Origin of the sequence: Rhizobium binxianense (assembly GCF_028994275.1) — a bacterium.
In the GTDB taxonomy this organism is placed as follows: domain Bacteria; phylum Pseudomonadota; class Alphaproteobacteria; order Rhizobiales; family Rhizobiaceae; genus Rhizobium; species Rhizobium binxianense.
Map to the genome: position 1 here is coordinate 57672 of NZ_CP118713.1, position 225380 is coordinate 283051.

Genomic DNA, 225380 nt, shown 5'->3' on the forward strand with positions numbered 1-225380 from the left:
GCGCCGAAGACTTCGGTCATCGCCGCGATGCGGCCCTGCATCTCCGCCTGGACCTTCAAAAGCTCGGCCATGCGCGCTTCGTTTTCCCCAGCGCGGAAGCTCGCCTCCTCCGCCTGTTCGCGGCGAAGGCTGGCGCTGCGCAGCAGAAGCACGATCACCAGCAGGGCGAGGGCGGCGAGAACCCCGCCGGCAAGCGCCAGCATGGCCGGACTGATCGAGGCAAGGGAAAGGGCGAGCGATTCGGAATGGACGGTCATGCCGCGAGCATAACAGAAGACACGGCGATATATAGATCAAAACGTGAACGAAATTGGCAGTCCTCACTATCTTCCCCCGCTGCGGCTCCTGCCGGCGCCTGAAAAAAAATCGCGCGCCGATTTAACGATTGCTCAACCATATTCGCCAAAACCTGTGGCGCAGAAATTCCTTCCCGCGCCTCGCGCCAAGTACAGAGACCCTCCATGACATCCCAGCAGACCGACAGTGCCCTCAGGCAGCGCCTCGATTTCATCGAACTGGATGAGGCGGCGCGCAAGTCGATGCGGGATCTGCGTCCTGTCATATCCGAGCTAATCGGCGGCGCCCTTGATAAATTCTATGCCAAGATCGCCAGGACCCCTGCTGTTTCAGGCTTTTTCGCCGATAAGAACCATGTCGGCCATGCCAAGAAGCGCCAGCAGGATCATTGGGCCAATCTTGCCGGCGGCGCCTTCGACGAGAGCTATGTCAACGGCGTGACCGCGGTCGGCCGGACGCACGCCCGCATCGGGCTGGAGCCGCGCTGGTATATCGGCGGTTACGCCATCGTCATGTCCGAGCTGGTCAAGGGCATCATGGAAAAGCAGTGGCCGTCGGTCTTCGCGCGCCAGCAGGGCAAGCAACTGGCCGAGAAGCTGTCGGCCGTTATCAAGGCCGGCATGCTCGACATGGACTATTCCATCTCGGTCTATCTGGAGACGCTCGAAGCAAAGCGCCGCGCTCTGGAAGAGGAGCGTGCCCAGGCCGAATCCGATCAGGCGACCGCGCTGGAGCAGCTGCGCCGCGCTCTGGAAGCACTGTCGAAAGGTGATCTCGAAGCCACCCTGCCGTCCGACCTGCCGGGCAATTTCAGGCAGATGGCCGAGGATTACAACCGCGCCGTCAGGGCGCTAAGCCAGTCCTTCGCCTCCGTGCGCGAGACCTCGGGCCAGATCATGAGCGGCGCCGACGTCATTTCCAATGCCACCAACGATCTGGCGCTGCGCACCGCCCAGCAGGCGGCAGGCGTCGAGGAGAGCTCGGCCGCCCTGCAGCAGCTTTCCGTCAGCGTCGGCCAGACCGCCGCCAATGCCGAGAAGGCTTCGGCCGCCGTGCGCGAAACGCAAGAGAAGGCGAAGAACTCGGGCGAACTCGTCACCAGCGCCGTCTCGGCGATGGCCGGCATCGAGAAATCCTCGACCGGGATCTCCAAGATCATCGGCGTCATCGATGAGATCGCTTTTCAGACCAATCTTCTGGCGCTGAACGCCGGTGTCGAGGCCGCCCGCGCCGGCGATGCCGGCAAGGGCTTTGCCGTCGTCGCCCAGGAAGTCCGCCAGCTTGCCCAGCGTACGGCGGAAGCGGCCAAGGAGGTCAAGAACCTGATCTCGCAGAGCTCGACCCAGGTCAACGAGGGTGTCGGCATCGTTTCCAGCACCGGTGAGGCACTGAATGACATGATCAGCCGCATCGACATCATCAACCGTTTCGTCGCCGATATCGCCGCCGCCGCCCGCGATCAGGCGACCGGCGTCAACGAGGTCAGCGTCGCCGTCCGCAACATGGGGGCGATCACCCAGCAGAATTCGGACATGGTCGAACAATCGTCGGCGGAAACCCGCCGCCTCAAGGACGAGGTGGAAAGCCTGATCGAGCTGCTGCGGCGCTTCCGCGCCCGGCCGGAGGGCCGTGCCGTCACCGCTGCCCGCCGGGCGGCGTGAGGCGAATATGGCGAAATTCCGGGCGGGGATGGGAAAAAAGCGTCTTCCCCGCCCGCCGGATAATTCCATAGTCGGAAAAGATGGGTTATGGGAACGCCATGACCATCAAGCCACTCATCATTCTTCCCGATCCCCTTCTCCGCCAGCTCTCCAAGCCGATCGAGCGGGTCGACGCCGACCTGCAGCGCCTTGCCGACGACATGCTGGAAACCATGTACGACGCGCCGGGCATCGGCCTTGCGGCGATCCAGATCGGCGTACCGCGCCGCATGCTGGTGATCGATGTGTCGCGCGAGGGTGAAGAAAAGCAGCCGCAGGTCTTCATCAATCCCGAGATCGTCACATCGTCCGACGAGCGCTCGGTCTATGAGGAAGGCTGCCTGTCGATCCCGGATTATTATGCCGAGGTCGAACGCCCCGCCGTCGTCTCGGTCAAATATCTCGACCGCAACGGCAAGGAACAGACTGTTGAAGCCGACGGCCTGCTCGCCACCTGCCTGCAGCACGAGATCGACCATCTGAACGGGGTGCTCTTCATCGATCATATCTCGCGGTTGAAGCGGGAAATGGTCATCAAGAAGTTCACCAAGGCGGCGAAGTCCAAGGTGCTCTGAGCAGCACGTTGAAAATTCACCGGCGAGGCACTATGATATCACTGATATCATGATGGAGGCGCCGCATGGGTGATTTTCTGATCAGAAATATTTCCGAGGCGATGAAGCGAGACATTGCGGAATCGGCACAGCGGAGCGGAAACAGCCTTTCCGACGAGGCCAAGGAACTTTTGCGGGAAGCGCTGAAAAGGAAAACCGAAGCAAAGCCCGAGAGTCTGTCGGCCTACGAAGCAATACGCGCCGCTTTTGTCAGCGAAAACGCAGTGGACGATGAATTTGCTGCAATCATGGACGAAATCGAGGCCGCGCGGAAAAAGGATTTCGGCCGGCCGTTCGAGGATTTCGAATGATCGTTCTCGATACGAATGTGGTTTCCGAGTTCGCCAGGCCATTGCCAAGTGAAAAGGTGAAGGCCTGGATATCGCTGCAGGATGCCTCGAGAATCTGGCTTTGCACGGTCGGGCTGATGGAGCAGATTTACGGAGCCGAAAGGGTCCTCCTGAAAACAGGATCGGACCGCTTCTTCCGGGCTATCGAGAATTTGGTGAAGGGCCAATTTCGTGAGCGTATCGTCGGCTGGGATTTGGAAACGGCTATAGTAACCGGTCGTTTGCGGGCGAAACGCGAAAGCATAGGGCGGCCGATTTCGGTCCAGGATGCCATGATTGCCGCCATCTGCCTTGCCAACGGCGCGACGCTCGCCACCCGCAACACCAGAGATTTCGAGGAGCTTGATCTCAAGCTCGTAAACCCGTTTGAAGACGGCTGATCCTCAATTGGCGAGATAGAATGTCTCTTCGCATCATTTTCATGGGAACCCCGGAGTTCTCGGTTCCGACCCTGCGCCTGCTCGTCGATGCCGGCCACAGGATCGTTGCGGTCTATACCCAGCCGCCGCGGCCGGGTGGACGGCGCGGGCTCGATCTGCAGAAATCGCCGGTGCATCAGGCCGCCGAACTGCTCGGTCTGCCGGTCTTCACCCCGGTCAATTTCAAGGACCCGGAGGAGCGCGAGCGATTTCGTGGCTTGAATGCCGATGTCGGCGTCGTCGTCGCCTACGGACTGTTGCTGCCGGAGGCGATTTTGAACGGCACGCGGGATGGCTGCTACAACGGCCACGCCTCGCTGCTGCCGCGCTGGCGGGGGGCCGCGCCCATCCAGCGGGCGATCATGGCGGGCGACGCAAAGACCGGCATGATGGTGATGAAGATGGACAAGGGGCTCGATACCGGCGCCGTGGCGCTGACCCGCGAAGTCGAGATCGGCCCGAACATGACGGCTGGCGAGCTGCACGACCGGCTGATGCTCGTCGGCGCCAAGGCGATGGCGGAGGCCATGGTGAAGCTGGAGATGAACGATCTGCCGCTGACGCCGCAGCCGGACGAGGGCGTGCTCTATGCCGCCAAGATCGACAAGGCCGAGACCCGCATCGATTTCGCTGGAAATGCCGGGGATGTTCACAACCATATCCGCGGCCTGGCGCCGTTTCCGGGCGCCTGGTTCGAGCTCGAAATCGGCGGCAAGCCGGAACGGGTGAAAGTGTTGGCTTCCGAGTTGGCTGACGGCCAAGGCGCATCGGGCGAATTGCTGACGGACGATCTCGTGGTCGCCTGCGGTTCGGGTGCGGTGCGGCTGACCAGGCTGCAAAAGGCCGGCGGCAAGCCGCTGGCCGCGGCCGATTTCCTTAGGGGCACGCCGCTTGCAGCCGGCACGAGGCTTCGCTGATGCCGCGTTTCCGCATGACCGTCGAATATAACGGCGGGCCGTATGTAGGCTGGCAGCGGCAGGAGAACGGTCCCTCGGTGCAGGGCGCGATCGAAGCGGCGGTGCTGTCTCTGACCGGCGAGACGGTATCGATCCGCGGCGCCGGCCGCACCGATTCCGGCGTTCATGCCATGGGGCAGGTAATCCATGCCGATCTTACGAAGGAGTGGTCGCCCTACAAGCTGCAGAATGCCTTGAACGCGCATCTCAGGCTCGCCGGCGAGCGTGTCTCGATTATCGAGGTCGAGGCGGTTCCTGAATTCTTCGATGCCCGGTTCTCGGCGCTGCGGCGCCACTATCTCTACCGCATCATCAGCCGCCGCGCGCCGCTGGCGCTCGAGGCCGGCAAGGCCTGGTGGGTGCCGAAGGCGCTCGACCACGCGGTCATGCATGCCGCTGCCCAGCGGCTGGTCGGCCGGCACGATTTCTCCACTTTCCGATCCGCCCATTGCCAGGCAAACAGCCCGGTGCGCACGCTCGACCGGCTGGATGTGACGCGCAATGGCGAGTTGATCGAGATCCGCGCCACGGCGCAGAGTTTCCTTCACAATCAGATCCGTTCCTTCGCCGGCACGCTGAAGCTCGCCGGCGAAGGCAAATGGACGCCAGACGATGTCGAGGCAGCACTCGAGGCGCGCGACCGCAAGGCCTGCGGCCCGGTGGCGCCGCCGGACGGGCTCTATTTCATGCAGGTGGATTATCCCGAGGTGATCATCGACCGCCGCAGGCCTGTCACCAACGCCGATATCGACGCCGATGAGACTGACGATCCGTCGTAGGCCTGATCAGGTGGGATAGATGCCGAGGAAGTGCTGCAGATATTCCGAAAGGATCATCGACGGCACCAGCAGCACCAGCGTCATCGCCCCGACCATCAGCGCGTGACCGTGGCAGATCATCCGGAGAATGCGGGCCAGCACGAAGACCTGCGCCAGCATGAAGGCCAGCAGCAGCAGCGAGACGAGGCCGACGGAGCCGGGAAGGAAGACCACCATCGCCAGCAGCAGCCCGTTGATATAGGAGAGCGGCACGCCGAGCCAGTTGACGCTGACGACGACCGGCGCGAAACGCTCGCCCATGCGGAAGGCAAGCAGCAGCAGCCCGGCAAAGACCAGCGGCACGAACCAGTTGGCGAGCTCGACGAAGCCGAGCCTGATATAGAAGGCAAAGCCGACATCGGCTTCCGGCGGCATCGACCGCAGAAAGACCTGTCGCCACCAGAGCCAGGAAATGCCCATCGGCGGCAGACACCAGGCGATCGCCCAGAACGAGCGGTTGACGCCGCGCTCGGACATGTCGAGATAGCGGAAGCCGCGCGGATCCAGCCGGATCAGCAGCCAGAGGCCGGCCAGATAATACTGGACTTCCCTAAGCCCCGGCATTGGCGAACCAACGGGCGATGAAGATTTCGTAGATCGCCGTCAGCGTCTCCAGATCGGCAACAGCGACGCGCTCGTCGACCATGTGCATCGTCTGGCCGACGAGGCCGAACTCGACGACCGGGCAATAATCCTTGATGAAACGCGCATCCGACGTGCCGCCGGTGGTCGAAAGCTTGGGCGATTGGCCGGTCACACCCTCGACGGCCGATGACAGCGAGGCGATCAGCGCATTGTTGCGCGTCAGGAAGATATGGCTCGGCCGGTCGGCCCAGACGATATCGTATTTCACCGGTTCGCGGCCCGGCCGCAGCTGGCCGTTGCCGGCGGCGGCATCGAGGCGCCGGAGGATTTCGGCCCGCAGCGTCTCGGCCGTCCAGCTGTCGTTGAAGCGGATATTGAAGCTTGCCGAGGCCTTGGCCGGAATGACATTGGTCGCTGGATTGCCGACATCGACCGTGGTCACCTCGAGGTTCGAGGGCTGGAAGTCGTCGGTGCCGCCATCAAACGGCGGGTCCATCAGCGCCTGGGTCAGCTGCAGCATGCCGCGCACCGGATTGTCGGCAAGATGCGGATAGGCGGCATGGCCCTGGACGCCGTGCACGGTGATCTTGCCCGACAGCGAGCCGCGCCGGCCGATCTTGATCATGTCGCCGAGCCTGTCCGGATTGGTCGGCTCGCCCACAAGGCAGGCATCCCAGCGCTCGCCGCGCTCGGCCGCCCATTGCAAGAGCTTGATCGTGCCGTTGATCGCCGGGCCTTCTTCGTCGCCGGTGATGAGAAAGGAGATCGAGCCGGCCGGCGGCCCGTTTTTCTCGATATGACGGGCGACGGCGGCGACGAAACAGGCAATGCCGCCCTTCATGTCGACGGCGCCGCGGCCGAAAAGCTCGCCGTTGGAAATCTCGGCGGCAAAGGGCGGATGCGTCCAGGCGGCCTCGTCGCCGACCGGCACGACATCGGTATGGCCGGCAAACATCAGATGTGGGCCATCCCTGCCGAGGCGGGCATAGAGGTTTTCGATATCGGGCGTTCCCTCCTCGCTCGCCTTCACTCTGTCGACGGCAAAGCCGAGCGGCGCAAGCATGGCGTCGAGCGCCGACAGCGCGCCGCCCTCGGCCGGCGTCACGGAGGGGCAGCGAATCAGCGTCTGGAGATTGGCGACGGGATCGGTAGCGGTCATGGCAGTCGAACTATCCGGCGGGAATGGCAAAGACATGGCAAGGCGGCGCCTCGCGGAAAAGACGCCGTCTGTTTACCGGATCACTCTGCCGATGTCATCAATCTCTGAGCAGCTCGTTGATGCCGGTCTTCGAGCGGGTCTGTTCATCGACGCGCTTGACGATGACGGCGCAGTAGAGATGCGGCGCCGGCTTGCCGTTGCCCATCGTCGCATTGCCCGACGGCATCGAGCCGGCGACGACGACGGAATAGGGCGGCACTTCGCCGTAGCTCACCTCGCCGGTGGCGCGGTCGACGATCTTGGTCGACTTGCCGATATAGACGCCCATGCCGAGCACCGAGCCTTCGCGGATGATGCAGCCTTCCACCACTTCCGAACGGGCGCCGATGAAGCAATTGTCCTCGATGATCGTCGGGCCGGCCTGCATCGGCTCCAGCACGCCGCCGATGCCGACGCCGCCGGAAAGATGCACATGCTTGCCGATCTGCGCGCAGGATCCGACCGTCGCCCAGGTGTCGACCATCGTGCCTTCGCCGACATAGGCGCCGAGATTGACGAAGGACGGCATCAGGATCGCGTTCGGGGCGATATAGGCCGAGCGGCGCACGACGCAGTTCGGCACGGCGCGGAAGCCGGCGGCACGGAAATGGTTCTCGCCCCAACCCTCGAATTTCGAAGGCACCTTGTCCCACCAGGTGGAACTGCCGGAGCCGCCCTTGACCACCTCCATGTCGTTCAGGCGGAAGGACAGGAGCACGGCCTTCTTCAGCCACTGATGCACCGTCCAGGCGCCGTCGGCGCCGCGCGTCGCGACACGGGCCTTGCCGGCATCGAGCAGATCGAGTGCTGCTTCGACCGCATCGCGAACCTCACCCCTGGTCGACGTGTTCACATTGTCGCGATTGTCGAAGGCGGTTTCGATGATCTTTTCGAGGGATGCGAGGTCGGTGGCGCTCATGAGAATTCCTTAAACTTCGATCTTTATCGTGGAGACGGCAAGGTCTCCGGAAGTGCGGTTGGCGGGGTTTATCCTGCTCTACAGCATGAACCCGTAGAACGGAATGATTTTTCCGACAAGATCATATCTGGATTCAAGGCGTTATAGCGACATATCCGGTCTCTTGGCCGGCATTACTGAAAGGCATTTCGACATGGCGAAAGGACGAAACGGCGGTTCGCGGCGCAAGGATGGCGTATGGGACCCACTAAAGAGCAGCTCGACCGACAGGCAGCGCGCCGAGGCCGTGCCGAAGACGCCGCAGACGATGTCGCCCGCCTACCGCCTTGCCTATGTCGACGAGGATTTCCTCTGCCGCGAGGAGCTGCGGCCGATCCGCCTGCAGCTGGAACTGTTGAAGCCGGAAATGATGCTGACCGAACGCGGCATCAGGTCGACCGTCGTCATGTTCGGCGGCGCCCGCATTCCCGCCCCCGGCCAGAGCGCCTGGGCGGCCCGCAACGATATCCAGCGCGCCAATCTGGAGGCGGCCTCCGTCTATTATGACGAGGCGCGCAAATTCGCCCGGCTCTGCTCGAAATATTCGGCCACCTTCAATTTCCACGAATATGTCATCGTCACCGGCGGCGGTCCCGGCGTGATGGAGGCGGGCAATCGCGGCGCGGCCGACGAGGGCGCCCCCTCGATCGGCCTCAACATCGTGCTGCCGCACGAGCAGGCGCCGAACGCCTATGTGACGCCGGAGCTCAGCTTCAATTTCCACTATTTCGCCATCCGCAAGATGCATTTCATGGTCCGCGCCAAGGCGATCGCGGTCTTCCCGGGTGGCTTCGGAACGCTGGATGAATTCTTCGAATGCCTGACGCTGATCCAGACCGGCCGCATGGAGCGCCTGCCGCTGATCCTCTTCGGCGAGGCCTTCTGGCGGAGCATCATCAATTTCGACGCATTGGCCGAATTCGGCACGATCGCGCCCGACGACGTCAAGCTGATCAGCTTCGTCGACACCGCCGAAGCCGCCTGGAAGATCGTCCAGGATTTCTACGAACACCGCGAATAGAGCTCAGCGCGGTGCTTGAACCAATCTCCCGCTCTTTCCCAAGAAGGATAGAACGGGAGCATGGTGCGCCCGGCCTTACAGAAGCGGCCGGTCCGGCATGTCGTCGATCGAGATGACGCCGTCCTTATTGCGGTCCATCCGCGCAAACAGCTTGTCGATGGCGGCTTCGGCCTCCTGTTTGGAAATCTGGCCGTTCTGGTCGGTATCGACCCGGTGCATCATGATCGAGGCGCGCATGATGTTGCCGCCATGGTGCATCCAGCGATGCCCGTCGCGACCCTCGTGACCAGCCTGCGGCGGCTGTCCCTGGTCGTTATTATCAGGCGTCGCGTCTGCGGTATCGGCATCCTTGTTGTCGCCGGCGTCCTGCTTGCGCTGATCTCTCATCGCCTGCAACTGCGCTTTCTGGTATGCGCCGATTTCGCCCGGGGTCAGCGAGCCGTCATGATTGGTGTCGATCGCAGCGAAGATCTTGTCGATGCCGGCGGTCGCCTCGTCTTTGGAGATTTGTCCGTCCTTGTTGGTGTCGAACTGCTTGAGCATTCTGACATAGGTGATTTCGCGGAAGGCGGCAGGCCCCGGACCGTGCATGGAACCGTGCCTGCCAGGGTGCTGACGCGGCCCGTCACCGGGTGCGGCATAGCCTGCCCCGGCGGCTGCGCCGAAGATGAGGCTGGAGGAAAGCGCTGCCAGTATCAGCTTGTTGCGGTACATCGTATTAGCCTTTCGTGAGGTGTCCCCTCAGGAAGAAAGCTATGGCAACAGGGCGGAAAGTCCCAGTTAAACATCGGTAAGCTGGGTGAAACTTTGGTAATCCGTCAGCGCGGGGGCCGAATCAGTCCGGAGCGGTAATCCTGCCGAGGAAGGCGGCCAGATCGTCGGTGACGAAATCGATATGATCCTCTTCGCCGCTGGTCTTTTCCCACCATTCGACGACCGTGTCTTCCAGATTGCGCGGCACCAGCAGCACGGTCTGCATGCCGAGCGCCTTCGGCACCGTCAGATTGCGCGGCAGGTCCTCGAACATTGCCGCCTTGGCGGTTTCGACCCGCTTCAGCGCCGTGAACTTGTCATAGGTCGCCTGCGCCGGCTTCGGCACGTAATCGGCGGCGACGATATCGAAGATGTCGTCGAAATGCTCGAGAATGCCGAGCGCCTCCGCCGTCATTTCCGCATGCTTGACGCTGCCATTGGTGAAGATGAATTTGCGCCCCGGCAGCGCCTTGATCGCCGCGCCGAGTTCCGGCTGCGGCGTCAGCGCCGAATAGTCGATCGCATGCGCCTTTTCGAGGAAGTCGTTCGGGTCGATGCCGTGATGGATCATCAGCCCCTGCAGCGTCGTGCCATGCTCGAGGTAATATTGCTTCTGCAGCTTGCGCGCCTCTTCCCGCTCCATCTGTAAGAGCGTCGCGACATAAGCGGTCATGTTCTTGTCGATCTGCGCGAACAGATTGACATGATGCGGATAGAGCGTGTTGTCGAGGTCGAAGACCCAGTCTGTGACGTGCTCGAAATCGGCTTTATCAGGCGTGCGGTCGATCTTGGTCATGGCGGTCTTATGGCACGGCTGCCGCGGAAACCAAAGGCCTTTGCCTTAGGCCTTCGCCTGACGGCGGCTTCCGCAAAAAAGCCGTCAGATTTTCACAACTTTAAGAGGATTTCGGCTGAATATTGCCATCGATCGCGGTGACTTTCTGCCTGCGTCAGACAGGGGGACCCGCAAGGGTAAAGCCGCAATGAGGATCGTTCTGATAAATCCGCCGCATACGGCGATCGGCAGTCGCATTCCCGATGATCACCCACCGCTCGGCCTTCTCGCGGTCGCAGGCCCGCTGATCGACGACGGTCATATCGTCAGTCTCATCGATGCCGAGTTCGGACCGATGGAGATAGCGGAGATTGTCAGCCGGGCGGTGGGCAGCCACCCGGATCTGGTGCTGATCGGCCATTCCGGCTCGACCTCGGCCCATCCCACAGCCCGTGCGATCGCAGAGGCGATCAAATGCCGTGATCCCAAAATCTCCATCGTCTATGGCGGCGTCTTTCCGACCTATCACTGGCGGGAGGTTCTGGCCGAGACGGCGGCATTCGACATTCTCGTGCGCGGTGAAGGCGAGGAAACGATGCGGCGCCTTGCCGATTGCCTGGCGACGGGCCGCCCGCTCGCAACCGTTCCCGGCATCGCCTTTCGCGATGACCATGGCGAAATCCTGGCGACGCAGCCGGCGCAGGCGATCGCCGATCTCGATGCCTATCGCGTCGGCTGGGAGCTGATCGATCATCGCCGTTACAGCTACTGGGGCGGCAAGCGTGCCGTCGTCATGCAGTTTTCACGCGGTTGTCCGCATCTTTGCAATTATTGCGGCCAGCGCGGCTTCTGGACCCGCTGGCGTCACCGCTCGCCGGAACTGTTTGCCCGCGAGATCGCCAGGCTGTATCGCCAAGAGGGTGTGGAACTGATCAACCTGGCCGACGAGAATCCTACCTCCTCGCGCATGGCGTGGCTGGCTTTTCTCGAAGCGATGATCGCCGAGAATGTGCCGGTGCAGATCGTCGGCTCGACACGGGCGGATGATATCGTCCGCGATGCCGATATCCTGCATCTCTATCGCAAGGCTGGTGTCGTGCGCTGGTTGATCGGGATGGAAAACACCGACGAGGCGACCTTGACGCTGATCAAGAAGGGGGGAGCCAAGGCAACCGACCGGGAGGCGATCCGCCTTCTACGCCAACACGATATCCTCTCCATGGCGACCTGGGTCGTCGGTTTCGAGGAGGAGACGCTGGGCCATCTCTGGCGCGGCTTCCGGCAATTGCTCTCCTATGATCCCGACCAGATCCAGGCGCTCTATGTCACGCCGCATCGCTGGACGCCGTTCTTCCGCATCGCCCGTGATCGGCAGGTTATCGAAACCGATATCCGCAAATGGGATTACAAGCATCAGGTGCTGAAGATGCGGTATCTCAGCCCGATCGTGCTGGTCGCCTGCGTCAAGCTCATCGAGGTGGCCGTCCAGGCGCGGCCGAAGGCGCTGCTGCGCATCCTCTTCCATCGTGATCCCGAGCAGCGCCATTCCATGCGCTGGTATACGCAGATGGGGCGCCGCGTCTGGTTTCACGAGATTGTCGAATTCCTCTTCCGCCGCCGCCATCTCACGGATGGCCCGACGCTCGAGAATTTCTGGGGTGCGCCGCAGGATGCCGAGGAGGAATCCATGCTGCGCCCGCAGCGGCATGTGAAAAGCCTCGACGCGGCGGGATAAAATAGACGCCCGATTTTCGACGGACGCGGCAGGCGTGCGGTGCTAGAAAGTGGTCATGCTTTTCGAACGCCCCGATGACGATACGCTCTATGAAGCCCTGATCGCGCGCAGCGCCGGTTATGAGGGCCAGGCCTATGTCTGCGTCAAGACGACAGGCATCTTCTGTCGTCTCACCTGCCCGGCGCGCAAGCCGAAGCGGGAAAATACGCTGTTCTTCGACACGATCGCCGCCTGCATGCATTCCGGTTTCCGCCCCTGCCGGCGCTGCAAGCCGCTGGAGCAGCCGGGCAGGGAGCCTGTGGTCGACGCGTTGCTTGCCGCGCTCGACGGTGAACCGGAGGTTCGCTGGAGCGAGGATGAGCTCGTGCGCCGCGGCCATGATCCCTCGACCGTGCGCCGCGCCTTCAAGCGGGCGCTCGGCATGACCTTCCACGACATCGTCCGCTACATCAGGCTCGGCGAGGCGGCCAGGCAATTGGCCGATGGCGCGCGTGTCATCGATGCGCAGCTTGATGCGGGATATGAATCCCCCAGTGGTTTCCGGACGGCCTTCCAGCGGCTTATCGGCAAGACGCCGGCGCTCGCGCAGAACCGCGAACTGCTTTTTGCCGATTGGTTCGACACCGCGCTCGGGCCGATGATCGCGGTCGCCGACAAGACGCATCTGCATCTTCTCGAATTTCACGATCGCAAGGCGCTGCCGACCGAACTCGAAGCGCTGCAGAAGCGCATCCGCTCCTCCGTCGCGATCGGCCGCACCCCTGTTATCGATCGGATCGAGGCGGAGATCCGCGATTATTTCGACGGGCGGCGCACCGTTTTCACGACGCCCTTGGCGCTCGGCGGCACGCCGTTCGAAAAGCATGTCTGGGCAAAGCTGATCGATATCCCTGTCGGTGAGACACGCGCCTATGGCGATCTCGCCAGGGAGATGGAGAGGCCGGAAGTGGTGCGTGCCGTCGGCCGCGCCAATGGCGCCAACCAGCTTGCCATCATCGTGCCCTGCCACCGCATGCTCGGCGCCGATGGTTCTTTGACCGGTTACGGCGGCGGGCTCTGGCGCAAGCAGTGGCTGCTGCGACATGAAGAGAAGATCAGCACGCAGGCAAAGATGGAGGAGACAGCATGAACCAGACTGAAAAGGCCAAGGCATTCGGCGCGCTTCACCAGAAGGGCAACCCGATCGTCCTCTACAATATCTGGGATGCCGGCACGGCAAAGGCCGTTGCCGATGCCGGCGCCAAGGCGCTTGCGACGGGAAGCTGGTCGGTCGCCGCCGCCCACGGCTTTGCCGATGGCGAGAAGCTGCCGATGTCGGTGCTTGTGGAGACGGCGAAATCCATCATCGATGTCATCGACCTGCCGCTCTCGGTCGATTTCGAAGGCGCCTATTCGGCAGAGCCTCAGGTCGCCGCCGCCAATGTCGCCAGGCTGGTGGAAATCGGCGCCGTCGGCATCAATTTCGAAGATCGGGTGGTCGCCGGCGAGGGGCTCTATCCCGTCGAGAGCCAGGCGGCCCGCATCCGCGCCATTCGCGCCATGGCCGACGGCAAAGATATCCCCTTCTTCATCAACGCCCGCACCGACCTTTTTCTGGCCGAGAGCGATCTTGCCAAACATTCCGGTCTGGTGGACGAGGCGATCGAGCGGGGCAGGGCCTATGCGGCCGCCGGCGGCAACGGCTTCTTCGTGCCCGGCCTGATCGATCCCGCCTTGATCGAACAGATCTGCACGGCATCGTCGCTGCCGGTCAACATCATGATGCGGGCCGGCGCCCCCGACGTGAAAACCCTGGCAAGGCTCGGCGTCGGCCGCATCAGCTATGGCCCGGGGCCTTACCGGTCGATGATGGAGAAGCTGAAGCAGGAAGCGGCGGCGATTTATAACCTGATCTGACGCCGATCGATGCGAGGGCCGCATCCCACGAAGGGCTGCGGCCCGGAATCACATTCCGCTTGTGCTCAGGAACGGAAGCGCAGATTGCGCCGGGTCAGCTGGTCGACCGAGGTACAGCCCATCAGCTTCATGTCGCGTTCGATCTCGGTGCGCATCGTCTCCAGCGCCCGTTCGACGCCGGGCTGTCCGGCGGCGGCCAGTGGGAAGAGATAGTAGCGGCCGAGCCCGACCGCCTTTGCTCCCAGCGACAGCGCTTTAAGAACATGCGTTCCCCGCTGCACGCCGCCATCCATCATCACGTCGATCCGATCGCCGACGGCATCGACGATCTCGGCGAGCTGGTCGAAAGCGCTGCGCGAACCGTCGAGCTGGCGGCCGCCATGGTTGGACAGCACGATGCCGGTGCAGCCGATCTCGACGGCGCGTTTGGCGTCTTCGACCGACATGATGCCCTTCAGGCAGAATTGCCCGCCCCAGGCCTGCACCATGTCGGCCACGTCGTTCCACGACATGGAGGGATCGAGCATCTCGGTGAAGTATCGGCTGATCGACAGCGCACCGCCGTCCATCTTCACGTGGTTTTCAAGCTGCGGCAGCCGGAAAGCCTCGTGCGTCATCCAGTCGATCGCCCAGGACGGCTTGATCGCAAATTGCATCATGCCGGCGAGATTGAGCTTGAAGGGAATGGCAAATCCCGTGCGCTTGTCGCGCTCGCGGTTGCCGCCGGTGATGCTGTCGACCGTCAGCATCATCGCCTGCACGCCGGCATTCTTGGCCCGCGCCATCATTTCGTGGTTGAGGCCGCGGTCCTTGTGGAAATAGAATTGATAGACCTGCGGCCCGCTGCTGATCCGTCGCGCTTCCTCCAGGCTGATCGTGCCGAGCGAGGAGACGCCGAACATCGTGCCGTGTTTTCCCGCCGCCGCCGCGACCGCCCGCTCCCCCTGGTGATGGAACAGCCGCTGCAGCGCCGTCGGCGAGCAATAGACCGGCATGGCCAGCTTCTGGCCCATGACGGTCACCGACATATCGACCTCGGCCACCCCGCGCAAAACGTCGGGCACCAGATCGCACGCCTCGAAGGCCGCGCTATTGCGCCGATAGGTCACCTCGTCATCGGCAGCACCATCGATATAGTCGAAGATCGGCCCGGGAAGCCGCCGTTTGGCCATGCGCCGGAAATCGTGAAAATTATAGCAGTCTGTGAGGCGCATCTTTTTGCTCGACCCATTTGTTTCGGGCCGCAACCTAAAGCACGATTCGAAATCTTGCCAAGGCTAGATCGTGCGATTTGCGGCCTGTCGGAGCGGATATCGTTGCTTGGGAGGTTTGCAGGGACACGCCTGATGATGGTCAGTCGCTATCCCCGCGGCATCCTCCGACGCCTCTGCTCCCCCCCGCGGCATCCCCCAACATCCCTCACATCCCAAGCGCGCAGCCCGCAGGGCGGAGTCTCGAAGGATACGCCGCAGCGCTGCTCCTTGCGCAGTCTCGCTCAGGGAACGATCAGCGTTCCGATGCCGTGCTCGGTGAAGATCTCGAGCAGCACGGAATGGGCGGTCTTGCCGTTCAGGATGACCACACCCTGGACGCCGGCCTTGATCGCATCGATGCAGGTCTCGACCTTCGGGATCATGCCGCCGGAGATCGTGCCGTCGGCGATCAGCGCATGCGCTTCGGCGACGGAAAGCTCCTTGATCAGCTGGCCGTTTTTGTCGAGTACCCCGGGCACATCGGTCAGGAAGAGCAGCCGGGTGGCGTTGAGCGCCCCGGCAATGGCGCCGGCGAAGGTATCGGCATTGATGTTGTAGGTGGCGCCGTCGCGGCCGGGGGCGACGGGTGCGATCACCGGAATCATCTCGGAGCGGGCGAGCAGATCGAGCAGCGTGCGGTCGACTTCGACCACTTCGCCGACGAAGCCGAGATCGAGCACGCGTTCGATGTTGGAATCCGGGTCCTTGACGGTCTTGCGCGCCTTTTCGGCGAAGACCATGTTGCCGTCTTTGCCGCAAAGTCCGATCGCCCATTCGCCGGTCTGGTTGATCAGCGCGACGATTTCCTTGTTGATCGAGCCGGCCAGCACCATCTCGACGATCTCGACCGTCTTTTGGTCGGTGACGCGAAGCCCGCCTTCGAATTTCGATTCGATGCCCATCTTGTTCAGCATGGCGCCGATCTGCGGGCCGCCGCCGTGAACGACGATCGGGTTGACGCCCGATTGCTTCAACAGCGCGATATCGCTGGCAAAGGCCTTGCCGAGCTCGGGATTGCCCATGGCGTGGCCGCCATATTTCACGACAATCGTCTTGTTCTCGTAACGCTGCATGAAGGGCAGCGCCTTGGCCAGAAGCCGTGCCTGCAGTTCGCTTTCGGACTCGTTCATGGGGACCCCGCAGAATTGTTCGCGGCCTTTTATCGCAAGTTTCCGACAGAGGGAATAATCCAGAGGGCAATAGTTTATCGTATCTGGCGCGGAGCAGGACGCTGTCGCCGTCCGGCAGCGCAAGCATGATATGAGGAACGGCATGCAAGGCGATGACATTGCAGACCTGATCGGCCGCGTCGCGCTCGGCGACCGCAGGGCCTTTGTGGCCCTCTACAACCAGACCGGACCGAAACTTTTTGCGATCTGCCTGCGTATCTTGAAGGATCGCACGGAAGCCGAAGAAGCCTTGCAAGAAGTTTATATCAGCATCTGGCAACGGGCCCGAAGCTTCCAGGCAGCCACGGGTTCGTCCTCGGCGTGGCTCTCGGCGATTGCCCGCAACCGGTCGATCGATACGCTGCGGGCGCGCAAACCTGTCGCCGACGAACTCGACAGCGCCTACGATCTTGCCGATGCCTTGCCCGACCCGGAAATGCAGACGATGACGAAGGATGAAGGAAGGCGGATTGACACCTGCATGGAAGAGTTGGAAGCTGATCGTGCGGTCGCGGTGAAACGGGCTTATGTCGAAGGACTGAGCTATCAGGAACTGGCCGATCAGTTTGGTGTCCCGCTGAACACGATGCGGACCTGGCTCAGGCGCAGCCTCTTGAAACTGAGAGAGTGCATGGAACGATGACATCGCCCGACAAAAGCAAGGGAGACCGCTCCCGCGACGAGGTTCTCGCCGGCGAATATGTGCTTGGCGTCCTGTCGCTGCAGGACCGGCGGGTGGTGGAAGAGCGCATGCGCCACGATCGGCCCTTCGCCGCCATCGTCAGCCGCTGGGAGACCAATCTTTCCGCCTTCAATGACGAGTATGAAGCCGCTGCTCCAAGCCGGGAAACCTTCAAACAGATCGAGGCGCGGCTTTTCGGCGATGCTGGAAAACCCGCATCCTTTTCACAAGGGCTCTGGAATTCGGCCGGTTTCTGGCGCTCGCTGAGCTTTGCCTGCATCGTTGTTGCCGTCAGCGCCGTCATCTTCGCTTCCGGCGTGGTGCCGCAGCCGCAGGGGCCGACACCGCTCGTGGCCTCGCTCTCCGGCCAGAACAACGCCATCAATCTTCTCGCCTCCTACGAACTGCAGAGCGGCCGGCTGAAGATCGTGCCGGTCGCCGCCGGCAAGCCGGAGGAGAAGTCGCTGGAACTCTGGCTGGTGCCGGGCAGCGGCCTGCCGAAATCGCTGGGCGTCTTCCAGCCGGGCGAGAGCGGTGAACTGGTCATACCCGCCGATCTGCGCAGCCAACTCGCCGACGGCGCGACCCTTGCCGTCAGCCTCGAACCTTTCGGCGGCTCACCAACCGGCCAGGCGACCGGTCCGGTGATCGCAAGCGGCCCCCTGCATCGGCCATGATCGGGCGCCGGCCGTCAATCGCCCCGCCCGTAAAATCATTTTCTCCTCTCTGAAACTCTTCGGCGCAAACCGCCGTAGTTCGAAATGTCCGGACGACGCTCAGGCATAAGGCCCGCGGATGCTGTCCGGTGAGGAGAAAATCATGATCAAGTCCGTATTGCGCGGCTTCGCGCTCGCCACCGCCCTGTCCGCCGTCGCCTTTGCTGCCGCCAAGAACCCGATCGTCGGCGGTGCGGCGATGTTCGACAGCAAGAACATCATCGAAAACGCCGTGAATTCCAAGGATCACACGACCCTGGTCGCAGCCGTCAAGGCCGCCGGCCTGGTCGGCACGCTCGAGGGTAAAGGCCCCTTCACCGTCTTCGCGCCGACCAACGAGGCTTTCGCCGCCCTGCCGAAGGGCACCGTCGACACGCTGCTGAAGCCGGAAAACAAGGCGACGCTGACCAAGGTGCTGACCTGCCATGTCGTGGCCGCCGATGCGATGGCCAAGACCGTTGCCAAGATGATCAGGGATGACGGCGGCGAGCACGACATCAAGACCGTCGGCGGCTGCGTGCTGAAAGCCAAGGAGAGCAAGGGTAAGATCACGCTGACCGATGAAAACGGCGGTGTCTCGCATGTGACGATCGCCGACGTCAAACAGTCGAACGGCGTCATCCACGTCGTCGACAAGGTGCTGCTGCCGAAGATGTAAGCCGGCGCGTGACACATGGGGCGCTCTTCGGGGCGCCCCTGATGCCAGCGAGATGATGCGTGCTGTCTGAAATCTAATGCGTCCAGGAGAGGGGTGCGATAACCGCTGAGGAGGCTATTGGGCCGCTTCGGTTCTCGGGAAGACGAGTGAGACACTCATGCCGGTGTGCGGCGACGAGGTCACCTCCACTTCGGCGCGGGCATTTTGTTTCAGGGACTGTACGATCATCGCGCTCAGCTTGCCGGGATGCGGCCAGGTCACATCTGGAGGAAGACCGATCCCGTTATCGGCGACGGTGATCCTGCACCCGGTATCGCTGACGACACAGCGAAGCGTGATCTCCCCGCCATCACGCCCGACGAAGGCATGTTTGAGCGTATTGGTGAGGAGTTCGTTGATGACAAGTCCGGCCGGCATGGCCACATTGACCGAAACCGGCCAGGTATCGACCTTCATGTCCAGCCGGATACCTTCCACTGCGTGGGCCGCCATCACCGAGGCGGCGATTTGGCTCACATAGGTGCCAAGATCGATTGTCCCGCCCTTTTCTTCGTCTGATAGCGAGCGATAGAGAAGAGCCAAGGCTTCAATCCGCCCGGCAAGGCGTGCAAACCTTTCGCTTTCCTCACTCTGCTGAGCATTGCGCGCCTCCATCCGGATGAGCGCCGTGATCATCTGAAGATTGTTCTTCACGCGGTGCTGAAGTTCGCGCAGGAGGACATCTTTCTCCGTCAGCAACTCGTTGAAGCTCTGATCAGCCGCTGCCTCATTGCGAGCCGCAAAGGCCACCAATCGGAAAAGCGGAGTGTCGTCGTCGTCGATGATGGTATTCGACCAGACATCGATTATCGCCGTGCTCTCAGCTTCGGCTGCCAGCGAGAAGGCACCAACATATTCCTCCGCAGAGGTCACAGCCGCGGTGAGCGTTGCTTCTCCTGAAACTGCGGTCGAATTCAATTCGATTTCCGACCAGCGTTTTCCCTGGACCTGCGTTGCCGCCAGCGTCGTCAGCCGCTCGAATTCGAGGTTGACGTAAATCAGCGCCTCGTTGCCGCCGAGTTCGGAGACGGCCACTGCGAATGGAACATGATCGAGAAAATGTCGAAACCGGTCGTCATCGAGGGCTTCGGCAAGATGAGGCAAATTGCCGACGCCTTCGGGCGAAAGGGGCTGGTCTTTGCTATCAGTCATCAAACATTACTCGCGGACACGGCTGCTCTTGCACAGCATGAGAGTGAAGGGTTGCTTTAAAAACTGCGGGGAGGCAAGCGCAATCAATGCCGGTCAGCCCATGCAGGCAGTTTCCGGCGCGGCGATTATCCCGGGCCGTGATCTAAAGCGGTTCAGCTTTAACGGAAGCGCAGAACCGCTCTATCCTTTTGTTTTTACGCAATTCCGGACGGAAAACCGCTTCGCATTTTTGCTGGAATTGCTCTAGGCCCGATCATATGTAAAGGACGTCAGCAGCATCGTGACGAAATTGCTGGCTTTATCCTTGACCAGGACTTCAGTCCATTCATCTGTCCCGCGCAGCCGCAAATCCGTGTAAATGCTGTCCACGGCCGCCTCTTCGATACGCTTGATATGCGTCTTGAATGATTCCTCGCCGCCGCCGTGATACATGTCTCGGATAACCATGCGTAAGATCTCCTGAATGGCGATCTGCCAAGCCGTATTGATCGCCTGAAGTTCCTTCGTATTCTCTGTCATCGATGCTTCCTTGGGTGCAAGTGGACCGTGAGCATCACCTGATTTCGCGATGTTCCGGAGATGGCGATGCGGTGAAGTCCATGTGCCGGAGACGATCTCCCGGTGACGGCGGATCGACCACGCTCGGCTTGCCTTGTGGTCGGAAAACAAAAAGGCCAGGCAAATCGCCTGGCCTTGAATTGATAACGTGCTTCCGGCAGTGCCAGTACATCCGTGGTCAAAGGAAAGCAGATATCGATTAAGCGTTCTGGAGATTGCAAGCGGACATTTTGCCAGACTTGCTGTCACGCTCAAGGTCGAAGCCGATCTTCTGGCCTTCGACGAGATCGCGCATTCCGGCGCGCTCGACGGCGGAGATGTGAACGAAGGCGTCAGCGTCGCCATTGTCAGGCTGAATGAAGCCGAAGCCTTTGGTGGAATTGAACCATTTAACTGTGCCAGTGGTCATGATGAACCCTTTCATAGCAATATTGAAGAACCGCAGCGCCAAGGCGATGCGGATGATGATAGCGATTTTTGAAAGGAAGTTCGTTCAGAGCACGGTGCCAATCGCGCGATAACCAAGCCAGCAAGCAAAATTCGATGATCGCTATCTAACTCAACAAAGCGGTGTCGTCAACTTTTAGTTTTCAATTGGCAGCATATTCAACGTTAGGATGTCGTGGAGAGCTTTACACCAAACAGGGCACCGCGTCGGGGCGCGCGCGCTATTTCCAGCGGGCGATGCCGACGGTTTCGGCGATCGCTTGGCGCAGTTCATCCAGCCCATCGCCCTTTTCGGACGAGGTGGACAGCACGCCGGGATAGGCGGCCGGCCGTTTGCGGATCTTTTCCGCGGTTTCGGCCAGCAGCTTCGGCACACCAGCCGCCTTGATCTTGTCGGTCTTGGTCAGCACGATCTGGTAGGAGACGGCCGCCTTGTCGAGCAGATCAAGCACGTCATCGTCGTTCTTCTTGATGCCGTGGCGGCTGTCGATCAGCACATAGACGCGCTTCAGCGTCGCGCGGCCGCGCAGATAGTCGAAAACCAGCTTGGTCCACTTGTCGACCTGCTCCTTCGGCGCCTGCGCATAACCGTAACCCGGCATGTCGACGATCGCCGTTGGCGGCAGGTCACCGCCTTCGCCGGAATAGCCGTCCGGAACGAAATAATTGAGTTCCTGCGTGCGCCCCGGCGTGTTCGAGGTGCGCGCCAAGCCTTTCTGGCCGACCAGCGCGTTGATCAGCGATGACTTGCCGACATTCGAACGCCCGGCGAAGGCCACCTCAAGCGGCCCTTCCGGCGGCAGGAAGTTGAGCGATGGGACGCCGCGGATGAAAATCCATGGGTGGCCGAAGAGCGGCTTTTCGGTGTCTGGCATGCGGGCTCTGCAATCTCTGGGTTCGGTCTTTTACCGGGCTTCGTGGTTTTGCGGACGGATGTCAAGCTTTGCGGCGGTTCGCAGGCGATGCTTCGCCGCCGTCGTCGGCCCACCGGAAACGGAAAGCCCCGCCGGAGCGGGGCTTTGCAAGCGCTATTTCGATGGCGCCGGTTTTCGCCGGAACAGACCCTTCAGATTGTCGAACAGTTCGACCTTGACGCCGTGGCGCCTCATGATCACCGACTGCTGCGCCACCGAGAGCGTGTTGTTCCAAGCCCAGTAGATGACCAGGCCGGCCGGGAAGCTTGCCAGCATGAACATGAACACCAGCGGCATCCAGTTGAAGATCATCGCCTGGGTGGGATCGGGCGGCGTCGGGTTCATGCGCATCTGCAGGAACATGGTAACGCCCATGATCAGCGGCCAGACGCCAAGATGCAGCAGCGTCGGCGCCTCGAAGGGCAGCAGGCCGAAGAGATTGACGATCGTCGTCGGATCGGGCGCCGAAAGATCCTTGATCCAGCCGAAGAACGGCGCGTGCCGCATCTCGATGGTGATGTAGATCACCTTGTAGAGCGAGAAGAAGATCGGGATCTGCAGCGCCACCGGCCAGCAGCCGGCGATCGGATTTATCTTCTCGTCCTTATAGAGCTGCATCGTTGCCTGCTGCAGCCCCATGCGATCGTCGGCGAATTTCGCCTTCAGCTCTTCCATCTTCGGTTGCATGCGCTTCATGTTCGCCATCGAAGCATACTGCTTGCTGGCGAGTGGGAAGAACAGCGCCTTGACGACGATGGTAGTGCACAGGATCGCCACACCGAAATTGCCGAAGAAGCGATAGAAGAAGTCCATCAGCTTGAACATCGGCTTGGTGATGAAATAGAACCAGCCCCAGTCGATCAGGCGGTCGAACTTCGGGATCGAGTAGCTGGCCTCATAGCCGTCGATGACAGGCACTTCCTTGGCGCCGGCGAAAACGAGGTTCTTGAGTTCGATCGATTGGCCCGGCGCAACGGTGAAGGCATCTTCCTTATAGTCGGCCTGATAGCGGGGCTGACCGTCGGGAAAATGCGAGAAGCTTGCCTCATAGGGGCTAGTCTGCGGCGGAACGATCGTCGCGGCCCAGTATTTGTCGGTAATGCCGAGCCAGCCGCCGGTGGATTTAGCCGGTTTCACGGCTTCCTTCTCGGCGGCGGTATATTTGGTTTCCACCAGGCCGTCATCGCCGATCACCCCGATGAAGCCTTCATGCAGGACGTAGACCGACGGCGTCGTCGGCTTGTTGTAGCGCGTGACACGGCCGTAGGAATTGAGCGAGGCGGGCGCCTGGCCTGTATTCTCGATCTTGTCGGCGACGGTGAACATGTAGCGTTCGTCGACGGAGATGGTGCGGGTAAACGTCAGGCCCTTGTCATTGGTGTAGGTAAGCGTCACCGGCGTTTTCTCGGTGAGCTTGGCGCCCTCGGGCGCCGTCCAGAGCGTCGAGGGACCGGGAACGCTGCCTGTGGCGTCGCTGCCGATATAGCCGAGTTCGGTGAAGTAACCGTCCTTGGTTTCGGCCGGGCTGAACAGCGTGATGATCGGGCTCGAGTCGTCGACGGTCTCGTGATAGCCCTTAAGCTTCAGGTCGTCGAGGCGGGCGCCGGCAAGGTTGATCGAGCCGGAAAGTGCCGGGGTATCGATGACGACACGCGGGGACTTCTGCAGCGCCTGCTCGAGTGTCGCCGTCGCGGCCGCCTGGCTGGAAGGGGCGGCGCCGCTCGTCTGGGCCGGCGTCGCACCGCTTGCTGCGGGCTGCTGCGCCTGCTCGGTCTGCTGCTGCGCCTTCTGAGCTTCCTGCGCCTTGCGCTGGCTTTCGATGCGCGGATTCATATAGAGAAACTGCCAGCCGAGGACGATCAGCACCGAGAGAGCGATCGCAATGAAGTAATTGCGGTTGTTTTCCATCATACGTTCCTGGGGCGTCCGTCTCCGGAGCGCCGGTGTTTCGGCCTGGTTTCCACGCGAAATTTTAGTTCCGCGGCCAATTCTTTGAAGGACGCCTCAAGCACGTCCCTGCGCGCGACAACCACATAGTCGTGTCCGGGCTGCATTGCAAACCCCGCATGAAGCCGCACCGCCTCTTTCAGGCGGCGGCGCATGCGGTTCCGTTCGACCGCGTTGCCATGTTTTTTGGTGACTGTAAAACCGACACGGGCTTGGCTGTCGGGTTCCTTCCGGTCGAGGACTTCGAGCAGGAAGAGGCCGCCGCGGCGTTTTTCGCCTTCGCGCACGGCAAGAAACTGCGGGCGGCTTTTCAGCCGCCCGACAGTGTGTTTCTGGTCTTTGGTCGTCAATTCGCCCGCCATCTCTTACCGGGCAACCCGGCCTTAAGCCGAAAGACGCTTGCGGCCCTGCGCGCGGCGGCCGGCGATGACCTTGCGGCCACCCTTGGTGGACATGCGCGCACGGAAGCCGTGGCGACGCTTGCGAACAAGCTTGGATGGTTGGTAGGTACGCTTCATTTATTTAAACACCGCGGAGTGCGGCCCTTCTTGAATTTGCATAATGCAAGGAGCGTTGTTTTTCGAACGGGCGGGGCCATGAAAGGCCTGGGTGACCGAACGTGCGGCGGCTTATACGGATGAAGCCTGCGAAAGTCAATTATACCGGATAATTTCACTTTGCGGTGCTGCCCGACTGCCATTTTTCGCACTCTGGTGTTAAGAATTTCCACGCGCGCCGAACGGTTGTATCTTTTGTGGCAAGTACAGGTTGTTTATTGCGGATGGCTCGGTTTTCCAGCCCCGCTCGCGCCCGTCCTTCAAGTCGACACGGCGAATTTTCGTCGGTCATAATCGTAAACATTGGAAATCTAACTTTAATCAATTTCGCCGATATCTAGCGTCACGGGCTGGGAATTTGCTTTCCAGGCAGTGTTGGAACTAGGAGGGCATCGCATTGAAGATCCGCGGCAAAATTAATCTACTGGTTTGCGTGATGGGCGCGGTCGCGCTTTTGATCGGCGCAACGGCATTGTCGGCCATGCACGAATACAGCCGTAACCTGACGGCTTATGAGGAGGCCGCCGCCCGCGCCTATGCCGGCGAGCGCCTCAACCGTTTCGTCACGGCGGTGGTGATGGAATCGCGCGGCATCTATGCGGCCAAGACGATCAAGGATACGCCGAACTTCGCCAAGGGCCTGATGGCCGATCTCGATGAGATCGACAAGGTCATCGCGGGCTGGGCGCCGCTCGTTCGCGAGAGCGAGAAGGAGACGTTCGCCAAGCTCGTCGCTCGCGCCGCCGAATTCCGCACCTTCCGCACCGAAACCGCCCGCCTCGGTACCGAGGTCGGTCCCGAGGCCGCCAGCCAGCAGGGCAACACGGACGCCAACCGCGCCAACCGCAAGGCGTTCCAGGCGGAAATCGACGCGGTCGTTGCTACCGACAAGGCCGCCCTCGAGGCCGTCAACGCCGAAATCGAAAGTTTCCGCTCCTGGGTGCTGATGCTCGTCCTCAGCATTACCGGCATTGGCATCGCGGCCGGCATCGGCATGGGCTTTTATATCGGCACCAGCCATCTGAGCCGACCGATCAAGCGCGTCACCCATGCGATCAAGGCGGTCGCCGACGGCAATTTCGAAGCCGAGGTTCCCTTTGCCGGACGTCAGGACGAAATCGGCGAGATGGCCGCGGCCGTTGCGGTCTTCAAGGAGAACGGCCTGGCGATCAAGCGGCTGAACGCCCAGGAAGCGGCGATGCGCGCCAAGAGCGATGACCTGCAGTCGAGCATGTCCGTCGTCGTGGCTGCGGCTGCGGCCGGTGATTTCAGCCACCGCATCAATAAGGATTATGAGGACGACAACCTCAATCAGTTCGCCGGCAACATCAACACGCTGCTGTCGAGCGTCGATGCCGGCATCGGCGAGACCCGCCGCGTCATCGCCAGCCTTGCCGAGGGCGACCTCACCCAGACGATGAACGGCAACTTCCAGGGCGCCTTCGCCGAGCTGCAGCAAAACGTCAACAATACCTTCGTCACCCTGCAGGCGACCATGCGCGAAGTGCGCGAGACGACGGAAGGGATGAACGGCAACACCGCGGAACTGCGCAATGCCAGCGACGACCTGTCGAAGCGCACCGAGCAGCAGGCGGCCGCCCTCGAACAGACCTCGGCCGCCCTCGACGAAATCACCGCCGTCGTTCAGAATTCCACCGAGCGGGCGCATGAAGCAACCATCATGGTCTCCGAAGCCAAGGAGAATGCCGGCCGCTCCGGCGTCGTCGTCGGCAATGCCGTCGAGGCCATGGGCCGCATCGAGCAGGCGTCGCGCGAAATCAGCCAGATCATCAATGTCATCGACGAGATCGCCTTCCAGACCAACCTGCTGGCACTGAATGCCGGCGTCGAGGCGGCGCGCGCCGGAGAGGCCGGAAAGGGCTTTGCGGTGGTCGCCCAGGAAGTGCGCGAGCTCGCCCAGCGTTCGGCAACGGCCGCCAAGGACATCAAGGCGCTGATCACCAAGTCGGGCAACGAGGTGCAGGTCGGCGTCAAGCTCGTCCAGGCGACCGGCGAGGCGCTGGCGGAAATCGGCACCCGGGTCATCGCCATCAACGACCATATCCATTCGATCGCGACGGCGGCGACCGAACAGTCGACCGGCCTCAAGGAAGTCAACACCGCCGTCAACCAGATGGATCAGGTGACCCAGCAGAATGCGGCGATGGTGGAGGAAACCTCCGCGGCCACGCACCGGCTTTCGGCCGAAGCCAACGGGCTGGTGAGCCTGATTGCCCGCTTCAAACTCTCGGATGACGCGCCGGCACCTGTGGCGCTCGTCCGCAACGAGCCGCACCGGCCAGCCGCCTCTCCGGCTCGCCGCGCCATCGCCAAGGTCGCCCGCGCCTTCGGCGGCAATGCGGCAGCCGCCGAACAGAACTGGGAAGAGTTCTAAGGTTTACCGATCACACCGTCTTCCAACGCCGCCTCCGGGCGGCGTTAGTTTTTTCTGTCTGGACCGCATCGGGCTGAACGACCGGGTTGATGGTCGACACTTTGGACCGGGATGATACCTGACAGTTTTCATTCTGTCGTGTGTGCTGCTATCGGCCTCATCGGCCTGGACGGGCGCGGCGGAGCGAAGCGACGGAAGCGGCCGTCCAGGCCGATGAGGCCGATGTCGCGGTTGCAGAAGCGCACGACGTGACCGCCGTTTTCCAGCTCGCTCAGTCCGACGAGTTCGCCGGCAAGGGCTTCGCTGACGAACAGCCGGCCTCCCTTCCATTTGATCTCGCCGCTGTCACGTACACGGCGCACCTGGTGGTCGGCATCATACCAGGGATCGTCGAGACGCTCAGGCATCGCACGCGGCTGGCAGGGCCGATAGAGGTCGGCGGGCGGGCGTTGGCCCAGCGCTTCATGCGGGCGCTCCTCGTTGTAGTGCTGGCGGAAGGCATCGAAACGGACCTGCTGCTGGCCGGCATTGTCGGCCGGCGGTTTGGATGTCTGGGCCTTCAGAGTGCGATGCATGCGTTCGTGCCCCAGCTTGCGCGGCCCCATATGCGGAAACCGCCGGCGTAGCGCAATCACCTCTTCGGCAAGAGCTGACGGCGTGCGATGCGGGCACGAAACCGTGCCATGCGAGCGGTCGGCAAACCAGTCTTCCGCACCGCTCATCTGCCGCTTGCGCCAGGCATAAAATGTCTCCCGGCTCACACCGTAACGACGGCAAAGATCACTCACACTCCAATGCCCCGAAACATAGTCCGACAGCATCCGAACACGTTCTTCCATGCGACAAGTCTCCACAAATGGCATCGGAAGCCCTCCCTCCGACGCACTATGACTTGTCAACCATCAACCCGGTTCATTCTGTCAGGGATCAGCCCGGGCTGTACCGGGCAAAGACCCCGCCCCAAACCCCTCCCCACAAGGGGGAGGGGCTCAACCTGCCGCACCGGCGCTTCCGACTTCATCGTCTCATCCGCGGAAAGGCTGATATTTGCTGCGTGCGGGCGCCGCGAATTAGCCCTCCCCCTTGTGGGGAGGGGTTTGGGAGGGGACTTTTTCCTCCAGGCCGGGCGTTTCTTTGTGACGACGTGACGCTGCTCGCAAAGATTTGAAAGCGGAGGCTTTTGGTCTAATATAGAGCTCCAACGGTGAGGGCGGCCGACGTGCTGCCGATCGGGCGAGACCAGAATGCCGATTCAAAATCAGGGCGACAATCCTTCGGCGGAAACCCCCGCGGCCGGCGAGGCCGCAAGGGTGTCGTGCCCGTCTGCCGGCATGTTCGGCGGGCTGTCCGGCAAGCTGCTCTGGCTCACCGTCTTCTTCATCATGCTCGCCGAAATCCTGATTTTCTTCCCCTCGGTCGCCGGCATGCGCATCCGCTGGCTGGAGGACAGGCTGAACACGGCGGCCGCCGCCGCCATCGTCATCGACGGGCTGCAGCCGGTCGAGCTGCCGCGCGCGCTGCAGAAGGAAACGCTGGAGGCGACCGGCACCAAGGCGATCGTGCTGCGCAAGGACGGCACCTCGCGGCTCCTGGCGACGACCGATATGCCGACCTCGGTCGACGAGGCCTATGATCTCACCGACGTGCCGCCGGTGACGGCGATCCGCGATGCGCTCGACACCTTGATCTTCGGCGGCGCCAGGATGATCCGCGTCTACGGCCCCGTCGGCGACACCAATACCGGCGTCGAGGTGGTGATGAGGGACAGGCAGCTGCGCACGGCGATGTTTGCCTATTCCCGCAACGTCCTGCTGCTGTCGGTGCTGATCTCGCTCTTCACCGCGACGCTGATCTTCTTTGCGATCAACCGCATCCTCATCGGCCCGATCCGCCGGCTGACGGGCAGCATGCAGCAATTCTCCTCCGATCCCGAAAACCCCGCCCATATCTATATCGGCGACGGCGGCCGTGACGAACTGGCGGTCGCCGGCCGCAACCTCACCTCGATGCAGATGGAATTGCAGAAGACGCTGAAGCAGCAGAAGAACCTTGCCGCTCTCGGCCTCGCCGTCTCCAAGATCAATCACGACATGCGCAATATCCTGGCGTCGGCGCAGCTGATGTCGGATCGGCTGGTCGATGTCGATGATCCGATGGTCAAGAGCTTCGCCCCGAAGCTGCTGCGCACCATCGACCGCGCCGTCGGCTACACCACCGAGGTGCTGTCCTATGGCAAGGCCAGCGAATCGGCCCCGCGCCGCCGCCATATCCTGCTTTTGGAGCTCACCCAGGACGTCAAGGACATGCTGGCGATCGATCCGCAAAGCGGCATCGAATTCACCGAGCAGATCGGCGCCGATCTCAAGGTCGATGCCGACGGCGAGCAACTGTTCCGGGTCATCCACAATCTCTGCCGCAACGCGCTGCAGGCGCTGACCGCGCCGGGCGAGGCCGCCCCGGGCGCCGTCAGGCGCATCACCGTCGCCGCCCAGCGCGTCGGCAGCGTCGTCAGCATCACCGTCGATGATACCGGCCCCGGCATGCCTTTGAAGGCGCGCCAGAACCTCTTTGCCGCCTTCCGCGGTTCCGCCCGCTCCGGCGGCACCGGCTTAGGCCTCACCATCGCCCGCGAGCTGGTGCTCGCCCATGGCGGTACGATCGCGCTTGTGGAAAAACCGACGGTCGGCACGCAGTTCCGCATCGAGATCCCCGATCGCCCGGTTTCACTGGAGGATTACCGCAGCCGGACGCACAGCGAAAAGTGACAGGCTTCGGAAGGCGCTGATACAAACTGGCAAAGACGCGATTTTTTCAGAATTGCTCTTGCATTGTCCCGAAGGACGTTTTAGAGGATCGCCCACGCAAGCGGCACCGCCGCATTTGCACGCACCCGTAGCTCAGCTGGATAGAGCACCAGACTACGAATCTGGGGGTCAGGAGTTCGAATCTCTTCGGGTGCGCCATTTCTCTTCTGTCACTGCAGATCCGCGTTAACGCCTCGAACGGCAAGGTCAAACCGCCGTCCGTCCGAACCTTGCCCTGAGGCGGCTTGGCAGGCAGTTACAGGGCATGACAGAACAGACCCATGAAAAACCAACCCGCCGTGGGCCACTTCAAGTGGATGGATCCTCTGCTGCTCGCTATCGCCATCGTTCTGGCCGCCGCCTCATAGGCTGACGATCCTCCCCAGGGGCCCCCGAGACTTGCCGCCATGCGGGATAAAGCTCCCGGGTCTAGTCTAAACATCTAGCCGACCGATAACCGTGCTGCACACCAGTGCCATACCGCATCGACCGCCTTTCGCGGCGATGACGAGCGTTTGCGGATCAGGAAATAGTCGGGTTCGATTGTTGTGGTCGCATCCGTCACCCGCACCAGCCGCCCGGCCTCGAGATCCGCCGCCACGAAAGCCCGGCATGCCAGGGCGACGCCCTGGCCGGCGAGCGCCGCATCAAGCGCCAGCGTCGTGTGGTTGAACACGGCGCCCGGCAGCTTCTCGCGCGATCGCAGCACGAGCGGCCAGGGGCTGAGTGTGTCATGTAGGAGCGGCAGCTTGCGAAGCGCATCGGCTGTCAGAGGAAGGGCCAGGCCCTTGACCAGATGAGGGCTGGCGACGGCGACGAGTTCCTGGCGAAACAGCAGCCTCGCCTCCAGGGATGCCGGAAAAGGCTGGCGTGTCAGCCGCACCGCAATGTCCACCTGATCGCGATCGAAATCGGACAGCGCCTCGGTGGCGACCGTCCGTAGCTCCACGTCGGGAAGGGCCGCCTTGAGCTCGGCGAGGCGGGGGATCAACAGCTTGGCGGCGACCGTCGGGGTGACGCTGATCGTCACGGCATCAGGCCGTGCGAGCAGCCGACCCGTGGCGTCACTGAGTGTATCGAAGGCACGGGTCACATCGGCAAGATAGGCCGCCCCCTGCGGGGTCAGAGCCAGCCCACGCGCCAGCCGCTGAAACAACATCAGGCCGAGTTGATCTTCCAGCGCGCGCACCTGCTGCGCCACCGCCCCTTGCGAGACGCCCAGCTCCTCGGCGGCGGCGCGGAAATTCAACCTGCGGCCCGAGACCTCGAAGGCGCGCAGGGCATTCAGCGGCGGCAGCTTGCGGCGGGGTTGGACCATTGGTTTTCCGAGGGCATTCCAGTAGATTTTCTACAGTCTGACACGTTTCTTTCTGGCGCGAAAGTCGACGCTGTCTCTGGCATACTGCTGCGCAATTCAACGATTGGAGGCTCTGATGTCGAAAGAAAAAGTCGCTCTCATCACCGCAGGCGGTTCCGGCATGGGCGCCGCCGCCGCCAGAAAACTCGCTGGGGATGGCTATCGCATTGCGGTGCTGTCGTCGTCGGGTAAGGGCGAGGCGCTCGCCCGGGAATTGGGCGGCGTCGGCGTCACCGGCTCGAACCTGGTGAATGACGATGTGAAGCGGCTCGTCGATCTGGCGATGGAGACATGGGGGCGGATCGACGCGCTGGTCAACTCCGCCGGCCATGGCCCGCGGGCGCCGATCCTTGAAATATCAGACGAGGACTGGCACAAGGGCATGGAGGTCTATTTCCTGAGCGCCGTGCGGCCGATCCGGCTGGTCGCGCCGATCATGGAGGCTCAAGGGGGCGGCGCCATCGTCAACATCTCGACGGCATGGGCCTTCGAGCCTTCGGCGATGTTCCCAACTTCGGCGTTTGCCAGGGCGGGGCTGGCGAGCTTCACCAAGATCTTCGCGGATAGTTATGCGGCCAAGAACATCCGCATGAACAACGTCCTGCCCGGCTGGATCGACAGCCTGCCCGCCACCGACGAGCGGCGTGACAGCGTGCCGATGGGCCGCTATGGCACGGCCGAGGAAATCGCAGCGACGGTTGCCTTCCTGCTCTCCGAAGGCGCCGGCTACATCACCGGCCAGAATATCCGCGTCGATGGCGGCATTACCCGTTCCGTCTGAGCCAGGCCATGGAGACAGATCATGAGGCCGTGCCACCGAACCTTGCCGAGATAGACGCTTCTGCATGGCGAGAGCTGGAAACGGCGGCGTCAAACCCGCAGTCGGGTTTCCGGTTCTTGAACCTCTGCTCCGTCGATACCGAGGCCAGGCCGCAGGCGCGCATGGTGGTGCTGCGGCGCGCTGACCGGTCGTTGCGGCTTCTGGAGTTTCACACCGATGCGCGCAGCCCGAAATGGCGTGAGCTTTCGGCAAATCCCCATGCCACGGTCCTCGGCTTCTGCGCGCAGACGCAGTTGCAGTTTCGGCTTCAGGGGACGGTCGAACGCCATGCTCCTGGAAGTCATCAGGCCAACGCCGCCTGGGACAAGCTCTCGGCCTGGACGCGGATGACCTATGCCGGCGGTCCACCCGGCGACGAGCTTGGCTTTGACGCCGTTGATGAGGCGGCTCTGCCGAAGCCTGTGGATGCGGCTGAGGGAAAGCCGCATTTCGGCCTGTTGATCTTTCGCGCCCGGGCGCTGGACTGGTTCCAGTTGCGCCGGCAGGGCAACCGAAGAGCGCTGCTGACCTATGACGAGACGGGCGCTCTTGCAGCCAGCCAATGGGTCAATCCATGACAGGGATCGGTGGCGCCCTCACGGGCGCAGCCGCACGACAATCGAAGCTTCGGGAATCCGCAACTGTTCGGCGAGCGCCTGCTGCCGCCAGCGCGCATATTTGCCGATGAAGAAGATGGATAGTGCCGATGCTGCGATAATCGTTCTGCGCGAAGCTGCTTCAGGTTTTCAAGAGCGAGATCGGGAGATCAAGGTTAAGCACTTCTCATCGGCCGCTCCAGTCTGTGCCCAAGACAGCGAAGCGAAAAACTATCGAGAGGTTGGCTAGTTGCCTTCCAACATTTCTTTCCGCTCCTCCGCTGCGCTCGAAGCTGTCAAATAGCCACTGCAAAGGAGAAATGAGCACTCGTCCGGATCGCCTATTTGCCATCCTGGCCAGCAGAGCGCGACGCGACGGAATTTGGCGTTGCAGAGTCCGTGATTTGCCAGCGCGCGCGGATCATGTCCGAAATAGACGGCTTTGTCGCGAGTCCATTCCGGCACGGCTTGCCAATCGTCGCCGCCCTTATCGCTCAACTCACCGACTTGGCAGGACTTCCAATTCGATATCACGATCGGCTGATCGCAAGGGAAGGCCTGGACGGCGCTTGCCAGCAAGATCGAAAACAAGGCCAGCAATCGCTTGCCGCAAACCACCACGCTCTTTTCCCCCATGCCGATCATTCGCATCGCGCTCCTATCCTTGAGATTCAGCGCCCTGATCCTAGCAGACGCAATCGGAGAATATAAGATCAAAACTAAGAATATTTTCCTAGTTCATGGATCGTTCTTGCGCTAGGTTGCCCGCAATTGCAACCATGGAATGCCGGATGTCGAGCAAATTTTTCCCTATCGGCGAGGTGATCGCCCGGACGAGCCTGGGCCGTCGCCCGCCTTATAAACAGAATTGCCGGTCTCGCAGCACAGGCAGATTGCCGAAGGATCGGCCGGCGACGGGGGCGAGGGGCTGATGGCGGAATTCAACCCTCGTGACAAGAGCCGAACCAGTGCCGGCAAGACGCGGGCGATGGTGCGCAAGCATACCGCTCCGCCCAGATCGGAAGAAAGCGGGCCCGATGACGGCAGCCTTCGCTGGCAATGGTTCACCATTCAGCTGCTGGAATCTGCGGCCTTCACGACATTGAGTGCGAATGCTTGCCGCGCCTTCTTCCGCATCGTCATCGAGCACACCTCGCACGCCGCCTTGGAAAACGGCAAGCTTGTCGTGACCCATCCGCAATTCGTGTCCTACGGCGTCACCGGCGAATATGTCGCCGATGCGATCGATGAGCTGGAATATAAGGGGCTGATAAAAGTTCGCCGCGGCCGGGCAGGCAGCGGCGTCGCGCATCCCAACCGGTTCACGCTGACATTTGTCGGCGACCACGAGGGCGCGCCACCCACCGACGAGTGGAAGCGGTGCACGTCCGAAAACTGCCGGAAATGGTCCGAGACCGACCGCAAGCTCGCCGCCGACAAACGCGGTCGCCTCGGCAGGAAGAAAAAAACGCCGCTTCGGAATCCCGAAATACTGCCGCTTCGGGATTCCGAAATTCGCCGCGCTTCATGAGGGGTGAGGCTGAGGAAATAGTGAAGGATTTCAAGGCAGCAGCCAATTTCGGGATTCCGAGGTGCTATATAGAGTCTGGTGGGGAGTTACTGACGAAGGCACTTTGCCACGATCAGAAACTCCGTCTCCCGCCCGCCGATCTTTCCGGCCAAAACTGCCCGAAGCAGAAGGCCGAAAGCCTCATAGAGCCAGTAAAGCGGGGGAATTCGGTCCTTGAGCGCATGCACCTGGGTCGACACATATTCGCCGACGAAGACGATATCCATGCCGAGCTCCTTCAATGTCCCGGCAATCTCAAAATGGGATGCCTCGGCGGCGTGCTCGACGCGAAATGGAGCATAGCCCGGCTTGCCGGCGTTTTTCTGCCTGAGGACATACCGATAGAACAATATGTGGCTCCAGCAGGGCGCGAGATCGGTGAAGATGCCTTTGGCCGAGCTGAGGATCGGGCCTTTGACGAACACCAGGCCACCGGGAGGCAGGGTGTCATGAGCTCTCAACAAGGCAGAGCGCGGGCTTTCCAGATGCTCGAGAACGTCCCAGAAGACACAGGCGTCGAAGTGACGGTCTCCGTAATCTGTGGTTTGAGCATCGCCGAGGATCCGCTCCGCGGCGTCCTTGTTCCTCTCGAGCTGCTCCTTCGAGATGTCGAGGACCGTATATCGCGCGCCTTTCAGTGGGATATGCGTGCGGGAGCCGCCGCCAACCTCAAGAATATCAGTGTTGATCTTGCTGGAAATGCTGATTGCGCATGCGACAGCGCGTCGTTTACCCACGGCGAAACCATAATCTTCCTCCCCCGAAGAGATTAATGTCCGTGATTATGAGTAATAGCTAATATAATATTTAAGCAATATTCAAACTTGCGCGGTGCTGCCGTTCTTAACCCACGGCGACATGCATTAGTTTCGCGCAACCTTCCTGATGTATCCGCGGGTCTGATGATCTCAGAGGCGCTTCGGCCGGAGGAATGCATGACGGTGGGAATTTTTCGGGCTCCGGCAGTCCTGGCGATGATGACGGCGCTTGCCGGCTGCATCGACCACGCCAACGATCCCGTGCTCCTGGCGATCGGCGTGCCGGTCAATCCGCCTGCTGTTGCCCACGGTATCTGCATGACCGACGGCAACGCCATGTATGATGAGGCGAGGAAGCAGTATCAGCTGCGCGCCCAGCTGACCGGCTATGCCGGAGCCGATGAGCTGGAGGCGGAAACGACGGCGCGTGCCGCTGCCCATCGGCAATATGTCGCCTGCCTCTCCGGCCAAGGCTACCGGACATTATACGCGAATTAAGAACACAGAATTCACGTTTCCGCCCCTGTGCTGTTTGAGCCTCTTCTGCTGATCGCGACTTTTCACGTTTTTCGGCGATTTAGTCACGCCGGATCGCCTGCAATCACGAGTTTCGGAAGTTGCATGGGAACGCGGAACTCCGCATGTGGGAAAGGCATTTTCGTCGGATAAATCCAGTAAGGAGGGTTTATCATGAAGATGCTCAGACCTGCCCCTTCCACCGTCGCGCTCTGTGCCCTTCTCGCCTTCGCGTCGATCGCATCAGTGCAGGCAGCCCCTGTCGAGACGGCTTTCCCGCCCGGTATCTCTGATGTAAAAATGCTGCAATATAAACCACATGCCGGATCCTGGCATGGTTATCAAGGCTTCCGCACCGAACGCCCCGGCACGCGGCGCTATTCCGATGGCTACTGGTATCCGCTTGCCGCCTTCGGCGTCGAACCCGGCACCACGGGCTCCATTGTCCGCCAGCCGGTGAACAGACCTGCAGCCCCGGAAATGTGCAACCCTACGTTCTCGGGATCGATCGGTCCCGGCAGCATGCCCTGCGATAACGGCTATTGAGCCGGCAAATGAAAAGGCGGCGATGAGCCGCCTTTTTCTCGATCATGGCCTCCCCTCACATGTCTGTGATCCCTGCTTGCGGGCTGTGGTTTGTGACAGATCGCCTTCCTAATTGCGGGGAGTAAATTCCCTGAAATCCTCCCAAGGAGACGATGATGACCACCACTTTCAAGACCGGCCTGATCGCCGCGACGCTCAGTGCAATGCTCGGCCTCTCGGCCCTTTCCGCCGCGGCAGCTCCCCTCCAGTCGAGCGCGACGGAGCAGGGTGCGACCGCGCGTCCGGTTGCCAGCCAGGAAACCAAGGTTGAACACGACCGGCGCACGACCGGCTCGATCGGCGAGCGCGCCGCGGAAACCACCGGCTCGACGCACTATATGATGAACCCGAAGAAGCCGCTGAACATGGACTGCAAGCTCGGTTTCAACCCAACGAGCAGTTCCAGCTGCAATTACTGAGGACATCTGCAGCGGTCCGGTTCGGGTATTGCCCCTCACCCTAACCCTCGCCCCGTAAAGAACGGGGAGAGGGGACGTGCCTCGCGAGACGTGGGTGAGGAACGGAGAGGTCGCGGCACATCCCCTTCGCCCCGCGAGCGGGGAGAAGGTGGCGGCAGCCGCCACCCTTTGCTGGGAGTGGCGTCCTGTCTTTCCCTAACTCCTATGCGCAAATCTTGCATCAAGTGCAAAAATCCCATAAGTACAGAATCAAGCAAATGATCGATGGTGGCGCTGCGAAACGCCGCATCGAAGAGTGATTGACGTGTCTGCCTTGGAATTGCCATGCTCGCCGCGATGGTCGCTTTTCATAATCAATCGAATTTCAGACAGGTGGGATAGTCATGACCGCAAAGGCTGCATGCGCCGATTTCCTGCATTTTTTCCGCTCCTGGATCAGCAACCCGCTTCGGGTCGCGGCCATCGCGCCCTCGGGCGATTCGCTTGCCAGGATCATGACCAGTGAGATTGCCGCACTCGACGGGCCGATCATCGAGCTCGGTCCCGGAACCGGCGTCTTCACCCGGGCACTCCTGGCGCGCGGCGTCAGCGAAGCGGATCTGACTCTGATCGAATACGGTCCGGAGTTCATCACGGCGCTGCAGGCGCGGTTCCCGACGGCGCGTGTGTTGCAGATGGATGCGGCCCAACTCGCCCATGCCGATATTTTCGAGGGCGAGCCGGTCGGCGCTGTCGTCAGCGGCCTGCCGCTTTTGTCCATGTCGCCGAGCAAGATCGCCTCGATCCTGGCCGGCGCCTTCGCCTATATGCGGCCGGGCGGGGCCGTCTATCAGTTTACCTATGGTCCGCGCTGCCCGGCGCCGCGGCCGATCCTCGACCGCCTCGGCCTGGAGGCGGTGCGCATCGGCGGCACGGTGCGCAATCTGCCGCCGGCCTCGGTCTACCGGATCTCGCGCCGCGAGCCGCTGGAATTGTCGCGCGAGCGCTTCAGCTATCGTGAGGGCGACGCGGAACTCGACGATGTCGCCGCCTTTTCCAACGAAACCGGCCGCTGAACGATGATGCCGGGCAGGAATGGCTGAGAGCAAGCGGTCGCAGACGGGGGAGGGCCGGCGGGAACGCAAGCGGCGGCAGACGCGCGAGCGCATCGAGCAGGCGGCGGTGAGCCTCTTTCTCCGGCGCGGTTTCGAGGCCACGACCATCGAGGACATCACGGAGGCGGCCGACATCTCCAAGCGCAGTTTTTTCGATTATTTCCCCTCCAAGGAAGAGGTGGTTTTCGCCTGGCAGGATAGTTTCGCCGATCGGCTGACGGCGGAGGTCGCCGCAAGGCCCGCGAGTGAATCTTCCGTCGCGGCGGTCGAGGCGGCGATCGCCGCAACCGTCATCGCCTCTGTCGACGAGCGTGGCCTGGCGCTGGCTGAACTCATCCATGACACGCCGGCGCTGAAGGCTCGCGACCAGCTGAAATATGCCCGGCTCGAACAAAAGCTCGCCGAAGCGCTGCTGCTGCGCAAGGGAAGCGCTCCCGAGCGCTCCCGCATGCGCGTCCTTGCAGCAGTCGTCATCGGTGCGCTGCGCGTCGGCAGCGAACTTTGGCAGCAGCGTCCGCCCGGCGCCTCGCCGCAGAATTTCGCTCATGAGATCCTCGCCGAACTCTGGAACATCCTGGCGGAATTCGGCGACGAGGCAAAGGCCAGGCTTTGACGGGCCTCGCCTGAGAGTGATGGCTGTTTTCAGCGCCGTCACTGTAATCCCGACGGCGCCGTCCTATATGTGCAGGCGTCGCAGCGTCCGCATCTCATTCATCACCTCACCATGCCGGCATCGCTTCGATCAGGGCAGACATTTCGAATTCGAAGGCATCTCCAATGGCCGCGCCATGCATGCCGCGGCCATTGGACTGGGCGGTTTCCGACCGCTCCGCCGATTTTGAACGATTCCATTGACCAAGAGAGGAAAGACCATGTCCAGTCACAACGCAGCCAAGTCAGGCACCTTCAAGATCGGCGGCGAAATCGACATCAACCGTCTCGGTTTCGGCGCCATGCGCGTCACCGGTGACGGCATCTGGGGCGAGCCCGCCGATCATGCCGAATCGATCCGAACGCTGAAGCGCCTGCCGGAACTCGGCGTCAATTTCATCGATACGGCCGATTCCTACGGTCCCGATGTTTCCGAATGGCTGATCAAGGAGGCGCTGCATCCCTATGCCGCCAAGTCCGTCATCGCCACCAAGGGCGGCCTGACCCGCCATGGTCCGAATCTCTGGCTGCCCGTCGGCCGTCCGGAATATCTGATCCAGCAGGTGCATAAGAGCCTGCGCAATCTCGGCCTCGAGCAGATCGACCTCTGGCAGCTGCACCGCATCGATCCGAAGGTACCGGCCAAGGAACAGTTCGATGCGATCAAATCGCTGCTCGATGCCGGTCTCATCCGCCATGCCGGCTTGAGCGAAGTGTCCGTTGCCGACATCGAGGCGGCGTCGAAGCACTTCAAGGTCGCGACCGTCCAGAACCGCTACAATCTCGTCGACCGCACCAGCGAGGACGTGCTCGATTACAGCACGAAGCACAATATCGGCTTCATCCCCTGGTACCCGCTGGCCGCCGGCGATCTCGCCAAACCCGGCTCCCTGCTCGATATCATCGCCAGGAAGCACAACGCCGCCCCGAGCCAGATCGCACTCGCCTGGGTGCTGAAGCGCAGCCCGGTCATGCTGCCGATCCCCGGCACCTCCAAGGTCAAGCATCTCGAGGAAAACGTCGCGGCGGTGGAGATCACGCTGTCGGATGAGGAGTTTTCGGCGCTGGACGCGGAGGGTCGGAGGGTTTTCAAGGCGGCTTGATGGAAGCCTCAACGCAGTCCGGTTTGCGCTAGTGGCTGCCCCTCACCCTAACCCTCTCTCCGTAAAAAAACGGGGAGAGGGGACGTGCCCTGCGAGAGGTAGAAGAGCAACGGAGAGGTCGCGGCTATCTCCCTTCGCCCCGTTTACGGGGAGAAGGCCGGCAGGCGGATGAGGGGCAAGCTGCCGGCGATCTCCCCGGCCTCATTTTTCAGCAAAAATTTGACCATCTGGTCAAACATGCTGCAAAATGAGGCGCCAACCTGCCATTTTAAGGGCAAGCCTTGCATTCAATGCATTGCTGCATTGCGGTATTTTCGCTATTCCCGGTCAAGTGAATGCGGTATTACTATCTTCGTAAGCAGCGCACTCCTCCTCCCAGCGCTCTTACATCGGACTGACAACACTCCTCCTCCCAGTTGTCAGTCAGGATCAAGAGCCTGGCGCACCTCCTCCCGCGCCAGGCTCTTTTCGTTTTCCGTTCAAGCTTTCCACCTCATCCGGTTTGACTCGGCCGGCGTCGTCGGACTATTTGAACGTGTGCCGCCTGTCCGGTGCGTGAACCGGTTGGAGTTTGGTCATGATCGGCAAATGGCGCGCCTCGCATGCGGCCCTGACAGGTCTTCTGGTTACAGCGCTTATGCTCTCCAGCTGTGGCGGCAGGCCGGTCGGCGTCATGCAGGCGGCCGGCACCGTGCCGCCGGGCACCTCCAAGGTCGATCTTCTCGTCGCGACGACACGGGCTGCCGACGACAATCCCGCCGTGCTGTTCTCCGGTGAGCGCGGCACCGGGCTCGCCGTCAATGCCGTCGATGTCTCGATCCCGCCGGAAGCCAATCGGAAGGTCGGGCAGGTGCAATGGCCAAAGCGGCTGCCGGCCGATCCGCTGCGCGATTTCGTCACCGTATCCGTCGATCCCCTGGAGGGCGAGCGGGCCGGCGAGACCTGGCTGAAGGGCCATATGCCGAAGAGCCGCCGCGTGCTGGTTTTCGTGCACGGCTTCAACAATCGTTATGAGGATGCCGTCTACCGCTTCGCGCAGATCGTCCATGATTCCCATGCCGACGTCGCGCCCGTCGTCTTCACCTGGCCGTCGCGCGCCAGCATTTTCGATTATAATTACGACAAGGAAAGCACCAACTATTCCCGCGACGCGCTGGAAGAGCTGCTGACCCGCACCGCCGCCAATCCGGCCGTCAGCGACGTCACCATCATGGCCCACTCGATGGGCACCTGGCTGACCGTCGAGGCGCTCCGGCAAATGGCGATCCGCAATGGTCACGTCGCTTCGAAGATCAACAATGTCATCCTCGCTTCCCCGGATCTCGATGTCGACGTCTTCGGCCGCCAATTCGCAAGCCTCGGCAAGGACAGGCCGCACTTCACCATCTTCGTCTCGCAGGACGACCGGGCTCTGGCGCTGTCGCGGCGCATCTCCGGCAATGTCGACCGGCTCGGCCAGATCGATCCCTCCGCCGAACCCTATCGCAGCAAGCTCGAAGCGGCCGGCATCACCGTGCTCGACCTCACCAAGCTCAAGGGCGGCGACCGGCTGAACCACGGCAAGTTCGCCGAAAGCCCCGAAGTGGTGAAGCTGATCGGCGACCGACTGATTGCCGGCCAGACGATCAGCGATTCCAATGTCGGCCTTGGCGAGGCCGTCGGCGCGGTGGCGATGGGCGCTGCCCAGACCGCCGGGAGCGCGGTCAGCGTCGCCGTCAGCACACCGATCGCGATCTTCGATCCACGCACCCGGCGCAACTACGACGCCCAGCTGAAACGTCTCGGCCAGTCGATGAACAATACCGTCGGTTCGGTCGGCGACAGCGTCGGCGCCGGTCTGCCGGAAAGCCAATAAAAATTTCGTAGGCAGCACCGCTGATCTGATATATCAGAGTCGCGACGGCAATCCTGTGTGCTGTGCGATGGGTTGATTCATGGCGGATGAGACGAAGAAGAGCGTGGTTGTCGTCGGCGCGGGCGTGATCGGCGCCTCGATCGCCTTCGAGCTGCAGCGGCGTGGTTTGCAGGTGACGCTGATCGACAAAGGTGAGCCGGGACGCGGCACCTCTTTCGGCAATATGGCGAGCATCGCACTGGATTTTGCCGCCGGTTCTGGCCCTTCGACCTGGAAGAAGATCCCCGGCTGGCTGCTCGATCCGGAAGGCCCGGTCTGGCTGCGGCCCTCCTATGCGGCAAAAATGCTGCCCTGGTTCTTGCGTTTCCTCGCCGCCGGTCGGCCGTCGCGGCTCCGAGCGATCGAGGATGCCGGCATGAGCCTGTCGCACCGGGCGCTCGGCGATTTCAGGCAAATGCTGTCGGCGATCGGCGCGCCCGAGTTGATGACCGAAGAAGGGTGCCTGGCGATCTACGAGACCGAGGCGGAATTTACCGCCGATCGTGCTCATCTCGCCATGATGCAGCGCTACGGTCTCGAATTCGAGGTCTTGAGCAACGGCGCCATCCAATATTACGAACCCACGCTATCGCAGACGATCGCCAAAGCCGTGCTGCTGCCCGACAACAAGTCGATCCGTGATCCCTACAGGCTGGTGGTCAAACTCGCCGACGCCGCAAAGGCTGCGGGCGCAAACTTCGTTTCCGGCGCTGTGAGAAATATCGAGCGCAAGGGCGATGGCACTGCCGTTGTTCTCCTCGAGGATGGCAGGCGCATCGAGGCCGGTTCGGTGGTGCTCGCCGCCGGCGTCCACACCCGTTTCCTCGCCGCAAAGCTCGGCGAGCCGATCCCGCTCGAAACCGAGCGCGGCTATCACACGCAGATCATGAAGCCCGGCATCTCCATGCGTTATTCGGTGATCTGGCCCCATCGCGCCTTCATGGTGACGCCGACGGCGGGCGGCATCCGCGTCGGCGGCAATGTCGAACTCGCCGGTCTCGATGCGGCTCCGGATTTCCGCCGCCCCAGGGTGCTGGTGCGCCATGCCCAGCGGGTGCTGCCCGGCCTGAAGGTCGAGGAGGCGACGGAATGGATGGGGCATCGTCCGGCGCTGCCCGACACGATCCCGATCATTTCGCCGTCGTCGAAGATATCAGGCGTTTTCTATGCGACCGGCCACGGCCATCTCGGCCTGACATATGCCGCAACGACAGCGCTCGTGATTGCCGATATGGTGACCGGCACCGAGCCGCCGGTCGACATGACCCCGTTCCGCATAGGCCGATACTAATGACGGCGTCACCCGCCGTCTGAACCGGAGGTTTCGATATGAGATGGAAGCGCACGATCCAGCTGCTGGATGTCCATGCCGAGGGCGAGATCGGCCGTGTGGCGATCGGTGGCGTCCCGAAAATCCCCGGCGATACCATTGCCGCCCAGCTGCATTGGTTAAACACCGATCCGAAGGGCGACGAGCTTCGCCGTTTCCTCTGCCTGGAGCCGCGCGGCGCCCCGATCGGCTCGGTCAACCTGCTGCTGCCGGCGAGGCACCCGGAGGCCGACGCCGCCTTCATCATCCTGCAGCCCGATCAGGCGCATGCGAGCTCCGGCTCGAACTCGATCTGCGTCACCACAGCGCTGCTCGAATCCGGCATCATCGAGATGCAGGAGCCGGAAACGATCGTCACGCTCGAAACCGCGGCCGGCCTCGTCAAGGCGACGGCAACCTGCCGCGACGGGCGCTGCGAGAAGGTCCGGCTGACGATGGTGCCGTCCTTCGTGCATGAGCTCGATGTCGAGATCGACACGCCGCATTGGGGAAAGATCAAGGCCGATATCTGCTATGGCGGCATCTTCTATGCGCTCGTCGATGTCGGCCAGATCAATCTCAAGATCGAGAAGGCCAATGCCGCCGGCCTCGTGCAGGCCGGCATGATCCTCAAGGAACTGATCAACCGCGACATCAAGGTCGTCCACCCCGAGATCCCGGCAATCTCGGGCGTCGCCTATGTGATGTTCCGCGATACCGAAGCCGATGGCACGGTGCGCACCTGCACCACCATGTGGCCCGGCCGGGCCGACCGCTCGCCCTGCGGCACCGGCAACTCCGCCAATCTCGCCACGCTTTATGCCCGCGGCAAGGTCAAGGTCGGCGATACCTTCACCTCGAAATCGATCATTGGCTCGGAATTCGAGGTCGGCCTGCAGGCGGTCACCGAAGTGGCCGGCCGCCCGGCCGTCATCCCCACCATCACCGGCCGCGGCTTCACCTTCGGCCTGACCCAGGTAGCCCTCGACCCCTTCGACCCGCACCCGAACGGCTTCGCGCTGACGGATGTCTGGGGACCGTCGGCCGGGGAGATTTGATCGCTCAGGCATGAACCCGCGGGGCGGGCGTGGGCATCGGCATTAACCACACGGGGTCACGGCCAGGGGCGCATTGTTGAGCCGCAGAACATGTCAGACCGGCAACTTCATCTGCTTGCGCAGGCTCTTGTCGAATGCACTGGCGGGAACGAAGCGGCGCAGGAAGTGCAGTTGACGGGCGGCTTTGCTGGCGGGATAGCGCAGTTTCGGCGATTTCGCGGTGGCTGCCTTGACGACCGCTTCGCCAACCACTTCGGGCGCATCGCCTGCCTTGATCGCGCTGTTCCAGACAGCTTGTGTCGTCTTGCGGCCTCCGTCGTAGACACCAGTCATGCGGTCGGGCTGCGTCGAGTTATGGTCGAGAGCTGTGCGGGTAAATGCAGGTTCGACGAGCAGGACGCGGATCCCCAACGTGCGGACTTCGTGATCGAGCGATTCGGAATAACCTTCGACAGCATGTTTCGTCGCAGTGTAGAGCGCGCTAAACGGGCTCGGAATGAATCCGACGACCGAACTGATGTTGATGATGCGGCCGTTGCGCTGGTTCCGCATGATCGGCAACACCTCGTTCGTGACGCGAATGATCCCGAAGACATTCAAGTCGAAAAGTGCCTGAGCCTGTTCGATCGAGGACTCTTCCGCTCCGCCGATCAGTGCGCCACCGGCATTGTTGACGAGGACGTCGATGCGGCCAGCCTGTTTGATGACCTCGGCGATCATGCCCGCGACCGATTGACTGTCCGTCACGTCGCAGGTCAACATCGTGATGCCATTGATGGACCCGGCTGTCGCCTTGCGGCTGGTTCCAAAGACGCGGTAGCCCGCGGTTACCAGAGCCTTTGCCGTGGCGCGGCCGATACCGGCCGCTGCACCTGTGACGACGGCGACGCCGCGGTTGTTGTTGCTCATTTCAATTTCCTTCCGATCGTGCCGCCAACGGCAATGGGTTGTGGGATATTACGGTCGTCGTTTTGGGTCGGGCGGCCTCGTGGGACCGCCCGGTTGGAACCTGATGTTGAAAGGGATTGCCGGTGTGACTTAGTTCAGCACGCCAGCGCCGGGCCCGAGTTCAAGCAAATGCCGTTCCCCGCGGAAATCTCTTGAGTGATCGCCGTGGCGAGATGCAAACTCGACGGAGCCACCGATGCAGCGCGTAGGGGATTTGCGATCCACCCTCTCGAACGAAGTCGGTCTGTTCGGCGAGCGCAGATCCGCGAGGCCATCTTCCTGGCCGATATGGGCGATTGATATACTCATGGATGCAAATCCCTGAAGTTTCGGTTATGCGTGAACTGGACAGATGCCATCTATACACTGCATAAATCCCGTGTAAAGGGGAATTTATGCAGTGTATAGATCTGGGTGCAATTTTTGAGGAATTGACGTGAGCGTGACAACCCGGGAAAACTACCATCACGGCGAACTTCGCTCGGCTTTGATCGCGGCCTCCGATGAGATCATCCGGGAAAGCGGCGTCGAGGGATTTTCGTTGCGGGAGGCAGCCCGCCGGGCCGGCGTGTCGCCCGGCGCGCCGAAACACCATTTTGGCAGCATCGTCGGCCTGCTCACCGAGGTGGCGATCGCAGCCTATGGCCAACTAGCTCGGTATTTATCCGATGCTCTCGTTGAGGATCAAACTGCTGAGCAGAAGCTCCAGTCGCTCGGGACGGCTTATGTCAGATACGCCCTCGACAATTCCGGCCATTTCCGCCTGATCTGCCGCAAGGATCTGGTCAACCGCCATCACCCCGACTTCGAGCCTGCCGTCTATTCCGCCATGGCTGGCTTCGTCCTTGCCGCCGCAGAATATTATGGATCGACTTTTCCACCGGAAACGGACCAAGCCGTGCATCCCGGCATCGTCGCGGCTGTGTCGACGATCCACGGGATTGCCCACATGGCAATCGAAGACAAATTCTCGTTCGTACTCAGAAGCGACGAGCCGGAAACCGAGCTGCTGGGCACCTTGCTGCCGTCGATGTTGAACTTTCATTGGCCGGTGAGAGATCTGCGATGAGCCGGTCAACAGCTCGCTGAGAAAGCGCTCCCTCTTGGGCCGGCAACGGCGCCGATGCGACGTCAGCCGCGCGCCTTCAGATGAAGCATTGGATGATGTTCATAGTGGCCGGCGCCGTTCTTCACGATGGGATCTTCCGACGTGATCGCCTGAATGTCTTGATCATCGCCAATCTGGTAGAGCGAGACGCCGTAGCCGCCGGCAGGATCCATCACCGGACCATGCGCGACGATCTTTCCTTCCTGGAGGTGCGTATCGAGGAAAACCCCATGCTGCTTCATCCATTCCTGCTCGTCGGCAGACATGGTCGCCAGAAAGTCTGGGCGCGGCGGAATGTATTTGCACAGGTAGTATTTCATATCTGGCTCCTGAGTTGCCGGAACATTGAAGACGGTCGCTACGCCCCCACACTTGAGCCTTGCCTCTTTCAGCCGGTCTTCTGCGGCGGAACATCGACCCGCGTCTGGTTACTATCAATTTAAAACTAAGTCACTATCAAAAAGATATCGATATGAAGAATCTTCACGGCCCGAACGACCATCGTCGCAGGCGCTTTGCTCGATGGTGAGCGCGGCGACGGCCAGCACCCGTCGCTTAAGGTTTAGGATGACGTTTCGGAGAGCGCGGAACGGCCGGTCGGCCAGGTGGACAGCGCTTGCTCGGCAACGGCCTCCAGCATCTCGCAGCTGAATCCGGCTTTGGCCTGCACCGCCACGCCATGCGTGAGAGCCATGACGACAAGGGCATCGGCTTTGGCCGTCTCCGGTAGGTCGCCCTCCGCCTTGGCCCGTGCGAAGCGTTCACGAAGCTGCGCCTGAGCAGCCGCACGAAAGTCGATCAACTTGCCGCACAGGTTCCGCTTCATCCGATTCCCGCCACAGCGCCATTGAAAAGCCCGCGCCGAAGCCGGTCTTCCGCCGGCAGAGTTGAAAGAGATTCCGCAGGTAGCGGCAACCTCGGTCTGGGACGCAGTCGTGGCTGAGATCGGCGGAGACTATCTCGGAGATTGCGCGGTCGCGTCGAACATGACACGGCTAACCCGTTCGCCGATGGCGTCAGGTCCTGTGCGCTCGACGCCGACAAAGCCAAGCAGCTTTGGGCGAAAAGTGAGGCATTGATAAGCGTAACGTGAAGTCGGTAAGCACGTGTCGGCTCTGATTGAGCCGATATACCGCGGCCTCCATCAACCGCGTTGCAAAATTCTGGCGCTGACCTGGTCTGTGGCAAGCTCCTCGACCGGGGCCGGCCTGCCAAGCAGATAGCCTTGGCCGATGTCGCAGCCCAAATCCTGAAGCCGCTGAAGCTGGCTCTCTTCTTCGATGCCTTCGGCGGTGATCGTCACGCCAAGTCCGGCGCCGAGCGCGATGATCGCCTTGATCACCTTGTCCTGCTTGTCGTTGGTCTCGAATGAAGCGACGAAACTCCTGTCGATCTTGATCTTGTCGAACCGGTAGTTGGAGAGCTGCGAGAGGCTGGAATAGCCTGTTCCAAAATCGTCGAGAGCGATCCTGACGCCGGCGTTCACCAGATCGTCGAGGACGATTCGTGCGGTGACGGCGTCCTGGATGATGGCGCTCTCCGTCACCTCGAGCTCGACCCTGTGCGCAGGCAGACCGACATCGCCCAATATCTTGAGAATTCTGAGGCCCAGCAGCCGGTCGCTCAACTGGATCGGAGAAAGGTTGAACGACAGGACAAGCTCACTTGGCCAGGACAGCGCATCGGTGCAGGCATGGCGAAGCAATTGGTCGGTCAATTCGACGATCAGCCCGGCGTCCTCCGCCACGGGAATGAATTCGTTCGGCGGGATGAATTCGCCGGAGGCGGTCTTCCAGCGTGCCAGCGCCTCGAAGCCGATAATCTTGTTCGTCTTCAGGTCGACGAGCGGTTGATAATAGGGAACGATTTCAGCCTTCCTGATGGCTGATCTAAGATCGGCCTCCACCCGAATGCGTTTCGCCAACTCGTCCTGCATCGACGCCACGAAGGGTTTCACCAGATTGCGCCCCTGCTTCTTGGCGACATACATCGCGCAGTCGGAATGTCGAATGACCTGGCTGAGGTCGTCGCCGTTCTCCGGATAGAGCGCGAAGCCGACGCTGGCGCCGAGGTCGACGGCGACCCCATTGAATGAGAAGGGCTTGCCGATCACGCTCACGATGCGGCTCCCCAGTGCGGCAAGATCGGGATTTCCAGTGCGCCGCGCCAGAATGACGAACTCGTCTCCGCCAAGACGGAAAACATGCTCACGCGGAAAGAGCGAGGAGAGCCGCTGAGCAACCGTCTTCAGCACCGCATCACCATGATCGTGCCCCAGCAGGTCGTTGATCTTTTTGAAGCCGTCGAGATCGATGCTGAACACGGCATAGGTCTCTTGCACCCTCTGATCGCTCATTGATTGCGCGCAGATGGATTCCAGAAATCTGCGGTTCGGCAGTTCGGTCAGCGTGTCGTGACAGGCAATCCAGTCCACGTTCTTTTCGGCCTGCAGCCTGCGATTGATCTCTCTCGAAAGATCCCTGATCCTCAGCGCGGAATAAATCAGCCCGAGAAACCCGGAGATATTCAGAGCAAGGAGCGCGTGGTCCAGCGGATAGTGATCATGCTTCTCGATGAACGCATCCAGCCCCTCATGCCAGTGGAAGGACCACGACAGGCTGAAGAGAAGCAGGAAGACCGCGAGCCAGGCAACGATCTCCATCTGCGGTCTGGTTGGTTGGATGCGAGGCATATGAACAGGCTCCTGTTATCTGAAGAGCCGTCATGGCCAGTTTGCAGGACCGCATCGTCCCCGGTCGCCCTACCGTGATCGAAGACCGCCACAACTCATTCGGGCGGCATTACAAGGGTCGGGCATTACAGTCGTTGATGAAGCTGCACAGTATCGACAAATCCGTAAGATCGTCTGACCTTTGAAGGTTAATGGCGCGTTGCTTTGACGAAGGCGCGGGCGTTTCGCTGCGCGAAACGGATATTCTTCCCGCAAATCGGACGGTTCTTCGATTCCATCGTGTCTTCCTTCGTGGATGAGCTCGATGAGAAGAAGAGGGGCCGGGCTGCGGCATCCGCCAACCTCCTCATCCCGCGCGGAGGCCAGAGGCCGAAGCCTCGAAGGACACGCCGCAACGTTGCTCGTTGCACGCATCGAGCGTTGGGATGCCCGCCTCGTCCTTCGAGGCCCCTGCGGGGCGCCTCAGGATGAGGCTCTCTTGAATGTCGGCGTTTCCCGGAAAATTCCGCTTGACAGCTTTGATGATGAATATCATTAATATTTATGATGATAGTTGTCATCATAGTGAGTGACTGAAGCTGACCACCGCGACGGTCGGCGGTCATACGGAAGGCTAAGGCGATGATTGGGAAAACGGCGTTTCTCGCCGGGACATCGAGCGGCATCGGCAAGGCTCTCAAGCGTGCCGGTTCCGGGATAATGGAGTAAACGATGAACACGCCTATCAGGTACCTTCGGCCTGCTACCTGCTATGCCGAGGCGCCCAATCTCTGGATCAATGTGGGGGAAACAGCTTTTGCCTATCGCGACCTTGGCCCCCAAGGCGGCGTGCCGGTCGTTCTTCTCAACCATTGGGGCGCGGTGTTGGACAATTTCGATCCCCGGATTGTCGATGGTCTTGCCACCAAGCATCACGTCATCGCCACCAATTACCGGGGCATCGGCACCTCGGGCGGCACGGCCCCGCTCACCATCGCCGAGATGGCGCACGACGCGATCGCGCTGATCCGAACGCTTGGGTTCCAAAAAGTCGATCTGCTCGGCTTTTCTCTCGGGGGATTTGTCGCACAGGACATCACGCTGAAGGCGCCGGACCTTGTGCGGAAGCTCATTTTGACCGGAACAGGCCCGGCCGGCGGCAAAGGGATCAAGCAGGTCGGAGCCGTTTCCTGGCCGCTGATCATCAAAGGCCTGCTGACGCTGCGCGATCCGAAAACCTATCTGTTTTTCACCTCGACGGCCAATGGCCGGCAAGCCGCGAAAGCCTTTCTGGATCACTTGAAAGTGCGGAAGGCGGGGAGGGACAAGGGCCCGACGCCGAGGGCATTCCTGCGGCAGCTGAAGGCGATCAAGGCCTGGGGGCAGCAGGCGCCTCAGGATCTCGGCCGCATCGATATCCCGGTCCTGATCGCCAATGGCGACAATGATATCATGGTCCCCACAGTAAACAGCACCGATATGGCCCGCCGCATCCCCGGCGCGCAACTGGTGATCTACGACGACGCCGGGCATGGCGGGATTTTCCAGAACCACGCCGATTTCGTACCGAAGGCTTTGTCCTTCCTCGGCGCCTGACGCCGCAATAAAATTCGAATTGGAGAGGCCCCGTGAAGGCATTCGTCGTTGATAAGTACAAGAAGAAGGGCGCTCTGCGCCTGGCCGATCTGCCGGAACCGCAATTGCAGGACAATGATGTCCTGATCCGGATTCAGGCGACGGCCGTAAACCTGCTGGACTCCAAGGTCCGGGACGGAGAATTCAAGCTCATTCTCCCCTATCGTCCGCCCTTCATCCTCGGGCACGACCTTGCCGGAACGGTCGTCAAAGCCGGATCCAAGGTCAGGCGCTTCAAGGTGGGCGACGAGGTCTATGCACGGCCGCGCGATCATCGGGTCGGCACGTTCGCCGAATTCATTGCCGTCGATGAAGCCGATGTGGCGCTGAAGCCGAACAACCTCGGCATGAGCGAAGCGGCATCCATCCCGCTGGTGGGGCTGACTGCCTGGCAGGCGCTGGTCGAGGTGGGCAAGGTGAGGCTTGGCCAGAAGGTCTTCATTCAGGCCGGTTCCGGCGGTGTCGGGACTTTCGCCATTCAGCTCGCCAAGCATCTCGGCGCGACGGTGGCGACGACGACGAGCGCTGCGAATGCCGAGCTGGTCAAAAGCCTCGGGGCGGATGTGGTGATCGACTACAAGACGCAGGATTTCGAGAAGCTCCTGTCGGGCTACGATCTCGTGCTGAACAGTCAGGATCCAAAGACGCTCGAAAAATCCTTGGGCGTGCTGAAGCCGGGTGGCCGGCTCATTTCCATTTCTGGTCCGCCCGATCCTGCCTTCGCGGGGGAACTCGGCCTGAACCTGTTCCTGAAACTGGTGCTGCGCCTGCTCAGCCGCGGGGTTCGGAAAAAGGCCAAGCGTCTCGGCATCACCTATTCATTCCTGTTCATGCGCGCCGAGGGACAGCAACTGGGCGAGATTGCCCGCCTGATCGAGTCAGGCGTGATCCGACCGGTCGTCGACAAGGTGTTCCCGTTCGAGAAGACCGGCGATGCGCTGACCTATGTCGAGACCGGGCGTGCAAAGGGCAAGGTGGTCATCACGGTCGCGGACTGAGGTCGACCTGACCGACGCGGCGTCTGTTGTGAGGCGAACGCCAGACATAACTTCCAACTCTTGGTGAAAGTGAAAAATGACCAGCAAGACACTCTTTGAGCCCGCCACACTCGGCTCCCTCACGCTATCCAACCGCATCGTCATGGCGCCGTTGACGCGCAACAGAGCCGGCGTCGGTTTTGTGCCGGGCAATCTCATGGCCGAATATTATGGGCAACGGGCTTCGGCCGGCCTGATCATCTCGGAGGCGACCCAGATTTCGCAGCAGGGCCAGGGCTATCAGGACACACCCGGCATCTACACGCAGGCGCAGATCGACGGCTGGCGAAAGGTGACCGAGGCGGTGCATGCCAAGGGCAGCCGTATCTTCTTGCAGCTCTGGCACGTCGGTCGGGTATCGCATGTCGACCTGCAGCCGAATGGCCAGGCGCCGGTCGCGCCCTCGGCGATCAGGGCTGCGACAAAGACCTTCGTGCACAATGCTTTCGTCGATGTATCCGAACCTCGCGCGCTCGAGCCGGACGAAATCCCCGGCATTGTTGAGGATTTCCGTCGCGCCGCCGCCAATGCGATTGCCGCCGGTTTCGATGGCGTCGAAGTTCATGGCGCGAACGGCTACCTGCTCGACCAGTTCGCCAAGGACGGAGCTAACACCCGCACCGACGCCTATGGCGGGTCGATCGAAAATCGCGCCCGGCTGACGCTCGACGTGACGGCCGCGGTCATCGAGGAAATTGGGGCGGAGCGAACCGGAGTTCGGATTTCACCGGTGTCGCCGGCCAACGGGATATCGGCAACCGATCCGCAGGCGCAGTTCAATTACATCGTCGAGAAGCTCGACGAGTTGGGCATTGCCTACCTCCATGTTGTCGAAGGTGCGACAGGCGGCCCGCGCGACATCGCACCCTTCGACTATGAGGCGCTTCGCCGCAGGTTCGGGAATAGCTACATCGCCAATAACGGCTACGATCTGCAACTTGCGACGACCAGACTGGAGCAGGGGCTGGCGGATCTGTTCGCCTTTGGCAAGCCGTTCATCGCCAATCCGGATTTTGTCGACCGCCTGAAAGCCGGTGCGGCGCTCGCCAATCTGGATATGGCGACGCTCTATGGCGGCGGCGCGGCAGGCTACACCGACTATCCCAGCATGGCCGTGCCAATATAGGGGTGGCAATAGGGCCGCTACAGGCGGCCCTATGTTTCCCGCGTTCGATTTTCGATGGCGTCGCGGCAATCCGCCCGGCAGGCATCGAGCAGTTCGTCCGCCAGCGGGGAATCGTCCGGGCAGGCCCTCGAAAGCACGATTGCTCCAACGGCCTGCGCGAGGATGGTGATGGCTTGCGCGCGCCCGCCGACGCCGGAAGCGTGTCTTCCTGCAATGCCTCCCTCCAGCGCGCGCACCAGATTGTCTATTCCCGCAGCAAAAACGGCCTTCGTTTCTTCAGGCTGTCGAGCGGCATCGCTACTCAGCGCCGCGGCCGTGCATCCCTGGCCGCGCCCATCCCGGTGTTCGCGCGCCAGATAAAGTTCCATGACGGCGAGGACGTCATGACCGGCATAGCGCCTCAAGGTCTCGCTCAAACCATTCTCGGTCGACTCCGCGATCAACTCCTCCTTGGAGCGGAAGTGATTGTAGAAGCCGCCATGGGTGAGCCCCGCGCGCTCCATCAATTCCGCCACGCCCACGCCGTCGAATCCGCGCTCGCGAAACAACTCCGACGCGGTGGCGATAATCCGCTCGTAGTTTTCCTGCTTCTTTTCCTTGGTGATCCGCACTTTACAGCCCTTTCGACCGCTATGCCGAGCTATGATGTCATGTGCCATTGTAGCTTGACTTATTGATGATGTATATCATTAATAACGGTAGCCAGTATGAGTACCTGATGGCAGATACGCATCTCACGGAACCCGCCCGTTTCGTCAAGGTCGGGGTAACTCGCCTGTCGCGGCTCTCTGCATCTTCCGCGGCCAGGGTTGGCGCCCTGACCGTTGAGGCACTGTTGTCGTTGCGAAAGCGGGGAGGGGATTATGTTTGACGGTTTTGAAAGCGGCCGTATTGCTGTCGATGGCGTGGAGATCGCCTATGTCGCCGCGGGAGCGGGAGAGCCACTGCTGATGCTGCATGGCTTTCCGCAGACCAAGGCATTGTGGGCACGGATCGCACCGGATCTGGTCACCCTCGGCTATCGGGTGATCTGTGCTGATTTACGCGGTTATGGCTCCTCCGACAAACCACCGGCTCGACCTGATCTGGCCAACTACAGCTTCCGCGCCATGGCCGCCGATCAGGTCGGTTTGATGAAAACCCTGGGGCATGAGCGGTTTCACCTCGTGGGTCACGACCGTGGTGCCCGAGCAGCGCACAGGCTGGCGCTTGACCATCCTGCGGTTGTGGCGAGTGTCATTCTGATGGACATCGTGCCGACGGCCGTATTGTTGACCGACCTGCGCAGGGAGGTCGCTCAACACTACTGGCACTGGTTCTTCCTCGCTCAACCCGCGCCCTTCCCGGAGCGAATGATCGAAGCAAGCCCCGATCTCTTTTATGAAACCTGCCTGTTTGGATGGGGCGCGACGGGTCGACAGGATTTCGACGCCGACCAGCTCGCCGCCTACCGGGCGTCATGGCATGATGCCAAGGCGATTGCCGGCGGCTGCAACGATTATCGCGCGGCGCTGGCCGTCGATCTCGCCGACGATCTGGCGGAACAGGGCAGACGTATATCCGCGCCGGCGCTGATCCTCTACGGCGCTCGTGGCGTGATGGCCAAACTCTATAATCTCCCAGCCACCTGGGCGGATCGCTGCACGACCATGGACGCCCGAGCTATACCGGGCGGGCATTTTTTCCCTGATTCCTCACCGGGCGAGGTTACAGAACAAGTGGCTGCGTTTCTCAGGCGTCATCCTTTTACCCCTGCGTCGGAGTAAAATTCGGACCATTGCACCGGAGCGCAGTCACGCGGTCAGGTCGCGGCAGCTATGATTTCAGGCGACTATTGGCAAGCGGGTGACCTCGACGCCTTCTCGCTTCCTGGGGCGTCTCCCCGTAAACCGATCTATACATTGCCGAGAAGCGGCCGCCGTGGAAGAAGCCCCACCTCAGGCAGATGTCCTTGATCTCTAGTCGGTTCGACGGGTCGAGAAGGTCTTGCCTGGCGGCTCGTAGCCGCAATGTTCTCAGGTAAGCCGCCGGCGTTGTTTCCTTGAATGTGCGGAAACCGGTTTCCAATGTCCGAACCGATACGTTGGCAGCATGAGCCACCATCGACATGGTAATTGGCGTGCTGATGTTCGCGCGCATGAAATCGATGGCGCGACGAATGTGCCAAGGTGCCGGCGCAAAGATCTTCTTTTCCAGTTGCCTGGAATAACGGTGGGGCATTGAGCGCGCGACCAAATGACCGAGCGCTTGTGTGAGGTTGGTCATCGCGATCGGCGAATGAAGCAGGACGCCGTCCTCACGCATGCCGGAGATGATGGTCTCGACCAGATTCTTGAACAGAATCCCAGCGGGGCTATGCTGGTCAACTTGAGGCAACAAATCAAGCGATCCGCTCACTGGCGCCTCGAGCAGTTCCCCAACTGTCTGCGATATCACGCTCCAGTCCAGATGAAGTTTCTCGGATCGATGAAGGGTACCCTGCACGAAGAAACGATCCACCTCGTGATTCTGGCCGAGCAGAAGTTGACCCGGCAACGCTGTGGCGGTGTTCTGCCCCAGGGTTACGCCGCAGATGCCGTCTCGCGGGACCATGATCGTCAGCCACTCCGGCGTGCCCGATGTCGCCGAGAGATGCCACGGCCTGTTGCAAGCCATCTCGCTGAGGGTCAACGTCCCATTCGACCAAGCGTTGGCACTCCAAGTGAAGTCTTCCATGGCATCAGTCGTGTAGCCCTCAAAAGGAGCGACTTCGACCAAGGTTTCCAACATACTTTCGAAGTTTGTTCCGGCCCATCTGGGACCCAACTCCGAATTATTGAACATGAGAAACTCCCCAGAGTAGGATGCGAACAGGGTTGAGATGAGGCGCGTCGTCCTGTTTGCGTGTATCGCCATGCAGAAAACGGGCGCCTTCGAAAAATGTCGAAGGCGCCCGATCATTCAGGCCGCGCGGTAGGATGCGAGCCAATGTGCGTAGGGGGCGGGCAATGTCCAGGACGGACGCTCGACATCGAGCTTGCGCGCGGCTGTGTACGGCCAATGCGGATCGGCGAGCATCGCCTTGCCGACCATCACCAGGTCGAGCTGTCCACTGCGGATGAGTTCGTCCGCCTGCTCCGGCTGAGTGATATTCCAACTCGCCGAGCCGGGGAGGCCAGTGGCCTTCCGGACTCGGTCGGCGTAAGGCGCAATAAACCCAGGACCCCACGGAATATTGGCCGCCGGGGTCGAAAAACCGAGGCTGGCATCAAGGAAATCGAGGCCGGCTGCCTTGAATTTCCCCACAAGATCGATCGCGTCTTGCAGGGTCTCTTCGTCACGGCCGTCAAACTCGATAACGCCGAAGCGAGCCGTAAGCGGCCGATCCTCGGGCCAGACTTCACGAACGGCCGCGAGTGTCTCGAGGAGAAAGCGTCCGCGGTTTTCCGCACTGCCGCCATATTCGTCGTCGCGCTGGTTCGAATGCGACGAGAAGAAGCTTTGGCCGAGATAGCCATGGGCAAAATGCAGCACGAGCCAGCGGAATCCAACATCGCGCGCGCGGATCGCCGCAGAGACAAAATCGCCACGAACGCGATCGATGTCGGCTTTCGTCATCGCACGTGGGACCTTCCGCAGGCCGCCGCCGAATGCAATGGCGGAGGGTGCGATGGTCTCCCAGCCGCGCGGGTCGCCGTCGGCGATATGATCGTCGCCTTCCCACGGGCGGTTGGCGCTGGCCTTGCGGCCGGCATGGCCGATCTGAATCCCTGCGACCGCACCGGCCTTTTCGATGCTGGCGACGATCGGCGCAAAGGCCTCGGCCTGGTCATCGTTCCAAAGACCGGTGCAGCCCGGTGTGATCCGGCCCTCAGGAGAGACCGCCGTGGCTTCGACGTTGACAAGGCCCGCGCCACCCCGCGCCAGACTGGCGAGATGGACGTTGTGCCAGTCGTTGGGGACGCCATCGATCGCGGAATACTGGCACATGGGGGAAACCGCAATCCGGTTTCGGAGGGTCACGCCTTTCAGCGTGAATTGGTCGAATAAATTGGGCAATTGGTTTCTCCTCAATAAGGAAAGCAGATTTTCTGCATGGAGCTGCTTACGCCGGCTGGCGCACGCATTACCCGGTGCAGTCGATCCATTGGGTTTTACGCCGCTGGATTAGGCGGCGCGGTAGCGAGGTGCAGGTTCACCGGTCTGTGTCGCGGCGAACAGCTTGGAACGGGCTTCGTCGAACCTGTCCCAGAGAGTGGCGTCGGCAACGGATGGCAGCGTGATGTCTTCGCCGCTATCGAACCCGGCCAGAGCAGCATCCACCAGGTTTTCGGACGTCATCACCGCGGCCTGGTTGAGGGACGCCAACGGGATTCCCGACAAATCCCAGAGTTCGGTTGCCGTAGATGCCGGCATGACAAGTTGCAGGCGGACATTGGTCCCAGCCAATTCCTGCTGCAGGCCGCGGCTGAAGTTCATCACATAGCCCTTGGTGCCGCTGTAGATCGCGCTGATCGGCAGTGCGTGGAAGGACAGGACCGAAGCGACGTTGATAATTGCACCCTCGTTGCGGCCGAGGAATTCCGGCAGAATGGCGTGCGTGAGGCGTGTGAGCGCGATGACGTTGAGTGCGATCATTGAGGCCGCGTCTTCCTCAGAGGTCTTGGCGATGGGAGCCAGCGTCGCGTTGCCGGCATTGTTCACGAGGAGCGTGATCGCCGAATTGGCCTTCAACACCTTTTCGACACGCGCGAGGTCGGCGTCATTCGTGAGGTCGGCTTCCACCACCTCAACTTTCGTGCCGTGGGCCGCACCCAGTTTGTCCGAGAGCGCCTTCAGGCGTTCAGCGCGCCGAGCAACAAGGATAAGGTCATAGCCCCTTTCGGAGAGCCGCTCGGCATAGACGGCGCCGATGCCGGCAGAGGCGCCCGTAACGACAGCAACGGGCTTGAACGATGATGCAGACATGTGAAGCTCCTTTTTGTTGAGTGCTCAAGTTTAAGTATGGCCACGTTTGGCCCTTGTCAATGGATGAGTGCTCAACTATTTTTGTGTGATGGGTAAGAAACTTTCGATTGACGATGCGGCAGAGGAACTGCGCACGGGTAGGCTGAGCCCGCCGGAGCTTCTGTCTGAACTCGTGTGCACCAACACTGCTCTTCGGCGCGCGTCACGGCGGCTGGGCCAGCTTTACGATGATGCGGTAGCGCCAACCGGGCTAAAGGCTACTCAAGTCGGGCTTCTGACCCAGATAGCCGCGTTGCGCGAGGGCGGCCATCCATGGCCCACCTTGCAATCGCTCGCCGAGCGCCTTGCCGTCAGCATTTCCGCTTTGACCCACGCCCTTCGCCCGCTGGTCCGGGACAGGCTCGTCGAACTCGTGCCTGACGAACATGACGGCCGAACGAAGCACGCAATGCTGACGAGATCTGGCGAGCACCGCATGCACGAGGCGTTGGTCCATTGGGCTGACGCCAATCAGCGCGTTGAGGTCGTACTAGGTCCTTCCGCGGCTGCGCTCCGCACGCTGGCGGATGATGTCGCCTCTCCGGAATTCCTAGAAGCCTATGAGGCGCGTCGCAGTCTGAAAGGATGATCGCCTTGTCCTAAGCTCGGTGAACGCCTTTCGCTTGGGATAGGCGGTGTCGTGGCTTGTTCTCAATCCGACGGAAGCGAAATGCCGGCCGCTTGTCGCCTATACGAATGCGCAACTAGAGAGATCAGCGCGGCCACGCCTTGACCCTGGCACCGAAAAAGAACCGGCAAGCGATGTTTCGATTAATCGCCGGGGGCGCTGGGTGTTGGCGCGTTAAACGCCAACTCAAAATCGTCCGATGCCAGGAACGTCAGGACCGCTCGTAATTCGGCCGCCTTCTCTGCCCCAAAGGCGGCCTCAAAGCTATCCTGGGCCGTTTTCCACAGGACCAACGTGTCTTCGAACTTGCGTGTCCCCGCTTGGGTAAGACGAATCCGACGGGCACGGCGATCTTGAGGATCGACGATCAGCTCAAGGTAGCCGCTGCGCTCAAGCGGCTTCAACGTATGGCCAAGCGCAGACTGGTCCATGACCATGTCCTCGGCGAGTTCCCGCATTGTAGGCTCGCCCAGTGAGACCACATGGGTCAACAATCCCAGCTGAGTGGCCCTCAAACCGCTCGGTGCGATGATGCTATCATAGAGCTGGCCCATTCGCCGCGTGGCCTGCCGTAAAACGGTGTTGTTGCAATAATTCGGGTCGACACTGGCTTTCTTCTTCAACCGACAAACCTCCTTTGAGCCTCGGACACAGGCGATTGTTTTCTCATTTTCACTAGCCCTATTCCGTCGTCTTGACAAGATATCGGTATATACCATAGATAAATTATCGGCATATGCCTGTATTTTGAAATTGGTTTGGCTAGGTGCTTCCCAACCCGTTGAAGGGATTGCTCTCGGACGAATTGGCTCCGAGAGAGCTCGACCAAACCGATCAACACAAAGGAAAAGCAGATGAGTATTGTACGTATGGGTAGCGCTGTCCTCGCGATGGGATTGGCGATGGGACTGGCGATCGTAGCGCCAACGGCGGCCTCCGCGCAGAGCAAGGGCAAAGTTCTGGTGGTGATGTCGAGCGCCCATCAGCTCGAACTTCGAGACGGCAAGACCTACAAAACCGGCTATTTCCTGAATGAACTCGCCGTTCCGCTGAAGCAGATCGTCGATGCTGGTTACACACCTGTGTTTGCCAATCCGAACGGCGATACGCCGCAAATGGACTCGAACTCGAATCACAAGAACTATTTCGGGGGCGACGATGCCAAGCGTGCCAAGGCGGAGAATTACATCAACGGTTTCGACAACCTGAAGCAACCGCTTCGCCTCTCGGCTGTTCAATCTGCAGGCGTCAGGGAGTTCGTCGGCGTCTTTATTCCCGGTGGGCATGCGCCGATGCAGGACCTTGTCCAGGATCAATCGCTGGGACAGATATTGCGCGCATTCCACGACGGCGGCCGACCGACGGGCATTATCTGTCATGGCCCGGTGGCGCTGCTTTCCACGCTACCTGACCCGCAGGCTTATCGTCTCGCACTCAGCGCGAACGACAGCACCCAGCTGCAATCGCTCAGCCAGGGTTGGCCTTATGCCGGCTATCGCCTGACAGCGTTCTCTGCCGCCGAGGAAAAGCAGGTCGAAGGCGATGTGCTACTGGGCGGTAATGTCGTGTTCTACGCTGACGAGGCGCTAGCCTCGGCGGGAGCCGTTGTGCAGAATGCGTCGGCACCCTGGGCAAGTAATGTTGTGGTCGATCGCGAACTGATAACCGGCCAACAGCCGATGTCCGACGCGGCGTTCGGCACAGCGTTTGTTCAGGCCTTGAACACACAGCTCGCCACGAAGTGACGGCGCGGCGGGCGACGCGATCTGGCGGCTGACCCGTCGGCTGTCGCCCGCCTTGCGTTCGCGCTGGCGAGTCATCATCCTCGGGACTCCCCAAATGACGCTAAGAAACCATTTTGATTTCTGTTCAGGGCATGCAGGAATGTACGCGAAGGATGCGTGTAAGGGCTATTTAGTAATGCGCCCTGTGGCCCCCTCATCCGCCTGCCGGCACTTCTCCCCAGCGGGGAAAAGAGGGCATGCCGCGGCCTCTCGGTTCTCTTGTAACGCATGCCTACGACAAAGAGCAGTTGGCCACCTTGTCTGCAGGCCGAAATCTCTGCTGACTCGGCCTGAAGCCATTCCTGTCCTAGTAAACGAACGGATCCACCTCGGCCGCCTGCGCACCCGCCTCTTTCGGATAAATCACCCCCTTGCGTAGGATGATGTTGGCGTAGAGCCGGGGCTCGCTGGTCTGAATCACCGCATGGGCGGCCCGCACCCGGCCGTAGAAATCCTGGCCGATCAGCGGCACCACCTGTCGGTGCGGCTCGTGGCGGGCGCAGCAGTCGATCATCTCCTCATGCACCGGGTCGAGCTTGTCGCGCTCGGCCTTGACGGTCGAGCGGAAGATCGCCTCGGGCACGAAATCGTCGATCGGCAGCACGCTGAGCACGGCGTTGAGCACCGGGATGAGGTGGTGGCCGTCGAGCCGGATCAGCCGGCGCGCATGTTCGACCCCCGGATAATTGCCATCGACGATGGCGATCTCGTCGCCGTGGCCCATGGCCCGAAGTGTCGAAAGCAACTCCGGGCTCAACAGCGGGTCAAGTCCTTTCAGCATGGTCTACCTCCTTGAAGAGTACGTTCTGGTCGGTGAGGTAACGCGCAAAGATCGGCAGGCTGGCGCCGCCGATGGCGCGCGCCTGCGCGCCGACCGCGCCCTCGATGATTTCGGGCATGACGACGCCCTGCAGGTCGAGCTTGGCGGCTTCGTCGATCGTCGCCTGCACCACGCGGCTGCGCACCCAGTGGGGAAAGCCGCCGTCGATCACGGCCGCGCTGAAATCGAGGATCGAGGCGGCGGCGACGATCGCCTGCGCCAGCGCCTTGGCGCTATCCTGGATCCAGCTTTCCATCGGCTCGCCGAAATCCACCCAGTCGTCGGCCGAATACCAGAGCGGCTCGGGATCGATGCCGCGTTCGCGCAGCATGTTTTCGAGCACGAAGATCGAGGCGATTTCGAGCAGCTGCTTGGTCTCGCCGTTCTTGCCGCGCACCGGCAGCGGCCCGATCGCCCCGGCCGTACCGGTGCGGCCGGAAAAGATCGCCGAGTTCAGGACGATGCCGCCGCCGATGAAGGAGCCGATGAAGAAATAGACGAAATCCGGATAGGACGGCCCGATGCCGAAGACGAGTTCGGCGCCGCAGGCGCTGGTCGCATCGTTCTGCAGGAAGACCGGATGGGCGACGCGCGCGGCGATATCGGCCTGCAGATCGACCTCGCGCCAGACCTCCATGGCGCCCGGCGGCGCACCCACCTCTTCGGCCCAGTTCCAGAGCTCGAAAGGCGCGGCGATGCCGAGGCCGGCAATGCGGCCGCGCTGCTTGTCGTCGAGTCGGTCCTCGAGATCTTGGATGCCCGAGGTGACGAAAGCGAGGATTTCCTCCGGCAGCGGATAGGCATAGGTCTTGTGCAGCTGCATGCGGATGCGGCCGACGAAATCCATCAGCACCAGATCGGCGCTGCGTCGCCCTATCTTTAAACCATAGGAATAGACGGCGTCGGGATTGAGATGCATTGGGATCGACGGCTGGCCGACTCGGCCGCGCACCGGTTCCCCGCGCGACAGCAGCCCTTCCTTCTCCAGCACCCGCATGATGACGGAGACGGTCTGCGCCGACAGGCCGCTGCGGCGTGCGATATCGGCCTTCGACAGCGCGCCGTAGAGACGCACCAGCGACAGCACGAGCCGTTCGTTATAGGCCCGCACCCTGACCTGGTTCGCACCGCCGGCCGGATTCAGAATTGGTGGCGGGACCGGTATATTCGCCGGTCCATCCAAGGACGACATGGCCGCTCCTCCCGATTGTTGGCCTATGCCCTAATTCGATCGAGCATGCCACATCGAATTAATAATTCAATTGGATTTATTTATTGACAAGCCGATTTCTTTTCGCTCTTAATTGCCGTCGTCAAGGGCACGGGACCGCTGGGAGGCATTGGCGATCCACGGCGAAGTGTCATATCTTTAAATTCCGGTCCCGCAGGGGCGGCGCCGGCAAACTCTGGGAGGAGTTCCATGAAGAAATCTGTTCTCGCTTTCGGCGCGCTCGCGCTTGGTGTCACTTTTTCCGCTCCTGTCATGGCGGCTGACGTTGCTGCCTGCCTCATCACCAAGACCGACACCAACCCCTTCTTCGTCAAGATGAAGGAAGGTGCGACCGCCAAGGCCAAGGAACTCGGCGTTTCGCTGAAGTCCTATGCCGGCAAGATCGATGGCGACAGCGAAAGCCAGGTGGCCGCGATCGAAAGCTGCATTGCCGACGGCGCCAAGGGCATCCTGCTCACCGCTTCCGACACCAAGGGCATCGTCTCTTCGGTCAAGAAGGCGCGTGATGCCGGCCTGCTGGTCATCGCGCTCGACACGCCGCTCGAGCCGGCCGATGCCGCCGATGCCACCTTCGCCACCGACAACCTGCTCGCCGGCAAGCTGATCGGCCAGTGGGCCAAGGAAACGCTCGGCGACAAGGCCAAGGACGCCAAGGTCGGCTTCCTCGACCTGACCCCGTCGCAGCCGACGGTCGACGTTCTGCGCGACCAGGGCTTCATGATCGGCTTCGGCATCGACCCGAAGAACCCGGACAAGATCGGCGACGAAGACGACAAGCGCATCGTCGGTCATGACGTGACCAACGGCAATGAAGAAGGCGGCCGCAAGGCCATGGAAAACCTTCTGCAGAAGGATCCTGGCATCAACGTCATCCACACGATCAACGAACCGGCCGCAGTCGGTGCCTATCAGGCGCTGAAGGCCGTCGGCATGGAAAAGAACGTGCTGATCGTCTCGGTCGACGGCGGTTGCCCGGGTGTCAAGTCGGTCAAGGAAGGCGTCATCGGCGCCACCTCGCAGCAATATCCGCTGCTGATGGCGTCGCTCGGCATCGAGGCGATCAAGAAGTTCGCCGACAGCGGTGAAAAGCCGAAGCCGACCGAAGGCAAGTCCTTCTTCGACACCGGCGTTTCGCTCGTCACCGACAAGCCGGTCTCCGGCGTCAAGTCGATCGACACCAAGGAAGGCACCGACAAGTGCTGGGGCTAAGCCCGCTTTATTGAAAGCAGACCGGCCGGGGCTTGATCCCCGGCCGTTTTCGACGGACGATGTACCGTCGCCTCACGAACCGGCTCAGCAAAGACCGGAAGGATATCGGTGACGGCCCCCGCGCGAGTTCGGCGCGCGGATGCGGAGGAGGAACCATGACCGGAACACAGGAATTCGAACGCGTCCTCGACGGCAGCGACAAGAGCGTCGCCTCCTTCGAGCACCAGGATGTCTCGCTGATCAAGCGCGCCCAGCATTTTCTGCACTCGACGCCGGCCGCCGTGCCGCTGATCGTGCTGGTGCTGGCGATCATCATCTTCGGCATCGCCATCGGCGGACGGTTCTTCTCGTCCTATACGCTGACACTGATCCTGCAGCAGATCGCCATCGTCGGCATTCTCGGTGCTGCCCAGACGCTGGTCATCCTGACGGCCGGCATCGATCTTTCGATCGGCGTCATCATGGTGATCTCGGCGGTCATCATGGGCAATGTCGCCATCACCTACGGCATACCGACGCCGATCGCCGTCATATCAGGCCTCCTGGTCGGCGGCCTGTGCGGATTGCTGAACGGCTTTCTCGTCGCCTTCATGAAGCTGCCGCCCTTCATCGTCACGCTCGGCACCTGGAATATCGTCATGGCGACGAATTTCATCTATTCCGCCAATGAGACGATCCGCGACACCGACGTCGACGAACAGGCGCCGCTGCTGCATCTTTTCGCCATGAGCTTCAAAGCCGGCACAGCCGTGCTGACCCTCGGCGTCATCGCCATGGTGCTGCTCGTCATGCTGCTCTGGTACGTGCTCAATCACACCGCCTGGGGCCGGCATGTCTATGCGGTCGGCGACGATCCGGAAGCGGCCAAGCTCTCCGGCATCCAGACCAAGAAGGTGCTGCTCACCGTCTACACCATCTCCGGCGTCATCGCCGCCTTCGCCGCCTGGGTCTCGATCGGCCGCAACGGCTCGATCTCGCCGTCCTCGGCGGTCACCGACTATAACCTCCAGGCGATCACCGCGACCGTGATCGGCGGCATCTCGCTCTTCGGTGGCCGTGGCTCCATTCTCGGCACGCTCTTCGGCGCGATGATCGTCGGCGTCGTCTCGATGGGCCTCAACATGCTCGGCGCCGACCCGCAATGGAAAGTCCTCTTGACGGGCGTGCTGATCATCGCCGCCGTCGCCATCGACCAGTGGATCAGAAAGGTTTCGGTGTAACCATGGCTCGCGAACCCCTTCTCACCGCCCCCCTTCTCACTGCCCGGGGTCTCGTCAAGCGCTATGGCCGCGTGACTGCGCTCGACAATGCCGATTTCGACCTCTATCCGGGTGAAATCCTCGCCGTCATCGGCGATAACGGCGCCGGCAAATCGTCGCTCATCAAGGCGATCTCGGGCGCCGTCACCCCGGACGAGGGGGTGATCACGCTCGAAGGCAAGCAGGTGCAGTTCCGCTCGCCGATGGAAGCGCGCGAGGCCGGCATCGAGACCGTCTATCAGAACCTCGCTCTGTCGCCGGCGCTGTCGATCGCCGACAACATGTTCCTCGGCCGCGAGATCCGCAAACCGGGTCCGCTCGGCTCCTGGTTCCGCATGCTCGACCGGCCGGCGATGGAAAAGCTGGCGCGCAACAAGCTGTCCGAACTCGGCCTGATGACCATCCAGAACATCAACCAGGCGGTGGAAACGCTCTCCGGCGGTCAGCGTCAGGGCGTCGCGGTCGCCCGTGCCGCCGCCTTCGGCTCCAAGGTCATCATCATGGACGAACCGACGGCAGCCCTTGGCGTCAAGGAAAGCCGCCGCGTGCTGGAACTGATCCTCGACGTGCGCGCGCGCGGCCTGCCGATCGTGCTGATCTCCCACAACATGCCGCATGTCTTCGAGGTGGCCGACCGCATCCATATCCACCGTCTCGGCCGGCGTCTCACGGTGATCAATCCCAAGGAATACACCATGTCCGACGCCGTCGCCTTCATGACCGGCGCCAAGGCGGTGCCGACGGAGCCGGTCGCTGCATGACGGCTGGAGTAGACGAAATTGCCGGCGAGGTTCTGAGCCGCGCCGGCAACTCCAGGCGTTTCCTGGTGGCGATCGCCGGGCCGCCCGGTGCCGGCAAATCCACCATGGCCGACAATCTCGCCGACGCCCTGAAGGCAAAAGGTGAGAGCGTCGCGGTGCTGCCCATGGATGGATTCCACATGGACAATGCCATTCTCATCGAACGCGGCCTGCTTGCCCGCAAGGGCATTCCGGAGACCTTCGATGTGCGCGGCTTCCTGGATATCGTCCGCGCGGTTCGCCCCGCTGATCAGGAAGTTCTCGTTCCCGTCTTCGACCGCTCGCGCGAACTTGCGATTGCCTCCGCCCGCCCGATCGCTCCCGAGGATCGTTTCATCATCATCGAAGGCAACTATCTGCTCTTCACACAGGGCAAATGGGCTGAGCTCGACGGCATCTTCGACTACACGATCATGCTCGCTCCGCCGATCGAGGTGCTGGAAGAGCGCCTTTGGGACCGCTGGCGCGGTTACAAGCTGACCGAGGAAGAGGCGAGTGCCAAGGTCTACGGCAACGACCTGCCGAACGGCCGGCTGATCCTCGAAAACCGCCGCCCGGCCGATGTGACGCTGGAGATCGCGCTGGCGTGATGCCGCGGCGATTGTTTTCACATAAGGGATAATGCATATCGCCCGGAAGTGTGCGGCGGTTTTGGGGCAACGACATGCACGAAAAAAGAGCGAAAGCGCGTCGCATGATTCAATTTCAATGCGACGCGCTTTAGTGCTATCGAGGCCGCAGACGCATCGCTTCGGAGGCCTGCCATGCAATCGATCACCATCCGCCGTCCCGACGACTGGCACCTGCATCTGCGCGATGGCGCCATGCTGGAAGGCGTGATCGCCGATACGAGCCGCACCTTCGCCCGCGCCATCATCATGCCCAATCTGGTGCCGCCCGTCGTCACGACATCAGACGCCAAGGCTTACAAAGAGCGTATCCTCAAGGCCCTGCCGCAAGGCCATCGCTTCCAGCCGCTGATGACGCTGTATCTCACCGAGCATACCAGCCCCGACGATGTCGAGGCGGGGGCGACAAGCGGTCTCATCACCGCCGTCAAGCTTTACCCGGCCGGCGCCACCACCAATTCGCATGGCGGCGTGCGCGACATGGAAAGGGCGATGCCGGTGCTGGAGCGCATGGCTGAGATCGGCCTGCCGCTCTGCGTTCATGGCGAGGTGACGACGCCTGAGGTCGATATCTTCGACCGCGAGGCTGTCTTCATCGACACCGTGCTCGATCCGCTGCGGCAGCGCCTGCCGGAGCTGAAGGTGACGATGGAGCATGTGACGACCTCAGACGGCATCGATTACATCAAGGCGGCCAAATCAAATCTCGCCGGCTCGATCACCACCCATCACCTGATCATCAACCGCAACGCCATCCTGGTCGGCGGCATCCGTCCGCATTATTACTGCCTGCCGGTCGCCAAGCGCGAAAACCACCGGCTGGCCTTGCGTGCGGCTGCCGTAAGCGGTGACGCCCGCTTCTTCCTCGGCACCGATTCCGCCCCGCATGTCGACCCGCTGAAGGAATGCGCCTGCGGCTGCGCCGGCATCTACACTTCGATCAACACGATGAGCTGCCTTGCCCATGTCTTCGAACAGGAGGGCGCTTTGGAGCGGCTCGAAGCCTTCGCCTCGCTGAACGGACCGGCCTGGTACGGGCTTCAGCCGAACGAGGAGCGCATAACCCTGTCACGGCAGGCCGAGCCGGTCGTCTTTCCCGCGAGGATTGAAACCGGCGCCGGTCCGGTGACGGTGTTCGATCCGATGTTTCCCCTGCATTGGCAGGTCGTGCAGCAAGCGTAAGCTTTCAGAATTCAATTTTAAATGGAATATTCATCTTAAGTTTCGGCGCGACGTTAAACGCGTAACATTCGCATTGTGCAGTGCATCATTTGTTAACGGATGCATAAGACATTCCTCGCCGCGGACCCCATAAGCTGCCAACATCAGGCGCTGGAAAAGCTGCGGAGACTGAAAAGCATGACGCTTGACTACAACTCCCTTTTGTTGGCGCTCGGCGTTTCCACGGCATGCCTGGCCGTGACGCTGATGGGCAGCTGGATTGTCCGTCGGGCGGAAACGGTGCTGCTGACCGCCACCGTCGGCCTGGTCCTCGTCGTCAGCGGCATTTTCGTCTACAGCGCCTATGTCAATAGGCCGGAGACATGGCTGGGCGTCGCCAATTTCGTGCTGTTTCATGCCGGTTTTGCCACCATATGGGGGGCCGGCCGGCAGTTCCTCACCGGCCGCCCGTCCGTCCCGGCGATCGTGATCCGCGCCCTTGCAGCGATGGTCTTCTCCGTCGTGCCGATGTTATCAGGGTATGACGGCCTGGCCTTCATCGCCGACAATATCGCCATCGCCCTTTTGCTCTTTGCCACCGCCCGGCAGTATTGGCTCGCCCGCGCCGAGGCGCCGGCGCCGCTCCTCGGCATCACCGCGCTTTATACGCTGACGGCGATCTCTTTCGTCCTCTGCGCCGCCGTGCTGATCTCCGATGGCAAGCTGGTGCTCGGCAAGGCTCCCAGCAACTGGGCCGAAGACCTGAGCCTCGCCGTCTGCATCGCCGGCATGACCGGCATCGGCGCGCTATCGCTGGCGCTGCATCAGTGGCGGCTGGCCGCCCGCCATCGTCTGGAGGCGATCACCGATCCGCTGACCGGCCTGCTCAACCGCCGCGCCCTGTTCGACGAGTACGGCACGCGCCCGATGGGCGCGACCACCGCCGTCATCGTCTTCGACATCGATCATTTCAAATCCGTCAACGACCGCTTCGGCCATGCAGCCGGCGATCGTGTGCTCAAGGTCTTCGCCGGCGAACTCGCCGCCCATTGCCGCAGCGGCGACATTGCCGCCCGGCTCGGCGGCGAGGAATTCGCGCTGGTGCTGAAGGAGATCATGCCCGGCCGGGCGGAACTCACGGCCGAGCGCATCCGCCGGGCTTTTGAGGCGCGCGAAATCCATATCGATGACGAAGTGCTGACATGCACGGTCAGCGTCGGCGTCGCGTCCGGCCGCTCGAAGCCGCAGGATTTCGACGCCATGCTAAGCGCCGCCGACAAGGCGCTCTACACTGCCAAGCGCGCCGGCCGCAACCGGGTCGAGCTGGCCGGCCATCTGCAGGCCGTTCCCGTCGAGGCAGCGCGCACCGCGTCTTGATCGCCGATCGATCCTCTCATACTATCGCCGTCGGCCGGATGCGGCCAGCCGCCCCGCGACGCTCGAGTTTGACGCTCTGGCGTTATGGTGAATGCATCCAGACAACATCCTCACATCCTTGCCGTTTGGCGATCGATGGCGAACGGGTCAGCAGACGCGGGCACTGATCTTCCTGTCTGCCGTCAACGGAAGGATGACATCATGCGCGATTTTCGCGATGCCAAGCTCATGGCAAAGACATTGCGGCAGGCTCTCGCCGACCGCGACATTTCGCTCACCCACAGCGAAACGCTCGAAATCGTTGCCCGCCAGTTCGGGCTCGATCAATGGAATATTCTCTCGGCGAAGATAGAGGAGGCGGGCACCTCCCGCTCGGTCATCGGCATCGAGCCGCCGATGCCGATCTTCCGCATCTTCTCGGTCGAAAAGGCCAAGGAATTCTATTGCGGCTTCCTGGACTTCCGTCTCGATTGGGAGCACCGTTTCGGCGAAAATTTTCCGCTCTATTGCCAGGTCTCGCGTGACGGCATGGCACTGCACCTGAGCGAACATTCCGGCGACGCCAGCCCCGGCGCCAAGGCCTTTGTCCGCGTCGCCAATGTGCGGGCCTACCACGCCGAACTTGCCGGCAAGGACTACCGCTACATGAAGCCCGGCGTCGAGCAAGCGCCGTGGGGGCTGGAGATGACCGTCATCGACCCCTTCAGCAACCGCATCGCCTTCTGCGAGCAGACGTAGTCTACCGTGTCGCGCCGGCATCGGAATGTGGGTCGATGCTATAGGGATAGACCGGATAATCCGCCCCGATGGCATCCCGAACGCGCTCTGACCAGGCGACGAAGGCGGGATAAGATTTGAGAGAAAAGCCGCAATCCTCGGCCCGGTGGCTATAGGCGTAAACGGCGATATCGGCGATCGTCAGCTCCCGGCCGACAAGAAACAGGCTGTCGGTCAGGCCGCGATCGATTGCGGCGGCCGCGCGGGTTGCGGCTTCGCGCTTGCCCGCAACCATGCTCTGGTTACGCTCCAGCCGTCCCGTCAACGTCCAGAAGCGCAGCGAGCCGATGACCGGCTCGACATGATACTGTTCGAAGAACAGCCATTGCATGACCTTGGCGCGCAGATAGTGATCTGACGGCAGGAAGTGCGTGCCCTCGGCGAGAAAAGTGAGGATCGCATTGGATTCGGCGATCGGACGCCCGTCGTCGAGTTCGAGAACCGGGATGGCGCCGACCGGATTGAGTTTCAAAAACGCCTCGGTGCGGCTCTCGCCCTCGAAGATCGAGACGATACGGCTATGATAGGGTATGTCGAGCAGGCCGAGCAAAACCCGGACCTTCCAGCCATTTTGCGACGGCAGATAATCGTGAAGCGTAAACATGACGGTCCTTTCGCGGCGATTGCCCAACATCGCATGCCCGCCCGGGGCCAACCACCCGATTCCTGAAAGGCGCGGCGGATCGCCGAGAAGCAATCTTTCAAACAATCATCAGCGCCCGCACGAAAGCGAGCGAGGCAAGCAGCGAGGCGATCGTCCGTACATGGTTCCACCACGTCCAGTCCCTGAGATAGGTGGCCCAGAACGCCATCGTGTCCGGCCCGCTACCGGCGACCTTCTCAAGCGCATCGTTCATCGGCACGTTGAAGATGATGGTCGAGAGGAAGGAGGCCAGCACATAGAGTGCCGCACCCGCCACCATCAGCAGGGATGCCCCGCCGCGCCAGTCGATCATCGCCAGCACGGCGATGACGACACAGAGGATCGCCGTCGGCACGAACAGGCCCATGAAGGGCGAGCGGACGATCGTGGCGTTGATCGAGTTCATCGCCGCGATGCCTTGCTCTGCAGGAATCCGCGAGAAGGCGGTCATGATGAAGGTCGAAAAGGCGAAGAAGATGCCGGCGACGAGGCCGCTGCCGATCGCTGCGGCTGCGAGGGAGATGGTGAGAACGATCTGCATGGTCAGGCGCTCCATAGTCCGGTTGCCGCGGTCTCCCGCGCATAGTGGCCGAAATCGGTGGCGGGGCGGCCGAGAATTTCGGCGACACCGTCCATGGTGCTGGAATTGCGCCCGTCGAGCACCTGGCCGAACAGTTCCTCCAGAAGATCGGTCAGGCCCTGCGGCAGGCCGGCAGCCGCAAGCCCGCCGGTGAATTCAGCCATCGACACCTGCTGATATTCGATCGGCCGCCCGGCGGCCTGAGCGATTTCGGCGACCGCCTGGCGGAATGTCAGCGCCCGCGGGCCGGTCAGTTCGTAAGCCTTGTTGCGATGGCCGGGATCGGTCAAGGCGGCGACGGCCGCATCGGCGATATCGTCGGCATCGATGAAGGGTTCGCGGATCTTGCCCGCCGGCAATTGCAGCCGGCCGGCGAGGATCTGTTCGACAAAGGCGCCCTCGCTGAAATTCTGGCAGAACCAGGAGGCACGCAGGATGGTCGTGTCAATGCCGGAGGCCTTCAGCGCCGCCTCGCTGCGTTGCGCGCCCTCTTCGCCGCGACCGGAGAGCAGCACGATATGCTCAAGGCCACAGTCTACCGCGACCTTGGCGAGCGCCCCGATCACCTCTGCCGCCCAGGCGACGGAAAGATCCGCCTGGAAGGCGACATAGGCGCTCGATGCGCCCTCGAGTGCGCCGCACCAGGTCGATCTGTCCTCCCAATCGAAGGGACGGGCGCTCGAGCGCGACGCGGCGCGAACGGTGAGCCCACGCGCTTCCAGACGTTTGATGATGCGGCTGCCGGTCTTTCCCGATCCACCGACGAGGACAATTTCGGAAGTCTGCATGTCAAAACTCCTCCCAAATCTCAAAACAAGAGAAACTCTCTCATTTGCAAAATGAGATAATCTCTCTTATTTTCTTTGTCAACTTGGAAAAGGAGCAGACGATGTCGCAACAGCCGGTCGCCACGCGCAGACGCCAGTCGGAGCATACCGGCCAGCCGCGCCGGATTCCCAGCCAGCAGCGCGGCCGCGAGCGTTTCGAAAAGATCCTCGCCGTCGCCTCGGAGCTGATCGAAAGCCATGGCAGCGACGGCTTGAAGATGAGCGAGATCGTCGAAAAGGCCGGTCTTTCCTTCGGCGCCCTCTATCAATATTTCCCCGACAAGAGCTCGATCATCCGCACCTTGGCCGAGCGCTTCAACGAAGAGGGCAGACGGTGCGTCGAGGCGGAGCTGGCGAAGGTCGCCGACGCCGCCGGCCTGCAGGGCGCGCTCGCCAATATCGTCGACGAATATTACGGCTTCTTCCGCCGCGAGCCTGTGATGCGCGACATCTGGCATGCGACCCATACCGACAAGCTGCTGCAGCAGATCGATGCCGAGGACATGGAATTCCATGCCCAGGCATTTCTCGGCGTGCTTATCCGTCTAGGGCCGGATCGCGACCGCAAGGCGCTGCTCGCGATCGCAAGGCTGACGATGCAGCTGCTTGCCGCCGGCGTGCGTTACGCCGTTTCGCTGGATGCGGAGGAGGGCGCCCAGGCGGTTGCCCTGCTCAAGAAAATGCAGAACGCCGATATCGACCGTCTGCTGCAGTGATCGCCGCCTTTCGTCTGGAAACGGCGGGCTCTTGCTGCTATTCCCGCAAGGATCCAAGCCGAAGGAGAGCCGCATGATCCAGACCACATTTCCCGATCGCGCCGTGATGGCCGAGTTGCTGGCCAAGATGCTCTGGGAGATCAAGGCGGTGCATTTCAATGCCGCCCAGCCGTATAAACTCTCCTCCGGCATGGCGAGCCCGGTCTATATCGACTGCCGCAAGCTGCTCTCCTTCCCGCGCATCCGCTCGACGGTGATGGATTTCGCCGCCAGCACCCTGTTGCGCGATGCCGGCTTCGAGCAGTTCGATTGCATCGCCGGCGGCGAGACCGCCGGCATCCCCTTCGCCGCCCTGCTGGCCGATCGTCTCGGCCTGCCGATGATCTATGTCCGCAAGCAACCGAAGGGCCATGGCCGCAATGCCCAGATCGAAGGCAATATGCCGGAAGGTTCGCGCGTGCTCGTCATCGAAGACCTGACGACAGCAGGCGGCAGCATGTTCAAGTTCATCGACGCGGTCCGGGCCGCCGGCGGCATCGTTGATCACGGCATCGCGCTGTTCTTCTACGGCATCTTCGGCGACCAGCGTTTTGCCGACGGCAAGGTCCGGCTGCATCACATCGCCACCTGGCGCAATGTTCTGGCCGTCGCCAAGGCGCAGAAGCTGTTCGACGACAAGACGCTTGAAGAGGTCGAGGCCTTCCTCGATGCGCCGCTCGCATGGTCGGGCAGGAATGGCGGCGTCAGTGAGCTTTCGCTCTAGCTATTGACAAAAGCTCGCTTAATCGGTTGATGAACGTAGAAATGCTGTTGGGAGGAATTCGATGATTTTGTGCTGCGGCGAAGCCTTGATCGACATGCTGCCGAGGGACACCACCTTGGGCGAAAAGGGCTTTGCCCCCTATGCCGGCGGCGCGATCTTCAACACCGCCATCGCGCTCGGCCGCCTCGGCATCCCCACCGCCTTCTTCACCGGCATCGCCGAGGACATGATGGGCGAAATCCTGCTTTCGACGCTGAAGGCGAGCAATGTCGATTACAGCCCATGCGCCATCACCCCGCGTCCCTCGACCATCGCCTTCGTCAAGCTGGTCAACGGCCAGGCGACCTATGCTTTCTACGACGAGGGCACGGCCGGCCGGATGATCACCGAGGCCGATCTGCCTGTGCTCGGCGACGATTGCGAAGCCCTGCATTTCGGCGCCATCAGCCTGATCCCCAGCCCCTGCGGCGAAACCTACGAGGCGCTGCTTGACCGTGAAGCCGCGACCCGCGTCATCTCGCTCGATCCGAATATCCGCCCCGGCTTCATCAAGGACAAACCGGCGCATATGGCCCGCATCAAGCGCATGGCGGCCAAATCAGACATTGTCAAATTCTCCGACGAGGATCTCGATTGGTTCGGTCTTTCAGGTGACCATGATACGCTCGCCGCCCACTGGCTTGCCCACGGCGCCAAGCTCGTCGTCATCACCAAGGGCGCGGAAGGCGCCTCCGGTTATACAAGCGAGCGCAAGGTCACGGTGCCGAGTGAGCGCGTCACCGTCGTCGATACGGTCGGCGCCGGCGATACCTTCGATGCCGGCGTGCTGGCGTCGCTGAAGATGGATGGTCTGCTGACCAAGGGGCAGGTCGCCAATCTTGACGAAAAGGCGCTGCGCAACGCCCTGGCGCTCGGCGCCAAAGCTGCGGCCGTCACCGTCTCCCGCGCCGGCGCCAACCCGCCCTGGGCGCATGAGATCGCTCTTTAACCCTCGCGCCCCGGCCGGTGCGAGGCTCTTTGTGGTGACGCGGCTGGACGCTGATCGATCAGGCGCCTGTTCGGGCAAGCTCGGGAGCGGTCACCAGGTCCCGCAAGAAGTTTTCGCACCAAAGCGAGACATCGTGAGAGAGCAGATGCTCCATCATCATGCTCCAGCGCTCGCGGCGCTCCCCAAGCGACATGGCAAGGCCCCTGGCAAGCGCATTGGCAGTGCCTTCGACATCGTAGGGATTGACCAGCAGCGCACCCTTCAGCTCCCGAGCCGCGCCGGCAAAGCGCGATAGCACCAGGACGCCCGGGCGATCCGGGTTCTGAGCGGCGACATATTCCTTGGCGACGAGATTCATGCCGTCGCGCAACGGCGTGACCAGCCCGATCGTCGCCAGGCGGTAGAGGCCGGCGAGCACGGTGCGGTTGATCGAACGGTTGACATAGCGGATCGGCACCCAGTCGACCGTCCCGATGGCGCCGTTGACGCGGCCGGCCTGCTCGGCGACCATCTTCTGCATATGCTCGTATTCGGGAACTTCCGATCGCGACTTCGGCGTGATCTGCAGATAGGTGACCTTGTTCTGATAGGCGGGATTGCCGGTGAGGAAGCGTTCGAACGCTTCTAGCCGCTGAATGATGCCCTTGGAATAATCGAGGCGATCGACCCCGATGATCATGTCGCGGCCTTCAACGCTGCGCCGGGTCTTCTGCACCATGACATTGTTTGCGGCGCTCTCGGCGAAGTCGGCGAAGGCCGCGGTTTCGATCCCGATCGGATAGGCGCCCGCCTTGAATATCCGCCCATGTGAATCGAACGATCCATTTCCAAGGTCGTCGCCAATGCCTTCCCTTCTGAGATACCCGGCGAAGTTCTGGAGGTCGTAGTCCGTCTGGAAGCCGACGAGATCGTAATGCGAGAGCCCGCGCATGATTTCTTCATGGACCGGCATCGTGACGAGAATGTCGGCCGGCGGCCAGGGAATGTGCAGGAAGAAGCCGATCCGGTTCTTCAGCCCCATTTGGCGCAGTTCGGCGGCCAGCGGAATGAGGTGATAGTCATGAACCCAGATGATGTCGTCCGGCTCGATCATCGGCGCCAGCCGGTGCGCGAAAAACCGGTTGACGCGGAAATAACCGGCCATTTCCTTTCGGCCATATTCGGCGAGGTCGAGGCGGTAGTGGCAGATGGGCCAGAGAACACGGTTTGCAAATCCGCGATAATATTCCTCGACGTCGGTGTCGGTGAGATCGGTCAGCGCATAGGTGATGTTCCCCTTCTGCAGGTGCGCCAGCGGACCAGGCTCCCTGTCTCCGCTCGACTCTCCCGACCATCCCATCCAGATGCCGCCGCGCGCCTGCAGGGCTGCCTGCAGCGCCACGGCCAGCCCGCCGGCCGCGGCGCTCCCATCTTTGGCCGGCATGGGAACACGATTGGATACGACGATAAGACGGCTCATGAACTTCCTTTGGTGACGATCGATCGTGAAAACGCTCTGTTGCGAGCGTCTCGAGCAATCTCGTGAACTGGGCGCGAAAGAGTAAATCCGGACGCGAGTGGCCCGGTGCATACGCCAGCGGAAACAACGAAACGGGGCATCGTCCCCGGCTTGTAGGCCATGTCGTCGGAATACCCTGCGCATAGAATTTGCTTGAATCTAGGGCGATTGCGGGGAATTTAAAGAATTCTTTCTAAAATTTTCTATTAGAAGAACGTTCAATCCGGTTTTGCGCCGTGGGCCCTGTAGACAGGAATGCATCAGACAGGCCGCTATACGTTCACCTTTTGCGGGCCGCAATGACGATGTGGGCGCCAATCCGCTCTGGGTGCATGAGATTGGTTTGTAAGGTTGGAGCCAGCGTCAGCCCTCATGCGGCTGCCGTCACCTTCTCCCCCTAAACGGGGCGAAGGGACGATGCCGCAAGCTCTCCGTCCTCATCTACGTCTCGCATGGCACGTCCCCTCTCCCCGTCAGAACGGGGAGAGGATTAGGGTGAGGGGCGATCTCTCGCTTACTTCGCAAGCTTCGCCAGCGCCGCAACCAGGCCCTGCGTCGACGAATCATGCGATGCCGCACTCTGCTTGCCCTCGACAACCGGCAGCAGGCCAGTCGCCAGTTCCTTGCCGAGCTCGACGCCCCATTGGTCGAAGGAGTTGATCCGGAAGAGCACGCCTTCGACGAAGACGCGATGTTCGTAGAGCGCGATCAGGCGGCCGAGGGCGTAGGGGGTCAGCTTGTCGTAGACGAAGGTGATCGACGGACGGTTGCCGGTGAAGACGCGGTGCGGAGCGATGAAATCGGCCTTCTTGTCGTCCATGCCCTTGTCGGTCAGCTGCTTCTTGGCTTCCGCGAAGGTGCGGCCCTTCATCAGCGCTTCCGACTGGGCGAGCACGTTGGAGATTAGCAGCTGGTGCTGGTGGCGCAGCTCCGGCTCGAAGGCGTTGGCGGCGATCATGAATTCGGCCGGGATGATGCTCGTGCCCTGATGGATGAGCTGGTAGAAGGCGTGCTGACCGTTGGTGCCGGGCTCGCCCCAGACGACCGGGCCGGAATTGCCCTCGACCGGCGTGCCGTCGATGGTGACGCCCTTACCGTTCGATTCCATGTCGAGCTGCTGCAGATAGGCCGGGAAGCGTGACAGGCGCTGGTCGTAGGGCAGGATGGCGCGGGTGGGGTAGCCGAGCACATTGCGGTGGTAGAAGCCGATCAGGCCGAGCAGCATCGGCAGGTTCTCGGTAATCGGCGCCTTACGGAAGTGATTGTCGACGGCATGGGCGCCGTCGAGGAATTTGCCGAAATTCTCCGGCCCGACGGCGATCATCAGCGGCAGGCCGATGGCCGACCAGATCGAGTAGCGGCCGCCGACCCAATCCCAGAAGCCGAAGACGCGGGCGCTGTCGATGCCGAAGGCGGCGACCTTGTCGAGCGCCGTCGAGACGGCGGCGAAATGATGCTGCACGGCCGCTTCGCCGAGCGCCTTGGCGATGAAATTGCGCGCCGTCTGTGCATTGGTCATCGTTTCGACGGTGGTGAAGGTCTTCGAGGCGACGATGAACAGCGTCGTCTCGGGCTCGACGAGCTTCAGGATGTCGGCGATATGGGCGCCGTCGATGTTGGAGACGAAATGCGCGCGCGGGCCGTCATGGAAGGGGGCAAGCGCCAGCGTCGCCATGACGGGGCCGAGATCCGAGCCGCCGATGCCGATATTGACGACATCGGTGATTGCCTTGCCGGTGGCGCCTTTCAGCGCGCCGGAGCGGATCTCGTCGGCAAACCTACCCATGGCGGCAAGCACCGCGTTGACATCGGGCATGACGTCCTTGCCGTCGACCAGAACCGGCGTGTTGGAGCGGTTGCGCAGCGCGGTGTGCAGAACGGCGCGGTCCTCGGTGAAATTGATCGCCTTGCCGGAGAACATTTCCTCGCGCTTCTTTTCAACGCCGCCGTCTTCGGCAAGCTTGACCAGCAGCTTGAGGATGTCGTCATTGACCGCCGTCTTGGAAAAATCCATCAGCAGGTCGTCAAGCGCGACGGAAAAACGCGAAAAGCGCTGCGGATCGGCCGCGAAGGCGGCGCGGATATCGGTCGCCTTGGTGGCATCAGCGGTGCTTTTCAGCTGTTCGACGATGGCGTTCATGGGAGGCTCCTTTGGAGGCGGAAAGGTTGCGGAAACTATTCGCTTTCTCCAGTGCAAATCAAGTTCAGCCGCCGCTCAACATATAAAAAAGCCACCCGTGGCGAGCGGATGGCCGTCAATTTCATGACAGCGCCGCGCGGCCGAAAGATGCGCAAAGGACGCTGTCTCACTTTGAATTCGTCAATTCAGCCGCGCAGATCCTTGCGCAGGATCTTGCCGACAGGCGACTTCGGCAGCTCGGTGCGGAACTCGATGAAGCGCGGCCGTTTGTAATTGGTGAGGTTGGCGATGCAATGGGCCTTCACCTCCGCTTCCGTCAGGTTCGGATCCTTCCTGACGACGAAGAGCTTGACGGCCTCGCCCGAATGTCCGTCCGGCACGCCGATGGCGGCGGCCTCGAGGATACCGGCATGCATGGCGGCGACCTCCTCGATCTCGTTCGGATAGACGTTGAAGCCCGAGACCAGGATCATGTCCTTCTTGCGGTCGACGATCTTGGTAAAGCCGCGCGCGTCCATGAAGCCCATGTCGCCGGAGCGGAAATAGCCGTCCTCGGTCATCACCCGCGCCGTTTCCTCCGGCTTCTGCCAATAGCCGGCCATCACCTGCGGCCCACGGATGCAGATCTCGCCGACTTCGCCCAATGGCAGCGAATGGCCTTCCTCATCGCGGATATCGAGGTCGGTGGAGGGCATCGGCAGGCCGATCGTGCCGGTGAACTCGGCCGAATCGAAACGATTGGCGGTGGCAACCGGCGAGGTCTCGGATAGCCCGTAGCCCTCCGTCACCGGCGTGCCGGTCATCTTTAGCCAGCGGTCGGCGACCGGGCGCTGCACGGCCATGCCGCCGCCGAGCGACATGATCAGCGGCGAGAAATCGAGCTTGGCAAAATCGGCATTGTTCATCAGCGCATTGAACAGCGTGTTGAGGCCGGGGAAGATATGCACGTCGGACTTGCCGAATTCCTTGACGAGGCCAGGTATGTCGCGCGGATTGGCGATCAGGATATTGTGGGCGCCGAGCGACAAGCCCATCAGCGAATTCACCGTCAACGCGAAGATGTGGTAGAGCGGCAGGGCGCAGAGGAAATTCAGTACTTCGGGCTGTTTCTTGCGCTCGAAAGCCGATCGCAGCCATAGCGACAGCTGCAGCTTGTTGGCGAGCAGGTTTGCATGGGTCAGCACCGCGCCCTTGGCAATGCCCGTCGTGCCGCCCGTATATTGCAGGAAGGCAATATCGCTGCCCGCAAGTGTCACCGGCTGCAGCGTCTTTTGCGCCCCGTCGCGCAGCACCTGGCTGAAGCTCTTGTGCTCAGGGATCGACCAGGAGGGAACGAGCTTTTTCACCTTGCGCACGAGGAAATTGACGATCAGCCCCTTGGCCCCCAGCATTTCGCCGAGCGAGGTGACGACGACGTGGCGCAGATCGGTCTTGTTCAAAACCTGCTCCACCGTGCGGGCGAAATTCTCCAGCACGAAGATCGCCTTGGCGCCGGAATCCCGCAGCTGATGTTCGAGTTCACGCGGCGTATAGAGTGGGTTGACGTTGACGACGACGAGGCCGGCCCTGAGGATGGCGTAGGTGGCGACCGGGTTCTGCAGCACGTTCGGCATCATCACCGCGACGCGGTCGCCCTTTTCCAGGCCGATGCTCTGCAGCCAGGCGGCAACCTTCTGCGTCTGGCTCTCCAGTTCGCGGTAGCGCATCGCCTTGCCCATGCTGGAAAAGACGGTGCGGTCGGCGTAACGGGCGCAGGATTTTTCGAGCAATTCGGCAAGCGAGGCATATTCCAGCGGCGGGAGTTCGGCCGGTACGACATCGGGATAGCTGGCAAGCCAGGGCTTATCCGGCTTGGCTCCGTTCGGATGGACGGAAATGCTGTTCATCGTATCCTCTCTCCCTTGCGGCCGCCGCACCGACCCGAGCCGGTAATCGACTGGAAGCAGTCCTCCATCTTCCAGTCCGGCAGCTTATGCCATTGCCTGAACGGTTCAAGCCGAATGAAGCTATACTAACCTTGACGTAAACGTCAACATTCGGCCCTTGCGTGAGATGGGGAGGGGAACTTTGAGGTTACCATGACGTTGATCTTGCATACCCAACCATGAGGAACACCAAAAGGAGATCCACAATGTTGAATCAGGATTCTGACGCCAGCCGCCGTGACCCGGATGCCAAGGTCACGCACTCGCTGATCGCCAGCGATCGCGTCGAAGGCACCCGTGTCTATGGTGCCGATGGCAGGCATATCGGCTCGATCGAACGCCTGATCATCGGCAAGCTCGATGGCCGTGTCGCCTATGCCGTACTGAGCTTCGGCGGCTTCCTCGGCATCGGTCACGACCACTATCCGCTTCCCTGGGAAAAGCTGAACTACGACACCCAGCTGGACGGCTATCGCATCGACCTGACCAAGGAGCAGATCGAAGGCGCCCCGAGCTATTCGGACGATGACGACACCTGGTACAACGACAATGGCCGCCGGGTCTATGATTACTACGGCGTGCCGCCCTACTGGATGTAACGTCGTCCGATAGGCCGAGCTGGAAGGGCCCCGCGGGATGCGGGGCCTTTTTGGTATTTGGCGACGGCTTCGCTCTTACGCGAGGTCATTGGGCACTCGATCTGGTAGACGCTTACTCACCCTCATTCCTGTGCTTGTCACAGGAATCCAGTGCGCCCAAGTCCTTGGGCGCGGAAGACTTTTCCGCTTGAGGTTTCGGGTCATTCACCGCGCGGACGCGCGGTGGCTGGATTCCTGTGACGAGCACAGGAATGAGGGAGGTAGAGAACACGGCAGCTAACAGGCCACATTTTCAACCGAGTAGCCGGGCACAGCCCGGATGGTTTAGTCCCCTGCAACAAGATCGTTGGCCGAGCGCAATACGGTGCCGACGACAATGTCGTCAGCCACGATCGTCTCCGCTGTCCTCACCACAAAGACATGGCTCTCGCCCGGCAGCAGCGTCACCAGCATCGAATCGACGACGGCATCCGGATCCAGCCGATCCCCCATCAAGCAGAGATCCTTGAGGAAATTTTGCGCCGTCACCTTCACGGCGACCCCACCGTCGATCCCGCTGACATCGACCACCAACCGCGGCGCCGGCAAGGCAAGGTCGATATCCTCGACGAAATAATGAAAAGCCCGCCTGTCGAGCATCTCGACGACAACAACCTCGTCCTTTGGTAAGTCCGGCGTGACGATATCCCCAGGCAGCGGAAATTCCTTGGCCTCGAAGCGGTCGCAGAGCAGACGCCAGAATTCGAATTCGGCCAGCACGGTGCCGTCGAGCTTCAGGCGTTTGCCGGCAATCTTCGCCCGCCAGAACAGGGTGCGTTCGTTGACCGCCACCGCCGCAAGGCCATCGCCGCGCGGCTGGATCGTCAGCAGGCGCGGATCATAGGCCGCCTTCAGCGCATACCAGAGCGGCTTGCGGCGCCCGGCCGAATCAAGCGCCGCCCATGAGGTGACCGGCCAGCAATCGTTGAACTGCCAGACGACGGCGCCCTTGCAGATATCCCGATGCGAGCGCATGTGCTCGATGCCGAAGCGGATGGCGCGGGCCTGATTGAGCTGGGTGGCGAAGTGCCAGTCGTCCATCGCTTGCGGCTCCGGCAGATGGCCGGAGAGGCCGCGGATCAGCTTGTCGTTGCCTTGGGTGGCCTTCTGATGGTGGAAGACGCCGTTCGATTGCGGCGTCAGCGGCGCGTCGTGCACGCTTTCTTCGATCGTCGCCCAGGCCGCCGGCGCCTGCCAGCCGAATTCGGAGCAGAAGCGGGGGATGTAGCTGCGATAGACCTCGTAACCGACATCGTTCCACACGTCCCAGATATGTTTGCAGCCATGTGCGTCGGCATTGGGTTCGATCTCCATCGAACCGGAATAGGGGCTGCCGGGATAATAGGGCCGGTCCGGATCGATTTCGGCGCAGAGTTTCGGCAGCAGGTCGAGATAATAGCCGAGGCCCCAGCTTTCGCCCGCCTTGATGATCGGCCGCCAGCCCCATTCGTCGAAGCCCCAGATATTCTCGTTGTTGCCGTTCCAGAGGACCAGCGAGGCATGCGGCATCAGCCGCACGACATTGTCGCGTACCTCGGCCTCGACCTCGCTTCTGAGCGGCTCCTCCTCCGGATAGGCGGCGCAGGCAAAGAGGAAATCCTGCCAGACCAGCATGCCCATGCGGTCGCAGGCCTCGTAGAACGCTTCGCGCTCGAAGATGCCGCCGCCCCAGACGCGCAGCAGGTGGATATTGGCGGCCTTCGCCTCCTCGATCCGCGCGGCATAACGCTCGGCCGTCACCCGCGAGGGGAAACAATCGTCTGGAATCCAGTTCGCCCCGCAGATGAACAGCGGCACGTCGTTGATGACGAAGGTAAAGGCCGAGCCGTGTTCGTCGGCCGCGGTATCGAGCCGCAGCGAGCGGAAGCCGAGGTCGCGCTGAAAGCTGTCGAGCAGACCGCCGCTGGCATCGTCGATCAGCTTCAGCGTCAGCGGATAGAGCGGCTGCGCGCCGAGATGGTGCGGCCACCAGAGCTGCGGCGAGGGGAGGCGGAGCTCGAAGGAAACCGCGTCGTTGTCAGCGCCGATCGCCACCGTCGTGGTCACCCCGCCGATCTCGGCGACCAGCCGGCACGGCCCGTGATCGCCGTGGCGCGCCAGCCTCGCATGCAGCTTCACCAGCCCGTCGCCGCCGGCAAGCGTTGCGGATACGCGTGTTTCGGCAAGCCGTGCCCGATCCCAGCTCTCCAGCCGAACGGGTTTCCAGAGCCCTGCCGTCACCAGCGTCGGCCCCCAGTCCCAGCCGAAATTGCAGGCCATCTTGCGCATCAGATTGCCCGGTCCCGGATAATTGTTGGGCCGGTAGCCGTAGTGCTTCTCCATCTCCACGCCATAGGCGTAAGCCGAGTGAAAGGTGACGGTGAGGTCGTTCTGGCCAACCTTCAGCAGTGCCGACACATCGAAGCGATAGGTGCGGTGCATGTTGAGGGTGCGGCCGATCTCTTCGCCGTTGAGGGCAATCACCGCGATCGTATCGAGCCCCTCGAAGACCAGCTCCTGCACCCTGCCATCGTCAGGCGCCGCTTCGAAACGGCAGTGATAGGTCCAGTCGGTTTTGCCGATCCAGTCATTGGTGATCTCGTTGACGTCGATATAGGGATCGGGGATCAGCCGGTTGGCGAGAAGGTCGAGATGCACGCAGCCCGGCACCGTTGCAGGAATGGCAGAGGGCAGGCCGGATCTTCCTGTATCGTTACAGGTGAGCGTCCAGCCGGAATTGAGCGCGGTCTTCTCGATCATGGCGGGCTCCTCATTCATCGCTCGAAGCTGTGGGATTCTCTGTGGAGTGGAACTATGTCGCTCTGAGAAGCGTCAGAGAAACCGGCCGTGGCGCTGCAGCACCTCGATCTTGTAGCCGTCGGGGTCGCTGATGAAGAAGAACAGGCCGAAGAGCTTGCCGTCGCGATTGAGCTCCACCAGTTCGCCGGGATGAAACCCGAGCTTCGACAGCCGCTCCCGTTCGATGGCGACCTCTTCGACGGAGACGGCAAGGTGGCCATAGGCATTGCCGAGATCATAGGGCGCGGTGCGGCCCTTGTTGACCGTCAGTTCCAGTTCGAAGCCGGTCTCGGCATTGCTCAGATAGATCAGCGTGAAGGTTTCGAAATCGACGCGGTCGGCGACCGAAAGGCCGAAGGCCCTGCTGTAGAAATCGACGGAGCGCGCCTCGTCGAGAACGCGGATCATGGAGTGGATCATCTTCGCCAAGGCGGCCTCCCATTGCACTACAGCGCCGCGCGTCTTTTTAGACGCGCAAAGGACGCTGTAGCACTTTGAATTACTGCAGCCTTGGTACCCGTCCTCTTACGCCGCGCGCAAGCCGATTCTTCGGGTGATCGCCGCTTCGACGAGGCCCATGGCGTCATAGATCAGCACCGCCATCAGGCCGACGATCAGGCCGCCCTGCAGGATGAAGGCGGTATTGTCGGATATCAGCCCGGCGATGATCACCTCGCCGAGGCCCTTTGCGGCAACTGTCGAGCCGATCGTCGCCGTGCCGATATTGATGACGGTCGCGACCTTCAGCCCTTCGAGGATCAGCGGCAGGGCCAACGGCAACTCGACGCGAAACAGCCGCTGCGTGCCGTTCATGCCCATGCCGTCGGCGGCATCGAGAATTTGCGGCGAAACCTGCTTGAGCCCGGCGACGGTGTTTTCGAAGATCGGCAGCAGGCCGTAGAGAAAGAGCGCAATCAGCGTCGGCATGGCGCCGAAGCCCGTCGCGGGCACGGCGAGCGCCAGCACCGCGACCGGCGGAAAGGTCTGCCCGGCATTGGCGATCGCGCGCGACAGCGGCAGGAAATCGGCCCCGCTTTCCCGCGTCACGAAGATGCCGCCGACAACGGCAAGCACGGCGCTGCAGACAATCGAGCCGATCACCAGTTGCAGATGGCCGACGGCCAGCGAGGCAAGGCTGTTTTGCGTATAGACGGCGGGCGCATTGTTGCTGGTCAGCGGCACCAGCAGGAAGGAAAGCCACTCCGTCCTGAACAGCAGGATCAGAAGCAAGGCGAGCGCCGCCAGGCGGAAGAGATTGGCGACGAGGAGTTTCATGCCTTGCGGCCCAGTTCGAGAAGCCGGCTCATCGAGATCGAACCGACAGGCGCCTTCTCGCCGTTCTCAACGGCCGCCTCGTCGACCCCCTGCCAGATCATTTCGGCGAGTGCATCGCGGAGACTCAGCGATTGCGGCAGGGCATAGGCGAGGCCGCTCTTCGCCGGCTCCATGCTCTCTTTCAGCGGCAGCAGTGACATCAGCTTCAGCGCCCGGTCGGAGGTGCCGGTCAATTGCTGCACGAAGGGATCGGCCGGTTCGGTGAGGATCTTTTCCGGCGTCGAGCATTGCAGCAATCTGCCCTGGCTCATCACGGCGATCTGGTTGCCGAGATGGAAGGCCTCGTCCATGTCGTGGGTGACGAGAATGACCGTCGTGCCGAACTGCTTCTGGATCGCCAGCAGGTCGTCCTGCGCCTTGCCGCGGATGACTGGATCGAGCGCGCCGAAGGGTTCGTCCATCAACAACAGTTCCGGTTCTGCCGCCAGCGCCCGGGCGACACCGACGCGCTGCTGCTGGCCGCCGGAAAGCTGATGCGGATATTTGTCGGCAAAGGTCGCCGGATCGAGGTTGAAGAGCCCGAGCAGTTCCTCGACCCGTCTGGCGATACGGGCGGAGTCCCAATCGAGAAGCTGCGGGACGGTGGCGATATTCTGCGCCACGGTGCGGTGCGGAAACAGGCCGTGGCCCTGAATGGCGTAGCCGATCTTGCGGCGAAGCTCGGTCACCTCAACGTCCACAACATTCTGCCCGCCGACGAAGATCTGACCTTCGCTGATCGGCACCAGCCGGTTGATCATCCGCATCAGCGTCGATTTTCCGGAGCCCGAGGTGCCGACGATGACGGTGACCGAACCCTTCTCGACGCGCATCGAGACGTCGTCGACGACGGTGGCGGTGCCGTAGCGCTTGGTGACGTTCCTGATCTCGATCATGCTCATGCGGCGGATCCCCGGATGCTGTCGATGACCGCATCGAGGATGACGGCCGATGAGAAGGCGAAGAAGACGGTCGGCACGGCGCCGAGCAGGACGAGGTCCATGGCCGTCTGGCCGAGCCCCTGGAAGATGAAGATGCCGAAGCCGCCGCCGCCGATCAGCGCGGCGATCGTCACCATGCCGATCGCCTGCACCAGCACGATGCGGATGCCGGTGAGGATGACCGGGAAGGCGAGCGGCATGTCGATGCCGGTCAGGATCTGCAGGCGTGTCAGCCCCATGCCGGCGGCAGCGTCCCGCACCGAGGGGTCGACGCCCTCAAGGCCGACGACGGTATTGGCGACGATCGGCAGCAGCGAATAGAGCACCAGTGCGATCAGTGCCGGCGCCGTGCCGATGCCGCGGATGCCGATGGCGGCGGCGAGCGGCACATGAGTGGCGAGATAACCGAGCGGCAGCATCAGCAGGCCGAAGAGCGCCAGACTCGGGATCGTCTGGATGAGGCTGAGCCCCTGCAGCACAATGGCGCGCAGCTTCGGCACCCAGAAGCAAAGGATGCCCAGCGGCAGGCCGAGAATGATGGCAATGGCAAGCGAACCGAAGGCCAGCAGCAGATGCGAAATCGCCTCGGTCTCGAACTGCGGCGCCCGTGTGGAAAATTCCTTCATGATCGACAGGCTGTCGAGCAGGCCTGACGAAAGCGAGAGGAAGAGCAGTGCGGTATAGGCGGCAAGGGCCGCGACCCGCATCCACGGCGCCAGCCGGATTTTGACAAGCGCATCCGAGATGACGAGCCCTATCACCGCAAACAGCACCCAGAAACCGCCGCCGGGTGTCATCCGCGCCACCGTGCTGCCGGGCGGCGTCGCTGCGGCGGAGACCAGGCCGATCGCCACGATCAGCGCGGCAAGGCAGAGGGTCGCGATGACGAGCCGCGCCAAGGCATTGCGCAGGAACAGCGTCGCGAAGGCAGAGAGAACGAGAAGCACGGTCAGGATGATGACGGAAGGCTGGGGAAGAAGCTGCGTCAAGAGCATCGGCTTGCCGGCGGCGATACGATTGGCCTTCACATAGATGAAGGGCATCAGGGCCGTCGCCGCGATGCCGCCGGCCACCAGAACCACGCCGAGCCGGTCCAGCCTGCGGACCGCTGAAGTTTCTTCCATCAATTCAGCCTTGTCCGGCCAACCCTATCTGGCCAAGCCTATCAGCAAAGGGAGGCTCCGCCCGCGATCGGGCGGAGCGAGCGACGACTACTTCAGGAAGCCTTTTTCCTTGAGATAGGCTTCGGCGACGGACTTTGCCGGCTCGCCGTCGACCTGGATCTTGGCGTTGAGCTTGCGCAACTCGTCGGCGGTCAGGCTCTTGAAGATCGGCGAGAGCACTTCCTCGATCTTCGGATTGGCCTTCAGCACCTCTTCGCGGATGATCGGCGTCGGCGCGTAGACCTGCTGCACGTTCTTGTCGTCTTCGAGAACGGTGAGTTCAGCCGCTTCGATAGCGCCGTCGGTGCCATAGACCATGGCGGTGTTGACGCCGTTGGTCTGGTCGGCGGCCGCCTTGATCGTCGCTGCCGTGTCGCCGCCGGAGAGAACGACCGTCTGGTCGGGCTTCAGCTGGAAGCCGTAGGTCGTCTGGAAGGCGGGAAGCGCGCCGGCCGAATTGACGAATTCGGCGGAGGCGGCAAGCTTGACGTCACCGCCGCCGGCAACCCACTTGCCGAAGTCCGTGAGGCTCTTCAGCTTGTTCGGGCCGGCGACATCGTTGCGCACGGCAAGCGCCCAGGTGTTGTTGGCGGGCGACGGCGTCAGCCAGACGATCTTGTTGGCGTCGTAATCGAGCTTCTTCGCCAGCTCATAACCCTGGTCGATATTCTTCCAGGCGGCGTCGTCGGCCTTGTTGAAGAAGAAGCCGGCATTGCCGGTATATTCCGGATAGATGTCGATTTCGCCGGCAGTGATCGCCTTGCGCACGACCGGTGTCGCGCCGAGCGCGATACGGTCCTGCGTCTTGATGCCGTTGGCTTCGAGCGCGAGCGCGATGACGTTGCCGAGCAGCGTGCCTTCGGTGTCGATCTTCGACGAGACGACGACGTCGGCGGCCTGGGCCGCACCCACCGCGAAGGCGGAGAGCGAAACGGCAAGTGCGAGTTTCTTCAGCATGGAAAGTCCCCTTGTTAAACACCGTGAATGAGGCACAAGCCGTTGGCGGTGGCTTGCGCGCGGGAAATCCGCCGGCGAGGGCGACCGAGCCGCCATCATGCCGGAATTGCGTGCGTCATGGAAATAGCGTGCCCTTCGGAAAAATCGATGCAAGCCCCCTCCAGTATTTGCGGTCACGCGGCCGATTATGGCGTCGAACACATCTCCATGCGCGGAAACGCATTCCCTTTTCCGGGGCCGGCGCGATTTGTTTTTATCCCCTTGCGTGTTTCCACGATGCTCCGGTGCTCTCTCGCGGTTTCCCGCCGCCCGGATATTTTATGACGGGAACGATAGCCCGCCGCCTTGGAGGCAGGGATATCTTTTTTCATGAACACATCATATCGTCCGGTTTTTCCAGCACTTTCCGGAGGCGGTCGTTTGCATCTTGGGGCCCTGTTCATTGCAAGCCATGTGCTGACATCCGGTTCGGTGCGCGAGACCGCCCGGCGCTTCCAGCTGTCGCCCTCCACTGTCTCCACGGCTATCCATAATCTCGAGACCGAACTGGCGATGAAGCTGACGGAACGCGCCTCCGGCGAGCTGGTCACGCTGATCGCAAGCGGCAGGGTGCTGGAAGGCTTGGCGCCGATCACGGCGGCGATCGCTGAATTCGGCCAATTCACGGACCATGACGCCGCCGCCGCCGAGGCCTACGAGGCCTGGGCATCCCGCATTCCGGTCAAGATCGTCACCATCGAGCGTTTTCTCGAAGTGGCCGATCAGGGCAGCATCAACCGGGCCGCGCGCCGCCTCCGCTTGGGGCAGCCACAGCTTTCGCTTCAGCTTGCCAATCTTGAGAAATTTCTGGGGGGCCGCCTGTTCGAGCGGCAGGCGCAGGGCTCGGTGCTGACGGAGGAGGGCAGGCGCGCCTACCAGATCTTCATGGCGATCAGCCAGGCGTGGAACGACCTGAAATCCTCGGCCGACGAGCGTTATCGGCGCACCGCCCGGTCGCTGCGCATCGGCTCGATCATCCCGACCGGATCGGAAAGCTGGGTGGCGCGCTGCCTGGGCGTGCTGGTCTCCGAATGGAATCTCCGCCGCAACAACAATGCGATCTCGCTGGTGTCGATGACCGCCGACGATCTGCGCGAGGCGCTGAAGAACGGCCGCATCGATGTGGCGATCCTGGATTCGGTCTTCGGCCTCGAAAGCTTCCGGCATCGCGAATTGCTGCAGACCGACATGGTGGTGATCGCCCCGCGTGACAGCACCGAGACCAGCGTCGCCGATCTGGTCGCCGGCCACCCGATCTGCATGCCGAGCCCGCGCACCGGCCTCGGCCATGCGGCCATGGCCTTCAGCTACGAGCGCGCGCCCGATCGGCGGTTCCGCGGCCAGGATATCACCGCGGCGGATTCGCTGCCCGTGATCGTCGACCTCGTCGCCAATCACGGCTATGTCTCTTTCCTCGGCCGGGTCAGCGCCCTGCCGATCGCCGACAAGGTGCGTATCGTCGATCTCGACGTGCATCTGCCGATGTCCTATCACGTCGCTTTCAACCATCGCAAAGCCGCCGCCGATGCCTGCACCGTGATCATCGAGGCGGCGGCGAGAATAACGTCGCAACCCGTCGCGCACACCGTGCGGCAGGCGGACATCGGAACCAGGGAGACTGCAGCGTGACGATCTTGCTCGAAGTATGCGTCGACAGCGCCGAGGGCCTTGCCGCCGCGATCGAGGGCGGCGCCGGCCGCATCGAGCTCTGCTCGGCCCTCGAGCTCGGCGGCCTGACGCCGCTGCCGAGCCTGATACGGATCGCCGCCCGCGCGCCCATTCCTGTCTATGCGATGATCCGCCCACACGCCGGCCCCTTCATCTTCGGCGCGACGGACGAGGAAGCGATGATGCTCGATATCGATGCGGTGCGCGCCGCCGGCCTCGCCGGCGTCGTCATCGGCGCCAACCGGCCGGACGGCACCCTCGACCTGCCGCTGATCCACCGCCTGAAGGCGCATGCGGCCGGCCTCGGCTCGACGCTGCATCGCGCTTTCGATCTGGTGCCGGATGCCGATCAGGCGCTGGAGCAGGCGGTCGAACTCGGCTGCGAACGTATCCTGACGTCAGGCTGCGCGCTGAAGGCGACCAACGGTCTCGACACGCTGAAGCGTATTTCGGCCAAGGCTGCCGGCCGCATCTCGATCATGCCGGGCAGCGGCATCCGCCCTGGAAATGTCGGGGAGATCCTGCAGGCGACCGGCGCCCGCGAGGTCCACGGCTCCTGCAGTTCACCGGTCGAAAGCGCCGACCCGCGCGCGGTCGCCTTCGGGTTTGAGGCGAAGAGTATGAACAAGACGGATGTCACGGTTGTCAGGGAGATGCGTAAGGCGATCGAATCGGTGGCTTAGCAGTGCCGTAGTTTCAGGCGAACCCGCTTTGCGTTTTGGATACTTCGAACGCGAATGCAGCGCTTGCGGCTGTGGATCCTCGGGTCAAGCCCGAGGAAGACGGAGTGTGGGGGAGCCTTTACGGCAAGTACCGCATGCGCAGCGGTTTTGTTGGAATTCCTCCAGACGTCCCGCCTCCTGCCGGTCTTTGCCCCCCACCTCCGTCATGCTCGGGCTTGACCCGAGCATCCACGCCCAGCACGCAGCGTGCATGTTACGCATCGCACTCTAACCACCAACCCTGATCACCGCCTTGATCAGCCCATTCTTCTCATGCGCCCAGCGCGCCAGATCGCGCGGCGCGTCGGCAAGCGTCGTGCGGTGGGTGATCAGTTTTTCCACCGGCACCAGGCCTTTGGCGATCGAATCCGCCACATGTTCGAAATCGATGCGGGTGGCGTTGCGGCTGCCGATCAGCGTCATTTCGCGCTTGTGGAATTCGGGATCGGAGAAGCGGATATCGTCCTTGACGACGCTGACCAGCACCAGTGCGCCGCCATGGGCAACGAAGGAGAAGGCCCTTTCCATCGACGGGCCATAACCGGTCGCGTCGAAGACCACGTCGAAACCGTCGCCATTGGTCTTTTCCTTGACGGCGTCTGCCGTTTGGTCGTTGGCAACGATGCCGGAGGTGAAGCCGAAGCGGTCCGACGCCATCTGCAGCCGCTCGGTGCTGGTATCGAGCAGCGTCACCTCATGGCCGGCAATGCGCGAGAAGAGCGCCGCTCCGAGCCCGATCGGGCCGGCGCCGATCACAAGCGACCGCGCTCCCGCACCCGTCATCGAGCGGCGCACCGCATGGGCGCCGATCGCCAGAAACTCGGTCGTCGCCGCCGCCTCGAGGCTCAAGCCCTTGGCGGGATAGAGATTGCCTGATGGAACCGAGATTTCCTCGCAGAAGGCGCCGTCCGTATGGACGCCGAGCACCTTGATATTGGTGCAGCAATTCGGCTTGCCCTGGCGGCAGGCGATGCATTGCCCGCAGGAGAGATAGGGATTGACGATCACAGGCGTGCCGGCCGCGAGGTCCACTCCATCGCCGGCTTCCAGCACCGTCGCCGAGATCTCGTGGCCCATCACCCGGGGATATTCGAGGAAGGGATGTTTGCCCTCGAAAATGTGGTAGTCGGTGCCGCAGATGCCGACATGGCTGACGGCAAGGCGCACCCAGCCGGCTGCCGGTGCCGCAGGCGAAGGACGCTCGACGATATCGAGCACGCCGGGCTCCCGGCAAACAACTGCTTTCATGACGGGTCTCGCATTCCTGGTTTTTACTCTGTGTCGTGCCACTGTAGTTCGGTTCGTGCAGATAGCTGCCCCTCACCCTAACCTTACCGGGGTCGAGCCACTCGTCGCGACCCGTCCTTTGGACCCCCGTAAACGGGGCGAGGGGAGGTGCCCTACACGACGTCAATGGGGACGGAGAGGTTTGCGGCATTTTCCCTTCTCCCCGCGAGCGGGGAGAAGGTGGCGGTAGCCGGATGAGGGGCAGGCGGCGATCTCTTGCTCGCCTATCAATTGCTCCGGCGGCGGCGCAGCTGGTCGAAGAACACGATCACGATGATCAGCAGACCGGTGATGATGCGCTGCCAGAAGGAGTTGACGTTCAGAAGGTTGGCGCCGTTGTTGATGGTGGCGAGAATGAAGGCGCCGATCAGCGGGCCATGCACCGAGCCGACCGCGCCGAACAGGCTGGTGCCGCCGATGACGGAGGAGGCGATCGCCTGCAGTTCCCAGCCGTCGGCCTGCGTCGCATTGCCGATGGCGATGCGCGAGGCGAGCAGCACGCCGACGAAGGCGGCAAAGCCGGCCGAGAGGATATAGGCAAGATAGATCATGCCCTTGACGTTGACGCCGGAAAGGCGCGCGGCTTCCGCATTCGAACCGACCGCAAAGAGATAGCGGCCCCAGCGGCTCAGATGCAGGAAGATGAAGGAGGGCACCGCCACCAGAATGACCATCCAGAACAGGCTGGGAATGCTGAGGAAATCGGCCCGCGCGAAATTGCTGAAGCCTTCGTCGGTGATGCTGATCGTCGAGCCGTTGGTGATCAACAGGCCGATACCGCGCAGCGACGTCAGCGTTGCCAGCGTGATGATGAACGGCGGCAGGCCCATATGGACGATGCCGAAGCCATGGAAGGCGCCGATTGCCACACCGATGGCGAGCGTCAGCACGATTGCTCCCCAGAGCGGCACGCCCGCCTGCAGCAGCCAGGCGATGATAACGGTGCAGAAGCCGACGATGGCGCCGACCGAGAGGTCGATACCGGCGGTGATGATGACGAAGGTCTGGCCGAGCGCCAGGATCGCCGTCATCGCACCCTGACGCAGCAGGTTCGAGATGTTGAGCGGTGTCCAGAAGCTCGGGGTGACTAAGCCAAGCACGATCCAGAGGAAGATCAGCAGGCCGATCAGCGTCAGGCCGAACAGGATGTTCATTTTCCGGCGCGGCGGCGGCGCGACGATTTCGGTGGGGGTGGCAGTCATGAAATTTCTCCCTCTTAGAGAATTTCCGCTTTTCTCCAAAAGCGCGGGAATTCTCCATCTATTTGTTTTACGCAATTTCCGGACGCAAAACCGCAGCGCACTTTTGCTGGAATTGCTTGTGCTCAGACGCCGATCGCTTCGCTGAGCACTTCTTCATGCGTCGCCGCGTGGAAATCATGGCTGGCGACGATCCTGCCGCCGCGGAAGACGTGCAGCCGGTCGGCCAGTTCGTAGACCTCGGGCAGGTAGGAGGAGATCAGGATGATGCCTGCCCCCTCCTTTAGAAGCTTGGCGAAGAGCCGGTAGATCTCAGCCTTGGTGCCGACATCGACGCCGACTGTGGGTTCGTCGAAGATGAACAACCGGGCGCCGTGGCTCAGCCATTTGCCGATGACGATCTTCTGCTGGTTGCCGCCCGACATGCTGGAGGCCGGAACGCGCCGGCTCGGCGTCTTGATGCTGAGATCGCGGATCTGCTTGTCGGCATTGGCCGATTCGCGTGCGTGATTGATCACCGGGCCGTGGCTGAGGCGCCCGAACACCGGCAGGTTGATGTTGAGGCCGATCGGCAGGTTGAGGCAGAGCCCCTGGTCGCGCCGGCTTTCGGGCGCGAGCGCGATGCCGAGCTCCATCGCCGTGCGTTCGTTCCTGATATCGACGCGCTTGCCTCTCCAGTGGATTTCGCCGGCGCTGATCGGCTGGCGGCCATAGAGGCCGAGCGCGAATTCGCTGCGGCCGGCGCCGATCAGCCCGTAGAGGCCGACGATCTGTCCCGCCTTGACGCTGAGCGACACGTCTTCGAAGCCCGGGCCGGAGAGGCCGTTGACGTCGACGATCGTCTCGCCGATCGCAATCTCTTCCTTGTGGTAGATCTGTTCGATCGAGCGGTTGATCATCAGCGCGATCAACTCGGCATCGTTGGTCTCGCCGATCAGCCGCGTGCCGACATGCGTGCCGTCGCGCAGCACCGAGACACGGTCGGCAAGCTCGAAGACTTCCTCCATGCGATGGCTGATATAGACGATGGTGACGCCTTCGCCCTGCAGGCGGCGGATCAGCTTGAAGAGCTGTGCGGATTCCTGGCGCGTCAGATAGGCGGTGGGTTCGTCGAAGATCAGGAACTGCGTGCCGCGCATGGCCGCGCGCGCGGTGGCGACGAGCTGCTGCTGGCCGATGGTCAGCGAGCTCAACAGCGCACCGGCCGGCAGGCCGAAGCCGAGATCGTCGAGCACGGCCTGCGCCAGCTTCTCCATCTGCTTCTTGCGCATCAGCCCGTAGCGATTGACCTCGTCGCCGAGAAAGAGGTTGGCGGCCACCGTCAGGTGCCGGCAGAGCACGACCTCCTGGTGCACGGCGTTGATGCCGCGGGCGATCGCCTCATTCGGCGTCGACAGCCCCACCGGCTGGCCGCACCACAGCACTTCGCCGGCCGTGCGGGTAATGACGCCGGTGAGCAATTTGATCAGGGTGGATTTGCCGGCGCCGTTTTCGCCGACGATGGCGTGGATTTCACCGGCCAGGAAGGTCAGCGTCGCCGGCTTCAGTGCCTGGACATGGCCGTAATTCTTCTGCAGGCCCTTGAGTTCGAGGATAGGCGATCCGGCGGGAATTCGATTGGCTTCTTTCAGCGTCGCGCTGTCATCATGGCGATGACTGACCTCTTCCAGTCCGATCATGGACCTCTCCTCCTTGTGTCACGTCTGCTCCACCCTGGTAACCATACCATGGATGAAAAAGGCCGCGCCGGTTTTTGAAGCCGGCGCGGCCTGTCTGTCTTTGTTACTTGATCTTCGGGTTCAGCAGTGCGTCGATCTTCGGATCGGCCATATTCGCCTTGGTGACGAGGTTGGCGCCGGTGTCGACATTTTCCGGAACCTTCTCGCCCTTGGAGACGGCAAGCGCGGTCTTGATGCCGTCATAGCCCATGCGATAGGGGTCCTGAACGACGAGGCCGGCGATCGCGCCGTCCTTGAGGAAGCCGACCGTCTTGTCGTCGCTGTCGAAGCCGATGACCTTGATCTTGTCGCCGAGCTTGTTTTCGGCGATCGCCTGGCCGACGCCCTGTGCCAAGATCAGGTTCGAGGCGAAGACGCCGACGAGTTTCGGGTTGGCCGTGATCAGGTCGGTCATCATGTTGAGGCCGGTCGTCGCCTGGCCGTCGCCGTACTTGTCGGCAATGACCTTGAGACCGGGATGTTTGGTCTTGATCTGATCCAGGAAGCCTTCGCGGCGCTGCTCGAGCGAGCCGACGCCCGGCAGGTTGGTGAGGATGACGATTTCGCCCTCTTCCTTGCCCGTCATCTCCTTGATGGCGGCGGCAAGACCGTCGGCGGCGATGCGGCCACCCTGAACGTTGTCGGTCGTCAGGAACGACTTGAATGCCTTGGAGTCGGCACCCGAGTCGATGCCGATAATCGGAACCGACTTGGCGGCTTCATCGATCGGCTTGCCGAGTGCCTTGAATTCGGTCGGCGAGATGACGACGGCAGCCGGTTTGCCGGCCACGGCGTTTTCCAGAATGCTGATCTGGCCATTGATGTCGGATTCGGCCTGGGCGCCGAGCTCCGGCACGTTGACGCCGAGATCCTTGCCGGCCTTGCGGGCGCCGGCCAGAACGATCTGCCAGTAGAAGGACGTCGTATCCTTGACGATGATCGGGATCGTCACGTCGGCGGCAAAGGACGTGACCGGCATCGCCGTGGCGATGACGGCGGCACCCGCAAGCGCCGTAAAGGCACGGCGGGACAGAAGGGATTTCACGATAGTCATAAGGGTTCTCCTCTCAGGATGCGTTCTCCTCCAATAAACCGGACCGCTGAACGCTGGCGGAGGGTTTTTATCGATAAAAAACATTTGCCGGCAGAAGCTAGCCGAGGCGCATTCAAATTGCAAGAGCGCCGATCCGGCTTTTTTGCTTTGCTAAACTCCGCCCAAGCAACTGATTTTATTTCAATACAATAATACCCTAAAATAGGGTTCAGCCCAGATCGACCTCATGCGGATGCACGACGCCCTTTTTCAAAATCAGGTTGCCGTACAGCCGGAATTCCGTCGTCGCGACGATATAGCTGGCCTTGCGGGCCATCGCGTAGAAGGCAAAACGCTCCACCGGCACGATGCGGAAATCGCCGGCACGCTTGGCAACGATTTGCTGGAACTCGGCACAGACTTCGGGCACCGCATCAGGGTCGCCGACCACTTCCATCCGCCACGCCGTTTCCGGCACGAAAGTGTCGAGCGGCATATGGGTGAGGATCGCCTCGGCCATGTCAGTGGCGCTGACGCCGTCGGCGCGAATGACCGGCGGACCCATCGAGCCCGAGGGAAAATTGGCGTCCGATATGACGATGTCGTCGCCATGCCCCATAGTCTTCAGGGCATGAAGCAGGTCGGGACCGAGCAGCGGATGAATACCCCTAAGCATAGTCTCTCCTCAGACCCGGACCGCTTCGACGCCGAGCGGCGGCGCGACCAGCGTATAGGGCTCGAATTCGGCGTAGATCTCGTCGGCAAGCCGCGGCTCGACGATCTCCATGTTGCGTATCAGGCTGGACGGCTTGGCCGTGCCGATCAGCACCGAAGCGACGATCGGATCGCGCAGCGGAAACTGCAGGGCGGGAGCGGCGAGCGGCACCCCGTGGCTTTTGGCGATCGCCTCCATGGCGCCGACCTTGGCCAGCACCTCGTCATCAGCCGGCATATAATCGAAATGCGAGCCCGGCACCGGGCCGGTGGCGAGAATGCCGGAGTTGAAGACGCCGCCGACGACGAGCGAGGTGCCCTTCTGCCGGCAGAGCGGCAAGAGTTCGGCAACGGCCGAACGGTCGAGCAGCGTGTAGCGGCCGGCCATCAGGATGCAGTCGAGATCGGCATCGCGCATGACGTCGAGGCAGACGGGCACTTCGTTGACGCCGAGGCCGAAGGCGGAGATTGCGCCCGAGGACTTGAGCTCCTCCAGCGCCTTCACGCCGGAATCGAGAAACTGCTTCTGGTGGACCGCATTCTTCGCCGCGCCATGGGTGTAGCCGCCGAGATCGTGCACATAGAGAATATCGATGCGATTGAGGCCGAGGCGGGCATAGCTGAATTCGACCGAGCGCATGATGCCGTCATAGGAATAGTCGTAATCGGCATCGAAGGAGAGCGGATCGACATAGCTATAGTCAGGCACGGTGCCGGTCGGCACCGGCCTGAGCAGCCGGCCGACCTTGGTGGACAGCACGTAACTGCCATCCGGCTGGTCACGCAGGAAATCGCCGACCCGGCGTTCGGCAAGGCCGAGCCCATACCAGGGCGCCACGTCGAAATAGCGGATGCCGCTGTCCCAGGCCGCCTGCAGCGTCTCCATAGCCTGCTCGCGCGGGCAGGCGCGGTAAAGACCGCCGAGCGCTGCCGCGCCGAAACTGATTTCGGTCACCTCAAGCTTGGTCTTGCCGATCTTTCTCGTCTGCATCATTCCTCCTCGCGAAGAACTCGAGATTCTGGAGCAATCCCAGGAAAAGTGTGCAGCGGTTTTCCGTCCGGGATTGCGTAGAAACAAAAAAACTAGAGCGTTGCGCCCAGATGCCAGGGCACGAATTCGTTATCACCGTAGCCGAAGAGCTCGCTCTTGGTCTTCTTGCCCGAGGCGGTGTCGACGATGAGCTCGAAGATCTCGCGGCCCTTGCCGCTGATCGTCGCGTCACCCGTGGCGATCGTGCCGCAATCGATGTCCATATCCTCTTCCATCGAGGCATAGAGCGCTGAATTGCTGGAAAGCTTCAGCGACGGCGCCGGCCGGCAGCCGAAGCAGCTGCCGCGGCCCGTCGTAAAGGCGATCATATTCGCCCCGCCGGCCACCTGGCCGGTCGCCGAAACCGGATCGTAACCGGGTGTGTCCATGAAGACGAGGCCGGGAGCGGTGACCCGCTCGGCATAACCATAGACCGCCGTCAGCGGCGAACGCCCGCCCTTGGCAACCGCGCCGAGCGATTTTTCCAGGATGGTGGTGAGACCGCCGCGCTTGTTGCCGGGCGACGGGTTGTTGTCGAGCGAGGCACCGTGCAGGGCGACATAGTCCTCCCACCAGGCGATTTTCTCGTCGAGCTTCTTTGCCACCTCGTCGCTGACGGCGCGGCTGCGCAGCAGATGTTCGGCGCCGTAAATCTCCGAAGTTTCCGACAGGATCGCCGTGCCGCCGGCGGCCGCCAGCAAGTCGGCGGCGACACCGAGCGCCGGATTGGCGGTGATGCCGGAAAAGCCGTCCGAGCCGCCGCATTGCAGGCCGATGATGATCTCGCCGATCGATATCGGCACGCGTTTTTCCCTGCCGACATCGGCGGCGATTTCGCGCAGCATGCCCATGGCGCGCTCGACCGCACGGCGCGAACCGCCGGCATCCTGGATGTTGAAATGCCGCTTCGAGGCGCCGGCACCGCTCTGGCCGTAGAGCGTCAGCTGGTTGACCTCGCAGCCGAGGCCGATCATCAGCACGCCGCCGAAATTCACATGCCTGGTGTAGCCGGCAAGCGTCCGATGCAGCACGTTCATGCCGTCGCCGGTCGAGCTCATGCCGCAGCCCTGGTCGTGCACGATCGGCACGAAACCGTCGATGCCCTCGTAATGCGGCAGGATCGTCCGGTTCGCCTCGTCGGCGATCGCCCGGCAGACCGTGGTGGAACAGTTCACGCTGGCGATGATGCCGATATAGTTGCGCGTTGCCGCCCGTCCGTCGGCGCGGCGGTAGCCCATGAAGGTGCGCGCGACGTCGTCGGCCGTCGCCGTCTCCGGCGCCGAATTGGCGGTCGCCGCCAGCCGGTCGTTTTCGAAATGCAGGTTGTGGCTGTGCACATGGTCGCCAGCCTTGACCTCGGCCGTGGTGCGGCCGATTGCCTGGCCGTATTTCACCACCGGCGACCCAAGCGGAATATCGGCAATCGCCACCTTGTGGCCGGGGTCGATTTTCTCACGGGTCTGAATGCCGGCAACCGTCGAACCCGGCGCGATGGCCGCGGTTGCGACCGCGACATTGTCACCGGCCGACAGGATGATCCAAGGCAGTTTGTCCAAGTCTCTTCTCCCTAACAAAACGCCCGCTGCATCGGCGAATGCGCATTGATTTTGTTTTTTATCTACAATAAACATTTTCAAGTCAACGGGAATATTGATCCTGTGGACGAGGGAGGCAATGGGCCGCAGGCGACCGGAAATGAGTTAAAGTTCGTTTGAACAAGCCCCGGTCGGTTTGCCCAGCTTTAGAGCAGGGCGACTGGCACGAGGGCGGAAAGCGGGGTCTGGTGGCAAGGCAGAATACGGTCTTCAAGGAAGCCTACAACAGGTATGCCGCAGCCCTGCGCACGGATACCGCACTGCCTTCGGAACCGGAGATCGCCGCCCAGCTCGGCGTCAGCCGCTCGACGGCGCGCGCCATCCTGACGCGGCTCAGCGAAGAAGGCATCATCCGCTGGAACAAGCGCCAGAAGATCGTATTGCGCCAACCGACGGACCGCGACCTCTTTCCCTCCGAAGAAACAGACTCCCTGCATGACATCATCGAGCGCAGCTTCATGCAGCGCATCCTCGCCGACGATGCCGCACCGGGCATGCAGATCAACGAATTGGAGCTTGCCCGCGAGATCGGCACGGGCACAACCAGCGTGCGCGAATTCCTGATCCGCTTCTCCCGCTTCGGCCTGATCGAGAAACGGCCGAACAGCCACTGGACGCTCAAAGGCTTCACCCGCGAATTCGCCCTCGAGCTGGCCGATGTGCGCGAGATGTTCGAGTTGCACTCCGCCGCCGAATTCGGCCGGCTTCCGAGAGATCATCAGGCCTGGACCGATCTTGCCGCCATCCGTGACGAACATCACGCCATGCTTGCCGACATCAACCAGCGCTTCAGGGATTTCTCCGTCCTCGACGAACGCTTCCACCTCTTGATCCACCGCGCCTCGAAAAACCGCTTCATCGCCGATTTCTACGACGCGATCGCCATCGTCTTCCATTATCACTACCAGTGGAACAAGACCGCCGCCCGCGAGCGCAACGAGCGCGCCATCCACGAACATCTGGATTATATCGCAGCGCTCGAATCCGGCGACCAGGCCGCCATCGAAACCGCCTGCCGCGCGCATCTGCGCTCCGCCCGCCAGACCCTGCTGCAATCCCTGCCGCAGATCGCCAGCGAAACTGCGTGAGGTGGGAAGTCACTGTGGAAAGCGAAAAATGAGGCGTGGCGTCAAGCGGCACGAAGCAGTCTCCGAAATCACCCTCGACACCGGCATCATGAAACCTTTTGATTTGTAAGCCGTTATCGTGCTCATGACGGCCGCTAAACCCAATCCCAAATCGGTCGATGGCACCGAATCGCACGGTGCCGAGAAGTCGCGCCAGGGGAAGGCATCGACTGTCGACGTCGTGTTGCCGCCAGATGCCATCCCACCCGATCCGGAGTTGACGCCTGAGGAGGCCGAGCAGGCACGCAAGCGGTATTTGCTGAAGCGTTTCTGGATCAGCGCGCGCCGCTACTGGGGCCGCAGTGGCGACAAGCTTGCCTGGCCGTGCACAATCGGCCTGTTGACCCTGATCGGCATGAATGTCGGCTTCCAGTACGGAATCAATCTCTGGAACCGCGCGATTTTTGACGCCCTGGAGCAACACGATGCCCGCACCGTCTATACCTTGAGCATCGTATTCCTGCCGCTGGCGCTCGGAACTGCAGCCCTTGTCACCGCACAAGTGGCTCTTCGCATGATGATCCAGCGCCGCTGGCGTTCGTGGCTGACGACCACCGTCATCGCGCGCTGGCTCGCAAGCGGTCGCTACTATCAGTTGAACCTCATCGGCGGTGACCACAAGAACCCCGAAGCCCGCATCGCGGAGGATTTGCGGATTGCCACAGAAGCCCCTGTCGATTTCATCTCTGGCGTCATTGCCGCCTTTCTGTCGGCCTCGACCTTCATCGTGGTCCTCTGGACGATCGGCGGCGCCCTGACCCTGACGATTGCAGGTTCGACCGTTACCATTCCCGGTTTTCTCGTCATCACTGCGGTCCTCTATGCCACGATCACATCAAGTTCGATGACGGTCATCGGCCGCCATTTCGTCCAGGTCTCCGAGGCTAAAAATCAAGCGGAAGCCGAATTTCGTTATACGCTGACGCATGTCCGGGAAAACGGCGAGAGCATTGCATTGCTCGGCGGTGAAGAGGAGGAGCGCAACGACCTCGACAAGACCTTCGCCAAAGTGCTCAGGCAGTGGGCGCTCCTAGCAGGTCAGCATATGCGCACAGCCCTTGTGTCGCAGGGATCGAGTCTGTTTGCCCCAGTCGTGCCGGTTTTGCTGTGCGCCCCGAAATTTCTCGAAGGCAGCATGACGCTTGGACAGGTCATGCAGGCGGCGTCTGCCTTCGCCATCGTGCAGAGCGCGTTCGGATGGCTTGTTGATAACTACCCCCGTCTTGCCGATTGGAACGCCTGTGCCCGCCGCATCGCTTCGCTGATGATGTCGCTTGATGGGCTCGAGCGCGCCGAGCAGAGCAATGCGCTCGGGCGCATCAAGCGCGGTGAAACGGAAGGCGATGCGATGCTCAGCCTGAACGATCTCTCCGTGTCGCTTGACGACGGCACCGCCGTGGTCAAGGAAACCCAGGTGGTGATCGAAGCAGGCGAGCGGGTGCTCGTCGCCGGAGAATCCGGGTCGGGCAAGAGCACGCTGGTGCGGGCCATCGCAGGTCTTTGGCCGTGGGGCGAGGGCAGCGTCAATTTCCACGCCGACCGACGATTGTTCATGTTGCCGCAACGACCCTATATCCCTTCGGGCACGCTTCGCCGTGCCGTCGCCTATCCCGGCGCCGCCGACAGCTGGACGCTGGATCAGATCAGGGCGGCCCTCGACAAGGTGGGACTGGATTATCTGAACGACAAGATCGAGGAAGAGGCGCCCTGGGACCAGACATTGTCGGGCGGCGAAAAGCAGCGGCTCGCCTTTGCGCGTCTGCTGCTGCACCATCCCGATATCATCGTGCTGGATGAAGCAACGTCGGCACTCGACGAGAAGAGCCAGGAAAAGATGATGCAGATGGTGATCGATGAACTCCCTGAGGTTACCATCATCAGCGTCGCGCACCGCGCCGAGCTGGAAGCCTTCCATAGCCGCAAGATCACGCTGGAGCGGCGCGAGGGCGGTGCAAAGCTCGTCAGCGATATCGATCTTCCGCGCAAGCGAAAACCGAACCTGCTTGTGCGCGTTTTGAAGAACCCCTCGGTGCTGAAAGACGGGCCGAGTTCGAATAAAGACAGCACGGTCCCAGAATGAAATGTCCTTCGTCGGGGCCGGAAGCGTGCGCCTGCTAGGCCCGAAGCAGACGTCGCTGCAGCAGTTACCTATTGCTCATTCTGGGGCAGGTTGTCGGTGATGTCGTAGTAGTCGCCTTTGTCAGCGACAAAGATATGCATTTTCAGTTTGGTTTCGGTCGAGCTGTCAAATGCACCCATCGCGACACTAAGCCAGTCGCGATGAGGTGGATCCCAAAACAGTGATGATCCGCATATCGCGCAAAATCCACGCCGCACCTTTTCCGAGGATTGATACCAGGTCACATTTTCGCCTCCCTGGATCCTGATCTGATGTCGAGGTACGTCGGTTGAAGCGAAAAAGTGCCCGGATTGTTTGCGACATTTGGAGCAGTGGCATGCGTCCGGCGCTCGTAGATCGGCTTCGATCTCAAAAGTTACCGCACCACACAGACAGGATCCTTTATGCACCAGCGTTCCTCCAATAAGCCAAACTTGCCTCTAAGCCGAGGATCGCGCTGGTTGCCGCGGAGTCCTCGGACGCTCCATATAAATCACGTCGTGCTCACCATCCGATCCAGATTGTCGATCAGCCGCTTGAGCAGATCGACAAGCTGTGCCGCTTCGGCATCGGTGAACCCGATCAATGCCTCCCTATTTCCCTGGAACAAGGCCACAATTGCCGCCGGCATGCTTTTCTGTGCAGCCTTCGTCAGCACGATGCGGCTGCTGCGCCCGTCAGCCGGGTCGCGTGTCCGCTCGATCAAGCCATCCCGCTCCATGCGGGCGAGCATCTGCGCCATCGGCGGTTGCTCTATTCTCGCAAAGCGGGCGAGATCGCGCTGCGTGCTTGCCTTGCCATCTTGCAGCGCGACCAGCACAGGCAACTGACCGACACCGAAGCCGAGCCGTTTGAGGCGTGACTCGCTCAAGCGCGCGAATCCTCGCGCCGCAAGACTGACGAGATGCCCCGGTGTCGAAAGCACGTCTTCATTCATTCCGCTTGCCCCTCCTTGACCACCAGATACATATGTACGTATATATCTCCACGCACCGCATTCGGCAATGCCGTTTCGATGCCGCCGAGCCGATCTTTCAACCTCCGCTGAGGAAACGATATGTCCAACAATGACGTCGAAATGCTCAAGCGCATCTACGCCGGCTTCAACGCCAGAGACATCGACGCTGTCATTGCCGTCCTTTCCGATGACGTCGCCTGGGCCAACGGCATGGATGGCGGCCATATCAATGGTCGCGAGGCCGTGCGCGACTATTGGACCCGCCAGTGGGCCGTCATCAGCCCACATGTCGAGCCGGTCGCATTTGAGGAAACGGAAGACCGCGCCGTCGCGGTCGAGGTGATCCAGTCGGTCTTTGATCTCAATGGCCAGCCGCTGGAGGGGCAAAGCCACGGCCTGAAGGACAAGACCGTCACGCATATCTTCCGCATCGAAGGTGGTAAGATCGTTCGCTTCGATATCCGGGATGCCCGGTAAGCCTGGGATGCTCTGTAAGTTTGCACGAACTATGCCGGGGATGACCGCTCTCGGCGCGTCGCGGCCGACATATCCGCAAAGCCATTTTCGCATTTCGAGAGAATCTCGTCGACAACGACGGCGATCGGCGCGGTGGCGTCGATGACGACACCAGATTGCGGCGTGTTTTCTTTCGTTGCATGCAATCGCACAATCAGCGCCCGTTCGGCAGGTTTTCCGCCAAACTCGTCTGCCGGTCTGTAGGCCAGCCGCCGGTTCAACGTGTCGAGATCGACGTCGAGAATGAAAACCCCGTCAAACAGATCGATAAAGCGGGAGAAATTTCGAGAGCCGCCGCAGAAGAAGGAGATCGCCTTGCCTTGATCGGCGACCATGGATCTGACTTTGCCGACATCCCAAATGTGATGCGCGTGCACCCAAGTGACACTGTCCGTCACGGTCTTGTCGACAGGCAAGGGTTCACCCGTTTCGGGATCGCCGACATAAGACAATTCCCGGTCACTGTGGATGACGTGGTAACCGCGCCGCTGCAACTCTTCCGCCACCGTTGTTTTGCCGCTGCCGGAAACGCCTTCGATCAAATAGTTTTTGACGCCCATTTCCGTTCTCGTTGATCTCCCTTATGGGCCCCGTCGAAGGCTTAGTGCGAAGCCGCCTCGCTTGTCACAGCCGCGCCTTCGCGCTTGCGGCCGGGCCCGACCGGAATCAGCCAGGTGGTGAAGAAGGTGAGCACCGCGACGACGACCACGCCCCAGAAGCTCCAGTGCAGCGCCGCATTGAAGACGGCGCGGATGGCAGGATCGGCGGCGAGCGCCGAGAGCCCGGTCGGCTGGTTCAGCGCCTCATGCAGGCCCGCCGCCGTTTCGCCGCTGGCATAGTGGTTGATGCCGGCGTTCAGGATCGCCCCCAGCACGGTGGCGCCGAGCGTATTGCCGAGGCTGCGGGCAAAGATGATCGAGGCGGTGGCGCTGCCGCGCATCGACCATTCGACGCTATCCTGCACCAGCACGATGCTGGTGAGGCTGATCAGACCCATACCGAAGCCCATGAAAAAGGAGCCGACGCCGGCAATAACAGGCGAACTCACCGGCGTGAGGAACAACAGGAAGCAGGCGCCGAAGGGAAACATCAGGCTGCCGACGCGCAAGGTGCGGCGGATGCCGAACGCCTTGTAGAGGCGGCTGGAGAGCATCACCGCCAAAGGCCAGCCGACGACCAGCATGGTCAGCGTGAAGCCGGCAACGATGGGCGAACGGCCGAGCACGCCCTGCACATAGATCGGCAGGATTGTGGAAAGCCCGATCAGCGCCATGCCGGCCAGCAGCGTTGCCGCATTGCTGGTGGCGATCAGCCGGCGGCTCCAGAGCGGGATCGAAATGATCGGCTCCGGCGCCCGCCTCTCCTGGGCGAGGAAGAGAAGGCCCGCGACCACGAAGACGGAAAAAAGCGACAGCAGGATCCAGCCGCTGGCATCGGTTTCCGTCAGCATGATCAGCAGCGCAACGATCGAGATCGAAAACAGCACCGATCCGAGGTAGTCGATTTTCGCCTGCTTGTGCGCCACGTCCTCCTTGAGGAAGATCATGAAGGCGATGATCGAGATGATGCCGATCGGCAGGTTGATCCAGAAGATCCACGCCCAGGAGAAGGTGTCGACGATGATGCCGCCGGCAAGCGGCCCGACGACGGCCGAGGTCGCCCAGACGGTCGCCATCGCGCCCTGCACGCGGCCGCGCTCCTCGAGCTTGAAGAGATCGCCGATAACAGTCATCGTCACCGGCTGGATGGCGCCGGCGCCCAGCCCCTGCAGCAGCCGGAACAGCACCAGCGACATCATCGACCAGGCAAACCCGCAGAGCAAAGAGCCGGCGAGGAAGATCAGGATGCCGCCGATCAGCACCGGCTTGCGCCCAAAGATGTCGGAAAGCTTGCCGTAGATCACAGTGGTCGTCGACTGCGCCAGCAGGAAAGCCGAAAACACCCAGCTGTAATAGGAAAAGCCGCCGAGCTGCCCGACGATGCGCGGCATCGCGGTCGCCACGATCGTCGCCTCGATCGCCACCATGAAGGTCGCGAGCATGATGGTGGCGACGATAAGCACGCGGTTCGAGCGTTGCGCTGCATTCGACATGACGATCCTCTTCGGGTGCTCCGCGGATGCCGGAAAAATCGGCAGGCTGGCTGGTGTGGGGCAGTGTGCCATGTGCGGAGTGATGGGTAGTTTTACGTCCGCAAGCGCGAGTCGTAAAGCCGTTCCCGCGGCAGCTGATATTTCGCCCGACGTGGGAGCGGCCGAAGCGAAGTCCCGGTGCCACTTCGCCCGGAGCCTTTCATTCCGTCAGGAAGTCAGGCGGCATCCGCCCTATCCTCATTGCGGGCAGGCCTCGCCGGCCGACCCGCTATCCGCGGAACCGGCGGTACAACCCGGCGTCGGCTGCAGATCGGGATTGACCCCACCGGGATTGATCGTGCTCCGGCCGCTGTTGAGATCGACGCCGCCATTGCCGGTCGTGCTGCCTGTTGTGCCGGGATCGGTCCCGACAGACCCGGTGCCCGTCGCTCTGCCGCCGGCAGAACCAGTTCCGCCCGAACCGGTGCCGGTGGAACCGGCGCCTGAACTCCCCGACCCGCCAACGATCGGTGCCGCCGAAAGTCGCCCATTGGCATCCGCCCCGCCGGCCGTCTGCGCCAGCGCCGAGCCGGCAAAACCGATCGAAAGGAGGGTTATCGCGATGAATTTGCAGGACATGATTTTCTCCGTCGTTTTTGTCTCAGGAAGAAAACCTGCTCTGCCGTGGCATTGTTCCTGTCGTCGGTGCGGATTCACGGTCGTTTGATCGGGGAGAAACTTCCCTGCAAAGCTACCGGCGCCGGCTCCCCCGGTACCGAAGCAGAAAGTACCGAGCAAATGTCATTGTTGACCGGAGTGCCGAGACGGCCCTCCTGTCATTCGTCATCCATCAAATGAAACTCCCGCGCCGCCTGAGGGCAGAGAAGCCTGAACTGCTCGATCAGCGGCGGCATCCCCGAAGCGCATGATACGTCTGCATTCTCTGGTAATGGGAAAGTGACACGCAGCGGTTCTCCGGCAGAAGGTTCGAAGGACAAGGTGCCTTCGCTGCAATTGGCGGTGGAGCGGAACGTGTCTTTCCCATCGGTTTTTGTGTACATCGCTACGCACTGCTTGACGGTCAGTTTGCCGCCATGGGCTGTTGTCTCCCATCCTGGGTCTCGCTTGCAATATTCCTGGAAGTCGGCTCGAGTGACCTTTCCTTCCATAACTGCAGTGCTTGAATCGATGCCGGTCTTGCTGACAAGCGTTCCATTCCATCCGGCACAGGAGGCGAGAGGGAAGTCTTCTGCCTGCGCAGCGGACAAGCTAAATGTGAAAAGCGCGAGACTTAAAAGCGATGTCCTCATAGATCCTCCTAATCGCTAACCTACTCTCGTTCGATCGATATCGGTCGCGCTCATATAGATGAAGGGCAGCCCGGCCGCCTTGAGTGAAATAGCGCTCAAGCTGTCGAGGCTTTGCCTGCCGAATGGCCAAAGGTGGACGCAGAATTTTAAGAGAGGCTTAAAATGCGGGGTTTCAGCACGCGATGAAAGAAAAATGGTGCCGCTTGCAGGACTCGAACCTGCGACCCCATCATTACGAATGATGTGCTCTACCACCTGAGCTAAAGCGGCATTTCACGGCCGAAGCATGCGGCCCGCGATTTGCATGGCGCTGATACAGCCATTGTCCGAAGATTTCAAGCGCCCTGTCATGGCTTTGGCAAAAAAGAGGGGAGGGGCGGGAAAGCGCGCCTCAGAGCGCCAGCCGGGCGCGCGCCGCCCTGTATTCGGCCTCCAGCCGGTCGACGAGCTTTGCCACCGGCTCGACCGCCTTGATGGCGCTGATGCCCTGGCCGCTGCCCCAGATGTCCTTCCAGGCCTTGGCGCCGCCGGTTGCCTGTTCGAAATCCATCTTCGAGGGATCGGCGAGCGGCAGGTTGTCGGGGTCCATGCCGGCAGCCACGATCGAGGGCTTGAGATAGTTGCCGTGTATGCCGGTGAAAAAGTTGGAATAGACGATATCGCCGGCGGCGCCTTCGACGATCGCCTGCTTGTAGGCGTCTGCGGCGCGCGCCTCTTGCGTGGCGATGAAGGGCGAGCCGATATAGGCCATGTCGGCGCCCATCGCTTCTGCGGCAAGGATGGCGCCGCCGGTGGAAATCGCGCCGGCCAGCAGCAACGGCCCGCCGAACCATTCGCGGATTTCCTGGATCAGCGCAAAGGGCGACAGCGTGCCGGCATGGCCGCCGGCACCGGCCGCCACCGCAATCAGCCCGTCGGCACCCTTGCGGATCGCCGAATGGGCGTGGCGATTATTGATAATGTCATGCAGCACGATGCCGCCATAGGAGTGCACGGCGGCGTTGACCTCGGGCACGGCGCCGAGCGAGGAGATGACGATCGGCACCTTGTATTTGACGCAGAGCGTGAGGTCGTGCTCCAGCCGCTTGTTCGACATGTGGACGATCTGGTTGACGGCAAAGGGGGCGGCCGGCCGCTCGGGATGGGCGGCGTCGTGGCGGGCGAGTTCCTCGGTGATCTCCGCCAGCCATTCGTCGAGCTGGCTTTCCGGCCGGGCGTTCAGCGCCGGAAAGGCGCCGACGACGCCGGCCTTGCATTGCGCCAGCGTCAGCGCCGGGTGCGAGATGATGAACAGCGGCGAGCCGATGACCGGCAGTCTCAATTTGTCTTTGAGGATCGGGGGCAGGGCCATGGCTCATCGCTTCCATTGACGTTTACGAAAACGTCAATTTCATAACAGAGAAGAAAAGCCGATAAAAGAGTGGCTGCCATGCGTTTGCCGATTTCACCCCGAATATATGTCTGCAATAGCTGACAAAATGAGGCCTGCAAGCGCTGAAACCTGCCGATTATCCCCGCCGATCAACCGCGCCCCGGCCCCGCAAGGCTTGCGGTTTGCCGCACTTGCCGCTACCGAATTTTGATGGAGAACGGCGGGGATTGCAGTCCGATGCCGAGTTCAAGGTGAAGGACTAGACGTGAGCGGATTAGAAACGGCCATCAGAACAGCGCTCGAAAATTCCGAACGCGACAATCCGGAGGTTCGAGCGAGGATCTATCAGTCGGCCCGCCAGGCGCTTGAAGCCGGTCTCCGCAAGCAGGATATCACCGATACCGAGGTCGTCGCCCATCACCGCCATCGCCTGGAAAGCACCATCCACGCCATCGAAGGCGAGGAGCGCGACCGCCTCCACCCCCGCCAGCGGCCGCCCGAAGTGCCGGTGCCGCCTGTCGTGGAAATGCCACCTGCGGTTCACCGCGCCGAAGTCGACGATATCGACAGCCCCGCGCTGTCAGGCGAGACCCGCGCCCCCGAGGTGATCTTCGGCCGCCGCGATGAGGCGAGCCTCGACGACGTGCATGCCGGCAGTGCCGATCATCTGGCTGCCGCCCCCGTCGGCGAGGAACGGCTTGCCCGCGGCCAGCGCGCCACCAATATGGATTTCCGCCCGGAGCGGGCGGCCGGTCGCCGCAAGCCGCGCAAATTCTTTTCGCGGCTGCTCGTCTGGTGCGTGTTGCTGGCTTTCGTCGGCATCGGCGCCTGGTGGGCGCATACATCAGGCCTGCTGCTGACGGCGGCCGAGCGCGACACCAGCGTCGCCAATCCGCCGGCCAGCACCCAACCCGAGGATTTCACCGGCAATGACGACAGCGCCGGCAATGCTGCTTCCCCCACCGATCAGCCGGTGACCATCGATCCGCAGAACAGTTTCTCGGCCGATTGGATCCCGGTGTTCAAGCCTGACGATGCCGACAAGATCAAGAGCAGCCCGCGGGCGCACACCGAAAAAATCACAGAAAATGACGGCCCGGCCATCCGGCTGATTTCCGAGAGCGGGGCTGCCGACGGAAATATCGCCATCAGCGTGCCCGCTTCGGTGCTGCAGCAGCTCGCCGGCAAATCCTCGACCATCGCGCTGACCCTGCAATCGACCAGTGACGAGCCGACCCAGGTCACCGTTGAATGCAATTTCCAGACGCTCGGCAATTGTGCCCGCCATCGCTTCAACGTCACCCGCGAAAAATCGGATGCGCTGCTGCAGGTGAAGTTCGACCGCTCGCTGGCGCCGAATGCGCCGGGCACGTTGACGATCAACAGCGATCTCGACGGCAAGGCGCGGGGCATCAACCTCTTCGCCATCCGCATCCTGCCGGGGCAATGACGCTCCGCTCAGCCCCCGTCCATTTCAGAAAGCTCTATGTCAGAAAGCCCTATTTCAAGAATCCAGGCCCTGAACCGATGATCTCTTCATCGACCGTGCCGAGCACCGTCTTGTCCTTGCCGTCATAATCCATCCTGTTCAGCATGTGGCGGATGAGTTCGAGGCGCGTCCGCCGCTTGTCATTGGCGCGGATCACCGTCCAGGGTGCGAAATCCGTATGGGTTTCCTTCAGCATCCGGTTACGCTTGTCGCTGTAGTCGCCCCATTTGGTCAGCGCCGCAATGTCCATCGACGATAGTTTCCAGACTTTCAGCGGATCGTGCCGGCGGTCGTGGAAGCGCTTCAGCTGCATCTCGCGGCCGATATCGAGATAGAATTTGAAGAAGAAGATGCCCTCATGGGCGATGATCTTTTCCAGCTGCGGCGCCTGTTTGAGAAAGTCCTCATATTGCTGCGGCGTGCAGAAGCCCATGACCGGCTCGACTCCGGCGCGGTTGTACCAGGATCGGTCGAACAGCACGAATTCGCCAGCGGTCGGAAACTGCGCGACATAACGCTGGAAATACCATTGCCCCTGTTCGCGCTCGGTCGGCTTGGTCAGCGCCACGACGCGTGCAAGGCGCGGGTTCATATTCTCCGAAGAGGCCGAGATCGCGCCCCCCTTGCCGGCCGCATCGCGCCCTTCGAACAGCGCCATCACCCGCTTGCCGGTCGCCTGCAGCCAGAACTGCACCTTGACGAGTTCCACCTGCAGCTTTTCCAGCTGCTCGACATAATCTTCTTCCTTGAGTTTCTTCTTGTGGGGAAATTCGCCGGATTCCAGCGCATGTTCCTCCACCCAATCCGGCAGAACGGGATTGTCGACATCAAAGATGCGCTTCTTCCCGCGGATCTCCAGCTCCACGGCCCTGTTTTCGACGTCCTCGTCCATAGGTTCCTCCTCAGCCTGATTGTTCTCTTCCCACAGGCGAACATAGTTATCGTTGAAAATCAAATCTTTCACGGATGACCGGCAATTTTTCGTGGGTTTCGGCTGCGGCCTTTCGCTTCGGGGCGGCAGTCCGAAAACTTCTGTCATGAATTGCCGCTATCAGGCAGAGTTCCAATATAAAGAAAAACGAATCGACGCCGCGAGGGCACTTGCAAGACGAAACTCCATGGAGAAAAAGCCTGTTGGCGCGCATCCGGCGCGAGCGGCCGGTGCTGCTTGCAGCAATCCTCAGCGCCCTGGTCGCTCTGGCTGCCGGCATGAACAAATGGGTCGTGCTCGTCCTGCTGCTGGCGATGGTCCTGACCGCACTGTTCAACGAGGCGCCTGTCATCAAGGCCGAGCCGCTCGAACCGGCGGAGATCGCGCCGGAGGCGCCGCCGAGCCGCCTGCCTGAGATCTCCGCCACGCTTTCCGGCCTCGATATCCCGGTCATGGTGCTGTCGGACGACGCCTCGGTGCTGTTCCAGAACCGCGCTGCCGAAAAGGCCTTCGGCGAGATGGCGCTCGGCTCCCATATATCGGCCCGCCTGCGCTCGCCTGGTGTGCTCGACATGGTGCGCGAAACCATCGCCACCAACGCCCCGAACCAGATAGAGCATGCCGAGCGGCTGCCCTCCGAGCGCGTCTATATCGTGCGCAGCGCCCCCGTTGAATTCGCGGCCGATGACGGGCCGCGTGAGCGTTATTTCATCCTCTCCTTCCGCGATATTTCAGAGGTTCGCCGCATCGACCGCATGCGGTCGGATTTCGTCGCCAATGCCAGCCATGAACTGCGCACGCCGCTTGCCTCGCTGCGCGGCTTCATCGAGACCATCCAGGGACCGGCAAAGAACGATCTGAAGGCGCAGGCGCGTTTCCTCGCCATCATGTTCGATCAGACGACGCGCATGAGCCGGCTGGTCGACGACCTGCTGTCGCTCTCGCGGCTGGAGCTGAAATCGCATATCGCGCCGGACGAGAAGATCGATCTGGTGCCGCTGCTCGGCCATGTCAGAGACGCGCTGGTGCCGCTGGCAAGGGATGTCGGCGTCGACATCAACCTGCATCTGCCTGATGGTAAGGTCGAGGTGCTCGGAGACCGCGACGAGCTTGTCCAGGTCTTCGAGAACCTGATGGAAAATGCCTGCAAATACGGCCAGGAGGGCGAGGTCGTCGACGTCTGGCTGAAGAACGGCACCGGCCAGCCGGTCGAGGTCAGCATCGTCGACAAGGGGCCGGGCATTCCGGCCGAGCATGTGCCGCGCCTGACCGAGCGCTTCTATCGCGTCAGCATCGAGGACAGCCGCTCGAAAAAGGGCACCGGCCTCGGCCTTGCCATCGTCAAGCACATCCTCACCCGCCACCGCGCCCGGCTGATCGTCAAATCCGAGGTCGGCAAGGGCACCGATTTTACGGTTCGCTTCTAGCGCGCGGGCGTGCCGCGTGATTTGCCCCTCACCCTAGCCTTACCGGGGTCAAGCCACGGGTCTCGACCCGTCCTTCGGACCCCCGTAAAAGACGGGGAGAGGGGACTTGCCTTGCGGGAGGTTGATGGGGACGGAGAGCTTGCTGCATGGTCCCTTCGCCCCGCAAGCGGGGAGAAGGTGGCTGCAGGCGGATGAGGGGCACATCCACGGAACGACTTTCATGATAGGACGTAAAGCAGAAAACCGCCGCCCAACCTGTCCGTTGGCGATATGTGATCGGTTTTTACAACGGGAGGTAGATTGACAGCCAGACTTTGCCGTTCGCCGACACGATCGGCTGGTCGAGTTAAAATTTTCTATTATAAATCAATTATTTAAGCTGTCACAAATGTTTCACCTATTTGACATAAAAGGACGGTGCTTAAAGCGCTAAGAGAGTCCCGCCGATGAAAAAAGGCACTGCGAGGGCCTCTCTACAGGCCGCACTCACACAAGCCCAAATGCCGGGAGATTTCTAATGAACACCTTCAAGCTCACCGTTGCCGCGCTCGCTGCAACCGCTGCTTTCGCTGGCGCTGCCGTCGCCCGCGACCAGATTCAGGTTGCTGGCTCGTCCACCGTCCTGCCTTACGCAAAGATCGTTGCCGAATCCTTCGGCGAAACCTTCACCAACTTCAAGACGCCGGTCGTTGAATCCGGCGGCACGGGCGCTGGTCTGAAGGAATTCTGCAAGGGCGTTGGCGAAGACACCATCGACATTGCGAACGCTTCGCGTCCGATCAACAAGAACGAAGCCGAAGCCTGCAAGGCTGCCGGCGTGACCGACATCCAGGAAGTCAAGATCGGTTATGACGGCATCGTCTTCGCAACCGACTCGTCCAACCCTGACGTTGCCTACGTTCCGGCAGACATCTACAAGGCCCTCGCAGCCCAGGTCGTCGTCGACGGCAAGCTCGTCGCCAACCCCTACAAGAAGTGGTCGGAAGTCAACCCGAAGCTTCCGGCTGTTGATATCGCTGCCTATATCCCGGGCGAAAAGCACGGCACCCGCGAAGTCTTCGAACAGAACGTCCTCGCTGCCGGCTGCAAGGCTGCGGGCGCTCTTGACGTCATCGCCAAGGAAATCTCCGACAAGGCCGCCCAGGGCAAGGCTTGCGTCGCGGTCCGCAAGGACGGCGCTGCAGTCGACATCGACGGCGACTATCCGGAAACCCTCGCACGCATCGCCGCCAACAAGACCGGCGTCGGCGTATTCGGCCTTTCCTTCTATGAAAACAACGCCGACAAGCTCAAGGTTGCCAGCGTAAACGGCATCGTTCCGTCGACGGAAACGATCGCCAACGGCACCTACCCGGTTTCGCGCCCGCTGTTCTTCTACGTCAAGAAGGCACATCTCGGCGCCGTTCCGGGCCTGAAGGAATACGTCAACTTCTTCGTATCCGACCAGATGATCGGCCCTGACGGCCCGCTCGCCGAGTACGGCCTCGTCGCCGCTCCGGATGCCGAGCGCGAAGCGATCCGCAAGGACGTCGAAGCCGGTAAGGCTATGTAATGACTTTGCCGGCGCGGCGCCTTCAGGCCCGCGCCGGCATTGCCTTATCCCCGCGCACCGATGTTTTCGGTGCTGCAGGGTGAATTCATTCCGCATGATTGGAAGCTGAAGGCGGCTGATGAAGCTGCCGGGCTTTGGGGGCTACGGCCTGGGGACGTAACGAATGAGCACATCCATCATACTTTTGTGCCTTGTGGTGATCGGTGCCGCCGCCTATCTGGTCGCGCGCAGCCGGGCCACGGCGCTTGCCGGCGGCAGATCCTCGGCATTGCACTCACGGCCGGCCTATTACGGCGCCTATGCGGCGATCTGGGCGGTTCTTCCGGCCCTCATCGTCCTCTGCGTCTGGCTGTCGGTCAGCCCCGGCATCATCCAATCCTCCGTTCGCGGCGCCTTTCCTGCCGACGTCAAGGCGCAAGCCGCCGTCGAGCAGGATCTCGGCTATTCCATGGTGGCGACGGTCGCCCGCGGCCTGACGATGCTGACCGCGGATGAAACCGCAGCGGTCGCCGGCGATCCGGCGGCACTCCAGGCCAAGCTCAGCGAAAAGGGTGTGCCGCTTGCTGGCCAGCCCCAGCCTTACATGCTCGACGCCGCCAAGAAGCTCAATGCCATGAGCATGACGAGCCGGCTGGCGATGACGGCTGTTGTCTTCATTCTGGCTGTCGCAGGCGCCTTCTATGCGCTGCGCGCCATTGCCCCGCGCTTCCGCGCCCGCAACCGGGTCGAGCGCGTCATGCTTTGGGGCCTGCTGCTCGCCTCTTCGATCGCCATTCTGACGACGATCGGCATCGTGCTTTCGATGCTGTCGGAAGCCGCGCGCTTCTTTGCCGCCGTTCCCGCCGCCGACTTCTTCTTCGGCACCGTCTGGGATCCGCGTTTTGCCGGTGCCGGCAGTTCGTCCTTCGGTCAGTTCGGCCTGATCCCGCTGTTGCTCGGCACGCTTTATATCGGCCTGGTCGCCATGCTGGTCGCCGTGCCGGTCGGTCTCTTTGCCGCCATCTACATGGCCGAATACGCCTCGCCGAAGGTGCGCGGCGTCGCCAAACCGCTGCTCGAAGTGCTCGCCGGCATTCCGACGATCGTCTACGGCTTCTTTGCCCTCGTCACCGTCGGCCCGTTCCTGCGCGATTTCTCGGCTCAGGTCAGCGGCCTGCTCTCCGGCAGCTACACCAACTTCATTCAGGCGCAGAGCGTTCTGACCGCCGGTATCGTCATGGGCATCATGCTGATTCCCTACGTCTCCTCGCTGTCGGACGACATCATCACCGCCGTGCCGCGGGCCCTGCGTGACGGTTCGCTCGGTCTCGGCGCCACCCGCTCCGAAACCATCAAGAAAGTGGTCTTGCCGGCCGCTCTTCCCGGCATCGTCGGCGCATTGCTGATGACGGCCTCGCGCGCCATCGGCGAAACCATGATCGTCGTGCTGGCCGCCGGTGTCGCCGCCCGCATCCAGATCAACCCCTTCGAGCCGATGACGACGGTGACCGTCAAGATCGTCAACCAGCTGACGGGCGACCTCGAGTTCACCTCGCCGCAGACCCTGGTTGCCTTCGCCCTTGGCATCACGCTGTTCTGCATCACGCTTTGCCTCAACATCTATGCGCTCTACATCGTGCGCAAATACCGGGAGCAGTACGAATGACGGATATTGTTTCTCCCACATCAGGCGTCACCGTCTCTAAGGCGCCTGCGCGCCGCGATATCGGCATCAAGCGCCGCTACGCCGCCGAGCGCCGGTTCCAGGCCTATGGCATCGCCGCCATCACCTTCGGTCTCGTCTTCCTGTTCATCCTGCTGTGGACGGTGATCGGCAAGGGCTACACCGCCTTCCAGCAGACGGCGATCACGCTGCCGATCGAATTCACCGAGAAGACGATCGACCCCGACAATAAGCGAGCGACCGACCCCTCGGTTCTGGTCGCCGCCAACTATCCGGTTCTCCTGCGCGACGCGATCGTCAAGCAGCTGAACATCAATGCCGCAAGCCGCCCTGACGTGCGCGATGCAACCGCTATGCTCTCCAAGGGTGCGCCGATCCAGCTGCGTGATATGGTGATCGCCGATCCGTCGATCATCGGCAAAACAGTCAATGTTACCGTGCTCGCCGACGCCAATGTCGACAGCGCCAGCAAGGGCCAGATCGATCTTAAGGTCGATGAGAAGAACCGCAAGGTCAACGACAAGCAGGTTGCCTGGATGAACGAGCTGAAGGCGAGCGGCGCTCTCCACAAGCAGTTCAACACTGGCCTCTTCGTCAACGGCAATTCCAGCCGTCCGGAGGCCGCCGGCCTCGGCGTCGCCCTCATCGGTTCGCTCTACCTGATGCTGATCGTGCTCGTGCTCGCTCTGCCGATCGGTGTTGCCGCCTCGATCTATCTCGAGGAGTTTGCGCCGAAGAATAAGCTGACGGATCTGATCGAGGTCAACATCAACAACCTCGCCGCCGTCCCTTCGATCGTATACGGCCTGCTCGGTCTGTCCGTCTTCATCAACTTCATCGGCCTGCCGCGCTCGGCCTCGCTGGTCGGCGGCCTGGTGCTGACGCTGATGACCCTGCCGACGATCATCATCGCGACGCGCGCAGCACTTCGCGCCGTGCCGCCGTCGATCCGCGCCGCAGCCCTTGGCCTCGGCGCCTCGAAGATGCAGATGGTGTTCCACCATGTTCTGCCGCTCGCCATGCCCGGCATCCTCACCGGCACGATCATCGGCCTGGCGCACGCGCTCGGCGAAACCGCGCCGCTGCTTTTGATCGGCATGGTCGCCTTCGTCGCCAACGCGCCGACCACACCGCTCGATCCCTCGACGGCCCTGCCCGTGCAGGTCTATATGTGGGCCAACGAGGCCGAACGTGCCTTCGTCGAGCGGACTTCGGGTGCCATCATCGTCCTGCTCCTGTTCCTGATCGTCATGAACATGGGCGCCATCCTCTTGCGTCGTCGCTTCGAGCGCCGCTGGTAAACGGAGTTAAACATCATGAACATGTTGACGGAAGCTGCAGTTGAAAAGGCGCTGGATCACAAGATGAGCAACGTCCCGTATAAGATGATCGGAAAGGATGTCTCTGTTTACTATGGCGAGAAGCGCGCGCTTTTCGACGTGAACCTGAACATCCGCGAAAACACCGTAACCGCGCTGATCGGCCCTTCGGGCTGCGGCAAGTCGACCTTCCTGCGGAGCCTCAACCGCATGAACGACACGATCGACGGCTGCCGCGTCACCGGCAAGATCACGCTTGATACCGACGATATCTATGATCCCGATATCGACGTCGTCGAACTTCGCGCCCGCGTCGGCATGGTCTTCCAGAAGCCGAATCCGTTCCCGAAGACGATCTATGAAAACGTCTCTTACGGCCCGCGCATCCATGGCCTGGCCAAGTCGAAAGCCGATCTCGACCAGATCGTCGAGACCAGCCTGCAGCGCGCCGGTCTCTGGAACGAAGTCAAGGACCGCGTGCATGAATCCGGCACGGGTCTTTCGGGCGGCCAGCAGCAGCGCCTCTGCATAGCACGCGCCGTCGCCGTCAGCCCTGAAGTCATCCTGATGGACGAGCCCTGCTCGGCGCTCGACCCGATCGCCACCGCCAAGGTCGAAGAGCTGATCCACGAACTGCGCGAGAACTACACGATCGTCATCGTCACCCACTCCATGCAGCAGGCCGCGCGCGTCTCGCAGCGCACCGCCATGTTCCACCTCGGCAATCTCGTCGAGGAGAACGACACCGACAAGATGTTCACCAATCCCGACGATCCGCGCACCCAGGACTACATCATGGGTCGCTTCGGCTGATTTTGGCGTCACCAAGCCTTTCCGTTATTCGAGGATAAAGCCCCATGGCATCGACACATATTTATTCTGCCTATGATGATGATCTGAAGTTCCTCTCCAGGCGGATTTCCGAAATGGGTGGCCTGGCCGAACAGATGGTCGCCGAATCCGTGCGGGCACTGGTCAACGGCGATACCGCGCTGGCGCAGAAGGTCATCTCCGACGATGTGATCCTCGATCACGCCGAACGCGAAATCGGCGACAAGGCGATCGTCACCATCGCCCGCCGCCAGCCGATGGCTGCGGACCTGCGTGAGATCATGGGTTCGATCCGCATCGCCGCCGATCTCGAACGCGTCGGCGACCTCGGCAAGAACACCGCCAAGCGCGTCATCGCCGTCCAAAGCACCGGCGTTCCCCGCAAGCTCGCCCGCGGCCTCGAGCATCTGTCCGAGCTGGCGCTCGTCCAGCTCAAGGAAGTGCTCGACGTCTACACGACGCGCGCCGCCGACAAGGCGAATGCCATCCGCGAGCGCGACAACGAGATCGACGCGATGTACACCTCGCTGTTCCGCGAGCTCCTGACCTACATGATGGAAGACCCGCGCAACATCACCAGCTGCACGCATCTTCTCTTCTGCGCCAAGAACATCGAGCGCATCGGCGACCACGCCACCAACATCGCCGAGACGATCTATTACATGGCGACCGGCGCGCAGCCGGAAGGCGATCGTCCGAAGGACGACAGCGCCAACACCGTCGGCGCGGTTACGGAATAATCGCCCGGACAGCCCGGGCCAGTCGCCCGGACCAGTCAATTGCATGCGCGCCCGTCCGGGCGCGCAAAGAGGTCGCAGCCTAGTTTGTGAATTTGCGCAGGATGCATTGCTTAAATCACCCCCGGTTTAAGGATCATGCGCGAGGAGACCGAGACGCATGATCCCGAGAGTTGCAGTTGTTGAAGACGAAGAAGCCCTGAGCGTGCTTCTTCGCTACAATCTCGAAGCGGAAGGCTTCGAGGTCGATACCATCCTTCGTGGCGACGAAGCCGAAATGCGGCTTCAGGAGCGCACGCCCGATCTTCTGATCCTCGATTGGATGCTGCCCGGCGTATCCGGCATCGAGCTCTGCCGGCGCCTGCGCATGCGGCCGGAAACCGAGCGCCTGCCGATCATCATGCTGACGGCGCGCGGCGAAGAGAGCGAGCGCGTCCGCGGGCTGTCGACGGGGGCCGACGATTACGTCGTCAAGCCCTTCTCGACCCCCGAGCTGGTTGCCCGCGTCAAGGCGATGCTGCGCCGCGCCCGCCCCGAGGTGCTGTCGACGGTGCTGAAATGCGGCGATATCGAGCTCGACCGCGAAACCCATCGCGTCCATCGCAAGAGCCGTGAAGTCCGCCTCGGCCCCACCGAATTCCGCCTGCTGGAATTCCTGATGTCGTCGCCGGGCCGGGTCTTCTCCCGCTCGCAGCTTCTCGACGGCGTCTGGGGCCACGACATCTATGTCGACGAACGCACCGTCGACGTCCATGTCGGCCGGCTGCGCAAGGCGCTGAATTTCTCCAACATGCAGGACGTCATCCGCACCGTCCGCGGCGCCGGTTATTCGATGGAAGCCTGAGGGCTGCGTCACTACAGCTCGGCCGACGGCTCTTTCGTCATGCTCGGGCTTGTCCCGCTGCTGTCCGGTTCGCGGCGATGGACTGCCCCTCATCCGGCTGCCGCCACCTTCTCCCCGCTCGCGGGGCGAAGGGACCCCGCCGCGACGTCTCCGTTCCCCTTCCTACACCTCTCGTGTGGCACGTCCCCTCGCCCCGTTTACGGGGAGAGGGTTAGGGTGAGGGGCAGCCATAGCCGCAATGAGCGCTTCCATCCACGCATAAAAAAACGGGCCACTCGGCCCGTTTTCTGCATTCTAACGATGTCTGCCGCTCAGCCAGCCCGCGCTGCCGCCCGGCGGCGTTCGTTGACCGGCTGGTAGGCGAGCTTCTGGTGATAGCTGCAATAGGGCGAATTGTCGGGGGATTCGCAGCCGCAGAAGTGGAAGTCGTCCTTCAGCGGATCGCCGACCGGCCACTTGCAGGTGCGTTCGGTCAGTTCCGTCAGGCCGAGGCGGCGCGAAATCGGCACGACCACGTTGCCCCTCGGCACATATTCCATTTCCTCGATCGTTTCGATCTCGATCTCTTCCTTCAGCATCGTTGCGCCCTGCTGGCGGGTAACGGTGCGGGTGGTGACGCGAGAGGCGTAGTTCGGCGCGCGCGGTGCCGCTGTATTGCGCTTCGGCGTTCGCGCCGCGGTGCTGGTGCCGCCGGCCTTGGCACGGCCCGGAAGGCTCAGTCGGTGAACCTTGCCGATAACAGCGTTTCTGCTGACACCGCCAAGTTGCGCCGCGATCTGGCTGGCGCTCAGTCCTTCGGCCCAAAGCTTCTTGAGTTTCTCGACCCGCTCGTCTGTCCAGTTCATGCCCTGTCTCCACCTTTTGCGTTGGTGATGGCAGAATCCCTCACCGTTGTCCCGGGAGCTCCGAAACAAGAAACGCTTGATCAATTTTGGTGACTAGTTCCGCCGCATGCAGTCTAGTAATTGAACTTTAACCTAGTGTGAGGCTGACTCCGTGACAAGAGTCGCATGAATCCGGATGAATCGAATTCGTAGTTTTCCCCAACTTGCTGCCCCTGCGTGGCATTTCTGCAATAATGCCTGTTGAAGACTGAAAATGCCGCTGCACACCCTTGCTGCATGCGCTAAGGGCGCAGTTTTGTTGACATTGCAGCGCGAAAAGGAAATAGTGCCAGTCGCCGCCGCAAGGCGGCATTTTTGATTTTTCGGGCCTGGTTTTCTTAGCCGGAGTCAGTCGCCCCATAACTTTAGATCGGGAGATCGCGCCATGGCTGAAGCCGCGCCGCTTTATGACACCTATTCTCGTGCCCCGCTGCGGTTCGAGCGAGGCGAGGGCGTGTGGCTGATCACCGAAAGCGGCGAGCGATATCTCGATTTCGGCGCCGGCGTCGCCGTCACCTCGGTCGGCCACAGCAATCCGCATGTGGTGGGCGCCCTGAAGGAGCAGGCCGACAAGGTCTGGCACCTCTCCAACATCTATGAGATCCCCGGCCAGGAGCGCCTGGCCAAACGGCTGACGGACGCCACCTTCGCCGACAAGGTGTTCTTCACCAATTCGGGCGCCGAGGCGCTCGAATGCGCGATCAAGACGGCGCGCCGCTATCAGTATTCCAAGGGCCATCCCGAGCGCTTCCATATCATCACCTTCGAGGGCGCCTTCCACGGACGGACGCTGGCGACGATCGCCGCCGGCGGCCAGGAGAAATATCTCGAAGGCTTCGGCCCCAAGGCGCCGGGTTTTGATCAGGTGGCTTTCGGCGATATCGAAGCGGTGCGCGCCGCGATCACCGATGCCACGGCTGCAATCCTGATCGAGCCGGTGCAGGGCGAGGGCGGCGTGCGTCCCGCCACCCCCGAATTCATGAAGGCGCTTCGCCAGATCTGCGACGAACACGGCCTGCTGCTGATCCTCGACGAGGTCCAGACCGGCGTCGGCCGTACCGGCAAGCTCTTCGCCCATGAATGGTCGGGCGTCACCCCCGACATCATGGCGGTCGCCAAGGGCATCGGCGGCGGGTTCCCGCTCGGTGCCTGCCTTGCCACATCAGAGGCTGCCTCCGGCATGAAGGCCGGCACCCATGGCTCGACCTATGGCGGCAATCCGCTTGCCATGGCCGTCGGCAGCGCCGTGCTCGACATCATTCTCGCCGATGGCTTCCTCCAGCAGGTGCGCGACGTAGCACTGGTTTTCCGCCAGGGCCTCGCCTCGCTGAAGGATCGCTATCCCGATGTGATTGAGGATATCAGAGGCGAGGGGCTGTTGCTCGGCGTCAAGGCCGCCATTCCCTCGGCCGAACTGCTGCAGGCGATCCGCGCCGCCCATCTGCTCGGCGTGCCCGCCGGCGACAACGTCATCCGCCTTCTTCCGCCCCTCGTCGTCACCGCCGAGGAAGCCCGCGAGGGTCTTGCCCGCATCGAGCGCGCCGCCGAGAGCATTCGCGCCTCCAAGGTCAAGAAGACGGCTTGAAGAGATTGCCGCCCTCGGGCGCAGACAGGTAAGAAGACCATGGCTCCTAAACATTTCCTCGATCTTTCGGCGGTCACCTCTGCCGATCTCAGAACCATCATGAACGATGCGCTCGCCCGCAAGCAGGCCTTCAAGGCCGGCACCGGCGACAAGCCGCTCGCCGGCAAGATGCTGGCGATGATCTTCGAAAAGCCGTCGACGCGCACCCGCGTCTCCTTCGATGTCGGCATGCGCCAGCTCGGCGGCGAAACGCTGTTCCTGTCCGGCACCGAAATGCAGCTCGGCCGCGCCGAAACGATCGGCGACACCGCCAAGGTGCTGTCGCGCTACGTCGATGCGATCATGATCCGCACCACCGAGCATTCCAGGCTGCTGGAACTTGCCGAGCATGCGACCGTGCCGGTCATCAATGCGCTGACGGATGACACCCATCCCTGCCAGATCATGGCCGATATCATGACCTTCGAAGAGCATCGCGGCCCGATCAAGGGCAAGACCATCGCCTGGACCGGCGACGGCAACAATGTGCTGCATTCGCTGGTCGAAGGGGCTGCGCGCTTCGGCTATCGCATGAACATGGCCGTGCCTCTTGGTTCGGAGCCCAAGGATCACTATCTGAACTGGGCCCGCAATGAGGGCGCCGAAATCATGCTCTGCCATGATGCCGACCGTGCGGTCGAAGGCGTCGATTGCGTGGTGACCGATACCTGGGTCTCCATGAATCAGGAACATCGGGCCCGGGGTCACAATGTCTTCCAGCCTTACCAGGTCAATGCGGCCTTGATGGCGAAGGCCGGCAATGATGCATTGTTCATGCATTGCCTGCCGGCTCATCGTGGTGAGGAAGTGACGGACGAGGTGATCGACGGTCCGCAATCCGTGGTCTTCGATGAGGCGGAAAACCGTCTTCATGCGCAGAAGTCGATTCTTGCTTGGTGCCTGGGCGCGATCTGAACCATAATCGGATGCCGCGAGTCATAGACCTGCGGCCGCGCGAGCGAAGGGCACGCTGACCCATCGCTCCGAAACTAGGAGTAAAGCCATGGCAGAAGCTGCAGCCGCCCTCGGCCAGTTTGATTTCGCCGGCGATGACCATGTCGTCCCCTTCCAGGTGGAGGGTCTGGACGTGCGCGGCCGCGCCGTCCAGCTCGGCCCGATGCTCGATGCGATCCTCGAGCGCCATCATTACCCCGCACCCGTCGCCCGCCTGCTTGCCGAAGTCGTCGTCTTGACGGTGCTGCTCGGCACCTCGCTGAAATTCGACGGCAAGTTCACGGTGCAGACCAAGGGCGATGGCCCGGTCGATCTTCTCGTCGCCGATTTCGCGACGCCGGAAAATGTCCGCGCCTATGCCCGCTTCGATCAGGCGCTGCTGAACAAAGCGATCGCAGCAGGCGAAACCGAGCCGGAGCAATTGCTCGGCCGGGGCGTGCTCGCCTTCACCATCGACCAGGGCAAGTTCGGCCAGCCCTACCAGGGCATCGTCGAACTCGACGGCACCTCGCTCGAGGAGATTGCCGGCGTCTATTTCCGTCAGTCGGAGCAGATCCCGACACGGGTGCGCCTGGCCGCAGCCGAACTCTTCGATCGCGACGATGCCGGCAAGCCGCGCCATCGCTGGCGGGCAGGCGGCCTTGTCGCCCAGTTCCTGCCGGAAGCACCCGAGCGCATGCGCCGGCCGGATCTCCACGGCGGCGACGGCGACACCGGCAGCCGCCCGCATGGTGAGGACGATGCCTGGCTCGAAGCCCGTTCGCTGGTCGAGACCATCGACGCCGATGAACTGACCGATCCGCTGGTTGGTACCGAACGGCTGCTGTTCCGCCTGTTCCACGAGCGCGGTGTCCGCGTCTACGAACCGCGCGCCGTCTTCGACCGCTGCAGCTGCTCGCGCGACAAGATCAAGGGCGTGCTGAAGGGCTTCACCGCCGAGGAGATCGAGGCCAGCCAGGAAAACGGCGAAATCGCCGTCACCTGCGAATTCTGCTCGACCACCTACCGCTTCGAGCCGGCCGAGCTTCAGCCGGCCGAAGGTTGAGGACACGCACAGCGAGCAATAAAAGATTAGCGATGATGCAGCACGGTGACTCGACTTTGCGTAGTCACTGTGCACCTATTCTGTTTCTTGGTTCTGGCCTAAGAAAGCGGGATGGGGCGTTGATGCGACTTTTGTTTTTTGTACTCGCACTCATAGCTGCGGTGCCACGAATGAGCTTGGCTGATGACGAGACAGTCCAATGGAAAGAAGTCGGCGGCTGGAAGGTGGCTGTCGACAAGACCCTAGGCAACGGCTGCTTTGTTCTGACTTCCTTCGAAGACGGCACGGTTTTTCGTCTTGGCCTCAATTATGTCAAAAAGGAAAGTCCTTTTTACATTCTGATTGGAAATGTAAATTGGAAATCCTTGGAAGACGGGAAGCAGTATCCCCTTGAATTTTATTTAGATCGCTCAAAATGGACAGTTGATGCGAGCGCCGTGGACCTTGATGGCTTTAAGGCATTATGGATCGATTTTAAGGATTCGAGCTTGGTTGCCGAGTTCGCTCGTAAATTGAGCTTTCGCGCGACCTTTAACGGAAAACAGATTGTTGCCCTGAGTTTAAAAAATTCCGTCAAGGCAACCGACGAGATGCTCGCCTGCCAAAAAGCGGTAAATGCTGCCGTTGCCCAACAGCCGGCGCCGCCACAATCAAAAGATCCGTTTGAAGCAAAGCCAGGTACTCAGGCCTCGGATCCTTTTGACCTTTAAAGCATGTCGCGCGTGCAGCAGTTTTAGCAAAGACATACGAAAAACAAAGACCTAAAGCGCGGCACGCGAACCTGAAAGATCGCGACGCGCCTTAGCAGATGATTGACGGAAGATGACGTCTGGATGCCCTGCGCTCATAGGACGCGCTGGGCCCCTCTGCCGCTTTCAATCTGCGCTCGATTTCGGGATCATACGTCAGTTAAGCACCCGCAGCAGCCCCGGTGAATCCAGCGAGAAGGCGGGGATGTCGACATCGAATATCTCGCCTTCGTCCGTTTCCATCTGGTAATGGCCGAACATCAGTCCGGAGGGGGTGTCGAGCGGGCAGCCGGAGGAATATTCGTAGGTGTCGCCGGGGCTGAGCCGCGGCTGTTCGCCGACGACGCCGGGGCCTGTCACTTCGTCCACCTGTCCGTTCTGGTCGGTGATGTTCCAGTAACGGTTGACCAGGCGAACGGCTATGCCGGAATTGTTGCTGATGACAATCCGGTAACCCCAGACATAGCGATCGTCTTCCGGGTCGGATTGCTCCTCCAGATAGAACGGTTCGACGACGACTTCGATATCCTTTGTGAGGGCGCGATACATGCCTTGCACCTTAGTCAAGATATGTTACCCGTATCTTATAAAGAGGCCATGTCCGTCAAGGAACGGAACGTTGATCAGTGATGAAACCGTCATGATCGAAGGGTTTTCGATCGTTAAGCCTAATCGTCAGTGTTAATTTTACCTCCGAACGCCGGCGCGGGCGAACTTGTTCCCCCCGGCCTCACGGAGTGAGGTCCGGCCTCACGGAGCGAGGCCCGGCAGCGGCCGAACCGCGAATGGGTCCGGCCGCTATTCCCGTCGGTCAGGCCGAGACCTTGGCAAGCGCCTTGGCGAAATCCTCGATCAGGTCGTCGGTATCCTCGATGCCGGCCGAAAGGCGCACCGTGCCGGGAGAGATGCCGAGTTCGGCACGCGCCTCCTCCGTCAAGTTCTTGTGCGTCGTCGTGGCCGGATGGGTGATCAGGCTTTTGCTGTCGCCGAGATTGTTGGAGATCTTGACGATATCGAGTGCGTTCTGCAGCGCGAAGGCCGCTTCCTTGCCGCCCTTCAGCTCGAAGGCGACGAGGGTCGAGCCGCCGGTCATCTGCTTGGCGATGATATCGGCCTGCGGATGGTCCTTGCGGCCGGGATAGATCACCTTGGCGACCTTGCCCTGCTCGGCCAGAAAGTCGGCGATCTTCGCCGCATTCTGCGTCTGCTGGCGCACCCGCAGCGGCAGCGTCTCGATGCCTTTCAACAGCGTCCAGGCGTTGAACGGCGACATGGCCGGGCCGGTATGGCGGAAGTAATCGTGCAGGTTCTCGTCGATCCATTCCTTGTCCGCAAGCACCACGCCGCCGAGGCAGCGGCCCTGGCCGTCAATATGCTTGGTGGCGGAATAGACGACGATGTGGGCGCCGAGCTCCAAGGGCTTCTGGAACAGCGGCGTGGCGAAGACGTTGTCGACCACGACCTTGGCGCCGACCTGGTTGGCGAGCTTGGCGACCCCTGCGATATCGACCACCTCGAGCGTCGGGTTGGTCGGGCTTTCCAGGAAGAACACCTTGGTGTTCGGCCGGATCGCCTCTTCCCAATTCTTGAGATCGCGGCCGTCGACCAGCGTGCATTCGATGCCGTATTTCGGCGCCAATGTTTCCACAACCCAGCGGCAGGAGCCGAACAGGGCGCGGGCCGCGACGATATGGTCGCCGGCCTTGACCTGGCAGAGGACTGCGGCGGCGACGGCCGCCATGCCGGAGGCGGTGGCGCGGGCGTCTTCGGCGCCTTCGAGCATGCACATGCGCTTTTCGAACATGTCGTTGGTGGGGCTGCCGTAGCGGGCATAGATGAAGCCGTCGGTCTCGCCCTTGAAGCGGGCTTCGGCCGCTTCCGATGTGTCATAGACGAAACCTTGCGTGAGATAGATTGCCTCGGAGGTCTCGCCATATTGCGAACGCAGCGTTCCGCCGTGGACGAGTTGGGTTGCCGGGCGCCAGGTCTTGCTCATGCCATCACCTTCACATAACAAAAAAACCGGTCGCAAAAGCAGACCGGTTTCAACCCGGTCTTTTTAGCCACTTGTTTAACGTGGCTGCAAGCCGACCGGCCAAATCACCACGGGATAATTCTGCAATACTGCTGTTAGCTGCTTGCGTCAATTCCCCGAGTTTGGTTTTGTCGGCGGCAAATGATGGATGAGGCATGATGGCTCGTGAAACGGGAATTCTGGCGGATCGCGCGATCTCCGCGCTGTTCGAAGCGGAGCGTCTGATCTCCGAACGGGAGCTGGACCGCGACCAGATCCAGCCCGCAAGTCTCGACCTGCGCTTGGGCGCCAAGGCCTTTCGCGTGCGCGCCAGCTTCATGCCCGGGCCCTCGCACCTGGTGTCCGACAAGCTCGACCGGCTGAGCCTGCATGTCATCGACCTCACCGAAGGCGCGGTGCTCGAAACCGGCTGCGTCTACATCGTGCCGCTGATGGAGAGCCTGGCGCTGCCGGCCGACATGTCGGCCTCGGCCAATCCGAAGAGCTCGACCGGCCGCCTCGATATCTTTACCCGCGTCATTACCGACTACGCCCAGGAATTCGACAAGATCCCGGCGGGTTATTCCGGCCCGCTCTATCTCGAAATCAGCCCGCGCACCTTCCCGATCGTCGTGCGCCGCGGCTCGCGCCTGTCGCAGATCCGCTTCCGCGTCGGCCAATCCCTGCTCGGCGAGCCGGAATTGTTGAAGCTGCATGAAAGCGAGACCCTGGTCGCCAGCAAGCAGCCGAACGTATCGGGCGGCGGTATCGCGCTGTCGATCGACCTTGCCGGCGACAAGGACGGCCTGATCGGCTATCGCGGCAAACATCACACCGCCGTCGTCGATGTCGACAAGAAAGATCAGCACGACATCTATGATTTCTGGGAACCGCTCTATAGCCGCGGCCGCAACGAGCTGATCCTCGATCCCGACGAGTTCTATATCCTCGTCTCGCGCGAGGCCGTGCATGTGCCGCCGGATTATGCCGCCGAGATGACCCCCTTCGATCCGCTGGTCGGCGAATTCCGCGTCCATTATGCCGGCTTCTTCGATCCGGGCTTCGGCCATGCCCCGGCCGGCGGGCGCGGCAGCCGCGCCGTACTCGAAGTCCGCAGCCACGAGGTGCCCTTCATCCTCGAAGACGGCCAGATCGTCGGCCGCCTCGTCTACGAACACATGCAGGAAAAGCCCGCCAGCCTCTACGGCTCCGGCCTCGGCTCCAACTACCAGGCCCAGGGCCTCAAACTCTCGAAGCACTTCCGCATCTGAGACGTTGCGTCCGGCGCGACTTGACAGCCGCCCCCATCTGTTGGAAATCTCAGCGCATCGCGGGTGTAGCTCAATGGTAGAGCAGCAGCTTCCCAAGCTGAATACGAGGGTTCGATTCCCTTCACCCGCTCCAGCTGCCTTTCACTTCACGTTCAGTTTGTTAGTCGATCGGCTTCTATCAACGTGCATGAAGCTCAAACGGTTAGCACCTCTACCTTTAGAAAGCCGGTACGGAGGTTCGACTACGCTTACTTCGGTAAGCGGAAGATTATTAGGTTTGGAACCTACCCATTACTCAGTTTAGCAGAGGCTCAGACGCGGAGAGAGGGCCACAAGGACGCTGGCGGAGGGGCTGTATCGATTGTTGGCCGAGGCAATCTTCTTGATTTTGGGAGGCCGCTCGATCCTCAGCAGCGAGGTGAGTACGGCGGTAGAGAGACGTTTAAAGTTGCTGAATGTAGCCATGGTGCGTGCGAAGGAAGCTCCTTACGTGGTTGATAAACGAAGCCTCTGGAAAACGGAGGTGTATTTCAATCCCTTGACGGCTTTCTCAGCTGATTATTATACGCACACAGATTGTCTGCGCCTTAGGGTTGATTGATAAATGAAATCATCACATGGTGGCTGGCTGTTTTTCGTATCCACGCAGTTATCTTGATCAAGAACATGGAATTTTCGTCGAGAACCCGAGTCTATCAAGACCTCGCACGCGGAAAGTAGAGTGGCTCTCATTACAGGAGTGACAATGACGAGTTTCCCGCCGCTCTTATGCGGGTCACCAACCGCCGAGGGGCTGGGCAAGATAGCGCTAAGTCAATTAAATGCGTCTTTGGCAAATTTCTCCGATCGAACTATTCATTATCTTACAGCGGCTTCATCGGATGAAGTCACGATCTTCGGCCCATTTTGCGCACGCGTTATCCTTGAGAACGGATGCGCGGCGCTGGTCGGTCGGCTTGACCCCTTCAGAATCCTCTACCTGAGCGAGTTTCAATCAAGGCCGGAGTACCTCTCAGGCAGACGCGTCAAGTCAGCGTTTTCGTGGGCGGGTGACGTGATTCCAGAAGAAAAACCGTCTGCGGTTTTGTGGGACGCAGATCACGAGTTAGTAAAAATCAGTCGCTCGTTGTTTTCTGCACATCTCGAGCACGTGTACTGGCGCCCCGCAGTGGATGCAATGCTGGATTATATTGAGGGAAATGATGCGCCCCAACTGGACGATATGCGTTCGTTAGAAAGCGAGAAATACATATCAGAGATCAAAGGAAGATTCAGGCAGCTGTATTCACAGTTGTCCAAGGGAGTGCATTGGGAATTTTTTAGCAGCAGCCTGCAAATGGACGAAGTAACGGTCAAAACGTTAATTAGAGATACAATCGTTAATATCGCAGGGTTGGGCCTAATATCGCATTTTGTACCTACGGCGTACGCGTCCTTGAGTGCAGAGGCGGCGGTAGAATCTTACATTCAACTAAGAGAGATAGTGCCGTGATAACTCAATTAGAAGAAGAAATCGACGCCACGTTGATTTTGGCGGCCGAAGAATGCCCACCTGCAGACTTTGCTAATATCCATAAATTCTCATCGCATGATGACGTCATTATCCGCAAACTTGTTGCTCATGGCCCTGTCCTGATTCGTGGAGGCCGAGGAAGTGGAAAAAGTGCGCTCTTGCTCGAAGCTCATCGTCGTATGCGCGAGCTCGGCGCGGTCATTCCGGTCTATGTTAGCTTGCGCTATTTGCCGCTGCTGCAGTCCGACGGCGATGAATATGTCATGCATTTTTGCCAGTTGCTCTCTAAGAAAATACAAGAGGAACTCGCAGAACAGCAGCACCGGGTTTCGTTCCCGGTTGTCAATGAAGTTGCTTCGCTTCAGCAAGCTTTGAGCACATTGGCTCAATTCGCTCATAAGCGTGTTGTTTTGCTTTTCGATGACGCTGCGCATATCGGCCGCGAGAAGCCGCTTGAAGTATTTTTCGACCTTTTTCGTACTATATCCAGCAGTTTAGTTTCGTGCAAAGCGTCAATTTATCCTGGCGTTACGAAATTCGGAACGCGCTTCGACGTTTATAATGATTCTACGGTCTTGGAAATAAGTCGCTCAGACGTAGCAAAAGATAAGAGTTTTTTCTTAGAGGTGTTGAAAGCTCGATATCCCAATATTGCTTTGTCGGAGCGATTTTCAGAGAGACTTTCTCCTGAGCATTTTGCGAATCTCATCGGCCGAGCTGTTGTTGGAAACATGCGTGGCTTTATTCTTGCTTGCAATCGTTTTGATCAAACTGAACGAATAAGCATTCCAGACGTAAACACATGTCTTCTGGCGCTCGCGACCGACTACTATTGGCCACTGATGGACGAAGTTGCTCCGAAGCTCGGGGTATATGAGCCCCTCATTGAACCTGCCCGTGACCTAGTGGAAGCCATAGTAGATCATGCTGTAAAAGCCTCCAGAGGCAAGGCGGTCTCTCAGGATCGCGTTCTCATACACAGGCAGTTCCTCGCGCAGTTTGGTAAGATTTTTGAGGTTCTTGAATATCTTGGCTTTATCTCCCGGCGGGAGGCTTCTCGGGCGATGAAATCTGGGGGGCGAGGAGCGGTTTTCGCGATCAACCTGTGTAATCTGCTCGATAAGACGCCCAGCCAACGTCTCTCAATCGATGCCATGGAGCAGTGGATTGCAGGAACTCCAGAAATTTCTGAGATTCACGTTTCGAGCAACACATTTCAATCCCTTACTCTCCCCACGCTTGCAGACGAAAGCGGCGAACTTGCAATCTTAACTAAGCCAGTTGGAGTTTTGGCAAAATCAACAGCTTACCCTTACGGGTTAACAGAGGACAAGATTGGGCGATTGCGAGCGAACGGTTATTTAACCGTCGGACAAGTAGCGAAAGCCTCAGATTATCAATTGAAGCAGGTCTATCTCATCGGGCCCGTTACTGTGCGACGGATTCGTTATGTTGTGGCTCAGGCTATCTGGATGTAGCTACCCCGATGATCCGACAGTAACGTATGCATCCCGAGATATTGGAATTCGATAACTGGCAAACGTGAGTAGCTGTCCCGCTGCGATTGCCATAGCCCCGATGCTTGGTCTGGGAAGTCAATGAGCGCCCGATCAATGCGGATCCTTCCGTCTTCATAGGTCGCCGTTGCTAATTCAAGCGATTCCTTAGCTGGGGTTCTTTGGTCAACCGACCCTCCATTCTGCGCGACCATTCCCAGAGTCAGCATAACCTGCCCGCTGCATCAGGGGACGAATGAACATACTCATAAGCGGTAGCGATGCTTTATTGCTACCCTAATTGTGTAATTTTCATTTTAAAGTAGATTTGATAGTAAATAACTCTACCTTATGAGGGAGAGTCAAATGCGACGGATCGTAGTACTAACTGCAGCCACGGGATTGTTACTTTGCGCTTTTGAGGCGAAGGGCATTGCTCAAAACGCAACCGATGCTCCACCCTTCAGCACAAGAGAACTGACGGACATGCTAACCGATGCGGTTGGCCGCATACAACTGATGGAGGCGGAAGTCGAGGCGAACAGGGTGCCTGTCGGCTCCTATATTTTGATGGAAAGGAAATGTCCCGGAAGACAATTTCAAGACGTCACCGACCAATTCGACGGGCGGCTCCTGAAGGTGAGCAAGAACGTCGCTGGAAGCCCGATTACCAACGAAGGAGATGGGTCACACGAACATGTCGGCGGTCAGCACACGCACAACGTGGAAGGCATTACAACTCCTTTGGGAGGAGGCCAGCGCAAAGGCACGCTCGATCGCGACACTACGGTTCCGCACGAGGGCACGAGACCTAGAGTTACTGGAACTGCCCTTCCGAGCGAACACTCGCATCAGGGGGGAGCTCACGAGCATGCGGCAGTTGCATTTCGGATTTGCAAGGTGATTTATTAGGGAATGCGGATCGCGTTGCCGGAAGGAGCATGAATCCATGTCGGATTGGCTGGAATCGGCTTCAAACCGTGCAGCATCCACGAGGCGAGCGATCTACTCGATCCGCTGACGACGGAGAAGGCACGTCGGTGGGTATTCCGGCCGCTAAAAGAATATCGTTTGAGCCGAAGCAGATAACCCGCTCCACTTCCTCCAAGCGATACCAAACCTAATCCCCGAAAAACCGGATCGGCTTATACCGGCGGTGCGCGATGATCAGGCTCCTGCCGGGCTGGATGATGGAGGTTTCCTCGACCTGCTGGCCGTTTTGGTCGATAGAATCATGCGGAAAGGCGGAACCAACAGGCGATTTGGTGAGTCGGGTGCGCGGTTGACCGGCATTCGCCGCCTTTTGAAGGCGCTTCGCGATCTTTTATGAAAAGGGTTGCGCGCAGGCATCGGCTCCTACAAGGAAACAGATGGCGCCTCGGCCGCGCGCAACCCCTAGCTTCGCCTTTATTTGGTCCTACTGACGCTCGTCTCAATCCTCCCCAATTGAGAACTTACGTAGTCGCCGTGGCGAAGCTTTGCGAATTCGTCGGTGGCTTGTGCCAGTGCGCTCTTGAAAACGTACCATTCACCGTCCGGTTCGCGTTTCTGATAGATCAGGCCGCCCTTCTTGCGGTGGCTGAAGCAGGTGATTGCCGTCGCCGTTCCGGTCTTGGCGTGCCAGTCGGCGTTGAAGCAGAGTTTACCCGACTCCGTGATGAACCAGCGGCCCATGCCGAAGGATGGCGAGCCATTTTCCCGCGACCAGGCGGTAAAGCGACGCGCCTTTGTGGAGAAGTAGCCGGCGCCGGCTTTCCACATCCAGGAATTCTGGTTGTAGAGCCGATAGATTTCCGCGCTGCTCATCGGCTTTGCGGTCTCGATCCCCGCAGGCTCATTGGTTCCGGCAGCGGACGCGGCCGTGGCCGTGGCGATGCCGCTGGTCAGGGCCGCCGCCAGGAGCATTTTTTGAAGCATCGACATGGTCAGGTTCCTTCTTGTTCAATTGATGCCTTCGCGGACGACCCGCCAGTCGGGGCGGCCATAGCCGTCCGGCCACGGATAGACTTCACGGTCGTTGAAGTAGATGACGGCGCTGAGCGCCGGGAACTGGGGATAGCGTTTCGTTACGCTCTCAGCCCAGTTTCGCACGAAGGAATCGTCGCCTTCGTAGCCGAGTTCGGCAACCATGATGGGCTTGCCGTAACCGGCGACACGGGCGTATCCGGGCGCAAGGTGCTCGGCAAACGTCTGGTCACGGCCAGTCTTGTCCCTGTCGTATTGCTCCAGGCCAAAGACCGAGAGCCCGATGAGATCGACGACATCGTTGCCGGGATAAAAGGCTTGAAGCCCCTCATTGCCCTTCGGTGACCACATGTATTTGGCCGTCTTCAGGTGGACCTTGCAGACCTCCACCATCCGGCGATAGGCCTTGGCATAATCGGCGCCCTGCCAATGCGACCAGGAGAACTGGCTGTCGGTTTCGTCCATTTCCTGTCCCCAGCGAATGATGACCGGACTTTTCAGCTTGGCAGCAGTCGAGCAGATGGCGGCCATGTTCGCATCGCGCGAACCGTCCAGGATGCTGTGCAGCAGTTCCTGCGAGGTTTGGCGCCAATCGGCTGACCAGGTCCACGGCTCGACCGAGATCAGCAGGGTGCGGCCACGCGCTTGCGCATAATTGTCGGCGAGGGTGAGCGTGCCCAGATCGACATCTTCCCAGGGCAGGAAGAGGTGTTCGATCTTCGAATCGGGCGAGGCGCCTAAATCTCCGTGCGGATCATAGGCGCCGAACGTGATCGACTCCTTCGTGACGACCGGCATTTTGGTCGGCGGCGCAATGGACGATGTCGTCATTGCAAGCGGCTGCCCTTCGGCAAAGCTGCCCAGAGCGGTCGGCAGGACCGCGACTCCCGACAGCAACAGGCCGGTTAACGACAACAGGGCTATTTTGGATGGGCTATGCATTGTGTACTTCCTCTACGCTCGGCCGCACATCCGGGTGAGCGGCATCCGTTCTCAGTTGGATCTCCTCCGGAGCGGAAATCCATCGTGGTTTGAAGAAGATTGTGCGCAGGGCAGTCCCGCCCCGGCCTGCACCGGAGACGGCATAGCGCTCTTCGAACAGCTGAAGGCGGCCGCTGCCCCAGGCGAGTGCCTCGGTCGCATCCTGTCCGCGCATGACGGTTGCAACCCCCGGCAGCGCGACGAGCGCAAGAAGCACGGTCGCCATCGCCGGACGGTAGAAACGCGGCGCCGCCGCAATCATATTTTCCTTCGAATGGCGCCCGACGATGACCAACAGCAGCGCGCAGTAGATTGCCGCGTTCAAGATTGTAAAGAAGTAACCCCCCTTGGAGGCGCCGGCATCGCCGATTGCCAGGGCGGGCAATACCGCCATGAGCGCCAGCAAAGCGTAGGGCGCCAGGACACGCACCGGCAGCAGATCGACTTCGGACCGCCCTTTCGGCGTGACGCGGAAATCGACGAAGGAGCCTGTCGCAAAATCGTGCACCGCAGCCAGCGTGCCGGCGAGCGCCCAGGGCCAGCGCGCGAAGAGAAAGAGCATGCATTCCCAGCTCAGGATCTTGGCGTCGTAGGGGCGGAACGAGCTGCTGGCGCGCCAGCGATAAGCCATCACCACGAGAGCGATAGAAAGCGGTGCGAAATGCGCCAGGAAATCTGGATAGGTCACCGTCACGAAGTTCTGGCCGCGCATGAGCGCGATGATCGGCAACGCAAACATGAGCAACATAAAGAACGCAAAAAGCGGATACCAGAGTTGCGAAAACAGGAACTGGAACTTGAGCCGGGGCGGCAGCCGGCCGACGAGGCTCGGCGAGTACCGCAACAGCACCATGACCAGGCTGCGCGACCACTGGAATTCCTGCGTCACGAGATCGCTGAAGGTTCTAGGGCCGTCACCATGGGCGATGGCATCCAGCGCATGCACACCCCGCCAGCCGTCGGCATTCATCATCAATGTCGTCGAATGGTCTTCAGCCAACTCCGGGCCGAGGCCGCCGATCTGTTTGAGGGCGACGGTGCGTACCGCGTAATGCGACCCTATGCACAGCGGCGCCAGGCCGCCATTGTAACCGGCTTGGAGCGAGCCATGCATGCTGGCCTCGACATAGAGCCTTCCACGTGCCGACCAGCTTTCGGAAGCGTTCTTGTCGCAAATGCTGGGGGCCGAGACATAGCCGACCTTTGGATCGGCGAACGGACGCAGCATGTGGAAGAGATAGTCGGGCGCGGGAACATGATCCGCATCGAGTTGCGCCACGAAATCGTAGCTGTTGTAGCCGTGGTGGTCGTAGAAGAAGGCGAGGTTGCCTTCCTTGCACCGCGTGCGTCGGGGCCACGACGTCCGATGATAATCGGATCGCCCCTTGCGGGTCGAGACGAGGACCCCGTGCCCGGAGCACCAGTCGAGAGTCTCGGGGGAAGGGTCTTCGTCGGCAAGCCAGGTGTCGTGTTCCACCTCCTGGGCAAGCATTGCCAGCAGGGTTTCACTGACGACCGAGAAGGGTTCCGCCGGCGCCTTGGTCACGACCATGGCCACTCGACTGCCCGCCGGCAGGCGCAAGGGACCGTTCGGTCTTGCCGCCCGATAGAAGACGACGATGAAATAGGCCGGCAGAGCGGTAACCCAGGCAAGAACGAGGCTCACCGTAATTGTGCCGAAAGCATCGACGTGATGGCGCGGCTCCAGCCACCAGATCCAGAAATAGGCGAGGGCGCAGGCCCATACGGCCGCCAAGAACAGATATTCGGCCCGCCGATGTCCGGTCAGAACCGGGACAAGAAGCGGCTCGTGGGAGGGTTCCGGAGTATGCGTCGTCTGGGTAATTGCAAGTTCGGTCACGCGCGCGCCTCCAGTCCGAAGAACGGAGCCGCCGTCCGCACGATGGTTTCGAGGTCGGAATATCGAGGCTGGAAGCAGAGCGTCTGGCGGGCCAGGCTGGCGTCGGCGTGGAGGCTGGGCGGATCGCCCGGCCGGCGTGGATGGATGACGACCGGGACTTCGCACCCGGTCGTTTCCTGGATCACGCGCAGGACTTCCCTGATGGAAAAACCCCGCCCGGTGCCGAGGTTGACAGCGAGGTTTGCTCCGCCCTTGGCGAGATGGGTGAAGGCCTGAACATGGGCGCGCGCGAGATCTGCGACGTGAATATAGTCCCTTATGCAGGTCCCGTCAGGGGTATCGTAATCATCGCCGAATATTTCCAGGTGCGGAATCCGGCCGGCCGCGGCCAGCAGCGCCCGCGGAATGAGATGGGTTTCCGGAACGTGCCATTCGCCAAGCTCGCCGTCCGGATCGGCTCCACAGGCATTGAAGTAACGCAGGGCAACATACCGCAGGCCGTAGGCCGCCGCATAATCGGCGAGCATATCCTCGCCGATCTGCTTGGTCTTGCCGTAGGGATTGATCGGAGCCTTCGGCAAGGTCTCATCGATCGGCAGCACGGAGGGGACGCCGTAGACGGCACAACTCGATGAGAAGATGACGTTCTGAAGCCCCGTCTGCCGGCAGGCATCGATAAGCGACAATGCACCGCAGACATTGTTGTTGTAATATTTCGCTGGGTTTTGCACGGACTCGCCCACATAGGCCGAGGCGGCAAAGTGGATGACGGCGTCGGGAGCATATTTCTCGATGACTTCGATCAGGCATGGCGAGTCGAGGACGTCACCTTCGACGAAAGGGCCCCAGCGCACGGAAGAACGGTTTCCGGTCGTGAGATTGTCGTAGACGACAGGCTCAATCCCCTCCGAGCGGAGGAGCTTGGCGGTGTGGCTGCCGATATAGCCGGCACCGCCCGTGACAAGGACCCGGGGCGCATCCATCAGACCGCCTCCAGTTCGCGTCCCGGACGGGTGAGAAGGCCATCGAAATAGTCGATCGTCTGACGCAGGCCGCTCGACAAGTCGATCTTCGGCCGCCAGTCGAGTTCCCGCATGGCAAGCGAAATATCGGGGCAACGCTGCCGGGGATCGTCAACCGGCAGAGCGCGACGGATGATTTGCGACCGGGAGCCGGTCAATCCGATTACCTGCTCGGCCAGCTCCCGGATCGTGAATTCGCCCGGATTGCCGAGATTGACAGGCCCCGTCAGCGATGACGGTGAGGCCATCATGCGGACCATGCCGCCGATGAGATCATCGACGAAACAGAACGAGCGGGTCTGGGAACCGTCGCCATATATCGTGATGTCTTGCCCCGTCAGGGCCTGTACGATGAAATTCGAGACGACGCGGCCGTCGTCCGGACGCATCCGCGGGCCGTAGGTGTTGAAGATGCGGATGATCTTGATCTCGACGCCGTGCGTGTTGTGGAAGTCGAAGAACAGCGTCTCGGCGCACCGCTTGCCCTCGTCATAGCAGGAGCGCGGCCCGAACGAATTGACGTTTCCCCAGTAGCTTTCGACTTGCGGGTGGACGTTCGGGTCGCCATAGACTTCGGAGGTGGATGCCTGAAGGATGCGTGCGCCGGTGCGCGCGGCCAGCTCCAGAAGGTTGAGGGAGCCCAGCACGCAGGTCTTTGTTGTATGGACCGGATCGGCCTGATAATGCGGGGGCGATGCCGGGCAGGCGAGGTTATAGATCTCGTCGACGTCCAGATCGAGTGGGTGGACGATATCGTGGGCGACGACATTGAAGCGATCGACTCGCTTCAGATGGGCGATATTGGGCCGCATGCCGGTGGAAAAGTTGTCGAGGCAGATCACCTGGTGTCCGGCGGCCAAAAGCGTCTCGCACAGATGTGATCCGAGGAAACCTGCACCGCCGGCGACAAGAACTCTCTTGGGAGGACGGGATATTCCGGATGGATCATTTGCATCACGAGCCGAAGTTTGCGCAGAGCGAGCACGAATCTTACCAAGATAGTTCACGACTACCTCCCGTGTTTTCAGATTTTGCTATGGGATCTTCGATAGTTACTTCGCTACGCCGCGAAACTAAGTCGTTCGATCATGCGAATATTTTATTCGTCCGGTTTTTCTTTTGGAAAGCACCGATGTTTATTTAGATACAGCTAAGGGAGGCAATTGTCGTTATCCTCACGTCCTGGAAATTATCGCTCCGTACATTTCAGAGCGAAGAGGAATATGATAAACAACTTATGGAGGTGACTGTTCGAGCACCTCCGCTTTTGCAGACGGAGTTCTGCGGAGATTTCAGCCGCAAAAACAATTGCTTTTCTCAATTTCCATGGCTCGGGTCGGGTTATGCGCTGGAGGAATTGGATGGCTACAGGGTCTGAATCCGACGATGATCCTGCCGCGGAACAGGAACGGCCGGCGCATATGGAACGGCGGCGCTGGCCGCGTGAACCGGCCATGCGCAAGGAACGCCCACCCCATGGCTCCCCTGCACTCGTGCCGCTGCGATTCTCGACGCAGGACCTGCCACCGGCAGAACAATTCCAGGCCTGGGGGGCACATATGGCGCCGCTCGTGGATGTTCATCTGCCGGAGGGAAAATCACCGGAAGACGGGTTCCTCGCGGAGCAGATCGGCTGGCATCTCGGCGATATCCTCATCGTCCAGCAGCGCGCGCATGCCCACAGATATATCCGTGATCAGGCCATGCTTGGATCGAGCCCCATCGACCATTGGAACGTCGGCCTGCAGCGCAGCGGCCAAGCCTGGACTGAGGTCAACCGTCGTGTCACCGAGACCAGTGCCGGCGAGATATTTTTCATGTCTCTCGGCAGCCCCTATCGCGGACGGATGACCGATGCCGAAGCTTTGCTCGTGTTCCTGCCCTATGAGCTGCTGGCTCGCGATGCGAGCCTTCTCCAGAACGCCGGCAGCACGGTTCTTTTGGGCAGCCACGCCGAGTTGCTCACGGGCTATCTCACGGGCCTCGAAACGAACCTCGGCAATCTGACGATAGAGGAAGTGCCCCGGATCATCCAAACCATCGGCGATATGGTCGTTGCGGGCGCCGCATCGTCCACAAGGACTGATACCGGTCAAAGCCAGACCAACATGGGACTGATGGAGCGGGCGCACCGCTACATTCACGTCAATCTCCATTCGGAAAACTTGACACCGGACATGATGTGCCGCGCGTTGGGGATTTCGCGTACGCGGCTTTACCAGCTGTTTGAAGCGAACGGAGGCGTGCTCAATTATATTCGCAAGCGGCGATTGCTGCAGGCCTATGCGGATCTCAGCAATTCGGCCGACCACAGGCCGATTTCAGAAATCGCAGAAGCCGCCGGTTTCGAGGTCGCCGCCAATTTTACGCGCGCCTTCATCCACGAATTCAGGCTGAGCCCGCGTGAAATCCGAAGGACGGTGGCAACCCAACAGCGGCCGGCTCCGGCCATCCGCTCCACGCGGCGTTACGGAAAAACGATCGGTGATTGGCTGGCCCTGACGGGTTGATCCAACAAGTTTCACGCCGACCAAGCCTAATCCCCGAAAAAGCGGATCGGCTTGTACCGCCGATGCGCGATGATCAGGCTCCGATCGGGCTGGATGATGTAGGTTTCCTCGACCTGCCGGCCGTATTGGTCGATGAAATCATGCGGGAAGGCGGAGCCTGGGGGTGATTTGGTGAGTTTGCTGCGCGGCTGGCCGCTATAGGTGATGCTGCCGGGGATGGGTTCGAGGCCAGGTCCGCTGTAGCTGACGGTGTTGCATCCCGCGAGAGCGAGCGTGCCGATCAGGCCGATGACTGCAGGTTTCATATTTACCCCCTCCCAATGCCATGAATAATATCACTCTGCGCCTTGCCGGATAGAGTTCACGACACAAACGCCCATGCCGCTCTCCAACCCTTCGAGAAGCGTCGCCGGGGACACCGTGATCGCGCGGTCGGCAGCCACTTATAGATATTAGGCTGAAAATCCCGTTTCACCAGCCGCACCGTCATCCATTGCCGAAATCGATGCCGTCTGCTAGATCGGCAGGGTCGAAAAAGGCAGGATCGGTTGAGGTAAGCCCGATTCCTTCCGCTGGAGCGTCAAGAGCGCTCTCGCGAAGCTCTGCTCCGTGCCATGGCACGAGAACCCGCGACGTGATCCGCATCAAGATGCGGGATCCCGGCGGCGTGCGGAGACGGCAAAAGGCAGTCCCGGGATTTTTTCGAATGGAGACTGTCATGCGCCTGAATCATCTCGATTTTCACGTACCCGATATTGCTGCGACGGCGGATTTCTTCATCCGCCATTTCGGCTTGACGCTGAAGGATATGCGCGGCCAGAACGGACTGGCCATCCTGGAAGACGATGCCGGCCTCGAAATCGTCTTCAGCCACCCAATCGCAAAATTCGGCACCGCCGATCAGGTGGAGATGGGCCGCCAGACCTATCATATCGGCTTCATCCTGCCTGAAAGGGCGGACGTCGATGCCGTTCATGCCGGGCTTGTTGCTGCCGGTGCTGCGCTGTCCGGCCCGCCGGTCGCCATGCGCGGTGGCTGGCTGTTTTATTGCACGGCGCCTGGAAACATTCTGGTCGAGATTGGTTGGCGGCCGGGTTAGGCGAAGCCTCAAAGGGAAAGGGCGGCGTCCGCCGTCCGCCCCTCATCGGGCTGCCGCCACCGACCCGGGTCGAGCCACGGGTCTCGACCCGTCCTTCGGACCCCCGTAAACGGGGCGAAGGGACCATGCCGCGACCTCTCCGTTCCTCGTTCATCTCTCGCAGGGCACGTCCCCTCGCCCCGCGAGCGGGGAGAGGGTTAGGGTGAGGGGCAATCGGTGGTCCGAACCAGGCAGCCGTGCCTTGCGCCGAAGATCTGCTGCTCAGAATTCCGTCCAGTCCGGATCCTGGCTCGACGGAGTGCTGGGGCCGGCGCCAAAGGCGTTGGCGATTTTTTGGCCGAGGGCGCGGGCCGGTGAGGCGGCGGGGCGGGCTGTCCCTTCCTTGGCAACGCGGATCGGGGCGGCCCCGACTGCCGGGCGGGGAGCCACGCGCGGTGCTGCTGCCGGCGGCCGGGCCGACGCGATCGGCGCGCTGGCGGTAAAACCGCCCGTGCCGGTCAGCCGGAACTGGCCGAGCAGGTTGTTGAGCGCTGCCGCTTCGGTGGCGAGGCCGTGGCTGGCCGCCGTCGATTGCTCGACCATCGCCGCATTCTGCTGCGTGCCCTGGTCCATGGTGTTGACGGCGGTGTTGATCTCCTGCAGCCCGATCGATTGCTCGCGCGCGGCTTCGGCGATCGCGTGGACGTGCTGGTTGATCTCCTGCACCTCGGTGACGATCACATCGAGCGCCTTGCCGGTCTCGCCGACCAGCGAGACGCCGGTCTGCACATGCGTCCCGGAATTGGTGATCAACGACTTGATTTCCTTGGCGGCATTGGCCGAGCGCTGGGCGAGTTCGCGCACTTCCTGGGCGACGACCGCAAAGCCCTTGCCGGCTTCACCGGCGCGGGCGGCTTCGACGCCAGCGTTCAGAGCCAGCAGGTTGGTCTGGAAGGCGATGTCGTCGATGACGCCGATGATATTGCCGATCGCGACCGAGGACTGCTCGATCTGCTGCATCGCCGCGACGGCCTTGCGGACGATCTCGCCCGATTTCTCGGCGCCGAGGCGGGTGCGGGCGACGAGCTGGCTCGCCTCCTCGGCACGCTTGGCGGCGTCGCGCACCGTCGTGGTGATCTCTTCGAGTGCTGCCGCCGTTTCTTCGACGGAGGCCGATTGCTGTTCCGTCCGCCTGGAAAGCTCGTCTGCAGAAGAGCGGATCTCATTGGCGCCGGCGCCGATCGCCCGGGCATTGGCGCCGACCGTATTCATGGTTTCGTCGAGCTTTTCGACCGAGTTGTTGAAATCCTGGCGCAGCGCATCGAGATGGGCGACGAAGGGCTCGTCGATATGCGAGGCGAGATCGCCGGCGGCGAGGCGGCGCAGGCCATCGCCGAGGGCTGCGACGGCGCGGTCGAGTTCGGCGGCTTCGCGGGTCTTCTGCGCCTCGCGTTCGCGGCGCTCGCTGTCGCTGACATTGCGGTCGGCCTCTGCGCGCGCCTCGATTTTTGCACGCTCGATTGCGTTGTCGCGGAAGATCGAGACCGCCTTTGCCATCTGACCGACTTCGTCGCCGCGATCGAGGCCACTGATCTCGCTGGTGGTGTCACCCTCGGCAAGCCGGGTCATGCGCTGGCGCAGTTGCGTCATCGGGCCGGCGATGCCCATCTGGGCGACGACCACGCTGAAGCCGACGGCGAGGAGAACGGCGATGCCGATCAGCACGAAACAGAAGACGATCCGCCCGTTGACCGACGCCGAGAGCGCGTCGCCGCCGTCGTTGAGCATTGCCATCATCGCGTCGTTGTTGGCGGTCATTTTCGGCGTCAGCGCACCGAGCTTGGCAGTGATCAGCGCGACATTCGAAAGCGCGCCGGCGCTGTCCTTGACCTTGCTCTGCTCGATGATCTTGTTCGCCAGGCTTTCGATCTCATTGATGCCGGCCTGGATCTCATCGATCGCTGCCTTGCGGCCGGGCACCAGCGCCAGCGCCTGCTTCATCTGGTCACGCGCCTGTGGCAGCTTGCTCGGCTTGGCAAGCGCCGTCTGGTACGCCGGCGTATCCGGCTTCATGTCGGCAAGCAGGGTGACCTGCAGCACCGAGGCCACCGCCGATGCGCTGGCGCGCGCGCTCAGCATCGAGGCCTGGGCCTCATGATCGATGAAGGCGCTGTAGGCGGCGTCCGCCCGGCGGAACTCGGCGATGACATAAATCAGGCCGGCCATCGTGACCAGCCCGAGCAGCGCCACGACCGAGATGATTTTCGTACGGATTTTCAGATGCTTCAACATGGAAATGTCACCCGATTGACGGGGCGTGTCGCGCGCCCGGTGCTTTTGAAATCAATTGCTGCAGAAAAGGTGCTGCTTCAATATCGCGGTTCAAGGATATGTTTGGACTGACGGGTGCATCATGCGATCGGCTGGCGGGGTCCGATGTCGTCGCCACAAATAAAAGGCGATATTCTTTAATTCTGCGCTAACACGGGGGGCGGCGGATGCCGGCAATTTTTAGGGGGCTGAGAGGTTCGTGCCCAAGACAAAGCCTTGGAGCGCCAGGGGCCTCGAAGGGCGAGGCGGGTGTGCCGACGCGACTGTCGTCCGCTCCCGTCACTCCCACCCATATTCCCCGTCCCGTATGACTCTGATACATCTTGCCGACGCCGCAACGCTTGCCCCTGAACCCCGAGACCAAGACCACGATGACACAATCCAAGCTGGCATCCCTGACTCTGAAGGGCTTTCTCGCGTTCGGCCTGTTTTTGTCAGCACTTTTGTCGAGTCTTGCCGCATCCGCGCAGCAGGCGGCGCCTTCGCTGCCGCTGCTCTTCGATGCCCGCGAGCGTCTTGCCAGGCCCGATCTCTCTTCGTTGGTGCGGCTGCGCTTCCTGACCTCGGTCGATTTTCCGCCGTTCAATTTCACCGATCAGAACGGCAAGCTGTCCGGTTTCAATGTCGACCTCGCCCGCGAAATCTGCAGCGAGCTGGAGATCTCGGACAAGTGCCAGATCCAGGCGATTCCCTTTGCCGATTTGAAGGATGCGCTCGCCGCCTCGCAGGGCGATGCGGTTATCGCCGGTCTTGCCGTGACCCCGGAGCTGCGCCGGCAATTCCTTTTCTCCCGGCCCTACCTGATGCTGCCGGCACGCTTCGTCCGCAATCTCGCCCTGCCGCTCGACGGAAAGACCGCTGCTGCGCTTTCCAGCCATCCGGTCGGTGTCGTCAGGGGGACGGTGCATGAGGCGATGCTTTCAGCCTTCTTTCCGGCGATCAAAGCGCAAGCCTTCGACACCAAGGACGCCCTGCTGGCGGCGCTCAAGGACCGCAAGGTCGATGCCGCCTTTGCCGATGCGCTGCAACTTTCTTTCTGGGTTTCCTCGCCGGCCTCGGCCAAATGCTGCGCGCTGTTCGACGGCCCCTATCTCTCCGAACAATTCCTCGGCGAGGGCATGACGATCATGCTGCGGCAGAAGGACAGCGTGCTGACGGCGGCCATCGACCACGCGCTCGCTACGCTGTCGCGCAACGGTCGTCTTCAGGAAATCTATCTCAGGTATTTTCCCTACGGGCTCTATTGAAGCCGCGGTCCAATTTGTTCAGCCCTTGCGGAAACGAGCAATCGCGCTGCGTTCGATCGCCGCGCAGGTGAGCTTGTCCAAGCCGAGCCGGTCGCGCAGCAGGCTGAGCAGCCGGAGTTCCTCCGCCTTGACCGAAAGATCGGCGGAAGCGACTTCGACGGCCAGCGCATAGGCGGTGTCGTAGAGTTTTGCCGGCAGGGTGTCGCGCACGGTTTCGAGAACGACGTCGAGGCCTTCCGGTCCGGCAAGCAGTGAGGCGCAGTCGCGCGCCACCGAAATCAGCTTGTCGTCATCGAAATCCCGGAAGACGGGCAGGAAGCCGATCAGCTGGCCGATCCTTTCCATCTCCCGGTCGTTCATCGTGCTGTCGACGGCGGAGGCCATCACCATCACGTAGATCAGCGCGTCATGGGCGGAAAGCGGCTTGTTCATCTCTGATTCCCTTTTCAATCAGCCCAGAGTAGGAATTGGCAGCCGGCATTACAAGGGATCGGCTCCCTGTCAAGGCCGCTGGTTATCTTCGGCGCGGGTCGTCGCCGTAAATGCCTTTTCCCGCCTGCCTGGCCGTCTCGGCGGCTGATGCAAGCGGCGAACCCGCCGCCGCTTCCGCCCAGCCGTTTTCGATAAGCCATGCGCCGAGATCCTGCGGGCCGAGCCGGCAGGTTGCCGACACGGTTCCCTTCCATTGCGCGGTATCGAGATCGCAGCTGACGCTCCGGTTGCGCAGCAGCTGGCGCAGCGCCGTCTTCGCCATCATGCCGCAGGGCCATTGCCGGCCCGCCGGCCCGCATATTTTATCGGCGGCTGTCGGAATGACGCCGGCAAGCTGAAGCCGGCGCTCGCCGAACGAAAGACTGCCGGCATTTTCGACCGCCGGCCGCGCCAGCTCCACCGGCTTTTTCGCGGCCGGACCTGCCGCTTGCTGGGTGGCGGTTTGGGCTTGCTGAGTGACATCGGTGGGTTTGGCTGCCTCGCGGTCGCCCGGTCCTGCGCCTGCTCCCGGCGCTGGAGGTGGCGCCGGTTCCGCCAAGCCGGCGATCCTTTCGGCTTGTTCGTCCGATATCGCGGGTTCGCCGGGCTCGGGAGCCGCAACCGCCGCGGCGCTTGCCGTCTCCTCCGTAGATACCGTTTCGTCGCCGGCGGTGCCGCCGCGAAGCCTTGCTTCGCCGGCCATCAGCAGGCCGGCCACCACCGCCATCCCGATGAGACCTGTAAAGACGGCGGCAGGGCGCATGGAATATCTTCCTATTGGCTGGCCCAGATGATGCGGGCGATCCAATCGACATCGGAAAGCTCGAGGGTGCGGTTGGGATGGTCGGGATTGAGCGACAGCAGCTCGATCGACCGCGGGCTCTGGCGCAGCAGCACCTTGGCCATCACCTCGCCCTCGCGTGTTCTGACCACGACGCGGTCGTTGCGGCGCACCTGCGCCGCCGGCTCGACGATCAGCACGTCGCCGTCGCGATAGAGCGGCATCATGCTTTCGCCCTGCACCTCCAGCGCATAGACGCCTGATTTCTGCGACGGGGCTGTCGGAAATTCCACCACGTCCCAGCCCTGGCCGGCCGGAAAGCCGCCATCGTCGAAGAAGCCGCCGGCGCCGGCCTGGGCGAAGCCGAGCAGCGGAATCGAGCTGCCCTGCGGCGGAACCGCGCGATCAGGCTGTTCGGCCCCTTGTCCGGAAGTCGCGGCGCCCGGCCGCAGGAAGGCAAGAAACTGCTCCATGCTCGCCCCCGTCGCGTCGAGCACCTTGGCGATCGATTCCGTCGAGGGCCAGCGCAGCCGCCCGTCGGCGGAAAGCCGCTTCGACTTGTTGAAGGAGGTGGGGTCGAGCCCGGCGCGCCGTGCAAGACCGGATGGCGTCAGCGCGTGCCGTTCGGCAAGCCTGTCGATCGCCCCCCAGATCTGCTCGTGTGACAGCATATGCGCCTGATCCCGGCGGCTCGTGCACGCCGCGCTTCAACCGGGCCGAATATTAACCGACCGTACCGCCTGAGTAAAGGCAAAAGAGGAATAAAATCCTGCGCTTAGCCGCCGGCCGATATCGGATGTCATTTCGCTGCTGGGCGTTCAGGCGACCATCGCCATGTTGATCTTGCCGAGCTGAATGACCGCCTGCGTCCGGCTGTCGACATCGAGTTTCAGCAGGATCGCCGAGACATGCGCCTTGATCGTCGCCTCGGAGACGCCGAGTTCGTAGGCGATCTGCTTGTTCAAAAGCCCTTCGGCAAGCATGGTCAGCACCCGGCTTTGCTGCGGCGTCAGCGTATGCAGGCGGCGGATCAGGTCGGCGACATCCGGATCCTGCTCCTGCCCGTCGCGATAGCTTTCGGGCGTGGCGATATCGCCGGCCAGCACCGTCTGGATGCTGCGGCGAATGTCGTCGATGCCGGAAGATTTGGAAATGAAGCCGGAAGCGCCGAGTTCCAGCGCCCGGCGGATCGTGGTCGCATCGTCGGTTGCCGAGACGATGACGATCGGCAGGCTGGCGAATTCGGAGCGCAGCGCCATCAGGCCGGAAAAGCCGCTGACACCAGGCATGGCGAGATCGAGCAACATCAGGTCGGCATCCGCATGGGCGCCGGCCGCCTTGCGTGCGGCCGCAAAATCGCCGGCTTCGATAATCGACTGCCGGCCCTCCATGCCGATGACCGCCTGGCGCAGCGCGTCGCGGAAAAGCGGATGATCGTCGGCGATGATGATGGTCTGTTCGTGCATCGAAAACTCCCTCCCAAGAGCCCGATCATGCCGGCATGCGACGCCGTCCCTCCGCGTTGAATGCTGGTTTGCTGGTATAGGACTATATCAGATCAGGTCTTCTGCGGAAGGGGATTGGTGTTTTCCTCGGCCCGGAACTCCTTCACCATCCCCATGAAACTCTTCATCATCCGTTCCATGATGCTGATCGAACGCTCGACCTCGGCATCACTCGGCAGCGCCCGCTGGATGACGCCGCCTTGTTCCAGCTTCGTCACCCGCTCGGAAAGCCGGTCGAGTTCGTCCTCATAGGCCGCCCGCTCATCCGCCGCCATCCGACAGACGAGGGCGCCGTCCTTGTCCTGGCAGATCGACATCGCCCCGGTCTGCCGGTCGAGCCGGACGAAATGGTCGCCGCTCTTTTCCAGCTGGAAGCGGCCCGCATCGGCTTCCGCGGCTGCGGCCGCCAACGGCAGGAGAATAACGCCAAGTGTGAGAACCAAAATCTTCATCGTCTCATCCTCCGGAATTCTGTTCTAGCAGTCCCGTTTTTTGCGTCGGGGCGTGGACATCGCCGCCTCTTTCCGGCAAAGCCCTCGTGACCCAAGGACCAGCAATTGCGAGGCCATAATGAGCGTGACACCGACCCTTTACAAGATCGTGACGGAAACGCTTTGGCAGCAAGCCAGACAAACCGGCATTTTTCATGGCGCCGGCATCGATCTCAAGGATGGCTTCATCCATTTCTCGACGGCAGCCCAGGTGAAGCAGACCGCCGCCCTGCATTTTGCCGGCCAGTCCGGCCTGCTGCTGATTGCCGTTGATGGCAGCGGCTTCGGTGACAAGCTGGTCTTCGAACCCTCACGCGGCGGCGATCTCTTCCCGCATCTCTTCGCCGATCTGCCGCTGGCAGCCGTGCTCTGGGAGGCGGCGCTGCCGCTCGACAAGGCCGGCGCCCATATCTTCCCGGAGCTTGCGCCATGATCGATCCCTTCAAGCGTCTCGCCCGCAAGGGTCTCTTCCTGTTCGATCCGGAAACGGCGCACGGCATGTCGATCGCCGCGCTGAAATCTGGCCTGGTGCCCGCCTGTCAGATTACCCCCGATCCGCGTCTGCGCCAGACCGTCGCCGGCCTTACCTTCGAAAATCCGCTCGGCATGGCTGCCGGCTACGACAAGAATGCCGAGGTGCCGGAAGCGCTGCTGAAGCTCGGCTTCGGTTTTACCGAGATCGGCACGGTGACGCCGAAGCCGCAATCCGGCAATCCGCGCCCGCGCATCTTCCGCCTGGTGGAGGATGAAGGCGTCATCAACCGCCTCGGCTTCAACAATGAAGGCCATGATGCCGCCTTCGGGCGCCTCGTCGCGCTCACGGGCGGCGGTATGATCGGCGTCAATATCGGCGCCAACAAGGACAGCGAAGATCGCATCGCCGATTATGTCGCCGGCATCCGCCGCTTTTATTCCGTCGCGCGCTATTTCACCGCCAACATCTCCTCGCCGAACACGCCGGGCCTGCGCGACCTGCAGGCGCGCGAAAGCCTGGACGCGCTGCTGTCGTCCGTGCTGGCGGCGCGCGACGAGATGGCGGCGACAACAGGCCGGAAGATCCCGGTCTTCCTGAAGATCGCCCCCGATTTGACCGAGGAAGGCATGGACGATATCGCCGCGGAAGTGCTCTCGCATGCGCTGGATGGGCTGATCGTCTCCAACACCACGCTGTCGCGCGACGGCCTCAAGGATCAGCGCCAGGCGAAGGAGGCGGGCGGCCTTTCCGGCGTGCCGCTGTTCGAAAAGTCGACGGCGGTGCTCGCCCGGATGCGCAAGCGCGTCGGCCCCGATCTGCCGATCATCGGCGTCGGCGGCGTCTCCTCGGCCGAAACCGCGCTGGAAAAGATCCGGGCGGGCGCCGATCTCGTCCAACTCTATTCCTGCATGGTCTATGAAGGCCCTGGCTTGGCCGGCGATATCGTCCGCGGCCTGTCGAAACTCCTGGACCGCGAAAAGGCCGCCTCGATCAGCGACCTGCGCGACACCAGGCTGGATTATTGGGCGGCGCGGAAGGTCTGATCGGCCCGGCGCTTGACCAGCATCGCCAGCAAGACGCCGCGAAAGAGCAAAAAGGCGTTCATCGCCAGCCACAGGCCGTGATTGCCGAAGAGCGGCACGAAGACCGCGAGCATCAGGAGATAACCGGCAAAGGACATCAGCATCCGGTTGCGCATTTCGGCCGACCATGTCGCGCCGATGAAGACCCCGTCCATCAGGAAGGCGAGCGCGCCGGTCAGCCCGGTCACCGCCGCCCAGGGCAGATAGGTTTCGGCCGCCTGCCGCACTTCGGGTGAGGTCGTCAGCACCGAGATCAGCCAAGGGCCGGCGAGGAAGAAGAAGGCGGAGCCGAGCGCCGCCAATCCGAAGGACCACAGGGTCGTAAGCTTCAGCCCGCGGTCGAAGGCCGGCCGGTAATGTGCGCCGATCGCCCGGCCGATGATCTGTTCGGCGGCATTGGCAAGCCCGTCGAGATAATAGCCTGACAGCAGGAAGAAATTCATCACCACGGCATTGGCGGCCAGCGTCACCGCGCCGAAGCCGGTGCCGATCCGCGTCATGATGGTGAAGGCGCCGATCAGCACGAAGGTGCGGATCAGGATGTCGCGATTGAGCGCGAAAAGCTCGGCCAGCCGGTGCCTGGAAACGATCTCCGCCCATGCCGGCCGCTCTGTCTTGTCAAAGCCGCTGAGCACGATGAAAAGCCCGGCGAGCGCGCCGACCGTTTCGCCGGCCATCGTTCCCCAGGCGACCCCCGCCACACCCCAGTCGAGCTTCAGGCCGAGATAGATGGAAAGCAGGATGTTGATGCCGTTGATGATCGCCTGCAGCAGCAGCCCGACATTGCCCTGTCCGCGCCCGAGCACGAAGCCGAGGATGGCGTAATTGGCGAGCGCTGCCGGTGCCGCCAGCATGCGGATCGAGAAATAGGTGCTGGTCGCCTCGGCGATCGCGCCTTCCGCCCCCATCAGCGTCAAGCCCGCCGCCATCAGCAGCGGCGAAAGACAGAGCAGCGCCAGCCCGCAGCCGAGCGCCGAAATCAGCGCCCGGGAGAAAACCGCCTGCTGCTCGTGCTGGTCGCGCCGGCCGTAAGCCTGCGCCGTCAGCCCTGTCGTCGAAGCGCGCAGGAAGTTGAAGCTGCCGAGGATGAGATCGAAAAGCATCGCGCCGATCGCCAACCCCGCCAGCGCCTCCGCATTGCCCATCCGGCCGACCACGGCGGTGTTCGTCAGCCCGAGCAGCGGCGTCGTCATGAAGCCGAGCGTCATCGGAAGCGCGATCGACAGCACCATCAGGTGCGTCACGTCGAAAGCAAGCGCGTTGTGATTGCTGCGTGTATCCATGCCGGCCTCGTCGCGGCAGCGCCAGGCGTCGTTTCAGACGCGCAACAGACGCTGCATCACTTGAACTGCTGCAGGCGGAATCGCCTCAGCTGGAAAGCACCATGGCCCAATAGGGCAGGTTCCGGGAAGAGGCATTATGGGCGACGGCGACGCCGAGGCCGTCATAACGGCCGAGCATGTTTTCCAGATGATGCGGCGAATTGATCCAGGCGGTCACCACCGCATCGACGCTCTGCTGGCCGGAGGCGATATTCTCGGCCGCCGGCAGCCGGACACCACTTGCTTTCACACGTGCGCCGAAACTGTCGGTCATCCCCATCAGATGCGCCATCTTGCCGGCGCTCGCCATGCGTTTGGCCTGGAACAGAGCGGCGTTACTCGCGGCCGGGTCGATGGCCAGCGGCGGCAGGCCGTTCTTTGCCCTGAGCTGGTTGACGAGCGGCAGCACGCGCGCCGTCTCGTCCTCGCCGTCCGAGGGCGTGCCGGCGATTCGCGGGGTCGTGGTGCAGCCGGCGATGCCGGCGGCGAGCGCAAGTCCGGAAAGGCGCAGCAGCCCGCGCCGGGAAAGATCGATGGATGTCATATTACCGGCGATAGCTGAAAAGGCGAAGGATGACGAAGAGCGGAATGACGATCGTCGCGCCGAGGATCAGATAATCGCCGACGCGCCCGAGGGCCGCAAAGCCGCGGTGCCAGATTTCCAGGATGAAGTCGCGGATTCCATAGATGATATTCCACGGCGTCAGCCCGAACACGGTCATGACGAAACCAACGATCAGCGACACCACGATAAGCTTTATCAATGTGCGGCCGATTGAATCGCCGAGGAATCTGTTCGCCTGATCGGACATACGCCATCTCCTATTTGCCCTTGGAATAAGGTCACGGCCTTCAGCCCGCAAGCCCTTTCCGGAATTGGCCCCTAAGCCCCTTGCGGGCTTGGCCGATTCGCTCCCTTTGTGGCTGGGCCGCTTCGCCTCTGAAATAGGACTTGAGTTTTTTTGTGACCGCCGCCAAATGCGGGCCAACCAATAGGTCCGTTGATGCAGCCCCACCAGCTTTCCTCCGGCGATGTCATCGCCGACCGCCGCGCCGATTATGCCAGGATGCTCGAAGAGGGCGGTGAGCCGGGGGCGGCGGCCGAGCTGATGGAGCAGGCGCTCGAACTCGTGCCCGCCTGGGCCGCCGGCTGGTATCGCCTCGCCACCTATCTGGAAAAGGCGGGCAGGGCGGTTGCCGCGATCGAAGCCTATCGCAAGACGCTTGCCCTCGATCCCGATGATATTTTCGGCGCCGCCCTCAAGCTCGCCCTTCTCGGCGATGTCGCCACGCCCGATCGTCCGCTGAGCCCCTATGTCGAGCGCCTTTTCGACGATTATGCCGATCGATTCGAATCAGCCCTTGTCGACAAACTCGACTACAGCGTCCCGCAGAAGCTCGCAGCCCTCGTCGCCTCCACCGGCAGGCATTACGACCGCGCCGTCGATCTCGGCTGCGGCACCGGCCTGCTCGGCCCGGAGATCCGCGCCAATGTCGCCCATCTCGAAGGCTTCGACCTCTCGCAGAACATGCTGGCCAAGGCCGCCGAGAAGCGGGTTTATGATCACCTCGCCCGGGCCGATCTCTCGCTCGCGCCCGAGCTCTCCGGGCTCTTTGCGGGTGCCGGGCGCCATCGCGCCGATCTGGTGACGGCAGCCGATGTGCTGATGTATCTCGGCAATCTCGAAAGCGTCTTTGCCATCATCGGAGAACTCGCTGCGCCAGGCGCCGATATCGCCTTTTCCGTCGAGGATACGGGCCATGGCGATGGTTTTCATCTGGCCCCGTCGCTGCGTTACGCCCATTCGGAAAGCTATGTCAGCATGCTTCTTGCCCGCCACGACCTCGAAATCCTTGCGACCGTCAAGTCGGTCATTCGCAAAGATGGCGGAAAGCCGGTGTCCGGCATTCTGTTCCTTACGCGCAAGGCGGCGTGAGCGAACTTTTCTTGCGATGTTTTTATAGGTCAGTATTGCTTACCTATTTAGCTTGATCGGAAGCCCGAAAAACCCGATACTGCACCGCATCAGCAGAGAGCGCGGCAATTATCGCCGAGGTGCTCTGGCTTCTTTCATTGTGCAAAATTCCATCGCGCCCAGGTCTTCCCGAGCGTGCTTCTCAACTCGTCTGCCGTGGAGACTGGCGACATGACACAGCTCATCAATGCCCTTGGCGGCGTCTGGAATACCAGTGCGACGCGCCACACCCCGATCGAAGATATGCAGGGCATATTCTCCGGCAGCCTCGTTGCCGCACTTGGGCTCTACGTGCTCGCCAGCGCCGGCCTTCTCACCGGCAGCACCGCCGGTGTGGCTTTCCTCCTGCATTATGCCTTCGGCGTCAATTTCGGCCTCGCCTTCTTCCTGCTCAACCTGCCATTCTTCTATCTCTCATGGAAGCGCCTCGGCATGGCCTTCACCATCAAGACCTTCATCGCCATCGGCCTGACCTCGGTGTTGGCAGATGTGCAGTCGCGGTTCTTTTCGATATCGAGCATTCATCCGGCCTGGGCGGCCCTGCTCGGCGGCCTGCTGCTCGGTTTCGGCCTGCTGGCGCTCTATCGCCACCGCGCCAGCCTCGGCGGCGTCGGCATTCTCGGCATCTATCTGCAGGAGCGTTTCGGCATCCGCGCCGGCCTCGTCCAGCTCGCCATCGACCTGTGCGTGCTCGCCGCCGCCTTCTTCGTCACCACCCCACCGGTCGTCTTCTATTCCGTCCTCGGCGCCGTCGTCCTCAACCTCTTCGTCGCCATCAACCACCGCGCCGATCGCTACATCGCGCTGTAGATCTAACCTTACAAAACGGTAAGCCATTCTAAACAAATCGTAACTTGCCTGATACCAGCCCCGGCGCGACACTCCTCCCGCGCCGGATTTGATGAGGTGAGTTATGTCAGATTTGGAAAAACTTGTGAGACGCCGCATGCAGGAAGAATACGCCAAGGGCGCTTCCGCAGAGGAAATTACCAGAGTCGTCCGCGACATATTCAACAGCATCGACCTCTCGGACAATGGGTCTGACGCCGTTGCCGCACGGGCCGCTGCCGATCAGGATTGATCAGATATTCGACCGACCCGAGATTTTCGGGTCGGTTTCTCGTCGATATCGGTCACGCTGCCTTCGGCGCGGCATCGACCGGATGCTGCGAGCGGAAGCCGACAGCGAGGCGGTTCCAGATATTGATCGCGCCGATCGCCACCGTGATCTCAGTCATCTCCTTCTCGGAGAAATGCGCCTTCAGCGTCTCGTAGTCGGCATCCGGGGCGCCTGATTTGGCGATGTTGGTGACCGCGTCGACCCAGCCGAGCAGGGCGCGTTCGCGGGCGTCATAGACGGGCGATTCCCGCCAGACGCACATCAGGTTGATCCATTGTTCGGAGAGCCCATCATGGCGGGCTTCCTTCACATGCATGTCGACGCAATAGGCGCAGCCGTTGATCTGCGAGGCGCGCAGCTTGATCAGGTGGATGAAGCGGCGCTCCAGCCCGGAAGACTGGACATATTGCTCGAGTGCGGCGACCGCCTTGTAGGCGTCGGGAGCGGCTTTGGCGAAGTTGAAACGTGGTTGCATGGTCTTTCTCCGGTGTGAGTGGCTCAACGAGCCGTCTTGCGTTCATGGATTTCAAGGAAGGCGCAGCCTCTGGCTGCGATCGATCCGTCGTCGAGGGTATTCAGTTCGATGCCGATATCGGCGATGCTGGTCTTGGCGAGTTCGGCCCGATAGACCCGCTCGGCCCGAAGCATCGCCGCGCTGATGTTGCAGGGCTTGGCGAAGAAGCGGTCGGAGACCGGGTTCGGCCCGCGCTGGCGGATTTCGGCGCAGCGGAAAGCCGGGGCCGGTCCTTCAACCGCGAGCAGGATGTCGAGCAGTGAGATCTCCTCAGCCGCCTTCGCCAGCCGATATCCGCCCCTCGGCCCCGGTACGGTATCGAGGATGCCCGCCCCCGACAGCGCCTGCAGGTGCTTCAAGAGATAACTCGTCGACACACCGTGGAATTCCGCCAGCGCCGCGGCCGAAAGCACGCCGCCTGCGGTGAGGCCGGAAAGCATCGCTACGCTGTGAATGGCCTGCTCGACCCCGTCGCTCATCTTCATGCAGGCGGCCTCCTCAATTCGTGGATAAAAAATATCTACGATTAAGGCTGATGTCAAGAGGCGCCGTCCCTGCTTGCCTTTATGCCTCCGCCGGATAGAAGAGGGAAAAAGCCGACAGGGGAACAACATGGCATCCAACGCCTTCTCAGGCCTTCTGAATTCCAGCGCCGATCGTCATTCGCGCTTCGACGACGCCCAGGGCATCGTCGCCGGCAGCATGCTCGCCGTGCTCGGCGTCTCGCTGCTCTCCGGCGCCGGGCTGCTTGCCGGCGGCACGGCGGGCATGGCCTTCCTCGCCCATTATGCGACGGGCTTCAGCTTCGGCCTGTGCTTCTTCGCCGTGAACCTGCCCTTTTATTATCTCGCCTTCCGCCGCTTGGGGCCTGCCTTCACCATCAAGACCTTCGCCGCCATTGCGCTGACCTCGGTCCTGTCCGAATTCGTCCCGGGCTTTATCGGCATCGCGCATGTCAATCCTATCGCCGGCGCGCTGTTCGGCGGCCTCGTCATCGGCGCCGGCATGCTGGCGCTTTTCCGCCACCGCGCCAGTCTCGGCGGCATCGGCATCCTTGCCCTCTACATCCAGGATCGTCTCGGCTGGCGGGCCGGCCTCGTTCAGCTCGGCTTCGACTGCGTCATCCTGGCGCTGTCCTTCTTCGTCGCCAGCCCCCTCATCATCGCCTGCTCCGTGCTCGGTGCCGTCGTGCTCAACCTCACGATTGCCATCAACCACCGCAAGGACCGCTATATCGCAATCTAGATCCGGGTGATTTCTGGCTGCTCCAGCCTGAAATCATCCGGATCTGGATCAAGGAAGCAGGCCATGATGTCGTCCGAAAACCGCTCACACTTTTCGGCATCATGCTCATAAGGGCGGGACGCTCTTCTTTTTCCTTGAGCTTTCACTACCTTCAGGGCGTGGACCAGATCGATTCCGAAGCCCGTGCCCTGCTGCCTGCCGCCTTTACCCGCTGGTTTGCGGAAAAGGGCTGGCGCCCGCGTGCCCATCAGCTGGAATTGCTTACCCGCGCCGAGGCCGGCGAAAGCACGCTGCTGATCGCGCCGACCGGCGCCGGCAAGACGCTCGCCGGTTTTCTGCCATCGCTCACCGATCTCACCCGCCGCGGCAAGATCCCGCCCGGTTCCGCCTTCACCGGCATCCACACGCTCTATGTCTCGCCACTGAAGGCGCTGGCCATCGATATTGAACGCAATCTGATGAAGCCGGTCGCGGAGATGGGCCTGCCGGTTACGATCGAGAACCGCACCGGCGATACGCCGAACGCCAAGCGCCAGCGCCAGAAGCTCAACCCGCCGGACATCCTGCTGACGACGCCGGAACAGGTCGCCCTGCTGCTGGCCAACCGCGAGGCCGAGCGCTTCTTCAAGGACCTGAAATATATCGTCCTCGACGAGCTGCATTCGCTGGTCACCTCCAAGCGCGGCCATATGCTGTCGCTCGGCCTTGCCCGCCTGCGCCGCCTTGCCCCCGGCCTCCAGACCATCGGCCTGTCGGCCACCGTCGCCGAACCGATGGATTTGCAGAAATGGCTGGTTGGCCAACAGGAAGGCAGGGAGCACCATGCCGGTCTCGTCGTCGTCGAAGGCGGCGCCAAGCCCGATATTTCGATCCTGTCGACCGAAGAGCGCATTCCCTGGGCCGGTCATGCCGCCCGCTACGCCATACCCGACATCTATAGGCAGCTCCTCGAACACAAGACGACGCTGCTCTTCGTCAACACCCGCAGCCAGGCCGAAATGCTGTTCCAGGCGCTGTGGACGATCAACGACGACAACCTGCCGATCGCGCTCCACCACGGCTCCCTCGACGTCGCCCAGCGCCGCAAGGTCGAGGCGGCGATGGCCGAAAACCGGCTGCGCGCCGTCGTCGCCACCTCGACGCTCGATCTCGGCATCGACTGGGGCGATGTCGATCTTGTCATCCATGTCGGCGCGCCGAAGGGTGCCTCGCGTCTTGCCCAGCGCATCGGCCGCGCCAACCACCGCATGGACGAACCGTCGAAGGCGATCCTTGTGCCCGCCAACCGCTTCGAGGTCATGGAGTGCCAGGCAGCGCTTGACGCCAATTATATCGGCGCCCAGGATACCCCGCCGGTCGGCCACGGCGCGCTCGACGTGCTCGCCCAGCATGTGCTCGGCATGGCCTGCGCCGAACCTTTCGACATGCTGGAACTCTACGATGAAATCATCAGCGCCTCGCCCTATGCCGATCTCAGCTGGGAGACCTTCGAGCGCATCGTCGATTTCGTCGCGACCGGCGGTTATGCGCTCCGCACCTATGAGCGTTACGCCCGTATCCGCAAGACCAAGGAGGGCCGCTGGCGCGTCTCCAATCCTGCGGTCGCCCAGCAATACCGCCTCAACCTCGGCACCATCGTCGAAAGCCCGATGCTGAACATCCGCATGGTCAAGCGCGGCGAGGGCGGCAGGATCGGCCGCGGCGGCGCCACGCTGGGGAAGGTCGAGGAATATTTCCTTGAGCAATTGTCGCCCGGCGATACTTTCGTCTTCTCCGGCAAGGTGCTGCGTTTCGAGGGCATCCGCGAAAACGAATGTCTGGCCTCGCAGGCCTATTCCCTCGATCCGAAGATCCCCTCCTACAACGGCGGCAAGTTTCCGCTGTCGACCTATCTCGCCGAGCAGGTGCGGACGATGATCGCCGATCCCGACCGCTGGCGCCGCCTGCCGGATCAGGTGCGCGACTGGCTGTCGCTGCAGAACGACAAGTCGATGCTGCCGAAGCGCGACGAGCTCCTGATCGAAACCTTCCCGCGCGGCAGCCGCGGCTATATGGTCGCCTATCCCTTCGAAGGCCGTCTCGCCCACCAGACGCTCGGCATGCTGCTCACCCGCCGGCTGGAGCGGGCCGGCGCCAAGCCGCTCGGCTTCGTCGCCACCGATTATTCGCTGGCCGTCTGGGGCCTCGAGGATATGGGGCTGATGATCGGCAATGGCCGGCTCAACCTCTCCGACCTGTTCGACGCGGACATGCTCGGCGACGATCTCGAAGCCTGGCTTGACGAATCCTTTCTGTTGAAGCGCACCTTCCGCAATTGCGCCGTGATTGCGGGCTTGATCGAGCGCCGCCATCCGGGCAAGGAAAAGAGCGGCCGCCAGATCACCGTCTCCGCCGATCTGATCTACGACGTGCTGCGCAGCCACGAGCCGGATCACATCCTGCTGCAGGCAACCCGCCAGGATGCGGCGACCGGACTTTTGGATATTAGGCGTCTTGGCGATATGCTGATGCGAATCAGGGGCCACATCACCCATCGCCCGCTCGACCATATTTCCCCGCTAGCCGTGCCGGTGATGCTGGAAATCGGACGCGAGGCGGTGCCCGGCGAGGCCCATGATGCGCTGCTTGCCGAAGCGGCGGACGATCTGATCGCCGAAGCTCTGGCATGATGACTGTATTTGGGAATGACGACAGTGATGAACCGCCTGGCGCTGGCGCGCGACATATCGGGACCGGCCGCGATACCGGGCATCGAGACATCGGTGAACGGCATTGGCGCCGTCTGCGATCCGCTCGGCGCCCTCTATCTGCCGGATGCCGGCCTGCTCGTCGTCTCCGACCTGCATCTGGAAAAGGGTGCCGCCTTCGCGCGCCGCGGCATGATGCTGCCGCCTTACGATACGCTGGCGACCCTGACCGTGCTTGCCGCCGTCGTCTCACGTTATGATCCGAAGCTCGTCGTGTCGCTCGGCGATAATTTCCACGACCGCGTCGGCTCAAAACATCTGCCGGAAAATTTTCGGGCGCTGATCGTCAATATGGCGCGCGGCCGCGAATGGATCTGGATCAACGGCAACCATGATCCCGACGGCATCGTCGATCTGCCGGGTACATCCGCCGACGAGATGCATTATGCCGGCCTGACCTTCCGTCACGAGCCGAGGAACGGCTTGCAGAGCGGCGAAATATCAGGCCACCTGCACCCGTCGGCGACCGTGCGCCGCCGCGACAAATCCGTCCGCCGCCCGTGTTTCGCCACCGATGGCGCTCGCCTCCTGATGCCGGCCTTCGGCGTCATGAGCGGCGGCCTCGACCTCGGTCATCACGCGATGAAAGGCCTGTTCGACAAAGCTTCGCTGGTGGCGCATCTACTGGGTCGCGATCGGATTTATTCGGTCCGCTACGGGAATTTGCGGGGATAGCGCTTGGCGCATCCTTAAATCAATCACACTCTCGCAATTGCTGCTGATACGTCCCTGCCATCCGCGCGAACTTCTGCGCCGTCTGCTGCAACTGCCCGTTCGAGCGCCAGTCGCCGCGCTTGTATCCGGTCGGGCCGGAATAATAGGCGAGATAGAGATTATAGGCATCGTTCAGCGGAATGCCGGTCTCCACGCTGTTCTGATAGTGATACCAGCCGATGAAATCGATCGCGTCGGCGAAGTTCGTCCGCCGCGCCGTCCAGTTTCCGGTCTGCGACTGATAATGATCCCAAGTCCCGTCGAGCGCCTGCGAATAACCGTAGGCGGTCGAGGGCCGGGTCCAGGGAATGAAACCGAACAGCTTGGTGCGCGGCGGCCGCGCATAGGGCTGGAAGCCGGATTCGGTATACATCGTCGCCATCAGGATCGGCACGGGTACGCCATATTTCTTCTGCGTCCGCTCGGCAGCACTCTGCCAGCTGGAGAAAAGCCCGTCGCGCTCGTCGAAGACGGCGCAGATGTTTCGCGTCTGCTTCGGCGCCGTCGCGCAGCCGGCAAGCAGCGCGAGACCCACGGCGGTCAGAACGATACGAGTACGCATGACAAAACCTCTCGTTTCCGAGAGATTACTAACTCGTAAATGTTAAAGACCGGTTTTTAGTCGAATACGAACTTCCCCGGATGTTTCCTTGTGCAGCCGGGATAGCTGACGTTATCCGAATGCGCCTCGGCGCCGCGCTTGCGGCGGATCAGTCCTTGCGGAAGATCAGGCTGGCGCCCCAGCCGGTGATGACGGCGAGAGCCACGGCCGCGCAGCCGTAGAGGATCGGCTGGCCGTGCGCCGCATCGGTGATCGTCTGCTCGATACCGGTTTTGATGACGCGCAGCGGCAGCGATTCCTCGGTCACCAGATTGCCGCTCTTGAACAGATAGGCGCGCACCGTGTGGACGCCGTTCGGAATGTTCGCCGGCAGGCGCAGGCTCGCCTTGAAGAGGTTGGAGGAAACGAACCGCACGCCGCTCGGGTTGCGGTCGTAGAACCCGCCGCCCTGTTGCAGCCGCCGGAAGGCATCCCGGAATTCGCCGAGATTGCTGCCATCGCCGACGAAGCCGACCGGCGTCAGCGGAATGTGATCGATGCCGATCCCCTGATCGGTCAGTTCGAGCGGTGTCGTCAGGTCATCGATCATCCGCGAACTCGACATCGAATAGGAGTGCGGCACCGCCTCGAAGGTCATCGAGCGCGTATTCACCCAGATGCCGAAGACGCGCTCCTTCTTGCGCACCGTCGCATCCTGGCGCGGGCCCTCCAGCACCACGACCACATCATACTGGCCGATGGCGAGCAGCAGCTGGTCGGTGTTCGAGAGAGCCCCGAAGATCGTCAGGTCGGCGCCGTGGAAGTCCGAGGTAATGGCGATTTCGCTGGTCGACGTGCCGATTTCCAACCCTTCGCGCACCGCTTCGGTGGACTGCCCGGGCAGCCATTGCGCTCCGGCCACCGCCGGCAGCAGGCAAAGCAACATGATGGCGGCGGCAAGCAGGCGCATCAGTTGCCGGCTCCCATCACCACCGAATAGACGTCGGCCGGCGTCACCACCAGCGCGATCGCCAGACGCAGGCCGACGGCGAGCACCAGCAGGCCGAGCAGGGCGCGCAGCTGCTCGCCGCGCAGCTTCTGGCCGACGCGCACACCGTATTGCGCGCCGATGACGCCCGCCACCATCAGGATGAAGGCGAGCACGATATCGACGGAAAAATTCGTCGCCGCCTGCACGATCGTCGTATAGGCGGTGACGAAGATGATCTGGAACAGCGAGGTGCCGACGACGACATTGGTCGGGATGCGCAGGAGATAGATCATCGCCGGCACCATGATGAAGCCGCCGCCGACACCCATGATCGAGGTCAGGATGCCGATCGCAAAGCCGAGCGCAACGATCGGAATGACGCTGAGAAAGATCTTCGATTTTTTGAAGCGCACCTTGAGCGGCAGCTTGTGCACCCAGTGCTGGTGGCCGGGCTTGCGCGGCGCCGGCGGCTCGTTGCGCGCAGCCCGCCGCATGGCGTTGATGCTTTCGAGCAGCATCAGCCCACCGACGGTGCCGAGGAAGATGACGTACATCAGCGAGATGATCAGATCGAGCTGGCCGATGGCGCGCAGCAGCGAGAAGATCCAGATGCCGACCGTCGCGCCCGAGAGGCCACCGATCAAAAGCACCGTGCCGAGCTTGACGTCGAGCGTGCCGCGCCGGAAATGCGTGATCGCGCCTGATATCGACGACGCCACGACTTGGTTGGCGCCGGTCGCCACTGCAACGACCGGGGGAATATTGTAGAAGATCAACAGCGGCGTGATCAGAAAGCCGCCGCCGACGCCGAACATTCCCGACAGGAATCCGACGGCCGCCCCCATGCCGAGAATGATGAAAATGTTCACCGACAATTCTGCGATGGGCAGATAGATTGTCACAGCCGACCCCGAATGATGACCGCGCCTGTCGGCCGGTTTCTGTACGTCCCCGTTCGAATGCGCACCATACTGTGAAATCGTTGCCAGAGGCTTTCGATCGGCCCTGAATGACGGAGAGATCGGTGGCAGAGGATTCGCCGATGCGCGGATCGATATGTCCGGGCATAATCCGGCTTTTTTCCGGTTTTGTGACAGGCGGCGGAAAAATTGGAAAGACCCTTGCGGCATAGTGCCGCCGGGACCGCGCCTATAGCTGCCTCTCCCCTAAACTATCGGGGTCAAGCCTTGCGAGAGGTAGGAGGGGAACGGAGAGGGGGGCGGCATGTTCTCTTCTCCCCGGGGGGAGAAGAGGGAGTCGAGAGGCCGTGGCTCAGATCGCTTTGCTGCCCTGCTTGTTGCGCTCGAGCAGCGCCTTGACAGTCGCGTCGGTCACCTTGCCGTCCGGCTCCTGGCCGATCGACTTCTGAAAGCTCTTGATCGCGGTCACGGTCTTCGCGCCCATTTCGCCGTCCGGCGCGCCGGCGTCGAAGCCGTTATTGTTGAGGATCGCCTGGATGTTGCGGATCGCCTTCTTCATGTCGACGCTCGCCGTCTTCGGGCCGGTTCCCGCCCATTCGTCGGGAATGTCGATGGCGTTGGTGCGGTGGTCGAGCGGCTCCGGCTTCCACAGATCGGCCTTGGCGCGGGCCCGTTCGAGCTGGTCGGGCTTCATGGCATTGGCCACTTCGTCGCGCTTCTGGCTCGCATCCTTGTCGCCGGCCTTGGCGGCGATCGCAAACCATTTGTAGGATTCTTCGAGATCCGCCGGCACTCCGTTGCCCCGGGCGCAGAGGATCGCCAGGTTGAACTGGCTGTCGGTGATGCCGAGGTTGGCAGCCTTGGTGAACCACGAGGCCGCCGTCGCATAATCCTGCTGGCCGAGCGCGCCGGAGGCGTAGAGCACGGCCAGATTGTGCATGGCGCTGGCATTGCCTTGGTTGGCCGCCTGTTCGTAGAAGCCCTTCGCCTTGGCGATGTCGCGTTCGACGCCGTTGCCCTTCTCGTACATGCTGCCGAGCCGGTATTCTGCGGGCGCAAAACCCTTGTCGGCCGAAAGCTGGTACCAGCTTGCCGCCTGCTTCTGATCGACCGTCATGCCGTTGCGGCCGTCAGAATACCGCGCGCCGATCTCAAACAGCGCCAGCGCATCGCCGGTGCTTGCCGCGTCGGCCAGCGATTTCGGCTGGACCGTGTCGGGAATGGTGATTGCGGCCTGCGGTGCGGATGCTGCCGGCGCGGGAACGAAGCCCGATGTCTCCGGTGCTGCGCCTGATGGAGCCGAGGGAGCAAATGTCGCAGCCCCTTCGCCGTCGAGCGGCGCTGCGTCGGTCAGATGCTCGCCGACAACCGGCGGGGCAGCTTCCGGCTGCGCCTGCTCCGAGAGGGGAGGGGTAGCCTCCGCTGCCGGAGCGGTGGTCCCGAGAGCGGCGGTGTCCGGCTGGGCGGGTGTTACTTCCGGCACGGCCGGTGACGGGTTTTCCGCCGCCCCGGTCAGCGCCGAAACTTCCGCCGGTGCCTGCGGTGCGCGCTCGCCGCTCGTCAGCGTCCGGGCGAGCGGAAAGGCCATGATGGCAAGCAGCACGGCGCCGACCGCCAGCAGGATCGGCCGCCGGTAGCGCGAAAAGGCGCTGGTCTTGCCAGTCTTGTCGGAAGCCTTGTCGGACGTCTTGCCGGCCTTGTCGGCGGCGGCACCCTTCTTTTCTGATTTGACGGCTGTCTGTTTTGGGTTGGCGTCGACCTCCATCGCGGCGGCCTGCGCCGCACGGCGGGCAGCAGCAATATAATCGGCGCGATCGGTCTCAGTGGCGGGTTTGCCGCGTGCAGCACTCTGGCTGGCGCGGACTCGCTCGAGGATTTTCTTCACGTCGGGGGTGCCGGAACCCGGTTCAAGCAGCTCGTTTGCCGCATCCGTCGACACCACGTCGGTCGGATCGATCGAGGGTGCGGGGTCGATCACCGGGCGTTCGGTTGCGCGAGTCTCGGCTTTTTTCCCGGGCAGCAGCCGCTTGCCGAGGCTGGCGAGCAGGCCGACCTTTGCCGGTGCCGATGTCGCAGTTTCCGGCGTCCTGCTCGCGGCTTCGATGGCGATCGCGCTCGTTCCGCTCATGGCGGTGGCTTGGGCCGGGGCGGCAGGTTCGGCTGCGACCTCGGCGGTGCGGATCACAGGTGAAGCCTTCGGCGCGGGGGCAGCGGCCGGCGGCCGGGCCATCTCCGCTTCGGCTACCATCAGCGCATAGGGATCGACATCAAAATCGACGTCCGCGACCGGCATTTGGGCGACCGGCCGGCCGCGCTCTTCCATGCCGTCGAGGCGGTCGGCGATATGCACCAGCGTCTCGTGCAGCGCCTTGAACGTCTTGTGCGTGCGTTCCTCACTGTCGCGGCTGATATCTTCGAGGTGGCGCAGATCCTCGGCCAGCGCCGTCAGCGCCGACATGTCGGCAGCGGGCACGCCACCCTGCGCGTTGCCATTGCGCGCATAGGCTTCGACCACCGCTTCCGCCGCCTGGCGCGCCGCCTCGATGATATATTCGTCGCTGGTCGCCATATAGTCTTCGATCGCGCCCATGCGCCGGTCGAAATCGGCCGGTATCGCAGCGCTTTCGCGCGGCTCGCTCATCAGCGCCGAAAGATTGGCGATCTGGTCTTCGAGGTTCTTCAGCGCCCGCGAATCGGTCGGCGCTGCCGCCGTGCTCTCTTCCAGCCGGGCGGCAATGTCGCTCAGCCGCCCTTCGAGACGCTGGAAGGCGCCGTCGTCGATCGCTGCGGCCGGCGCCGGCTGCTGATAGGCCATCTCGTCGATGCGCCGCGCGAGATAATCGAGCCGCTGTGCCAGCACATCGTTGACGGCGCCGTTCTCGAGCGCGTCGATCTTGCGGGAAATATCGGACAGCGGGCCGGTGAGGTCGGGTTGGGGGGCTGCCTTCTGCGTGCGCTCCAGAAGATAGGAAAGCTGTTCCAGCCGTTCGTCGAGCCGTGACGTCGCTTCCGTCTTGCTCAGCTCCTCGACGCGCGTCGTCAACGCCTCCAGCCGCATCGCCAGCTCGTCGGCCGGGTTCACGCGGTTCGCCGCATCATGGCTCATCAGGTCGATCTGGTCGGCCAGCGCCGAAAGCCGGCTTTCCAGCCGCTGCATCAGCGCCGGGTCGTTGGTGGCGGCGGCGCGTCCGCTGGCTGCGATCGCCCGGCTGATCTCGTCGAGCCGCGTGTCCATGGCGGCGAACTGTTCGGACATGACCCGGTCGTGCGGCTGGATCATGTTGCCGAACTGCTCCATCGCCGTGGCGATGGCAATCAGCTTGTCTTCCAGCGCACGGACGGCCGCGCTTTCGCCCATGCCGCCGATATGGCGCTTGATGTCATCCAGCCGGTAGGCGAGCGAAACCAGCTCTTCCTGCAGTCCCTCGGTATCGAGCGCCGCAAGCCGGCTCTCGAAGCCGTCCCAGCGGTTTTCCATGTGGCGCAGCGAATCCTCGCGCGCCAGCCCGTCCATCAGCGAGCGCAGATCTTCGAAATCCTCACGCAGGCCGGCGGCCTCCGGGCCGGCGGAGCGGCCGGTCAGCTGGGTGATGCTCTGGGCAAGGCGGCCCATGTCGGCGCGGATCTCGTCGGCGAAACGGCCGTCTCCGGCGCTTGTCTTGATCTCGCGCAGTTCGGCGCGCAGCGCGTTCATCTCGCGGGTGACGCCTTCGGAAATGTCGCGCTTCAGGTCCTGGCGCAGATTGACGAGCGCCTGGGCGATCTCCGTCATCGTGTCGTCGCCGGCCCGGAAGGCGGGTGTCGGCAGCGGCGCGGCGGCGCGCGGCGCCGGTTCGCGTGAGAGCGGGGCAGGCTCGCGTCCGTACGGCCGATCGCGGCCCGCTTCGAGGGCGCGCTGGCGCTGGCGGATTTCAGCGAGCGGATCCGGCCGCGGCTCGAGCGGCGCCCGTGCGGGGCGCGGGGCGTTGGCGCCGGCATAGGCATCGCGCTCGGTCGTTGCCGTGCGCGGCCGCTGTTCGCGCCCGCTGCCCATCAGCCCTTCGATGCGTGCCTCCAGCCCTTCGATCGTGCGGTTCAGCGCATCGAGCGAGGTCCTATCGGACTGCCGGGAAGGATTTGATCGCGATCCGTTCATCTTCTTGCTCGCTTCGACTGCTCGACCTCTCGTCAGAGCTCGATCCTTGGCTTTTTCGTCTGCTGCCCACGGCTTTGCCGCGGACCGGAGCGCACCATTCACAAGAAGATAGTCAATTAGACTTTCCTCAAGCTGAACGATGTAGCGGCATCCTTAGAAACGCGAGACTAGGAAAAGGAATGCGGATCACTACTGCTCAATCCGCACCTTTCACGAAACGTGGTAAACAAGCCGTTAATGTCGATGAGAATTTTTTAACGTTTGTGTTCGAAAGGCCATTTTTAGCGGCAATTGCCGCTGAATTCGTCACATCGGACGGCCGCGGGCGCCTCAGGCCGGCCTGGGATATTGCAGCTCGATCTTCACGCCTTCGGGGCCGTAAACGAAGACCTGGCCGAGATCGGTGTCGGGAATATCGTAATATTCGTAGCGGTAGCCGGTCGCCTTGATGCGCTCCAGCGCCGGACCAAATTCGTAAAGGCTGAAGGCGACATGGTTGAAGATGCCGGCCGGAAAATCGGTGCTGCGCGATGTCAGGCTGAGATGGATGACCGGGCGTTCGTCGAGATAGAGCCAGTGGCCCGGCGAGGCGAAGGGTGGGCGATAACCTTCCTTGACGCCGAGCAAGGTTTCGAAGAAACCGATCATTCTAGGCGCATCGCGGGTTTCGATCGTGACATGGTCCAGACGCGGCATCGGTTTCCTCCCGGCAGAGCGTTGACGGCAAATCTAGCCTGTATGGACCCGCTGCGGAAGTTGCTTTGTCAGCCTGCGGTGGAGCTCAGAAGCTCTCCGTCCACGGCCGGACTTCCACCTCCAGCGACCATGCGCTGCGGTGCTGGCGCAGCACGTCGATATAGGTCTGGGCGATGGCATCCGGCAGCAGCGTGCCATCCGGCTTCTCCGCCCGGTCGGGCCGGGTCTGCGAGCGCACCCCGCCGTCGATGACGAAATGGGCGACATGGATGCCCATCGGCCCGAGTTCGCGCGCCGCACTCTGGGCAAGGCCGCGCAGCGCGAATTTGCCCATTGCGAAGGGCGCCGATTGCGCAAAGCCCTTGACGCTTGCCGACGCGCCGGTGAAGAGGATGGCGCCGTGGCCGCGCGGGATCATGCGCTGCGCCGCCTGCTGCGCCACCAGAAAGCCGCCGTAGGCGGTGGTCGCGATCGCCTTTTCCACTTCGGCGGGATCGAGTTCGGCGAGCGGGCCGCGCACGCGGGCGCCGGCGTTGAAGATCACCACTTCAGGCCCGCCGATGGCAGAGCCCGCCTCTTCGAACAGCGCCGCGACGCTTGCCGGCTGCGAGACGTCGGCGCGAAAGACGCTGGCGCCGGTTTCGTCGGAGAGCGCCTGCAGCTTTTCGATATTGCGGGCGGCGAGCCCGACCTTGACGCCGAGCGCCGACAAGTGCCGGGCGAGCGATGCGCTGATGCCGGAACCGGCGCCGACGATCAGTGCGCTGCCATAGGGAAAGTCGGTCATGTCTTGTCCTCGATGGATCGTCGCACAGACGTAGGAAGTCTGCACGGTTCGCGCTACCGCCCCGGACGAATTTCAGTGCGGTTGCGCCGCATCGATCGAATAGGCGCTGATGCGCGACAGATGGATGAAGGAAAGGCCGGTCTCGTCGGCCCAGTGGTTGAAAGCCTCTTGGATCAGCTTCTGGTCCTTCTTCGCCGTGCCGGAGGAGGAGAGCGGCACGCCGGCCGATCTGAGGCAGGCGAGCACATCCATCGTGGCGACGAAGCTGTCGCGGCCGATGCCGCGCAGGAAATATTGCCCGGTCATGCCGCCGAGCCGGCTGCCGCGTTTGCTCAACAGCTCGAGAAGGCCGATCTGGTCTTCCCGCGGCCAGTCGGCGAAGAAGGCGCCGGCGCTGCCATGTTCCCTTGCCAACTCCCGGATGAAGGCGGCATTGGCGCGAACCGACATGATTTTGGCGCCGTTGCGGATAATCCGTTCGTCCGACGTCAGAACGTGCCAATAATCGTCCGGCGCGATATTCAGCGCCGCTGGATCGAAACCGGCAAAGGCCGCCTCGAAACCCGGCCACTTCGCATCGATCACTTTCTGGACGAAGCCGCTATAGAAGATGCGCCGGGTCATATCCGCCAGAATGCGATCGTCTGATATGGCGCGCAGCCGGTCGTGATCCGGCCGGTGTTTCTCCAGCAGAGCCTGAAGTGCTGCCGCTCCGCCTTTCCGTTGCTCCGCACGCTGCCTTATCGCCTCGAAACTGATCATCCCCGGCGATCCTCCTTTGGCATTCCGAATTGCGGGTTGAACGACGCTTCCGCTTATACGCCATTCCCAGATGGACAAGGAAGGGGAGATGACATCTCGTGCCTTTCGGGTGCTTTATCACCGGCAGATTCGCCGGTTGAAATTTTTTCGCAAAAAGCGGGTCGGGCTGCAGATTTTGACGTTTACGCAAACGTCAATATTTTGTAAGACAGTGCCCGAGGCCGGCGCGATCCGGTCAACCGAATGGGAGGAATTCGCAAGATGCCAGTCTACAAGGCCCCGGTGAACGATACGCTCTTCGTCCTGAACGACGTGCTGGGCCTCGAACGCTACAACAATCTTCCCGGTTTTGCCGATGCGACGCCTGATCTGATCGAAGCGATCCTCGGCGAGGCGGCCAGGGTTGCCGAGGAAGCGCTCTTCCCGCTGAATTATTCCGGCGATCAGGAAGGCTGCGCGCGCCACGACGATGCCAGCGTCTCGACCCCGAAGGGCTTCAAGGAAGCCTATAAGGCCTATCGCGAAGGCGGCTGGATCGGCCTTGCGGTGCCGGAGGAATTCGGCGGGCAGGGGCTTCCCTATACGCTGCATACTGCCGTCGGCGAATATACCTCTGCCGCCAACATGTCGCTGATGATGTATCCCGGCCTGACGCAGGGCGCGATCGCCGCGATCCTCGTCCATGGCTCCGATGAGCAGAAGAGCACCTATCTGCCGAAGATGGTCGACGGCGCCTGGTCCGGAACCATGAACCTGACCGAGCCGCATTGCGGCACCGATCTCGGCATGCTGCGCACCAAGGCGGTGCTGCAGGCGGACGGCAGCTACAGAATATCGGGCCAGAAGATCTTCATCTCCGCCGGCGAGCACGATCTGGCCGACAATATCGTTCATCTGGTGCTCGCCCGCATCGAAGGCGCGCCCGAGGGCACCAAGGGCATTTCGCTCTTCATCGTTCCGAAATTCCTAGTCGGCAAGGACGGCGCGCTCGGCCCCCGCAACGCCGTCTCCTGCGGCGCGATCGAGCACAAGATGGGCATCCACGCCAACGCCACCTGCGTGATGAATTACGACGAGGCGACCGGCTTCCTGATCGGCGCCGAAAACCGCGGCCTCAACGCCATGTTCGTGATGATGAACGAGGCGCGACTGATGGTCGGCCTGCAGGGTATCGCCATTTCCGAGATCGCCTATCAGAATGCCGCCAGCTATGCCCGCGACCGCATCCAGGGCCGCTCGCTCTCCGGCCCCAAGGCGCCTGACAAGAAGGCCGATCCGATCATCGTCCATCCGGATATTCGCCGCACGCTGATGACCATCCGCGCCTTCAACGAGGCCGGCCGCGCCTTCCTGCTCTGGACGGCGCTGAAGTCCGATATCGCCCACCGTTCCACCGACGAGAAGGAGCGCCAGCCGGCCGACGATATTCTCGGCCTCGTCACCCCGATCCTCAAGGGCGTGATGACCGACAAGGGCTTCGATCATGCCGTCATGGCCCAGCAGGTCTTCGGCGGCCACGGCTATATCGAAGAACACGGCATGAGCCAGTATGTGCGCGATGCCCGCATCGCCATGATCTATGAAGGCGCCAACGGCATTCAGGCGCTCGATCTCGTCGGCCGCAAGCTCGCCTTGAACGGCGGCCGCGCCGCCATGGCCCTCTTCAAGGAGATCGGCGATTTCTGCGAGGAGAACCGCGGCAACGAAAAGCTCTCCTTCTTCACCAAGCATCTGAAGAAGGGCTTGAACGACGTCCAGGCCGCGACCATGTGGTTCATGCAGAACGCCATGGCCAAGCCCGACAATGCCGGCGCCGGCTCGACCGACTACATGCACCTCTTCGGCCTCGTCGTTCTCGGCTATATGTGGGCAAAGATGGCAAAAGCCGCCGAGGATGGCCTTGCATCGGGCGATGCCGCCCGCGAGGATTTCCTGAAGAACAAGCTGATCACGGCGAAATTCTTCATGGAGCGGATCATGCCGGAAACCACGCTGCGCAAGGCCCGCATCGAGGCCGGCGCCGACACGATGATGGAATTGGCCGCCGACGCGTTTTGAGCCGGTTCTCCCTCCCCCTTGTGGGGAGGGTTGGGGAGGGGTCTTTTCCCCTCCTTCCAGGATTTGAGGCAGGATAGATTGCCGCCAGGGAGACGAGGAAATGACCGAGGTTTTCATTTACGATCACGTTCGCACGCCGCGCGGCCGCGGCAAGAAGGACGGCGCCCTGCATGAGGTGCCTTCCGTCCGCCTCGCGGCCAAGACGCTGGAAGCGATCCGCGACCGCAACGGGCTCGACACCAACACCGTCGACGACATCATCATGGGCTGCGTCGATCCGGTCATGGATGCCGGCGCCGTCATCCCCAAGGCGGCCGCCTTCGAAGCCGGTTACTCCACCAGGGCGCCCGGCATGCAGATCTCCCGCTTCTGCGCCTCCGGCCTCGATGCCGTCAATTTCGGCGCCGGCAAGATCGCCCAGGGCGCCGACGACATCGTCATCGCAGGCGGCGTTGAAAGCATGTCGCGCGTCGGCCTCGGCATGTCCGGCGGCGCCTGGTTCATGGATCCTTCGGTGAATTTTCCGGCCTATTTCATGCCGCAGGGCGTCTCGGCCGATCTCATCGCCACCAAATACGGTTTCAACAGGACCGATGTCGACGCTTACGCCGTCGAAAGCCAGAAGCGCGCCGCCCATGCCTGGGAAAACGGCTGGTTCGACAAGTCGGTCGTCCCGGTCAAGGATCAGAACGGCCTGACGATCCTTGATAAGGACGAGCATATGCGTCCCGGCACCGACATGCAGGCGCTCGCCTCCCTCAATCCGTCCTTCCAGATGCCCGGCGAGATGGGTGGCTTCGAGGCCGTCGGCATCCAGGCCCATCCGGAGATCGAGCGCATCAACTATGTCCATCATGCCGGCAATTCCTCCGGCATCGTCGATGGCGCCGGCGTCGTCCTGCTCGGCTCCAGGGCCGGCGGCCAGAGCATGGGGCTGAAGCCGCGTGCCCGCATCAAGGCTTTCGCCAATATCGGCTCAGATCCGGCGCTGATGTTGACCGGACCTGTCGACGTCACCGAGAAGCTGTTGAAGCGGACAGGCATGCGCCTTGCCGACATCGACCTCTTCGAACTGAACGAAGCCTTCGCCGCCGTGGTGCTGCGCTACATGCAGGCTTTCGAGATCGATCACGACAGGATCAACGTCAATGGCGGCGCCATCGCCATGGGCCATCCGCTCGGCGCCACCGGCGCGATGATCCTCGGCACGGTGCTGGACGAGCTTGAACGCCGCGACCTCAACACCGCACTGGTGACGCTCTGCATCGGCGCCGGCATGGGCACGGCAACGGTTATCGAAAGGGTCTGACGATGGGCTTCAACACCGGCACCATCGAATCCGAATATGCCGAGGTCAGCGAGCACTGGTCGCCCCGCGTCATAGCCGATCTCAACGGCCAGAGCGTCAAGCTCGCCAAGGTTCAGGGCCAGCTCGCCTGGCATTCTCACCGCGACGAAGACGAGCTTTTCCTCATCTGGAAGGGGTCGCTGACCATCGAATATCGCGACCGCCCGCATGTGCATCTGAGCGCCGGTGATTTTCATGTGGTGCCGAGAGGTGTCGAGCATAATCCGGTTGCGCCGGAGGAATGCTGGATCGTGCTATTCGAGCCGTCGCAGACCGAGCATACCGGCGACGTCGTCACCGAAAAGACGAAGACCTTAGACGCGCAGCGCAGCCATTTGCCGGCCTGATCGGGGAGGAAACCCAATGACCTACACCAATTTCACGCTCGAAACCGGCGCCGACGGCATCACTCTTGTCACCTGGGACATGCCCGGCAAATCGATGAACGTCTTCACCGCGGAGGTGATGGCCGAACTCGACGCCATCATCGACGCCACGACCGCCGATGCCGCCGTCAAGGGTGTCGTCTTCACCTCGGGCAAGTCCTCCTTCTCCGGCGGCGCCGACCTGTCGATGATCAAGTCGATGTTCAGTTCCTATCAGGAGGAGAAGGTAAAAAGCCCAGAGACGGCCGTGCAGACCCTCTTCGGTCTGGTCGGCCGTATGAGCGGCCTGTTCCGCAAGCTTGAAACGTCGGGCAAGCCCTGGGTGTCCGCCATCAACGGCACCTGCATGGGCGGTGCCTTCGAACTGTCGCTCGCCTGCCACGGCCGCGTTGCCTCCAATGCCAAGAGCGTCAAGATCGCGCTGCCCGAAGTGAAGGTCGGTATCTTCCCCGGCGCTGGCGGCACGCAGCGTGTGCCGCGGCTGGCGAACGCTCAGGATGCGCTGCAGATGATGACCACCGGCCAGTCGCTGACCGGTTCCCGTGCCAAGGCGATGAACCTTGTGCATCAGGTGGTCGAGCCGGATCAGCTGATCCCGGCTGCCAAGCAGATGATCAAGGATGGCCTGAAGCCGGTCGCCCCTTGGGACGAGAAGGGCTTCAAGGCGCCGGGCGGCGGCATCTGGACGCCGGCCTCCGCTCAGCTCTGGCCGGCAGCGCCAGCGATCCTGCGCCGGGAGACATCGGGCAATTATCCGGCAGCGCTTGCCATCCTGAAATGTGTCTATGAAGGCCTGCAGGTGCCGTTCGACACCGGCCTGAAGATCGAGCAGCGTTATTTCACCGAGGTGCTGCAGACCCGCGAAGCCTTCTCGATGATCCGTTCGCTGTTCATCTCCATGCAGGAGCTCGGCAAGGGCGCCCGCCGCCCGGCCGGTCACCCCAAGACCGAGCTGAAACATGTCGGCGTCGTCGGCGCCGGCTTCATGGGCGCCTCGATCGCTTATGTCACCGCCGCCGCCGGCATTTCCGTGACGTTGATCGACCGCGACATCGAAGCCGCGACCAAGGGCAAGACCGTCTCCGAAGGCCTGGTCAAGGATTCAATAGGTAAGGGACGTCTTACGCAGGACGAGGCGGCAGCACTGCTATCGCGTATCACGCCCTCGGCCGATTATGCCGACCTCGCCAAAACAGATCTCGTCATCGAGGCGGTATTCGAGGATCGCGAGGTGAAAAAAGCGGTCATCGAGGCGGTCGAAGCCGTGCTGCCGGAAGGCGCGATCTTCGCCTCCAATACCTCGACCCTGCCGATCTCGGGTCTCGCGAAGAATTCGAAACGCCCGGCCGATTTCATCGGCATCCATTTCTTCTCGCCTGTCGAAAAGATGATGTTGACCGAAGTTATCCTCGGAAGCGAAACCGGCGACAAGGCGCTGGCCGTGGCGCTCGATTATGTCGCCGCCATCAAGAAGACGCCGATCGTCGTCAACGACACCCGCGGTTTCTTCGTCAATCGCTGCGTGCTGCGCTATATGTCGGAAAGCTACGACATGCTGATCGAGGGCGTGCCGCCTGCGATGATCGAGAATGCCGCCAAGATGGCCGGCATGCCTGTGGGACCGCTGGCGCTCAACGACGAAGTGGCGATCGACCTCTCGCTGAAGATCCTCAAGGCCACCGTCGCCGATCTCGGCGAAAAAGCCATCGACCCCAGGCATATGGAACTCATCTCCCGCCTGGTCGAAAAGGAGGGCCGTTTCGGCCGCAAGAATTCCAAGGGTTTTTACGACTACCCGCCGAAGCCGGCGAAGAAGTCGCTCTGGCCCGACCTCAAGACCCTCTACCCGCAGAAAAAGGCGGACGAGGTCGACGTCACCGTCCTGAAGCAACGCTTCCTCGTCACCATCGCACTGGAAGCTGCCCGCACCGTGGAAGAAGGCATCGTCACCGATCCGCGCGAGGCCGATGTCGGCTCGATCCTCGGCTTCGGCTTCGCGCCCTATACCGGCGGGGCGCTGAGCTATATCGACGGCATGGGCGCGAAGGCCTTCGTGGAACTGGCTGAAAAGTTAGCGGAGGCTTACGGATATCACTTCAGGCCGACGCCGCTCTTGAAAGACATGGCCGCCAAGGGCGAGACCTTCTACGGGCGGTTCGATCCCTATGCGAAGGTGGGGGAGGCGGCGTGAGCCGCCTTTGCCCTTGTGCTGCTGCACGACATTCAAGAATTGTTCGTTTTCGATCAGCCAAACCCTAATTCGACTTTTCCTTGCGGACGCCTTGTCACGGACACAATTCCCGATTAAACGTTCACGCATCGATCTTGCTAGATGAACTTTGAAACGGCGCTCGCGTCGTTCCTGGCGAACTTCCTCCAAAATCGGTTTTCATCGCCGCCTGGGCAGTTGTCCGGGCTGCATTCTTCTATGAACGATTCGAAAAGGATATCGTCATGAGCACTGGTACCGTAAAGTGGTTCAACGCAACCAAGGGCTTCGGCTTCATTCAGCCGGACGACGGCGCAGCCGACGTTTTCGTCCACATCTCCGCCGTTGAACGCGCTGGCATGCGCGATCTCAAGGATGGCCAGAAGCTGTCTTACGAGCTCGTCCGCGACAACAAGTCCGGCAAGATGTCGGCAGACCGCCTCCAGGCGGCCTGAGCCTATAAAAGGCTTATGAATATCATCTCCGGATCGTGACCACGGATGTACTGGCACGGTTCGTTGAGATGGCAGGGAAGGTCGGGTTAGCCCGGCCTTTTTTATTTTTGGGTGGTTTGTGCTAGGTGGCCCTTCCCAAGAAATGCATCCGCGGCACGACCTTGAAGAATCTCCCGATTTTTCGTCGCAAGACGGCCAAGCCGCTCAGCCTCCAGCCGCCCCGTCACCCTCCAGCATCGCCATTACCCGCGCCATCACCGCCCGCGCCGCATCGAGTTCGGCCGCCGTAAAGGCGGCACCGAGCCCGTCCGCCCATCCGGCCTGCGCCACCTCGATGACGTCAAGCCGAGTCGCCCCCTCCGCCGTTAGCCGCACCAGCTTGGCGCGTTGGTGTTGCGGGTTGTCGGCATAGGCGATCAGCCCTTCGCCTTCCAGCACATCGGTAAGCCGCTGCACCCCCTGGCGGGCGAGACCGAGGGCGCGGGCGATCTGCGCCACCGACATGTCGCCGCGCCTTGCTGCGGCCAGCACCTGCCAGCGGGCACTAGTCTGTCCTGCCGGTCTTGCCAGCTGGTCGCCGGCCGCCGTCAGATGGCCGGCAAGGCGAAGCGCCGTGATCGCGAAAGCGGAAAAGGCATTCCCCTCCATCGTTCGCTCCGGTCGATTTTGTTTGACAACATGTTGTCGATTTTGTATCTCATCCATAATGACAACATATTGTCATACGCGATCGGCCGATGCAACGTCGAAGGAGGAGATCACCCATGAAGAAAACCTACAAGGGAAGCTGCCATTGCGGCAAAGTGCACTACGAAGTGGACGTGGACCTCGAAGAAGGCACCGGCCGCTGCAATTGTTCGATCTGCGCCAAGCGGCGCTATTGGGGCGCCAACGTCAAGCCGGAGGATTTCCGGCTGATGTGCGACCCGGCGGAAACATCAGACTACCAGTTCAACACCATGAGCGGTCATCACCGCTTCTGCCGCACTTGCGGCGTGCCGGCCTTTGGCGATGGTTATGTCGAAGCGATCGGCGGCGCCTATGTCTCGATCAACATTGCCTGCCTCGACGATATCACCCCTGAGGAACTGGCAGCACTGCCGGTCCGTTACTCCGACGGCAGGCATGATGCCTGGTGGAACGAACCTGAAGTGACGAGTTACCTCTGAAGTAATTCCAACAAAATGCGCGGCAGTTTTGCTGGAATTGCGCAAAGCTTGTCGGATCATCGTCATCCCGTTCGTCCTCGGTTCATAGCGGAGAAGGAGAACGGATGTGAAAGATGAAACGAATGCCAGGCACGAAGAAGAGGCGGTCATCGCCATGCTGATGATGCGCGCCAAGGCGCTGGGGGAAAAGAACGCCGAGGAGGCGCTTTCCTATGAGGCCGAAGAGTCCGTCGAATTTTCGCTGGCGCCGCCGCTCGTCTATTACGGCAAGGACCAGGCGGGCCTGCAGGCCTGGTTTGACACCTGGGAAGGCCCGATCGGCGGCGAGGTGCGCGATGCCAAGCTGACGGTCGGCGGGGATGTCGCCTTCTGGAGCGGCCTCATGCACATGACGGGAACCAAGACTGATGGCGCCGAGGTCGATCTCTGGTTCCGCCAGACGCTGGGCCTCGTCAAGCAGGACGGCCGCTGGCTGGTTGCCCACCAGCACGCCTCGGTGCCTTTCGCGATGGATGGCAGCGGCCGCGCGCTGCTTGATCTGACGCCGTGAACCCACGTTCTGTTTGTATAATTCTATCCTGCAATTAGCAGTGTGGCGTGCATCGTGGGATATAAACTGGAACCGGATAGTTCCGTTGCCGATTTGTGGAGAATGAGAACTTTTTTAATCAAAATTTGCAAGCGTGGATCTCGGGAGCCTTCGGTTTTGCTGGGTGACGGTTGTTCAAGCGCGCCGGCGAATTGACTTGAGGCGTCCGCTAGTACAGCAGCGAAACGAGCGGGAACATGTTTTTCAAATCTACGACAGGTCGCAATCTTTTTTCAGTGGCGGCTTGTGGCGTCATTGCCGTTATTGGTGCTTCCGGCATCATTTTTTATCAAGCTTATAATGAAATCCGCAGCGGCAGCATCGAACAGATGCGCCAGATCGCCACAGCCGAAGCGCTGACTATCGAAAAGAATATCGGCGGCACAGTGCATATCGTCGACGGACTGGACACCGTGCTGACGACGATGAAGGAACTGGGCGACACCGATCGTACCAAGGCGGACAAGGTCCTGCTCAACATGCTGCAAGCCAACCCGTCAATCCTTGCGACTTGGACCGGCTGGGAGCCGAATGCCTTCGATGGCAAGGACAAGGATTTCATCGGCAAGGAAGGTCATGACACGACGGGCCGCTATGTGCCCTACTGGGTGCGCAGCGGCGGCCAGATCACCCATACCGCGTTGACCGATTACACACTGGCTGGGCCGGGCGACTATTATCAGCTGCCGTTCACACAGCGCAAAACCGTTGTCATCGAGCCCTATTCCTATGCGATCGACGGCAAGGATGTTTTGATGACCTCCGTCACCAAGCCGATCATCATCGATGGAAAAGCGGTCGGCGTTGCCGGCCTCGATCTTTCGCTGCAGGACACCAACAAGGCGCTGGCGGCCGTTCGACCCATGGGCGCGGGCTTCCTTGGACTGGTCACCAGCGCCGGCAAGATCGTCAGCCATCCGGATGCGAGCCTCATCGGCAAGAGCCTGTCGGAGACGGGAATAAAGACTGCGGATTGGGATCGTCTGATCGCCACGCCCGGTGTCGAGCATGAGCTGACCAATGAGGATGGCAGCGTCTCTCTGGCGGTTGCCGTCGCGGTCAAGCTTGCCGAGAGCTCAAATTGGTATGCGATCGTTTCGGTCCCGAAGGCGACACTCTTCGGGGCTCTCTATACGGTCGTGCGGGATGCCGTTCTCGCCACCAGCCTGGCGGCCTTGCTGCTCGGCCTCGCCGGGTGGCTGATCGCCCGCCGCTTCGTCGGCCGGATTTCCAGCGTGATCGGCGAGACTGCCGACATTGCTGCCGGCAAACTCGACGTGACCCTGAAAGACGGCGACGCGAAGGACGAAATCGGTGACCTCTCGCGCTCCCTGAAGGCACTGCTCGAGAGCAACCGCGAAAGAGCACGCCTGCAGACCGAGGCAGAAGAAAACCGTATGCTGCAGGAAAAGGAGCGTGCAGAGCGCGCCCGGATCGACCAGGCTCAGGAAGCCGACGTCAAATTCGCCGTCGGCGAATTGGCGCTTGGCCTCGCCAAGCTTGCCGAAGGCGACGTAACGATCGCACTCGAGCAGCCTTTCGCGGCGACGCTTGACCAGACCCGCGTCAATTTCAACGAGTCGGTCGTCAAACTGCGGTCGGCGCTGCTGTCGTTCTCGCAAAATGCTGCGGTCATTCAAAGCGGCACTGAGGAGATCCGTTCTGCTGCCGACGATCTTGCGCGCCGGACGGAACAGCAGGCGGCCTCCGTCGAGGAAACGGCGGCAGCGTTGGAGCAGATTACGACGTCGGTCAAGGATTCCACGGCGCGTGCCGAAGAAGCAGGATCGATGGTTGCTCGGACGAAGGAAAATGCCGAACGTTCCGGCCAGATCGTGCAACGCGCCGTCGAAGCGATGCACGACATCGAACAGTCGTCCAAGTCGATCTCAAACATCATCGGCGTGATCGACGAGATCGCCTTCCAGACAAACCTGCTGGCGCTGAATGCCGGCGTCGAGGCCGCGCGCGCCGGTGAAGCCGGCAAGGGCTTCGCCGTGGTCGCTCAGGAGGTCCGCGAGCTCGCGCAGCGCTCGGCTGGCGCGGCCAAGGAGATCAAGGCTCTGATCAGCTCATCCGGCGGCCAGGTGCAGCAGGGTGTTGCCTTGGTCCGCCAGACCGGCGATGCTCTGGAAGGCATTGTCCAGGAGGTGCAGCAGATCGACCGCAATGTCGACGCGATCGTTCAGTCGGCGCGCGAGCAGTCGACCGGCCTTCAGGAAATCAATACGGCTGTCAATCAGATGGATCAGGCGACGCAGAAGAATGCGTCCATGGTGGAGGAGTCCAACGCGGCGGCCCACAGGCTTGCGACCGAGGTCTCTGCCCTCTCCGGACGCTTGGGTCAGTTCCGGCTCGATACCGGCGCGGGCATGACTTCGACTACGACACGTTCGAATGTCCCGCGTCCGGTCGCCGCTCCGAAAGTCGTATCATCGCACACGATGACCCCCGTTCCCTCTCCGGCCCGCGCATTGAAGAAGACGCTGGCTGTCGCTCTGGGCGGCGGCTCAAAGGCAGCAGCTTCGGCCGGCGATGGCTGGGAGGACTTCTGACACAGCCCTTGACCGGAGCGGAGACCCTTCGCTCCGGTCGATCTCGGCCGATGAAGAATGTCAGGCTGCGCTTTCCGCCGCCTTGCGCCGGCCGGCGCGAACCGCCGTGATCCCGACGCCCATCAGCAACAAGATCGCCGTCGCATAAATATCCGTCGTCAGCGCGTAACCGGCCGATTTCGCCAGGAACCCGGCAAGGATCGCCGGCAGGCTGAAGGCGAGGTAGCTCTGGACGTAGAAGGCCGCCAGTAATCCGGCCCGCTCGTCCGGTTTGGCAAGTGGCATGATCGTGCCGATCGAGCCGAGGAAATTGGTGCCGAAACCGGCGCCGGTGAAGACGGTGCCGACGAGAAGCAGCGGCACGTTGGCGAGATGCACGCCGGCAACGACCGTCAGGATGCCGAGTGTCTTCGCCGACACGCCGAAACCGAGGTTGGCCGAGGCCGTCTTGCCGCGCCTGAGATAGACGGCGATTGCCCCGCTCACCATCAACGCGGTGACGACGGCGCCGCCCGTCAGCGGCGCGCCGCTGCCGGTGGTGCTGGCGACCAGCGACGGGACCAGCGACAGATAGAAGCCGGCAAGCGTCCAGTTGGCGACGTTGATCGGCGTCACCAGCGACAGCGGCCGCTTCACCTGCGGCGGAACGGCGACCCGCGGTATCAGCGAACCGAGCGCGCCCGGCCGTGTGCCGCCGGTCTCGCGCGTCAGCCAGATGGCCGCTGCCTGCAGGGTGAAGGCGACGAGCAGCAGCGCGTAGGTGAGATGCATCGGGAAGGGGCCGTATTGGATCAAGGCGCTGGTGCCGACCGCGCCCACCGCCATGCCGCAAAGCGGCGCGATCGAATTGACGATCTGCCCTTTGGCCCGGTCGACATCGACGAGAGCGGCTCCGAGCGAGGCGCCGGCAATCCCCGTTGCAATGCCCTGCACGATCCGCGCCGCGATCAGCCAGCCGGGACCGCTGGCGACGACGAACAGGCCCATGGCGACGATTTCGAGCACCAGGGCGAAAAAGATCACCGGCTTGCGGCCGAGATGGTCGGAGATCGAACCGGCGATCAGCAGTGCCGCCAGCAGCGCGAAGGCGTAGACGGCGAAGACCACCGTGATCAGCACCGGCGAGAGCGCGAAGTTCTCCTGATAGATCCGGTAGAGCGGCGTGGGCGCTGCGGAGGCGCCGAAGAAGGTGGCGAGCGTCAGCGCATGAAAGCCGATCGAGGGGCGCGGCGCATTCTCTATGGATTTGGCTGCGGCGACCATATATAAGCCCCTTAAAGCTAAACAGTTGCGTTAGCTCCATGTAGGGTAGGCGCCTGGTAAAGGCAAATTATTTGCGTTTATGGTTCTGTCAAAGATTTTGAACTATGGGCGTCAGGGTGCAAAAGTCGGGTTGCAGGCATGGCAGTGAAGGAGAATCTCCGCCCGGGCGGCAGAAGCGCCAGGGTTCAGGCATCGGTGCACAAGGCGGTGCGTGAGCTGCTGGCCGAGATGAGCCGCGCCGAGGTGACCATCCCGCTGATCGCCGGCAAGGCAGGCGTGACGCCGTCGACCATCTATCGCCGCTGGGGCGACCTGCAGGCGCTTCTTGCCGATGTCGCCGTCGAGCGTTTGCGCCCGGATATGCAGCCGGTCGATGCCGGCAGCGGCAGGGCCGATCTCGAGGCTTGGGCCGAGCAGTATGCCGAGGAAATGTCCTCCGGCCCGGGCCGCGAGATGATCCGCGACGTGCTGGCGGCGCAGGCAGGCGCAAATGCCTGCAAATGCTGCGAATATACCCGCCAGCAGATCGTCGTCATCGCCGAGCGGGCGAAGGCCCGCGGCGGGCCGTTTCCGGATGTCGATCTGGTCATGGACCAGGTCGTGGCGCCGATCATGTATCGCATCCTGTTCGGCGACGTGCCGGATACGGCGCGTGTGCGCGATCTGGTCGCCCGCGTCATGAACACAGCGGACTAATTTTACTCTGCGGCGGCGCGTTTCAGGCCGGAAATCTGGGTGATATAGGCGCGCAGCGCCGCCGGCCGCACCGGTTTGTGCTGAACGGCGATGTCGTGCCGCTCGGCTTCGCTGCGCACCTCCGGCGTGCGGTCGGCGGTGATCATCAGGGCAGGGATATCGGCGTCGAACTGCCGGCGCAGATGCAGGATCGCGGCAATGCCGGTGCCGTCGTCGAGATGATAATCGGCGATGGCGAGATCCGGCGGCCCGTCACGACCGTCGCTGGATATCACGTCGGCGAGACAATCCAGCCCCTTGACTTCGCAACCCCAGCCGCTGAGCAGCAGCCGCATGCCTTCGAGGATCTTCGGCTCGTTGTCGATGCAGAGGATCTTCAGCCCCTTGAGCGGCTGCCCCGGGCGGTCGGCAGGGGCGGCGGCCGCTGCGGCCTCGGCCGGGCGCGAGACGTCGAGCGGCATGGCGATGCGGAATTCCGTGCCCTTGCCATGCGTCGACTGCAGCTCGACCGGATGATTGAGCACGCGGGCGATGCGGTCGACGATCGATAGGCCGAGCCCGAGGCCGGAAGCGGTTTTGGCGCCTTCGTCCAGCCGGGCGAATTCCTTGAACACGGTGCGGAATTTCGACGGTGGAATGCCGATGCCGGAATCGATCACCTGGATGATCACCTGGTTGCCGCGCCGCCGCGCACCCACCAGCACCTTGCCGGTGATCGTGTATTTGATGGCGTTGGAAACCAGGTTCTGCACCAGCCGGCGCAAAAGGTTGGGGTCGGAGCGGACCCTGAGCGACGTCGGCATGACCACCAGTTTCAGCTGTTTTTCCCGGGCGATCGGTGCGAAATCGGTCTCGATGCGCTTGAGCAGGTCGGAGAGTGCCACGGCGGCGAGCCGTGGCCGCATCGCGCCGGTATCGAGCCTCGAAATATCGAGCACCGCACCGAGAATGGTTTCGACCGATTCCAGCGCCGAATCGATGTTGCGCACGATCGGGCTGTTGTCGGATTGCGCCATGCGCTCGACTAGCGCCGAGGAATAGAGCCGGGCGGCATTCAGCGGCTGCAGGATGTCGTGGCCGGCGGCGGCGAAAAAGCGGGTCTTGCCGATATTCGCCTCGTCGGCGGCAGCGCGCGCCTCGCCGAGTTCGCGGTTGACGCGGGTCAGCTCGGCCGTGCGTTCGGCGACGCGCTGTTCCAGCGTCTCGTTCGCCTGTTTCAGCGCCTGGTCGGCGGTGACGCGCTGAGTGATGTCGGTGAAGGTGGCGACGATGCCCTTGTCGGGCATGGCGTTGGAGCGCACCTCGATGATCCGCTCGCCGCCGCCGAGCACCAGCGAGAAGGGTTTGTCGAGCGTCAGGAAATGCCGCACCGTCTGGCTGAGATCGCCGGGCGCGATATCGCCGCGCTGGCTGAGCGTGGTGACGATCTCCGACAGGGGAAAACCGACCTGACCGGCACTTTCCGGCAGATCCAGCAATTGCCGGAAGCGCCGGTTCCAGATCGTCAGCCGGTTGGAACTGTCGAACACCGCAATGCCCTGGTCCATCTGCGAAAGCGCCGTCTGCAGCATGTCCTGGTTATATTGCAGCGCCTCGCTCGCCTGGTCGAGCAGCCAGGCGGTATCGGAAGAGGCATCCTCGATCTTCTGCAGGATCAGCGACAGCACCAGCCGGGCAGAAGAGGAGCCGATGGCGCTGCCGAGCAGCTGTTCGCTGAAATGGATGAGCGCCATGTCGGCCGGCTGTTCGTCCTCCAGCTTGCGGCCGGAACCTTGTTCGTAGGTGGTGAACGAACGCTGCATGCGCTCTTCGCCGAGATAGCGCGAGATCGCCGCCTTGAGGTCGCCGACGCTGACGCGGGTCTTCCAGCCGCGCGTGGCAAATTGCGAGCGCGAATGCCGCTTGACGAAGATGCCGGCCTGGATGCGTTCCAGCGGCCTGGCATTGCGGGTGAGCGAGCCGACGACGAAGAAGGCGGTATTGACGAGCAGGCTCATGACGGTCGCATTGACCAGCGGATCGGCGTCGGGGGCGGTAAACAGCGTCGTCCCGGGAAAGATGAAGCCGAGGACGGCGCTTGCCACATAGGAATAATCGGGGCCGCCGAGCGAGGGCAGGAACAGCAGATAGACCCAGATGACGAAGCCGGAGATCAGCCCGAGGATGGCGCCGCGCGCATTCGCCCGCCGCCAGATCAGCCCGCCGAAGAGCGCCGGGGCGATCTGCGCGATCGCCGCAAAGGAAAGCAGGCCGATCGAGGCAAGGCCGGCGGTGCTGTCGGTCGAGCGGTAATAGGCATAGCCGAACAGCAGCACGGCGAAGATGGCGCTGCGGCGGATATTGAGCAGCGTCTTGGCGAAATTGTCGCGCAGGCTGGCGCGGCCGGCGAGTTTGCGCCTGAGGAAGATCGGCATGATGATGTCGTTCGACACCATGATCGACAGCGCCACCGAATCGACGATGACCATCGCCGTTGCGGCGGAGAAGCCGCCGATGAAGGTGATCAGCGACACCACCGGCATCTGGCCGGCAAGCGGCAGCGACAGCATGTAGAAATCGGCATTGCCGTTGCCGCCGAAGGTCAAGAGCCCGCCGATCGCCACCGGCAGCACGAAGAGATTGATTGATATGAGATAAACAGGAAACAGGAAGCCTGCGAGTTTCAACTGTTTCGGCGTCCGGTTTTCGACGACCGTCACGTGGAATTGCCGCGGCAGCAGAATGATCGCGAAGGCCGACAGCAGGATCAGGGTGATCCAGCGGCTGATCGGCGTATGGTAACTCAGCGCCGACATAACCAGCGTGTTGTCGACGGTCTTCCGCCAGAGGTCGGCCGGACCGTCGAAGAGAAACCAGATGACGCAGACGCCGGCCGTCAGGAAGGCGACGAGCTTGACGACCGACTCCATCGAGACGGCGAGGATCAGCCCGTCCTGGTGTTCGGTCGCATCCGTGTGCCGGGTGCCGAACATGATGGCGAAGCAGGCAAGCACCAGCGTTGCGAGGAGCGGCAGGTCGAGGAAATAGAGATTGCCGCTGCCGATGCCGTAATCCGACGGGTTGACCATGGCGCTGACGGTGCTGGAAATGGCTTTCAGCTGCAGCGCGATATAGGGAATGGTGCCGATCAGCGAGATCAGCGCGACGATGGTGGCGACCGTCGGGTTCTTGCCGTAACGCGCGGCGACGAAATCGGCAACCGAGGTGAGCTTTTCGGCCTTGGCGAGCTCGATGATGCGGCGAAGCAAGGGCATGCCGAGCGTGAAGACCAGGATCGGGCCGATATAGATACCAGCAAATTCCAGGCCGCGCTGCGCGGCAAGCCCGACGCTGCCGAAATAGGTCCAGGAGGTGCAGTAAATCGCAAGGCTCAGCGCATAGACGACGGGCCATCCGCCTTCCAGCGCGCCCGGGCCGAGCATGCCCGGGCCGCGATCAAGCGTGCCTTGGCTGCGGTTCTTGCGGTCGCCATAGCTTGCCACGGCGAAAAGCAGCAGCAGATAGCCGAAGGCAGACGCGAATATGACCCAGCCTGGAAGCATTGACCCTCCGCCGGCGGAAACCCGCCGGGACCTCCCGCAACGTGGGGTCAGCTTAAGTTATTTCAGGCGCTTTGAAAATTCCTGGCCATCTAGGCCTTAAGTCAAAGGCCGCGAGGGGTATTGCCGAATAATTGCGATTGCCGATTGATGAATTGCAATGAAGATGCTGCTACTGCATAATTCCTCAAATCGGCATTGATTAAGAATAAATTGTGCGTCAATTCAAAGCGTTGAGCCTTTTTTACGAGGCTGTAGAGACGCGTGACGCTATAACAGACACTTGCATATCTTTGAAATGCATCGAAGGGAGACGGATGCGATGCTCAACGAGTTCAAGGCCTTTATCGCGCGCGGGAATGTCATGGATCTTGCCGTCGGCGTCATCATCGGCGGCGCCTTTGGCGGCATCGTCAAATCTTTGGTCGACGATCTGATCATGCCGATCGTGGGCGCCGTTTTCGGCGGCTTCGATTTTTCGAATTACTTCCTGCCACTCTCCTCGGCCGTCAACGCGCCGTCGCTTGCGGCCGCCCGCGAGCAGGGAGCGGTGTTTGCCTATGGCAGTTTCCTCACCGTCCTCATCAACTTCCTGATCCTCGCCTGGATCATCTTCCTGATGGTCAAGGGCGTGAACATCCTGCGTGCTCAGGTCGAGCGCCAGGAAAAGGCCGCACCGGAAGAGTTGCCCCCGCCGCCGGCAGACGTTCAGCTGCTGACGGAAATCCGCGATCTTCTCGCCACGCGCCCGACGGCTTGATCCGGACTGGAGCCCCATCCGTTCCGGCCGGGTCCATCCATCACGAAAATCGATATGCCATCACTGGATATCATGGGATTTGCCGACGTAAATCCTCTATGAAGGCGGAAACCGGAGATATGCATGTCGATCGTGAAAAGCCTCAGCCCGCGTGCCATTACGGCGCCCGAAAGCGGGATCGTCGAAGTCGTCAATTATGCCCGTGGCCGCGAAGGCCTGCTGCCGCTCTGGGTGGGTGAAGGTGATCTGCCGACGCCTGACTTCATCAGCCGGGCGGCGATGGATGCGCTTGCTTCAGGCGAGACCTTCTACACCTGGCAGCGCGGCATTCCCGAGCTTCGCCAGGCGCTTTCGGATTATTACGCCAGACATTTCGGAATCCGGCTTCCGGTCGAGCATTTCTATGTCACCGGTTCCGGCATGCAGGCGATCCAGATCAGCGTTCAGGCGTTGACCTCGCCGGGTGACGAATTCGTCTATCTCACCCCCGCCTGGCCGAATATCGCTGCCGCCCTCGAAATCGCAGGCGCACGCTCGGTCGGTGTCGAGCTGCAGTTCGAAGGCGGCAAATGGGCGGTCGATCTCAACCGCATCGAAGCCGCCATCACGGAAAAGACCAGGGGCCTCTTCATCAACACGCCGTCGAACCCGACGGGCTGGACAGCAACGAAGAAGGATCTCGCCGATATCCTGGCGCTGGCCCGCAAGCACGACCTCTGGATCATGGCGGATGAGATCTACGCCCTCTATTATTTTCCAGGCGGCCGCGCGGCCTCCTTCCTCGATGTGATGGCGCCTGATGACAAGATCATCTTCGTCAATTCCTTCTCGAAAAACTGGTCGATGACCGGCTGGCGCGTCGGCTGGATCGTCGCACCCCCTGAGATGGGCCAGGTGCTCGAAAATCTCGTCCAGTATTCGACGTCGGGCGTCGCGCAGTTCATGCAGAAGGGCGCCGTCGCCGCCCTGGATAAGGGCGACGATTTCATCGCTGCCAATATCGCCAAGGCAGCCCGCTCCCGCGATATTCTCTGCGATGCGCTTGTTGCCACCAACCGCGTCGAGACGCTGAAGCCAGACGGCGCGCTTTACGCTTTCCTGAAGATCGACGGCGTCGCCGACAGCCGCAAGGCAGCGCTCGATATCGTCGACAAGACGGGCGTCGGCCTTGCTCCCGGAACCGCGTTCGGCGCTGGCGGCGAGCTTTTCCTGCGCGCCTGTTTCCTGCGCGACCCCGCGCAGGTGGCGATCGCGGCAGAGCGTCTCTGCGATTATATCCTCAAGCGCTGAGAAGCGGCCAGGCCGGCTGGTTTTGTGCCGGAATCGCCCGATCGATAAAACTCTAGCAAAGCCCGAAATCGGCCTCTAACCACAAGTCCAAACATACCGGTTCAAAGGCCCTCGAACGGCCATTCGATAAGAAAATTGGAAAGAAAAACCGGGCCTGATGCCCCTGCTATAAAACGAAAGCAGGGATGTGGGACATGGCGGTTTTGGTGACGGGCGGCGCCGGATATATCGGCAGTCACATGGTTTGGGCGCTGCTCGATGCGGGCGAGGACGTGGTCGTGCTCGACCGCCTCTCCACGGGCTTTCGCTGGGCCGTGGCGCCGGCGGCGCGTTTCTATCTCGGCGACGTCGCCGATTCCGACATATTGAAGAACATCTTCATCGAAAACGACATCGAGGCGATCATCCATTTCGCCGGCTCCGCCGTCGTCCCGGTCTCGGTCGCCGATCCGCTCTCCTATTACGACAACAATTCCGGCAAGACCCGGGCGCTGCTCTCCGCTTCGGTCAAGGCCGGAATCCGCAACTTCGTCTTCTCCTCGACGGCGGCCGTCTACGGCCAGCAGAAGACGGACCTGCCGGTGAAGGAGACCGCACCCCTCAATCCGGAAAATCCCTACGGCCAGTCGAAGCTGATAACCGAATTCATGCTGCGCGATGCCGCCGCCGCCTATGATTTCAACTATGTCGCGCTTCGCTACTTCAACGTCGCCGGCGCCGATCCCGACCACCGTGCCGGCCAGTCGACCTCAGGCGCCACCCACCTGATCAAGGTTGCCTGCGAGGCAGCCCTCGGCAGGCGCGACAGCGTCAGTGTCTATGGTATCGATTATCCCACCCATGACGGCACCGGCGTGCGCGATTACATCCATGTCACCGATCTTGTCGATGCACATCTGAAAGCCCTGCAGCACCTGCGCAAGGACAAGGGCTCGCTCGTTGCCAATTGCGGTTATGGCAGCGGCTATTCCGTGCTCGACGTGCTGAACATGGTCACGCGCCTGCACGGGCATTCCTTCAACATCCACAAGGCGCCGCGCCGCGCCGGCGATTCGGCAAGCGTCGTCGCCGACGCTTCGCTCGCAAGGCAGGTGCTCGATTGGAAACCGAGATACGATTCTCTCGAAACCATCGTCCAGAGCTCGCTCGATTGGGAACTCTTCCTGGCGAACAGAAACGTCGACGATCTGCACAGCATCCACCGGGCACTCGCCGCCGCGTCTTTCTAGAGCAATTCCAGGCAAGGCGCGAAGCGCTTCTACCGGGGTGCCAGCCTGTTGACCGTCCCCGTGCCTGCGGGACCTGCATGACCCGCTGCATGAACATCACCCGCTCGGTCGCCAATTTCGGCCAGAATCTCGGCATGGCCTCGGTCGCCGAAGGCGTCGAAAGCGAAGAGATCGCCGACGGATTGAAGGCGATGGGCGTTCGTCTGGCGCAGGGCTATCATTTCTCGCGGCCGCTGCCGCTGGAACTTGCCATCGACTATGCCGCCCGGTGCGAAGCGGCAGCCTCCGCGCGCAATTCGCTGTCTGCCTGAACGGATCCGATCGACCAGTCGCAAATCGACTGGAGCGAAGCTGGATCGTCGTCTATTCATGGTCGTGACCGAGGAGGTGAACCATGCAGGACGACGACGAAGTCATCATTGAACGGCGAGGCACCGCAGGCGTGATCCGGCTCAACCGGCCGCGGGCGCTGAACAGCCTGACGCTGCCGATGATCCGCACGATCACCGCGGCGCTGCACGCTTTTGCCGAGGATTGCGAGGTGGCAAGCGTCGTGGCGACAGGCGAGGGCGAACGCGGCTTCTGCGCCGGCGGCGACATCCGCGCCCTGCATGAAAGCGCCCGCGCCGGCGATGGCCTGGCAGGAACCTTCTGGCGCGAGGAATTCCGCCTCAACCATCAGATCGCCTCCTACCCCAAACCCTATGTCGCGCTGATGGACGGCATCACCATGGGCGGCGGCGTCGGCCTGTCGGCGCACGGCCGCCACCGCGTTGTCACCGAGCGCACGCGCCTCGCCATGCCCGAAACCGGCATCGGCTATGTCCCCGATGTCGGCGCCACCTGGCTGCTGCCGCAGGCGCCCGGCGAGGCCGGAACATGGCTCGGGCTGACCGGGCTGGATGTCGGTGCCGCCGACGCGCTCCACGCTGGGCTCGCCGACCTGCAGATCGCTTCGTCGCAGCTCGGTGCGGTGATCGATGCTTTGTCGGGCTTGGCACGCGGCAGTTCATCGAGCGACGTCGATGCGGTGCTGCAGACGCTCTCGGAGCCCGCCGGAGAAAGCCGGCTGCGGCTGAACGCGGCATTGATCGATCGCACCTTCCGGTTCGACAGCGTCGAGGAAATCCTGGCAGCACTCGCCGAGGAGAAGGGCGATTTCGCCGCCGAGACGCGCCGAGTGCTGCTGACGCGTTCGCCGACCAGCCTGAAGCTTGCTTTGCGGCTGCTCAGGGCCGGCCGCCGTAGCGCCTCGCTTGCCGAATGCCTCGGCCGCGAACTCGGCGCCTGCCTGCAGATGCTGGATAATCCCGACTTCTTCGAAGGCATCCGCGCCGCCGTCATCGATAAGGACCGCAATCCGAAATGGTCGCCCGCCTCAGTCGAGGCCGTCGGTGCGGCGACAATCGAGCATTTCCTGAAACCGGCCGAGGCGCCGCTTTCGCTCTGAACTGTTTCAGCCTATCGCCACATGCCGCGCATGCGGGCGCCGACATCGATGCGCACCTGCCGCGCCTGCGCTTGCGCGGCGGTCTCCGATTTCACCTGCGGCCAGCTGCAGGCCTCGAAGAACTGCAGCAGCGTCGCCGGGATGAAGCGGCTGCGTGAGGCATAGACGTGCCGGTCGCCCTGCGAATTCTGGCCGTAGGTGAAGAAGCGTTGCGGCACGACCAGATCGAGGCCGTCTCTCGCTCGCGTCATCGCGACATAGAGCAGCCGGCGTTCCTCCTCGATTTCGGCGGTGGCGCCGACGGCGAGATCGCTCGGAATGCAGCCGTCGACGACGTTCAGCATGAAGACCCTCGTCCATTCCTGGCCCTTGGCGGAATGGATGGTGGAAAGGATCAGATAATCCTCGTCGAGCAGCGGCACGCCGGCCTGGTCGCTGGTGGCATCCGGCGGATCGAGGGTGAGTTCGGTGAGAAAACGTTCGCGCGAGGCATAACCGCCGGCGATCTGCTCGAGCTGCAGCAGATCGGCTTGCCGCGTCGCGGCGTCCTCATGCAGCCGTTCCAGATGCGGCGCGTACCATTGCCGCGCCAGGCCGATCTCCGCCGGCCAGCCGGCCTTGCCGGATTTCATCTCCTGCAGCATGGCAACGAAATCAGTCCAGTCCTCGCCGGAGCGCGGCGGCGCCGGCATTTCGGCGAGCGCCGATAGCGGGCTCGCATCCTCAGCCATCAGGTCGAGCGCCTTCTGTGCCGTCGACGGCCCGACGCCCGGCAGGATCTGCATCAGCCGGAAGCCCGCCACCCGGTCGCGCGGGTTCTGGGCGAAGCGCAGCGCAGCCAGCATGTCCTTGACATGTGCGCTGTCGAGGAACTTCAGCCCGCCGAATTTGACGAAGGGAATGTTGCGTCGGGTCAATTCGACCTCCAGCGGGCCGCTGTGATGCGAGGCGCGGAACAGCACCGCCTGCTGCTTGAGCTTCAAGCCTTCCTCGCGGTTGTCGAGCACCATGTCGGCGACATATCGCGCCTGCTCGGTCTCGTCGCGCACCGTCACCAGGCGCGGCCGCTCCGATGATTGCCGCTCGGTCCAGAGATTCTTGGTGAAGCGTTCCGAGGCGAGATCGATGACGGCGTTGGCAGCCGCCAGGATCGGCTGCGTCGAGCGGTAATTGCGGTCGAGCGTGACGATATCAGCGACCGGGCTGAAGGCAGCGGGAAAATCGAGGATATTGCGCACCGTCGCGGCGCGGAAGGAATAGATCGATTGGGCATCGTCGCCGACGACGGTCAGCCCCTGGCCTTGCGGCTTCAGCGCCATGAGGATCGAGGCCTGCAGCCGGTTGGTGTCCTGATATTCGTCGACCAGCACATGGTCGAAGCGGCTGCCGATATCCTCGGCAATGACAGTCTCGCCGACCATCTGCGCCCAATAGAGCAGCAGGTCGTCGTAATCGAGCACGTTCTGGCTCTGCTTGGCCTCGACATAACAGGCGAAAAGCTCGCGCAGCTGTTTCTCCCATGTCGCGCACCAGGGAAAGGCATCGCGCAGCACCTGATCGAGCGCGGTCTCCGAATTCACCGCTCGGGAATAGATCGCAAGGCAGGTGCCTTTGGCCGGAAACCGGCTTTCCGTCTTGGAGAAGCCGAGGTCGTGCCGGATGAGGTTCATCAGGTCGGCGCTGTCTTCGCGGTCGTGGATGGTAAAGTCAGGATCGAGGCCGATCTGCTGCGCATAATCGCGCAGCAGCCGCGCGCCGATGCCGTGAAAGGTGCCGGACCAGGACAGTGCATCCGCCATGATGCCGGCATTGGCGCCGAGAACATCCCGGCAGATGCGCTCGACGCGGCGCGCCATCTCGGCGGCTGCCCGGCGTGAGAAGGTCATCAGCAGGATGCGGCGGGGATCGGCGCCCTTGACGATCAGATGCGCGACCCGATGCGCCAGCGTATTCGTCTTGCCGGAGCCGGCGCCGGCAATGACCAGCAGCGGCCCGGCAATATGGCTGCCGTCGGTGAGCGTGCCATGCTCGACGGCCATGCGCTGCTGGGGATTGAGCTTTTCGAGATACATCCAGCCGTCCGGTCGGGCTCCCGCAGAATCACTGGGGAAAGATTAGATGTTCCTTGAATGTTCGCGATTTCAGCCGCTGTCAAGCGCTGTGGTCGGGGAGGGAAGCCTCAATCGGGGAAATCCGGGGCAATCTCGCGCCGCACCAGTTTCAGGCTGCGATCCGGCTGAAGAATATGGTTTCCTCCACCCGCTGGCCGGTCTCATTGTAGAACTGGTTGTAGACGGCGCTGCCGACCGGCGACTTGGTGAGCTTCGTTCGCGGCTGGCCGCCATAGGTGATGCTGCCGGGAATGGGTTCCAGCGCCGGCCTGTCTGCCGAGGAACAGCCGGCAAGCAAGGCCCCGGTCAACAAGGCGGGCAGAAGCGCTTTCATCGTCGTCATCCCTCTTTCGACTGTAGCCAGATATGGAAATCGCAGCCTCTTCCGCCAAGGGCTATCCGCCCGGCTGCAACGAAACGTCCCGCACGGCGTTAACCTGCATCTACCAACATCAGGAGACGGTCACGGTGCTCGGGTTTCCAGCATTCACCGACCATGAGGAGCCCGGCCGGCAGGGCCACAGCGATGCGGCGACGCGCGCCTCGGTGGAAAGCGCCCTTCATGCGACCGGCGATATCGAAGCGGGAGAAATCACCGTCAGCATATCGGGCGCCTATGTCGTCCTGGAAGGCTTCGTGCACAGGCGTGGTGATGTCGAGCGGGCGGTCGAGATCGCCGAGAACATCGTCGGACGAGGCTATGTGCACAGTCGCTTGCTGCGACACTAGCCGGTCCCGCGCCCTCATGTCTTTGCAACGCATGAAGGGAACCAAAATACCATCCCGCGGGTTGAAAGGCCGGACCTGAACGCTGGAGATCCTAATGCAGCCGCTTCTTCGCCTCTCGGCAATGACCTTGATAACAGGCGGTGTCCTTGCCGGCTCCGCCTATGCCTCGCTGGAAACCGGCACGAATTATTCCGCTTTGCCGAAGGACCAGATCGCCCTCAACGAATATACCGGCACCGTCGCCTGCCAGCCGGCAGAGCCTCACTACCTCCCCTCCTTCATCCGCGCGGCAGACGGTACGATCATCGGCGTCGGTTATGTCGAGGTGGAGAATGAGGGCGGCGCGGGCTGCTGAAAACTGAAAACAGGAAGGGCTTGCTCGGACGAGGCTCGCCTTGCGTTTCCGCAGAGGGTACGAGCCTCTGACCATCATCATGATGGCTGAACATCTTCTATGAAGACAGCTGTATCAGGCGCAACGCCCGTTGCACCAAAACCCGCCACGAGTTCGATGCAGGGTTAAGCAAAATGAAAGCATTGCCCCGTTCCGGCACGTTTCCTTTACCGAAACGCCGGGAATGGTCGATATCCTCAGCGAAGTGCAATGCATAACCCGGAAAATCGGAATCGATTTTCGGAAAGGGATTCTGCGCCAATTCAATGCAGCTTCAGCTTCGCCTCTTCGGCCGCCGCCAGGAACTCGGCTCTCGCTTCTTCCACGCTCTTGCGCCCGTCGAGTGCTGCCCGGCATGTGCTGCGGGCCTTGATATAACGCAGCCCGCGCGCATTCGGCCAGAAATCCGCCAGGCACTTCAACGCATCGAACGGACCATTGACCGTTCGCGCGCTGGCACCTTCGAAACCGACCGTCACCGGACTGTTCCATCGTTCAGTTGCCATCGATGCTCCTCCACGATTGTCGACAGAAACAACGGTGCAGCGCCTCTATTCCTCCGGGGAGGCGCCGCCATGATCGCTATTCTAGCGTGATTTTCACGGTCAACAATGGTGAATCGTTGGTTGCTGATGAGGCGAAATGTCAGCTTGCGTGCGCACGCAGGCCATGAGGAATTTTTATCGGTCGCAAATAAGTTGTATGGCGCCAGCGCGCCACCATTGCGATGAGGGGCTACTCTCACCGAGAAAGAGCAAAATGATTCCCAATACTGAGAGAAAACTGGTGCTGCCGAGTGGGATTGAACCACCGACCTCACCCTTACCAAGGGTGTGCTCTACCACTGAGCTACGGCAGCAGGACCAGTACCCGTGTGGAGCCGGGCGGCTCAATTGCGGGAACGGGGCGGCTATTGCCACAGCTTGACGGCAAGCGCAAGCAGCAAATTCCAACTTCGCGTGGATTGGCACGCAAGGGACTTTTGGATCGGCGCAAATTCGGCTAATCCTGTCTGCATGAACGACAAGACCGTAACCGGCCAGCAGAGCCGCAAAGAGGCGATCGAGGCACAGGCGAAACTGCGCCGCGAACGCGCCGCCGACAAGCTCAGAGAAAATCTTTCAAGACGCAAACAGCAGGTACGCGCCCGCCGTTCCGGGCAAGCCGACGAAACAAATGGCCTGCCCGCCGCAAAAATGGACGAATCGTAATGTTCCGTCCCTCGCCAATTGAAGCGTTTTGATAAATCCCCTAAACACCTCACTCCTTCTTTCAAGGCACAACTTTCAGGAAAGGCGGGCGCGGCCCGTAAGCGCACATGGATCGTATCAGAATCGTCGGCGGTAATGAGCTGAATGGCATCATTCCGATTTCCGGCGCCAAGAATGCCGCACTGCCGCTGATGATCGCCTCGCTTCTGACCAGCGATACGCTGACGCTGGAAAACGTGCCGCATCTGGCCGATGTCGAACTCCTGATGCGCATCCTCGGCAATCACGGCGTCGATGTTGCCGTCAACGGCCGCCGCGAGCGCCAGGAAGATTCCTACGCCCGCACGATCCATTTCACCTGCCGCACCATCGTCGATACCACGGCTTCTTATGAGCTGGTCTCGAAGATGCGCGCGTCCTTCTGGGTCATCGGCCCGCTCCTGGCGCGCGAGGGCCATTGCCGCGTGTCGCTGCCGGGCGGCTGTGCCATCGGCACGCGCCCTGTCGATCTCTTCATCGACGGTCTGACGGCGCTCGGCGCGTCGATGGAAATCGATGCCGGTTATATCAATGCCAGGGCCCCGGCCGGCGGCCTGATCGGCGCGCGCTACACCTTCCCGAAGGTTTCGGTCGGCGCCACCCATGTGATGATGATGGCCGCAACCCTTGCCCGCGGCACGACTGTCATCGGCAATGCCGCCCGCGAGCCCGAGGTCGTCGATCTCGCCAACTGCCTGAACGCCATGGGCGCCAAGATATCGGGCGCGGGTACTGCGACCATCACCATCGAAGGCGTCACCTCGCTCTCCGGCGCCCGTCACCGCGTCCTGCCGGATCGCATCGAGACCGGCACCTATGCGATGGCCGTCGCCATGGCCGGCGGTGACGTCGTGCTCGAAAATACCGATGTGGCGCTGCTCGAAACCGCGGTGGAAACGCTGCGCCGCGCCGGCGCGGAGATTTCCTCGACCAACAACGGCATGCGCATCCGGCGCAACGGCGCCGGCATCAAGCCGGTCGATATCGTCACCGATCCCTTCCCGGGTTTCCCGACCGATTTGCAGGCGCAGTTCATGGCGCTGATGACCCGTTCTTCGGGCGTTTCGCACGTCACCGAGACCATCTTCGAAAACCGCTTCATGCATGTGCAGGAGCTTGCCCGCCTCGGCGCCAGGATCTCGCTCTCCGGCCAGACGGCGAAGATCGAGGGCGTCGAACGCCTGCGCGGTGCGCCCGTCATGGCGACCGACCTGCGCGCCTCGGTTTCGCTCGTCATTGCCGGCCTTGCCGCCGAGGGCGAAACCACGGTCTCCCGCGTCTATCATCTCGACCGTGGTTTCGAGCGGCTCGAGGAGAAGTTGACCCGCTGCGGCGCCATCGTCGAGCGCATCAGCGAGTAAACGCGCCCTTATCCCGGTTGCGTAATCCGCCGCAGCATCCTATTTCCCTTGTCTGACGCATCGCCATTCCGGCGGTGCCCGGCATTGACCGATGATGGGATGAGGCTGAATGACCGACCTGAAGCTTGTGGCGCTCGATGACGAAGACCTTGCGGTCGTTTCCGCGCATATGCAGGACAGCGTCTTCAAGGTCGGCGACATCGACTGGTCGCCGCGTGACGCGCAGTTCGCGCTTGCCGTCAATCGTTTCGTCTGGGAAGGTGCCGAGCGCAAGCGCCGGGGTTTCGAGCGCCGTCGTGCTGCCGTGGTCTTCAAGCGTGTGCTTGCCGTCCGGTCGCTCGGCATCGATCGTGGCAAACGCGACGAGGTGCTGTCGCTGCTGGCATTGCGCTTCGAGCAGAAGGGCGAGGGGCCGGAGGGTACGATCGAGCTGTCGCTGTCCGGCACCGCCTCGATTGCGCTCGATGTCGAATGCATCGAGGTCCAGCTGGCCGATATCGGCGGCGCCTGGGAGGCCTCCTCCAAGCCGCGCCATCGCTGACGCTTGACGTTTGAATATCGCAGTTTCGAGTTGAGAAGGAATATCGGCCTTGGCAATCTGGCTGGATCAGGCATCGGAAGGTTTCGAGCAGCATTTCGCTGCCTTTCTGACGACGAAGCGTGAAGTTTCCGAGGATGTGAACGCCACCGTTCGCGCCATCATCGATGATACCAGGGCGCGCGGCGATGTGGCGCTGGCCGAATATTCGCTGAAATTCGATGGCATCGATTACGCGACCGTGCCGATGCGTGTCACATCAGAGGAAATCGACGCCGCCGTCGAGGCGGTGCCATCGGAGGTGCTGGGCGCGCTGAAGCTCGCGGCCCTGCGCATCGAATCCCACCATCGCCGGCAGCTGCCGAAGGACGATATTTACGAGGATGATCTCGGCGTCGGTCTCGGCTCGCGCTGGACGGCGATCGAAGCGGTCGGCCTCTATGTTCCGGGCGGCACCGCGAGTTATCCGAGCTCGGTGCTGATGAATGCCGTGCCGGCCAAGGTCGCCGGTGTCGACCGCATCGTCATCGCCGTTCCCGCCACCGGCGGCGCCGTCAATCCGGCGGTGCTTGCCGCCGCCAAGCTTGTCGGCGTCACCGAGATCTATCGTGTCGGCGGCGCCCAGGCGATCGCGGCACTTGCCTATGGCACCGAGACGATCGCCCCGGTTGCCAAGATCACCGGCCCGGGCAATGCCTATGTCGCCGCCGCCAAGCGCCATGTCTTCGGCACCGTCGGCATCGACATGATCGCCGGCCCCTCCGAGGTGCTTGTCATTGCCGACAAGGACAACAATCCGGATTGGATTGCCGCCGACCTCCTGGCGCAGGCCGAACACGATGTCAGCGCCCAGGCGATCCTGATCACCGATAATGCCGAGTTCGGCAAGGCGGTGGAGCAGGCGGTCGAACGCCAGCTGAAGACGCTGAACCGCGCTGAGACGGCGGCGGCAAGCTGGCGCGATTTCGGCGCGGTCATCCTCGTTTCCGATCTGAAACAGGCCATTCCGCTGGCCAACCGCATCGCCGCCGAGCATCTGGAGCTTGCCGTCGCCGATCCGGACCGGCTGCTCGACGGCATCCGCAATGCCGGCGCGATCTTCATCGGCGCCCATACGCCTGAGGTGATCGGCGATTATGTCGGCGGTTCGAACCACGTGCTGCCGACCGCACGTTCGGCCCGTTTCTCATCCGGTCTTTCGGTGCTCGATTTCGTCAAGCGCACCTCGATCCTGCGCCTTGGGCCGCAGCAACTGCGCACCCTCGGCCCGGCGGCGATCGCGCTGGCGGTCTCCGAAGGCCTCGATGCCCATGCGCGATCGGTCGCGATCCGCCTCAACCTCGAAAGGTGAGGGGATGGCGAAGGGCGATTTCCGGCTTTGCGACGTCGTCTTGGACGATACGATCGGCCGTTCGACGCCCGATGTCGAGCATGAACGCGCCGTCGCCATCTTCGATCTGATCGAGGAGAACAGCTTCGCGCCGCTCGGCCATGCCGGCGGGCCCTACCGGTTGAACATCTCGCTGGTCGATTCGAAGCTGGTCTTCGGCATCACGACGGAAGAGGGTGGCACGGTTGCCACCCATATCCTGTCGCTCACCCCTTTCCGGCGGATCGTCAAGGATTACTTCATGATCTGCGAGAGCTATTATGAAGCGATCCGTTCGGCCACACCGAGCCGCATCGAGGCGATCGACATGGGCCGGCGCGGTATCCACAATGAAGGTTCGCAGACGCTGAAGGACAGGCTGACCGGCAAGATAGAGGTCGATTTCGACACCGCCCGGCGGCTGTTCACCCTGGTCTGCGTGCTCTACTGGCGCGGGTGACGGCCATGGATCTCGCCGCCGACGTCGAGGAGGGAAAGCGGCCGGGCGCCATCCTCTTCATGTGCGGCATGAATGCCATCCGCTCGCCGATGGCTGAAGCGATTGCCCGTAGCATTCTGCCGTCCAATACCTATATCAAGTCCGCCGGCGTTCGCGCCGGCGAACGTGATCCCTTCGTGGATGTCGTGCTCGAAGAAATCGGGCTGTCCCTTGGGCGCCGCCAGCCGCAAACGCTGGAAGAGCTCGAGGACGATTTTTTCGATCTGATCATCACCCTGTCGCCGCAGGCCCATCATTCGGCGCTCGAGCTGACCAGGTCGAATGCGATCGACGTCGTCTACTGGCCGACGATGGATCCGACCGTTGTCAGCGGCACGCGCGAGCAGATTCTGGAGAGCTACCGCGAGGTTCGCGATCACCTGGCCGGCCTCATCGAAAGCCGGCTACTCAAGCGAAATGGCATCGCCGCGCAATCGGCTTGAAAACAAATAAAGGAAAGCCTGATCAACAAGGTTCACAAACCATCGTTGATTGTGTAGTTTCCGCCCAAATTTTGAAGGCGCGCCCTGCGCTGCCTATTCAACCCACAGGAAGAAAACACTTATATGCCTAAAGAAGAAGTCCTCGAATTCCCGGGAATCGTCACCGAACTTCTGCCGAATGCGACGTTCCGCGTGAAGCTCGAAAACGAACACGAGATCATCGCCCATACCGCCGGCCGTATGCGCAAGAACCGTATCCGCGTTCTCGCCGGCGACAAGGTGCTGGTGGAAATGACGCCCTACGATCTGACCAAGGGCCGCATCACCTACCGTTTCAAGTAAGCTTGCCCAGGGCCCTGCAAGGGTTTTTCTCCCGTCTGCCGATGGTCGAGGTTCCATGACGCTGAAATACAAGCTCATTCTGGCCTCGGGCTCGCCCCGTCGCGTCGACCTGCTCAACCAGGCCGGCATCGAGCCATCGCGCCTGATGCCGATGGATATCGACGAGGCGCCGAAGAAGTCGGAGCACCCGCGTTCGCTCGCCCGCCGGCTTTCGGCGGAGAAGGCCGAGGCTGCCCTTGCCGCCATAAAAGGCGATATCACCTGGAAGGGCAGCTATATCCTGTCAGCCGATACGGTGGTCGCCGTCGGCCGGCGCATTCTCGGCAAGGCCGAGTTCGCCGACGAGGCGTTGAGCTCGCTGCATCTCTTGTCGGGGCGCAACCATATGGTCTACACCGGCGTTTGCCTGGTGACGCCGGATCGCAAGATCCGCCAGAAGATCGTCGAGACCAAGGTCCGCTTCAAGCGGCTCTCCGGCTTCGAGATCGAAAACTACCTGGCCTCCGGCCAGTGGCGCGGCAAGGCAGGCGCCTACGGCATCCAGGGCCTTGCCGGCACCTTCGTACAGAAGATGGTGGGTTCCTACACCAATGTCGTCGGCCTGCCGCTTTATGAAACCATTCTGCTTCTGACCGGCGAAGGCTTCGATGTGCATAGCCGGTGGCCCGAGGGCTGAGCCCGACGGCCGATGCTTGAAGCGCGTCACGATCTTTCAGATCCCTCGCGCTTTAAGGCTTTGTTTTTACGCATGTCGTTGTCGCAAAACCGTTGGACATTTTTGCTCGACATGCTCTAGGACGGACCGATATGCCAGACGACAACAAACCGGCCGCCAAGGTCGAGCCGCTGCGCAAGGCGCGCCCTTGCCCCGAATGCGGCAAACCCTCCCACCGCGAACATTACCCCTTCTGCTCCAATCGCTGCCGCGAGGTCGATCTCTCCCGCTGGCTGACCGGCGCCTATGCCATCCCGGTGGCCGACGACGAGACGAAGGCCGATTACCCAGATGAGGAAAACTAGAGAAACTTCCCGGCGAAGCTCTTATTTTTCCTCAAGAATCCGCAAAACCGGCAAGACCGTCAAAAAAGAGTCATTTGACGCTTGCCATGGCCGAACAAGATGCTATAACCCCGCTCGCTTCCGGGGCGAACCAAGGCCCCACGGTTCTTTTTCTGAAAAGCACCAGCGGAAGCAGGTTAGCCCAGGTAGCTCAGTTGGTAGAGCAGCGGATTGAAAATCCGCGTGTCACTGGTTCGATTCCGGTCCTGGGCACCACTTTGATTTCCTTACCAATCAGCTTATTCTTGAGCGCCTGAAAACGTGCGGCTTTGCTGCCGCAGCCGGTAGCAGCGCGAAACGTGGTAGCGAACGTCGAACGATGTTGCTCCGAGCACGGGCGCGCTGGGCTGTCCTCCGTGTAGACAACCGTCGTAGAAAACCCTCACTTGAAATTGCATTTTATGCGCGATGGGAGGCGCAGGTCGAGGATGACAACGTCAGATTACTGCGCTGGCCGATCCTTCAGGTCAACTGGGCCATGCCAATGGTTTTGACGGTAGAGCATAAATAGTGAAAGGAATCGCAAGTCCGTGATGAGAGAATTCCGCCGGCATTCCGGTCGCGAGTGTCCCGACGACGCGGAGGTCCAAAGTTCGAAGTGCTGTTAAGCTGCAAAATTTTGATGGGTGACTCAGACAGGTTTGCAGCTGACTGCTTGCTACACCCGTGCGATAGAGGGCCGTGTATCGATGGGATGTTCGTTTCAGCCGGTCTCATATCGTGAATCCCTGATGGGAACCGCGAGTCCGCCCGTCCGTTACCATTTGAGCAACGGAGGACATGGACATGCGCAAGAAAAAAGCCATCGTCGAGGCGGCGCTCGAGTCCGAGTATGAGCGCCAGGCGCTCGGAATCATGAATACGGAGCAAGCCCTGAAGCTCGAGGATTCCGACGGTCTTGTTTTCAGCCATCCGGACAAAGAGGCCGGCGTGACGGATCATTTTATTGATCAAGATGAGCTGCGCCGATTGGTGCGGCGGCCAAAACCGCCGCTTCCCGTATCGCAATCGCAGGATCGTACGACACGTTAATCCTGAATCTCACGCGATCATATAGCCGCCGTCCACGGGCATCGATATCCCGTTCACCATGGCAGCTTCATCGGAAAGCAGGAAGAGAACAACTTCGGCAATGTCAGCTGGCTCGGCAAACCGACCGACGGGAATTCGTTGCATCATCCCCGTGGCCTTCTCGGGATCGCTCCATGCCTTCACCGCCATCGGGGTCAGCGTCACCGTGGGATGGATTCCGTTGGCGCGGATGCCGTGAGGTGCAAGCTCCTTGGCCATGACGCGCGTCAAGCCATCCAATCCACCCTTCGACGCGCAATAGGCAGCGTGGTCGGGGAGGCCGACGAAGGCGGCGACCGACGAGACATTGACGATGGCGCCTCTGCGGCCCTCTTTGATCAGTGAACGAGCATATTCCTGGGCGACGATCATCGGAGCACGCGTGTTGACCGCGACAAGCCGGTCGAAGGCTTCGACGGTTGTCTCCAGGAACGGCTGGAGTTCGGTCGTGCCGGCGCAGTTGACGAGAAAATCGGCGGGAAGGGCGGCGATCGCAGCCTGTCTGGTCGCATCGGCGTCGGCGAGATCGACCTGTATGGCCCGGCAGCCGGGCTCCCCACGCAATGCTTCGACGTCGGCGGCACTCCGCGTCAGGGCCACCACCTCAGCACCCCGCTCGATGAGCATCCTGACAATTTCGCGTCCGATGCCTTTTCCGGCGCCGGTCACGATAACCGTCTTTCCTTTGAACTCCATGGATCGTCTCCCTTACAGTCTCTGGCCCGTTTCCCGATCGAAGATATGTGCACGTCGGGGATCGATGTGGAAGTACATCGTCCGTCCGGGATCGACCTCGATGCGTTCGCGGATCAGCGCGTCGATCGGCACGCCGCCCGTGCGGCCGAAGATCAATGTCTCCGAACCGGTGGGCTCGAACACCGAGACCTCCACCGGAACGCCTTCATCGCCGATCGTGATATGCTCCGGCCGGATGCCGTAGGTTACGGCTCTTCCTTCGTCCGCATTGGTATGTCCCATGGGAAGGGCGATACCCTGGTCGGTGACGACGACCTTCCTGCCGTCACGGGTGGCGATGCGACCTTGCAGGAAGTTCATCGATGGGCTGCCGATGAAGCCGGCGACGAAGAGGTTGACCGGGAAGTCGTAGAGATCGAGCGGCTTGCCGATCTGCTCGACCCTGCCGTCGCGCATCACCACGATCTTGTTGGCCATCGTCATGGCCTCGATCTGATCATGCGTGACGTAGACGGTCGTGGTCTTCAGCCGCTGGTGAAGCTCCTTGATCTCGACGCGCATGGTGACGCGGAGTTTAGCGTCGAGGTTCGACAATGGTTCGTCGAACAGGAAGACCTTCGGATCGCGCACGATCGCGCGGCCCATCGCCACGCGCTGACGCTGCCCGCCCGACAGCTGTTTCGGATAGCGGTCGAGATAACGCGTCAGGTCGAGAATCTCGGCCGCCCTGCCGACCTTCTCGTCGATCTCCGCCTTGGGGCGCTTGGCCATCTTCAGCGGAAAACCCATATTCTCGGCGACCGTCTTGTGCGGATAAAGCGCATAGCTCTGGAAGACCATGGCGATGTCGCGCTCCTTCGGCGGAGCGTTGGTGACGACACGGCCGCCGATCCGGATATCGCCGCCGCTGACGGTCTCGAGACCGGCGATCATCCGCAGCAGTGTGGACTTGCCGCATCCGGATGGGCCGACCAGCACGACGAATTCGCCATCCTCGATGTCGACGCTGACGCCGTGCATGACCTGTAGTGCGCCATACTTCTTGGTGACGTCGCTCACCTGTACATTTGCCAATGTCGTTCCTCCCTAAATCAGTTCAGCTTGTATCTTGGCGTTGAGGGAATTCATCGGCTCATCCCTTCCAGACGAGATAGGCGCCGAGGACCGCCGAGATGGCTGCCGCAAACCAGACCGAAAGCCCGAACGGCTCGAGGAACCGCATCCAGAACAGCGAGAGCGCGACCCAGATCACCACCGCGATGAACAGCCGGTCGAACCAGTTCGTTTCGATCGGCAGAAAGCCCGGCTTGCGTTGATTATTTCCTGATGGAGACGTCATGGCTTCATCCTTTCACGGCGCCGAAGGTCAGGCCGGCAACGATGTGACGTTGCACCACCGAAAACACGATGAGTGCCGGAACCAGTGTCAGCATTGAGATCGCCGCCATGATGCCCCAGGCCGTTCCCGTGGTCGTCACATATTCCGACAGGCCGGTGGTCAGCGTCCGCGCATTGAAATTGGTGAGCGTCGCCGCCAGCAGATATTCGTTCCACGCAAACACCCAGGTCAGGATCAGCGTTACCGCGAGTCCGGGCCGTGCTAAGGGAAAGACGATGTCGTAGAGGACGACCCATGGGCTGGCGCCGTCCATATAGGCGGCCTCGTCCAGCTCTTTTGGGATCCCCTCCACGGTCGGGCGCAGCGTCCAGATGGCGAAGGGAAGGTTGAAGGAGCAATAGACCAGGATCATGCCCAGCCTGGAATCGGCGAGCGAGAAGTCGCCGATCCTGTAGACCTGCGTCAGCAGCAGGAAAAGCGGCAGCAGGAAGACCGCCGGCGGCGCCATGCGGTTGGTGATCGTCCAGAAGAAGATACTTTCCTTGCCGGCAAGCTGGAAGCGCGTCAGGGCGTAGCAGGCAAAAAAACCGAGCGTCGTGACAAGCAGCGCGTTGCCCGACGAAATGATCATCGAGTTGAGCATGTATCCGCGCAAGGTCGGATTGGTCAGCACGTCCTGGTAATTCTTCCAGAAGAAGCTCCGGAGAATGACGTCGGGCGTCGAGAACAGGTCGAAGGGCTGTTTCACCGAGATGACGAACAGCCAGTAGATCGGGAAAAGGGTCGCGAGGCTTATCAGGGTCCACAGGACGACCGGAAGCCAGGGGGTCTGGGTCTTCATCGCGTCAACCTCTCTTCACGCGGGGCGCAATCAGGCCGACATAGAGCAGCCAGCAGACGACGATGGTGAGGTATAGGACGATGACGGATATGGCCGAACCGTAGCCGTAATTCGTCTTGGGAAAGACTTCCCGGAAGATATGGACGCCGATATAGCGCGTCGATGAGCCCGGACCGCCACCGGTCAGCATCAGCACTTCGTCGACCGTGCGCAGCGCGTCCATCAGCCGGATGAACACGGTGGCGAGCAGGGCCGGGCGGATCAAAGGCAGCGTAATGTGCCAGAAGATCTGGCTCTTGCCGGCGCCGTCGATCTGCGCCTGCTCGAACGGGTCCGACGGAAGCGAGACGAGGGCGGCGATCAGCGAGAGGGTGACGAGCGGCGTCCAGTGCCAGATGTCCATGATCACTGTCACGGTGAAGGCCGCGACGGCACTCTGGCCGATATTCAGATCGTAGCCGAACCAGCTTCGGAGCAGATAGGGAATGATGCCGATCGACGGCGTGGTCATCAGCTTCCAGACGGAGCCGACGATGATCGGCGCCATGATCAGCGGCAGGGTATGGATCGTGCGAAACACCGCTTTTCCGGGAAAGTCCTTCAGCAGCGCCTGGGCAAGGATGTAGCCGAGGACCAGTTCCGACACGACCGCGAAGAAGACGAATGCCAGGGTTATGCCGAGCGATGCCAGGAACTGCTGGTCGAAGACCAGCCGCCTATAATTGTCAGCCCAGTTGAAGACCATGCCCGGATTGGCCGCGAACGGGTTCCATGCGTGGAACGAGACCCAGAGGACGTAGATGAACGGGAAGATCCCGAACAGTCCAAGGATTATGATGGTCGGTGACAGCAACAGCCATCCGAGCTTCTGCGAATGCATCGCCTATCCCCCATTGAACGTTATGTGGACGTCCGCTCCGTCTAGGAGCGCAAGATGACGGGTCGCAGGAAACGACCCGTCAGTTGGGGAGGATGTTTTATTTGCGATAGCCGAGCGAGGTGAGCTCCTCTTCGGCCTTGGCCGCCATCTGGTCGAGGCCTTCATCGGGGCCGATCTTGCCGGTCAGGATATCGTAGAAGATCGGAGCGGTCGCTTCACGCACCTGTGCATGGAAGGGGTAGGGAGGAGCGCCGGCGAAGAGCTTGCCCTCGTCCTTCAGCATGGTGTAGAAGCCGCCGAGCTTGACGTCCATCTCCTTCACCTTCGGATCGTCGAACGTCGCCTTGTTGGTGATGCGCGGCGCGGCGATCGCCCAATCGGGCTGCACTTCGTTCTGGCCGATGAATTCGAGGAAGAGCAGCGACGCTTCCTTGTTCTTGGACGTGATCGGCACGCCGAAGGCGCCGCCATCGTAATAGCCGATATAGCCCTTTCCGGCTTTCGCATCGTCCAATACGCCTGGCTCGAGCGGCGGCAGAGCGAAGCCGACCTGTCCCACAACCTTCGACTGTGCCGGATCGCTGGCGATCCAGGCGGCGTTCTCACCGTAGATCAGTCCCTGGGCGACACGACCCGCGGCAAAGGTCGTCGCGGTTTCCGTCCAGGTCGACTGCGTCGATTCCGGAGGAGCGATGTCGCGCAGGTGCAACCAATATTTCAGCGCGGCCTTCGCCTTGTCGCCGTTCATCGAGCCGCCGTGTTCGACCGTCGCCGCATAATTGTTCTTGGCGTCGATGCCCCAATTGTAGACGCCGAAGGTCGGCACGATGGACTCGAAGAATTCATACCAGGACGCCGGATGGCCGGTATGGGCCTGAGCGGTCGTGCCCCAGAGCTCCAGGCCGTTGTCCTTGCCGTACTTCGTGAAGAATTCGGCAATCTCCGTATATTCCGCGTGGGTGGTCGCCGGCTTCAGCTCCCTGCCGGTTTCCTTCTTGAAGGCTTCCTTGATCTTCGGATCGTCGAACAGGTCCTTACGATAGAGATAGGTCTTCAGGAAGGCTTCCATCGGAACGCCGAAGAGATCGCCGCTCGTGTCCTTGAAGTAGTCGGCAAAGCTGGTGAAGTTCGAGTCGTCATAGGTCGGCGCCTTCAGATCCGGCTGGTCTTTCAGCGTCTTGGTGATGTCGACGAGGAAATTCCTGGCGAGATAAGAGTAGATGATGTCCTGCTCGATATAGACCATGTCATAGATGCCGGTTTTGGCTTCCATGTCCTTGATGGCCTTATCGTACATCTGATCCCAGGACGTCGTCTCGATGTCGACCTTGATGCCGGTCTTCTTTTCGAATTCCGGGGCGAGCACGTTCTTGATGTAGTTCGATGGCGGGGTGCTTTCGGTGACGCCGTGCAGCGTCACGCCCTTGTATTTAGCCCCGGCATCGGACCAGAAGTCGGCCCAGGCCGGCGAGGCGGTGGTGGCGAGGCCGAGCGTCAGCGCAAGCGCGCTAGCCTTCAAAGCATGATGCATTTCCAATCCTCCCAGAGTGCAGCGAGATCGTTTCGCCGGTGCTTGTGTAGGCCAAAAAATCCGACTACGCAACATTTGTTGTCTAAACATGCAAATAGGCGGACTATCTCTTTGATTTTTGCGGAAACTAATTTCTTTTGCAGAGGTGGATTAGTGTGAATTGGCCTAAAATGCTGCATTGCAAAGATATTTCGCATGGCAACAAAAAATATGAGCTTAAAATTATTTGTTGCCTTACCAAACTAAAAGGCATAGCACTGTCCGCAATCAAAGGCAGATCGTGGAGGAAAAACCTATGCGTCGATTGGGCATCCATTCATTTGTATGGACAGGCGGCCAAACGCAGGAAGGGCTGGAGATGGCCCTCAACAAGACTGCCGAACATGGATATCGCACCATCGAATTTGCCTATCTCAGGCCGGAGAAATTCAATCTCGATCGATTGGCGAAGCTTGCGCAGTCCCTTGACGTCGAGATCGGCGTGACGATGGGTCTGCCGCTCGACAAGGACGTATCAAGCGAGGACATGTCTGCTGTCTCCGCCGGCAAGCAGACGCTGGCCGATGCCGTTCGGGCGGTCCGCGATATCGGCGGCAACAAGCTCGGCGGGATTCTCTATTCCGCCCACACCAAGTACAATCGCCAGCCGACGAGGAAGGGCTGGGACAACAGTGTCGCCGCGATCGCCGCAACCGGCGAAGTCGCCAGGCAGGCGAACGTCGACCTCGTCCTGGAGGTCGTCAACCGGTTCGAGACGAACCTGCTGAATACGACGGCGCAGGGGCTCAAGTTCATCGCCGAGACCGGATCGGCGCATGTCCGTCTGCATCTCGACACGTTCCACATGAACATCGAGGAAGCCAATCCGGCCGCCGCGATCCGTCTGGCCGGCGACAAGATCGGCTACTTCCACATCGGCGAGAGCAATCGCGGGTACCTCGGCGACGGCGTCATCAACTTCGATCTGATCTTCGACGCGCTGCTCGACATCGACTACAGCAGCGACATCGTGTTCGAAAGCTTCTCGACGACGGTGGTCGACGAAGGCCTTTCGCTCGCCTGCGCGATCTGGCGCGATACCTGGGAGGAGAATGATCCGCTTGCAGCCCATGCGAAGCGCTACATCGAGCTGAAATATGACGAGGCCAAGCGCCGCCGCGCCACAAACGCGCGGCCCTGATTATCCTTCTGACAGCCTGTTCCGGTCGTGTAAGGGTTGGGCGACTTGAAGGGAATTGAAATATGAACGACACCGTCTCCATCGGGAGTTCGCCGCGCAGGATCCGGCAGAACAATATCGTCGCCGCCTTGCAGACGATCTACGCCCACCGAAGCCTCAGCCGAGCCGATCTCGCCCGCAAGCTCGGCATGAATCGCTCATCCTCGGGAGAGATCGTCGCCGAACTGACGGAAGGCGGGTTCGTTCAGGAGTCGGATGAGAGCGGCAAGCCGCGCTCGGAGCATTCCCGTGCCGGGCGTCCGGGCATCATGCTCGAACTGGTTGCCGATGCCGCATTCTTCGTCGGGATAGAGATCGGCGTCGAGCATATATCGGCAGCAGTCATCGATCTCTCCGCCGAAGTCCGGGCATGCCGGAAAATGGCGTTCGATACGCCGTCTTCGACGGTGGAGGCGGCAGTAGCGCAGGGTGTCGAACTCATTATCGGCGCGATGGCGAAAGGGATGATCGGCAGGTGCAAGGGTCTCGGCATATCGACGCCGGCCCATATCCGGCCGGATGGATTTGTCACCCTGGCCCCGATCATCGGCTGGCGGGACGTGCCGTTGAAGGAGATTGGCCGCGCTGCCTTCCTGGCCGCCGTCCCGGATACCCTCCCGATCGCGGTCGAAAACGACGCCAACGCCTTTGCGATCGGTGACAGCTATCGTCACGGCGCCGCGGGTGTGACCCTGTTCCTGCTCATGGAAACCGGTGTCGGCGGCGGCATCATGATCGATGGCAAGCTGTTCCGGGGCGGCCACGGCCTGGCGGGAGAAATCGGCCACACAATGGTGCCGGGAAGCGGCGGTCAGAAGTTCGAACAGTTGATCGGTCGCGAGGTGCTCATCAGGCAGTATCGCGAGGCTGTCGGCCGCAAGGACGCGGATCTGCAGGACTTCCTCGGCGACGTTCGTGACCGTGTCCCGGCCGCGGTCAATATCGCCGAAAGCTGGTCGCGCCATCTCGCATACGCCTTGCTGCAGGCGTGTCGTCTGCTCGACCCGGACAGGATCGTGCTCGGCGGCTCCGTGGCATCCCTCTACCCGATGGTCGCCGCCCGCGTGGCGGTCCACATGTCGGAGGGCCAGAACATCCCTTTCCCCACGCCTGAGATCGTCGTCGACGGCGATGCGGAGTTCGGTTCCGCCTTCGGGGCGGCATGCATGCTGCACCAGCGCTTTCTGTCATTGGAGAACGAGGAATTCGGCAGCGAGGATGGTGCGCCGGTCCAATCGGCGACGAGTTGACGACAAGAACGATCGAAAGCAGGATTGAAATGGCTTCAGTATTGGCCCCGGACGCGCTCGGTCCCACGGTTTGCGTAGGCGAGATCCTCGTGGAGATCGTCGCCACGACGGTTGGAGACGGGTTTCTCGAAGCCCAGCCGCTGGTCGGCCCGTTTGCGAGCGGGGCGCCGGCGATCTTCATTTCGCAATGCGGCCGCCTGGGCGGCAAAGCGGCCATGGTCGGCGCCGTCGGCGATGACGATTTCGGCCGCGTCAATACCGATCGCCTCAAACGCGATGGCGTCGATGTGTCGGCGATCTCGATCGATCCGGACTATCCCACAGGAAGCGCCTTTGTCCGCTACCGCAAGGATGGCTCCCGGGATTTCGTCTACAACATCGCCACATCCGCAGCTGCGCGCTTCGGCTGGTCGCAAACGGTCGGCGATCTGATCGATCGGAGCGGGCATCTTCACGTGATGGGCTCGGCTCTGTCGGTCCCCAGTGCGCGGGAGGTGATCGACAAGGCGGTCGATATCGTCAAGGCACGCGGCGGAACGCTCTCGGTGGACCCGAACATTCGCAAGGAGTTGAAACTGGATGGGGACACCGAGCGCCGCTTTTCCAAGCTCGTCGCCATGGCCGATCTCCTTCTGCCGTCCGGAGAGGAGCTCGAGCGTGCCGCAGGTGTCGAAGGCGAGGCAGAAGCGATCCGCCGCTTGTTCGAGATCGGTGTCAAGGAGGTCGTGCTGAAACGCGGAGCTGATGGTGCGACCTATTTCGGCGGGCAAGGAGACCGCATCGACGCTCCGGCATTCGTCGTTCAGGAGGTCGACCCGACGGGTGCCGGCGACTGCTTCGGCGGTGCCTATCTCACCTGCCGGCGGCTCGGAATGTCTCAGCAGCAAGCGCTGACCTATGCCTCGGCTGCCGGCGCCCGCAATGTGACCGTGCTGGGCCCGATGGAAGGGGCCGGCACTCGCCGAGAACTCGATGCATTTATCGCTTCAACGGAAAGGCGGCCGTGATGCAGGTGCATCTCAACCAACTCGCCAGGCTGAGGATCGAAGGCCACCCGAAAGGCGTGACCTCCGTATGCTCCGCCCATCCGATCGTGCTTCGAGCTGCACTTCGGCACGGGCGGCAACAGGAGAGTACCGTCCTGATCGAAGCGACCTGCAACCAGGTCAACCACCTCGGCGGCTACACGGGCATGACGCCAAGCGACTTTGCGTCTCTCGTGATGAAGATCGCCGCAGAGGAAGGGTGCCCCGAAAATCTGATCGTTCTCGGCGGCGATCACCTCGGTCCCAATCCTTGGCGCGATCGCCCGGCGCAAGAGGCGATGGCCGAGGCGGAGAAGATGGTTGCCGCCTATGTCGACGCCGGATTCCGCAAGATTCACCTCGATGCCTCGATGGGCTGCCTGGGCGAGCCGGTGGCGCTCGACGACGAAACCACCGCCCATCGTGCCGCCCGGCTGGCTAAAGTCGCCGACCTCTCGGCGAAGAAGGCCGGCGGCGCAATGCCGGTTTATGTCATCGGCACCGAGGTGCCGCCGCCGGGTGGGGCCGACCATGCCCTTACAGCGATCGAACCGACGGCTGCTGCGGCGGCGCTGAAGACGATCGACGTTCATCGCCGGGTTTTTGCAGAGGCAGGACTGGCGGAAGCGTTCGGACGCGCCATCGGTCTGGTCGTTCAGCCGGGCGTCGAGTTCGGCAATCACAATGTCATCCTCTATGACAGCAGCAAGATCGATGCGCTGCAGTCGGTGCTGACAGAGGAGCCGCAATTCGTGTTCGAGGCGCACTCGACGGATTATCAGGGCACCGGCCCGTTGGCCGCGCTGGTGGAGGACGGGTTTCCCATCCTGAAGGTCGGTCCCGAGCTGACCTTCGTCCTGCGCGAGGCGCTCTACGCGCTGGATGCGATCGCGTCCGATCTCTTGCCCAATTACGGCCAGCGTCCGCTTTATGCAGCGATGGAGACGCTGATGCTCGATCGGCCGGGCAATTGGAACCGCCACTACCATGGAACGGATGGCGAGAAGCGGTGGCTGCGTCACTACTCGCTCTCCGACCGTATCCGCTACTACTGGGCGTCAGCTGAAGCGCAAGGCGCCGTCACGCGCCTGTGCGAGATTCTTCGAGGGCAATCCGTGCCGCTGCCTTTGCTTTGGCAGCACATGCCGGCCGCGCAGCACTTCGCAGATGCGCCGCTCGATCCGGAACAGGTTCTGGTCTGGAGAGTGACGAAAAGTCTTTCGGACTATCACGCCGCCTGCGGCGTCGAGAAATCAGCATCAAGATAGGAGGAGAAATCGATGACGGAATTGAATGGGAAGATCGCAGCGGTCACGGGTGCAGCGTCCGGAATAGGACTCGCTTCGACGGAGGCAATGCTCGCCGCTGGCGCGACGGTCGTGCTGGTGGACCGCGATGAGAAGGCCCTTGAGACGGTTTGCGCCCGGCTTGGCGAGCGCGCCATTCCGCTCAAGATCAACTTGCTGGATCCGGACCAGTGCGCGGGACTGCTCGAGGGTGTCCTGTCGAAGACGGGCAAACTCGACATCCTGCACGCCAATGCCGGCACCTATATCGGCGGCGACCTGATGGAAACCGATCTCGATACCATTGATCGGATGCTCAATCTCAATGTCAACGTCGTCATCAAGAACGTTCGAAACGTCATTCCGCACATGATCGAACGCGGCACCGGCGACATTGTCGTCACCAGCTCGGTCGCCGGACATTCGGCGATTCCATGGGAACCGGTCTATTCGTCGTCGAAGTGGGCGATGACATGCTTCGTCCAGACGATGCGACGCCAGCTTCTGAAAAGCGGCATTCGCGTAGGCTCGGTTTCTCCGGGGCCGGTGATCAGCGCTCTGCTTGCGGACTGGCCGGAGGAAAACCTTCGCAAGGCCAAGGAGGCCGGGGCTTTGATCGAGCCCAAGGAAGTAGCCGACGCGATCATCTTCATGCTGACCCGGCCGCGCAACGTCACCATCCGCGATATCGTGGTGCTTCCAAGCGCATTCGACATCTGAAGGAGCCTGACATGAGTTACCAGCAGAAATTTCGCCTGGACGGCGAACGTGCGGTGGTCACAGGCGGAGGGCGTGCGATCGGCCTCTGCTGCACCGAGGCGCTGGCGGAGGCGGGTGCTGCCGTCGTTGTCATCGAACGCAGCGGGGTCGACGCTGAGCAAGCGCTTGCGCTGCGCGGCAGAGGCTACGACGTCGAAGTCCGGGTTGGTGACGTCACCGACGCGGCCCGAATGGACGCAATCGCAACCGAGCTTGCCGATGGCGGGCGGCCGACAACGATCCTCGTCAACAATGCCGGCATTGGCCAGAGCGGCATTCCGGCGGAGGAGCTCACCGACGCGGATTGGCTGCGCATGATGGACGTCAATCTCAACGGTGTCTTCTGGTGCTCGCGCGCCTTCGGTCGCCCCATGATTTCGATGAAACGGGGCGCCATCGTCAATCTCGGCTCGATGTCGGGGACGATCTGCAACCGGCCTCAGCCTCAGACGGCCTATAACGTCTCCAAGGCGGCGGTCCATCATCTCACGCGCTCGTTGGCCGCCGAGTGGGCGCATCACGGCGTCAGGGTCAATGCCGTCGCGCCCACCTATATCGAGACACCCATGGTGGCGGCCGTCGAAGCCAATCGCGAGCGGATTCCATTCTGGCTCGCCGACACACCGATGGGCAGGATGGGAACGCCGGAGGAGGTGGCAAGTGCTGTCCTCTTCCTCGCATCGGGGGCAGCCAGCCTGATGACCGGGGCGATCGTCAATGTCGATGCGGGCTTCACCTGCTGGTAATCTTTTGGGAGCGAGGCGCGCGTTGGAAGGCCGGCTGCAAACAAATCAGGGAATGTGGAAACGTTACCACATTTTCTTGACTCTCATTCCTGCTGCATTTATTCGAATGTGGAAACGTTGCCATATCTGGGAGGAGTGTGATGAAATCCGCGCGGTTGAACCGACTTTTCGGCGTGTCTGGAAATTGTTTTGACGTTGCCATCGATCACGGCATGTTCAATGAACGAACCTTCCTTTCCGGCATCGAGAACATGAAGATGGCCATCGAGGTGATCGCTGAGGCGGCACCCGATGCCATTCAGCTTCCGCCGGGGACCGCACCCATTCTGCAGGCGATCCCCGGCAAGCATCGTCCGGCACTGGTGCTGCGCACCGACATCGCCAACATTTACGGCAATCCTCTGCCGTCCCAGCTGTTCTCCGAAATGATCGACAGGGCGGTGGAACAGGGCGTTGCGTTGGATGCCGCCTGTGTCGTCGTCAATCTTTTGATGCTGCCGGACCAGCCGGAGGTCTACCGCGCCTGCGTGCGCAATGTGAACAGCCTGAAGCGCCAATGCGAGATTTACGGCATGCCGCTGATGGTCGAACCGCTCGTCATGCAGGACAATTCCAAGGGTGCCTACATGGTGGATGGCGCGATCGACAAGATCCTGCCGCTTGTGCGTCAGGCGGCCGAACTTGGTGCTGATATCATCAAGGCCGACCCCTGCGACAATGTCGAGGAATATCATCGCGTGGTCGAGATCGCCCAAGGCCTGCCGGTGCTGGTGCGCGGCGGCGGCCGCGTTTCGGATCAGGAAATCCTGATCCGCACCAAGCAGTTGATGGAGCAGGGCGCCCGTGGCATCGTCTATGGCCGCAACGTCATCCAGCATCACAATCCCGGCGGCATGACGCGGGCCTTGATGGCGATCGTCCATGACAAGGCTTCCGTCGAGCAAGCCTCCCGGCATATTGGCTGACGCGCATCGGGGAGGAGATGTCATGACGAAAATATTCCGCTTCGGCGTCATCGGCTGCGGCCTGATGGGGCGCGAATTTGCCAGCGCCGCGGCGCGCTGGCTGCATCTGGCCGATGTGAAGGCACGACCGGAAATCGTCGCCGTCTGCGACACCAACACGACGCTGCTCGACTGGTTCAAGGATCATGTGCCGAGCGTTCGCCAAGTGACCGCCGACTATAAGGAGCTTCTGGCCAATCCCGAGGTCGATGCGGTCTATTGCGCAGTCCCGCATGTGCTGCACCAGCAATTCTATATCGATATCCTGAAGGCCGGAAAGCATCTTCTCGGCGAGAAGCCCTTCGGCATGGACGCAGCTCAGAACCGGGAGATCATGGCGGTTCTCGCCGAACATCCCGAACTCCTGGTCCGCTGCTCCTCGGAAATGCCGTTCTTCCCCGGCGCACAGAAGGTTATCGCGCTCGCAAAAAGCGGCGAGATGGGGGAAATCCTCGAAGTCGAGGCCGGTTTCCTGCACTCCTCGGATATCGACCGGCAGAAGCCGATCAACTGGAAGCGCATGGCCGAGATCAACGGCGACTATGGCTGCATGGGTGATCTCGGCATGCATGTGCTGCACGTGCCGCTGCGTCTCGGCTGGCGCCCGACCACCCTGCATGCGCAATTGGTCAAGAAGGTCACCGAACGTCCCGACGGCAAGGGCGGCATGCTGCCCTGCACCACCTGGGACAATGCGACGATCAGCAGCCGCGTGCGCACCGGCGATCAGGATTTCCCGATGGTGCTGAAAACCTGGCGCATCGCGCCCGGCGAATCCAACAGCTGGTACATCCGCGTTCTCGGCATGAAGAAAAGCGCTTTCTTCAGCACGAAGTCGCCGCGCCAGTGGCAGTGGATGGATTATAATGGCGGTGCGCAAGCCTGGAGCACCGAGGATCTCGGCTACGGCTCGCTGTTTCCAGCCATTACAGGCAAGATCTTCGAATTCGGTTTTGCCGACGCCATACAGCAGATGTGGGCGGCCTTCGTCGACGAACTTGCCGGCGGCAATGCCAACGGTTTCGGCTGCGCGACGCCGGCGGAGGCGCAGGCGCATCATGCGGTGCTGACGGCTGCTCTCAAATCCGGCCGCGAAGACGTCGTGGTGCCGGTCGCGTATGGTGGGGCATCCGCCTGATGAAGCGCTCTGCGATCAACGCCGCCTTGCGGCGGGCAACCGAAACTCTCGAGCGCTGGCACTGGTCCCTGCCGGCATGGGGCTATTGGACGGCGGCGGATTTTGCCGCTCATCCGGAGGCCTCAGCCTATTTGCGCGCCCATCAGCTGGGTTGGGATGTCACCGATTTCGGCTCGAACCGGTTTGCCGAATGCGGCCTCGTGCTGTTCTGCCTGCGCAATGGCATCGTTGATATCGAGGGTGAGCGGACCTATGCCGAAAAGTTGCTCTTCGTTGGGGAAGGGCAGGTCACGCCGACGCACCGGCATGCGGCGAAGATGGAAGACATCATCAATCGCGCCGGCGGCGATCTCGTCATCGAATTCGCCGCAACCGATGCCGATGGCAATGTGCTGACGGAGGATGTGACGGTTCCGGTCGACGGGCTGCCGCACCGCCTCTCCGCATGGGAGCCGCTGGTTCTCAAGCCTGGCCAGAGCGTGACGATCCGCACCGGGCTTTACCACCGCTTCTATGGCCGGAAAGGCGGTGGAGCTGTGCTTGCCGGCGAGGTCAGCCAGGTCAATGACGACAACAGCGATAATGTCTTCCTGGAGCCGATCGGCCGCTTTGCCGCGATCGAGGAGGACGAGCCGCCGCTCAAACCCCTCTGGAACGAAGGAGGCCGCTGATGCGAACCGGGGAGGAGGTTCAACATCGCGACAGTCGGAAAAAGGGCGGCATCGTCTGCGCGGGAAACTTCATCGTCGATCGCGTCCACACCCTGTCCTATTGGCCCGAACAGGGCAATCTTGCTCATATCCTGCACCAGGATCTGGGCGTGGGCGGCGGGGCGGCCAATGTCGTCACCGATCTCGCCTCGCTCGGATTTCCGGGAAGGCTGGCGGCGGCCGGATGCATCGGCGCCGATCAGGACGGAGAAATCGTCAAGGCCCGCCTTGCCGTTGCCGGCGTCGACGTCGGCGGGCTGACGGCGCTGGCCGACCGGGTGACGGCGCATACGCATGTCATGAATGTGCCCGGTCAGAACCGCACCTTCTTCTATCATGGCGGCGCCAACGATGCCGTCACCGACAAGCATGTCTCACCCGCGGCCTTCGCCAAGGCCGGCTATCGGCTGTTCTATCTCGGTTACCTCATGCTGTTGCCGGGTCTCGACCGCATCGGCCCCGACGGTCGTTCGGGAGCGTCGCGCCTGCTGGAGGCCGCGCGCCGCGCGGGGCTCACGACCTGCGTGGATTTCGTTTCGAGCGAAGACCCGGACTTTGCGGCCAAGGTCGGCGTCGCTCTGCCCTTCTGCGATTTCCTGATCATCAACGAGATGGAGGCGGGTCGGGCAACCGGCGTTACCGTTCGCGATGCGAAGGGAGATTTGATCGAGGCGGGGCTATTGGAAGCGGGCGAGCGCCTGCTGGCCGCGGGCGTCGCGAAAGGAGCGATCATCCATGCGCCGGAAATCTGCTTCTGGTTTGCATCAGGCGCTTCCCCGGTCATGACGCGGTCAAGGCCCGTCGACCCCAGTGACATCGTCAGCACGGTCGGCGCCGGAGACGCCTTCTGCGCCGCCGTGCTCTACGGCCTGCATGAGAACTGGCCGGTCGAGCATATCTGCGCCGTCGCCCATGCGGCGGCCGCGCGTTGCCTTGGGGGTGCGACGGCCACGGATGGCATCCCCGACATATCCGTCCTCCTTCAGGAGGCAACGGAGACGAACCCGCAACCCGCTTGACCCATCGGCGTCGCCTCGGGAGAGGGTGGCGCCGATCATCGTCCAGTCGGAATGGAGGAGCAGACATGAAGCTATTCACTATGGCAGCCGTAGACGGCAACCTTGCCGATTTAGGCGCGACCGGGGAGGCAGGGCGATGACCTATACGGAAACGGAACGGCTCTCCGGCAAGGTGGCATTGGTCACAGGAGGCGCGAGCGGCATCGGCAAAGCGGTCTGCGAACGCTTCGCCGCCGAAGGCGCCAGGGTTGTCGTGGCGGATCTCGACGGTGAACGCTGCGCGCGGGTGGCGGAAACGATCGGTCCTGATGCCTGGGGTGTGGCGCTTGACGTGACCAGCCAGGACAGTATCGAAGAGGCGGCACGCTTCACCATCTCAACCGCCGGTCAGATCGACATCCTGGTCAATGCCGCCGGTATTTACGACGTCGAGTCGATTCTGGAGATATCCCGGGAGCGCACCGCTCGGGTATTTCAGGTCAATATCGAAGGCCTGATCTTCATGACGCAGGCCGTCGCCCGGCACATGGTGGAGAGAGGGGAAGGTGGACGCATCATCAACTTCTCGTCCCAGGCGGGGCGTCGGGGCGAAGGACCGGCAGTGGCTTATTGCGCCTCCAAGGCGGCTGTCATCAGCATCACGCAAAGCTGCGCTCTCGAGCTGATCCGCTACGGGATCAACGTCAACGCCATCGCGCCCGGCGTCGTCGATACGCCGATGTGGGACGTCGTCGATGCAAAACTCGGCAGCCGCGAAGGTTTGAAACCCGGCGACGTCAAACGCCGCGTGGCCGCCGCCGTCCCCGCCGGACGATTTGGCGCGCCCCAAGAACAAGCGGCCATGGCAGCCTTCCTGGCCGGCCCCGATGCAGCATACATCGTGGCGCAGTGCTACAATGTCGATGGCGGCAATGTCATGAGCTGACGCCTCGCTTCATCAGCAGCAATAGGCAATCGAACTTGGGGTCTGGAGGAGTGGAATGAAGGCTGTACGCTTGGAGTCGATCGGGTCCTTGACCATGCGCAGCGTCGAAAAACCGGTTGCCGGGCCGGGCGAGCTGCTTGTCCGGGTTGCAGCCGCCGGCATCTGCGGTTCCGACCGCCACATGTACAAGGGCGAGTATCCGACAGCGATCCCCGTCACGCTGGGCCACGAATTCAGCGGCATCGTCGAAGAGATCGGCGATGGTGTGACACGGTTTACCGGCGGCGAGCTGGTGACGGTCGACCCGAATATAGCCTGCGGCACCTGTCCGGCTTGCACGCGGGCGCGACCGAACCTGTGTGAGAGGCTGACCGCCATCGGCGTGACACGGGACGGCGGCTTTGCCGAATATGTGGCGGTGCCGCACGCGCAGGCCTTCGTCCTGCCGGCCGACCTCGATCCCGTTCACGGGGCCTTCAGTGAACCGCTGGCCTGCTGTATCCACGCCATCGACAAGGCAAGGATCCGTCCGGGCGACAGCGTCGCCATCCTTGGCGGCGGCGTGATCGGCCTGCTGATGGTGCAACTGGCCCGCCTGGCCGGGGCAGGCGAGATCATTTTGATCACGCGGCAGCAATCGAGACGCCAAACCGCTCTGCGCCTGGGGGCGACGCACGCCTTCGACCCCGCCTCTTCGGACACGATCGCGTCCGTTCGAGAGGTCACCAAAGGTGGCGCCGACGTGGTCATCGAGTGCGTCGGCGTCAGCGACACGCTTCAAAGCGGTCTGAAAATGGCGCGGCGCGGTGGTGCCTTCGTGCTTTTCGGGGTGACGCCGGCCGGTGTCGAGGTGCCGGTTCTGCCCTTCGATCTGCTGGTCAATGAAGTCGATATCAGGCCGGCCTACCTCAACCCCTTCACCCATTCGCGCGCTGCGGCAATGGTCGCGAGCGGGGCATTGGAACTGGACGCACTGGTCACCAGAACCATCGGTCTCGAGGAGGTCGCCGAGGTGGTGGGCAATGCACCATTGCCGGGCGAGATCAAGGTCATCGTCCGGCCTTAGCCTCGGTTGCGGACGGGGCCGGTGGAATCACGCTCGATCAGCGTGACCGGCACTTTGACGATCGCACCCCGCCGGGATTCGTCCCCTGTCTGGTGCTCGTCGATCAGCGCTTCCAGCAACCGGGCGGCCTGCTGCCCGACATCGCGGATCGGCTGTGCGACCGTTGTCAGCCGCGGAAAGACATAGGCGGCCTCCGGCAGATCGTCGAAGCCGACGACCGAATAGTCGTTCGGAACGGAAAATCCGCGATCCTGGATGGCATGGATGGCGGCAATCGCCGAAATGTCGGTCGTGCCGATGATCGCGGTGATATCCGGCCGGAACGCCAGCAATTCCCGCGCCAGCCGGTAGGTTTCGGCAAAGCTGTGCTCTTCCGCCATCGCCACGATCGCCGGCGCGATGCCGTTTCCAGCCATTTCCGCCGTGATGCCCTGAAGGCGAAGTTGGATCGGCTGGCTGTGTGCCGGCGCGCCGACGATGGCGATCGCTTGGTGGCCGAGACCGATCAGATGGCGCGCCATCAGCCGCCCGCCTTCTTCATGATCGGCCATGACAGCCTCGTCGGCGATGCCGTTCAGTTCGCGGTCGATGGCGATGATCGGAATGCGGGCGTCCCGCAGCACCCCGAAATGCTCGATGCTGCCGAAGGCGCTGGCGACGATGACGCCGTCGACGCGCTGAGCGAGCAGCATGGAGATATAGCGCGCCTCGTGGTCCATATTTTCCGCCGTGCTGCAGATCAGCGTCTGATAGCCGTGCTGGAACAATTCCTGTTCGATGGCATGGGCCAGGATGCCGAAGAAAGGCACGTCGATCGACGGCAGCATCAGCCCGATCATCCGGCTTGGCGCACCGCGCAGCATGCGCGCGCCCTTGCTGGGCGTGTAGTTCAGCGTTCGGATCGCCGCCTCGACCCGGTCACGGAGCTCAGGCGAGGCGTAACCGCTGTTGTTGAGCACGCGCGAGACCGAAGAGACCGACGTTCCTGCAAGTTTGGCGATATGTCTGATGCTGGTCGTCACGTGTTCGCATTTCTTTCGGGCGGTCGAATAAGGCGGACTGCTGCAGTTCACATCTAGATCACTAGCGGGGCGCCGCATCAAGCGCGCGACGTCACACCGGCGCTCTTCGGACTGATGGTTATCCGGCCTTGATCGACAAGGTCCGCCTTGAAAGCTACAGGATAGGTGCTTGATCGATAGCGGCACCTTGGGCGGACACATGATGAACGACACGGTCATCCTTTTTCACGGTATTGCCCGGACCAGAAAAAGCATGCAGAAGCTCGCCAACTTCCTGTCCGGCCACGGGTTTCGGGTCGTCAATGTCGGCTACCCCTCCACCCGGTTTTCGATCGGCGACCTCGTCGACTTCGTTCGGCCGGAGATCGACGGTGCTGCGAAGGAAGCAGGCGACGGCCGTGTCCATTTCGTCGGTTATTCGATGGGCGGGCTGATCATCCGGGCTTTTCTCAGGAACGATCGCCCATCCAACCTCGGCAGGGTGGTCATGGTCGGAACGCCGAACAACGGCAGTCAGGTTGCCGATTTCCTCAAGGGCTGGCCGCTATACAGGAAATTCTATGGACCGGCGGGACAGCAGCTGACGACCGATCAAACGGCCATGACCCAGCTGTTTGGCACGGTCGATTACGAACTCGGCATCATCGCCGGCAATCGGACCATTGACCCGGTCTCTTCCTTTATCATCGGTCTCAGGGTGCCGAATGATGGAAAGGTGTCGGTGGAGAGCACCCGTCTCGACGGCGCGGCGGCGCATATCGTCATCGCAGCCAACCACACGTTCTTACCCGTCAACAGAACGATGTGGAAAGAGACCCTGTCGTTTCTGAAAGATGGGCGGTTTACGGAATGACCAGGGCTTGCTTAACTCTTGAAATCAGAACGCGGGAGCCGTCAGCGGTGAAGTGCCCATAGTCGAATTGGACTGGGTCTCCGCCTTTTGTCCACACCACACAATCCGGGTTGCACATCGTCTTATAAGTGGAGATGTATGTTGCTCCGCTTCCGGCCAAGGCGTCTTGAATGTCCAGACCGATATGTTGTCGAGGCACCAGATGATCGGCGGCTTTAAAGGGTTGCTTCTCGTAGAGACTGTGTGCGAGCAACCGTGGTAGGGAAGATTTATATTCTGCCACCGGTCCGAAGACGACGACCTTTTTGGCAAAGGGTGACAGGTAATCCACCGTCTTTCTGATGAGTTTCACGTCATCTTTTGTCCAGCGCCCAGCCAATATGAGAACATCGACTTTATGACTCGGCAAGAACTCCTTGAACATGTAGTTCATGAGTTCGATGCAGCGTTCTTCGCCTTCGGTGTCGAGAGTAGGACGACATCCTGATGCGTTCGCCTGAATGACATTGGCCCCCGTAAGCGTCCTCAGCCCAGGATATAAATGAGCGGCGTGACTATCACCGACGAGCGCAATGTTTTGCTGATTCTTTGATAGAGCCAGGCAGGCATCACGATCGTATTTTTCGATGCCGTCGTTTGACGTGAGGAAGCATTGTCCACTGCGAAAGGCTTTCGAAGGGTCGTAGTCCGCAAATTCCGCCACACGCTCAACGACCGTGTTGTCCTCTTTCATTTGTTCGGCAGCGAGTTGCCCGACAAATGCCAGCATGGCTACGGATGCGATTGAAGCAGCCCCGGCGGCAACGGACACGGCAGGTCGGTATCTCATCGTTCGGAACGGCGTTTCGACAAACCGCCACGAAACATATGCGACGACGAAACTCAAAGCGACTGGCACCAACTGCCAGCCGTGGTCCCACGCCCCATACTGGTTCGAAAATACCCAAATCGGCCAATGCCACAGATAGAGGGAGTAGGAGATCAAGCCTATGGAGGTGGCGACCCTCAATGAGAGAAGCTTGCTGACAACGGTGCTTGGGCCTGTCCAGATGATCAGCGCCGTGCCTGCGGTGGCGGGCAACGCCGTCAATCCGGGAAACTCCGACGTCTTTGATAGCAGCAATGCGCTGAGGCAGATCAGCAAAGCACCGATTGCCGAAAGCACATGGTTGACCCGAGCATCAGCGAATTTCGTCAATGCCGGTCCTGCGATGAGAGAGCCTACGAGCAGTTCCCACGCGCGATACTGCACAAGATAAAAGGCTGCGGAGCGATTGATTGGAACGGTGATAATGGAGGCAATGATGCTGACCGCAAAAAGCCCCGCTATGGCCATCCCGGTTGCCCTGCGCCCATATCGGCTAGCCAACATGACGATCAGGGGAAAAAAGACGTAGAACTGCTCTTCGACCGACAACGACCATGTGTGCAGGACTGGATTGAATTCCGCGGAATCATCGAAATATCCAGTTGTAAAATAGAAGTAGGCATTTGAAGCAAAAAGCGCGGAGGACGTCACGGATTTGAAAACCCGCAAGCTTTCGTCAGGCAGCATCGTAAAATAGGAAGCCGCCATCACAAAAGCATACATGACCACGACAGCGGGAAGAATTCGTTTTGCTCGGCGACTATAAAAGTTGCCGATCGAGAATCGGCCATCGCTCACGTCGGCAAGAATGATTTTCGTAATCAGATATCCCGATATCACGAAGAAAATGTCCACCCCGATAAATCCGCCGGGGAGAATGCGATCAAATCCACAGTGATAAAGAATCACGAAAATTACGGCTACGGCACGCAGGCCGTCGATATCTTGACGATGCGTAATCATTTTTTGGCCTCGATTTGGCCTCCCAGAACTTCGTACCGCGAGACCCTTCAAGATGCAACCGACATCAGGGTAAAATGAAAATAACTCGCCTTAGACGGGTTTCCGGCCATGGCGAGAGACGACCTCTGGAGTCAGCGCAGCGGCCGCAAGGTCGGGGTTTTCGGGGTACTGCTATTTTACCATTCGTCCGATGAAGCCGGCGACAAGGAGAGCGATATCAATCCGCTTCTCATTGCGACAGGGATTCAATTAAAGGGCACATTTTACAGCTGCCTTTCAACGGTTCCACGACTCAGGCCATAGAGCCTGACGGGTGATTTAACATTGACTGCTGAAACGCAGCGCGGCATTGCCAGGATGGCTTGCAGGCCAAATTGGGCGAAGGTGTGACCGGCAGATGCCGGCAAGCGCTCCAAGGTCGGAGCGCACGGATGGACAGACAGTTCCGGCCGATGGGCCGAACCCGATAAAACGCAAGCACAGGCATGATTTGCGCGATACGGATTGCCGGCACGGCAGGGTCTATCGACATGGTTTTCCCAGCGGTCGTTCAGGCTAAGATAATTTTCCGATATTCAAACATCCGCCACACGATCCCTCATTACTATGAACTGCAACCGTATCGAATGGAGATCCGATGACCGCCATCTTGCGAAAGAAAATTCACGGTGCATCCACCCGGGGGCAGGTCATCGACGGCGCCGAGGACATCGGCCTCGCCTATCAGGTGTTTTCCGATACGGTGATCGAAGATGTGATCGTCAAGAATTCTCCCCGCGGCTTCAAATTTCACAATGGCAGGAATCTCGTCATAAGGCGCTGCGAGACCGAGAATGTACGCGGTGACGGCATTTACCTTACGATGACGTCGGACGTGTTGCTGGAGAACAACCGCGTCGGCGCGGCGCCCGGCCAGGGGGCGGATTGTTGTCAATTCGCCTACGAAAACGACGACCGCAATGTGAGCTCCAATGTGGTCATCCGGGGCAATCTTTTTCTTCAGTCGCCGACCAGCACATCCAACAAGGGGGCGCTGGTTTGCGGCAGAACGCGACAATACCGCGTTGAATATAATTTCATTGGGGGGAAAAATTTCTCCTTTTCATCGATCGGGGACGATGCCGTCGTGCGCAGCAACGTCATGCGCGACGGGAGGATGAACGATTATTCCTTCGGCTACGGAATTGGCGATCAAGCCGGCCATGCCGGCCACCATGTTTATGACAACAGGATCGAGAACAGCAATCGCGGCGTGAGTTTGAGCGGTTACTCGGACCAAAGCCTGGCATTTCGCAAAGACATGAACATCCACGATAACGTGATCAGCGAATGTGAGATCGGTTTTTTCGCCAATCGGCCTTGGTCCGGAAGCTTTCGACGCAACATTTTCCTGCGGTGCAAGCAGGACATCGTTCTGAAGGGAAACGGCGAGGCAACGGCGGGGGAAGTCGACGGCAACTATCTCAACGACGGCAGCTTTCTGAACGTCACGCCGCCGCCGCTTCGCGTCAAACCCGACGGAAAGGTTTCCGTTTCCTCCGGCGAATGGACATCAGAGCCCGACGAGATCCGCATCCAGTGGCGTGACAAGGGGATCGACATTCCCGGCGCCAACCGGCCCTCCATTGCGATCGAACCCGGCATGGAATTGTCATGCGTCTTGCTGGCCCGCAAGGAGCAGAATTGGATGCTGGCGATTGCCGAGACGGCCTATGACGATTTCACACCGCGTGCATGGCAAGAAAGCATGCTGCCTTGGCAAAAACGCTATCTCTCGACTTAATCGCCCGCTGAGACCAGCGGAGCGCCCGTCAAGCCTCCGCGTCTCAAGCCTCACGCGGTCTCCGGTTTGCCAACAGCTTCGGACGCAGCTCGGAGAGTGCAATCACAGTGTGTGGCCAGAGAATAAAAGGTGCGAGCATCATCCCGGCCTCTGTCATCGATCCAAGCATGATCAGGATGACGATCACGATTTCCTTTCGTCTGGCGCCCGATTGCTCTTGATCGGCTTCGACGATTGTCATCTTCCGGAACAGACGGGTCACCAAAAACACGACCCATGCACTGACACCGGGAATGCCGATATTGAGGGCAAGTTCGAGATAGGTGTTGTGCGTCGACCGGGCGTCGAACGTCACCTTGACATATTCCTCCATGACGTCTGGCTGGCGGAACATCGCAAAGCCATAGCCGGTTATCGGCCTATCCCATATCAGCGGAAACAGCTGTTCCCAGATGTTGGTGCGTCCCGAGAAAGTAAGGTCTTTGCCGAAAGCTTCAGCAACGGCGGAGGCCACGCCTAAATAAATGAAACTGGCGCCGAAACCCACAAGAAGAAACAGCAAAGCGACGACAAATGAGCGAAAAAGGCGATTTGGATAGACGTGGATAATCCGGATAGCATACAGCATGATACTGCCGAACATCGTCAATACAACCGCTGTCGAGGACTTTGTCGCTACAATCAAAGCGAGGAGGCAAAGCATCGCAGCCCATCGTACCAGCGTGCTGTAACGAAGCCGGCCCAGCTTCTGCGTTGACAACAGACAAACAAAGCTGACCGAGCAAAACTGTCCCAACGTATTCTTGTGGTAAAACGCCCCCTTTACCATGCCGGCATAGCTGCCGCGCATGATGGCGAATTGCGGGAAAGCGGCGGTATAGAGAACGTTGATGAATGCAGCCGCGATCGCAAAACGTCCCAGGATGCGAAAGGCTTCCACATTGCCGTACCGCGCGCGAAACAGAAGCGGTGGGACCGCGAGAACGATGACGGCGGCCAATCCCTTGAGAGACGCACCTTTGTCAATCGAGAAGACGATTGATGTCAGACAGGAAATGGCAACGACCCCGATGAGAGGTGAAATCCTCGAAAAGGTCCTTATGAATTGCCGCTGTTCCAACAGAAAATACAAACCCGACAATGGGATAAGGCTGTAAAGCATTAACTTCATCGGAAGCGGGTCTACCGCCGCGCCATCATCGAAATTTGCCGGCAGGCCGTACCACATGCCGGTCGCCCGCCAAAGCGCGGCGTAAAATGCGACAGTAAGAACCAGCTTCGCCAGCACGTCCCGTCTGACGCGCCATCTGGAAGCAGTCCGCCGGCGGTGGCTGCCCTGATAATAGTCTCGTGCTATAGACGCGTCTTGTATCGCCATTAAGAGCTCTTCTATCTCATGTTCGGGGATGTTCCTATTCGAAATAGGACTGAGCCAAAATTACAATTTACCTCTGTTGGACTCTGTATGCGGTATCGAAATCATCGACACTGATTTCCGTCTACGACCCATCAGAAACGTTACGGTTCGATCGGTTGACCACTCCCACAATCCAAAACAGCCGACACGCAGCTCTTCCTGCAGTGCATGGTCTTTGCCAAATTAGTGAACTGGATCAATTAGTTATTGCTTCAGTTCCTGCTTGAGCCCGCCATGCGGCGTCACTCTAAGCCATATCATTCGTCGAATCCAGTTTGCTGAACCTTCCAATATGTCGCGCCCGCTGGTCCAACCCACAGGCCGGCGCGATCGCACTCCTGCCGCGCCAGCCGGCACGTTGGCTGCTGTCGTCAATCGAAACCTCATTCAGTTCCCGGAACCAAACACCGAATCCGCCGTTGATAACAATGCCCAACCGTGTCCGGGAGGCAGGACAGACATGGCGCGTCAGACATTCTGGAAAGGTTATCTCAAGCTCTCGCTCGTCACCGCCGCCGTCTCGCTGACGCCGGCGACGACCGAAAGCAACAAAGTGCGTTTCCATGTGCTCAATCGCCAGACGAAGAACCGCGTCGAAAGCCGCTATGTCGACAGCGTCACCCATAAGCCGGTGGCCGATCGGGACCAGGTGAAAGGTTATCCGCGCGGCGAGGACGACTATGTTCTGCTCGAAGACGAGGAGATCGAGGAGGTCGGGCTCGAAAGCACCCGCACCATCCATATCGACACATTCGTACCGCGCGGCTCGATCGATTGGATCTGGTACGACAAACCGCATTTTCTGGCCCCCGAGGACAAGGTCGGGGTGGAAGCCTTCTGCGTCATCCGCGAGGCGATGAAGGCGAATGATGTGGTCGGTATCGCCAGGCTGGTGCTCTATCGTCGCGAGCGTGCCGTGCTCTTGGAACCGCAGGGCAAGGGCATCGTTCTCTGGACCCTGCGTTATGGCGACGAGGTGCGCGAACCGGTGGCCGAGCTCGACGGCAAGGCGGAGATCGACAGCAAGCTGCTGACACTGATGACGCAGCTGGTGAAGGAAGAGACGAAAGATTGGAGCCCGGCCATGGTGCAGGATCCGATCCAGAAGCGCCTGAAGTCGATGATCCGCGGCAAGCAGAAGAGCCTGAAGAAGGCAGCGCCGGCGAAAAAACCCGCACCGGTGAAATCGACCGGCAACGTCATCAATATCATGGATGCGCTGAAAAAGAGCCTGGCCGCGGAGGGCGAGCGGAAGCCGCCGCGTTAAGAACGGTCAATCTTCTCTTCTTCTCCAACGATTTTGCCGCCGCGAAAAAACCGTCCCGGCGATTTCTCGGCAAGGCATCGAGCGGTTTCCAGAGCCCTCTCAGCCCGCCTTTTTGCTGGGGCTGTCGCTGCGCGCCGGCGCCTTCTTCGGTGCCGGCGGCTTTGCCGAGCTCTTGCCGCTCATGCCGGCGCTTTGGCGCAGTGCTTCCATCAGGTCGACGACCTTGCGTTCCGGCGGCTGTTTCTTCTTCGGCGGTGCCCGGCCCTCGATCTTCGCCTTCACCAGTTCGACGAGGGCAGCCTCATAGCGATCCACATATTCGCTCGGTTCGAAACTGCCCTGCTTGGTGCCGATGATATGGCCGGCAAGGGCGATCATCTCCTTGTCGAACTTGATGTCGGGAATGTCCTTGAAGACGGTATCAGCCGAACGCACCTCATAGTCGAAGTTCAGCATCGTCGCGACGATACAGTCGTCATGCGGACGGATCAGCAGCGTCCGGTTGCGCCGGAACAGCACGGCTTCGGCGAGTGCTGCGACCTTGCCGTCACGCATGCCCCTGGCAATCAGCAGCAGCGCCTCTTCGTCATGTTCGTCGACCGGGGCGAGGTAATAAGGCCGGTCGAAATAAAGCTTGTCGATATCATTGTAGCCGATGAAAGCCTTGATATTGAGCACCTTGTCGCTTTCCGGCATGAGTTGCGCGATCTCGTCGCCCTCGATGACGAGGTAATCGCCATTCTCCATCTGGTAGCCCTTGACCTGGTCGTCCCGTTCGACCGGTTTGCCGGTCTCGCTGTCGACGAATTGCCGTTCCACCCGATGGCCGGTCTTGCGGTTGATGATATTGAAGGAGACGCGGTCGGAAGAGGAAATGGCGGTGTAAAGCCCGACGGCGCAGGCAAGGTCGCCCACCTTCAGATGACCCTTCCAGCTTGCCCGCGCGGCCATTCCATCCTCCGTCGCAAATCAGAGCCGACTGTTGCTCTTGTCGGTTTCGAGTTCCTGGAATGCCCAGCCGCGGCCATCGGGCGCGGGATAAGCAAGCAGCGCGTCGCCATCGCCGATCTTCTGACGCGACGCGGCGTCCTTGGCGTGAACGATCGCTTCATCCGCCGTCGCATAGGTTTCCGACAGCGTGTCGCCGAGCTTATAGGCCCAGCCATTGTCATGCGGCACGACCTGATAGGTGATATCGGCCATTTCGAATCTCCTCTTCTCAATGAGATAGGGAGCATGACGGCGTCGCCATCATACTCTAATTCCGAATTGTTTTGCGCCGCTCGTCCAGCGCGATGATCTTCTCCACCGAGGCGATATCCTCGCTGGTGACGACGGGAACCGGATCGGCGGCAATCGCCTCCAGCACCTCCTGCGAGACGGCACCGTTGCGGATCGCCCATTCCAGCGTCTCGCGTGTTTCCCGCTCGGCCTTCAGCTGTGCATAGAGCGCGACGATCAGCCGATCGCGGGCGTCCATGCGCCCGCCCTGGCGATCTATTCTGCGGACCTGCACCATCGCAATCCACCTTTGTCACTGTTTCGTTCAGGTGTAATCAACTGCTGACGGATGGAAAGGTTCCGAAACCGGCGGGCAGCCGTTGCCCGGTGCGGCGCCGGGCGGAAATTGCCATCTGCAGAATGTTCACGAGAGGATTTCATCATGGTCGATCTTAAGGCCCGTCCCCGCCCGACCGGCGCCACCGCCGTTCTCGGCCGCACCGGTTTTCCGCATGTCACCTCCGCCACCAAGGGCGAGATCGATATCGTCACGTCGCCGTCGCAGCCGGGCTTCAACCCCCTCGACCTGCTCTATTCCTCGCTGTCTGCCTGCCTCGTGCTCAGCGCCCGCATGGCCGCCAGCCAGATGGGCATTCTCGACAAGATCAGCGAGATCACCGCCGACGTCACCGGCGAGAAGGCGACGGAGGGCCTTTCGCGCGTTGCCAGGTTCAACATCGCCTTCTCGATCAAGGGTGATATCGATGAGGAAAGCCGGCGCAAGATCGTCCATGCCGCGGAGGATGAGATCTGCACGGTGAGCAATACAATCCGCGGCAACCCCGATTTTTCGACAACGATATCGGGATAAGCCTATAAAAATTATAGACAATGGTGGCGGAAGGATTGCGCGGCCGCTGCCCGGCTTCTATGCTTCCGGCATCGAAAGCAATGATCCCGGCCGCCATGCATTCCAAGCCATCTCCGACGTTCGAACCGCCCGTCGTCGCCATCATCGGCGGCGGTGTCTCCGGCGCAGGTGTCGCCTATCATCTCGGCCGAACGAGCCGCGGCGAGCGTCCCGTCATCCTGGTCTTCGAGCCGCGCGCCGAGCTCGGCCGCGGCCTTGCCTATGACACGACAGAT

At 61.6% G+C, this 225380-nt stretch carries 219 protein-coding genes, 5 tRNA genes, 4 pseudogenes and 1 riboswitch (2 of these 229 cut by a window edge); of the genes and pseudogenes, 123 read left to right on the top strand and 105 right to left on the bottom strand.

The features are described from left to right. Positions 1-257: the start of a DNA recombination protein RmuC gene (locus PO860_RS00280; RefSeq protein ID WP_273883673.1), read on the bottom strand. It extends 970 nt beyond the left edge of the window; the window shows 257 of its 1227 coding nt (coding positions 1-257); the start codon lies at positions 255-257; its stop codon lies beyond the left edge, outside the window. Positions 258-461: 204 nt separating this feature from the next. On the opposite strand from PO860_RS00280, the gene PO860_RS00285 reads away from it, so the two are divergent. The 6 genes from PO860_RS00285 (at position 462) to truA (ending at position 5115) form a co-directional block, all read left to right on the top strand. After that, complete coding sequence (locus tag PO860_RS00285) at positions 462-1958, top strand: globin-coupled sensor protein (RefSeq protein ID WP_183605480.1); 1497 nt, start codon at positions 462-464, stop codon at positions 1956-1958. A gap of 98 nt (positions 1959-2056) precedes the next feature. Further along, on the top strand, positions 2057-2572 hold the full coding sequence (def, locus tag PO860_RS00290; protein ID WP_183605481.1) for a peptide deformylase: 516 nt from the start codon (positions 2057-2059) through the stop codon (positions 2570-2572). A 65-nt stretch (positions 2573-2637) separates the two neighbouring features. After that, positions 2638-2922, top strand: coding sequence for a FitA-like ribbon-helix-helix domain-containing protein (locus PO860_RS00295; protein ID WP_183605482.1), 285 nt, complete (start codon positions 2638-2640; stop codon positions 2920-2922). Then, on the top strand, positions 2919-3341 hold the full coding sequence (locus PO860_RS00300; protein WP_183605483.1) for a type II toxin-antitoxin system VapC family toxin: 423 nt from the start codon (positions 2919-2921) through the stop codon (positions 3339-3341). The genes PO860_RS00295 and PO860_RS00300 overlap by 4 nt, the downstream gene beginning before the upstream one ends. Before the next feature lie 20 nt (positions 3342-3361). Continuing rightward, complete coding sequence (fmt, locus tag PO860_RS00305; protein WP_183605484.1) at positions 3362-4297, top strand: methionyl-tRNA formyltransferase; 936 nt, start codon at positions 3362-3364, stop codon at positions 4295-4297. After that, positions 4297-5115, top strand: a complete 819-nt coding sequence (gene truA / locus PO860_RS00310; RefSeq protein ID WP_273883672.1) for a tRNA pseudouridine(38-40) synthase TruA — start codon at positions 4297-4299, stop codon at positions 5113-5115. The genes fmt and truA overlap by 1 nt, the downstream gene beginning before the upstream one ends. A gap of 6 nt (positions 5116-5121) precedes the next feature. On the opposite strand, the gene PO860_RS00315 is transcribed toward truA, so the two are convergent. The 3 genes from PO860_RS00315 to dapD all read right to left on the bottom strand — a co-directional run bounded on the left by PO860_RS00315 (position 5122) and on the right by dapD (position 7856). Next, entirely contained in the window at positions 5122-5718 is a 597-nt protein-coding gene (locus tag PO860_RS00315) for a hypothetical protein (protein WP_183605486.1), read from the bottom strand. Then, the gene (gene dapE / locus PO860_RS00320) at positions 5705-6898 is read right to left on the bottom strand and encodes a succinyl-diaminopimelate desuccinylase (protein WP_273883671.1); all 1194 of its coding nucleotides are present in this window, start codon (positions 6896-6898) and stop codon (positions 5705-5707) included. The genes PO860_RS00315 and dapE overlap by 14 nt, the downstream gene beginning before the upstream one ends. A 97-nt stretch (positions 6899-6995) precedes the next feature. Further along, positions 6996-7856, bottom strand: a complete 861-nt coding sequence (gene dapD / locus PO860_RS00325; protein WP_183605488.1) for a 2,3,4,5-tetrahydropyridine-2,6-dicarboxylate N-succinyltransferase — start codon at positions 7854-7856, stop codon at positions 6996-6998. 193 nt (positions 7857-8049) lie between these two features. On the opposite strand from dapD, the gene PO860_RS00330 reads away from it, so the two are divergent. Then, positions 8050-8916, top strand: a complete 867-nt coding sequence (locus PO860_RS00330; RefSeq protein WP_097616963.1) for an LOG family protein — start codon at positions 8050-8052, stop codon at positions 8914-8916. Positions 8917-8991: 75 nt separating this feature from the next. Here PO860_RS00330 and PO860_RS00335 read toward each other — a convergent pair whose 3' ends face one another. Both PO860_RS00335 and PO860_RS00340 read right to left on the bottom strand, forming a co-directional pair. Next, positions 8992-9630, bottom strand: coding sequence for an EF-hand domain-containing protein (locus tag PO860_RS00335; protein ID WP_183605489.1), 639 nt, complete (start codon positions 9628-9630; stop codon positions 8992-8994). Positions 9631-9751: 121 nt separating this feature from the next. Beyond that, positions 9752-10465, bottom strand: coding sequence for a pyrimidine 5'-nucleotidase (locus tag PO860_RS00340; RefSeq protein WP_183605490.1), 714 nt, complete (start codon positions 10463-10465; stop codon positions 9752-9754). Positions 10466-10652: 187 nt separating this feature from the next. On the opposite strand from PO860_RS00340, the gene bchE reads away from it, so the two are divergent. The 3 genes from bchE to PO860_RS00355 are packed head-to-tail and all read left to right on the top strand — an operon-like array spanning position 10653 to position 14075. Continuing rightward, complete coding sequence (gene bchE / locus PO860_RS00345; protein WP_275038000.1) at positions 10653-12179, top strand: magnesium-protoporphyrin IX monomethyl ester anaerobic oxidative cyclase; 1527 nt, start codon at positions 10653-10655, stop codon at positions 12177-12179. 55 nt (positions 12180-12234) lie between these two features. Further along, the gene (locus PO860_RS00350; RefSeq protein ID WP_273883669.1) at positions 12235-13308 is read left to right on the top strand and encodes a bifunctional transcriptional activator/DNA repair enzyme AdaA; all 1074 of its coding nucleotides are present in this window, start codon (positions 12235-12237) and stop codon (positions 13306-13308) included. After that, positions 13305-14075 (top strand): isocitrate lyase/PEP mutase family protein, encoded by a 771-nt coding sequence (locus PO860_RS00355; RefSeq protein WP_273883668.1) that lies wholly within the window; start codon positions 13305-13307, stop codon positions 14073-14075. Before PO860_RS00350 ends, PO860_RS00355 begins: the two co-directional genes overlap by 4 nt. A 65-nt stretch (positions 14076-14140) precedes the next feature. On the opposite strand, the gene PO860_RS00360 is transcribed toward PO860_RS00355, so the two are convergent. Both PO860_RS00360 and argB read right to left on the bottom strand, forming a co-directional pair. Next, positions 14141-15289, bottom strand: a complete 1149-nt coding sequence (locus PO860_RS00360) for an alpha-hydroxy acid oxidase (RefSeq protein WP_273883667.1) — start codon at positions 15287-15289, stop codon at positions 14141-14143. 281 nt (positions 15290-15570) lie between these two features. Next, positions 15571-16458 (bottom strand): acetylglutamate kinase, encoded by an 888-nt coding sequence (gene argB / locus PO860_RS00365; RefSeq protein WP_010065789.1) that lies wholly within the window; start codon positions 16456-16458, stop codon positions 15571-15573. A gap of 142 nt (positions 16459-16600) precedes the next feature. Here argB and PO860_RS00370 point away from each other — a divergent pair, with 142 nt between their 5' ends. From PO860_RS00370 to PO860_RS00380, 3 genes are all read left to right on the top strand, one after another. Beyond that, positions 16601-17140 (top strand): sigma-70 family RNA polymerase sigma factor, encoded by a 540-nt coding sequence (locus PO860_RS00370; RefSeq protein WP_183605494.1) that lies wholly within the window; start codon positions 16601-16603, stop codon positions 17138-17140. Next, positions 17137-17856: an anti-sigma factor gene (locus PO860_RS00375; protein ID WP_183605495.1), complete on the top strand. Its 720-nt coding sequence runs from the start codon at positions 17137-17139 to the stop codon at positions 17854-17856. Before PO860_RS00370 ends, PO860_RS00375 begins: the two co-directional genes overlap by 4 nt. A gap of 142 nt (positions 17857-17998) precedes the next feature. Continuing rightward, positions 17999-18553, top strand: a complete 555-nt coding sequence (locus PO860_RS00380) for a fasciclin domain-containing protein (protein WP_183605496.1) — start codon at positions 17999-18001, stop codon at positions 18551-18553. Positions 18554-18667: 114 nt separating this feature from the next. Here PO860_RS00380 and PO860_RS00385 read toward each other — a convergent pair whose 3' ends face one another. From PO860_RS00385 to rpmH, 7 genes are all read right to left on the bottom strand, one after another. After that, positions 18668-19744 carry a sensor histidine kinase gene (locus tag PO860_RS00385; protein ID WP_183605497.1) on the bottom strand — a complete coding sequence of 359 codons (1077 nt, stop codon included), beginning with the start codon at positions 19742-19744 and terminating at the stop codon, positions 18668-18670. A 243-nt stretch (positions 19745-19987) separates the two neighbouring features. Further along, on the bottom strand, positions 19988-20263 hold the full coding sequence (locus PO860_RS00390) for a hypothetical protein (RefSeq protein ID WP_183606627.1): 276 nt from the start codon (positions 20261-20263) through the stop codon (positions 19988-19990). Positions 20264-20501: 238 nt separating this feature from the next. Further along, on the bottom strand, positions 20502-20711 hold the full coding sequence (locus tag PO860_RS00395) for a cold-shock protein (RefSeq protein ID WP_183605498.1): 210 nt from the start codon (positions 20709-20711) through the stop codon (positions 20502-20504). A gap of 259 nt (positions 20712-20970) precedes the next feature. Beyond that, complete coding sequence (yihA, locus tag PO860_RS00400; RefSeq protein ID WP_183605499.1) at positions 20971-21624, bottom strand: ribosome biogenesis GTP-binding protein YihA/YsxC; 654 nt, start codon at positions 21622-21624, stop codon at positions 20971-20973. A gap of 153 nt (positions 21625-21777) precedes the next feature. Next, the gene (gene yidC, locus PO860_RS00405) at positions 21778-23571 is read right to left on the bottom strand and encodes a membrane protein insertase YidC (RefSeq protein WP_183605500.1); all 1794 of its coding nucleotides are present in this window, start codon (positions 23569-23571) and stop codon (positions 21778-21780) included. Continuing rightward, a complete protein-coding gene (gene rnpA / locus PO860_RS00410; protein WP_097616948.1) occupies positions 23571-23972 on the bottom strand; it encodes a ribonuclease P protein component in 402 nt (133 codons plus the stop codon). The genes yidC and rnpA overlap by 1 nt, the downstream gene beginning before the upstream one ends. Positions 23973-23993: 21 nt before the next feature. Then, the gene (gene rpmH, locus PO860_RS00415) at positions 23994-24128 is read right to left on the bottom strand and encodes a 50S ribosomal protein L34 (RefSeq protein WP_003570740.1); all 135 of its coding nucleotides are present in this window, start codon (positions 24126-24128) and stop codon (positions 23994-23996) included. A 436-nt stretch (positions 24129-24564) separates the two neighbouring features. Between rpmH and PO860_RS00420 the strand changes: the two genes are divergently transcribed. Then, entirely contained in the window at positions 24565-26562 is a 1998-nt protein-coding gene (locus PO860_RS00420; protein WP_183605501.1) for a methyl-accepting chemotaxis protein, read from the top strand. Between the two features lie 128 nt (positions 26563-26690). Here the strand turns inward: PO860_RS00420 and PO860_RS00425 are convergent, their stop codons facing one another. Beyond that, positions 26691-27425 (bottom strand): integrase core domain-containing protein, encoded by a 735-nt coding sequence (locus PO860_RS00425; RefSeq protein ID WP_430523286.1) that lies wholly within the window; start codon positions 27423-27425, stop codon positions 26691-26693. Positions 27426-27806: 381 nt separating this feature from the next. Between PO860_RS00425 and PO860_RS00430 the strand changes: the two genes are divergently transcribed. Both PO860_RS00430 and PO860_RS00435 read left to right on the top strand, forming a co-directional pair. Further along, the gene (locus tag PO860_RS00430; RefSeq protein WP_273883664.1) at positions 27807-29327 is read left to right on the top strand and encodes an ATP-binding protein; all 1521 of its coding nucleotides are present in this window, start codon (positions 27807-27809) and stop codon (positions 29325-29327) included. A 121-nt stretch (positions 29328-29448) separates the two neighbouring features. Continuing rightward, positions 29449-29525, top strand: a tRNA-Arg gene (locus tag PO860_RS00435). A 283-nt stretch (positions 29526-29808) separates the two neighbouring features. Here PO860_RS00435 and PO860_RS00440 read toward each other — a convergent pair. Beyond that, complete coding sequence (locus PO860_RS00440; RefSeq protein ID WP_183605503.1) at positions 29809-30684, bottom strand: LysR substrate-binding domain-containing protein; 876 nt, start codon at positions 30682-30684, stop codon at positions 29809-29811. 115 nt (positions 30685-30799) lie between these two features. On the opposite strand from PO860_RS00440, the gene PO860_RS00445 reads away from it, so the two are divergent. Then, a complete protein-coding gene (locus PO860_RS00445) occupies positions 30800-31504 on the top strand; it encodes an SDR family oxidoreductase (protein ID WP_183605504.1) in 705 nt (234 codons plus the stop codon). A gap of 8 nt (positions 31505-31512) precedes the next feature. Then, positions 31513-32121: a pyridoxamine 5'-phosphate oxidase family protein gene (locus tag PO860_RS00450; RefSeq protein ID WP_273883663.1), complete on the top strand. Its 609-nt coding sequence runs from the start codon at positions 31513-31515 to the stop codon at positions 32119-32121. A gap of 264 nt (positions 32122-32385) precedes the next feature. On the opposite strand, the gene PO860_RS00455 is transcribed toward PO860_RS00450, so the two are convergent. Continuing rightward, positions 32386-32856, bottom strand: a complete 471-nt coding sequence (locus tag PO860_RS00455) for a hypothetical protein (RefSeq protein ID WP_273883661.1) — start codon at positions 32854-32856, stop codon at positions 32386-32388. A 214-nt stretch (positions 32857-33070) separates the two neighbouring features. On the opposite strand from PO860_RS00455, the gene PO860_RS00460 reads away from it, so the two are divergent. Continuing rightward, positions 33071-33670, top strand: a complete 600-nt coding sequence (locus PO860_RS00460; RefSeq protein ID WP_275033673.1) for a hypothetical protein — start codon at positions 33071-33073, stop codon at positions 33668-33670. An 86-nt stretch (positions 33671-33756) separates the two neighbouring features. Here PO860_RS00460 and PO860_RS00465 read toward each other — a convergent pair. Then, a pseudogene (locus PO860_RS00465) lies at positions 33757-34457 on the bottom strand (class I SAM-dependent methyltransferase). A gap of 187 nt (positions 34458-34644) precedes the next feature. On the opposite strand from PO860_RS00465, the gene PO860_RS00470 reads away from it, so the two are divergent. The 9 genes from PO860_RS00470 (at position 34645) to PO860_RS00510 (ending at position 43096) form a co-directional block, all read left to right on the top strand. Further along, on the top strand, positions 34645-34965 hold the full coding sequence (locus tag PO860_RS00470) for a hypothetical protein (RefSeq protein WP_272782836.1): 321 nt from the start codon (positions 34645-34647) through the stop codon (positions 34963-34965). A 192-nt stretch (positions 34966-35157) separates the two neighbouring features. After that, positions 35158-35529 carry a cell surface protein gene (locus PO860_RS00475; RefSeq protein WP_273883659.1) on the top strand — a complete coding sequence of 124 codons (372 nt, stop codon included), beginning with the start codon at positions 35158-35160 and terminating at the stop codon, positions 35527-35529. Positions 35530-35684: 155 nt separating this feature from the next. Continuing rightward, positions 35685-35987, top strand: coding sequence for a hypothetical protein (locus tag PO860_RS00480; RefSeq protein ID WP_272782837.1), 303 nt, complete (start codon positions 35685-35687; stop codon positions 35985-35987). Positions 35988-36370: 383 nt separating this feature from the next. Next, positions 36371-37042, top strand: coding sequence for a class I SAM-dependent methyltransferase (locus tag PO860_RS00485; protein ID WP_183605510.1), 672 nt, complete (start codon positions 36371-36373; stop codon positions 37040-37042). A gap of 19 nt (positions 37043-37061) precedes the next feature. Then, complete coding sequence (locus tag PO860_RS00490) at positions 37062-37694, top strand: TetR family transcriptional regulator (protein ID WP_273883658.1); 633 nt, start codon at positions 37062-37064, stop codon at positions 37692-37694. A gap of 259 nt (positions 37695-37953) precedes the next feature. Then, positions 37954-38835 carry an aldo/keto reductase gene (locus PO860_RS00495; RefSeq protein ID WP_272782839.1) on the top strand — a complete coding sequence of 294 codons (882 nt, stop codon included), beginning with the start codon at positions 37954-37956 and terminating at the stop codon, positions 38833-38835. 577 nt (positions 38836-39412) lie between these two features. Continuing rightward, entirely contained in the window at positions 39413-40690 is a 1278-nt protein-coding gene (locus tag PO860_RS00500) for an alpha/beta hydrolase (protein ID WP_183605513.1), read from the top strand. Between the two features lie 79 nt (positions 40691-40769). Next, the gene (locus PO860_RS00505; protein WP_272782841.1) at positions 40770-42020 is read left to right on the top strand and encodes an NAD(P)/FAD-dependent oxidoreductase; all 1251 of its coding nucleotides are present in this window, start codon (positions 40770-40772) and stop codon (positions 42018-42020) included. Between the two features lie 38 nt (positions 42021-42058). Beyond that, on the top strand, positions 42059-43096 hold the full coding sequence (locus PO860_RS00510; RefSeq protein WP_275038001.1) for a 4-hydroxyproline epimerase: 1038 nt from the start codon (positions 42059-42061) through the stop codon (positions 43094-43096). Positions 43097-43189: 93 nt separating this feature from the next. On the opposite strand, the gene PO860_RS00515 is transcribed toward PO860_RS00510, so the two are convergent. Beyond that, the gene (locus PO860_RS00515; protein WP_183605516.1) at positions 43190-44005 is read right to left on the bottom strand and encodes an oxidoreductase; all 816 of its coding nucleotides are present in this window, start codon (positions 44003-44005) and stop codon (positions 43190-43192) included. A 475-nt stretch (positions 44006-44480) separates the two neighbouring features. Here PO860_RS00515 and PO860_RS00520 point away from each other — a divergent pair, with 475 nt between their 5' ends. Then, on the top strand, positions 44481-45113 hold the full coding sequence (locus PO860_RS00520; RefSeq protein ID WP_273879691.1) for a TetR/AcrR family transcriptional regulator: 633 nt from the start codon (positions 44481-44483) through the stop codon (positions 45111-45113). 62 nt (positions 45114-45175) lie between these two features. Here the strand turns inward: PO860_RS00520 and PO860_RS00525 are convergent, their stop codons facing one another. From PO860_RS00525 to PO860_RS00535, 3 genes and pseudogenes are all read right to left on the bottom strand, one after another. Further along, positions 45176-45472 (bottom strand): YciI family protein, encoded by a 297-nt coding sequence (locus tag PO860_RS00525; RefSeq protein ID WP_272782843.1) that lies wholly within the window; start codon positions 45470-45472, stop codon positions 45176-45178. Positions 45473-45714: 242 nt separating this feature from the next. Further along, positions 45715-46001, bottom strand: a pseudogene (locus PO860_RS00530) (TetR/AcrR family transcriptional regulator); the annotation flags it as partial. Positions 46002-46296: 295 nt separating this feature from the next. Further along, positions 46297-47844 carry a putative bifunctional diguanylate cyclase/phosphodiesterase gene (locus PO860_RS00535; protein WP_272782844.1) on the bottom strand — a complete coding sequence of 516 codons (1548 nt, stop codon included), beginning with the start codon at positions 47842-47844 and terminating at the stop codon, positions 46297-46299. A 711-nt stretch (positions 47845-48555) separates the two neighbouring features. On the opposite strand from PO860_RS00535, the gene PO860_RS00540 reads away from it, so the two are divergent. The 3 genes from PO860_RS00540 (at position 48556) to PO860_RS00550 (ending at position 51621) form a co-directional block, all read left to right on the top strand. Beyond that, positions 48556-49419, top strand: coding sequence for an alpha/beta fold hydrolase (locus PO860_RS00540; protein WP_183605520.1), 864 nt, complete (start codon positions 48556-48558; stop codon positions 49417-49419). 32 nt (positions 49420-49451) lie between these two features. Next, positions 49452-50456 carry an NADP-dependent oxidoreductase gene (locus PO860_RS00545; RefSeq protein ID WP_275038002.1) on the top strand — a complete coding sequence of 335 codons (1005 nt, stop codon included), beginning with the start codon at positions 49452-49454 and terminating at the stop codon, positions 50454-50456. A gap of 76 nt (positions 50457-50532) precedes the next feature. Continuing rightward, positions 50533-51621: an alkene reductase gene (locus PO860_RS00550; protein WP_273879699.1), complete on the top strand. Its 1089-nt coding sequence runs from the start codon at positions 50533-50535 to the stop codon at positions 51619-51621. A 29-nt stretch (positions 51622-51650) separates the two neighbouring features. Here PO860_RS00550 and PO860_RS00555 read toward each other — a convergent pair whose 3' ends face one another. After that, the gene (locus tag PO860_RS00555) at positions 51651-52232 is read right to left on the bottom strand and encodes a TetR/AcrR family transcriptional regulator (RefSeq protein WP_183605523.1); all 582 of its coding nucleotides are present in this window, start codon (positions 52230-52232) and stop codon (positions 51651-51653) included. A 252-nt stretch (positions 52233-52484) separates the two neighbouring features. Between PO860_RS00555 and PO860_RS00560 the strand changes: the two genes are divergently transcribed. Continuing rightward, a complete protein-coding gene (locus tag PO860_RS00560; protein WP_183605524.1) occupies positions 52485-53387 on the top strand; it encodes an alpha/beta fold hydrolase in 903 nt (300 codons plus the stop codon). A 49-nt stretch (positions 53388-53436) separates the two neighbouring features. Here the strand turns inward: PO860_RS00560 and PO860_RS00565 are convergent, their stop codons facing one another. From PO860_RS00565 to PO860_RS00575, 3 genes are all read right to left on the bottom strand, one after another. Next, positions 53437-54444 carry a helix-turn-helix domain-containing protein gene (locus PO860_RS00565; RefSeq protein WP_246718161.1) on the bottom strand — a complete coding sequence of 336 codons (1008 nt, stop codon included), beginning with the start codon at positions 54442-54444 and terminating at the stop codon, positions 53437-53439. Positions 54445-54561: 117 nt separating this feature from the next. After that, a complete protein-coding gene (locus PO860_RS00570; RefSeq protein ID WP_273883654.1) occupies positions 54562-55659 on the bottom strand; it encodes an NADH:flavin oxidoreductase/NADH oxidase in 1098 nt (365 codons plus the stop codon). A gap of 108 nt (positions 55660-55767) precedes the next feature. Continuing rightward, the gene (locus tag PO860_RS00575; RefSeq protein WP_183605526.1) at positions 55768-56568 is read right to left on the bottom strand and encodes an SDR family NAD(P)-dependent oxidoreductase; all 801 of its coding nucleotides are present in this window, start codon (positions 56566-56568) and stop codon (positions 55768-55770) included. Positions 56569-56656: 88 nt separating this feature from the next. On the opposite strand from PO860_RS00575, the gene PO860_RS00580 reads away from it, so the two are divergent. After that, positions 56657-57196: a MarR family winged helix-turn-helix transcriptional regulator gene (locus PO860_RS00580; protein WP_183606631.1), complete on the top strand. Its 540-nt coding sequence runs from the start codon at positions 56657-56659 to the stop codon at positions 57194-57196. Between the two features lie 182 nt (positions 57197-57378). Here the strand turns inward: PO860_RS00580 and PO860_RS00585 are convergent, their stop codons facing one another. Continuing rightward, a complete protein-coding gene (locus PO860_RS00585) occupies positions 57379-57858 on the bottom strand; it encodes a MarR family winged helix-turn-helix transcriptional regulator (RefSeq protein ID WP_246718163.1) in 480 nt (159 codons plus the stop codon). 231 nt (positions 57859-58089) lie between these two features. Here PO860_RS00585 and PO860_RS00590 point away from each other — a divergent pair, with 231 nt between their 5' ends. Beyond that, complete coding sequence (locus PO860_RS00590; protein WP_275038003.1) at positions 58090-58980, top strand: type 1 glutamine amidotransferase domain-containing protein; 891 nt, start codon at positions 58090-58092, stop codon at positions 58978-58980. A 346-nt stretch (positions 58981-59326) separates the two neighbouring features. Here PO860_RS00590 and PO860_RS00595 read toward each other — a convergent pair whose 3' ends face one another. Both PO860_RS00595 and PO860_RS00600 read right to left on the bottom strand, forming a co-directional pair. Continuing rightward, positions 59327-59800 (bottom strand): RbsD/FucU family protein, encoded by a 474-nt coding sequence (locus tag PO860_RS00595; protein ID WP_183605529.1) that lies wholly within the window; start codon positions 59798-59800, stop codon positions 59327-59329. Continuing rightward, complete coding sequence (locus PO860_RS00600; protein WP_183605530.1) at positions 59784-61031, bottom strand: ROK family transcriptional regulator; 1248 nt, start codon at positions 61029-61031, stop codon at positions 59784-59786. Before PO860_RS00600 ends, PO860_RS00595 begins: the two co-directional genes overlap by 17 nt. Before the next feature lie 228 nt (positions 61032-61259). Here PO860_RS00600 and PO860_RS00605 point away from each other — a divergent pair, with 228 nt between their 5' ends. The 7 genes from PO860_RS00605 to PO860_RS00635 all read left to right on the top strand — a co-directional run bounded on the left by PO860_RS00605 (position 61260) and on the right by PO860_RS00635 (position 68243). Next, positions 61260-62279 (top strand): sugar ABC transporter substrate-binding protein, encoded by a 1020-nt coding sequence (locus PO860_RS00605; protein WP_028756641.1) that lies wholly within the window; start codon positions 61260-61262, stop codon positions 62277-62279. 155 nt (positions 62280-62434) lie between these two features. Continuing rightward, entirely contained in the window at positions 62435-63499 is a 1065-nt protein-coding gene (locus tag PO860_RS00610; protein WP_183605531.1) for an ABC transporter permease, read from the top strand. 2 nt (positions 63500-63501) lie between these two features. Beyond that, positions 63502-64299, top strand: coding sequence for an ATP-binding cassette domain-containing protein (locus tag PO860_RS00615; protein WP_183605532.1), 798 nt, complete (start codon positions 63502-63504; stop codon positions 64297-64299). Beyond that, entirely contained in the window at positions 64296-64928 is a 633-nt protein-coding gene (locus PO860_RS00620; RefSeq protein ID WP_183605533.1) for a nucleoside triphosphate hydrolase, read from the top strand. The genes PO860_RS00615 and PO860_RS00620 overlap by 4 nt, the downstream gene beginning before the upstream one ends. 174 nt (positions 64929-65102) lie before the next feature. After that, entirely contained in the window at positions 65103-66149 is a 1047-nt protein-coding gene (pyrC, locus tag PO860_RS00625; RefSeq protein WP_273883650.1) for a dihydroorotase, read from the top strand. Between the two features lie 177 nt (positions 66150-66326). Next, positions 66327-67505: a GGDEF domain-containing protein gene (locus tag PO860_RS00630; RefSeq protein WP_273883649.1), complete on the top strand. Its 1179-nt coding sequence runs from the start codon at positions 66327-66329 to the stop codon at positions 67503-67505. A gap of 201 nt (positions 67506-67706) precedes the next feature. Then, on the top strand, positions 67707-68243 hold the full coding sequence (locus PO860_RS00635; protein WP_275038004.1) for a glyoxalase superfamily protein: 537 nt from the start codon (positions 67707-67709) through the stop codon (positions 68241-68243). 1 nt (position 68244) lies between these two features. Here the strand turns inward: PO860_RS00635 and PO860_RS00640 are convergent, their stop codons facing one another. From PO860_RS00640 to PO860_RS00650, 3 genes are all read right to left on the bottom strand, one after another. Next, positions 68245-68886 carry a glutathione S-transferase family protein gene (locus tag PO860_RS00640; protein WP_273883648.1) on the bottom strand — a complete coding sequence of 214 codons (642 nt, stop codon included), beginning with the start codon at positions 68884-68886 and terminating at the stop codon, positions 68245-68247. A gap of 97 nt (positions 68887-68983) precedes the next feature. Continuing rightward, entirely contained in the window at positions 68984-69466 is a 483-nt protein-coding gene (locus PO860_RS00645) for an anthrone oxygenase family protein (RefSeq protein ID WP_272782851.1), read from the bottom strand. Positions 69467-69468: 2 nt separating this feature from the next. Then, positions 69469-70293, bottom strand: coding sequence for an NmrA family NAD(P)-binding protein (locus PO860_RS00650; RefSeq protein ID WP_273883647.1), 825 nt, complete (start codon positions 70291-70293; stop codon positions 69469-69471). A gap of 101 nt (positions 70294-70394) precedes the next feature. Between PO860_RS00650 and PO860_RS00655 the strand changes: the two genes are divergently transcribed. The 3 genes from PO860_RS00655 to PO860_RS00665 all read left to right on the top strand — a co-directional run bounded on the left by PO860_RS00655 (position 70395) and on the right by PO860_RS00665 (position 72799). Then, positions 70395-71048: a TetR/AcrR family transcriptional regulator gene (locus PO860_RS00655; protein ID WP_183605540.1), complete on the top strand. Its 654-nt coding sequence runs from the start codon at positions 70395-70397 to the stop codon at positions 71046-71048. Between the two features lie 73 nt (positions 71049-71121). Beyond that, the gene (locus PO860_RS00660) at positions 71122-71811 is read left to right on the top strand and encodes an orotate phosphoribosyltransferase (RefSeq protein ID WP_183605541.1); all 690 of its coding nucleotides are present in this window, start codon (positions 71122-71124) and stop codon (positions 71809-71811) included. A gap of 61 nt (positions 71812-71872) precedes the next feature. Continuing rightward, entirely contained in the window at positions 71873-72799 is a 927-nt protein-coding gene (locus PO860_RS00665) for a carbohydrate kinase family protein (protein WP_183605542.1), read from the top strand. Between the two features lie 58 nt (positions 72800-72857). Here the strand turns inward: PO860_RS00665 and otsA are convergent, their stop codons facing one another. The 3 genes from otsA to PO860_RS00680 all read right to left on the bottom strand — a co-directional run bounded on the left by otsA (position 72858) and on the right by PO860_RS00680 (position 78323). Beyond that, positions 72858-74258: an alpha,alpha-trehalose-phosphate synthase (UDP-forming) gene (gene otsA / locus PO860_RS00670; RefSeq protein WP_183605543.1), complete on the bottom strand. Its 1401-nt coding sequence runs from the start codon at positions 74256-74258 to the stop codon at positions 72858-72860. Positions 74259-74811: 553 nt separating this feature from the next. After that, positions 74812-76437 carry a glucose-6-phosphate isomerase gene (pgi, locus tag PO860_RS00675; RefSeq protein WP_275033704.1) on the bottom strand — a complete coding sequence of 542 codons (1626 nt, stop codon included), beginning with the start codon at positions 76435-76437 and terminating at the stop codon, positions 74812-74814. Positions 76438-76622: 185 nt separating this feature from the next. Further along, complete coding sequence (locus PO860_RS00680; RefSeq protein WP_272782857.1) at positions 76623-78323, bottom strand: long-chain fatty acid--CoA ligase; 1701 nt, start codon at positions 78321-78323, stop codon at positions 76623-76625. Positions 78324-78568: 245 nt separating this feature from the next. On the opposite strand from PO860_RS00680, the gene PO860_RS00685 reads away from it, so the two are divergent. Next, positions 78569-78961 carry a PRC-barrel domain-containing protein gene (locus PO860_RS00685; protein ID WP_183605546.1) on the top strand — a complete coding sequence of 131 codons (393 nt, stop codon included), beginning with the start codon at positions 78569-78571 and terminating at the stop codon, positions 78959-78961. A gap of 324 nt (positions 78962-79285) precedes the next feature. Here PO860_RS00685 and PO860_RS00690 read toward each other — a convergent pair whose 3' ends face one another. From PO860_RS00690 to PO860_RS00720, 7 genes are all read right to left on the bottom strand, one after another. Beyond that, positions 79286-81739 (bottom strand): glycoside hydrolase family 2 protein, encoded by a 2454-nt coding sequence (locus tag PO860_RS00690; RefSeq protein WP_275033707.1) that lies wholly within the window; start codon positions 81737-81739, stop codon positions 79286-79288. Positions 81740-81811: 72 nt separating this feature from the next. After that, positions 81812-82207 (bottom strand): VOC family protein, encoded by a 396-nt coding sequence (locus PO860_RS00695; protein WP_183605548.1) that lies wholly within the window; start codon positions 82205-82207, stop codon positions 81812-81814. A gap of 96 nt (positions 82208-82303) precedes the next feature. Continuing rightward, complete coding sequence (locus PO860_RS00700; protein WP_183605549.1) at positions 82304-83053, bottom strand: ABC transporter permease; 750 nt, start codon at positions 83051-83053, stop codon at positions 82304-82306. Then, positions 83050-83994, bottom strand: a complete 945-nt coding sequence (locus PO860_RS00705) for an ABC transporter ATP-binding protein (protein WP_272782858.1) — start codon at positions 83992-83994, stop codon at positions 83050-83052. Before PO860_RS00705 ends, PO860_RS00700 begins: the two co-directional genes overlap by 4 nt. Continuing rightward, a complete protein-coding gene (locus PO860_RS00710) occupies positions 83991-85157 on the bottom strand; it encodes an ABC transporter permease (protein WP_272782859.1) in 1167 nt (388 codons plus the stop codon). Before PO860_RS00710 ends, PO860_RS00705 begins: the two co-directional genes overlap by 4 nt. A gap of 87 nt (positions 85158-85244) precedes the next feature. Continuing rightward, a complete protein-coding gene (gene osmF / locus PO860_RS00715) occupies positions 85245-86153 on the bottom strand; it encodes a glycine betaine ABC transporter substrate-binding protein OsmF (RefSeq protein ID WP_183605552.1) in 909 nt (302 codons plus the stop codon). Positions 86154-86338: 185 nt separating this feature from the next. Beyond that, positions 86339-86524: an acetyltransferase gene (locus PO860_RS00720; protein ID WP_210305625.1), complete on the bottom strand. Its 186-nt coding sequence runs from the start codon at positions 86522-86524 to the stop codon at positions 86339-86341. Positions 86525-86573: 49 nt separating this feature from the next. Between PO860_RS00720 and PO860_RS00725 the strand changes: the two genes are divergently transcribed. Together PO860_RS00725 and PO860_RS00730 are read left to right on the top strand one after the other, a co-directional pair. Then, the gene (locus PO860_RS00725) at positions 86574-87821 is read left to right on the top strand and encodes a LysR family transcriptional regulator (RefSeq protein WP_272782860.1); all 1248 of its coding nucleotides are present in this window, start codon (positions 86574-86576) and stop codon (positions 87819-87821) included. Then, positions 87818-88543, top strand: a complete 726-nt coding sequence (locus PO860_RS00730) for a copper homeostasis protein CutC (RefSeq protein WP_273883642.1) — start codon at positions 87818-87820, stop codon at positions 88541-88543. The genes PO860_RS00725 and PO860_RS00730 overlap by 4 nt, the downstream gene beginning before the upstream one ends. A 267-nt stretch (positions 88544-88810) precedes the next feature. Here the strand turns inward: PO860_RS00730 and PO860_RS00735 are convergent, their stop codons facing one another. From PO860_RS00735 to PO860_RS00765, 7 genes are all read right to left on the bottom strand, one after another. Beyond that, positions 88811-89830 carry a zinc-binding alcohol dehydrogenase family protein gene (locus PO860_RS00735; protein ID WP_183605556.1) on the bottom strand — a complete coding sequence of 340 codons (1020 nt, stop codon included), beginning with the start codon at positions 89828-89830 and terminating at the stop codon, positions 88811-88813. A gap of 266 nt (positions 89831-90096) precedes the next feature. After that, a complete protein-coding gene (locus tag PO860_RS00740) occupies positions 90097-91071 on the bottom strand; it encodes an ABC transporter permease (RefSeq protein WP_097622151.1) in 975 nt (324 codons plus the stop codon). 122 nt (positions 91072-91193) lie between these two features. After that, positions 91194-92747 (bottom strand): sugar ABC transporter ATP-binding protein, encoded by a 1554-nt coding sequence (locus PO860_RS00745; protein ID WP_272782862.1) that lies wholly within the window; start codon positions 92745-92747, stop codon positions 91194-91196. Positions 92748-92850: 103 nt separating this feature from the next. Next, entirely contained in the window at positions 92851-93840 is a 990-nt protein-coding gene (locus tag PO860_RS00750) for an ABC transporter substrate-binding protein (RefSeq protein ID WP_097622153.1), read from the bottom strand. Positions 93841-94048: 208 nt separating this feature from the next. Further along, positions 94049-94495: an RbsD/FucU family protein gene (locus PO860_RS00755; RefSeq protein WP_183605557.1), complete on the bottom strand. Its 447-nt coding sequence runs from the start codon at positions 94493-94495 to the stop codon at positions 94049-94051. 9 nt (positions 94496-94504) lie between these two features. Beyond that, complete coding sequence (locus PO860_RS00760) at positions 94505-95524, bottom strand: aldo/keto reductase (RefSeq protein ID WP_272782863.1); 1020 nt, start codon at positions 95522-95524, stop codon at positions 94505-94507. Positions 95525-95616: 92 nt separating this feature from the next. Then, positions 95617-97119: a UxaA family hydrolase gene (locus tag PO860_RS00765; RefSeq protein ID WP_183605559.1), complete on the bottom strand. Its 1503-nt coding sequence runs from the start codon at positions 97117-97119 to the stop codon at positions 95617-95619. A 227-nt stretch (positions 97120-97346) separates the two neighbouring features. Here PO860_RS00765 and PO860_RS00770 point away from each other — a divergent pair, with 227 nt between their 5' ends. Both PO860_RS00770 and PO860_RS00775 read left to right on the top strand, forming a co-directional pair. Beyond that, on the top strand, positions 97347-98246 hold the full coding sequence (locus PO860_RS00770; RefSeq protein WP_272782865.1) for a GntR family transcriptional regulator: 900 nt from the start codon (positions 97347-97349) through the stop codon (positions 98244-98246). Positions 98247-98370: 124 nt separating this feature from the next. Continuing rightward, positions 98371-100365 carry an ABC transporter ATP-binding protein/permease gene (locus PO860_RS00775; protein WP_272782866.1) on the top strand — a complete coding sequence of 665 codons (1995 nt, stop codon included), beginning with the start codon at positions 98371-98373 and terminating at the stop codon, positions 100363-100365. A gap of 68 nt (positions 100366-100433) precedes the next feature. On the opposite strand, the gene PO860_RS00780 is transcribed toward PO860_RS00775, so the two are convergent. Continuing rightward, on the bottom strand, positions 100434-100814 hold the full coding sequence (locus PO860_RS00780; protein ID WP_183605562.1) for a GFA family protein: 381 nt from the start codon (positions 100812-100814) through the stop codon (positions 100434-100436). A gap of 83 nt (positions 100815-100897) precedes the next feature. Next, positions 100898-101341 carry a MarR family winged helix-turn-helix transcriptional regulator gene (locus PO860_RS00785; protein WP_183605563.1) on the bottom strand — a complete coding sequence of 148 codons (444 nt, stop codon included), beginning with the start codon at positions 101339-101341 and terminating at the stop codon, positions 100898-100900. A gap of 120 nt (positions 101342-101461) precedes the next feature. On the opposite strand from PO860_RS00785, the gene PO860_RS00790 reads away from it, so the two are divergent. After that, positions 101462-101839 (top strand): nuclear transport factor 2 family protein, encoded by a 378-nt coding sequence (locus PO860_RS00790; protein ID WP_183605564.1) that lies wholly within the window; start codon positions 101462-101464, stop codon positions 101837-101839. Between the two features lie 29 nt (positions 101840-101868). Here the strand turns inward: PO860_RS00790 and PO860_RS00795 are convergent, their stop codons facing one another. The 6 genes from PO860_RS00795 to PO860_RS00820 form a co-directional block, all read right to left on the bottom strand. Beyond that, on the bottom strand, positions 101869-102438 hold the full coding sequence (locus PO860_RS00795; protein WP_275038005.1) for an AAA family ATPase: 570 nt from the start codon (positions 102436-102438) through the stop codon (positions 101869-101871). 41 nt (positions 102439-102479) lie between these two features. Beyond that, positions 102480-103970, bottom strand: coding sequence for an MDR family MFS transporter (locus PO860_RS00800; protein ID WP_275033727.1), 1491 nt, complete (start codon positions 103968-103970; stop codon positions 102480-102482). 237 nt (positions 103971-104207) lie between these two features. Continuing rightward, on the bottom strand, positions 104208-104588 hold the full coding sequence (locus PO860_RS00805) for a hypothetical protein (protein WP_275038006.1): 381 nt from the start codon (positions 104586-104588) through the stop codon (positions 104208-104210). Between the two features lie 197 nt (positions 104589-104785). Beyond that, on the bottom strand, positions 104786-105259 hold the full coding sequence (locus PO860_RS00810) for a hypothetical protein (protein ID WP_272782869.1): 474 nt from the start codon (positions 105257-105259) through the stop codon (positions 104786-104788). A gap of 194 nt (positions 105260-105453) precedes the next feature. Further along, a tRNA-Thr gene (locus PO860_RS00815) sits at positions 105454-105529 on the bottom strand. Positions 105530-105650: 121 nt separating this feature from the next. Next, complete coding sequence (locus PO860_RS00820; protein WP_275038007.1) at positions 105651-106610, bottom strand: NAD(P)H-dependent flavin oxidoreductase; 960 nt, start codon at positions 106608-106610, stop codon at positions 105651-105653. A gap of 286 nt (positions 106611-106896) precedes the next feature. Between PO860_RS00820 and PO860_RS00825 the strand changes: the two genes are divergently transcribed. Next, positions 106897-108081 (top strand): regulator, encoded by a 1185-nt coding sequence (locus tag PO860_RS00825; protein ID WP_183605570.1) that lies wholly within the window; start codon positions 106897-106899, stop codon positions 108079-108081. Positions 108082-108130: 49 nt separating this feature from the next. Here PO860_RS00825 and ppk2 read toward each other — a convergent pair whose 3' ends face one another. Then, positions 108131-109012 (bottom strand): polyphosphate kinase 2, encoded by an 882-nt coding sequence (gene ppk2, locus PO860_RS00830; RefSeq protein ID WP_272782871.1) that lies wholly within the window; start codon positions 109010-109012, stop codon positions 108131-108133. A gap of 242 nt (positions 109013-109254) precedes the next feature. On the opposite strand from ppk2, the gene phoR reads away from it, so the two are divergent. The 7 genes from phoR to phoB all read left to right on the top strand — a co-directional run bounded on the left by phoR (position 109255) and on the right by phoB (position 117424). Continuing rightward, a complete protein-coding gene (phoR, locus tag PO860_RS00835; protein ID WP_273879755.1) occupies positions 109255-110478 on the top strand; it encodes a phosphate regulon sensor histidine kinase PhoR in 1224 nt (407 codons plus the stop codon). 517 nt (positions 110479-110995) lie between these two features. Then, positions 110996-112030, top strand: coding sequence for a substrate-binding domain-containing protein (locus tag PO860_RS00840; protein WP_183605573.1), 1035 nt, complete (start codon positions 110996-110998; stop codon positions 112028-112030). A 163-nt stretch (positions 112031-112193) separates the two neighbouring features. Beyond that, positions 112194-113675: a phosphate ABC transporter permease subunit PstC gene (pstC, locus tag PO860_RS00845; protein ID WP_273883633.1), complete on the top strand. Its 1482-nt coding sequence runs from the start codon at positions 112194-112196 to the stop codon at positions 113673-113675. Continuing rightward, positions 113672-114994: a phosphate ABC transporter permease PstA gene (pstA, locus tag PO860_RS00850; protein WP_183605575.1), complete on the top strand. Its 1323-nt coding sequence runs from the start codon at positions 113672-113674 to the stop codon at positions 114992-114994. The genes pstC and pstA overlap by 4 nt, the downstream gene beginning before the upstream one ends. Positions 114995-115009: 15 nt before the next feature. Continuing rightward, on the top strand, positions 115010-115825 hold the full coding sequence (gene pstB, locus PO860_RS00855) for a phosphate ABC transporter ATP-binding protein PstB (protein WP_003556197.1): 816 nt from the start codon (positions 115010-115012) through the stop codon (positions 115823-115825). 44 nt (positions 115826-115869) lie between these two features. Next, on the top strand, positions 115870-116583 hold the full coding sequence (phoU, locus tag PO860_RS00860; RefSeq protein ID WP_183605576.1) for a phosphate signaling complex protein PhoU: 714 nt from the start codon (positions 115870-115872) through the stop codon (positions 116581-116583). A 157-nt stretch (positions 116584-116740) separates the two neighbouring features. Next, on the top strand, positions 116741-117424 hold the full coding sequence (gene phoB, locus PO860_RS00865) for a phosphate regulon transcriptional regulator PhoB (RefSeq protein WP_010068798.1): 684 nt from the start codon (positions 116741-116743) through the stop codon (positions 117422-117424). A 311-nt stretch (positions 117425-117735) separates the two neighbouring features. On the opposite strand, the gene PO860_RS00870 is transcribed toward phoB, so the two are convergent. Then, positions 117736-118269: a GcrA family cell cycle regulator gene (locus PO860_RS00870; RefSeq protein ID WP_183605577.1), complete on the bottom strand. Its 534-nt coding sequence runs from the start codon at positions 118267-118269 to the stop codon at positions 117736-117738. 424 nt (positions 118270-118693) lie between these two features. On the opposite strand from PO860_RS00870, the gene PO860_RS00875 reads away from it, so the two are divergent. The 4 genes from PO860_RS00875 to PO860_RS00890 all read left to right on the top strand — a co-directional run bounded on the left by PO860_RS00875 (position 118694) and on the right by PO860_RS00890 (position 122641). Further along, the gene (locus PO860_RS00875; protein WP_275038008.1) at positions 118694-119893 is read left to right on the top strand and encodes an aspartate aminotransferase family protein; all 1200 of its coding nucleotides are present in this window, start codon (positions 118694-118696) and stop codon (positions 119891-119893) included. Between the two features lie 39 nt (positions 119894-119932). Then, the gene (gene argF, locus PO860_RS00880) at positions 119933-120847 is read left to right on the top strand and encodes an ornithine carbamoyltransferase (protein WP_183605579.1); all 915 of its coding nucleotides are present in this window, start codon (positions 119933-119935) and stop codon (positions 120845-120847) included. An 88-nt stretch (positions 120848-120935) separates the two neighbouring features. Continuing rightward, a complete protein-coding gene (locus tag PO860_RS00885) occupies positions 120936-121931 on the top strand; it encodes an Hsp33 family molecular chaperone (RefSeq protein WP_183605580.1) in 996 nt (331 codons plus the stop codon). Between the two features lie 122 nt (positions 121932-122053). Beyond that, positions 122054-122641: a hypothetical protein gene (locus PO860_RS00890; RefSeq protein ID WP_183605581.1), complete on the top strand. Its 588-nt coding sequence runs from the start codon at positions 122054-122056 to the stop codon at positions 122639-122641. A 195-nt stretch (positions 122642-122836) separates the two neighbouring features. Here PO860_RS00890 and apaG read toward each other — a convergent pair whose 3' ends face one another. Together apaG and PO860_RS00900 are read right to left on the bottom strand one after the other, a co-directional pair. Then, on the bottom strand, positions 122837-123229 hold the full coding sequence (gene apaG / locus PO860_RS00895; protein WP_183606632.1) for a Co2+/Mg2+ efflux protein ApaG: 393 nt from the start codon (positions 123227-123229) through the stop codon (positions 122837-122839). A gap of 262 nt (positions 123230-123491) precedes the next feature. Next, the gene (locus tag PO860_RS00900) at positions 123492-124676 is read right to left on the bottom strand and encodes an O-succinylhomoserine sulfhydrylase (RefSeq protein WP_183605582.1); all 1185 of its coding nucleotides are present in this window, start codon (positions 124674-124676) and stop codon (positions 123492-123494) included. A gap of 42 nt (positions 124677-124718) precedes the next feature. Continuing rightward, a riboswitch (SAM riboswitch) is annotated at positions 124719-124797 on the bottom strand. A gap of 73 nt (positions 124798-124870) precedes the next feature. On the opposite strand from PO860_RS00900, the gene PO860_RS00905 reads away from it, so the two are divergent. From PO860_RS00905 to PO860_RS00925, 5 genes are all read left to right on the top strand, one after another. Further along, entirely contained in the window at positions 124871-125965 is a 1095-nt protein-coding gene (locus PO860_RS00905) for a 2'-deoxycytidine 5'-triphosphate deaminase (RefSeq protein WP_273883632.1), read from the top strand. Between the two features lie 59 nt (positions 125966-126024). Next, positions 126025-126098 (top strand) — tRNA-Gly (locus PO860_RS00910). A 612-nt stretch (positions 126099-126710) separates the two neighbouring features. After that, positions 126711-127457 (top strand): hypothetical protein, encoded by a 747-nt coding sequence (locus tag PO860_RS00915; RefSeq protein WP_273883631.1) that lies wholly within the window; start codon positions 126711-126713, stop codon positions 127455-127457. Then, complete coding sequence (locus PO860_RS00920; RefSeq protein WP_273883630.1) at positions 127454-128956, top strand: ATP-binding protein; 1503 nt, start codon at positions 127454-127456, stop codon at positions 128954-128956. Before PO860_RS00915 ends, PO860_RS00920 begins: the two co-directional genes overlap by 4 nt. Positions 128957-129340: 384 nt before the next feature. After that, positions 129341-129886 (top strand): hypothetical protein, encoded by a 546-nt coding sequence (locus PO860_RS00925; protein ID WP_273883629.1) that lies wholly within the window; start codon positions 129341-129343, stop codon positions 129884-129886. A 495-nt stretch (positions 129887-130381) separates the two neighbouring features. On the opposite strand, the gene PO860_RS00930 is transcribed toward PO860_RS00925, so the two are convergent. From PO860_RS00930 to PO860_RS00950, 5 genes are read right to left on the bottom strand one after another with little or no spacing between them, the layout of a single operon-like run. Beyond that, positions 130382-130897, bottom strand: coding sequence for a DUF995 domain-containing protein (locus tag PO860_RS00930; protein ID WP_273883628.1), 516 nt, complete (start codon positions 130895-130897; stop codon positions 130382-130384). 18 nt (positions 130898-130915) lie between these two features. Then, positions 130916-131854 carry a glycoside hydrolase family 26 protein gene (locus tag PO860_RS00935; protein WP_275038342.1) on the bottom strand — a complete coding sequence of 313 codons (939 nt, stop codon included), beginning with the start codon at positions 131852-131854 and terminating at the stop codon, positions 130916-130918. Positions 131855-131873: 19 nt separating this feature from the next. After that, positions 131874-133781 carry a glycosyltransferase family 2 protein gene (locus PO860_RS00940; RefSeq protein WP_275038009.1) on the bottom strand — a complete coding sequence of 636 codons (1908 nt, stop codon included), beginning with the start codon at positions 133779-133781 and terminating at the stop codon, positions 131874-131876. Then, complete coding sequence (gene galE / locus PO860_RS00945; protein WP_273879784.1) at positions 133778-134764, bottom strand: UDP-glucose 4-epimerase GalE; 987 nt, start codon at positions 134762-134764, stop codon at positions 133778-133780. The genes PO860_RS00940 and galE (PO860_RS00945) overlap by 4 nt, the downstream gene beginning before the upstream one ends. Further along, on the bottom strand, positions 134764-135810 hold the full coding sequence (locus PO860_RS00950) for a UDP-glucuronic acid decarboxylase family protein (protein WP_275038010.1): 1047 nt from the start codon (positions 135808-135810) through the stop codon (positions 134764-134766). The genes galE (PO860_RS00945) and PO860_RS00950 overlap by 1 nt, the downstream gene beginning before the upstream one ends. Before the next feature lie 354 nt (positions 135811-136164). On the opposite strand from PO860_RS00950, the gene PO860_RS00955 reads away from it, so the two are divergent. Next, positions 136165-137313, top strand: a complete 1149-nt coding sequence (locus PO860_RS00955) for a helix-turn-helix domain-containing protein (protein WP_275038343.1) — start codon at positions 136165-136167, stop codon at positions 137311-137313. Positions 137314-137339: 26 nt separating this feature from the next. Here PO860_RS00955 and PO860_RS00960 read toward each other — a convergent pair whose 3' ends face one another. Then, entirely contained in the window at positions 137340-137618 is a 279-nt protein-coding gene (locus PO860_RS00960) for a hypothetical protein (RefSeq protein WP_183605589.1), read from the bottom strand. A gap of 413 nt (positions 137619-138031) precedes the next feature. On the opposite strand from PO860_RS00960, the gene PO860_RS00965 reads away from it, so the two are divergent. Beyond that, a complete protein-coding gene (locus tag PO860_RS00965) occupies positions 138032-138412 on the top strand; it encodes a VOC family protein (RefSeq protein WP_275038011.1) in 381 nt (126 codons plus the stop codon). A 261-nt stretch (positions 138413-138673) separates the two neighbouring features. Here the strand turns inward: PO860_RS00965 and PO860_RS00970 are convergent, their stop codons facing one another. Then, complete coding sequence (locus PO860_RS00970) at positions 138674-140683, bottom strand: methyl-accepting chemotaxis protein (RefSeq protein WP_275038012.1); 2010 nt, start codon at positions 140681-140683, stop codon at positions 138674-138676. A gap of 410 nt (positions 140684-141093) precedes the next feature. Between PO860_RS00970 and PO860_RS00975 the strand changes: the two genes are divergently transcribed. Beyond that, positions 141094-141969, top strand: a complete 876-nt coding sequence (locus PO860_RS00975; RefSeq protein ID WP_273883622.1) for a transporter substrate-binding domain-containing protein — start codon at positions 141094-141096, stop codon at positions 141967-141969. Between the two features lie 18 nt (positions 141970-141987). On the opposite strand, the gene PO860_RS00980 is transcribed toward PO860_RS00975, so the two are convergent. The 5 genes from PO860_RS00980 to PO860_RS01000 form a co-directional block, all read right to left on the bottom strand. Next, positions 141988-142401, bottom strand: coding sequence for a tellurite resistance TerB family protein (locus tag PO860_RS00980; RefSeq protein ID WP_003570543.1), 414 nt, complete (start codon positions 142399-142401; stop codon positions 141988-141990). A gap of 82 nt (positions 142402-142483) precedes the next feature. After that, positions 142484-143203, bottom strand: coding sequence for a thermonuclease family protein (locus PO860_RS00985; protein WP_275038013.1), 720 nt, complete (start codon positions 143201-143203; stop codon positions 142484-142486). An 11-nt stretch (positions 143204-143214) separates the two neighbouring features. After that, entirely contained in the window at positions 143215-143892 is a 678-nt protein-coding gene (locus PO860_RS00990; RefSeq protein WP_275038014.1) for a S24 family peptidase, read from the bottom strand. Between the two features lie 147 nt (positions 143893-144039). Beyond that, positions 144040-144687, bottom strand: coding sequence for a response regulator (locus PO860_RS00995; protein WP_183605595.1), 648 nt, complete (start codon positions 144685-144687; stop codon positions 144040-144042). A gap of 92 nt (positions 144688-144779) precedes the next feature. Beyond that, positions 144780-145178: a hypothetical protein gene (locus tag PO860_RS01000; RefSeq protein ID WP_183605596.1), complete on the bottom strand. Its 399-nt coding sequence runs from the start codon at positions 145176-145178 to the stop codon at positions 144780-144782. 118 nt (positions 145179-145296) lie between these two features. Between PO860_RS01000 and PO860_RS01005 the strand changes: the two genes are divergently transcribed. Together PO860_RS01005 and PO860_RS01010 are read left to right on the top strand one after the other, a co-directional pair. Then, a complete protein-coding gene (locus tag PO860_RS01005) occupies positions 145297-145650 on the top strand; it encodes a DUF952 domain-containing protein (protein ID WP_272782884.1) in 354 nt (117 codons plus the stop codon). Further along, complete coding sequence (locus PO860_RS01010; protein ID WP_275038015.1) at positions 145647-146735, top strand: quinone-dependent dihydroorotate dehydrogenase; 1089 nt, start codon at positions 145647-145649, stop codon at positions 146733-146735. The genes PO860_RS01005 and PO860_RS01010 overlap by 4 nt, the downstream gene beginning before the upstream one ends. Here the strand turns inward: PO860_RS01010 and PO860_RS01015 are convergent. The 3 genes from PO860_RS01015 to PO860_RS01025 all read right to left on the bottom strand — a co-directional run bounded on the left by PO860_RS01015 (position 146711) and on the right by PO860_RS01025 (position 148908). Continuing rightward, a complete protein-coding gene (locus tag PO860_RS01015) occupies positions 146711-148057 on the bottom strand; it encodes an MATE family efflux transporter (RefSeq protein ID WP_183605599.1) in 1347 nt (448 codons plus the stop codon). The two genes, PO860_RS01010 and PO860_RS01015, sit on opposite strands and share 25 nt — an antisense overlap. Positions 148058-148142: 85 nt before the next feature. Next, positions 148143-148640 carry a CAP domain-containing protein gene (locus tag PO860_RS01020; RefSeq protein WP_183605600.1) on the bottom strand — a complete coding sequence of 166 codons (498 nt, stop codon included), beginning with the start codon at positions 148638-148640 and terminating at the stop codon, positions 148143-148145. A gap of 1 nt (position 148641) precedes the next feature. Next, positions 148642-148908 carry a DUF6460 domain-containing protein gene (locus PO860_RS01025; RefSeq protein ID WP_183605601.1) on the bottom strand — a complete coding sequence of 89 codons (267 nt, stop codon included), beginning with the start codon at positions 148906-148908 and terminating at the stop codon, positions 148642-148644. Between the two features lie 192 nt (positions 148909-149100). Here PO860_RS01025 and PO860_RS01030 point away from each other — a divergent pair, with 192 nt between their 5' ends. From PO860_RS01030 to PO860_RS01040, 3 genes are all read left to right on the top strand, one after another. Then, positions 149101-150033 carry a class I SAM-dependent DNA methyltransferase gene (locus PO860_RS01030; protein ID WP_275038016.1) on the top strand — a complete coding sequence of 311 codons (933 nt, stop codon included), beginning with the start codon at positions 149101-149103 and terminating at the stop codon, positions 150031-150033. Between the two features lie 210 nt (positions 150034-150243). Further along, the gene (locus PO860_RS01035; protein ID WP_272782889.1) at positions 150244-150882 is read left to right on the top strand and encodes a YitT family protein; all 639 of its coding nucleotides are present in this window, start codon (positions 150244-150246) and stop codon (positions 150880-150882) included. Positions 150883-151018: 136 nt separating this feature from the next. Further along, positions 151019-151153, top strand: a complete 135-nt coding sequence (locus tag PO860_RS01040) for a hypothetical protein (protein ID WP_275038017.1) — start codon at positions 151019-151021, stop codon at positions 151151-151153. Between the two features lie 52 nt (positions 151154-151205). On the opposite strand, the gene PO860_RS01045 is transcribed toward PO860_RS01040, so the two are convergent. Both PO860_RS01045 and PO860_RS01050 read right to left on the bottom strand, forming a co-directional pair. Continuing rightward, the gene (locus PO860_RS01045; protein ID WP_183605604.1) at positions 151206-151667 is read right to left on the bottom strand and encodes a carboxymuconolactone decarboxylase family protein; all 462 of its coding nucleotides are present in this window, start codon (positions 151665-151667) and stop codon (positions 151206-151208) included. Positions 151668-151690: 23 nt separating this feature from the next. Beyond that, positions 151691-152191, bottom strand: a complete 501-nt coding sequence (locus tag PO860_RS01050) for an RrF2 family transcriptional regulator (protein ID WP_183605605.1) — start codon at positions 152189-152191, stop codon at positions 151691-151693. Between the two features lie 127 nt (positions 152192-152318). Between PO860_RS01050 and PO860_RS01055 the strand changes: the two genes are divergently transcribed. From PO860_RS01055 to pdeM, 3 genes are all read left to right on the top strand, one after another. Further along, on the top strand, positions 152319-152951 hold the full coding sequence (locus PO860_RS01055) for a YitT family protein (RefSeq protein WP_273883618.1): 633 nt from the start codon (positions 152319-152321) through the stop codon (positions 152949-152951). 158 nt (positions 152952-153109) lie between these two features. Beyond that, positions 153110-155620 carry a ligase-associated DNA damage response DEXH box helicase gene (locus tag PO860_RS01060; RefSeq protein ID WP_275038344.1) on the top strand — a complete coding sequence of 837 codons (2511 nt, stop codon included), beginning with the start codon at positions 153110-153112 and terminating at the stop codon, positions 155618-155620. 27 nt (positions 155621-155647) lie between these two features. Further along, positions 155648-156373: a ligase-associated DNA damage response endonuclease PdeM gene (gene pdeM, locus PO860_RS01065; protein ID WP_272783178.1), complete on the top strand. Its 726-nt coding sequence runs from the start codon at positions 155648-155650 to the stop codon at positions 156371-156373. A 19-nt stretch (positions 156374-156392) separates the two neighbouring features. Here the strand turns inward: pdeM and PO860_RS01070 are convergent, their stop codons facing one another. The 7 genes from PO860_RS01070 to PO860_RS01100 form a co-directional block, all read right to left on the bottom strand. Further along, positions 156393-156974 carry a transglycosylase SLT domain-containing protein gene (locus PO860_RS01070; RefSeq protein WP_097621916.1) on the bottom strand — a complete coding sequence of 194 codons (582 nt, stop codon included), beginning with the start codon at positions 156972-156974 and terminating at the stop codon, positions 156393-156395. Between the two features lie 148 nt (positions 156975-157122). Then, positions 157123-157923, bottom strand: a complete 801-nt coding sequence (locus tag PO860_RS01075; RefSeq protein WP_183605608.1) for a TIGR02186 family protein — start codon at positions 157921-157923, stop codon at positions 157123-157125. After that, a complete protein-coding gene (locus PO860_RS01080) occupies positions 157923-158846 on the bottom strand; it encodes a sulfite exporter TauE/SafE family protein (protein WP_097621918.1) in 924 nt (307 codons plus the stop codon). Before PO860_RS01080 ends, PO860_RS01075 begins: the two co-directional genes overlap by 1 nt. 370 nt (positions 158847-159216) lie before the next feature. Continuing rightward, positions 159217-162999, bottom strand: a complete 3783-nt coding sequence (locus PO860_RS01085; RefSeq protein WP_273883616.1) for a peptidoglycan-binding protein — start codon at positions 162997-162999, stop codon at positions 159217-159219. A gap of 330 nt (positions 163000-163329) precedes the next feature. Continuing rightward, positions 163330-163695, bottom strand: coding sequence for a VOC family protein (locus PO860_RS01090; protein WP_183605610.1), 366 nt, complete (start codon positions 163693-163695; stop codon positions 163330-163332). 85 nt (positions 163696-163780) lie between these two features. Beyond that, complete coding sequence (locus PO860_RS01095) at positions 163781-164482, bottom strand: SDR family NAD(P)-dependent oxidoreductase (protein WP_183605611.1); 702 nt, start codon at positions 164480-164482, stop codon at positions 163781-163783. A gap of 72 nt (positions 164483-164554) precedes the next feature. Beyond that, entirely contained in the window at positions 164555-165244 is a 690-nt protein-coding gene (locus PO860_RS01100) for a DNA-3-methyladenine glycosylase I (protein ID WP_273883615.1), read from the bottom strand. A gap of 261 nt (positions 165245-165505) precedes the next feature. Between PO860_RS01100 and PO860_RS01105 the strand changes: the two genes are divergently transcribed. From PO860_RS01105 to PO860_RS01125, 5 genes are all read left to right on the top strand, one after another. Then, the gene (locus PO860_RS01105) at positions 165506-167302 is read left to right on the top strand and encodes an acyl-CoA dehydrogenase C-terminal domain-containing protein (protein ID WP_272782895.1); all 1797 of its coding nucleotides are present in this window, start codon (positions 165506-165508) and stop codon (positions 167300-167302) included. A gap of 100 nt (positions 167303-167402) precedes the next feature. Further along, positions 167403-168611 (top strand): acetyl-CoA C-acetyltransferase, encoded by a 1209-nt coding sequence (locus tag PO860_RS01110; RefSeq protein ID WP_183605614.1) that lies wholly within the window; start codon positions 167403-167405, stop codon positions 168609-168611. Positions 168612-168613: 2 nt separating this feature from the next. Further along, entirely contained in the window at positions 168614-168997 is a 384-nt protein-coding gene (locus PO860_RS01115) for a cupin domain-containing protein (RefSeq protein WP_273883614.1), read from the top strand. Positions 168998-169013: 16 nt separating this feature from the next. Then, positions 169014-171227 carry an FAD-dependent oxidoreductase gene (locus tag PO860_RS01120; protein ID WP_273883613.1) on the top strand — a complete coding sequence of 738 codons (2214 nt, stop codon included), beginning with the start codon at positions 169014-169016 and terminating at the stop codon, positions 171225-171227. Positions 171228-171490: 263 nt separating this feature from the next. Further along, positions 171491-171700, top strand: coding sequence for a cold-shock protein (locus tag PO860_RS01125; RefSeq protein WP_003545273.1), 210 nt, complete (start codon positions 171491-171493; stop codon positions 171698-171700). Positions 171701-171904: 204 nt separating this feature from the next. On the opposite strand, the gene PO860_RS01130 is transcribed toward PO860_RS01125, so the two are convergent. Next, a complete protein-coding gene (locus tag PO860_RS01130) occupies positions 171905-172348 on the bottom strand; it encodes a MarR family winged helix-turn-helix transcriptional regulator (protein ID WP_246718165.1) in 444 nt (147 codons plus the stop codon). A 116-nt stretch (positions 172349-172464) separates the two neighbouring features. On the opposite strand from PO860_RS01130, the gene PO860_RS01135 reads away from it, so the two are divergent. The 3 genes from PO860_RS01135 to PO860_RS01145 all read left to right on the top strand — a co-directional run bounded on the left by PO860_RS01135 (position 172465) and on the right by PO860_RS01145 (position 176013). Next, entirely contained in the window at positions 172465-172869 is a 405-nt protein-coding gene (locus tag PO860_RS01135) for a GFA family protein (protein WP_273883612.1), read from the top strand. Between the two features lie 106 nt (positions 172870-172975). Then, positions 172976-173419, top strand: a complete 444-nt coding sequence (locus PO860_RS01140) for a YybH family protein (protein ID WP_183605619.1) — start codon at positions 172976-172978, stop codon at positions 173417-173419. A 236-nt stretch (positions 173420-173655) separates the two neighbouring features. Next, entirely contained in the window at positions 173656-176013 is a 2358-nt protein-coding gene (locus tag PO860_RS01145; protein ID WP_273883611.1) for a methyl-accepting chemotaxis protein, read from the top strand. Between the two features lie 60 nt (positions 176014-176073). On the opposite strand, the gene PO860_RS01150 is transcribed toward PO860_RS01145, so the two are convergent. Continuing rightward, the gene (locus tag PO860_RS01150; RefSeq protein ID WP_273883610.1) at positions 176074-177276 is read right to left on the bottom strand and encodes an MFS transporter; all 1203 of its coding nucleotides are present in this window, start codon (positions 177274-177276) and stop codon (positions 176074-176076) included. 138 nt (positions 177277-177414) lie between these two features. On the opposite strand from PO860_RS01150, the gene PO860_RS01155 reads away from it, so the two are divergent. Then, positions 177415-177972, top strand: coding sequence for a TetR/AcrR family transcriptional regulator (locus PO860_RS01155; RefSeq protein ID WP_272782901.1), 558 nt, complete (start codon positions 177415-177417; stop codon positions 177970-177972). Positions 177973-177974: 2 nt separating this feature from the next. Here the strand turns inward: PO860_RS01155 and PO860_RS01160 are convergent, their stop codons facing one another. Beyond that, a complete protein-coding gene (locus tag PO860_RS01160) occupies positions 177975-181514 on the bottom strand; it encodes a PAS domain-containing hybrid sensor histidine kinase/response regulator (protein WP_273879892.1) in 3540 nt (1179 codons plus the stop codon). A gap of 319 nt (positions 181515-181833) precedes the next feature. Between PO860_RS01160 and mscL the strand changes: the two genes are divergently transcribed. The 5 genes and pseudogenes from mscL to PO860_RS01185 all read left to right on the top strand — a co-directional run bounded on the left by mscL (position 181834) and on the right by PO860_RS01185 (position 186240). After that, a complete protein-coding gene (mscL, locus tag PO860_RS01165; protein ID WP_272782903.1) occupies positions 181834-182271 on the top strand; it encodes a large conductance mechanosensitive channel protein MscL in 438 nt (145 codons plus the stop codon). A 123-nt stretch (positions 182272-182394) separates the two neighbouring features. Next, positions 182395-183561, top strand: coding sequence for a pyridoxal phosphate-dependent aminotransferase (locus PO860_RS01170; RefSeq protein WP_272782904.1), 1167 nt, complete (start codon positions 182395-182397; stop codon positions 183559-183561). Between the two features lie 194 nt (positions 183562-183755). Continuing rightward, complete coding sequence (gene galE, locus PO860_RS01175) at positions 183756-184790, top strand: UDP-glucose 4-epimerase GalE (protein WP_272782905.1); 1035 nt, start codon at positions 183756-183758, stop codon at positions 184788-184790. 83 nt (positions 184791-184873) lie between these two features. Then, positions 184874-185101, top strand: a pseudogene (locus PO860_RS01180) (EAL domain-containing protein); the annotation flags it as partial. 83 nt (positions 185102-185184) lie between these two features. Further along, the gene (locus PO860_RS01185) at positions 185185-186240 is read left to right on the top strand and encodes an enoyl-CoA hydratase/isomerase family protein (RefSeq protein WP_272782906.1); all 1056 of its coding nucleotides are present in this window, start codon (positions 185185-185187) and stop codon (positions 186238-186240) included. 11 nt (positions 186241-186251) lie between these two features. Here the strand turns inward: PO860_RS01185 and PO860_RS01190 are convergent, their stop codons facing one another. Then, entirely contained in the window at positions 186252-188312 is a 2061-nt protein-coding gene (locus tag PO860_RS01190; RefSeq protein WP_272782907.1) for an ATP-dependent helicase, read from the bottom strand. 107 nt (positions 188313-188419) lie between these two features. Beyond that, positions 188420-188685, bottom strand: a pseudogene (locus PO860_RS01195) (hypothetical protein). 134 nt (positions 188686-188819) lie between these two features. On the opposite strand from PO860_RS01195, the gene PO860_RS01200 reads away from it, so the two are divergent. Beyond that, complete coding sequence (locus PO860_RS01200) at positions 188820-189080, top strand: BON domain-containing protein (protein ID WP_183606635.1); 261 nt, start codon at positions 188820-188822, stop codon at positions 189078-189080. Positions 189081-189174: 94 nt separating this feature from the next. Continuing rightward, the gene (locus PO860_RS01205) at positions 189175-189435 is read left to right on the top strand and encodes a hypothetical protein (RefSeq protein WP_183605630.1); all 261 of its coding nucleotides are present in this window, start codon (positions 189175-189177) and stop codon (positions 189433-189435) included. A gap of 302 nt (positions 189436-189737) precedes the next feature. Here PO860_RS01205 and PO860_RS01210 read toward each other — a convergent pair whose 3' ends face one another. Then, complete coding sequence (locus PO860_RS01210) at positions 189738-189980, bottom strand: DUF982 domain-containing protein (protein WP_097619983.1); 243 nt, start codon at positions 189978-189980, stop codon at positions 189738-189740. 278 nt (positions 189981-190258) lie between these two features. After that, a tRNA-Thr gene (locus tag PO860_RS01215) sits at positions 190259-190333 on the bottom strand. Between the two features lie 157 nt (positions 190334-190490). On the opposite strand from PO860_RS01215, the gene PO860_RS01220 reads away from it, so the two are divergent. The 11 genes from PO860_RS01220 to PO860_RS01270 all read left to right on the top strand — a co-directional run bounded on the left by PO860_RS01220 (position 190491) and on the right by PO860_RS01270 (position 197367). Next, positions 190491-190685, top strand: a complete 195-nt coding sequence (locus tag PO860_RS01220) for a hypothetical protein (protein WP_275038018.1) — start codon at positions 190491-190493, stop codon at positions 190683-190685. Positions 190686-190792: 107 nt separating this feature from the next. Then, the gene (gene murA / locus PO860_RS01225) at positions 190793-192085 is read left to right on the top strand and encodes a UDP-N-acetylglucosamine 1-carboxyvinyltransferase (RefSeq protein ID WP_272782910.1); all 1293 of its coding nucleotides are present in this window, start codon (positions 190793-190795) and stop codon (positions 192083-192085) included. A gap of 109 nt (positions 192086-192194) precedes the next feature. Continuing rightward, entirely contained in the window at positions 192195-192626 is a 432-nt protein-coding gene (locus tag PO860_RS01230) for a DUF2948 family protein (RefSeq protein WP_272782911.1), read from the top strand. 49 nt (positions 192627-192675) lie between these two features. After that, the gene (gene hisD / locus PO860_RS01235; protein WP_183605633.1) at positions 192676-193974 is read left to right on the top strand and encodes a histidinol dehydrogenase; all 1299 of its coding nucleotides are present in this window, start codon (positions 192676-192678) and stop codon (positions 193972-193974) included. 4 nt (positions 193975-193978) lie between these two features. Beyond that, positions 193979-194452 (top strand): UPF0262 family protein, encoded by a 474-nt coding sequence (locus tag PO860_RS01240; RefSeq protein ID WP_097619979.1) that lies wholly within the window; start codon positions 193979-193981, stop codon positions 194450-194452. A 5-nt stretch (positions 194453-194457) separates the two neighbouring features. Beyond that, positions 194458-194934 (top strand): arsenate-mycothiol transferase ArsC, encoded by a 477-nt coding sequence (locus PO860_RS01245; RefSeq protein ID WP_183605634.1) that lies wholly within the window; start codon positions 194458-194460, stop codon positions 194932-194934. A 123-nt stretch (positions 194935-195057) separates the two neighbouring features. Next, positions 195058-195276: a translation initiation factor IF-1 gene (infA, locus tag PO860_RS01250; RefSeq protein ID WP_003545338.1), complete on the top strand. Its 219-nt coding sequence runs from the start codon at positions 195058-195060 to the stop codon at positions 195274-195276. A 55-nt stretch (positions 195277-195331) separates the two neighbouring features. After that, the gene (locus PO860_RS01255; protein WP_028757471.1) at positions 195332-195952 is read left to right on the top strand and encodes a Maf-like protein; all 621 of its coding nucleotides are present in this window, start codon (positions 195332-195334) and stop codon (positions 195950-195952) included. 131 nt (positions 195953-196083) lie between these two features. Then, positions 196084-196296: a DNA gyrase inhibitor YacG gene (gene yacG, locus PO860_RS01260; RefSeq protein ID WP_183605635.1), complete on the top strand. Its 213-nt coding sequence runs from the start codon at positions 196084-196086 to the stop codon at positions 196294-196296. A gap of 179 nt (positions 196297-196475) precedes the next feature. Then, a tRNA-Phe gene (locus PO860_RS01265) sits at positions 196476-196551 on the top strand. 564 nt (positions 196552-197115) lie between these two features. Beyond that, positions 197116-197367 (top strand): hypothetical protein, encoded by a 252-nt coding sequence (locus PO860_RS01270; RefSeq protein ID WP_275038019.1) that lies wholly within the window; start codon positions 197116-197118, stop codon positions 197365-197367. Positions 197368-197376: 9 nt separating this feature from the next. Here PO860_RS01270 and PO860_RS01275 read toward each other — a convergent pair whose 3' ends face one another. From PO860_RS01275 to PO860_RS01300, 6 genes are all read right to left on the bottom strand, one after another. Beyond that, a complete protein-coding gene (locus PO860_RS01275; RefSeq protein ID WP_183605637.1) occupies positions 197377-198102 on the bottom strand; it encodes an SDR family oxidoreductase in 726 nt (241 codons plus the stop codon). A gap of 12 nt (positions 198103-198114) precedes the next feature. Then, positions 198115-199176 (bottom strand): ABC transporter ATP-binding protein, encoded by a 1062-nt coding sequence (locus PO860_RS01280; protein WP_272782915.1) that lies wholly within the window; start codon positions 199174-199176, stop codon positions 198115-198117. Positions 199177-199234: 58 nt separating this feature from the next. Beyond that, entirely contained in the window at positions 199235-199441 is a 207-nt protein-coding gene (locus tag PO860_RS01285) for a DUF2160 family membrane protein (protein ID WP_183605639.1), read from the bottom strand. Positions 199442-199445: 4 nt separating this feature from the next. Next, on the bottom strand, positions 199446-200282 hold the full coding sequence (locus tag PO860_RS01290; protein ID WP_275038020.1) for a carbohydrate ABC transporter permease: 837 nt from the start codon (positions 200280-200282) through the stop codon (positions 199446-199448). 4 nt (positions 200283-200286) lie between these two features. After that, entirely contained in the window at positions 200287-201162 is an 876-nt protein-coding gene (locus PO860_RS01295; RefSeq protein WP_272782918.1) for a carbohydrate ABC transporter permease, read from the bottom strand. A gap of 97 nt (positions 201163-201259) precedes the next feature. After that, a complete protein-coding gene (locus tag PO860_RS01300; RefSeq protein ID WP_272782919.1) occupies positions 201260-202693 on the bottom strand; it encodes an extracellular solute-binding protein in 1434 nt (477 codons plus the stop codon). Between the two features lie 295 nt (positions 202694-202988). Between PO860_RS01300 and PO860_RS01305 the strand changes: the two genes are divergently transcribed. From PO860_RS01305 to PO860_RS01360, 12 genes are all read left to right on the top strand, one after another. Then, complete coding sequence (locus PO860_RS01305) at positions 202989-203873, top strand: sugar phosphate isomerase/epimerase family protein (protein ID WP_275038021.1); 885 nt, start codon at positions 202989-202991, stop codon at positions 203871-203873. A gap of 62 nt (positions 203874-203935) precedes the next feature. Next, on the top strand, positions 203936-205162 hold the full coding sequence (locus PO860_RS01310; protein WP_273883565.1) for an ROK family protein: 1227 nt from the start codon (positions 203936-203938) through the stop codon (positions 205160-205162). 29 nt (positions 205163-205191) lie between these two features. Next, positions 205192-206169 carry a tagatose kinase gene (locus tag PO860_RS01315; RefSeq protein WP_183605644.1) on the top strand — a complete coding sequence of 326 codons (978 nt, stop codon included), beginning with the start codon at positions 205192-205194 and terminating at the stop codon, positions 206167-206169. Continuing rightward, entirely contained in the window at positions 206169-207455 is a 1287-nt protein-coding gene (locus PO860_RS01320; protein WP_275038345.1) for a D-tagatose-bisphosphate aldolase, class II, non-catalytic subunit, read from the top strand. The genes PO860_RS01315 and PO860_RS01320 overlap by 1 nt, the downstream gene beginning before the upstream one ends. Before the next feature lie 12 nt (positions 207456-207467). Then, on the top strand, positions 207468-208193 hold the full coding sequence (locus PO860_RS01325) for an SDR family oxidoreductase (RefSeq protein ID WP_272782920.1): 726 nt from the start codon (positions 207468-207470) through the stop codon (positions 208191-208193). A gap of 11 nt (positions 208194-208204) precedes the next feature. Further along, positions 208205-208978, top strand: a complete 774-nt coding sequence (locus tag PO860_RS01330; RefSeq protein ID WP_275038022.1) for an SDR family NAD(P)-dependent oxidoreductase — start codon at positions 208205-208207, stop codon at positions 208976-208978. A 140-nt stretch (positions 208979-209118) separates the two neighbouring features. After that, positions 209119-209943, top strand: coding sequence for a class I fructose-bisphosphate aldolase (locus tag PO860_RS01335; RefSeq protein ID WP_183605647.1), 825 nt, complete (start codon positions 209119-209121; stop codon positions 209941-209943). 22 nt (positions 209944-209965) lie between these two features. Continuing rightward, complete coding sequence (locus PO860_RS01340; protein WP_275038023.1) at positions 209966-211120, top strand: Gfo/Idh/MocA family protein; 1155 nt, start codon at positions 209966-209968, stop codon at positions 211118-211120. Further along, positions 211120-211791, top strand: a complete 672-nt coding sequence (locus tag PO860_RS01345; protein ID WP_275038024.1) for a D-lyxose/D-mannose family sugar isomerase — start codon at positions 211120-211122, stop codon at positions 211789-211791. Before PO860_RS01340 ends, PO860_RS01345 begins: the two co-directional genes overlap by 1 nt. Next, positions 211791-212849 carry a carbohydrate kinase family protein gene (locus PO860_RS01350; RefSeq protein WP_273879945.1) on the top strand — a complete coding sequence of 353 codons (1059 nt, stop codon included), beginning with the start codon at positions 211791-211793 and terminating at the stop codon, positions 212847-212849. The genes PO860_RS01345 and PO860_RS01350 overlap by 1 nt, the downstream gene beginning before the upstream one ends. Positions 212850-212985: 136 nt before the next feature. Beyond that, positions 212986-213774, top strand: coding sequence for an L-iditol 2-dehydrogenase (locus tag PO860_RS01355; protein WP_183605651.1), 789 nt, complete (start codon positions 212986-212988; stop codon positions 213772-213774). A 55-nt stretch (positions 213775-213829) separates the two neighbouring features. Beyond that, positions 213830-214840, top strand: a complete 1011-nt coding sequence (locus PO860_RS01360) for a zinc-dependent alcohol dehydrogenase family protein (protein WP_275038025.1) — start codon at positions 213830-213832, stop codon at positions 214838-214840. Here PO860_RS01360 and PO860_RS01365 read toward each other — a convergent pair. Next, positions 214837-215862: a LacI family DNA-binding transcriptional regulator gene (locus PO860_RS01365; protein WP_275033897.1), complete on the bottom strand. Its 1026-nt coding sequence runs from the start codon at positions 215860-215862 to the stop codon at positions 214837-214839. The genes PO860_RS01360 and PO860_RS01365 overlap by 4 nt on opposite strands. Before the next feature lie 202 nt (positions 215863-216064). Here PO860_RS01365 and PO860_RS01370 point away from each other — a divergent pair, with 202 nt between their 5' ends. Beyond that, the gene (locus PO860_RS01370; RefSeq protein WP_272783181.1) at positions 216065-216715 is read left to right on the top strand and encodes an esterase/lipase family protein; all 651 of its coding nucleotides are present in this window, start codon (positions 216065-216067) and stop codon (positions 216713-216715) included. On the opposite strand, the gene PO860_RS01375 is transcribed toward PO860_RS01370, so the two are convergent. Next, on the bottom strand, positions 216705-218546 hold the full coding sequence (locus tag PO860_RS01375) for an acyltransferase family protein (protein ID WP_272782927.1): 1842 nt from the start codon (positions 218544-218546) through the stop codon (positions 216705-216707). The two genes, PO860_RS01370 and PO860_RS01375, sit on opposite strands and share 11 nt — an antisense overlap. 637 nt (positions 218547-219183) lie before the next feature. On the opposite strand from PO860_RS01375, the gene PO860_RS01380 reads away from it, so the two are divergent. Further along, entirely contained in the window at positions 219184-220329 is a 1146-nt protein-coding gene (locus PO860_RS01380) for a right-handed parallel beta-helix repeat-containing protein (protein ID WP_272782928.1), read from the top strand. 43 nt (positions 220330-220372) lie between these two features. Here the strand turns inward: PO860_RS01380 and PO860_RS01385 are convergent, their stop codons facing one another. Further along, a complete protein-coding gene (locus PO860_RS01385) occupies positions 220373-221707 on the bottom strand; it encodes an O-antigen ligase family protein (protein WP_183605656.1) in 1335 nt (444 codons plus the stop codon). A 499-nt stretch (positions 221708-222206) separates the two neighbouring features. Between PO860_RS01385 and ku (PO860_RS01390) the strand changes: the two genes are divergently transcribed. Further along, positions 222207-223013, top strand: coding sequence for a non-homologous end joining protein Ku (ku, locus tag PO860_RS01390; RefSeq protein ID WP_275038026.1), 807 nt, complete (start codon positions 222207-222209; stop codon positions 223011-223013). A 99-nt stretch (positions 223014-223112) separates the two neighbouring features. Here ku (PO860_RS01390) and ku (PO860_RS01395) read toward each other — a convergent pair whose 3' ends face one another. The 3 genes from ku (PO860_RS01395) to PO860_RS01405 are packed head-to-tail and all read right to left on the bottom strand — an operon-like array spanning position 223113 to position 224532. After that, positions 223113-223964, bottom strand: a complete 852-nt coding sequence (gene ku / locus PO860_RS01395) for a non-homologous end joining protein Ku (protein WP_275033903.1) — start codon at positions 223962-223964, stop codon at positions 223113-223115. A gap of 18 nt (positions 223965-223982) precedes the next feature. After that, complete coding sequence (locus tag PO860_RS01400; protein ID WP_183605659.1) at positions 223983-224216, bottom strand: DUF2188 domain-containing protein; 234 nt, start codon at positions 224214-224216, stop codon at positions 223983-223985. A 55-nt stretch (positions 224217-224271) separates the two neighbouring features. After that, positions 224272-224532 carry a hypothetical protein gene (locus tag PO860_RS01405; protein ID WP_275038027.1) on the bottom strand — a complete coding sequence of 87 codons (261 nt, stop codon included), beginning with the start codon at positions 224530-224532 and terminating at the stop codon, positions 224272-224274. Positions 224533-224676: 144 nt separating this feature from the next. Here PO860_RS01405 and PO860_RS01410 point away from each other — a divergent pair, with 144 nt between their 5' ends. Both PO860_RS01410 and PO860_RS01415 read left to right on the top strand, forming a co-directional pair. After that, entirely contained in the window at positions 224677-225105 is a 429-nt protein-coding gene (locus PO860_RS01410) for an OsmC family protein (protein WP_183605660.1), read from the top strand. 80 nt (positions 225106-225185) lie between these two features. Beyond that, positions 225186-225380 carry the 5' portion of an FAD/NAD(P)-binding protein gene (locus tag PO860_RS01415; RefSeq protein ID WP_275038028.1) on the top strand. Its footprint extends 1260 nt past the window's final position, so 195 of the gene's 1455 nt are visible here — the first part of the coding sequence; the start codon lies at positions 225186-225188; its stop codon lies off the right edge, out of view.

Excerpts from the sequence above, each read along its gene's own strand:
- PO860_RS00285 (WP_183605480.1), top strand. The coding sequence starts at position 462 with ATGACATCCCAGCAGACCGACAGTGCCCTCAGGCAGCGCCTCGATTTC.
- def (WP_183605481.1), top strand. The coding sequence starts at position 2,057 with ATGACCATCAAGCCACTCATCATTCTTCCCGATCCCCTTCTCCGCCAG.
- PO860_RS00295 (WP_183605482.1), top strand. The coding sequence starts at position 2,638 with ATGGGTGATTTTCTGATCAGAAATATTTCCGAGGCGATGAAGCGAGAC.
- PO860_RS00300 (WP_183605483.1), top strand. The coding sequence starts at position 2,919 with ATGATCGTTCTCGATACGAATGTGGTTTCCGAGTTCGCCAGGCCATTG.
- fmt (WP_183605484.1), top strand. The coding sequence starts at position 3,362 with ATGTCTCTTCGCATCATTTTCATGGGAACCCCGGAGTTCTCGGTTCCG.
- truA (WP_273883672.1), top strand. The coding sequence starts at position 4,297 with ATGCCGCGTTTCCGCATGACCGTCGAATATAACGGCGGGCCGTATGTA.
- PO860_RS00315 (WP_183605486.1), bottom strand. The coding sequence starts at position 5,718 with ATGCCGGGGCTTAGGGAAGTCCAGTATTATCTGGCCGGCCTCTGGCTG.
- dapE (WP_273883671.1), bottom strand. The coding sequence starts at position 6,898 with ATGACCGCTACCGATCCCGTCGCCAATCTCCAGACGCTGATTCGCTGC.
- dapD (WP_183605488.1), bottom strand. The coding sequence starts at position 7,856 with ATGAGCGCCACCGACCTCGCATCCCTCGAAAAGATCATCGAAACCGCC.
- PO860_RS00330 (WP_097616963.1), top strand. The coding sequence starts at position 8,050 with ATGGCGAAAGGACGAAACGGCGGTTCGCGGCGCAAGGATGGCGTATGG.
- PO860_RS00335 (WP_183605489.1), bottom strand. The coding sequence starts at position 9,630 with ATGTACCGCAACAAGCTGATACTGGCAGCGCTTTCCTCCAGCCTCATC.
- PO860_RS00340 (WP_183605490.1), bottom strand. The coding sequence starts at position 10,465 with ATGACCAAGATCGACCGCACGCCTGATAAAGCCGATTTCGAGCACGTC.
- bchE (WP_275038000.1), top strand. The coding sequence starts at position 10,653 with ATGAGGATCGTTCTGATAAATCCGCCGCATACGGCGATCGGCAGTCGC.
- PO860_RS00350 (WP_273883669.1), top strand. The coding sequence starts at position 12,235 with ATGCTTTTCGAACGCCCCGATGACGATACGCTCTATGAAGCCCTGATC.
- PO860_RS00355 (WP_273883668.1), top strand. The coding sequence starts at position 13,305 with ATGAACCAGACTGAAAAGGCCAAGGCATTCGGCGCGCTTCACCAGAAG.
- PO860_RS00360 (WP_273883667.1), bottom strand. The coding sequence starts at position 15,289 with ATGCGCCTCACAGACTGCTATAATTTTCACGATTTCCGGCGCATGGCC.
- argB (WP_010065789.1), bottom strand. The coding sequence starts at position 16,458 with ATGAACGAGTCCGAAAGCGAACTGCAGGCACGGCTTCTGGCCAAGGCG.
- PO860_RS00370 (WP_183605494.1), top strand. The coding sequence starts at position 16,601 with ATGCAAGGCGATGACATTGCAGACCTGATCGGCCGCGTCGCGCTCGGC.
- PO860_RS00375 (WP_183605495.1), top strand. The coding sequence starts at position 17,137 with ATGACATCGCCCGACAAAAGCAAGGGAGACCGCTCCCGCGACGAGGTT.
- PO860_RS00380 (WP_183605496.1), top strand. The coding sequence starts at position 17,999 with ATGATCAAGTCCGTATTGCGCGGCTTCGCGCTCGCCACCGCCCTGTCC.
- PO860_RS00385 (WP_183605497.1), bottom strand. The coding sequence starts at position 19,744 with ATGACTGATAGCAAAGACCAGCCCCTTTCGCCCGAAGGCGTCGGCAAT.
- PO860_RS00390 (WP_183606627.1), bottom strand. The coding sequence starts at position 20,263 with ATGACAGAGAATACGAAGGAACTTCAGGCGATCAATACGGCTTGGCAG.
- PO860_RS00395 (WP_183605498.1), bottom strand. The coding sequence starts at position 20,711 with ATGACCACTGGCACAGTTAAATGGTTCAATTCCACCAAAGGCTTCGGC.
- yihA (WP_183605499.1), bottom strand. The coding sequence starts at position 21,624 with ATGCCAGACACCGAAAAGCCGCTCTTCGGCCACCCATGGATTTTCATC.
- yidC (WP_183605500.1), bottom strand. The coding sequence starts at position 23,571 with ATGGAAAACAACCGCAATTACTTCATTGCGATCGCTCTCTCGGTGCTG.
- rnpA (WP_097616948.1), bottom strand. The coding sequence starts at position 23,972 with ATGGCGGGCGAATTGACGACCAAAGACCAGAAACACACTGTCGGGCGG.
- rpmH (WP_003570740.1), bottom strand. The coding sequence starts at position 24,128 with ATGAAGCGTACCTACCAACCATCCAAGCTTGTTCGCAAGCGTCGCCAC.
- PO860_RS00425 (WP_430523286.1), bottom strand. The coding sequence starts at position 27,425 with ATGCCATTTGTGGAGACTTGTCGCATGGAAGAACGTGTTCGGATGCTG.
- PO860_RS00430 (WP_273883664.1), top strand. The coding sequence starts at position 27,807 with ATGCCGATTCAAAATCAGGGCGACAATCCTTCGGCGGAAACCCCCGCG.
- PO860_RS00440 (WP_183605503.1), bottom strand. The coding sequence starts at position 30,684 with ATGGTCCAACCCCGCCGCAAGCTGCCGCCGCTGAATGCCCTGCGCGCC.
- PO860_RS00445 (WP_183605504.1), top strand. The coding sequence starts at position 30,800 with ATGTCGAAAGAAAAAGTCGCTCTCATCACCGCAGGCGGTTCCGGCATG.
- PO860_RS00450 (WP_273883663.1), top strand. The coding sequence starts at position 31,513 with ATGGAGACAGATCATGAGGCCGTGCCACCGAACCTTGCCGAGATAGAC.
- PO860_RS00460 (WP_275033673.1), top strand. The coding sequence starts at position 33,071 with ATGGCGGAATTCAACCCTCGTGACAAGAGCCGAACCAGTGCCGGCAAG.
- PO860_RS00470 (WP_272782836.1), top strand. The coding sequence starts at position 34,645 with ATGACGGTGGGAATTTTTCGGGCTCCGGCAGTCCTGGCGATGATGACG.
- PO860_RS00475 (WP_273883659.1), top strand. The coding sequence starts at position 35,158 with ATGAAGATGCTCAGACCTGCCCCTTCCACCGTCGCGCTCTGTGCCCTT.
- PO860_RS00480 (WP_272782837.1), top strand. The coding sequence starts at position 35,685 with ATGACCACCACTTTCAAGACCGGCCTGATCGCCGCGACGCTCAGTGCA.
- PO860_RS00485 (WP_183605510.1), top strand. The coding sequence starts at position 36,371 with ATGACCGCAAAGGCTGCATGCGCCGATTTCCTGCATTTTTTCCGCTCC.
- PO860_RS00490 (WP_273883658.1), top strand. The coding sequence starts at position 37,062 with ATGGCTGAGAGCAAGCGGTCGCAGACGGGGGAGGGCCGGCGGGAACGC.
- PO860_RS00495 (WP_272782839.1), top strand. The coding sequence starts at position 37,954 with ATGTCCAGTCACAACGCAGCCAAGTCAGGCACCTTCAAGATCGGCGGC.
- PO860_RS00500 (WP_183605513.1), top strand. The coding sequence starts at position 39,413 with ATGATCGGCAAATGGCGCGCCTCGCATGCGGCCCTGACAGGTCTTCTG.
- PO860_RS00505 (WP_272782841.1), top strand. The coding sequence starts at position 40,770 with ATGGCGGATGAGACGAAGAAGAGCGTGGTTGTCGTCGGCGCGGGCGTG.
- PO860_RS00510 (WP_275038001.1), top strand. The coding sequence starts at position 42,059 with ATGAGATGGAAGCGCACGATCCAGCTGCTGGATGTCCATGCCGAGGGC.
- PO860_RS00515 (WP_183605516.1), bottom strand. The coding sequence starts at position 44,005 with ATGAGCAACAACAACCGCGGCGTCGCCGTCGTCACAGGTGCAGCGGCC.
- PO860_RS00525 (WP_272782843.1), bottom strand. The coding sequence starts at position 45,472 with ATGAAATACTACCTGTGCAAATACATTCCGCCGCGCCCAGACTTTCTG.
- PO860_RS00535 (WP_272782844.1), bottom strand. The coding sequence starts at position 47,844 with ATGCCTCGCATCCAACCAACCAGACCGCAGATGGAGATCGTTGCCTGG.
- PO860_RS00540 (WP_183605520.1), top strand. The coding sequence starts at position 48,556 with ATGAACACGCCTATCAGGTACCTTCGGCCTGCTACCTGCTATGCCGAG.
- PO860_RS00550 (WP_273879699.1), top strand. The coding sequence starts at position 50,533 with ATGACCAGCAAGACACTCTTTGAGCCCGCCACACTCGGCTCCCTCACG.
- PO860_RS00560 (WP_183605524.1), top strand. The coding sequence starts at position 52,485 with ATGTTTGACGGTTTTGAAAGCGGCCGTATTGCTGTCGATGGCGTGGAG.
- PO860_RS00565 (WP_246718161.1), bottom strand. The coding sequence starts at position 54,444 with ATGTTCAATAATTCGGAGTTGGGTCCCAGATGGGCCGGAACAAACTTC.
- PO860_RS00575 (WP_183605526.1), bottom strand. The coding sequence starts at position 56,568 with ATGTCTGCATCATCGTTCAAGCCCGTTGCTGTCGTTACGGGCGCCTCT.
- PO860_RS00580 (WP_183606631.1), top strand. The coding sequence starts at position 56,657 with ATGGGTAAGAAACTTTCGATTGACGATGCGGCAGAGGAACTGCGCACG.
- PO860_RS00590 (WP_275038003.1), top strand. The coding sequence starts at position 58,090 with ATGAGTATTGTACGTATGGGTAGCGCTGTCCTCGCGATGGGATTGGCG.
- PO860_RS00595 (WP_183605529.1), bottom strand. The coding sequence starts at position 59,800 with ATGCTGAAAGGACTTGACCCGCTGTTGAGCCCGGAGTTGCTTTCGACA.
- PO860_RS00600 (WP_183605530.1), bottom strand. The coding sequence starts at position 61,031 with ATGTCGTCCTTGGATGGACCGGCGAATATACCGGTCCCGCCACCAATT.
- PO860_RS00605 (WP_028756641.1), top strand. The coding sequence starts at position 61,260 with ATGAAGAAATCTGTTCTCGCTTTCGGCGCGCTCGCGCTTGGTGTCACT.
- PO860_RS00610 (WP_183605531.1), top strand. The coding sequence starts at position 62,435 with ATGACCGGAACACAGGAATTCGAACGCGTCCTCGACGGCAGCGACAAG.
- PO860_RS00615 (WP_183605532.1), top strand. The coding sequence starts at position 63,502 with ATGGCTCGCGAACCCCTTCTCACCGCCCCCCTTCTCACTGCCCGGGGT.
- PO860_RS00620 (WP_183605533.1), top strand. The coding sequence starts at position 64,296 with ATGACGGCTGGAGTAGACGAAATTGCCGGCGAGGTTCTGAGCCGCGCC.
- pyrC (WP_273883650.1), top strand. The coding sequence starts at position 65,103 with ATGCAATCGATCACCATCCGCCGTCCCGACGACTGGCACCTGCATCTG.
- PO860_RS00630 (WP_273883649.1), top strand. The coding sequence starts at position 66,327 with ATGACGCTTGACTACAACTCCCTTTTGTTGGCGCTCGGCGTTTCCACG.
- PO860_RS00635 (WP_275038004.1), top strand. The coding sequence starts at position 67,707 with ATGCGCGATTTTCGCGATGCCAAGCTCATGGCAAAGACATTGCGGCAG.
- PO860_RS00640 (WP_273883648.1), bottom strand. The coding sequence starts at position 68,886 with ATGTTTACGCTTCACGATTATCTGCCGTCGCAAAATGGCTGGAAGGTC.
- PO860_RS00645 (WP_272782851.1), bottom strand. The coding sequence starts at position 69,466 with ATGCAGATCGTTCTCACCATCTCCCTCGCAGCCGCAGCGATCGGCAGC.
- PO860_RS00650 (WP_273883647.1), bottom strand. The coding sequence starts at position 70,293 with ATGCAGACTTCCGAAATTGTCCTCGTCGGTGGATCGGGAAAGACCGGC.
- PO860_RS00655 (WP_183605540.1), top strand. The coding sequence starts at position 70,395 with ATGTCGCAACAGCCGGTCGCCACGCGCAGACGCCAGTCGGAGCATACC.
- PO860_RS00660 (WP_183605541.1), top strand. The coding sequence starts at position 71,122 with ATGATCCAGACCACATTTCCCGATCGCGCCGTGATGGCCGAGTTGCTG.
- PO860_RS00665 (WP_183605542.1), top strand. The coding sequence starts at position 71,873 with ATGATTTTGTGCTGCGGCGAAGCCTTGATCGACATGCTGCCGAGGGAC.
- otsA (WP_183605543.1), bottom strand. The coding sequence starts at position 74,258 with ATGAGCCGTCTTATCGTCGTATCCAATCGTGTTCCCATGCCGGCCAAA.
- pgi (WP_275033704.1), bottom strand. The coding sequence starts at position 76,437 with ATGAACGCCATCGTCGAACAGCTGAAAAGCACCGCTGATGCCACCAAG.
- PO860_RS00680 (WP_272782857.1), bottom strand. The coding sequence starts at position 78,323 with ATGAACAGCATTTCCGTCCATCCGAACGGAGCCAAGCCGGATAAGCCC.
- PO860_RS00685 (WP_183605546.1), top strand. The coding sequence starts at position 78,569 with ATGTTGAATCAGGATTCTGACGCCAGCCGCCGTGACCCGGATGCCAAG.
- PO860_RS00690 (WP_275033707.1), bottom strand. The coding sequence starts at position 81,739 with ATGATCGAGAAGACCGCGCTCAATTCCGGCTGGACGCTCACCTGTAAC.
- PO860_RS00700 (WP_183605549.1), bottom strand. The coding sequence starts at position 83,053 with ATGAAACTCCTCGTCGCCAATCTCTTCCGCCTGGCGGCGCTCGCCTTG.
- PO860_RS00705 (WP_272782858.1), bottom strand. The coding sequence starts at position 83,994 with ATGAGCATGATCGAGATCAGGAACGTCACCAAGCGCTACGGCACCGCC.
- PO860_RS00710 (WP_272782859.1), bottom strand. The coding sequence starts at position 85,157 with ATGGAAGAAACTTCAGCGGTCCGCAGGCTGGACCGGCTCGGCGTGGTT.
- osmF (WP_183605552.1), bottom strand. The coding sequence starts at position 86,153 with ATGCTGAAGAAACTCGCACTTGCCGTTTCGCTCTCCGCCTTCGCGGTG.
- PO860_RS00720 (WP_210305625.1), bottom strand. The coding sequence starts at position 86,524 with ATGAAAAAAGATATCCCTGCCTCCAAGGCGGCGGGCTATCGTTCCCGT.
- PO860_RS00735 (WP_183605556.1), bottom strand. The coding sequence starts at position 89,830 with ATGAAAGCAGTTGTTTGCCGGGAGCCCGGCGTGCTCGATATCGTCGAG.
- PO860_RS00740 (WP_097622151.1), bottom strand. The coding sequence starts at position 91,071 with ATGACTGCCACCCCCACCGAAATCGTCGCGCCGCCGCCGCGCCGGAAA.
- PO860_RS00745 (WP_272782862.1), bottom strand. The coding sequence starts at position 92,747 with ATGATCGGACTGGAAGAGGTCAGTCATCGCCATGATGACAGCGCGACG.
- PO860_RS00750 (WP_097622153.1), bottom strand. The coding sequence starts at position 93,840 with ATGACTATCGTGAAATCCCTTCTGTCCCGCCGTGCCTTTACGGCGCTT.
- PO860_RS00755 (WP_183605557.1), bottom strand. The coding sequence starts at position 94,495 with ATGCTTAGGGGTATTCATCCGCTGCTCGGTCCCGACCTGCTTCATGCC.
- PO860_RS00760 (WP_272782863.1), bottom strand. The coding sequence starts at position 95,524 with ATGCAGACGAGAAAGATCGGCAAGACCAAGCTTGAGGTGACCGAAATC.
- PO860_RS00775 (WP_272782866.1), top strand. The coding sequence starts at position 98,371 with ATGACGGCCGCTAAACCCAATCCCAAATCGGTCGATGGCACCGAATCG.
- PO860_RS00785 (WP_183605563.1), bottom strand. The coding sequence starts at position 101,341 with ATGAATGAAGACGTGCTTTCGACACCGGGGCATCTCGTCAGTCTTGCG.
- PO860_RS00790 (WP_183605564.1), top strand. The coding sequence starts at position 101,462 with ATGTCCAACAATGACGTCGAAATGCTCAAGCGCATCTACGCCGGCTTC.
- PO860_RS00795 (WP_275038005.1), bottom strand. The coding sequence starts at position 102,438 with ATGGGCGTCAAAAACTATTTGATCGAAGGCGTTTCCGGCAGCGGCAAA.
- PO860_RS00800 (WP_275033727.1), bottom strand. The coding sequence starts at position 103,970 with ATGTCGAATGCAGCGCAACGCTCGAACCGCGTGCTTATCGTCGCCACC.
- PO860_RS00805 (WP_275038006.1), bottom strand. The coding sequence starts at position 104,588 with ATGTCCTGCAAATTCATCGCGATAACCCTCCTTTCGATCGGTTTTGCC.
- PO860_RS00810 (WP_272782869.1), bottom strand. The coding sequence starts at position 105,259 with ATGAGGACATCGCTTTTAAGTCTCGCGCTTTTCACATTTAGCTTGTCC.
- PO860_RS00820 (WP_275038007.1), bottom strand. The coding sequence starts at position 106,610 with ATGGCCCTGCCCCCGATCCTCAAAGACAAATTGAGACTGCCGGTCATC.
- ppk2 (WP_272782871.1), bottom strand. The coding sequence starts at position 109,012 with ATGGACGAGGACGTCGAAAACAGGGCCGTGGAGCTGGAGATCCGCGGG.
- PO860_RS00840 (WP_183605573.1), top strand. The coding sequence starts at position 110,996 with ATGAACACCTTCAAGCTCACCGTTGCCGCGCTCGCTGCAACCGCTGCT.
- pstC (WP_273883633.1), top strand. The coding sequence starts at position 112,194 with ATGAGCACATCCATCATACTTTTGTGCCTTGTGGTGATCGGTGCCGCC.
- pstA (WP_183605575.1), top strand. The coding sequence starts at position 113,672 with ATGACGGATATTGTTTCTCCCACATCAGGCGTCACCGTCTCTAAGGCG.
- pstB (WP_003556197.1), top strand. The coding sequence starts at position 115,010 with ATGAACATGTTGACGGAAGCTGCAGTTGAAAAGGCGCTGGATCACAAG.
- phoU (WP_183605576.1), top strand. The coding sequence starts at position 115,870 with ATGGCATCGACACATATTTATTCTGCCTATGATGATGATCTGAAGTTC.
- phoB (WP_010068798.1), top strand. The coding sequence starts at position 116,741 with ATGATCCCGAGAGTTGCAGTTGTTGAAGACGAAGAAGCCCTGAGCGTG.
- PO860_RS00870 (WP_183605577.1), bottom strand. The coding sequence starts at position 118,269 with ATGAACTGGACAGACGAGCGGGTCGAGAAACTCAAGAAGCTTTGGGCC.
- PO860_RS00875 (WP_275038008.1), top strand. The coding sequence starts at position 118,694 with ATGGCTGAAGCCGCGCCGCTTTATGACACCTATTCTCGTGCCCCGCTG.
- argF (WP_183605579.1), top strand. The coding sequence starts at position 119,933 with ATGGCTCCTAAACATTTCCTCGATCTTTCGGCGGTCACCTCTGCCGAT.
- PO860_RS00885 (WP_183605580.1), top strand. The coding sequence starts at position 120,936 with ATGGCAGAAGCTGCAGCCGCCCTCGGCCAGTTTGATTTCGCCGGCGAT.
- PO860_RS00890 (WP_183605581.1), top strand. The coding sequence starts at position 122,054 with ATGCGACTTTTGTTTTTTGTACTCGCACTCATAGCTGCGGTGCCACGA.
- apaG (WP_183606632.1), bottom strand. The coding sequence starts at position 123,229 with ATGTATCGCGCCCTCACAAAGGATATCGAAGTCGTCGTCGAACCGTTC.
- PO860_RS00900 (WP_183605582.1), bottom strand. The coding sequence starts at position 124,676 with ATGAGCAAGACCTGGCGCCCGGCAACCCAACTCGTCCACGGCGGAACG.
- PO860_RS00905 (WP_273883632.1), top strand. The coding sequence starts at position 124,871 with ATGATGGCTCGTGAAACGGGAATTCTGGCGGATCGCGCGATCTCCGCG.
- PO860_RS00915 (WP_273883631.1), top strand. The coding sequence starts at position 126,711 with ATGACGAGTTTCCCGCCGCTCTTATGCGGGTCACCAACCGCCGAGGGG.
- PO860_RS00925 (WP_273883629.1), top strand. The coding sequence starts at position 129,341 with ATGCGACGGATCGTAGTACTAACTGCAGCCACGGGATTGTTACTTTGC.
- PO860_RS00930 (WP_273883628.1), bottom strand. The coding sequence starts at position 130,897 with ATGTCGATGCTTCAAAAAATGCTCCTGGCGGCGGCCCTGACCAGCGGC.
- galE (WP_273879784.1), bottom strand. The coding sequence starts at position 134,764 with ATGGATGCGCCCCGGGTCCTTGTCACGGGCGGTGCCGGCTATATCGGC.
- PO860_RS00955 (WP_275038343.1), top strand. The coding sequence starts at position 136,165 with ATGGCTACAGGGTCTGAATCCGACGATGATCCTGCCGCGGAACAGGAA.
- PO860_RS00960 (WP_183605589.1), bottom strand. The coding sequence starts at position 137,618 with ATGAAACCTGCAGTCATCGGCCTGATCGGCACGCTCGCTCTCGCGGGA.
- PO860_RS00965 (WP_275038011.1), top strand. The coding sequence starts at position 138,032 with ATGCGCCTGAATCATCTCGATTTTCACGTACCCGATATTGCTGCGACG.
- PO860_RS00970 (WP_275038012.1), bottom strand. The coding sequence starts at position 140,683 with ATGTTGAAGCATCTGAAAATCCGTACGAAAATCATCTCGGTCGTGGCG.
- PO860_RS00975 (WP_273883622.1), top strand. The coding sequence starts at position 141,094 with ATGACACAATCCAAGCTGGCATCCCTGACTCTGAAGGGCTTTCTCGCG.
- PO860_RS00980 (WP_003570543.1), bottom strand. The coding sequence starts at position 142,401 with ATGAACAAGCCGCTTTCCGCCCATGACGCGCTGATCTACGTGATGGTG.
- PO860_RS00985 (WP_275038013.1), bottom strand. The coding sequence starts at position 143,203 with ATGCGCCCTGCCGCCGTCTTTACAGGTCTCATCGGGATGGCGGTGGTG.
- PO860_RS00990 (WP_275038014.1), bottom strand. The coding sequence starts at position 143,892 with ATGCTGTCACACGAGCAGATCTGGGGGGCGATCGACAGGCTTGCCGAA.
- PO860_RS00995 (WP_183605595.1), bottom strand. The coding sequence starts at position 144,687 with ATGCACGAACAGACCATCATCATCGCCGACGATCATCCGCTTTTCCGC.
- PO860_RS01000 (WP_183605596.1), bottom strand. The coding sequence starts at position 145,178 with ATGAAGATTTTGGTTCTCACACTTGGCGTTATTCTCCTGCCGTTGGCG.
- PO860_RS01005 (WP_272782884.1), top strand. The coding sequence starts at position 145,297 with ATGAGCGTGACACCGACCCTTTACAAGATCGTGACGGAAACGCTTTGG.
- PO860_RS01010 (WP_275038015.1), top strand. The coding sequence starts at position 145,647 with ATGATCGATCCCTTCAAGCGTCTCGCCCGCAAGGGTCTCTTCCTGTTC.
- PO860_RS01015 (WP_183605599.1), bottom strand. The coding sequence starts at position 148,057 with ATGGATACACGCAGCAATCACAACGCGCTTGCTTTCGACGTGACGCAC.
- PO860_RS01020 (WP_183605600.1), bottom strand. The coding sequence starts at position 148,640 with ATGACATCCATCGATCTTTCCCGGCGCGGGCTGCTGCGCCTTTCCGGA.
- PO860_RS01025 (WP_183605601.1), bottom strand. The coding sequence starts at position 148,908 with ATGTCCGATCAGGCGAACAGATTCCTCGGCGATTCAATCGGCCGCACA.
- PO860_RS01030 (WP_275038016.1), top strand. The coding sequence starts at position 149,101 with ATGCAGCCCCACCAGCTTTCCTCCGGCGATGTCATCGCCGACCGCCGC.
- PO860_RS01035 (WP_272782889.1), top strand. The coding sequence starts at position 150,244 with ATGACACAGCTCATCAATGCCCTTGGCGGCGTCTGGAATACCAGTGCG.
- PO860_RS01040 (WP_275038017.1), top strand. The coding sequence starts at position 151,019 with ATGCAGGAAGAATACGCCAAGGGCGCTTCCGCAGAGGAAATTACCAGA.
- PO860_RS01045 (WP_183605604.1), bottom strand. The coding sequence starts at position 151,667 with ATGCAACCACGTTTCAACTTCGCCAAAGCCGCTCCCGACGCCTACAAG.
- PO860_RS01050 (WP_183605605.1), bottom strand. The coding sequence starts at position 152,191 with ATGAAGATGAGCGACGGGGTCGAGCAGGCCATTCACAGCGTAGCGATG.
- PO860_RS01055 (WP_273883618.1), top strand. The coding sequence starts at position 152,319 with ATGGCATCCAACGCCTTCTCAGGCCTTCTGAATTCCAGCGCCGATCGT.
- pdeM (WP_272783178.1), top strand. The coding sequence starts at position 155,648 with ATGAACCGCCTGGCGCTGGCGCGCGACATATCGGGACCGGCCGCGATA.
- PO860_RS01070 (WP_097621916.1), bottom strand. The coding sequence starts at position 156,974 with ATGCGTACTCGTATCGTTCTGACCGCCGTGGGTCTCGCGCTGCTTGCC.
- PO860_RS01075 (WP_183605608.1), bottom strand. The coding sequence starts at position 157,923 with ATGCGCCTGCTTGCCGCCGCCATCATGTTGCTTTGCCTGCTGCCGGCG.
- PO860_RS01085 (WP_273883616.1), bottom strand. The coding sequence starts at position 162,999 with ATGAACGGATCGCGATCAAATCCTTCCCGGCAGTCCGATAGGACCTCG.
- PO860_RS01090 (WP_183605610.1), bottom strand. The coding sequence starts at position 163,695 with ATGCCGCGTCTGGACCATGTCACGATCGAAACCCGCGATGCGCCTAGA.
- PO860_RS01095 (WP_183605611.1), bottom strand. The coding sequence starts at position 164,482 with ATGACCGACTTTCCCTATGGCAGCGCACTGATCGTCGGCGCCGGTTCC.
- PO860_RS01100 (WP_273883615.1), bottom strand. The coding sequence starts at position 165,244 with ATGATCAGTTTCGAGGCGATAAGGCAGCGTGCGGAGCAACGGAAAGGC.
- PO860_RS01105 (WP_272782895.1), top strand. The coding sequence starts at position 165,506 with ATGCCAGTCTACAAGGCCCCGGTGAACGATACGCTCTTCGTCCTGAAC.
- PO860_RS01110 (WP_183605614.1), top strand. The coding sequence starts at position 167,403 with ATGACCGAGGTTTTCATTTACGATCACGTTCGCACGCCGCGCGGCCGC.
- PO860_RS01115 (WP_273883614.1), top strand. The coding sequence starts at position 168,614 with ATGGGCTTCAACACCGGCACCATCGAATCCGAATATGCCGAGGTCAGC.
- PO860_RS01120 (WP_273883613.1), top strand. The coding sequence starts at position 169,014 with ATGACCTACACCAATTTCACGCTCGAAACCGGCGCCGACGGCATCACT.
- PO860_RS01125 (WP_003545273.1), top strand. The coding sequence starts at position 171,491 with ATGAGCACTGGTACCGTAAAGTGGTTCAACGCAACCAAGGGCTTCGGC.
- PO860_RS01130 (WP_246718165.1), bottom strand. The coding sequence starts at position 172,348 with ATGGAGGGGAATGCCTTTTCCGCTTTCGCGATCACGGCGCTTCGCCTT.
- PO860_RS01135 (WP_273883612.1), top strand. The coding sequence starts at position 172,465 with ATGAAGAAAACCTACAAGGGAAGCTGCCATTGCGGCAAAGTGCACTAC.
- PO860_RS01145 (WP_273883611.1), top strand. The coding sequence starts at position 173,656 with ATGTTTTTCAAATCTACGACAGGTCGCAATCTTTTTTCAGTGGCGGCT.
- PO860_RS01150 (WP_273883610.1), bottom strand. The coding sequence starts at position 177,276 with ATGGTCGCCGCAGCCAAATCCATAGAGAATGCGCCGCGCCCCTCGATC.
- PO860_RS01155 (WP_272782901.1), top strand. The coding sequence starts at position 177,415 with ATGGCAGTGAAGGAGAATCTCCGCCCGGGCGGCAGAAGCGCCAGGGTT.
- PO860_RS01160 (WP_273879892.1), bottom strand. The coding sequence starts at position 181,514 with ATGCTTCCAGGCTGGGTCATATTCGCGTCTGCCTTCGGCTATCTGCTG.
- mscL (WP_272782903.1), top strand. The coding sequence starts at position 181,834 with ATGCTCAACGAGTTCAAGGCCTTTATCGCGCGCGGGAATGTCATGGAT.
- PO860_RS01170 (WP_272782904.1), top strand. The coding sequence starts at position 182,395 with ATGTCGATCGTGAAAAGCCTCAGCCCGCGTGCCATTACGGCGCCCGAA.
- galE (WP_272782905.1), top strand. The coding sequence starts at position 183,756 with ATGGCGGTTTTGGTGACGGGCGGCGCCGGATATATCGGCAGTCACATG.
- PO860_RS01185 (WP_272782906.1), top strand. The coding sequence starts at position 185,185 with ATGCAGGACGACGACGAAGTCATCATTGAACGGCGAGGCACCGCAGGC.
- PO860_RS01190 (WP_272782907.1), bottom strand. The coding sequence starts at position 188,312 with ATGTATCTCGAAAAGCTCAATCCCCAGCAGCGCATGGCCGTCGAGCAT.
- PO860_RS01205 (WP_183605630.1), top strand. The coding sequence starts at position 189,175 with ATGCAGCCGCTTCTTCGCCTCTCGGCAATGACCTTGATAACAGGCGGT.
- PO860_RS01210 (WP_097619983.1), bottom strand. The coding sequence starts at position 189,980 with ATGGCAACTGAACGATGGAACAGTCCGGTGACGGTCGGTTTCGAAGGT.
- PO860_RS01220 (WP_275038018.1), top strand. The coding sequence starts at position 190,491 with ATGAACGACAAGACCGTAACCGGCCAGCAGAGCCGCAAAGAGGCGATC.
- murA (WP_272782910.1), top strand. The coding sequence starts at position 190,793 with ATGGATCGTATCAGAATCGTCGGCGGTAATGAGCTGAATGGCATCATT.
- PO860_RS01230 (WP_272782911.1), top strand. The coding sequence starts at position 192,195 with ATGACCGACCTGAAGCTTGTGGCGCTCGATGACGAAGACCTTGCGGTC.
- PO860_RS01240 (WP_097619979.1), top strand. The coding sequence starts at position 193,979 with ATGGCGAAGGGCGATTTCCGGCTTTGCGACGTCGTCTTGGACGATACG.
- PO860_RS01245 (WP_183605634.1), top strand. The coding sequence starts at position 194,458 with ATGGATCTCGCCGCCGACGTCGAGGAGGGAAAGCGGCCGGGCGCCATC.
- infA (WP_003545338.1), top strand. The coding sequence starts at position 195,058 with ATGCCTAAAGAAGAAGTCCTCGAATTCCCGGGAATCGTCACCGAACTT.
- PO860_RS01255 (WP_028757471.1), top strand. The coding sequence starts at position 195,332 with ATGACGCTGAAATACAAGCTCATTCTGGCCTCGGGCTCGCCCCGTCGC.
- yacG (WP_183605635.1), top strand. The coding sequence starts at position 196,084 with ATGCCAGACGACAACAAACCGGCCGCCAAGGTCGAGCCGCTGCGCAAG.
- PO860_RS01270 (WP_275038019.1), top strand. The coding sequence starts at position 197,116 with ATGGACATGCGCAAGAAAAAAGCCATCGTCGAGGCGGCGCTCGAGTCC.
- PO860_RS01275 (WP_183605637.1), bottom strand. The coding sequence starts at position 198,102 with ATGGAGTTCAAAGGAAAGACGGTTATCGTGACCGGCGCCGGAAAAGGC.
- PO860_RS01285 (WP_183605639.1), bottom strand. The coding sequence starts at position 199,441 with ATGACGTCTCCATCAGGAAATAATCAACGCAAGCCGGGCTTTCTGCCG.
- PO860_RS01290 (WP_275038020.1), bottom strand. The coding sequence starts at position 200,282 with ATGAAGACCCAGACCCCCTGGCTTCCGGTCGTCCTGTGGACCCTGATA.
- PO860_RS01295 (WP_272782918.1), bottom strand. The coding sequence starts at position 201,162 with ATGCATTCGCAGAAGCTCGGATGGCTGTTGCTGTCACCGACCATCATA.
- PO860_RS01300 (WP_272782919.1), bottom strand. The coding sequence starts at position 202,693 with ATGCATCATGCTTTGAAGGCTAGCGCGCTTGCGCTGACGCTCGGCCTC.
- PO860_RS01305 (WP_275038021.1), top strand. The coding sequence starts at position 202,989 with ATGCGTCGATTGGGCATCCATTCATTTGTATGGACAGGCGGCCAAACG.
- PO860_RS01310 (WP_273883565.1), top strand. The coding sequence starts at position 203,936 with ATGAACGACACCGTCTCCATCGGGAGTTCGCCGCGCAGGATCCGGCAG.
- PO860_RS01315 (WP_183605644.1), top strand. The coding sequence starts at position 205,192 with ATGGCTTCAGTATTGGCCCCGGACGCGCTCGGTCCCACGGTTTGCGTA.
- PO860_RS01320 (WP_275038345.1), top strand. The coding sequence starts at position 206,169 with ATGCAGGTGCATCTCAACCAACTCGCCAGGCTGAGGATCGAAGGCCAC.
- PO860_RS01325 (WP_272782920.1), top strand. The coding sequence starts at position 207,468 with ATGACGGAATTGAATGGGAAGATCGCAGCGGTCACGGGTGCAGCGTCC.
- PO860_RS01330 (WP_275038022.1), top strand. The coding sequence starts at position 208,205 with ATGAGTTACCAGCAGAAATTTCGCCTGGACGGCGAACGTGCGGTGGTC.
- PO860_RS01335 (WP_183605647.1), top strand. The coding sequence starts at position 209,119 with ATGAAATCCGCGCGGTTGAACCGACTTTTCGGCGTGTCTGGAAATTGT.
- PO860_RS01340 (WP_275038023.1), top strand. The coding sequence starts at position 209,966 with ATGACGAAAATATTCCGCTTCGGCGTCATCGGCTGCGGCCTGATGGGG.
- PO860_RS01345 (WP_275038024.1), top strand. The coding sequence starts at position 211,120 with ATGAAGCGCTCTGCGATCAACGCCGCCTTGCGGCGGGCAACCGAAACT.
- PO860_RS01350 (WP_273879945.1), top strand. The coding sequence starts at position 211,791 with ATGCGAACCGGGGAGGAGGTTCAACATCGCGACAGTCGGAAAAAGGGC.
- PO860_RS01355 (WP_183605651.1), top strand. The coding sequence starts at position 212,986 with ATGACCTATACGGAAACGGAACGGCTCTCCGGCAAGGTGGCATTGGTC.
- PO860_RS01360 (WP_275038025.1), top strand. The coding sequence starts at position 213,830 with ATGAAGGCTGTACGCTTGGAGTCGATCGGGTCCTTGACCATGCGCAGC.
- PO860_RS01370 (WP_272783181.1), top strand. The coding sequence starts at position 216,065 with ATGAACGACACGGTCATCCTTTTTCACGGTATTGCCCGGACCAGAAAA.
- PO860_RS01375 (WP_272782927.1), bottom strand. The coding sequence starts at position 218,546 with ATGATTACGCATCGTCAAGATATCGACGGCCTGCGTGCCGTAGCCGTA.
- PO860_RS01380 (WP_272782928.1), top strand. The coding sequence starts at position 219,184 with ATGACCGCCATCTTGCGAAAGAAAATTCACGGTGCATCCACCCGGGGG.
- PO860_RS01385 (WP_183605656.1), bottom strand. The coding sequence starts at position 221,707 with ATGGCGATACAAGACGCGTCTATAGCACGAGACTATTATCAGGGCAGC.
- ku (WP_275038026.1), top strand. The coding sequence starts at position 222,207 with ATGGCGCGTCAGACATTCTGGAAAGGTTATCTCAAGCTCTCGCTCGTC.
- ku (WP_275033903.1), bottom strand. The coding sequence starts at position 223,964 with ATGGCCGCGCGGGCAAGCTGGAAGGGTCATCTGAAGGTGGGCGACCTT.
- PO860_RS01400 (WP_183605659.1), bottom strand. The coding sequence starts at position 224,216 with ATGGCCGATATCACCTATCAGGTCGTGCCGCATGACAATGGCTGGGCC.
- PO860_RS01405 (WP_275038027.1), bottom strand. The coding sequence starts at position 224,532 with ATGGTGCAGGTCCGCAGAATAGATCGCCAGGGCGGGCGCATGGACGCC.
- PO860_RS01410 (WP_183605660.1), top strand. The coding sequence starts at position 224,677 with ATGGTCGATCTTAAGGCCCGTCCCCGCCCGACCGGCGCCACCGCCGTT.